At 68.3% G+C, this 223,761-nt stretch carries 220 protein-coding genes, 2 tRNA genes and 1 pseudogene (2 of these 223 only partly in view); 114 read left to right on the top strand and 109 right to left on the bottom strand.

All coding sequences use genetic code 11. The features are described from left to right. On the bottom strand, positions 1-709 hold the 5' portion of the coding sequence (locus WG902_RS03755) for an alpha/beta hydrolase (RefSeq protein ID WP_340058577.1). 119 nt of this gene lie to the left of the window's left edge; only the first 709 of its 828 coding nucleotides appear in the window; the start codon lies at positions 707-709; its stop codon lies off the left edge, out of view. Between the two features lie 72 nt (positions 710-781). Here WG902_RS03755 and WG902_RS03750 point away from each other — a divergent pair. Beyond that, a tRNA-Arg gene (locus tag WG902_RS03750) sits at positions 782-858 on the top strand. A 75-nt stretch (positions 859-933) separates the two neighbouring features. On the opposite strand, the gene WG902_RS03745 is transcribed toward WG902_RS03750, so the two are convergent. The 5 genes from WG902_RS03745 to WG902_RS03725 all read right to left on the bottom strand — a co-directional run bounded on the left by WG902_RS03745 (position 934) and on the right by WG902_RS03725 (position 3,026). After that, a complete protein-coding gene (locus WG902_RS03745) occupies positions 934-1,326 on the bottom strand; it encodes a hypothetical protein (protein ID WP_340058576.1) in 393 nt (130 codons plus the stop codon). Then, the gene (locus WG902_RS03740; protein WP_340058575.1) at positions 1,326-1,655 is read right to left on the bottom strand and encodes a heavy-metal-associated domain-containing protein; all 330 of its coding nucleotides are present in this window, start codon (positions 1,653-1,655) and stop codon (positions 1,326-1,328) included. Before WG902_RS03740 ends, WG902_RS03745 begins: the two co-directional genes overlap by 1 nt. A 10-nt stretch (positions 1,656-1,665) precedes the next feature. After that, complete coding sequence (locus WG902_RS03735) at positions 1,666-2,313, bottom strand: hypothetical protein (protein WP_340058574.1); 648 nt, start codon at positions 2,311-2,313, stop codon at positions 1,666-1,668. Beyond that, positions 2,310-2,594, bottom strand: coding sequence for a copper-binding protein (locus tag WG902_RS03730; RefSeq protein WP_340058573.1), 285 nt, complete (start codon positions 2,592-2,594; stop codon positions 2,310-2,312). The genes WG902_RS03735 and WG902_RS03730 overlap by 4 nt, the downstream gene beginning before the upstream one ends. Positions 2,595-2,666: 72 nt before the next feature. Next, the gene (locus WG902_RS03725; protein WP_340058572.1) at positions 2,667-3,026 is read right to left on the bottom strand and encodes a hypothetical protein; all 360 of its coding nucleotides are present in this window, start codon (positions 3,024-3,026) and stop codon (positions 2,667-2,669) included. Positions 3,027-3,295: 269 nt separating this feature from the next. On the opposite strand from WG902_RS03725, the gene WG902_RS03720 reads away from it, so the two are divergent. The 11 genes from WG902_RS03720 to WG902_RS03670 all read left to right on the top strand — a co-directional run bounded on the left by WG902_RS03720 (position 3,296) and on the right by WG902_RS03670 (position 12,100). Then, positions 3,296-3,736 (top strand): hypothetical protein, encoded by a 441-nt coding sequence (locus WG902_RS03720; RefSeq protein ID WP_340058571.1) that lies wholly within the window; start codon positions 3,296-3,298, stop codon positions 3,734-3,736. 111 nt (positions 3,737-3,847) lie between these two features. After that, positions 3,848-4,204, top strand: a complete 357-nt coding sequence (locus tag WG902_RS03715) for a hypothetical protein (RefSeq protein ID WP_340058570.1) — start codon at positions 3,848-3,850, stop codon at positions 4,202-4,204. Then, entirely contained in the window at positions 4,201-5,634 is a 1,434-nt protein-coding gene (locus tag WG902_RS03710) for a TolC family protein (protein WP_340058569.1), read from the top strand. The genes WG902_RS03715 and WG902_RS03710 overlap by 4 nt, the downstream gene beginning before the upstream one ends. Before the next feature lie 13 nt (positions 5,635-5,647). After that, positions 5,648-7,072, top strand: coding sequence for a multicopper oxidase family protein (locus WG902_RS03705; RefSeq protein WP_340058568.1), 1,425 nt, complete (start codon positions 5,648-5,650; stop codon positions 7,070-7,072). Positions 7,073-7,089: 17 nt separating this feature from the next. Further along, complete coding sequence (locus tag WG902_RS03700; RefSeq protein WP_340058567.1) at positions 7,090-7,605, top strand: cupredoxin domain-containing protein; 516 nt, start codon at positions 7,090-7,092, stop codon at positions 7,603-7,605. Next, positions 7,602-8,090 carry a DUF411 domain-containing protein gene (locus WG902_RS03695; protein WP_445263651.1) on the top strand — a complete coding sequence of 163 codons (489 nt, stop codon included), beginning with the start codon at positions 7,602-7,604 and terminating at the stop codon, positions 8,088-8,090. Before WG902_RS03700 ends, WG902_RS03695 begins: the two co-directional genes overlap by 4 nt. Continuing rightward, positions 8,087-8,422, top strand: coding sequence for a copper-binding protein (locus WG902_RS03690; protein ID WP_340058566.1), 336 nt, complete (start codon positions 8,087-8,089; stop codon positions 8,420-8,422). The genes WG902_RS03695 and WG902_RS03690 overlap by 4 nt, the downstream gene beginning before the upstream one ends. A 140-nt stretch (positions 8,423-8,562) precedes the next feature. Continuing rightward, positions 8,563-10,893: a copper-transporting P-type ATPase gene (locus WG902_RS03685; protein WP_340059433.1), complete on the top strand. Its 2,331-nt coding sequence runs from the start codon at positions 8,563-8,565 to the stop codon at positions 10,891-10,893. Between the two features lie 200 nt (positions 10,894-11,093). Beyond that, positions 11,094-11,528: a hypothetical protein gene (locus WG902_RS03680; protein WP_340058565.1), complete on the top strand. Its 435-nt coding sequence runs from the start codon at positions 11,094-11,096 to the stop codon at positions 11,526-11,528. Positions 11,529-11,540: 12 nt separating this feature from the next. Then, positions 11,541-11,816 carry a DUF2933 domain-containing protein gene (locus WG902_RS03675; RefSeq protein WP_340058563.1) on the top strand — a complete coding sequence of 92 codons (276 nt, stop codon included), beginning with the start codon at positions 11,541-11,543 and terminating at the stop codon, positions 11,814-11,816. Beyond that, positions 11,813-12,100, top strand: coding sequence for a hypothetical protein (locus WG902_RS03670; RefSeq protein ID WP_340058562.1), 288 nt, complete (start codon positions 11,813-11,815; stop codon positions 12,098-12,100). Before WG902_RS03675 ends, WG902_RS03670 begins: the two co-directional genes overlap by 4 nt. A gap of 212 nt (positions 12,101-12,312) precedes the next feature. Here WG902_RS03670 and cueR read toward each other — a convergent pair whose 3' ends face one another. The 4 genes from cueR to gstA form a co-directional block, all read right to left on the bottom strand. Next, on the bottom strand, positions 12,313-12,738 hold the full coding sequence (gene cueR / locus WG902_RS03665) for a Cu(I)-responsive transcriptional regulator (RefSeq protein ID WP_340058561.1): 426 nt from the start codon (positions 12,736-12,738) through the stop codon (positions 12,313-12,315). Further along, a complete protein-coding gene (locus WG902_RS03660; protein WP_340058560.1) occupies positions 12,735-15,116 on the bottom strand; it encodes a heavy metal translocating P-type ATPase in 2,382 nt (793 codons plus the stop codon). Before WG902_RS03660 ends, cueR begins: the two co-directional genes overlap by 4 nt. 235 nt (positions 15,117-15,351) lie before the next feature. After that, positions 15,352-16,026, bottom strand: a complete 675-nt coding sequence (locus WG902_RS03655; RefSeq protein WP_340058559.1) for a glutathione S-transferase family protein — start codon at positions 16,024-16,026, stop codon at positions 15,352-15,354. A gap of 7 nt (positions 16,027-16,033) precedes the next feature. Then, positions 16,034-16,648, bottom strand: coding sequence for a glutathione transferase GstA (gene gstA, locus WG902_RS03650; protein WP_340058558.1), 615 nt, complete (start codon positions 16,646-16,648; stop codon positions 16,034-16,036). 151 nt (positions 16,649-16,799) lie between these two features. Here gstA and WG902_RS03645 point away from each other — a divergent pair, with 151 nt between their 5' ends. The 3 genes from WG902_RS03645 to WG902_RS03635 all read left to right on the top strand — a co-directional run bounded on the left by WG902_RS03645 (position 16,800) and on the right by WG902_RS03635 (position 18,403). Continuing rightward, positions 16,800-17,684 carry a LysR family transcriptional regulator gene (locus tag WG902_RS03645; RefSeq protein ID WP_340058557.1) on the top strand — a complete coding sequence of 295 codons (885 nt, stop codon included), beginning with the start codon at positions 16,800-16,802 and terminating at the stop codon, positions 17,682-17,684. Between the two features lie 168 nt (positions 17,685-17,852). Then, positions 17,853-18,047 (top strand): heavy-metal-associated domain-containing protein, encoded by a 195-nt coding sequence (locus WG902_RS03640; RefSeq protein WP_340058556.1) that lies wholly within the window; start codon positions 17,853-17,855, stop codon positions 18,045-18,047. A 14-nt stretch (positions 18,048-18,061) separates the two neighbouring features. Beyond that, a complete protein-coding gene (locus WG902_RS03635) occupies positions 18,062-18,403 on the top strand; it encodes a hypothetical protein (protein ID WP_340058555.1) in 342 nt (113 codons plus the stop codon). A 63-nt stretch (positions 18,404-18,466) separates the two neighbouring features. On the opposite strand, the gene WG902_RS03630 is transcribed toward WG902_RS03635, so the two are convergent. Both WG902_RS03630 and WG902_RS03625 read right to left on the bottom strand, forming a co-directional pair. Beyond that, on the bottom strand, positions 18,467-21,199 hold the full coding sequence (locus WG902_RS03630) for a calcium-binding protein (protein ID WP_340058554.1): 2,733 nt from the start codon (positions 21,197-21,199) through the stop codon (positions 18,467-18,469). Between the two features lie 83 nt (positions 21,200-21,282). Further along, positions 21,283-22,320 carry a recombination-associated protein RdgC gene (locus tag WG902_RS03625; RefSeq protein ID WP_340058553.1) on the bottom strand — a complete coding sequence of 346 codons (1,038 nt, stop codon included), beginning with the start codon at positions 22,318-22,320 and terminating at the stop codon, positions 21,283-21,285. On the opposite strand from WG902_RS03625, the gene WG902_RS03620 reads away from it, so the two are divergent. Beyond that, a complete protein-coding gene (locus tag WG902_RS03620) occupies positions 22,319-23,722 on the top strand; it encodes an MFS transporter (protein WP_340058552.1) in 1,404 nt (467 codons plus the stop codon). The genes WG902_RS03625 and WG902_RS03620 overlap by 2 nt on opposite strands. Here the strand turns inward: WG902_RS03620 and WG902_RS03615 are convergent. After that, positions 23,719-24,417: a glutathione binding-like protein gene (locus WG902_RS03615; protein ID WP_340058551.1), complete on the bottom strand. Its 699-nt coding sequence runs from the start codon at positions 24,415-24,417 to the stop codon at positions 23,719-23,721. The genes WG902_RS03620 and WG902_RS03615 overlap by 4 nt on opposite strands. A 56-nt stretch (positions 24,418-24,473) precedes the next feature. On the opposite strand from WG902_RS03615, the gene WG902_RS03610 reads away from it, so the two are divergent. Continuing rightward, entirely contained in the window at positions 24,474-25,157 is a 684-nt protein-coding gene (locus WG902_RS03610) for a hypothetical protein (RefSeq protein WP_340058550.1), read from the top strand. A 66-nt stretch (positions 25,158-25,223) separates the two neighbouring features. On the opposite strand, the gene WG902_RS03605 is transcribed toward WG902_RS03610, so the two are convergent. The 5 genes from WG902_RS03605 to WG902_RS03585 form a co-directional block, all read right to left on the bottom strand. Next, positions 25,224-26,498 (bottom strand): acyl-CoA dehydrogenase family protein, encoded by a 1,275-nt coding sequence (locus tag WG902_RS03605; protein WP_340058549.1) that lies wholly within the window; start codon positions 26,496-26,498, stop codon positions 25,224-25,226. 24 nt (positions 26,499-26,522) lie between these two features. Then, a complete protein-coding gene (locus tag WG902_RS03600) occupies positions 26,523-27,626 on the bottom strand; it encodes a phosphotransferase (RefSeq protein WP_340058548.1) in 1,104 nt (367 codons plus the stop codon). A gap of 14 nt (positions 27,627-27,640) precedes the next feature. Then, positions 27,641-28,360 (bottom strand): Crp/Fnr family transcriptional regulator, encoded by a 720-nt coding sequence (locus WG902_RS03595; RefSeq protein ID WP_340058547.1) that lies wholly within the window; start codon positions 28,358-28,360, stop codon positions 27,641-27,643. A gap of 54 nt (positions 28,361-28,414) precedes the next feature. After that, positions 28,415-29,194 carry an oxepin-CoA hydrolase, alternative type gene (locus WG902_RS03590; protein WP_340058546.1) on the bottom strand — a complete coding sequence of 260 codons (780 nt, stop codon included), beginning with the start codon at positions 29,192-29,194 and terminating at the stop codon, positions 28,415-28,417. Between the two features lie 86 nt (positions 29,195-29,280). Beyond that, complete coding sequence (locus WG902_RS03585) at positions 29,281-30,801, bottom strand: 3-hydroxyacyl-CoA dehydrogenase (protein ID WP_340058545.1); 1,521 nt, start codon at positions 30,799-30,801, stop codon at positions 29,281-29,283. A 165-nt stretch (positions 30,802-30,966) separates the two neighbouring features. Between WG902_RS03585 and WG902_RS03580 the strand changes: the two genes are divergently transcribed. After that, positions 30,967-32,802 (top strand): hypothetical protein, encoded by a 1,836-nt coding sequence (locus WG902_RS03580; protein WP_340058543.1) that lies wholly within the window; start codon positions 30,967-30,969, stop codon positions 32,800-32,802. Between the two features lie 11 nt (positions 32,803-32,813). On the opposite strand, the gene WG902_RS03575 is transcribed toward WG902_RS03580, so the two are convergent. After that, the gene (locus tag WG902_RS03575; protein ID WP_340058542.1) at positions 32,814-33,998 is read right to left on the bottom strand and encodes an MFS transporter; all 1,185 of its coding nucleotides are present in this window, start codon (positions 33,996-33,998) and stop codon (positions 32,814-32,816) included. Positions 33,999-34,008: 10 nt separating this feature from the next. Continuing rightward, the gene (locus WG902_RS03570; RefSeq protein WP_340058541.1) at positions 34,009-35,016 is read right to left on the bottom strand and encodes a D-2-hydroxyacid dehydrogenase family protein; all 1,008 of its coding nucleotides are present in this window, start codon (positions 35,014-35,016) and stop codon (positions 34,009-34,011) included. A 92-nt stretch (positions 35,017-35,108) separates the two neighbouring features. Here WG902_RS03570 and WG902_RS03565 point away from each other — a divergent pair, with 92 nt between their 5' ends. Beyond that, positions 35,109-35,621: a DUF1993 domain-containing protein gene (locus WG902_RS03565; RefSeq protein WP_340058540.1), complete on the top strand. Its 513-nt coding sequence runs from the start codon at positions 35,109-35,111 to the stop codon at positions 35,619-35,621. A gap of 43 nt (positions 35,622-35,664) precedes the next feature. Here WG902_RS03565 and WG902_RS03560 read toward each other — a convergent pair whose 3' ends face one another. Continuing rightward, positions 35,665-35,976 carry a hypothetical protein gene (locus tag WG902_RS03560; protein ID WP_340058539.1) on the bottom strand — a complete coding sequence of 104 codons (312 nt, stop codon included), beginning with the start codon at positions 35,974-35,976 and terminating at the stop codon, positions 35,665-35,667. Between the two features lie 114 nt (positions 35,977-36,090). Next, a complete protein-coding gene (lexA, locus tag WG902_RS03555; protein WP_340058538.1) occupies positions 36,091-36,765 on the bottom strand; it encodes a transcriptional repressor LexA in 675 nt (224 codons plus the stop codon). 68 nt (positions 36,766-36,833) lie between these two features. On the opposite strand from lexA, the gene WG902_RS03550 reads away from it, so the two are divergent. Genes WG902_RS03550 through WG902_RS03540 form a run of 3 tightly spaced genes read left to right on the top strand, consistent with a single transcriptional unit; the run spans position 36,834 to position 38,672 of the window. Then, positions 36,834-37,769: an asparaginase gene (locus tag WG902_RS03550; RefSeq protein WP_340058537.1), complete on the top strand. Its 936-nt coding sequence runs from the start codon at positions 36,834-36,836 to the stop codon at positions 37,767-37,769. Beyond that, positions 37,769-38,188, top strand: coding sequence for a hypothetical protein (locus tag WG902_RS03545; protein ID WP_340058536.1), 420 nt, complete (start codon positions 37,769-37,771; stop codon positions 38,186-38,188). Before WG902_RS03550 ends, WG902_RS03545 begins: the two co-directional genes overlap by 1 nt. A 19-nt stretch (positions 38,189-38,207) precedes the next feature. After that, positions 38,208-38,672 carry a DUF6152 family protein gene (locus tag WG902_RS03540; RefSeq protein WP_340058535.1) on the top strand — a complete coding sequence of 155 codons (465 nt, stop codon included), beginning with the start codon at positions 38,208-38,210 and terminating at the stop codon, positions 38,670-38,672. 14 nt (positions 38,673-38,686) lie between these two features. On the opposite strand, the gene adk is transcribed toward WG902_RS03540, so the two are convergent. From adk to WG902_RS03510, 6 genes are all read right to left on the bottom strand, one after another. Next, a complete protein-coding gene (gene adk / locus WG902_RS03535; RefSeq protein WP_340058534.1) occupies positions 38,687-39,340 on the bottom strand; it encodes an adenylate kinase in 654 nt (217 codons plus the stop codon). 124 nt (positions 39,341-39,464) lie between these two features. Continuing rightward, positions 39,465-40,226 (bottom strand): 3-deoxy-manno-octulosonate cytidylyltransferase, encoded by a 762-nt coding sequence (gene kdsB, locus WG902_RS03530; protein WP_340058533.1) that lies wholly within the window; start codon positions 40,224-40,226, stop codon positions 39,465-39,467. Continuing rightward, positions 40,223-40,432: a Trm112 family protein gene (locus WG902_RS03525; RefSeq protein ID WP_340058532.1), complete on the bottom strand. Its 210-nt coding sequence runs from the start codon at positions 40,430-40,432 to the stop codon at positions 40,223-40,225. Before WG902_RS03525 ends, kdsB begins: the two co-directional genes overlap by 4 nt. Beyond that, on the bottom strand, positions 40,413-41,411 hold the full coding sequence (gene lpxK, locus WG902_RS03520; protein ID WP_340058531.1) for a tetraacyldisaccharide 4'-kinase: 999 nt from the start codon (positions 41,409-41,411) through the stop codon (positions 40,413-40,415). The genes WG902_RS03525 and lpxK overlap by 20 nt, the downstream gene beginning before the upstream one ends. 4 nt (positions 41,412-41,415) lie before the next feature. Further along, complete coding sequence (locus tag WG902_RS03515) at positions 41,416-41,844, bottom strand: ExbD/TolR family protein (protein WP_340058530.1); 429 nt, start codon at positions 41,842-41,844, stop codon at positions 41,416-41,418. Position 41,845: 1 nt separating this feature from the next. Then, a complete protein-coding gene (locus WG902_RS03510; RefSeq protein ID WP_340058529.1) occupies positions 41,846-42,478 on the bottom strand; it encodes a MotA/TolQ/ExbB proton channel family protein in 633 nt (210 codons plus the stop codon). A gap of 347 nt (positions 42,479-42,825) precedes the next feature. On the opposite strand from WG902_RS03510, the gene xseA reads away from it, so the two are divergent. Continuing rightward, positions 42,826-44,130, top strand: a complete 1,305-nt coding sequence (gene xseA / locus WG902_RS03505; protein WP_340058528.1) for an exodeoxyribonuclease VII large subunit — start codon at positions 42,826-42,828, stop codon at positions 44,128-44,130. 42 nt (positions 44,131-44,172) lie between these two features. After that, positions 44,173-44,754: a superoxide dismutase gene (locus tag WG902_RS03500; RefSeq protein WP_340058527.1), complete on the top strand. Its 582-nt coding sequence runs from the start codon at positions 44,173-44,175 to the stop codon at positions 44,752-44,754. 105 nt (positions 44,755-44,859) lie between these two features. Here the strand turns inward: WG902_RS03500 and WG902_RS03495 are convergent, their stop codons facing one another. Further along, positions 44,860-45,300 carry a DUF192 domain-containing protein gene (locus tag WG902_RS03495; RefSeq protein ID WP_340058526.1) on the bottom strand — a complete coding sequence of 147 codons (441 nt, stop codon included), beginning with the start codon at positions 45,298-45,300 and terminating at the stop codon, positions 44,860-44,862. A gap of 90 nt (positions 45,301-45,390) precedes the next feature. Beyond that, positions 45,391-45,600: a hypothetical protein gene (locus tag WG902_RS03490; RefSeq protein WP_340058525.1), complete on the bottom strand. Its 210-nt coding sequence runs from the start codon at positions 45,598-45,600 to the stop codon at positions 45,391-45,393. Between the two features lie 149 nt (positions 45,601-45,749). Between WG902_RS03490 and icd the strand changes: the two genes are divergently transcribed. Beyond that, positions 45,750-47,006 carry an NADP-dependent isocitrate dehydrogenase gene (gene icd, locus WG902_RS03485; protein ID WP_340058524.1) on the top strand — a complete coding sequence of 419 codons (1,257 nt, stop codon included), beginning with the start codon at positions 45,750-45,752 and terminating at the stop codon, positions 47,004-47,006. A gap of 324 nt (positions 47,007-47,330) precedes the next feature. Continuing rightward, on the top strand, positions 47,331-49,568 hold the full coding sequence (locus tag WG902_RS03480) for an NADP-dependent isocitrate dehydrogenase (RefSeq protein ID WP_340058523.1): 2,238 nt from the start codon (positions 47,331-47,333) through the stop codon (positions 49,566-49,568). A 242-nt stretch (positions 49,569-49,810) separates the two neighbouring features. Here WG902_RS03480 and WG902_RS03475 read toward each other — a convergent pair. After that, positions 49,811-50,008, bottom strand: a pseudogene (locus WG902_RS03475) (cold-shock protein); the annotation flags it as partial. A 241-nt stretch (positions 50,009-50,249) separates the two neighbouring features. On the opposite strand from WG902_RS03475, the gene clpS reads away from it, so the two are divergent. Both clpS and clpA read left to right on the top strand, forming a co-directional pair. Then, complete coding sequence (clpS, locus tag WG902_RS03470) at positions 50,250-50,609, top strand: ATP-dependent Clp protease adapter ClpS (protein ID WP_340058522.1); 360 nt, start codon at positions 50,250-50,252, stop codon at positions 50,607-50,609. Between the two features lie 55 nt (positions 50,610-50,664). Continuing rightward, the gene (gene clpA / locus WG902_RS03465) at positions 50,665-53,010 is read left to right on the top strand and encodes an ATP-dependent Clp protease ATP-binding subunit ClpA (protein WP_340058521.1); all 2,346 of its coding nucleotides are present in this window, start codon (positions 50,665-50,667) and stop codon (positions 53,008-53,010) included. 133 nt (positions 53,011-53,143) lie between these two features. On the opposite strand, the gene WG902_RS03460 is transcribed toward clpA, so the two are convergent. The 3 genes from WG902_RS03460 to WG902_RS03450 are packed head-to-tail and all read right to left on the bottom strand — an operon-like array spanning position 53,144 to position 55,889. Further along, positions 53,144-53,605: an EVE domain-containing protein gene (locus WG902_RS03460; RefSeq protein ID WP_340058520.1), complete on the bottom strand. Its 462-nt coding sequence runs from the start codon at positions 53,603-53,605 to the stop codon at positions 53,144-53,146. Then, a complete protein-coding gene (gene eno / locus WG902_RS03455) occupies positions 53,602-54,879 on the bottom strand; it encodes a phosphopyruvate hydratase (protein WP_340058519.1) in 1,278 nt (425 codons plus the stop codon). Before eno ends, WG902_RS03460 begins: the two co-directional genes overlap by 4 nt. Then, positions 54,876-55,889, bottom strand: a complete 1,014-nt coding sequence (locus WG902_RS03450; RefSeq protein WP_340058518.1) for a phosphotransferase — start codon at positions 55,887-55,889, stop codon at positions 54,876-54,878. Before WG902_RS03450 ends, eno begins: the two co-directional genes overlap by 4 nt. Before the next feature lie 106 nt (positions 55,890-55,995). On the opposite strand from WG902_RS03450, the gene WG902_RS03445 reads away from it, so the two are divergent. After that, the gene (locus WG902_RS03445) at positions 55,996-56,889 is read left to right on the top strand and encodes a ketopantoate reductase family protein (protein ID WP_340059432.1); all 894 of its coding nucleotides are present in this window, start codon (positions 55,996-55,998) and stop codon (positions 56,887-56,889) included. Between the two features lie 41 nt (positions 56,890-56,930). Then, on the top strand, positions 56,931-58,082 hold the full coding sequence (locus WG902_RS03440) for a Bcr/CflA family efflux MFS transporter (RefSeq protein WP_340058517.1): 1,152 nt from the start codon (positions 56,931-56,933) through the stop codon (positions 58,080-58,082). 6 nt (positions 58,083-58,088) lie between these two features. Here WG902_RS03440 and WG902_RS03435 read toward each other — a convergent pair whose 3' ends face one another. The 7 genes from WG902_RS03435 to WG902_RS03405 all read right to left on the bottom strand — a co-directional run bounded on the left by WG902_RS03435 (position 58,089) and on the right by WG902_RS03405 (position 64,824). Then, on the bottom strand, positions 58,089-59,201 hold the full coding sequence (locus WG902_RS03435) for an extracellular catalytic domain type 1 short-chain-length polyhydroxyalkanoate depolymerase (RefSeq protein WP_340058516.1): 1,113 nt from the start codon (positions 59,199-59,201) through the stop codon (positions 58,089-58,091). A 127-nt stretch (positions 59,202-59,328) separates the two neighbouring features. After that, positions 59,329-60,519 (bottom strand): ABC transporter substrate-binding protein, encoded by a 1,191-nt coding sequence (locus tag WG902_RS03430; RefSeq protein ID WP_340058515.1) that lies wholly within the window; start codon positions 60,517-60,519, stop codon positions 59,329-59,331. Between the two features lie 37 nt (positions 60,520-60,556). Beyond that, positions 60,557-61,570 (bottom strand): branched-chain amino acid ABC transporter permease, encoded by a 1,014-nt coding sequence (locus tag WG902_RS03425; RefSeq protein ID WP_340058514.1) that lies wholly within the window; start codon positions 61,568-61,570, stop codon positions 60,557-60,559. 3 nt (positions 61,571-61,573) lie between these two features. After that, a complete protein-coding gene (locus tag WG902_RS03420; protein WP_340058513.1) occupies positions 61,574-62,434 on the bottom strand; it encodes a branched-chain amino acid ABC transporter permease in 861 nt (286 codons plus the stop codon). A 9-nt stretch (positions 62,435-62,443) separates the two neighbouring features. Beyond that, on the bottom strand, positions 62,444-63,160 hold the full coding sequence (locus WG902_RS03415; RefSeq protein ID WP_340058512.1) for an ABC transporter ATP-binding protein: 717 nt from the start codon (positions 63,158-63,160) through the stop codon (positions 62,444-62,446). Continuing rightward, complete coding sequence (locus WG902_RS03410; protein WP_340058511.1) at positions 63,157-63,942, bottom strand: ABC transporter ATP-binding protein; 786 nt, start codon at positions 63,940-63,942, stop codon at positions 63,157-63,159. Before WG902_RS03410 ends, WG902_RS03415 begins: the two co-directional genes overlap by 4 nt. Before the next feature lie 117 nt (positions 63,943-64,059). Next, positions 64,060-64,824 carry an HAD family hydrolase gene (locus WG902_RS03405; RefSeq protein WP_340058510.1) on the bottom strand — a complete coding sequence of 255 codons (765 nt, stop codon included), beginning with the start codon at positions 64,822-64,824 and terminating at the stop codon, positions 64,060-64,062. Between the two features lie 225 nt (positions 64,825-65,049). On the opposite strand from WG902_RS03405, the gene WG902_RS03400 reads away from it, so the two are divergent. From WG902_RS03400 to WG902_RS03390, 3 genes are all read left to right on the top strand, one after another. Beyond that, entirely contained in the window at positions 65,050-65,412 is a 363-nt protein-coding gene (locus WG902_RS03400) for a collagen-like protein (protein ID WP_340058509.1), read from the top strand. Positions 65,413-65,569: 157 nt separating this feature from the next. Further along, the gene (locus tag WG902_RS03395) at positions 65,570-66,586 is read left to right on the top strand and encodes a hypothetical protein (protein WP_340058508.1); all 1,017 of its coding nucleotides are present in this window, start codon (positions 65,570-65,572) and stop codon (positions 66,584-66,586) included. Continuing rightward, the gene (locus WG902_RS03390) at positions 66,502-67,320 is read left to right on the top strand and encodes a GNAT family N-acetyltransferase (RefSeq protein ID WP_445263650.1); all 819 of its coding nucleotides are present in this window, start codon (positions 66,502-66,504) and stop codon (positions 67,318-67,320) included. Before WG902_RS03395 ends, WG902_RS03390 begins: the two co-directional genes overlap by 85 nt. Here the strand turns inward: WG902_RS03390 and WG902_RS03385 are convergent. Both WG902_RS03385 and WG902_RS03380 read right to left on the bottom strand, forming a co-directional pair. Further along, positions 67,317-67,793 carry a hypothetical protein gene (locus tag WG902_RS03385; protein ID WP_340058506.1) on the bottom strand — a complete coding sequence of 159 codons (477 nt, stop codon included), beginning with the start codon at positions 67,791-67,793 and terminating at the stop codon, positions 67,317-67,319. The genes WG902_RS03390 and WG902_RS03385 overlap by 4 nt on opposite strands. A 113-nt stretch (positions 67,794-67,906) precedes the next feature. Then, entirely contained in the window at positions 67,907-68,620 is a 714-nt protein-coding gene (locus WG902_RS03380) for a YebC/PmpR family DNA-binding transcriptional regulator (protein ID WP_340058505.1), read from the bottom strand. Between the two features lie 79 nt (positions 68,621-68,699). Here WG902_RS03380 and WG902_RS03375 point away from each other — a divergent pair, with 79 nt between their 5' ends. From WG902_RS03375 to WG902_RS03350, 6 genes are all read left to right on the top strand, one after another. Next, a complete protein-coding gene (locus WG902_RS03375) occupies positions 68,700-69,185 on the top strand; it encodes a hypothetical protein (RefSeq protein ID WP_340058504.1) in 486 nt (161 codons plus the stop codon). A 309-nt stretch (positions 69,186-69,494) separates the two neighbouring features. Continuing rightward, on the top strand, positions 69,495-70,214 hold the full coding sequence (locus WG902_RS03370) for a sulfite exporter TauE/SafE family protein (protein WP_340058503.1): 720 nt from the start codon (positions 69,495-69,497) through the stop codon (positions 70,212-70,214). 14 nt (positions 70,215-70,228) lie between these two features. Continuing rightward, complete coding sequence (locus WG902_RS03365; RefSeq protein ID WP_340058502.1) at positions 70,229-71,074, top strand: phosphate/phosphite/phosphonate ABC transporter substrate-binding protein; 846 nt, start codon at positions 70,229-70,231, stop codon at positions 71,072-71,074. Between the two features lie 32 nt (positions 71,075-71,106). Then, the gene (locus tag WG902_RS03360) at positions 71,107-73,920 is read left to right on the top strand and encodes a hybrid sensor histidine kinase/response regulator (protein WP_340058500.1); all 2,814 of its coding nucleotides are present in this window, start codon (positions 71,107-71,109) and stop codon (positions 73,918-73,920) included. A gap of 9 nt (positions 73,921-73,929) precedes the next feature. Then, entirely contained in the window at positions 73,930-74,808 is an 879-nt protein-coding gene (locus WG902_RS03355; protein WP_340058499.1) for a TauD/TfdA dioxygenase family protein, read from the top strand. Further along, on the top strand, positions 74,805-75,815 hold the full coding sequence (locus WG902_RS03350) for a Bug family tripartite tricarboxylate transporter substrate binding protein (protein WP_340058498.1): 1,011 nt from the start codon (positions 74,805-74,807) through the stop codon (positions 75,813-75,815). The genes WG902_RS03355 and WG902_RS03350 overlap by 4 nt, the downstream gene beginning before the upstream one ends. A 68-nt stretch (positions 75,816-75,883) precedes the next feature. Here the strand turns inward: WG902_RS03350 and WG902_RS03345 are convergent, their stop codons facing one another. From WG902_RS03345 to WG902_RS03285, 13 genes are all read right to left on the bottom strand, one after another. Continuing rightward, the gene (locus WG902_RS03345) at positions 75,884-76,048 is read right to left on the bottom strand and encodes a hypothetical protein (protein ID WP_340058496.1); all 165 of its coding nucleotides are present in this window, start codon (positions 76,046-76,048) and stop codon (positions 75,884-75,886) included. Between the two features lie 88 nt (positions 76,049-76,136). After that, entirely contained in the window at positions 76,137-77,129 is a 993-nt protein-coding gene (locus WG902_RS03340) for a hypothetical protein (RefSeq protein WP_340058494.1), read from the bottom strand. After that, positions 77,126-78,406: an amidohydrolase family protein gene (locus WG902_RS03335; RefSeq protein ID WP_340058493.1), complete on the bottom strand. Its 1,281-nt coding sequence runs from the start codon at positions 78,404-78,406 to the stop codon at positions 77,126-77,128. The genes WG902_RS03340 and WG902_RS03335 overlap by 4 nt, the downstream gene beginning before the upstream one ends. Continuing rightward, on the bottom strand, positions 78,407-79,330 hold the full coding sequence (locus tag WG902_RS03330) for an ABC transporter permease (protein WP_340058492.1): 924 nt from the start codon (positions 79,328-79,330) through the stop codon (positions 78,407-78,409). Next, positions 79,330-80,391: an ABC transporter permease gene (locus WG902_RS03325; RefSeq protein ID WP_340058491.1), complete on the bottom strand. Its 1,062-nt coding sequence runs from the start codon at positions 80,389-80,391 to the stop codon at positions 79,330-79,332. Before WG902_RS03325 ends, WG902_RS03330 begins: the two co-directional genes overlap by 1 nt. Continuing rightward, complete coding sequence (locus tag WG902_RS03320) at positions 80,388-81,869, bottom strand: ABC transporter ATP-binding protein (RefSeq protein WP_340058489.1); 1,482 nt, start codon at positions 81,867-81,869, stop codon at positions 80,388-80,390. The genes WG902_RS03325 and WG902_RS03320 overlap by 4 nt, the downstream gene beginning before the upstream one ends. Next, entirely contained in the window at positions 81,866-82,822 is a 957-nt protein-coding gene (locus WG902_RS03315; RefSeq protein WP_340058488.1) for a 5'-methylthioadenosine/S-adenosylhomocysteine nucleosidase, read from the bottom strand. The genes WG902_RS03320 and WG902_RS03315 overlap by 4 nt, the downstream gene beginning before the upstream one ends. Positions 82,823-82,832: 10 nt before the next feature. After that, complete coding sequence (locus WG902_RS03310; RefSeq protein WP_340058486.1) at positions 82,833-83,825, bottom strand: BMP family protein; 993 nt, start codon at positions 83,823-83,825, stop codon at positions 82,833-82,835. 99 nt (positions 83,826-83,924) lie between these two features. Then, complete coding sequence (locus tag WG902_RS03305; RefSeq protein ID WP_340058485.1) at positions 83,925-85,151, bottom strand: HupE/UreJ family protein; 1,227 nt, start codon at positions 85,149-85,151, stop codon at positions 83,925-83,927. After that, complete coding sequence (locus WG902_RS03300) at positions 85,148-86,320, bottom strand: tetratricopeptide repeat protein (RefSeq protein WP_340058483.1); 1,173 nt, start codon at positions 86,318-86,320, stop codon at positions 85,148-85,150. The genes WG902_RS03305 and WG902_RS03300 overlap by 4 nt, the downstream gene beginning before the upstream one ends. 11 nt (positions 86,321-86,331) lie before the next feature. Beyond that, positions 86,332-86,970 (bottom strand): uracil phosphoribosyltransferase, encoded by a 639-nt coding sequence (gene upp / locus WG902_RS03295; RefSeq protein WP_340058482.1) that lies wholly within the window; start codon positions 86,968-86,970, stop codon positions 86,332-86,334. A 20-nt stretch (positions 86,971-86,990) separates the two neighbouring features. Further along, a complete protein-coding gene (locus WG902_RS03290) occupies positions 86,991-88,247 on the bottom strand; it encodes a URC4/urg3 family protein (protein WP_340058481.1) in 1,257 nt (418 codons plus the stop codon). Next, a complete protein-coding gene (locus tag WG902_RS03285) occupies positions 88,244-89,491 on the bottom strand; it encodes a GTP cyclohydrolase II (RefSeq protein WP_340058480.1) in 1,248 nt (415 codons plus the stop codon). Before WG902_RS03285 ends, WG902_RS03290 begins: the two co-directional genes overlap by 4 nt. A gap of 159 nt (positions 89,492-89,650) precedes the next feature. Here WG902_RS03285 and WG902_RS03280 point away from each other — a divergent pair, with 159 nt between their 5' ends. Further along, positions 89,651-91,957 carry a calcium-binding protein gene (locus WG902_RS03280; RefSeq protein ID WP_340058478.1) on the top strand — a complete coding sequence of 769 codons (2,307 nt, stop codon included), beginning with the start codon at positions 89,651-89,653 and terminating at the stop codon, positions 91,955-91,957. Between the two features lie 237 nt (positions 91,958-92,194). Then, positions 92,195-94,474: a calcium-binding protein gene (locus WG902_RS03275; RefSeq protein ID WP_340058476.1), complete on the top strand. Its 2,280-nt coding sequence runs from the start codon at positions 92,195-92,197 to the stop codon at positions 94,472-94,474. Positions 94,475-94,579: 105 nt separating this feature from the next. Here the strand turns inward: WG902_RS03275 and WG902_RS03270 are convergent, their stop codons facing one another. Then, positions 94,580-96,100, bottom strand: coding sequence for a helicase HerA-like domain-containing protein (locus tag WG902_RS03270; RefSeq protein ID WP_340058475.1), 1,521 nt, complete (start codon positions 96,098-96,100; stop codon positions 94,580-94,582). A 64-nt stretch (positions 96,101-96,164) separates the two neighbouring features. Between WG902_RS03270 and WG902_RS03265 the strand changes: the two genes are divergently transcribed. Genes WG902_RS03265 through WG902_RS03235 form a run of 7 tightly spaced genes read left to right on the top strand, consistent with a single transcriptional unit; the run spans position 96,165 to position 101,476 of the window. Next, the gene (locus tag WG902_RS03265) at positions 96,165-96,890 is read left to right on the top strand and encodes a YebC/PmpR family DNA-binding transcriptional regulator (RefSeq protein ID WP_340058474.1); all 726 of its coding nucleotides are present in this window, start codon (positions 96,165-96,167) and stop codon (positions 96,888-96,890) included. Further along, complete coding sequence (gene purD, locus WG902_RS03260; RefSeq protein ID WP_340058473.1) at positions 96,887-98,167, top strand: phosphoribosylamine--glycine ligase; 1,281 nt, start codon at positions 96,887-96,889, stop codon at positions 98,165-98,167. The genes WG902_RS03265 and purD overlap by 4 nt, the downstream gene beginning before the upstream one ends. Positions 98,168-98,171: 4 nt before the next feature. Then, positions 98,172-99,086, top strand: a complete 915-nt coding sequence (hemF, locus tag WG902_RS03255; RefSeq protein ID WP_340058472.1) for an oxygen-dependent coproporphyrinogen oxidase — start codon at positions 98,172-98,174, stop codon at positions 99,084-99,086. Continuing rightward, positions 99,083-99,682 carry a nicotinate (nicotinamide) nucleotide adenylyltransferase gene (gene nadD / locus WG902_RS03250; RefSeq protein WP_340058471.1) on the top strand — a complete coding sequence of 200 codons (600 nt, stop codon included), beginning with the start codon at positions 99,083-99,085 and terminating at the stop codon, positions 99,680-99,682. Before hemF ends, nadD begins: the two co-directional genes overlap by 4 nt. After that, on the top strand, positions 99,682-100,407 hold the full coding sequence (rsfS, locus tag WG902_RS03245) for a ribosome silencing factor (protein ID WP_340058470.1): 726 nt from the start codon (positions 99,682-99,684) through the stop codon (positions 100,405-100,407). The genes nadD and rsfS overlap by 1 nt, the downstream gene beginning before the upstream one ends. A gap of 3 nt (positions 100,408-100,410) precedes the next feature. Continuing rightward, the gene (gene rlmH, locus WG902_RS03240; RefSeq protein ID WP_340058469.1) at positions 100,411-100,878 is read left to right on the top strand and encodes a 23S rRNA (pseudouridine(1915)-N(3))-methyltransferase RlmH; all 468 of its coding nucleotides are present in this window, start codon (positions 100,411-100,413) and stop codon (positions 100,876-100,878) included. Then, positions 100,871-101,476: a Maf family protein gene (locus WG902_RS03235; protein ID WP_340058468.1), complete on the top strand. Its 606-nt coding sequence runs from the start codon at positions 100,871-100,873 to the stop codon at positions 101,474-101,476. The genes rlmH and WG902_RS03235 overlap by 8 nt, the downstream gene beginning before the upstream one ends. Here the strand turns inward: WG902_RS03235 and WG902_RS03230 are convergent. Further along, positions 101,473-102,915, bottom strand: a complete 1,443-nt coding sequence (locus WG902_RS03230; RefSeq protein ID WP_340058467.1) for a PAS domain-containing protein — start codon at positions 102,913-102,915, stop codon at positions 101,473-101,475. The two genes, WG902_RS03235 and WG902_RS03230, sit on opposite strands and share 4 nt — an antisense overlap. Before the next feature lie 66 nt (positions 102,916-102,981). Between WG902_RS03230 and rng the strand changes: the two genes are divergently transcribed. The 3 genes from rng to WG902_RS03215 are packed head-to-tail and all read left to right on the top strand — an operon-like array spanning position 102,982 to position 106,803. Next, the gene (rng, locus tag WG902_RS03225; protein ID WP_340058466.1) at positions 102,982-104,454 is read left to right on the top strand and encodes a ribonuclease G; all 1,473 of its coding nucleotides are present in this window, start codon (positions 102,982-102,984) and stop codon (positions 104,452-104,454) included. A 37-nt stretch (positions 104,455-104,491) separates the two neighbouring features. Beyond that, positions 104,492-105,832 carry a UDP-glucose dehydrogenase family protein gene (locus WG902_RS03220; protein WP_340058465.1) on the top strand — a complete coding sequence of 447 codons (1,341 nt, stop codon included), beginning with the start codon at positions 104,492-104,494 and terminating at the stop codon, positions 105,830-105,832. Continuing rightward, positions 105,829-106,803, top strand: a complete 975-nt coding sequence (locus WG902_RS03215) for an NAD-dependent epimerase/dehydratase family protein (protein WP_340058464.1) — start codon at positions 105,829-105,831, stop codon at positions 106,801-106,803. The genes WG902_RS03220 and WG902_RS03215 overlap by 4 nt, the downstream gene beginning before the upstream one ends. Before the next feature lie 75 nt (positions 106,804-106,878). Here the strand turns inward: WG902_RS03215 and WG902_RS03210 are convergent, their stop codons facing one another. From WG902_RS03210 to msbA, 4 genes are read right to left on the bottom strand one after another with little or no spacing between them, the layout of a single operon-like run. Further along, positions 106,879-107,970 (bottom strand): glycosyltransferase family 4 protein, encoded by a 1,092-nt coding sequence (locus WG902_RS03210; RefSeq protein ID WP_340058463.1) that lies wholly within the window; start codon positions 107,968-107,970, stop codon positions 106,879-106,881. Continuing rightward, positions 107,967-109,139: a glycosyltransferase family 4 protein gene (locus WG902_RS03205; RefSeq protein ID WP_340058461.1), complete on the bottom strand. Its 1,173-nt coding sequence runs from the start codon at positions 109,137-109,139 to the stop codon at positions 107,967-107,969. The genes WG902_RS03210 and WG902_RS03205 overlap by 4 nt, the downstream gene beginning before the upstream one ends. Then, the gene (gene rfaQ / locus WG902_RS03200; RefSeq protein WP_340058460.1) at positions 109,126-110,238 is read right to left on the bottom strand and encodes a putative lipopolysaccharide heptosyltransferase III; all 1,113 of its coding nucleotides are present in this window, start codon (positions 110,236-110,238) and stop codon (positions 109,126-109,128) included. Before rfaQ ends, WG902_RS03205 begins: the two co-directional genes overlap by 14 nt. Then, the gene (gene msbA / locus WG902_RS03195; protein ID WP_340059431.1) at positions 110,235-111,965 is read right to left on the bottom strand and encodes a lipid A export permease/ATP-binding protein MsbA; all 1,731 of its coding nucleotides are present in this window, start codon (positions 111,963-111,965) and stop codon (positions 110,235-110,237) included. Before msbA ends, rfaQ begins: the two co-directional genes overlap by 4 nt. 95 nt (positions 111,966-112,060) lie before the next feature. Between msbA and WG902_RS03190 the strand changes: the two genes are divergently transcribed. The 7 genes from WG902_RS03190 to WG902_RS03160 all read left to right on the top strand — a co-directional run bounded on the left by WG902_RS03190 (position 112,061) and on the right by WG902_RS03160 (position 117,023). Beyond that, entirely contained in the window at positions 112,061-112,825 is a 765-nt protein-coding gene (locus WG902_RS03190) for a glycosyltransferase family 2 protein (RefSeq protein ID WP_340058459.1), read from the top strand. A 65-nt stretch (positions 112,826-112,890) separates the two neighbouring features. Further along, the gene (gene tolB / locus WG902_RS03185) at positions 112,891-114,177 is read left to right on the top strand and encodes a Tol-Pal system beta propeller repeat protein TolB (RefSeq protein ID WP_445263649.1); all 1,287 of its coding nucleotides are present in this window, start codon (positions 112,891-112,893) and stop codon (positions 114,175-114,177) included. A 41-nt stretch (positions 114,178-114,218) separates the two neighbouring features. Beyond that, positions 114,219-114,767 (top strand): peptidoglycan-associated lipoprotein Pal, encoded by a 549-nt coding sequence (pal, locus tag WG902_RS03180; protein WP_340058458.1) that lies wholly within the window; start codon positions 114,219-114,221, stop codon positions 114,765-114,767. A gap of 5 nt (positions 114,768-114,772) precedes the next feature. Continuing rightward, the gene (gene ybgF, locus WG902_RS03175) at positions 114,773-115,579 is read left to right on the top strand and encodes a tol-pal system protein YbgF (protein WP_340058457.1); all 807 of its coding nucleotides are present in this window, start codon (positions 114,773-114,775) and stop codon (positions 115,577-115,579) included. Between the two features lie 76 nt (positions 115,580-115,655). Further along, on the top strand, positions 115,656-116,444 hold the full coding sequence (locus tag WG902_RS03170; RefSeq protein ID WP_340058456.1) for a tRNA threonylcarbamoyladenosine dehydratase: 789 nt from the start codon (positions 115,656-115,658) through the stop codon (positions 116,442-116,444). Positions 116,445-116,484: 40 nt separating this feature from the next. Beyond that, positions 116,485-116,560 (top strand) — tRNA-Lys (locus WG902_RS03165). A gap of 73 nt (positions 116,561-116,633) precedes the next feature. Next, the gene (locus tag WG902_RS03160) at positions 116,634-117,023 is read left to right on the top strand and encodes a response regulator (protein ID WP_340058455.1); all 390 of its coding nucleotides are present in this window, start codon (positions 116,634-116,636) and stop codon (positions 117,021-117,023) included. A gap of 9 nt (positions 117,024-117,032) precedes the next feature. On the opposite strand, the gene WG902_RS03155 is transcribed toward WG902_RS03160, so the two are convergent. Then, positions 117,033-117,365, bottom strand: coding sequence for a sulfurtransferase TusA family protein (locus WG902_RS03155; RefSeq protein WP_340058454.1), 333 nt, complete (start codon positions 117,363-117,365; stop codon positions 117,033-117,035). Positions 117,366-117,439: 74 nt separating this feature from the next. Here WG902_RS03155 and WG902_RS03150 point away from each other — a divergent pair, with 74 nt between their 5' ends. Continuing rightward, positions 117,440-118,666, top strand: coding sequence for a glycosyltransferase family 4 protein (locus WG902_RS03150; RefSeq protein WP_340059429.1), 1,227 nt, complete (start codon positions 117,440-117,442; stop codon positions 118,664-118,666). Here the strand turns inward: WG902_RS03150 and WG902_RS03145 are convergent, their stop codons facing one another. From WG902_RS03145 to dapC, 9 genes are all read right to left on the bottom strand, one after another. After that, positions 118,667-118,894, bottom strand: a complete 228-nt coding sequence (locus WG902_RS03145) for a hypothetical protein (RefSeq protein ID WP_340058453.1) — start codon at positions 118,892-118,894, stop codon at positions 118,667-118,669. Between the two features lie 93 nt (positions 118,895-118,987). After that, positions 118,988-119,290 carry a SemiSWEET transporter gene (locus tag WG902_RS03140; RefSeq protein WP_340058452.1) on the bottom strand — a complete coding sequence of 101 codons (303 nt, stop codon included), beginning with the start codon at positions 119,288-119,290 and terminating at the stop codon, positions 118,988-118,990. A 73-nt stretch (positions 119,291-119,363) separates the two neighbouring features. Next, positions 119,364-119,897 carry a hypothetical protein gene (locus WG902_RS03135; RefSeq protein WP_340058451.1) on the bottom strand — a complete coding sequence of 178 codons (534 nt, stop codon included), beginning with the start codon at positions 119,895-119,897 and terminating at the stop codon, positions 119,364-119,366. Between the two features lie 38 nt (positions 119,898-119,935). Next, positions 119,936-121,909, bottom strand: coding sequence for an ABC-F family ATP-binding cassette domain-containing protein (locus tag WG902_RS03130; protein ID WP_340058450.1), 1,974 nt, complete (start codon positions 121,907-121,909; stop codon positions 119,936-119,938). Between the two features lie 13 nt (positions 121,910-121,922). After that, a complete protein-coding gene (gene prmB, locus WG902_RS03125) occupies positions 121,923-122,780 on the bottom strand; it encodes a 50S ribosomal protein L3 N(5)-glutamine methyltransferase (protein ID WP_340059428.1) in 858 nt (285 codons plus the stop codon). 94 nt (positions 122,781-122,874) lie between these two features. Next, positions 122,875-124,020 (bottom strand): succinyl-diaminopimelate desuccinylase, encoded by a 1,146-nt coding sequence (dapE, locus tag WG902_RS03120; RefSeq protein WP_340058449.1) that lies wholly within the window; start codon positions 124,018-124,020, stop codon positions 122,875-122,877. Between the two features lie 4 nt (positions 124,021-124,024). Continuing rightward, positions 124,025-125,173, bottom strand: coding sequence for a PilT/PilU family type 4a pilus ATPase (locus tag WG902_RS03115; RefSeq protein ID WP_340059427.1), 1,149 nt, complete (start codon positions 125,171-125,173; stop codon positions 124,025-124,027). 22 nt (positions 125,174-125,195) lie between these two features. Then, positions 125,196-126,020: a 2,3,4,5-tetrahydropyridine-2,6-dicarboxylate N-succinyltransferase gene (gene dapD / locus WG902_RS03110; RefSeq protein ID WP_340058448.1), complete on the bottom strand. Its 825-nt coding sequence runs from the start codon at positions 126,018-126,020 to the stop codon at positions 125,196-125,198. A 5-nt stretch (positions 126,021-126,025) separates the two neighbouring features. Further along, positions 126,026-127,225, bottom strand: coding sequence for a succinyldiaminopimelate transaminase (gene dapC / locus WG902_RS03105; RefSeq protein WP_340058447.1), 1,200 nt, complete (start codon positions 127,223-127,225; stop codon positions 126,026-126,028). Between the two features lie 57 nt (positions 127,226-127,282). Between dapC and WG902_RS03100 the strand changes: the two genes are divergently transcribed. Both WG902_RS03100 and WG902_RS03095 read left to right on the top strand, forming a co-directional pair. Further along, positions 127,283-128,308 carry an alkane 1-monooxygenase gene (locus WG902_RS03100; protein ID WP_340058446.1) on the top strand — a complete coding sequence of 342 codons (1,026 nt, stop codon included), beginning with the start codon at positions 127,283-127,285 and terminating at the stop codon, positions 128,306-128,308. Positions 128,309-128,370: 62 nt separating this feature from the next. Further along, positions 128,371-128,751, top strand: a complete 381-nt coding sequence (locus WG902_RS03095) for a VOC family protein (protein ID WP_340058445.1) — start codon at positions 128,371-128,373, stop codon at positions 128,749-128,751. Positions 128,752-128,878: 127 nt separating this feature from the next. Here WG902_RS03095 and WG902_RS03090 read toward each other — a convergent pair whose 3' ends face one another. After that, positions 128,879-129,574, bottom strand: coding sequence for an MHYT domain-containing protein (locus WG902_RS03090; RefSeq protein WP_340058444.1), 696 nt, complete (start codon positions 129,572-129,574; stop codon positions 128,879-128,881). Positions 129,575-129,883: 309 nt separating this feature from the next. On the opposite strand from WG902_RS03090, the gene smc reads away from it, so the two are divergent. The 3 genes from smc to ligA are packed head-to-tail and all read left to right on the top strand — an operon-like array spanning position 129,884 to position 136,528. Further along, positions 129,884-133,396, top strand: a complete 3,513-nt coding sequence (gene smc, locus WG902_RS03085; RefSeq protein ID WP_340058443.1) for a chromosome segregation protein SMC — start codon at positions 129,884-129,886, stop codon at positions 133,394-133,396. Positions 133,397-133,445: 49 nt separating this feature from the next. Continuing rightward, complete coding sequence (locus tag WG902_RS03080; protein WP_340058442.1) at positions 133,446-134,474, top strand: cell division protein FtsZ; 1,029 nt, start codon at positions 133,446-133,448, stop codon at positions 134,472-134,474. A gap of 5 nt (positions 134,475-134,479) precedes the next feature. Then, positions 134,480-136,528, top strand: a complete 2,049-nt coding sequence (gene ligA, locus WG902_RS03075) for an NAD-dependent DNA ligase LigA (protein WP_340058441.1) — start codon at positions 134,480-134,482, stop codon at positions 136,526-136,528. Here the strand turns inward: ligA and WG902_RS03070 are convergent. Further along, positions 136,525-136,929, bottom strand: coding sequence for a YbaN family protein (locus tag WG902_RS03070; RefSeq protein WP_340058439.1), 405 nt, complete (start codon positions 136,927-136,929; stop codon positions 136,525-136,527). The two genes, ligA and WG902_RS03070, sit on opposite strands and share 4 nt — an antisense overlap. A gap of 49 nt (positions 136,930-136,978) precedes the next feature. On the opposite strand from WG902_RS03070, the gene def reads away from it, so the two are divergent. Next, a complete protein-coding gene (def, locus tag WG902_RS03065; RefSeq protein WP_340058438.1) occupies positions 136,979-137,518 on the top strand; it encodes a peptide deformylase in 540 nt (179 codons plus the stop codon). A gap of 24 nt (positions 137,519-137,542) precedes the next feature. Further along, positions 137,543-137,911, top strand: a complete 369-nt coding sequence (locus WG902_RS03060; protein ID WP_340058437.1) for a hypothetical protein — start codon at positions 137,543-137,545, stop codon at positions 137,909-137,911. 18 nt (positions 137,912-137,929) lie between these two features. Here WG902_RS03060 and WG902_RS03055 read toward each other — a convergent pair whose 3' ends face one another. Together WG902_RS03055 and map are read right to left on the bottom strand one after the other, a co-directional pair. After that, positions 137,930-140,521: a [protein-PII] uridylyltransferase gene (locus WG902_RS03055; RefSeq protein ID WP_340058435.1), complete on the bottom strand. Its 2,592-nt coding sequence runs from the start codon at positions 140,519-140,521 to the stop codon at positions 137,930-137,932. After that, a complete protein-coding gene (gene map, locus WG902_RS03050) occupies positions 140,518-141,321 on the bottom strand; it encodes a type I methionyl aminopeptidase (RefSeq protein ID WP_340058434.1) in 804 nt (267 codons plus the stop codon). Before map ends, WG902_RS03055 begins: the two co-directional genes overlap by 4 nt. Positions 141,322-141,426: 105 nt before the next feature. Here map and purL point away from each other — a divergent pair, with 105 nt between their 5' ends. The 3 genes from purL to WG902_RS03035 are packed head-to-tail and all read left to right on the top strand — an operon-like array spanning position 141,427 to position 146,859. After that, on the top strand, positions 141,427-145,461 hold the full coding sequence (gene purL, locus WG902_RS03045; RefSeq protein ID WP_340058432.1) for a phosphoribosylformylglycinamidine synthase: 4,035 nt from the start codon (positions 141,427-141,429) through the stop codon (positions 145,459-145,461). 1 nt (position 145,462) lies between these two features. After that, positions 145,463-145,885, top strand: a complete 423-nt coding sequence (locus WG902_RS03040; RefSeq protein ID WP_340058431.1) for a chorismate mutase — start codon at positions 145,463-145,465, stop codon at positions 145,883-145,885. Continuing rightward, positions 145,882-146,859 (top strand): Bug family tripartite tricarboxylate transporter substrate binding protein, encoded by a 978-nt coding sequence (locus WG902_RS03035; RefSeq protein ID WP_340058429.1) that lies wholly within the window; start codon positions 145,882-145,884, stop codon positions 146,857-146,859. Before WG902_RS03040 ends, WG902_RS03035 begins: the two co-directional genes overlap by 4 nt. A 34-nt stretch (positions 146,860-146,893) precedes the next feature. Here the strand turns inward: WG902_RS03035 and WG902_RS03030 are convergent, their stop codons facing one another. Then, complete coding sequence (locus WG902_RS03030) at positions 146,894-147,697, bottom strand: ABC transporter substrate-binding protein (RefSeq protein ID WP_340058428.1); 804 nt, start codon at positions 147,695-147,697, stop codon at positions 146,894-146,896. Beyond that, a complete protein-coding gene (locus WG902_RS03025) occupies positions 147,697-148,566 on the bottom strand; it encodes a metal-dependent hydrolase (RefSeq protein ID WP_445263648.1) in 870 nt (289 codons plus the stop codon). Before WG902_RS03025 ends, WG902_RS03030 begins: the two co-directional genes overlap by 1 nt. Before the next feature lie 103 nt (positions 148,567-148,669). Between WG902_RS03025 and WG902_RS03020 the strand changes: the two genes are divergently transcribed. The 3 genes from WG902_RS03020 to WG902_RS03010 all read left to right on the top strand — a co-directional run bounded on the left by WG902_RS03020 (position 148,670) and on the right by WG902_RS03010 (position 152,439). After that, complete coding sequence (locus WG902_RS03020; protein ID WP_340058427.1) at positions 148,670-149,410, top strand: heparan-alpha-glucosaminide N-acetyltransferase; 741 nt, start codon at positions 148,670-148,672, stop codon at positions 149,408-149,410. A gap of 100 nt (positions 149,411-149,510) precedes the next feature. Then, positions 149,511-151,931 (top strand): catalase, encoded by a 2,421-nt coding sequence (locus WG902_RS03015; RefSeq protein ID WP_340058425.1) that lies wholly within the window; start codon positions 149,511-149,513, stop codon positions 151,929-151,931. Positions 151,932-151,962: 31 nt separating this feature from the next. Further along, positions 151,963-152,439: a hemerythrin domain-containing protein gene (locus WG902_RS03010; RefSeq protein ID WP_340058424.1), complete on the top strand. Its 477-nt coding sequence runs from the start codon at positions 151,963-151,965 to the stop codon at positions 152,437-152,439. A 101-nt stretch (positions 152,440-152,540) separates the two neighbouring features. On the opposite strand, the gene WG902_RS03005 is transcribed toward WG902_RS03010, so the two are convergent. The 4 genes from WG902_RS03005 to msrB are packed head-to-tail and all read right to left on the bottom strand — an operon-like array spanning position 152,541 to position 154,653. Continuing rightward, on the bottom strand, positions 152,541-153,320 hold the full coding sequence (locus tag WG902_RS03005; protein ID WP_340058423.1) for a peptidylprolyl isomerase: 780 nt from the start codon (positions 153,318-153,320) through the stop codon (positions 152,541-152,543). A 31-nt stretch (positions 153,321-153,351) separates the two neighbouring features. Further along, a complete protein-coding gene (locus WG902_RS03000; RefSeq protein WP_340058421.1) occupies positions 153,352-153,627 on the bottom strand; it encodes a BolA family protein in 276 nt (91 codons plus the stop codon). A 55-nt stretch (positions 153,628-153,682) separates the two neighbouring features. Next, entirely contained in the window at positions 153,683-154,237 is a 555-nt protein-coding gene (locus WG902_RS02995) for a septation protein A (RefSeq protein ID WP_340058420.1), read from the bottom strand. Next, a complete protein-coding gene (msrB, locus tag WG902_RS02990) occupies positions 154,234-154,653 on the bottom strand; it encodes a peptide-methionine (R)-S-oxide reductase MsrB (protein WP_340058419.1) in 420 nt (139 codons plus the stop codon). Before msrB ends, WG902_RS02995 begins: the two co-directional genes overlap by 4 nt. A 685-nt stretch (positions 154,654-155,338) precedes the next feature. Between msrB and WG902_RS02985 the strand changes: the two genes are divergently transcribed. The 20 genes from WG902_RS02985 (at position 155,339) to WG902_RS02890 (ending at position 179,024) form a co-directional block, all read left to right on the top strand. After that, complete coding sequence (locus tag WG902_RS02985; RefSeq protein WP_340058418.1) at positions 155,339-155,572, top strand: hypothetical protein; 234 nt, start codon at positions 155,339-155,341, stop codon at positions 155,570-155,572. Beyond that, positions 155,569-158,082, top strand: a complete 2,514-nt coding sequence (locus WG902_RS02980; RefSeq protein WP_340058417.1) for an ATP-binding response regulator — start codon at positions 155,569-155,571, stop codon at positions 158,080-158,082. Before WG902_RS02985 ends, WG902_RS02980 begins: the two co-directional genes overlap by 4 nt. Before the next feature lie 9 nt (positions 158,083-158,091). Further along, the gene (locus tag WG902_RS02975) at positions 158,092-159,264 is read left to right on the top strand and encodes a hybrid sensor histidine kinase/response regulator (protein ID WP_340058416.1); all 1,173 of its coding nucleotides are present in this window, start codon (positions 158,092-158,094) and stop codon (positions 159,262-159,264) included. 60 nt (positions 159,265-159,324) lie between these two features. Continuing rightward, the gene (locus WG902_RS02970) at positions 159,325-160,968 is read left to right on the top strand and encodes a 3-(methylthio)propionyl-CoA ligase (RefSeq protein WP_340058415.1); all 1,644 of its coding nucleotides are present in this window, start codon (positions 159,325-159,327) and stop codon (positions 160,966-160,968) included. Between the two features lie 198 nt (positions 160,969-161,166). Then, positions 161,167-162,399 carry a branched-chain amino acid ABC transporter substrate-binding protein gene (locus WG902_RS02965; protein WP_340058414.1) on the top strand — a complete coding sequence of 411 codons (1,233 nt, stop codon included), beginning with the start codon at positions 161,167-161,169 and terminating at the stop codon, positions 162,397-162,399. A 114-nt stretch (positions 162,400-162,513) separates the two neighbouring features. Beyond that, complete coding sequence (locus WG902_RS02960; RefSeq protein ID WP_340058413.1) at positions 162,514-163,461, top strand: branched-chain amino acid ABC transporter permease; 948 nt, start codon at positions 162,514-162,516, stop codon at positions 163,459-163,461. A gap of 76 nt (positions 163,462-163,537) precedes the next feature. Further along, positions 163,538-164,878 (top strand): branched-chain amino acid ABC transporter permease, encoded by a 1,341-nt coding sequence (locus WG902_RS02955; protein WP_340059425.1) that lies wholly within the window; start codon positions 163,538-163,540, stop codon positions 164,876-164,878. After that, complete coding sequence (locus tag WG902_RS02950) at positions 164,821-165,636, top strand: ABC transporter ATP-binding protein (RefSeq protein WP_445263647.1); 816 nt, start codon at positions 164,821-164,823, stop codon at positions 165,634-165,636. Before WG902_RS02955 ends, WG902_RS02950 begins: the two co-directional genes overlap by 58 nt. Next, positions 165,636-166,331: an ABC transporter ATP-binding protein gene (locus tag WG902_RS02945; protein ID WP_340058411.1), complete on the top strand. Its 696-nt coding sequence runs from the start codon at positions 165,636-165,638 to the stop codon at positions 166,329-166,331. The genes WG902_RS02950 and WG902_RS02945 overlap by 1 nt, the downstream gene beginning before the upstream one ends. A 121-nt stretch (positions 166,332-166,452) precedes the next feature. Then, a complete protein-coding gene (locus WG902_RS02940; RefSeq protein ID WP_340058410.1) occupies positions 166,453-168,552 on the top strand; it encodes a 3-hydroxyacyl-CoA dehydrogenase NAD-binding domain-containing protein in 2,100 nt (699 codons plus the stop codon). Positions 168,553-168,601: 49 nt separating this feature from the next. Next, positions 168,602-170,089, top strand: coding sequence for a M20 family peptidase (locus WG902_RS02935; RefSeq protein WP_340059424.1), 1,488 nt, complete (start codon positions 168,602-168,604; stop codon positions 170,087-170,089). A 29-nt stretch (positions 170,090-170,118) separates the two neighbouring features. Then, positions 170,119-171,294 carry an acetyl-CoA C-acyltransferase gene (locus WG902_RS02930; protein WP_340058409.1) on the top strand — a complete coding sequence of 392 codons (1,176 nt, stop codon included), beginning with the start codon at positions 170,119-170,121 and terminating at the stop codon, positions 171,292-171,294. A gap of 152 nt (positions 171,295-171,446) precedes the next feature. Then, positions 171,447-173,300, top strand: coding sequence for an acyl-CoA dehydrogenase (locus tag WG902_RS02925; RefSeq protein WP_340058407.1), 1,854 nt, complete (start codon positions 171,447-171,449; stop codon positions 173,298-173,300). Continuing rightward, positions 173,300-173,536: a hypothetical protein gene (locus WG902_RS02920; protein WP_340058406.1), complete on the top strand. Its 237-nt coding sequence runs from the start codon at positions 173,300-173,302 to the stop codon at positions 173,534-173,536. The genes WG902_RS02925 and WG902_RS02920 overlap by 1 nt, the downstream gene beginning before the upstream one ends. Further along, the gene (locus WG902_RS02915; protein ID WP_340058405.1) at positions 173,533-174,324 is read left to right on the top strand and encodes an SDR family oxidoreductase; all 792 of its coding nucleotides are present in this window, start codon (positions 173,533-173,535) and stop codon (positions 174,322-174,324) included. Before WG902_RS02920 ends, WG902_RS02915 begins: the two co-directional genes overlap by 4 nt. Positions 174,325-174,329: 5 nt before the next feature. Continuing rightward, positions 174,330-174,758: a PaaI family thioesterase gene (locus tag WG902_RS02910; protein WP_340058404.1), complete on the top strand. Its 429-nt coding sequence runs from the start codon at positions 174,330-174,332 to the stop codon at positions 174,756-174,758. A gap of 10 nt (positions 174,759-174,768) precedes the next feature. After that, on the top strand, positions 174,769-175,785 hold the full coding sequence (locus WG902_RS02905; protein ID WP_340058403.1) for an NADP-dependent oxidoreductase: 1,017 nt from the start codon (positions 174,769-174,771) through the stop codon (positions 175,783-175,785). Between the two features lie 22 nt (positions 175,786-175,807). After that, complete coding sequence (locus WG902_RS02900) at positions 175,808-177,457, top strand: isovaleryl-CoA dehydrogenase (RefSeq protein ID WP_340058402.1); 1,650 nt, start codon at positions 175,808-175,810, stop codon at positions 177,455-177,457. Further along, on the top strand, positions 177,454-178,407 hold the full coding sequence (locus tag WG902_RS02895; protein ID WP_340058401.1) for a glutathione S-transferase family protein: 954 nt from the start codon (positions 177,454-177,456) through the stop codon (positions 178,405-178,407). Before WG902_RS02900 ends, WG902_RS02895 begins: the two co-directional genes overlap by 4 nt. Positions 178,408-178,475: 68 nt before the next feature. After that, complete coding sequence (locus WG902_RS02890; RefSeq protein ID WP_340058400.1) at positions 178,476-179,024, top strand: methylated-DNA--[protein]-cysteine S-methyltransferase; 549 nt, start codon at positions 178,476-178,478, stop codon at positions 179,022-179,024. On the opposite strand, the gene WG902_RS02885 is transcribed toward WG902_RS02890, so the two are convergent. After that, positions 179,021-179,713 (bottom strand): hypothetical protein, encoded by a 693-nt coding sequence (locus WG902_RS02885; protein WP_340058399.1) that lies wholly within the window; start codon positions 179,711-179,713, stop codon positions 179,021-179,023. The two genes, WG902_RS02890 and WG902_RS02885, sit on opposite strands and share 4 nt — an antisense overlap. Positions 179,714-179,844: 131 nt before the next feature. Between WG902_RS02885 and WG902_RS02880 the strand changes: the two genes are divergently transcribed. The 4 genes from WG902_RS02880 to WG902_RS02865 all read left to right on the top strand — a co-directional run bounded on the left by WG902_RS02880 (position 179,845) and on the right by WG902_RS02865 (position 185,225). Then, entirely contained in the window at positions 179,845-182,169 is a 2,325-nt protein-coding gene (locus WG902_RS02880) for a Tex family protein (RefSeq protein ID WP_340058397.1), read from the top strand. Positions 182,170-182,231: 62 nt separating this feature from the next. Continuing rightward, positions 182,232-183,041 (top strand): PEGA domain-containing protein, encoded by an 810-nt coding sequence (locus WG902_RS02875; RefSeq protein ID WP_340058396.1) that lies wholly within the window; start codon positions 182,232-182,234, stop codon positions 183,039-183,041. A gap of 4 nt (positions 183,042-183,045) precedes the next feature. Further along, positions 183,046-184,110, top strand: coding sequence for a serine/threonine-protein kinase (locus WG902_RS02870; protein ID WP_340058395.1), 1,065 nt, complete (start codon positions 183,046-183,048; stop codon positions 184,108-184,110). A gap of 26 nt (positions 184,111-184,136) precedes the next feature. After that, complete coding sequence (locus WG902_RS02865; protein ID WP_340058394.1) at positions 184,137-185,225, top strand: patatin-like phospholipase family protein; 1,089 nt, start codon at positions 184,137-184,139, stop codon at positions 185,223-185,225. A gap of 90 nt (positions 185,226-185,315) precedes the next feature. On the opposite strand, the gene WG902_RS02860 is transcribed toward WG902_RS02865, so the two are convergent. Continuing rightward, positions 185,316-186,452 (bottom strand): iron-containing alcohol dehydrogenase, encoded by a 1,137-nt coding sequence (locus WG902_RS02860; RefSeq protein WP_340058393.1) that lies wholly within the window; start codon positions 186,450-186,452, stop codon positions 185,316-185,318. 106 nt (positions 186,453-186,558) lie between these two features. On the opposite strand from WG902_RS02860, the gene WG902_RS02855 reads away from it, so the two are divergent. Genes WG902_RS02855 through WG902_RS02845 form a run of 3 tightly spaced genes read left to right on the top strand, consistent with a single transcriptional unit; the run spans position 186,559 to position 190,573 of the window. Further along, positions 186,559-187,470 (top strand): alpha/beta hydrolase, encoded by a 912-nt coding sequence (locus WG902_RS02855; RefSeq protein ID WP_340059423.1) that lies wholly within the window; start codon positions 186,559-186,561, stop codon positions 187,468-187,470. After that, positions 187,467-188,336 (top strand): YbgC/FadM family acyl-CoA thioesterase, encoded by an 870-nt coding sequence (locus WG902_RS02850; RefSeq protein ID WP_340058392.1) that lies wholly within the window; start codon positions 187,467-187,469, stop codon positions 188,334-188,336. Before WG902_RS02855 ends, WG902_RS02850 begins: the two co-directional genes overlap by 4 nt. A gap of 2 nt (positions 188,337-188,338) precedes the next feature. Further along, positions 188,339-190,573, top strand: coding sequence for an O-antigen ligase family protein (locus tag WG902_RS02845; protein WP_340058391.1), 2,235 nt, complete (start codon positions 188,339-188,341; stop codon positions 190,571-190,573). Here the strand turns inward: WG902_RS02845 and ygfZ are convergent. Beyond that, the gene (gene ygfZ, locus WG902_RS02840; protein ID WP_340058390.1) at positions 190,570-191,484 is read right to left on the bottom strand and encodes a CAF17-like 4Fe-4S cluster assembly/insertion protein YgfZ; all 915 of its coding nucleotides are present in this window, start codon (positions 191,482-191,484) and stop codon (positions 190,570-190,572) included. The two genes, WG902_RS02845 and ygfZ, sit on opposite strands and share 4 nt — an antisense overlap. 47 nt (positions 191,485-191,531) lie before the next feature. On the opposite strand from ygfZ, the gene mltG reads away from it, so the two are divergent. From mltG to WG902_RS02810, 6 genes are all read left to right on the top strand, one after another. Continuing rightward, positions 191,532-192,527: an endolytic transglycosylase MltG gene (mltG, locus tag WG902_RS02835; protein ID WP_340058389.1), complete on the top strand. Its 996-nt coding sequence runs from the start codon at positions 191,532-191,534 to the stop codon at positions 192,525-192,527. Then, positions 192,524-193,168: a dTMP kinase gene (gene tmk, locus WG902_RS02830; protein ID WP_340058388.1), complete on the top strand. Its 645-nt coding sequence runs from the start codon at positions 192,524-192,526 to the stop codon at positions 193,166-193,168. The genes mltG and tmk overlap by 4 nt, the downstream gene beginning before the upstream one ends. After that, complete coding sequence (locus WG902_RS02825) at positions 193,165-194,154, top strand: DNA polymerase III subunit delta' (RefSeq protein ID WP_340058387.1); 990 nt, start codon at positions 193,165-193,167, stop codon at positions 194,152-194,154. Before tmk ends, WG902_RS02825 begins: the two co-directional genes overlap by 4 nt. Positions 194,155-194,157: 3 nt before the next feature. Next, positions 194,158-194,517: a PilZ domain-containing protein gene (locus WG902_RS02820; protein ID WP_340058386.1), complete on the top strand. Its 360-nt coding sequence runs from the start codon at positions 194,158-194,160 to the stop codon at positions 194,515-194,517. A gap of 83 nt (positions 194,518-194,600) precedes the next feature. Continuing rightward, positions 194,601-195,407 carry a TatD family hydrolase gene (locus WG902_RS02815; RefSeq protein WP_340058385.1) on the top strand — a complete coding sequence of 269 codons (807 nt, stop codon included), beginning with the start codon at positions 194,601-194,603 and terminating at the stop codon, positions 195,405-195,407. Continuing rightward, positions 195,404-196,063, top strand: coding sequence for an ankyrin repeat domain-containing protein (locus WG902_RS02810; protein ID WP_340058384.1), 660 nt, complete (start codon positions 195,404-195,406; stop codon positions 196,061-196,063). The genes WG902_RS02815 and WG902_RS02810 overlap by 4 nt, the downstream gene beginning before the upstream one ends. A gap of 69 nt (positions 196,064-196,132) precedes the next feature. On the opposite strand, the gene WG902_RS02805 is transcribed toward WG902_RS02810, so the two are convergent. Together WG902_RS02805 and WG902_RS02800 are read right to left on the bottom strand one after the other, a co-directional pair. After that, positions 196,133-196,516: a hypothetical protein gene (locus WG902_RS02805; protein ID WP_340058382.1), complete on the bottom strand. Its 384-nt coding sequence runs from the start codon at positions 196,514-196,516 to the stop codon at positions 196,133-196,135. A 175-nt stretch (positions 196,517-196,691) separates the two neighbouring features. Continuing rightward, positions 196,692-197,219, bottom strand: coding sequence for a hypothetical protein (locus WG902_RS02800; protein ID WP_340058381.1), 528 nt, complete (start codon positions 197,217-197,219; stop codon positions 196,692-196,694). A gap of 84 nt (positions 197,220-197,303) precedes the next feature. Here WG902_RS02800 and WG902_RS02795 point away from each other — a divergent pair, with 84 nt between their 5' ends. Next, positions 197,304-198,332, top strand: coding sequence for an RNA methyltransferase (locus WG902_RS02795; protein WP_445263646.1), 1,029 nt, complete (start codon positions 197,304-197,306; stop codon positions 198,330-198,332). 2 nt (positions 198,333-198,334) lie between these two features. Here the strand turns inward: WG902_RS02795 and WG902_RS02790 are convergent, their stop codons facing one another. Genes WG902_RS02790 through WG902_RS02775 form a run of 4 tightly spaced genes read right to left on the bottom strand, consistent with a single transcriptional unit; the run spans position 198,335 to position 201,118 of the window. Then, positions 198,335-199,210, bottom strand: a complete 876-nt coding sequence (locus WG902_RS02790; protein WP_340058379.1) for a hypothetical protein — start codon at positions 199,208-199,210, stop codon at positions 198,335-198,337. Beyond that, on the bottom strand, positions 199,207-199,863 hold the full coding sequence (locus WG902_RS02785) for a phosphoribosyltransferase (RefSeq protein ID WP_340058378.1): 657 nt from the start codon (positions 199,861-199,863) through the stop codon (positions 199,207-199,209). The genes WG902_RS02790 and WG902_RS02785 overlap by 4 nt, the downstream gene beginning before the upstream one ends. Positions 199,864-199,912: 49 nt before the next feature. Continuing rightward, on the bottom strand, positions 199,913-200,695 hold the full coding sequence (gene fnr, locus WG902_RS02780) for a fumarate/nitrate reduction transcriptional regulator Fnr (RefSeq protein WP_445263645.1): 783 nt from the start codon (positions 200,693-200,695) through the stop codon (positions 199,913-199,915). A 33-nt stretch (positions 200,696-200,728) separates the two neighbouring features. After that, positions 200,729-201,118, bottom strand: coding sequence for a response regulator (locus tag WG902_RS02775; protein ID WP_340058377.1), 390 nt, complete (start codon positions 201,116-201,118; stop codon positions 200,729-200,731). A gap of 259 nt (positions 201,119-201,377) precedes the next feature. Here WG902_RS02775 and WG902_RS02770 point away from each other — a divergent pair, with 259 nt between their 5' ends. Continuing rightward, the gene (locus tag WG902_RS02770) at positions 201,378-201,722 is read left to right on the top strand and encodes a hypothetical protein (RefSeq protein WP_340058376.1); all 345 of its coding nucleotides are present in this window, start codon (positions 201,378-201,380) and stop codon (positions 201,720-201,722) included. A gap of 10 nt (positions 201,723-201,732) precedes the next feature. Here the strand turns inward: WG902_RS02770 and WG902_RS02765 are convergent, their stop codons facing one another. The 8 genes from WG902_RS02765 to guaB all read right to left on the bottom strand — a co-directional run bounded on the left by WG902_RS02765 (position 201,733) and on the right by guaB (position 208,780). Further along, entirely contained in the window at positions 201,733-202,647 is a 915-nt protein-coding gene (locus WG902_RS02765) for an LD-carboxypeptidase (protein WP_340058375.1), read from the bottom strand. Continuing rightward, positions 202,644-204,032, bottom strand: a complete 1,389-nt coding sequence (gene tadA / locus WG902_RS02760) for a tRNA adenosine(34) deaminase TadA (RefSeq protein WP_340058374.1) — start codon at positions 204,030-204,032, stop codon at positions 202,644-202,646. Before tadA ends, WG902_RS02765 begins: the two co-directional genes overlap by 4 nt. Next, the gene (locus WG902_RS02755; RefSeq protein WP_340058373.1) at positions 204,029-204,250 is read right to left on the bottom strand and encodes a hypothetical protein; all 222 of its coding nucleotides are present in this window, start codon (positions 204,248-204,250) and stop codon (positions 204,029-204,031) included. The genes tadA and WG902_RS02755 overlap by 4 nt, the downstream gene beginning before the upstream one ends. Then, positions 204,250-204,870, bottom strand: a complete 621-nt coding sequence (locus tag WG902_RS02750) for an FMN-binding negative transcriptional regulator (protein WP_340058372.1) — start codon at positions 204,868-204,870, stop codon at positions 204,250-204,252. Before WG902_RS02750 ends, WG902_RS02755 begins: the two co-directional genes overlap by 1 nt. A gap of 21 nt (positions 204,871-204,891) precedes the next feature. Then, positions 204,892-206,505, bottom strand: coding sequence for a glutamine-hydrolyzing GMP synthase (gene guaA / locus WG902_RS02745; RefSeq protein ID WP_340058371.1), 1,614 nt, complete (start codon positions 206,503-206,505; stop codon positions 204,892-204,894). A 1-nt stretch (position 206,506) separates the two neighbouring features. Beyond that, a complete protein-coding gene (locus WG902_RS02740; protein ID WP_340058370.1) occupies positions 206,507-206,923 on the bottom strand; it encodes a type II toxin-antitoxin system VapC family toxin in 417 nt (138 codons plus the stop codon). Continuing rightward, the gene (locus tag WG902_RS02735) at positions 206,910-207,221 is read right to left on the bottom strand and encodes a type II toxin-antitoxin system Phd/YefM family antitoxin (RefSeq protein WP_340058368.1); all 312 of its coding nucleotides are present in this window, start codon (positions 207,219-207,221) and stop codon (positions 206,910-206,912) included. The genes WG902_RS02740 and WG902_RS02735 overlap by 14 nt, the downstream gene beginning before the upstream one ends. Positions 207,222-207,310: 89 nt before the next feature. Beyond that, entirely contained in the window at positions 207,311-208,780 is a 1,470-nt protein-coding gene (gene guaB, locus WG902_RS02730; protein ID WP_340058367.1) for an IMP dehydrogenase, read from the bottom strand. Positions 208,781-208,903: 123 nt separating this feature from the next. On the opposite strand from guaB, the gene WG902_RS02725 reads away from it, so the two are divergent. Then, positions 208,904-209,404 carry a DUF4124 domain-containing protein gene (locus tag WG902_RS02725; RefSeq protein ID WP_340058366.1) on the top strand — a complete coding sequence of 167 codons (501 nt, stop codon included), beginning with the start codon at positions 208,904-208,906 and terminating at the stop codon, positions 209,402-209,404. 26 nt (positions 209,405-209,430) lie between these two features. On the opposite strand, the gene WG902_RS02720 is transcribed toward WG902_RS02725, so the two are convergent. Both WG902_RS02720 and WG902_RS02715 read right to left on the bottom strand, forming a co-directional pair. Next, positions 209,431-209,763: an RnfH family protein gene (locus tag WG902_RS02720; RefSeq protein WP_340058364.1), complete on the bottom strand. Its 333-nt coding sequence runs from the start codon at positions 209,761-209,763 to the stop codon at positions 209,431-209,433. Then, positions 209,763-210,203 (bottom strand): type II toxin-antitoxin system RatA family toxin, encoded by a 441-nt coding sequence (locus WG902_RS02715; protein WP_340058363.1) that lies wholly within the window; start codon positions 210,201-210,203, stop codon positions 209,763-209,765. Before WG902_RS02715 ends, WG902_RS02720 begins: the two co-directional genes overlap by 1 nt. A 58-nt stretch (positions 210,204-210,261) precedes the next feature. On the opposite strand from WG902_RS02715, the gene smpB reads away from it, so the two are divergent. The 5 genes from smpB (at position 210,262) to WG902_RS02690 (ending at position 212,916) form a co-directional block, all read left to right on the top strand. Continuing rightward, positions 210,262-210,735 carry an SsrA-binding protein SmpB gene (gene smpB / locus WG902_RS02710; protein WP_340058361.1) on the top strand — a complete coding sequence of 158 codons (474 nt, stop codon included), beginning with the start codon at positions 210,262-210,264 and terminating at the stop codon, positions 210,733-210,735. An 83-nt stretch (positions 210,736-210,818) separates the two neighbouring features. Then, positions 210,819-211,196: a COG4315 family predicted lipoprotein gene (locus tag WG902_RS02705; protein ID WP_340058360.1), complete on the top strand. Its 378-nt coding sequence runs from the start codon at positions 210,819-210,821 to the stop codon at positions 211,194-211,196. Between the two features lie 34 nt (positions 211,197-211,230). Then, a complete protein-coding gene (locus WG902_RS02700; RefSeq protein ID WP_340058359.1) occupies positions 211,231-211,557 on the top strand; it encodes a hypothetical protein in 327 nt (108 codons plus the stop codon). Positions 211,558-211,568: 11 nt separating this feature from the next. Further along, on the top strand, positions 211,569-212,099 hold the full coding sequence (locus tag WG902_RS02695; RefSeq protein WP_340058358.1) for a sigma-70 family RNA polymerase sigma factor: 531 nt from the start codon (positions 211,569-211,571) through the stop codon (positions 212,097-212,099). A 10-nt stretch (positions 212,100-212,109) separates the two neighbouring features. Then, the gene (locus WG902_RS02690) at positions 212,110-212,916 is read left to right on the top strand and encodes an anti-sigma factor (protein WP_340058357.1); all 807 of its coding nucleotides are present in this window, start codon (positions 212,110-212,112) and stop codon (positions 212,914-212,916) included. Here the strand turns inward: WG902_RS02690 and WG902_RS02685 are convergent, their stop codons facing one another. The 8 genes from WG902_RS02685 to rimP are packed head-to-tail and all read right to left on the bottom strand — an operon-like array spanning position 212,917 to position 223,094. Beyond that, a complete protein-coding gene (locus tag WG902_RS02685; protein WP_340058356.1) occupies positions 212,917-214,002 on the bottom strand; it encodes an enoyl-CoA hydratase/isomerase family protein in 1,086 nt (361 codons plus the stop codon). It abuts the gene before it with no gap. A gap of 55 nt (positions 214,003-214,057) precedes the next feature. Then, the gene (locus WG902_RS02680; RefSeq protein ID WP_340058355.1) at positions 214,058-214,930 is read right to left on the bottom strand and encodes a DMT family transporter; all 873 of its coding nucleotides are present in this window, start codon (positions 214,928-214,930) and stop codon (positions 214,058-214,060) included. Between the two features lie 44 nt (positions 214,931-214,974). Next, positions 214,975-216,801 (bottom strand): translational GTPase TypA, encoded by a 1,827-nt coding sequence (gene typA, locus WG902_RS02675; protein ID WP_340058354.1) that lies wholly within the window; start codon positions 216,799-216,801, stop codon positions 214,975-214,977. Further along, positions 216,798-217,751 (bottom strand): tRNA pseudouridine(55) synthase TruB, encoded by a 954-nt coding sequence (truB, locus tag WG902_RS02670; protein ID WP_340058352.1) that lies wholly within the window; start codon positions 217,749-217,751, stop codon positions 216,798-216,800. Before truB ends, typA begins: the two co-directional genes overlap by 4 nt. A gap of 2 nt (positions 217,752-217,753) precedes the next feature. Further along, positions 217,754-218,122: a 30S ribosome-binding factor RbfA gene (rbfA, locus tag WG902_RS02665; RefSeq protein ID WP_340058351.1), complete on the bottom strand. Its 369-nt coding sequence runs from the start codon at positions 218,120-218,122 to the stop codon at positions 217,754-217,756. Between the two features lies 1 nt (position 218,123). Continuing rightward, positions 218,124-221,006: a translation initiation factor IF-2 gene (gene infB / locus WG902_RS02660; protein ID WP_340058350.1), complete on the bottom strand. Its 2,883-nt coding sequence runs from the start codon at positions 221,004-221,006 to the stop codon at positions 218,124-218,126. Between the two features lie 19 nt (positions 221,007-221,025). Beyond that, positions 221,026-222,528 (bottom strand): transcription termination factor NusA, encoded by a 1,503-nt coding sequence (gene nusA / locus WG902_RS02655; protein ID WP_340058349.1) that lies wholly within the window; start codon positions 222,526-222,528, stop codon positions 221,026-221,028. Next, a complete protein-coding gene (gene rimP / locus WG902_RS02650; protein ID WP_340058347.1) occupies positions 222,525-223,094 on the bottom strand; it encodes a ribosome maturation factor RimP in 570 nt (189 codons plus the stop codon). Before rimP ends, nusA begins: the two co-directional genes overlap by 4 nt. Before the next feature lie 221 nt (positions 223,095-223,315). On the opposite strand from rimP, the gene WG902_RS02645 reads away from it, so the two are divergent. Next, positions 223,316-223,761 carry the 5' portion of a hypothetical protein gene (locus tag WG902_RS02645; RefSeq protein ID WP_340058346.1) on the top strand. Its footprint extends 322 nt past the window's final position, so only the first 446 of its 768 coding nucleotides appear in the window; its start codon is at positions 223,316-223,318; its stop codon lies off the right edge, out of view.

Raw genomic sequence — 223,761 nt, 5'->3', positions numbered from 1 at the left:
CGTACAGCGACAACACCAGAGACCCGTTGGTGGTCCCCTGCGACCCGCCGGCGAGGAACAAGGTGGTCGGCACCGGCCGGCCCGCCTGCGCCAGGCGCTGTTCGAGCGTATCGACGCCCGCGTCGCCGCCGCCCGTGCTGGCTTCCGTCGACAGGAAATGCGAGAAGCGGATCGTGCCGGCGGTGGCTTCCAGGGCCAGTGCGGCCAGGACGAAGTAGCCGCCGTGCGACAGGCCGGTCAGTGCGCGGCGGGACGGGTCCACGCGGTACTGCGACTGGATGCGCGCGACGAGTTCCTGCACGATGAACGCGTGGTACCGCTCGGCGCCCGGCAGCAGGAAGTCGGTATTGCGCCGATAGACCCCGCCGATGCCCACGAGGATCGCCTGCGTTCCGCGGCGCTGCATCACCCGCGCGAACGCGTCGAAACGCGTGTCGCTGGCGTTGAAGTACCCGTGCCTGGCGTCGCCTTCGACGGCGTAGATCACCGGGTAGGTGCGGGTCCCGGTGGCGTAGGACGCGGGCAGGTACACGCTGATCTCGTAGGTCGCGCCGTTGCGTGCCGAAGCGATGGTGAAGGTCTCCACCCGACCGACCGGCTCGCCTGGCGGCACGCCTTCGGAGCCTCCGCCACCGCCGCATGCGGCCAGCGTGAGGACCATGCACCAGAGGAACAAGGACCGGACGGCCGAGGCGAAACGAGCTTGCATGCGAGGTCCGGCAGTGGAGGCCGTATCGTGCCAGACGCGGCGGTGCACGTTTGATGGGAAAATCCCTTCAGTCTGCCCGTAGCTCAGTTGGATAGAGCACCTGCCTTCTAAGCAGGTTGTCGGGGGTTCGATTCCCTCCGGGCAGGCCACATCAGCGTCCCGTTTCGTGCCATTCGGCGCCCTTTTGTGTCCGGGCCCGCCCTGACGCTTTCGGGTCGCCGAGGCTACGCCGACAGCCAAGGCTGGACGAACGCGAACCAGCCGCCCACCAGGTAGCAGCCGAGGCTCACGAAATAGACGCGTCCCGAGGCCTTGCGCGTGCGCAGGCACGCGTCACGGAGCCTCGGATCCACCGGGCAGGGTGCCGTCCTGTTCCTCCACTGCATCCACCCCGAGATCGCCAGCGCCGCGCCGGAGATCGCGAACAGCGCCTCCTTGTGCTCGGAGAGCCAGACGACCTGCGGAAAGACCGCAACGAGCGAAGACAGCGCGGCGCCTGCGCCTAGGGCGACAAGCATCGCAGGGATCGCGCAGCAGACCAGCGTGCTGGACGTGGCGAACAAGGTCGCCACCGAGCTCCACAGGCTGCCGCGCGTCTGGGCGACTCCGTCGTCCATCACTTCCTGGCGCTCTTGGAAGCCGCCTTCATCTCGTCGACGGACTGCGTGGAGGTCTCCATCTTCACCACGTCGTAACCAGCGTCGACGATGGCCGCCGAGATCGCCTTCTGATCGAGTGTCTTGCCCTCCTTCGCTTCCACCAGGACGACCTTGCTCTTCAAGTCGACGAACACCGCCTTGGTCGCGTCCATCTTCGAGATGCTCTTCTCGATGCCTTGCGCGCAGAACGCGCAGACCATGCCGTTCACGGTGGCCTTCACGCTGTTGGCTGCGAAGGCGGGGAGGGTGGCCATCGCGATGGCCAGGGAAACGATGATGTCGCGCATGTGAATCTCCTTAGAACGTATACATGAAGTTGAAGCGGAGCTGCCTGGAGTTGTTCACCCCGGCCTCGACGAAGTAGCGGTTGTGGATCAGCCGCAGCATCGGCGTGATCTCGGTCATGTCGGAGAGCCCGCGCATCCGGCGTGCCTCCACCACCAACCAGGGCTGGATCTCGTCGTAGTCAACTTCGTAGAACGAGAAGCCCAGTCGGGCGGCGGCATAGTCATGGTTGATCCCCTCAGCCCGGTAGAGCCTTGCGAACCCCATCGCGTAGACGCGCGTCGTCTCGTAGTCGACCTGGATGCCCGGCGAGGCCATGGTCCTCGTCCCCGCGAAGTCGTTGCCGCGCACGGCGCCGAGGCCTCCGACGAACCAGACGTTGGCCTGCGCGTGCGGCAGGTTCCAGCGCTGGAGCAGCCGGGTGTAGCCGACTTCGGCCAGCTCGCGCGACTTTGTCTTGTCGTCGCTGCGCATAGAGAGCAGAGACGGGCCGACGGCGTCGCGCGGGGTGAAGGCGTAGTTTGCAAAGCCTTCGCGCCAGTTGGGCGACAGGTCCCCCATCGCCATCCAGCTCTCCTTGAAGCCCATGGGCGCGGCGTGCACCTGGCCTCCAAGAAGCGCCGCAATGGCGAGCGTAGAGATGCGGAGAAGCCGCCTCATTTCGACTTCTCCATCGCCTCGACCACCAGATGGTCGTCCTTGTTCGTCACCCGGAAGCGGACCTTGTCGCCCGCCTTGAACGGCTTCAAGTCGACCGCCTCCTGGACTTTGAAGGGCATGACCATGGCCTCCATGCCGATGCTCTTGATGCGCGCGTGGTCGAGCGTCACCCGGGAGCGCTCCGGTTCCACCTTGACCACCTGGGCCGCGACCCACTCGGACGGCGCGGCGTGCGCCGGAAAGCCCAAAACGAAGGCGACGGCGATTTGCCAATGTCTCATGTCGATCTCCTGAGTGCGCGGGATGTCGCGCACGAAAACGCTCCCGCAATCGCGGGGCCGACGAGGAGGAGATCAGGAGATGGGAGGCCGCAGGTCGCGCGCGAGATCGGCGCTGGCGTAGGAAAGCCCGCTTGCCACGGGAGGGCCGGTCGGCGCAGGGCTCTGCTCGAAGGCGACGTCGGGCAGGCATGCCGAAGCCGCGCAGAGATGGCACGCCATGCAGTGGGTGGCGGCCTGCGGCGCGTCGTCCTCGGAGCCCGCTCCGGCCTTCGCCTTTGCCATCATGGGGCAGTCCTCGGGCATCGACTCCATGGCCGAGACGCCCGTCACGGCCATGGCTTGGTCCGAGGCCATGCGGACCGCCATGCCTTCTGCCGCCCACATCCGCAGGGGAAGTAGAGCGATCATCAGGATCAGGACGAGCGTCCGCATGGACGGATGATACCCAGCGACGCCCCAAGTTCAACCCGCGCGGGCCCCGGAGGCACGGATGTCCGCCGCCGCACCCGCCCGGAATCTGCTGCTGAGCTCATGTCTGAACCGGAAAGCCGCGGGAAAATTTTCGCGATCGGCTTGACCTTGCCACAGGGGCAAGGTCCAAGATGGCGTCCAGCATGCAAGCAATTCACAAGAGCCATCGTTCTGTGGGCATCGGGCACCGCGCTTGCCCGGGTGACGCATTGCGCTAGGATGCCAAAGAAATGTCAGTACTCCGCCTCGTCATCGCATGGCTCGTCATGGCCACGCTGCCCCTCCAGGGGTTCGCGGCCGCGTCGATGCTTTTCTGCGACCAGGCGGCGCATGCGACAGGGTCGCAGTCGCAGCCCCACGGCCACGATCACGCGGCGCACGGCTACGGCGAAGCGCACGACCATGCATCGCACTTGCACGCGAGCGACGCTGGCGTCCAGCCCGACTCGAAGCTGAGCCAAGCGCAAGGAGAGACGGCGCAGGCCGGCTCCGGTACGGTCGACGACGGGCACGGGTGCCCCATCTGCGCCTCGTGTTGCAACCTCGTGGCGTTGTCCGAGACGTTCACTCCCAGCCTGGATGTGGCCACGCCCATGTCCCAGCCGCTCCAGGAAGCCGCCCGCGTATTCACGCGGCACGCGCCCACCCCCGACAAGCCTCCTCGCACCTAAGCGGCCGCCGTCGGCCCGGCTCGCCCGGGCCCGGCCGCCGCATTTCCGTTCCCATTCCGATCGCGGCGACCCGCGGCCGGGCGCATGCGAAACGAAATCACGCGAGGACCCATGTCGAAAGAAATCAGAACCATCGCCTTAGGCGCCATCGCGGCCGCGGCGAGCTGGGCGACTATCGCCCAAACCGCAGCGCCGGCGCCGGCGGCTCCGCAGCCTCAGGGCGCCTACAGCTCGGCCTTCGAGGGATATCGCCCGTTCGCCGCCGACGAGGTCGGGGACTGGCGCAAAGCGAACGAGACGGTCCGCGAGATCGGCGGCTGGCGCGCCTACGCCCGGGAAATCCGAGGCGGACCGCAGGGCGCGGCCCAGCAAGGAGGCGTCGCGGCGCCGGCAGCGCCCGCGGCGCCCGCCCCCGCGGCGCCCGCCCCCGCCGGTCCCGCGGCTCCTCACCAGGGACACACCCGATGAAAAGAACATTCAAGCTGGCCGCGGCCGCTGCCGCCGCTGCCGCCATCGTCCTGGCCGGCTGCGCCGCGCCCAACATGCAAGATGCGATGGGCGAAGCCAACGAGCTCGCCGGATCAGTCTCCGGCGACGTCAGGGCCGAGCTCCAGCGCGACGCCGCGCAGCGCGAGTCGGCCTCGAGGCTCGCGAGCGAGCTGCTAGCCAAGCCCTTGACCATGGACGGCGCGGCGCGCCTCGCCGTCGCCAACAGCCCCGCGTTCCAGGCCGCTTTGGCGCAGAGCTGGGGCGAGATCGCCACGGCGCAGCAGCGCGGGCTCCCCGGGGGGCTGGTGTTCTCCTTCGAGAGGCTGCGCGAAGGCGCCGACCTCGAGCTCGGGCGCCTGCTCTCCGTTGGCCTCTTCGACCTGATCACGCTGCCGCAGCGCCGCGCGGTGTCGAAGATCGCGTCCGAGCAAGCGCGCGTGAGGATGGCCGGGGCGGTGGTCGACCAAGTGTCGAACGCCCGCCAAGCGTGGGTCAAGGCTGTCGCCGCGCGCGAGATCGAGGTCTACGCGGTCCAGGTCAAAGACGCTGCGGACGCGAGCGCGGAGCTCGCCCGTCGATTGCAGGCCGTGGGCAACTTCACCAAGCTGCAAGCCGCTCGCCAGCACCTGTTTTATGGCGACGCGACGGCGCGCTTGGCCACGGCCAGGCAGCACGCGGTCTCCGCTCGCGAGGAACTCGTCCGCCAACTCGGACTGACCGACGAGCAGGCGCGGGCCTTGCAACTGCCCGACCGGCTGCCCGACTTGCCGAAGGTGGCCAAGGCGCCTGAAGAGGTTTCCAGGGCCTTGGCGTCGCAGCGGCTCGATGCGCGTCTCGCGCGTCTGGAACTCGAAGCCGCGGGACGCGGCCACGGCGTCGACCTGGTGTCGAGCCTCGTGGACGTGGAGCTCGGAGCGCGGCGCGACACCCGCTTCGAGGGCAATGGCGAGAAGTCGACCACCCGCGGCTACGAGCTCGACATCCGCTTGCCGCTGTTCGACTGGGGGTCCACACGCCGAGCCGCGCTCGACGCGCGCTCGCTCGCGGCCGCCAACCGCTACGAGGCGGTATCGCGCTCCGCCGGCTCCCAGGCGCGCGAGGGCTACGCGGCCTACCGGACCGCCTATGACCAGGCGCGGCACCAGCGCGACGAGATGGTCCCGCTGCGCAAGACGATCTCGGAAGAGAACGTGCTTCGCTACAACGGGATGCTGATCGGCGTCTTCGAGCTCCTGGCCGACGCGCGCGAGCAAGTCACGGGAGTGATCGCCGCCATCGAGGCGCAGCGCGACTTCTGGCTGGCTGACGCCAGCCTCTCATCGACTTTGATCGGCAAGCCCATGGCGGGAGCTCCGAGCTTCACGCCCTCGGGCGCGGCGGCCCCCGGCGGCGGCGACGCTGCCCACTGACAGCGAGGGACGCATGCAAAACAACAACCGACGCAATTTCCTGGCGGGGTTCGGAGCGATCGCCGGCGCGGTCAGCGCCGCGAGCGTGAGCAAGGTGGCCATGGCCGCCTTGCCCGAGCCCGTGATCCAGACGGGACCGGCGACCGCGGGCCCGCTGATCCCCAACACCGGACGGCCCTACAACCCGGTGGTGACCTTGAACGGGTGGACGCTTCCCTGGCGCATGAATGGCGGCGTCAAGGAGTTCCACCTGGTGGCGGAGCCCGTAGTGCGTGAGATGACGCCGGGCTTCAAGGCTCATCTGTGGGGCTACAACGGCCAGTCCCCCGGGCCCACCATCGAAGTGGTCGAGGGCGACCGCGTCCGCGTCTTCGTGACCAACAAACTTCCGGAGCACACCAGCATCCACTGGCACGGGCAGCGCCTCCCCAACGGCATGGACGGGGTCTCGGGGCTGACCCAAAAGGCCATACCCGTCGGCAAGACGTTCGTCTACGAGTTCGTCGCGCGGCGCCCTGGCACCTTCATGTACCACCCGCACACCGACGAAATGACGCAGATGGCGATGGGGATGATGGGCTTCTGGGTCACGCATCCGAAGGCGAGGCATCCGCTGATCGAGGAGGTCGACCGCGACTTCGTCTTCTTGCTTTCCTCCTACGACATCGATCCGGGCGCCTACACCCCGAAGATCATGACGATGACCGACTTCAATCTCTGGGCCTTCAACAGCAGGATCTTCCCCGGCATCGACTCGATGAACGTGAGGCTCGGCGACAAGGTGCGCATCCGGTTCGGCAACCTCACGATGACGAACCATCCCATCCATCTGCACGGCCACGAGTTCATGGTCACCGGCACCGACGGGGGGCCCACGCCGAAAAGCACGCGCTGGATGGAGGTGACGACCGACGTCGCGGTCGGTCAGATGCGACAGGTGGAGTTCCTGGCCGACGAGGAGGGCGATTGGGCTTTTCACTGCCACAAGTCGCACCACACCATGAACGCGATGGGGCACGACGTGCCGACCATGATCGGCGTGGACCACCGCGACGTGGCCAGGAAGATCGCCAGGCTCGTACCCGACTACATGGTCATGGGCGAGCGCGGGATGGCCGACATGGCCGAGATGGAGATGCCGCTGCCGGACAACACCGCTCCGATGATGGGCGGCGTGGGCCCCTTCGGGGGGCTTGAAATGGGCGGCATGTTCACCACTGTCAAAGTGCGCCGCGAGCAGAAGCGCGGCGACTACGCGGACCCGGGCTGGTTCAAACACCCGCAGGGCACCGTCGCGTATGAGTTCACGGGCCAGTTGCCGGAACCTGTGCGCGCGAGCGCCGCCCCCCAGAAGGCCCCTTCCGCGGCCAGGACGCCCGCGGCGAAAGACGTCGAAGTGCGCGTCCGCAAACCCGCGTCCGGCCACAGCGCCCATTGATCGAAGGAAAGATGAACATGAAAACCAACGCAACTCTCGCCGCTCTTGCGGTCTTCGCGGGAATAGCCTTCTCCGCCGGCTCTGCCCCGGCGCACGAGCGGCACGACGCCAGGAAGGCGTCGGCGGCCGCCAGGAAGGAGCAGAAGCCCTGGGGCATCGCGGGCGACGCGAAGGCGGCCGGCCGCACGATCGAGATCGCCATGCACGACGACATGCGCTTCACGCCATCGAACATCGAAGTGAGGCAGGGCGAGACGGTGAAGTTCGTCGTGCGCAACAAGGGCAAGGTGCTTCACGAGATGGTCATCGGCGATAAGAAGACGCTCGACGAGCATGCCACCCTCATGGTCAAGTTCCCGGGCATGGAGCACGACGAGCCCTACATGACGCACGTCGCCGCGGGCAAGCAAGGCTCACTTGTCTGGAACTTCAATCGTCCCGGTGAGTTCGACTTCGCCTGCCTGATCGCAGGGCATTACCAGGCGGGCATGGTAGGCAAGATCAAGGTCTTCGCCGCGGGAGCGTCCAAATGACGGCGGGCGCCATCTCCCGCAGGGGCGCAGCCGGCGCGGCTCTGATCCTCGCGTGCGCGCCGGGCATGGTCCTGGCCGCGTCTCCTGCGAAGGCGCTCCAGGTCGAAGTCTGGAAGGACCCCGAGTGCGGCTGTTGCAAGGACTGGGTCGCGCATCTGGAAGCCAATGGCTTCAAGGTCAAGGTAAACGACACGGGCAACAACGCCGTCCGCGTGCGCCTCGGCATCGACAAGAAGCACGGCTCCTGCCACACGGCGATCGTGGGCGGCTACGCCCTTGAGGGGCACGTGCCGGCGCGCGAGGTCAAGCGGCTGCTCTCCGAGAGGCCCGCGGCGGTCGGTTTGGCGGTCCCGGGCATGCCCGTGGGCTCGCCCGGCATGGACGGCGCCGTCTACGGCGGTCGCAAGGACTCCTTCGACGTGCTGCTGCTCGCGAAGGACGGAACAAGCAAGATTTATCAACGGTACGAAGGAAAGAAGTCATGAAACAAGTCAAGCAACTCCTCTTGGCCGCGGCTCTCGCCGCTGGCCTCTCCGCCCCCGCGTTCGCCCAGCAGGCGGGCTCCGCGCAGGCATCGGCTCGGGCCGCCACTGAGTTCACCGAAGGCGAGATTCGCAAGGTCGACAAGTCATCCGGGAAGCTCACCGTGAAGCACGGCGAGATCAAGAACCTCGACATGCCTCCGATGACCATGGTCTTCGGCGTCAAGGACGCCGCGATGCTCGACAAGGTCAAGCAGGGCGACAAGGTGCGCTTCCGCGCCGCGAGCGAGGACGGCAAGTTCACCATTACCGAGATCCAGGCTGCGGCTCAGTGACGGGTTCAAGCCCGCGTGACCTGGGTCAACGACTCGTCGATCGTCGCGCGCAATATCAATCCATTTGAGGAAATTTCGCCATGGACCATAAACATACGGCTCACAAGCCAAGCGGGCTCGCGCCCTCGGCGCACGGGGCCATGATCCATGGCGGGTCGGCGTACGTTTGCCCCATGCACCCGGAGGTGCGCCGAGACAAGCCAGGGCGCTGCCCGATCTGCGGCATGGCTTTGCAGCTCGAGGCTCCGCAAGGGCGCACGGCCGAAGGTGGCGATGATCATCATGCCCACCTAAACCACGCGCCCGTGCTTGAGCGCCATGCGGGCCACGCGCCCTCTGCCGCGAAGCCTGCGGCTATGGATGCGCCGAGCGGGGGGGCATACGTCTGCCCGATGCACCCCGAGGTCCGTCGCGACGCGCCAGGACACTGCCCGATCTGCGGCATGGCGCTGGAGCCCGAGATGCCGACATTGGGCGAAGGCAAAGATCCCGAGCTCGCCGACTTCGAGCGGCGCTTCTGGTGGACGCTGCCTCTCACCGTGGTGGGCGTGCTGCTCGCTATGTTCGGCCACTCCATGGAGCTCATGGGCTCGCGCGCGCAGACGTGGGTCGAGCTCGCGCTGGGCGCGCCGCTCGTGCTCTGGGCGGGGGCGCCCTTCTTCAAGCGAGGCTGGGAGTCGGTGGTCAACAAGAGCCCGAACATGTGGACGTTGATCGCGCTGGGCACCGGCGCGGCGTTCCTCTACAGCGTGGTGGCCACCGTCGCCCCGGGCTTGTTCCCAGCGTCGTTCGTCTCCATGGGTCGGGTGGCGGTCTACTTCGAGGCCGCCTCCGCGATCATCTCGCTCACGCTTCTAGGCCAAGTCCTGGAGCTGCGCGCGCGCTCCGGCGCGGGCGCGGCGATCAGGGCGCTCCTCGGGCTCGCGCCAAAAACCGCCAGGCGCGTGGAGCCTGGCGGCTCGGAGGCCGACGTGCCAATCTCGCACGTCCACGAGGGCGACCTGCTGCGGGTGCGCCCGGGCGAGAAGGTCCCGGTCGACGGGTCGGTGGTGGAGGGCAAGAGCTCGGTGAACGAGTCGATGGTCACCGGCGAGCCGATGCCCGTGTCCAAGGCGCCGGGGGACAAGCTGATCGGCGCCACCATCAACACGTCGGGAGCTTTGACGATGCGCGCCGAGAAGGTGGGGTCGGCGACGGTGCTCTCGCAGATCGTGCAGATGGTCGCGCAGGCCCAACGGTCCAAAGCTCCGATGCAACGCATGGCGGACGTCGTCGCCGGCTACTTCGTCATCGGCGTCGTGATCGCCGCGCTCGCGACCCTGTTCGCCTGGGGGGTCTGGGGTCCGGAGCCCTCCTGGGTTTACGGTTTGATCAACGCCGTGGCGGTCTTGATCATCGCCTGCCCCTGCGCGCTGGGACTCGCGACTCCGATGTCGGTCATGGTGGCCACGGGGGAGGGGGCCAAGCGCGGCGTTCTGTTCAGGGACGCCTCCGCCATCGAGAACATGCGCAAGGTGGACGTGCTGATCGTCGACAAGACCGGGACCCTCACGGAAGGCAAGCCGGCGTTCCAGAAGGCGATCGCAGCGCCGGGATTCACGGAAGACGAAGTCCTCCGCATGGCCGCGAGCCTCGACCAAGGCAGCGAGCATCCGCTTGCCCACAGCATCGTAGAAGCCGCCAAGGCCAAGGGCCTCGCCCTCGCCAAGGCCGGGTCCTTCGATTCGAGCACCGGCATCGGGGTGAGCGGGACAGTGGAAGGGAAGAGCCTCGCGCTCGGCAACACCGCCTTGATGGAGAAGCTCGGCGTAGATGTCGCCGCCCTGTCCGGGCCAGGCAGGGAGATGCGCGAAAGCGGAGCCAGCGTCATGCACTTGGCGATCGACGGCCGCTTCGCGGGATTCCTGGCCGTGGCGGACCCTGTCAAGGCGACGACGGCGGAGGCGATCGCGAGGCTGCGGGGGCAGGGCGTGCGACTGGTCATGGCCACCGGAGACGGTCTGGCCACCGCCAAGTCGGTCGCTCGAACGCTCGGCATCGACGAGGTCCACGGCGAGGTGAAGCCCGCGGACAAGCTCGAGCTCGCCCGCAAGTTCAAGTCGCAGGGGCTGGTGGTCGCCATGGCCGGCGACGGCATCAACGACGCTCCAGCACTGGCCGGCGCGGACGTGGGCATCGCCATGGGAGCCGGCACCGACGTGGCCATGGAGAGCGCGCAGGTGACCCTGGTCAAGGGAGACCTCCGGGGCATCGCCGACGCGCGCGACCTCTCCGAGGCCTCCGTGCGCAACATGCGGCAGAACCTGCTCTTCGCGTTCCTCTACAACGCGCTCGGGATCCCCTTGGCCGCTGGCGTGCTCTACCCGTGGACCGGCTGGCTGTTGTCTCCCATGCTCGCGGCGCTGGCAATGAGCCTGAGCTCCGTCTCCGTCGTCGGCAACGCCCTGCGATTGAAGCGGTGGCGCTCCTGAATCGAAGCGCCCAAAGCGGCACGTGCGGCTACGGGCCCGGTCCGCCGTCTGGGGGACGCGGACGCCTTGATGAAGGCAGAGGTCCAGAGTGGCGGCCTCTCGGCGCCGCTCGCTCTCCGACATTGGATTGACTCAGATCAAGTCGGCGCCTCGCCAATAGGAGCAGCATGGCTGGAAGGCCTCTTCAACCAGGAATCCCAATGAAAACCACCCACCTCATCCCCCTCGGCCTCCTCACCGCGGCTCTCGCGGTCCCGGGCTATGCCGCCACCACGCCCGAAGAGCACGCCGCGCACCAGGCGGCGCCGGCCAAAGGAACTGGAACGGCCAAGGCGCACGCGGGCAAGAATGGCACCCACATGCGCAAGATGGACTCGCAGACCGACGCGATGAAGGCCATGCACGAGAAGATGGTGGCCGCGAAGACGCCCGAGGAGAAGAACGCGCTCATGAGCGAGCACATGAAGACCATGGGCGCGGGCATGGCGATGATGAAAGAGATGCCCAAGGGCATGGGCGACATGAAGAGCGCCAATGGCATGGCGGAACATCACGTGATGATGGAGAAGCGCATGGCGATGATGGCGGCGGCCATGGACATGATGAGCGACCGCCTTCCGCAGCCGGCGAAGTAAAGGGAGCGCGCCATGACGCACGATCCCGCGACCGCTTCCTCTCCGGTTTCGACCGATCGCGCGGGTCTTGGCGCGTTCCTTCGGTCGCACTACGCTTTGGGCTACCTGGTTTTAGGCGCGCTCGCGACCTACCTGTATTTCAGCGATCACCGAGCCCACTTCCTCGGCGCGTTGCCGTTCCTGCTGCTCCTGGCCTGCCCCTTGATGCATCTGTTCATGCATCGCGGCCGCGGTGGGCATGACTCGCATGCTGCGCGCCGTCCACGCGGCGGCGGAGGCCCGAAATGACCGATGACCGCAGCTCGCTCAAAGTCGCGGAACTGCTTTCGCTCGCGGGCTTGGCCGCGGCCGGCGCCGGGGGCGCCCTGTTGCTTCAACAGTGGTTGGGGCCATACGCGGTCGCGATCTTCGCCGTCGGCCTCGCTGTCCATGGCGTGGGCATGTGGAGCAAGCACCGCATCGAGGCGCGGGCGCAGGTTCGAACCGCGGCCTGGGAGCCCATCCTTTACGGCTTGTGCTGGCTCGCCTTGGTCGCGCTCGCCGCCTTCCTTCTCGTTCCCGGGTTCCCATAGCGCCACGCGCAAGGGAAAAGTGCAGGCGCTAAGTTTCGGGCGACGGTCGCGTTGCAACCTGGAGTCGCGACAGTCGTTTTGGATCCGGTCCTCATCACCGTGGACCAAGTGATATCCGCGATCAACGAAGCCGGATTTTCAGCGACCGCCAGGACGACCCGGGCGGAAGCATGGATCCGCACGGGCGCAGGCTTCCGAGGGAGGTCTCGCCGCTAGCGGGCGTGGGCCTCGACCCGCCCCAAGTCTTCCAGGATGGGGCAGTCAGGACGGTGGTCGCCCTGGCAGCAGTGGACAAGGTGGGAGAGCGTCTTGCGCATGGACTGCATCTCCCCGATCTTGCGATCGAGCTCGGCGAGGTGGGCGGCGGCGACCTTTTTCACGCTGCTGCTTGGCCGCCTGCGGTCTTGCCAGAGCTTCACCAGCTCGCTGATCTCCGGGATGGAGAAGCCCAGATCTCGCGACCGCTTGATGAATCGCAGCGTGTGGACCTCCGGCTCCCCGTAGACACGGTAACCCGACTCGGTCCGGTGGACCTTCGGCAGAAGTCCCAGGGACTCGTAGTGGCGCACCATTTTCGGCGTCACACCCGCCTTCTCGGCGGCTGCTCCGATGTTCATTCCGTCGGCGACCGTCTTCATGAGGCCCTTCCTTTCCAGCGGCGCAGCGTCAAGGCGTTGGCGACCACGCTCACCGAGGAGAACGCCATGGCGGCTCCGGCGAGCATGGGGTTGAGCATCCCGAACGCGGCGAGCGGGATGCCGACGATGTTGTAGACGAAAGCCCAGAACAGGCCCTGGCGGATCTTCGCGTAAGTCCTGCGCGAGATTTCGATGGCGTCGGCCACCAGGCGCGGGTCTCCCCGCATGAGCGTGACCCCGGCCGCGTGCATGGCGACCTCGGTTCCCGTCGACATCGAGAAGCCCACGTCGGCCGCGGCGAGCGCCGGCGCGTCGTTGATCCCGTCTCCGACCATGGCGACCGACAGGCCGCCGGCCTTGAGCTCCGCGACCACCTGCGCCTTGTCGGCCGGAAGCACCTCGGCCCGGATGTCGGTGATTCCCAGTTCTTGCGCCGTGACGCGCGCGGCCCCCTTGTTGTCGCCAGTCACCATGACGACCTTCACGCGTTGCTCCGCGAGGCTTCGAACAGCTTCCTTGGCCGTGGCTTTGGCGGCGTCTCCGAAGGCGAGAAGGCCTACCAGGCGCGCCGGGGAACCACCCTCGGCCAACCAGGACACCGTGCGGCCCCCTTCCTCGAGCTCTTGAGCCCGCTTCGCCAGCGGCGCGAGGTCCACGCCCAGTTCGTTCATCCACCGAGTGCTGCCGAGGCTCAAGGCCTGACCCTTCACTTGAGCCGACATGCCGCGGCCCGCCACGGCCTTGGCGTCCTGGGCGGGCGCGATGGTCACCAAGTTCTCCCTGGCGGCGTCCATGACGGCGCGGGCCAGGGGGTGCTCGCTGGCGGACTGCACGCTGGCGGTCAGCCGCAGCAGCCCGGCGTGGTCGCCGTCGGCCGCCTCGAACGCCACCAGGCGCGGTTTGCCCTCGGTGAGCGTGCCGGTCTTGTCGAAGGCCACGATCTTCACGTTGTGGGCGACTTCGAGCGCCTCGGCGTCCTTGATCAGGATGCCGCGACGCGCCGCGACTCCGGTCCCGGCCATGATGGCGGTGGGGGTGGCGAGTCCCAATGCGCAAGGGCAGGCGATCACAAGAACGGCGACGGCATTGAGGATGGCGCGCTCCCAATCGGCTGTCGCGAATCCCCAGCCAAGGAGCGTGACCAAGGCGATGCCAAGCACTACGGGCACGAAGACTTCACTCACCTGGTCGACCAGGCGCTGGATGGGAGCCTTCTTCGCTTGGGCGGACTCGACCATCCGCGCGATGCGGGAGAGCGTGGACTCGGCACCGACCGCGGTGGCGCGGGCCGTGAAGAGCCCCTCGGCGTTCACGGATCCGCCGACGACCTTGGCGCCGGCAGCCTTGGACACTGGAAGGCTTTCGCCGGTGATCAGCGACTCGTCGACGTGCGTGGATCCTTCGAGGATCTCACCGTCCACTGGCACGCGTTCGCCGGGGCGTACCACCACGGTGTCGCCGACCTTGACCTCCGACGCGGGGACGTCGATCTCGGCGTCGCCGCGGCGCACGCGGGCGGTGTCGGGGCGCAAGGCGTTCAGCGCCCGGATGGCTTCGGTGGTCTGGCGCTTGGCGCGGCCTTCGAGCCACTTGCCGAGGAGCACGAGGGTGATCACGACGGCCGAGGCCTCGAAGTAGAGGTGCGGAGCCTCTCCGTGGCCCTCGTGCCCGATGCCTGCGATGAGGAGGTAGAGCGACAGTCCGTATCCGGCGGAGGTGCCCAGCGCCACGAGCAGGTCCATGTTGCCGGCGCGCGCCTTGACGGCCTTCCACGCGGAGCGGTAGAAGCGCGCGCCCAGCCAGAATTGCACGGGCGTGGCGAGCGCGAGTTGCCACCAGCCGGGCAGGGCCCACTCGGCCCCGAACAGCATGCCCAGCATGGGGAGCACGAGGGGGAGGGAGAGGGCGGCGGCCACGGCCACCGGCCACCAATCGGGCCAGCCCGTCTTCGGCGCTTCGGACGCCTGGGGCAGCTTCGCCGCGTAGCCAGCCTTTTCGACGGCGCCGAGCAGCCTCGGAAGCATTTCGTCCGCGCGGCCGACGAACTTGACTTCGGCCTTCTCGGTGGCGAGGTTCACTTCGGCGAAGGTCACTTCCGGCAGCTTGCGCAGCGCCTTCTCGACGCGCGAAACACAGGACGCGCAGGTCATGCCTTCGATCGAGAGGCTCGCTTGATCCTCCCTGACGGAGTAGCCCGCCTTCTCCACCGCGCCGCGCAGCGTCGCGAGGTCCACCTGGCTCGACGCCGAGACGATCGCGCGCTCGGTCGCCAGGTTCACGCTGGCGCGCTCCACGCCTGGCACCTTGGCGAGCGCCTTCTCGACGCGCGAAACGCACGAGGCGCAAGTCATGCCCTCGATCGGCAGCTCGATGCCCATCTTCTCCGGGTCTTCGCCAGGATCGCTGGCATCGTCGTCGTGGTCTGCATGGTCGGCTCCTTCCGCCCGAAATCCCAGGCGATGGAGGCATCTTCAAGCTTGCCATCATGTCAAGGTCAAGCCCCTGCCGCAAGAAACTTTTTCGCGCCTGCTGGGATGGCCGGGACCTGGCTGACCCTCCGGTTGAGTCGCCACCCCCCCTCCGCTTGAAACTGGCGCGGGCTCCGGGGCCGCGCTAGTTCGTGAGCGGCTCATGCATGCGGCGCGATAACTCGCTCCCGCGCTCGCGCAGGAACGCCTGCAGGCGGGCGTCGTAGTCCGCCACCGCCGCCGCGCGCACCGAAGGGCGCTGGGCCAGCGACGCGCGCCAGGCGCGCACGCGCGGTGTTCGGGTGAACACGCTCTCCTCGCCCAATGCCTCAAAGGTGTCGAAGTAGCGGAACACCGGCGCAAACACCGCGTCGACGACGCAGAAGCGCTCCCCGGCGAAGAACGGGCCCTGCGGGTGCAGCGCCTGTTCAAGTTGCCCGAAGCGCGCCTTCAGCAGCGCTTGCTGCGCCTGCAGAGCGGCGGCATCCGGCGCCGTGTAGTAGGCCCAGATGGTGTTCAGCACCGAGGAGCCGAACTCCATCCAGCCGCGGTGGCGGGCGCGCAGCAGCGCGTCGTCCGGATGCAAGCGCGGCCCCAGCGTCTCGTCGAGGTACTCGCAGATCACGGCGGACTCGAACACCGGCTCGTCACCCGCCAGCAGCACCGGCGTCTTGCCCAAGGGCGAGACGGCATTGAACCAGTCGGGTTTGGCTGCCAGGTCGACCCAGCGGCGTTCGAACGGGACGCCCTTCTCGTGCAGCACGATCGCGGCGCGCTGGACGTAGGGGCAGAGGTAGTGGCTGACCAGGGTGAGGTGCATGGTCACGTCAATCCTTCAGAAGGCCTTCGGCGCGCAGCGCCGCCTGCACCTGCGGCCGGGCACGCACGCGCGCCATCCAGGCCGACAGGTTGGGGAAGCCCGCCAGGCTCATGCCCAGCATGGGGGCCCAGCTCAGGATGGTGAACGCGTAGGCATCCGCCACCGTGAACCGGTCCCCCACCAGCCACTCGCGGCCGGCCAGCTGCGTCTCGACGTCCGCCAGCCGCGTGGACAGCTTCTCCTTGACCGCCTTGCGGGTGGGATCGGCCGTGTCCTTGTGGAACAGCCAGGGGCTGAACGACTTGTGCAGTTCGCTGGAGATGAAGGTGAGCCACTGCTGCACCAGGAAGCGGTCGCGGCTGCCCACCGAGGGGATCAGAGCCTTGGCCGGCGCCAGGTCGGCGACGTACTGGAGCAGCGCGGCGACTTCGGTATGGCGGCTGCCGTCGTCGAGTTCCAGCACGGGCACGTAGCCGCGCGGGTTGATGCCGCGGAAGTCGGCACCCTGTTCGGTGCGCGCGGCGACCGTGTCGACCTTCACGTAGTCGGCGGCGATGCCGGCTTCGCGCAGTGCGATGTGGACGGCCTGCGAGCAGTAGGCGGGGGAGTAATAGAGCTTCATGGGGACCTCGTTGATGAAAAGTGGGTGGACAGGGGAAAGCGATCAGGCGGACGGCATGTCGTTGGAGGGGCTTGAAGGCACGAAAGGCTCCTGTTTGTGGTGGGCGGAGGCGAACTGTAGGATTGCGATGTCGCAACGAAAATAGGCGAACATGAAAACTTCTATTGCAAAGCCGCAATACCACCTGACGACCGCCGACCTCGGCGTGGTGCTCGCGCTCGTGCGCGGAGGCACCCTGGCCGAGGCGGCGCAGCGCAGCGGCAGCGACCCCTCCACCGTCTTCCGCGGGCTGCAGCGCCTGGAGAAGTCGCTGGGCCAGCGTCTGTTCGAGCGCACCCGGCGGGGCTACCTTCCGACCGAGCGGGCGGGCGAGGTGGCGCGCCATGCCGAGCGCATCGAGGCCGAACTGGAGGCGGCGCGGGGGGCCGTCTCGGGCGCCGATGCCATGGTGAGCGGTCGCGTGCGCCTGACCACCACCGACTCGGTGTTGCGTGGGCTGGTGCTGCCCGCGCTGCCGCCGCTGGCGCGCGCGCATCCGCTGCTGCAGTTGGAGCTGCATGCCGGCAACCAGTTGATGAGTCTGTCCCGCCGCGACGCCGACCTGGCGCTGCGGGCGACGACGGACCCCCCCGAGCACCTGGTCGGGCGCGAGCTGGGCCGCATTCGCTTCGCCGTGATGGGCCTGCGGGGGCAGCGGACCAAGCCCCTGGACACGCTGGACTGGATCGCGCCCGACGAGGCCATGCCCGAGCATCCGTCAGTGCGCTGGCGCCGCAAGCACATGCCCAAGCTGGCGCCGCGCCATCTGGTGGACGGCATCGTCGGCGTGGCAGATGCCATCATGGCCGGCCTCGGCGTGGGCGTGCTGCCCCTCTTCATGCTGCAGGCGGAAGGGCGCCTGAAGGCGCTGTCGCCTGTCCTGGACGGCTGCGAATCGACACTCTGGCTACTCGCCCATCCGGAATCGCGCCACCTCCGTCGCATCGCCACCGTGTACCAGCATCTGGCGGACGCGATCCACCTGCCCTTGGCGTAGCGGCTGGGCCCGTTCCATGCTCGCGCCCTCAGAGACGCGGAGCCCCCAATGGGTGGCCAGTGCTGTCAAGCCCCTGCAGCAAGAAGGTTTTGGCGGCGTTCTGTTGACTCTGACACGGTGGCAAGCTTGACGATGCAGGCCGTCATTCACTTTTTCCAGGAGAAACCCATGATCGAACTGAACCTCCCCGACATGACTTGCGGCCACTGCGCGAGCACCGTCGCCAAGACGGTGGCGCTCGTTGACCCGGCCGCCAAGGTCGACGTCGACCTGCAAACCAAGCAGGTCAGGATTTCGTCCAACGAGGACCGCAAGGACTTCGAGGACGCCTTGACTGACGCTGGCTACCCGCCGGCGCAGTGACTCGGAGCGAGGCGATGGAACCTGGACTCCTACCGCCCCTGGCCCTGGGGCCGATGTTGGCCGCTGCGCGCGATCTGGCGTTTCGAGTCAGCCAGTTCGTCGCCGCCGCTCCGCCGCGCTTGCCGGGTCGGCCCGTTGTCGTCGTCGCCGCGGCCATCTTGTCCGCGTGGACGGTCATCTCGTTCGATTGGAGTTTCGGCTTCGCCTTGCCCATCGTGACGGTCGGGTGCGGCAGCGTGGTTGCCACGATCACGCTGGTCGCCGGCTGGAGGTCGGACCCAGATGAGATTGAACGGTGGTCGATTCGAGCTGTCATCGCGTCGCTCATTGCGACGGTGCCAGCCTTGTTCGCCTGAGGGCCTGGGTGTGCCACATCGATGCGCCGTGGCGTGACGTGTGCGATTCCCTCCGGGGCCACCCTACAGGATCATGTCGCCCGCGGCCAAGCCGGTCCCACCGACCTGGATGGCGAATTCCGCCGCTGCGTCTGCGTCCGTGTTCCCGTACAGGACCTTCGCGGTGCTGTCGTAGTAGAGGGCCGCCGTCGTGGTGAACGCGCCGGAGAAGGTTGCGCCCACCACCAAGCTGCGGAACGCGTTGTTGGCCACCGTGGCCGTGTTCGCATCGAGCGATGAGAGGTCGATCTTGTCCTGTCCCGAAACGAAACCCGAGATGACATCCCGCGTCGCGACCGTGGTTCCCATCTCGGCGAGCGCGTTGAAGTCGTAGACGTCCTTCCCTGCGTCGCCGGTCAGGAGGTCCTTGCCGATGCCTCCGACCAGGGTGTCGTTTCCTCTGCCTCCGTTCAACGTGTCGTTGCCGGCGCCGCCGGCGAGTGCATTTCCACCGCCGTTGCCGGTCAAGCGATTGGCCAAGGCGTTCCCGGCGCCACCCAGTGCTTCGGCGCCGAGCAGTACCAGGTTCTCGATGTCCGTCCCGAGCGTCACACCGATCCACGCGCGGACCGTGTCCGTGCCGCCGGACGCGCTGGTCTCGATGACCAGCGCCGCGGGATCCAGGATGACATAGGTGTCGTTGCCGTCGCCGCCGAGGAGGATGTCCTCGCCGGCGCCGCCTTCGAGCGTGTCGTTGCCGGCCCGGCCGATCAGGACGTCGTCGCCGTCATTGCCCACCAGGCTGTTCGCTCCCGCGTCGCCGCGCAACCGGTCGTCACCGCCGCCGCCGGCCAGCCCCTCGAATCCGCTGTGCATGTCGTCGGTACTGGAAAAGCCGCTTTGCAGGTCGACCTTCACGCCCACGAAATGGTCCTGGTAGCTGAGGATGTCCACGCCTTCGCCACCATCGAGGATGTCCGGACCATCGCCCCCGAGGACCGTGTCGTTCCCCAGGCCACCCTGGATCCAGTCGCCACCCCCTTGCCCGTCGAGGAGGTTGTTCGCAGCGTCACCGGTGATTTCATCGTCCCATGCGCCGCCCTGGGCCGCCTCGAAGCCAGTGAAGGTGGCCAGGATGGCACCCGAGGCCGTGTGCCGGATCTGGCCGGTGGAGAATTCGATCTGCATTCCCTTCAATTCTTCCGGCATGACCGGCACCAGTTCGACCCTCAGCGCGTCCACGCCGTCGCCACCGTCAATCTCGTCCTGCGAGCCGGGATCCAACTGCATGTAGACGGTGTCGCTTCCGGTCCCGCCGAGGACGGTGTCCTGCCCGCCGCCGCTGAGCAGGACGAGATCGTCGCCGTCGCCGCCGTCGATGGAGTCGTTGCCGGCGTTGTCGTAGCAGGTGTCATTGCCGGCGCCGCCCTCGAGGGTGTCGTTCCCATCGTCGCCGCTGATGTTGTCGGCGCCCTCCCCGCCGGTGACCAGGTCGTGCCCGGCGCCGCCGCCCAGGTTGTCGTTGCCCGCGCGCCCGCCGATCGTGTCGTCACCGCCTTCCCCGAAAAGCTCGTCGCCGTTGGAAGCACTGTCCGAGCCGAGGAGGGTGTCCTCGAACCCGCTGCCGATCACCATCTCGAAGCCCGTCAACGTGTCGTTGCCGGCCGCCGCGTCGGTCGTGCCCAGGTCGATGTCCACGATGGCCCCTGCGCCCAGGCGTTCCAGGCTCAGCCTGTCGAAGCCGGCGCGGCCGGCCAGCCTGTCATCCCCGGCCGAGGCGTGGATCAAGTCATTCCCGATGGATCCACGGACGGTGTCGCTGCCGGCCCCGCCGTCGATGGTGGTGCCACCGGCATACGGCGCGATGTCCAGGCTGCCGGTGATCGAATCGTTGCCGCCGCGCCCTTCGAACTCGCAGACGGCGTGGTCGGAGGTGTCGATGACGTCGTCGTGGTCCGTCGCGATGAGGCGCTCGATCTCGCCCGCAAGCAAGAGCGACTCGCCAATGCCGACCCCCGTTCCGCCGAAGAAGGCCCCGACGGTGATGGCCGTCGTCAAATGGGACAAGTCCAGCGTGTCGGTGCCATCGCCTCCGGACACGAATGAACCGCCACCCGCGGCCAACACGTCGTTGCCGCCCCCGCCCATCACCGTGTCGTTTCCTCCGCCACCCGTGAGCGTGTCGTCGCCCCCGCCTCCCTCGAGCTCGTTGGCCGTCCCATCGCCTGCCAGGTCGTCATCGAACGAAGAGCCGATGACGGTCTCGATGCCGCTGCCGGTGGCGGAAAACCCGTCGCCTTCGAAGCCGCCAGCGAGGGAACCACTGACAGCCCCGCCTGAAGCCTCGAAGGTCAGTGTGTCGCTCCCCAGGCCGCCGTTGAAGATGTCGTTGCCCGCGCTCGGACGGAAGACATCGTCGTCATCGCCGCCGTCCAGAAGGTCATCACCGTCGCCGCCCATGAGCGTATCGTTGCCGGCCATCCCATGCAGTTCCATGCCCTGGCTGCCGATGACCGAAACATCGTCATTGAACTGCGTGAGTTGCCAGGACTCCACGTTCCTGGCCCAGAAATCGAACACGGCCGATTCGTCCGCCTCGCTGAACACCAGGTAGGGATTGCCGTGGAGCGCGCCGACTGTTCCTATCCAGGGGTAGATCGGAGCCGCCAGCGTCACCGTGTCCTGGCCGTCCCCACCATCGAGCGTATCGTTCCCGTTGGCGACCAGGGTGTCGTTTCCGCCTAGCCCCTCGATCGTGTCATTGCCCTCGGTGCCGGGGAGAGTGTCGTCATCGCCTGTGCCGGTGATCAGCGCCATGGTGTGGTTCCTGTGATGGGACAAGAAGACCGCGCATTGTCCAGCCCGACAGGTTCAACTCCAAGGCGTTTGCGACGACCGGATCAGGCCGGCATCGCCTCCGCCTCCGCCACGACCCCCGCCTGCGCCTCCCCTCCCAGCGCCTCCAGCAGGTCCGGGATCAACTGCGACAACTCGCCGGTGAGGATGGCGACGTTGGCGTCGAAGCCGTCGTCGTCCTTGCCCGTGTCCCCCGCTTCCTTCAGCACCACGTCCAGGAACTTGATCTTGCGAACCTGTCCCGCCTCGGTCAGCACGAGGGAGACGCGGTCGTTCCACGTCATCGCCAGCTGCGTCGGCACCTTGCCGGCGGCAATGTGCTGGGCCACCTCGTCGATGTCCAGCGTATGGCGGGCGTAACGCACGGTCGCCTTCTGTTCGTCCGCGGCCTTCAACTCGCAGTCGCGATCGACCGTGAAGCGCCAGGGGGCCTCGCGCGTCGACAGCCAATGCGCCATGGAGGCGGAGGGTGAGCTCTGCGTCTGGATCAACGAGAGATCCAGCGAGGGCGCCGCGCCGGGGACTTCCAGCAGGGCCGCGAGGAGTGTCGACACGATGCGGTCGGCCCCCGACAGGCTGCCCGCATCCACCACCAGCATCCGGTTCTTCGCGTCCAGCCACAGCAGCATCGTGCTGCGCTTGCTGAAGGCGCGCGGCAACAGGTCCAGCAGGACCTCTTCCTTGAATTCCTTCTTCAGTTTCGCTGGCACGCGCTCGTTGCCGGTCTCGGCCTTGTAGCGCTCGATGCGTTCGTCCACCGCGCTGGTGATCGCGGAAGAGGGTACCGCGCGTTTCTCGGTGCAAAGCTTCAGCACCAGGTGGCCGCCCACCAGTTCGGCCAGCAGCTTGCCCTTGTTGCCGCGCGGCGGCACCCAGCCGGCGGATTCGGGCTGGGTGGGGCCGCAGGGGACGAAGCGGCCTTTCTGCAGGACGCGCTCGAGCGCGGGAAGGTCGGGCAGGACGAAGTCGTCCGCGATGCGGAAAAAGCAGGCGCTCTTGAACATGGAGTTGGCGCGCGCGGGATCCGCGCGGGCAAAGGGCTGGATTCTAAGTGCCGCACCACCCGCGGTTAGACTGGCCATGGTGCAGAAGAAGCAAGCCGTAACGATTGCGTCGGGTGACGGCCTGCCCCTGCCGCAGCGCCGCTGGGCAATGGCGGCCATCATCCTCGGCATCTCGCTGTCGGTGCTGGATTCCACCATCGTCAACCTGGCGTTGCCCGACATCACGCGCGACCTCGGCGCGTCGCCCTCGGCCGCGGTGTGGGTGGTCAACGCCTACCAGCTTGCCACCCTGGTCCTGCTGCTGCCTTTCGCACACGTCGGCGAGCGTCTCGGCTACCGCCGCGTGTACCTCGTCGGGCTGGCGCTCTTCACCGGCGCATCGCTGCTGTGCGTGATCGCGCCTTCGCTGCCGTTGCTCGCAGTGGCGCGGGCGCTGCAGGGCGTCGGCGCCGCGGGGATGATGAGCGTGAACGCCGCGCTGGTTCGCCTGACGTACCCGGTGGAGTCGCTGGGCCGCGCCATCGCGCTGAATTCCGTCGTGGTGGCGACTGCGTCGGTGGCCGGGCCGAGCATCGCCGCGCTGGTGCTGTCGGTCGCGGCCTGGCCGTGGCTGTTCATCATCCAGCTGCCGCTGGGCATCCTGGTGCTGGTGGTCGGCGCGCGGGCCCTGCCGCACAACACCGTCGTGAGCACCGCAGGGCACCTGCGGCCTTCCGACGTGGTGATGAACATCCTGATGTTCACCCTGGTCTTCCTCGCGGCCGACACGCTGGGCGCGCGGCGCGGCGGCGCCGACACGGGAATGGTAGGCCTGTCCATCGCGATGCTGGTCGCCGGCGTGGCGGTGGGCTGTGTCTACATCCGCCGGCAACTGCGCGAAGAAACGCCGCTGTTTCCCGTCGACCTGCTGCGCATCCCGGTCTTCGGCCTGTCGATGTGCACGTCGGTCACCGCGTTCGCGGCGCAGACGCTGGCTTTCGTCGCGCTGCCCTTCATGCTGCTGGAGGGCCTCGGCCGCACCCACCTGGAGGCCGGCCTGGCGATCACGGCGTGGCCTGTCGGCGTGGTGCTGGTCGCCCCGCTGGCCGGACGGCTGATTCCGCGCGTTCGCGGCGGCTTGCTGGGAGGCATCGGCCTGGCCACGATGTCGCTGGGCCTGGCGCTTCTCACGTGGATGCCGGACCAGCCGACGAGCTTCCAGCTGGCCTGGCGGCTGTTCTTGTGCGGCGCCGGCTTCGGCCTGTTCCAGTCGCCCAACAACCACATCATCCTCACCAGCCCGCCGCTGCGCCGCGCCGGCGCTGCAAGCGGCATGTTGGGCACCGCGCGGCTGACCGGCCAGTCGGCGGGCGCGGTGCTGGTCGGCCTGGTGTTCAGCGTCTGGGGCGTGCAGCAGGCCGGCCCCGAAATCGCGCTGGAGCTGGCGGCCGCGCTGGCGGCTGTCTCGGCCGCTTTCAGCCTGCTGCGCCTGCGGACCTAACGACGCGCGTACTGCGTGCTGCCGAACAGGACCTCGCGCGCCTTGTCGTCGGTGATCGGCTTGCGCAGGTCGGCCAGCACCTTCACGCCACGCTGCACCGCGGGCCGCTCGGCGATGGTGTCGAACCACCGCTTCAGGTGGGGATAGTCCTCCAGCACGATGCCCTGGTTCTGCCAGCTGCGCAGCCAGGGGAAGGTGGCGATGTCGGCGATCGAGTACTCCGCTCCCCCGAGCCATTCGCTGGCAGCGAGGCGCTTGTCGATCACGCCATAGAGCCTGCGCGCCTCGTTGGTGTAGCGGTCGACCGCGTAGGGGATCTTGTCGGGCGCATAGATGCGGAAGTGGTGCGCCTGCCCGAGCATCGGGCCCACGCCCCCCATCTGGAACATCAGCCATTGCAGCACTTCGAAGCGCGCGCGGTCGCCCGCCGGCAGGAAGCGGCCGGTCTTGGCGGCGAGGTACACCAGGATGGCGCCCGACTCGAACACGGAGATCGGCTGGCCGTCGGGTCCTTGCGGGTCGACGATCGCGGGGATCTTGTTGTTCGGGCTGATCGCCAGGAACTCGGGGCGGAACTGCTCGCCGGCGCCGATGTTGACCGGAATGGCCTCGTACGGAAGGCCGCACTCCTCCAGCATCACATGCACCTTGTGGCCGTTAGGCGTCGCCCAGGAATAGACCGATATCTTCGACACGCCGAAACCTCCTGTTTCAACTCATAATGCGGAACTTTAGGGGAAAGCCGCACTGCATGTTCGAGCGGATCAAGAAGGCCTTCCGGCGGGACGCCAGGGATCACAAGGATTCCCCGCCGTCGTCCCAGCTGTCACACGGCCCCATGTCGGAGTGGGCGGCCTCCCGCGGCATGACCTTTTCGAGCGGCATGGGCAGCTCGGTCAGCATGGGCGGCAAGGTGGGCGGCCGGCCCTGGAAGATGGAGCTGGGGAAGCCCACGCGCGACTACATCCACGGCGAGGAATTGCGGGCCCGGGCAGAACTCGGCGTGAACGACGACGTCGCGGCCCTCATCATCAACCGCCCGCTCAAGGACATGCTGGAGCGCCGCGCGTACGGGATGATCACCGACACGCTGCAGACCACCGCGGACCCGCGCCTGCCCGAAGAGATGCGCTGGCTGGCCATGTACGACGAAGTCGGCTGGGAGGGCCCTCCGCAGGCTTTCTGGGACCGCTATGCCGTCCTGGCCGACACGCGCGAGCACGCGCTGGCCTGGGTCGACAACGCGCTCGTGCAACAGCTGATGTCCTGGCCCGATCCGGCGCCGCTGCCGGCCACCGCCTTCATGGTGGTGCTGCTGCGCGGCAAATGCTACCTGCGCATGCGGTACCAGCCTGCCGAGACCCCGACGCTCGATCACGCCACGACGATCTTCACCACGGCGTGTGAAAGCGCGCTGGATGTGTTTGGCAAGTGACGCTTCGCCAGGCTGACCCTGCGAAAGGTCCGTGAACTCACGTTGCGCGCCCGGGCTCGCGCCGCCTCAACTCCCCCGCGTGACCGGCACGCCCGCGTCCTTTCCGTAGCTGCCGTACTTGCCCAATTCCCACTTGGCGATGGCGTTGCGGTGCACTTCGTCGGGGCCGTCGGCGAAGCGCAAGGTGCGCGCATTCGCATAGGCGCTGGCCAGCGGGAAGTCGTCGCAGACGCCGCCGCCGCCGTGGGCCTGCATGGCCCAGTCGATCACCTGGCAGGCCATGGTGGGCGCCACCACCTTGATCATGGCGATCTCCGTGCGGGCCACCTTGTTGCCGGCCAGGTCCATGATCCAGGCGGCCTTCAGCGTCAGCAGGCGGGCCATGTCGATCTTGCAGCGGGCCTCGGCGATGCGTTCCTGCGTCACCGTCTGCTGCGCCACGGTCTTGCCGAAGGCGGTCCGGGCCAGCGAGCGGCGGCACATCAGCTCCAGCGAGCGCTCGGCCAGGCCGATCAGGCGCATGCAGTGATGGATGCGTCCCGGGCCCAGCCGGCCCTGCGCGATCTCGAAGCCGCGGCCTTCACCCAGCAGGATGTTGCCCGCCGGCACCTTCACGTTCTCGAAGTACATCTCGACGTGGCCGTGCGGGGCGTCGTCGTAGCCGAAGACGTTCAGCGGCCGCACGATGCGGATGCCGGGCGTGTCGCCGGGGATCACGATCATGCTTTGCTGCGAATGGCGCGGCGCCTCGGGATCGGTCTTGCCCATGGTGATGAAGACCTTGCAGCGCGGGTCGGCCGCGCCGGAGATCCACCACTTGTGGCCGTTGACGACGTAGTGGTCGCCCTGGCGCTCGATGCGGGTGGCGATGTTGGTCGCGTCCGAGGACGCCACCTCCGGCTCGGTCATCGCAAAGGCGGAACGGATCTCGCCATTGAGCAGCGGCTTGAGCCAGCGCGCCTTGATCTCGTCGGAGCCGTAGCGGGCGATGGTCTCCATGTTGCCGGTGTCGGGCGCCGAGCAGTTGAAGACTTCACTGGACCATGGCACGCGCCCCATGATCTCGGCCAGCGGCGCGTATTCCTGGTTGGTGAGGCCCGCGCCCTTGTAGCCGGAGGCCTCGGCCGTGTCGACCGGCAGGAACAGGTTCCACAGGCCCGCCGTGCGCGCCTTGGCCTTCAGCTCCTCGATCACCGGCAGCGGCGTCCAGCGCTTGCCCGCATCGGTGTTCTCCTGCAACTGCTTCTTGTACGTCGTCTCGTTGGGGTAGACGTGGTCGTCCATGAACTTCTGCACGCGTGCCTGGAGTTCCTTGGTCTTGGCGGAATAGTCGAAATCCATGTGTCTTTCTCCTGGGGAAAATAGTCAGGCCTGCTGCGCGAAGCGCCAGGCCAGTTCGGCCATCGGGCGCGCCCCGGCGGCGGACGCGGTGGCCTGCGCGCTCGACGCGGTGCCGGCCTCCACCCGTTTCGCGATGCCCTGCAGGATGGCGGCGATGCGAAACATGTTGTAGGCCAGGTAGAAGTTCCAGTCCGCCTTGAGGTCGGCGGCGGTCGCCAGGCCGGTGCGCTCGCAGTAGCGGCGGATGTATTCGTCCTCGCTCGGGATGCCCAGCGCCGCATGGTCCAGGCCGCCGATGCCGCGGCCCGGGTGCGGGATGTGCCACGACATGCAGTGATAGCTGAAATCCGCCAGCGGGTGGCCGAGCGTGGACAGCTCCCAGTCGAGCACGGCGATGATGCGCGGCTCGGTGGCGTGGAACATCACGTTGTCCAGCCGGTAGTCGCCGTGCACGATGGAGACCTTGCTTTCGTCGCGTGCTGCCGCGGGCACGTGCGCCGGCAGCCATTCCACCAGCTTGTCCATCTCGGGGATCGGCTGGCTCAGGGGTCCCGCGCCATCGGCGGAAGCCTTGTACTGCTTGCTCCAGCGGCCGATCTGGCGGTCGAAGTAGTTGCCTGGCTTGCCGTAGCCGGCCAGCCCGCGCTCGGCGAACCTGACGGTGTGCAGCGCCGCCATGACGCGGTTCAATTCGTCGTAGATCTCGCCGCGCTGCGCCGGCGTCATCCCCGGCAGTGCCTGGTCCCACAGCACGCGACCCTGCATGCATTCCATGATGTAGAAGGCGCGGCCGATCACCGATTCGTCCTCGCACAGCACGTGCATCCGCGGCACCGGCACGTCGGTGCCGGCCAGCCCCGACATGACGGCGAACTCGCGCTCCACCGCGTGCGCGGACGGCAGCAGCTTGGCCACCGGCCCCGGCTTGGAGCGCATCACGTAGGCGCGCTCGGGCGTGAGCAGCTTGTAGGTGGGATTGGACTGCCCACCTTTGAACATCTCCACGGTCAGCGGCCCGCGGAAGCCGGGCAGGTTCTTCTGCAGCCACGCGGTCAGCACTTCGGTGTCGAAGACGTGCTTGCCCGAGACGGGCCGGGTGCCGGTGAAATGGTCGTAGGCGTCGTTCATGGAATTCGGGATTCTCAGTCCGCAGCCTGCATGATCAGCATGAGCGCTTCGCGATTGCGCACCACCAGGCCACCCGGCTCGATGCGAATGACTTCCTCGCGCTCCATCGCCTTGAGCTCCTGGTTGACCCGCTGGCGCGAGGCGCCGAGCAATTGCGCCAGTTCTTCCTGCGCCAGGTGCAGGCCGATGCGGATTTCGCGCCCATCCTGCAGCGAAGGCACGCCATAGCTGCGCACCAGGTGGGCCAGCTGCTTGGCCAGCCGCGCGCGCAAGGGCAGCGTGTTGAGGTCTTCCACCAGGCCGAACAGTTGCCGGATGCGGCGCGCGTGCAGGCGCAGCAGCGCCTCGTACAGCTCCACGTGCTGCGCCAGGATCTTGCGCAGGTCCGACACCGACACCTGCAGCAGCGTGCTGTCGCCGTGCGCATAGGCATCGTGGGTGCGCCGCTCCCCGTCGAAGATCGCCACGTCGCCGAACCAGATGCCCGGCTCCACGTACGACAGCGTCACCTGCTTGCCCGTGATGGAGGTGGAGCTCACGCGCACCGACCCGCGCGCCACTGCGCTCCAGGACTCGGCCGGATCCCCGCGCGCGCAGATCAGGTCGCCGTCCTTGTACCGTTTGGGAAATGCGCATCGCAGGATGTCGTGCCGCAGCGAAGGGGAAAGGGAAGAAAACCAGCGACCGTTGTTGATCGCCGCGCGTTCCTCGATGGTAAGAATGGGGTCGTCCATTGCTCTGTCTTGTGAGTGACTGGCGGTCCAGGGCATTGTCACGTGCGCGACCCCTCAGGGGTAGCGCGGCGGCTGCTTGGACAGGAAGGCCCCGATGCCGATCGCGCCGTTGGCATGGTGCAGGTTGCGCACGAAGTGGTCCCGCTCGGCGGCAAGGTGGCGCGCCAGCGGCGTGTCGCCGGCGTCGTTCACCAGCTCCTTGATGCTGGCGATGGCGTTGGGAGCGCGCTCGTTCAGCAGGGCGGCCAGCGCCAGCGCCTCGCCGAGCGCGGCGCCTGCAGGCGTGATGCGATTGACCACGCCGAGCGTGTTCAGCCGGGTGGCGCCGATGCGCTCGCCGCACATGAGCAGCTCGCTGACGAGCTGGCGGGGCAGGGCCCGCGCCAGGCTCCAGCTGCCGCCGCCGTCCGGCGACAGCGCCACGCTGCTGTACGCCATCACGAACACCGCGTTCTCGGCCGCGACGATGAAGTCGCAGGCCAGCGCGAGCGAGAATCCGGCGCCGGCGGCAGCGCCTTCGACAGCGGCGATCACCGGCTTCGGGAAGGTCCGGATCGCATCGATCCAGCCGTGCAGCCCCTCGATCGACTGCGCCTGCACTTCGGGCGGCTTTTGCCGGTTGTCCAGCAGGCGCTGCAGGTTGCCGCCGGCGCAGAAGGTGCTGCCGGCGCCGGTGATGACCACGCTGCGCACCTCGGGGTTGCTGTCGGCGGCATTGAGCGCTTCGACGCCGGCCGCATAGATCTCCGGCCCCAGCGCGTTGCGATGGTCCGGATTGCTCAGGGTCAGCACCATGGTGCGGCCCTCGCTGTGGCTCTTGAGTTCGGCGGGCATGGACTAGCAGCCTCCGCAGAGCCGCCTCAAGGAGGCTGAAGCCCCCTCGGGGGGCAGCGACGACACGTAGTGCGGAGCGTGGGGGCTCATGTTTCTTCTTGCAGCAGGGACAGGCCGATCGCGCCGCGCCGGCGCAACCACGGGCTCGGGCGGTAGCGCGGGTCACCATACACCGTCTGCATGTTGAACAGCACTTCGAGCACGTTGGTCGGGCCCCAGCGGTCGCCCATGGCCAGCGGACCGAGCGGGTAGCCGAGCCCCAGCGTCACCGCGGTTTCCAGGTCTTTCGGCGTGCAGATGCGTTGCTGGCAGATGTCGGAAGCGATGTTCACGATCGTCGCCACCACGCGCTGCGTGACGAAGCCGCCGGAGTCGCGGATCACGCTGACCGCCTTGCCGTCCCGCGCGAACAGCGCATGCGCCGCATCTCGCATGTCGGTGCGCGTGGCGGGATTGGTGGCCAGCACGCGCCGCTTCGTCGCGGCATCCTCGATCAGCAGGTCGATGCCCACGGTGCGCGCCGGGTCCAGGCGTTCGACGACGGCGACCGTGGTCACGTCGAAGCCGAGCGGCGCCACCACCGCCAGCGCATGCATCGACGGCGACTGGCCCGTTTCCACCTTGGCGCCGAGCTCCTTGAGCAACTGGTACAGCTCCGCCCGCCGCGCCGCGCGCGTCGACACCCACACCGGCGGAATCTCGCCCACGCTGGGGACGGGCGGCTCGGCCGGCACCTGCGCCTTCCCCTCGACATAGCGATAGAAGCCTTCTCCCGTCTTGCGCCCCAGCACATTGCCCGCCAGGCGCTGCGCGGTGATCACGTTGGGGCGGTAGCGCGGCTCGTCGAAGTATTGGCGGTACACCGACTCCATCACGGGATGCGACACGTCCAGGCCGGTCAGGTCCATCAGCTCGAACGGACCGAGCTTGAAGCCGACCTGGTCGCGCAGGATCCGGTCGATGGTGGCGAAGTCCGCGATGCCTTCGCCCGCGATGCGCAGCGCCTCGGTGTTGTAGCCGCGTCCGGCATGGTTGACGATGAAGCCCGGCGTGTCCTGCGCCTGCACCGGGGTGTGCCCGATCTGGCGGGCGTACGCGGTCAGGCCTTCGCACACCGATGCGTCCGTTTTCAGGCCCGCGATCACCTCCACCACCTTCATCAGCGGCACCGGGTTGAAGAAGTGATAGCCGGCCACCCGCTGCGGGCGTTGCAGGCCGGCGGCGATGGCCGTGACGGACAGGGACGAGGTATTGGTGGCCAGCACCGCGTCGGGTCCGACGATGCCTTCGAGTTCCGCGAAGAGCGACCGCTTGACGTCCAGGCGTTCGACGACCGCCTCGACCACCAGCGCGCAGTCCGCCAGGTCCCGCAGGCTGGACGCCGGGTGCAGCCGTTGCTTGGCGGCGGCCACGGCAGCCGCGTCCATCCGGCCTTTTTCGAGCAGCCGGTCCCACTGCGTGCCGAGTTCCTGGATCGCCTTTTGCACGGCGGCGGGCTGGGTGTCATACAGGCGCACCACGCTGCCCGCCTGGGCGGCGATCTGCGCAATGCCGCGTCCCATGGCGCCGGCTCCCGCGACGCCGATCGTGTTGTATCGAGTCTGCATTCGCGGATTATCAGCGGCCCGGTTGCGTTTCTCCTCGTGGAATTGATGGTGGCGCGCGGCCGAGGTTGCCTAGAATGGGCCTCGATGTTGCACACAGTTACCTTCCGGGCAATGGCAATCGCCGCGTGCGGATGGCTGTTTGCTTTGGACGCTGGCGCCCTGACGATGGGTACCGTGCGCGGCAACGTGTTCATCGGCCGGCCGCTCGACCTGACGATCGCGGCCACGCTGGACGCTGCCGAGACCGATCCGTGCGCCGGCGCCGACCTGTTTTTCGGGCAGCAGCGGGTGGGGGCGCCGACGGTGCGCTGGGAGTCGCGGGACGGCAAGGAGGGCGTGCTGCGCGTGACGTCCGAACTGCTGGTCGACGAGCCCATGGTCACGGTGTTCCTGCGCGTGGGCTGCGGCCAGCCAAGCTCGCGCCGCTACGTGTTGCTGGCGGCCGTGCCGCCGGAGGAAGCGCCGGGCAGCGCGCGGCGCGCCGCCGCCGCACCGGTCAACGTCGTTCCCACCGCGCCTGCGGCATCGACGCCGGCGGCCCCTGCGTCGCCGCAGCCCCGCAGGACCGCGCCCGCTGCTGCTGCGAAGGCGCCGGCATCAGCGCGGTCGACAGCGGCGCCGGCCGTCGTGCCTCGCCCACCGGCGGTGGCGCGCCCCGCGGTGGAGCCCGCCCGTGAGCCGGCCAGGTCCGTCCTGAGGCTGGAGCCGGGGGATCTTGCCGCCGACACCTTTCCCGGACTGCGACTGAGCTCCGAGATCGGCACCCAGCCCACCTCCGACCCCGCAGCGCGGCAGGCCGCGGCCGCCATGTGGCAGGCACTGCAGAAGGGGCCGGAGGAAGCGATGCAGGAGGCGCTGCGCCTGCAGGCGCTGCAGCGCCAGCTGCAGTCCGTGCGCGACCTCCAGCGGCAGAACGCGGTGGACGTCGCCGACATGCGCGCGGAGATGGAGCGGGCGCAAAGCGAGCGCAGCACGGCGGCGCTGCTGGCCGCCGTGCTCGCCGCCTTGCTGGCCGCCGTGCTGGGTGCGCTGGCCTGGCGCTGGTACCGCATCCGGCGCGTCGAGCGCGTGGGCCGCTGGTTCGAGGCGAATGGCCAGACCGTCCCACTGTCGGCGACGCTGCCGTCGGCGGCTGCGGCAGCCCGCGCACCGGTCCCGGACAAGGTGCTGGCAACGGCCCCCGCCGCCGCGAGGGTCGAGGGCACGGCGCCGGTGGCCGCTCGTCCCGCCGCGCCCGCTCCCACGGTGGTGCCGTGGAGCCCATCGCAACTGGACTTCCAGGCCAGCCGCAGCGGGGGCATGCGCATGGTGGGCGTGGAAGAACTGATGGACGTCCACGACAAGGCGGACTTCTTCATGTCGATCGGCGACGTGGACGAGGCGGTCGCCGTGCTCGAAGGCCATGTGCATGACCAGGTCGAGACCAGCGCGCTGCCGTGGCTGGACTTGCTGGGCCTGTATCACTCGCTCGGCCGCCGGCCCGACTTCGACCGGCTGCGCGCCGAGTTCCGCGAACACTTCGCCGTGCAAGTGCCGGATTTCGAACACTTCGACCAGCCGACGCCGACGCTGGAGAACTACGGGCGCGCGCTCAGCCGCATCGTCGAACTGTGGCCGACGCGGCGGGTGCTGGATGTCATCGAGGAGTCGATCTTCCGCAGGCCGGGACTGCCCGGCGCGGAGGCTTTCAGCCTGGAGGCGTATCGCGAGCTGGCCCTGCTGTACCACATCGCCACCGACGTCTCGCCGGCCGAAGATATCTCCTTCGACGCGCCGCACCCGACGGCTTTTGGCGAGACGTCGATGCAGTCGCTGCAGTCGCTCGACGCGCCGGACCGCCCCGCGCCGAACGTCGACTTGCTGCTGGTGCCGCGGTCGGCCAACGTCGGTGTCGATGTCGACGTCACTGCAGTGGACGACGCGCCCGACACGCTGCCCCCGGTGGATGTCGACCTCGATGTGGAGGATGAAATGCCGGACCCTGGCCGCGGGCACGCGTAAGCCGCGGGGAACTACGGCCGACGACGGGCGTAGTGGGTGGCCAGCGCGCTGGCGCCCATCGAGGCCAGCAAGCCCACCAGGCCGGCCCAGTGCAGCCAGTCCATGGCGCCGCGCGCGAGGAGCCACCCGCCGCTGGCCGCGCCGATGGCCTGGCCGGCGTACATCGCCGATGAATTGAGCGCCACCGACGCCGCGGCGAGTGAGGGCGCGATGCCCACCAGCCGTGCCTGCTGCGCGGAATTGGAGGAGAAACAGCCGAGCGCCCAGGGCACGCACACCAGCGCCGCGAGCCACACGTTCGTTCCGAGCGGAAAGGCCGCCATGCTCGCCGCCATCAGGCCGATGCCGATCATCACCGAGCGCGGCGCCCCGATGCGGTCGATGTAGCTGGACATCACCATGTTCCCGAGCAGGCCGAAGGCGCCGAACCACATGAAGAACAGGCTCAACGCGCCAGGCGTGATGTCGAGCGTGGCCTTGAAGTACGGCGCGAAATAGGAGAACAGCACGAACTGGCCGGCCGCGTAGAGCACGGTCACTGACACGCAGATCATCAACGCGGGGGAACGGAAGGTCTCGCTCCACGCCGCTTTCGACAGCGCCGGCGGCTTGACGCCGTCCGGCATCGCCCGCCAGACCCACGCCGCGCTGGCCACGCTGAGCAGCGCCACCACCCCGAACGCGGCGCGCCAGCCCAGCGTGCCGCCGACGAATGCCGCCAGCGGCATGCCGAGCACCGAGGCCACCGACCAGCCGACGAAGATGAAGGTGATGGCTCGCCCGCGCATCTCCGCGGGCACCAGCAGGCCGACGCACGACGCCGCCTGCGGGGTGAAGATGGCGGGGGCCACCAGCGCCAGCACGCGCAGCGGCAGCAGCCACGCGAAATCGGGGGCGAAGGCGCAGGCGAGGTGCAGCAGCGCATACCAGACCATGGACAGCGCCAGCAGCCGTCGCCTGTCCCAGCCGGCGACGAAGGCGGCGCACAGGGGAGCGCCCACGCACATGAGCACCGCGCCGGCGGAAATCAGCTGCCCCGCGGTGGCGACGGAAACGTCGAGCGAGCCGCTGATTTCGTTGAGCGTGCCGGGCACCGCCATCACCCCGGTGCCGATGACGAAATTGCCGAACAGCAGCGGCCACAGCACCGCCGGCATGGCAGGCCGGGCACTGTCGGCGGCGGCTGCGGTCGTCACCCGGGGCTGCTCAACGGCGAACTTGCAGCGCGCCCGGATTCACGATGTTGCTCGGAGTGCCCTTGATGAAGTTCACGACGTTGTCGAACGCCGCGCCGAAATACAGCTCGTAGCTTTCCTGCTCCACATAGCCGATGTGCGGCGTGCAGATGCAGTTTTCCAGGCGCAGCAGGGCGTGGCCCTGCAGGATCGGCTCGCTTTCGAAGACGTCGATGGCTGCCATGCCGGGACGCCCCCGGTTCAGCGCGGCGATCAGCGCCTCCGGCTCGATCAGCTCGGCGCGCGAGGTGTTCACCAGCAACGAGGTGGGCTTCATGCGGTTCAGGTCTTCCAGCCGCACGGCGCCGAACGTTTCCTCGTTCAGGCGCAGGTGCACGGACAGCACGTCGCTGTCGGCGAACAGCGCCTCGCGGCTCGGCGCCGCCAGCACGCCGTCGGCCTCCGCCCTGGCGCGCGACTCGGGGCTGCCCCACACCTGCACGCGCATGCCGAAGGCCTTGCCGTAGCCGGCCACGAGCTGCCCGATCTTGCCGTAGCCCCAGATGCCCAGCGTCTTGCCGCGCAGCACCATGCCCACGCCGAAGTTGGGCGGCATCGATGCGGCCTTCATGCCCGATTGCTGCCAGGCGCCATGCTTCAGGCTGGCGATGTACTGCGGCAGGCGCCGCATCGCCGTCATGATCAGCGCCCAGGTCAGCTCCGCCGGGGCGACCGGCGAACCGACGCCTTCCGCCACGGCGATGCCGCGCTCGGTGCACGCCTCGATGTCGACGTGGGCGCCGACCCGGCCGGTCTGCGAGATGAGCTTGAGGCGCGGGAGTTTCTCAATGAGCTGCCGGGTGATCTGGCTGCGCTCGCGGATCAGGACGATGACGTCCGCGTCCCGCAGCCGCACGGAAAGCTGTCCGGTGCCCTTGACGGTGTTGGTGAAGACCTTGGCCGGGTAGGCCTCCAGCTTCGCGGCGCATTGCAGTTTGCGTACCGCATCCTGGTAGTCGTCGAGGATCACGATGTTCATTCCCTCGATTGTGCCTTGCCGCAATCCCGCCTGAAGGCAGGGCTGCGATGCCAGGGTTAGCATCCGGCCATTCCAACGAAGAAAGAGCTCCCATGCCCATGTCCATGTACGCCGCCAGCATTCCCGTGTTCCAGCACATGCTGCGCAACCTGAGCCACATCCTGGACAAGGCCGAGGCCAACGCGCTGGCCCGCAAGTTCGAGCCGTCCGTGCTGCTGACCGCCCGGCTCGCGCCCGACATGCTGCCCTTCACGCGCCAGGTGCTGATCGCCTGCGACGCCGCCAAGAACGGCATGGCGCGCATTTCCGGCGTCGAAGCGCCGAAGTTCGAGGACAACGAGGCCACCTTCGGCGAACTGCGCACGCGCATCCAGAAGACGCTGGACTACCTGGAGAAGGTGCCCGCCAGTGCGGTGGATGGCAAGGAGGAAACCGAGTTCACCTTCCCGGTGGGCAAGGCCAGCCGCACGATGAAGGGGCAGGCCTACCTCACCACCTGGGTGCTGGCGAACTTCTTCTTCCACGTGACCACCGCGTACGCGATCCTGCGGCACAACGGCGTGGACCTCGGCAAGGCCGACTACCTGGCGGGCGCGCAGCGCTGACGCACGCGGGGCGCCGAAGCCCGTCTCCCTGCCGCGCAGGCTCCTACTGGCCGCGCGCCTCCAGCGCGGCCAGCCGGTCCAGCTCCGCGCAGACGTCCGCCAGCCGGCCGGAGATCACCATGCGGCCCGCGGCGCTGCGGGCGGCGGTGGGCTCCATCACGCGCACCACGCGCAGCGGCTTGGGCGCGCGCGGCACCGCCATGGGCCGCCGCGTCACGCGCGCGGGCTGCTGCTGCGGCCGCACCGGCTCGCGCGGCGGCCGCGCCGGTGACGGAGCGGCGCCGCCGGCGAGCCAATCGACGAACGCCTGCAGCGAGGCGAACAGGTGGGCGAAGGGGTAGAGTGCGGTTGCCATGTGACAGCTCCTGGATTTCGGGGTGGGCACAGGCAGGATTGCTGGGGAATGCGGCGGCCGCAGGGTGATGGCGGTGCCCCGCCATACGCCTGCCACCTGCGGACGCCGCGGGGGTTACATGAGCATCGTGTTGCGGATCAGCCCGACGGCGATGCCCTCGACCTCGAAGGGCTCGCCGGGCTCCACCACGATGGTGGGGTAGTCGGGGTTTTCCGCGTGCAGCTCGATGAGGTGCTTGTTGCGGCGGAATCGCTTGACCGTGACGTCGTCGCCGAGGCGCGCCACGATGATCTGGCCGTTCTTGGCGTCGCGGGTGGATTGCACCGCGAGCAGGTCGCCGTCCATGATGCCGGCGTCGCGCATGGACATGCCGCGCACCTTCAGCAGGTAATCGGGCCGGCGCTGGAACAGGCCGCTTTCGACGTAGTAGGTCTGGTCGACGTGTTCCTGGGCCAGGATGGGCGAGCCGGCCGCCACGCGGCCCACCAGCGGCAGCGCCAGCTGCGCCATGCCTTGCAGCGTGAGCGAGAACTGCTTGTTGCGCTCCTTGTTGATGGCGTGCAGCGTTTCGCTCTGCAGGCGGATGCCGCGCGAGGTGCCGCTCACGAGCTCGATCACGCCCTTGCGGGCCAGGGCCTGGAGGTGCTCCTCCGCTGCGTTGGCGGACTTGAATCCCAGCTCCGCGGCAATCTCGGCGCGGGTAGGCGGTGCGCCGGTTCGCGCGATGGCGCTCTGGATCAGGTCCAGAATCTGTTGCTGGCGCGCGGTGAGCTTCGGCGTGTCCATCATGGCGGCTCCTGGCAAGGGCTTACTGTGTTGATATCCAGTATCTGTATTTTTAAACAGTTTGGACGGGAATGCAAGTGGCGCGTGAAGAAATCATCGTTCTCGGCACCGGCGGCACCATTGCCGGGCGTGCCGCATCGGCGGCGGACAACGTGGGCTACCGCGCCGGCGAGCTGGGGGTCGACGAGTTGCTGCGCGGGGTGCCGGTGCCCCCCGGCGTGCGCCTGCACGCGGAGGAGGTGGCGCAGATCGACAGCAAGGACATGGACTTCGCCGTGTGGGCGACGCTCGCCGGCCGTTGCGCGCACTGGCTGGCGCAGGAGGACGTAGCCGGCGTGGTGGTCACGCACGGGACGGACACGATGGAGGAGACGGCGTTCTTCCTGCATCGCGTGCTCGGGCCCGGCAAGCCGGTGGTGCTCACGGGCGCCATGCGGCCGGCCACGTCGGCCGCGCCGGACGGGCCCCAGAACCTGGCCGATGCGATTGCGGTGGCGGCCGATCCGCAGGTGCGTGGCGTGTGCGTGGTGTTCGCCGGTGCGGTGCACGGGGCATCCGACGTGCAGAAGGTGCACAGCTATCGCACCGACGCCTTTTCCTCCGGCGACGCCGGCCCGCTGGCGTACGTGGAGGAGGGGCGGCTGCGCGTGCTGCGTCCATGGCCGGGTCCGGCCACCAAGGGTGCCGCTCCCGCCTTGCTGCGTCCCGCGGCCTGGCCGCGCGTGGAGATCCTGGTGAACCATGCGGGGGCCGGGCGCGCGATCGTCGATGCGCTGGTGAAGGACGGCGTTGCCGGCCTGGTGGTGGCCGGGACCGGCAACGGCACCGTGAACCACGCGCTCGAAGCCGGTTTGCTCGAGGCACAGCAGCATGGGGTGGCGGTGCGGCGCGCCTCCCGTTGCGCGCAGGGCAGGGTGCTGCCCACGCCCAACGACCGACTGCCCGCCGCCGTGGGCCTGTCCCCGGTCAAGGCCCGCATTGCGCTCATGCTCGAATTGATGCCCTGATGTTTGCCGGGCTCCAAACGCACCCCTGGGCCTACCCGGTCCTCGAGATCATCCACATCTGCGGCATCGCGCTGCTGCTGGGCAACCTGGTGTTGCTGGAGCTGCGGGTGTTCGGCCGCGGCGCCGAGCTGCCGCTGGTGCCGCTGGCCCGGCTGTCGCTGGGCACCGCGGTCACGGGCTTTTGCTTCGCGGCGGGTTCGGGGCTGGCGATGTTCGCTTCGCAGGCGAGCGACCTGCTGGCCAACCGCGCGTTCACGCTGAAGATGCTGCTGCTCTTCACCGCCGGCTGCAACGCTGCCTGGTTCCACGGACGCGGCTCGCTGGCCCACCCCGACAACACCGCGCGCGCTCTGATGGCCTTGTCCACCCTCCTCTGGCTGGGGGTGGTCGCATGCGGGCGCTGGATAGCGTACAAATGAGCCCGAAGGAGATCGCCCGATGAAACGCCGTACCTGCCTCGTGGCCGCACTGGCCGCACCTTTCGCCGCCCGCGCCCATCACGGCTGGAGCAGCTTCAACACCGACCAGCCGGTGTTCATCGAGGGCCGCGTGGTTTCCGTGAAGTGGCAAAACCCGCACGCCGAATTGATCGTGGAGCTGCCCGCCGACTACAAGCTGCCCGCCGGCGTGGCGACGCGGGCGGTTCCCGCGCAGTCCGCCAGCATCGACGGCAAGACCTTGCTGGCCAAGGCGATCGCGCCGACGCGCAAGGAGCGCAAGTGGGAGGTGGAGCTGGCGCCACTCACGCGGCTGTCGGCCTGGAAGGTCGAGCCGATCGCGGTGGGCACCACGGTGGGGGTCCTCGGCTACACGCTGCAGGACCCGAAAGGCGAAGCGGTGGTGCGCGCGGAGTACCTGTACGTGGGCGGGCAGGTGTACGGCCTGCGTTCCAGCCCGGCGTGATCAGCCCGGCGTGATCACGCCAGCGCCTGCAGGGCGCGCGCGGTGATGTCCTCGACGCTGCCCAGGCCGTCGATCCTGCGGACCACCGGCGCGTTCTTCGGATCGGCCTTGGCCCAGTTGGCGTAGTACTCCACCAGCGGGCGCGTCTGGGCGGCGTACACCGCCAGGCGCTTTTGCACCGTTTCTTCCTTGTCGTCGTCCCGCTGGATCAGCGGCTCGCCGGTGACGTCGTCGACGCCCGCGGTCTTGGGCGGGTTGAACTTGACGTGGTAGGTGCGGCCCGACGCGGGGTGCGAGCGGCGGCCGCTCATGCGCTCGACGATCGCGTCGAACGGCACGTCGATCTCGAGCACGCAATCGAGCTTCACGCCGGCCTGCTTCATCGCTTCGGCCTGCGGGATCGTGCGCGGGAAACCGTCGAACAGGAATCCCCTGGCGCAATCCGGCTGCGCCAGGCGTTCCTTGACCAGGCCGATGATGATGTCGTCGCTGACCAGGGCCCCCGAATCCATCACCTTCTTCGCGGCGATCCCGAGCGGCGTGCCGGCCTTCACCGCGGCGCGGAGCATGTCGCCGGTGGAGATCTGCGGGATGCCGTATTTCTGGCAAAGAAAGGCTGCCTGCGTGCCTTTGCCGGCGCCGGGGGCGCCCAACAGGATCAGTCTCATGAAGTCCTCGAATGGGTTGGATTCGCGCGGCACTGCGGGCCGCGGCCGCAGGGTGGCCGGCCGTCGCGCCTGATGGCGCAGAGGATAGCATGCACCCCCTCGCGGCAACCCTGCGCGCGGGCCTTCAGCGCCCTGCCGCGAACAGCGCGCGCACCCGCTGGAGGTCCTGCGGCGTATCGACGCCGGGACCGGGCGCGACGGCACTCACGTGCACCGCGATCCGGTGTCCGTGCCACAGCGCGCGCAGCTGCTCGAGCGCTTCGCACGCCTCCACCGGCGCCTGCGGCATGCGGGGAAAATCGCGCAGGAACCCGGCGCGGTAACCGTAGATGCCGATGTGGCGCAGCGGGGCCGGCGCCGGCAGCGTGGTGATGCCCTGTGCGAAAGCGTCGCGCGACCAGGGGATGGGTGCGCGGCTGAAGTACAGCGCCATCCCGTCGGCCTGCAGCACCACCTTCACCACGTTCGGATTCAGGAACTCCGCCAGGTCGTCGATCGCATGGGCGGCGGTGCTCATGCTGGCCTGCGGACGATCGCGCAGCAGGCCGGCGACGGCGTCGATCAGGCCGGGGTCGATCAAGGGCTCGTCGCCCTGCACGTTGACGACGACGTCGTTGCCGGCCAGGCCGAGCTGGTCGCACGCTTCCGCCAGGCGATCGCTGCCCGACGGGTGCTCCGGTTTCGTCAGCACCACGCGCACGCCATGGGCGCTGCAGGCGTCGGCGATGCGCTTGCTGTCGGCCGCGACGACCACCTGGGCGGCCGACGATTGCTCCGCGCGCTGGGCGACGCGCACCACCATCGGCAGGCCGCCGATGTCGGCCAGCGGCTTGTCGGGCAGGCGGGTGGAGGACAGCCGCGCAGGGATCAGGACCGTGAAGCTCACGACACGAGCGGCGTGCGCGCCGGCATGCGCTCGAGTTCCTCGTCGCTGAGCGTGCGCGCCTCTTCCTCCAGCAGCACCGGGATGCCGTCGCGCACCGGGTACGCGAGCCGGGCGCTGCGCGACAACAGTTCCTGCCGCTCGCGGTCGAAGTCGAGCGGGCCCTTGGTCACGGGGCAGACGAGCAGCTCAAGCAGGCGGGGATCCATGCGCGGATGATAGCCGCGCATCGAGCAGGCGATCGAATGCGGCGATGAATGCCGCCGGCAAGGTCACCTGCAGCGGGACCGCCCAGGCGTCGGGGCGGCTGCGCCAGAGTTTCACTGCGTCCTTCTCGGTGCAGACCAGCGTGGCATCGGCCGGAAGCGGCAAGCCCGCGTCGAAGTCGTGATGGTCCGGCAGGGCGTGCGTTTGCGCGAGCGCCACGCCGGCTTCGCGCAGCATCGCGAAGAAGCTCTCCGGCTGCGCGATGCCTGCCACTGCGTGGATATCGCCGGCGCTGGCCAGTCCACCGAGGCTGCATCGCGAGCCATCCGCCCGCACCGCATGCGCCGCGAGCTTGCGTTGCAGCACATGCCCTGCGATGCCGGGCGGGCCGCCATGCGCCAGCACCAGGTCCACCGGGCGGGGCCAGGCCTCCCGCAGGGGGCCGGCCGGCAACAGCCAGCCGTTGCCGGTGCCGCGGGCGTCGAACACGCACACCTCGATGTCGCGCGCCAGGGCGTGGTGCTGCAGCCCGTCGTCGCTGACGATGACCTGCGTGGCGGGATACGCGCGCAACAGGGCCAGGGCGGCGTCGGCGCGGCGGCCGGCCACGAACACCGGCACGCCGCAGCTGCGCTTGACCAGCAGCGGCTCGTCGCCGGTGCGCTGCGCTGCGTCGCCAGCGTGGACCTCGATCGCGTCGGCGCCGCTGCGGCCGTAGCCACGCGACACCACGCCCGCCGCGACGCCGCGTTCGCGCAGGTGCGCAAGCAGCGCCATCACCACCGGCGTCTTGCCAGCGCCGCCGGCGACCACATTGCCGACCATAACCACGGGCACCGGCAGCCGTTGCGAGCGACGCAGGCCCGACCGATAAAGCATGCGATGCAGCAGGGCGACGGCCCCGTAGAGGCCGGACAGGGGAAGCAGCAGCCACGCCAGCAGCCCGCGGCGCAACCAGGCGCGCTGCAGCGCCTGCCGCATGGGGCTACCTGCTCCCGGCAGTCGCGGAGGACTGGGTGGCGAAAGTGATCTGCGTCAGGCCGATGCGGCGCGCCGCTTCCATCACCGTGATCACCGACTGGTGGGTCGCCGTGGCGTCGGCGCTGATGATGATCACCGAGTCCTTGCCGGCCTTGGCGGCTTCCGCCAGCGATTGCGCCAGGGCCTCGATGCTGCGGCCGGTGACCGGCTGCCGGTTGATCATGTAGCGGCCGTCCGCGGAGACGGCGACCACCACTTCGCGCGGGTAGTCCCGCTGCGCGTCCACGTCCGCCACGGGCAGCTTCAGCTGCATCTCGGTGAACTTGCTGTACGTGGTGGTGAGCATCAGGAAGATCAGCACCACCAGCAGCACGTCGATGAAGGGGATCAGGTTGATCTCCGGCTCTTCCTTGGCGCGCGGGCGGAAGTTCATTTCAGCGGCCGCGCAGGTGGTTCAGGTGCCGGGCGAAGCGCTCCGAAGACAGCTCCAGTGTCAGCAGGTAGTCGTCCACGCGGGCGCGGAAGTAGCGCCAGAAGATCAGCGCGGGGATCGCGACGATCAACCCGAACGCCGTGTTGTAGAGGGCCACCGAGATGCCGTGGGCCAGTTGCGCCGGATTGCCGCCGGAGGTCCCGCCGGTGGGCGATTGCGACCCGAAGATCTCGATCATGCCGATCACGGTGCCCAGCAGCCCGAGCAGCGGCGCGGCCGATGCGATGGTCGCGAGCGCCGTCAGGTAGCGTTCCAGCCGGTGCGCGACGGCGCGGCCGGTGCTTTCCATGGTTGCCCGCAGGTCCGCCTCGGTGCAGCGCGGGTCGGAGTTCAGGGCCCGGAAGCCGCTGGCCAGCACCTCGCCCAGGGCAGAGTTCTGCTCGAGCTGCTTGACCACGTCGGGCGAAGGCACCGAGTTGCGCGAGACGGCCAGCGCTTCGTCCAGCAATCGCGGAGGGGCGATCTTCGCGGTTTTCAGGCTCAGGAAGCGCTCGAAGATGAGGGCGAGGGCGAGGATGGAGCAGGCAACGAGTGGCCAGATGGGCCAGCCTGCGGCTTGTATGATCGAAAGCAAAAAGGGTACTCCCGCCGGGTCGACTGCTGCTGTGGGCGCGTTTTGTCGCTGCGCTGCGGCGGATTATCGCGGAGTTGCGGACTGTAGGACGCAACGCCGTGGCCGTAGGACGACACTCACAAAAGTTGTGGATAACTTTGTTGAGAAGCACCCCCCCACGCCGCCGCGACCCGCGCCAATACTGGAACGTGACAGAACGATGACCAAATGAGCAGGAATTTTCCTTTCAGAATCAAGGACTTGCTCGGAAAAATCAGCGCCGGCGCGGCATTGGCGCGTGTTCCAACTGGTACACGCCTACTGTGGATGGATTTCCATGGGGTTTACCCGCAGAGGCTCGACTTTTGATGACGGACGGAGGGCCACCACAGGGCATCGCCCGCCGCGTATGGGCCGTCGGTGCGCTGTGCCGCGCCGTTGCCGACGCGCTCGAGTCGCGCTTCAACCCCGTCGCGGTGCGCGGTGAAGTCACGGGCTTTTCCCGTGCCGCCAGCGGCCATTGCTACTTTTCGCTGAAGGATGCGCAGGGGCAGGTGCGCTGCGCGATGTTCAGGCGCTCGGCCAGCCTGCTCGACTTCTCGCCACGCGACGGCGAGCTGGTGGAGGTGACCGGCCGCCTGGGCGTCTACGAACAGCGCGGCGACCTGCAGCTGGTGGTGGAGAGCATGCGCCGGGCCGGGCAGGGCGCCTTGTTCGAGCAATTCCTGCGCTTGAAGGCGACGCTGGAGGCGCAAGGCCTGTTCGATGGCGCCCGCAAGCGCGCGCTGCCGCTGCTGCCGCGGGCCATCGGCATCGTCACTTCGCTGGGTGCGGCAGCGCTGCACGACGTGGTGACCTGCCTGCGCCGGCGGGCGCCGCACGTGTCCGTGGTGCTGGCGCCCGCCGCGGTCCAGGGCGCCCACGCGCCGGCGGAACTGGTCGCCGGCCTGCAGTCGCTGTACTGCCTGGCCGAGCAGGGCCAGCTCGACGTGATCCTGCTGGTGCGCGGAGGCGGCTCGATCGAGGATCTCTGGGCCTTCAACGACGAGCAACTCGCCCGCACCATCGTGCTCAGCCCGGTGCCCCTGGTCAGCGGCGTCGGGCACGAGACCGACTTCACCATCGCGGACTTCTGCGCGGACCTGCGCGCCCCCACGCCGACTGCCGCCGCGGAGCTGGCCGCGCAGCCGCTGGAAACCTGGCTGGCGGGGTTGCGCACGATGCACGAGCGCCTGCAGGAGGCCGCCTTCCGCCGCGTTGACCGCGCCAGCCAGCGGCTCGACCAGGCCGCGGCCCACCTCGGCCGGCCCTCCGCGCGAACCGCCCAGCAGCACCTGCGCATCGAGCGCCAGGCGCAGCGCCTGCGCCACGCCGTGGCCGTGCGCCTGCAGCGGGCCCGCGACGCGGTGGCGGCGTCCGATGCGCACGTGCGCACCCGCGTGGCCGAGCGAATCGCGCATGCGCACCGGCGCTGCGAGCGCTTCGAGCTGCGCCTGCAACTGCTCGATCCCCGCCTGGTTCTGCAGCGCGGCTACGCACTGCTGACCGACGCTGCGAGCGGGCAGGCGATCACCAGCGCGCGCGACGCGCCTGCCGGCCGGCACGTGCGCGCCGCCCTTGCCGACGGCGAGGTTGATCTGCGCGTGCTGCCCTCCGCCCCGAATGGTGCCTAGAATCGGGCCGTCCGAACCATAACCCCCCGAGGAAGAAGAGCCATGGAACATGTCCTGCCCCCGCTGCCGTACCCCATCGATTCGCTGGCGCCCGCGTACTCGAAGGAGACGCTGGAGTACCACCACGGCAAGCACCACAAGGCTTACGTCGACAACCTGAACAAGCTGCAGGTCGGCACCGAATTCGAGAACATGAAGCTCGAGGACATCATCAAGAAGTCCTCCGGCGCGATCTACAACAACTCCGCGCAGATCTGGAACCACACGTTCTTCTGGAGCTGCATGAAGCCGGCCGGCGGCGGCGAAGCCACGGGCGCGCTGGCGCAGGCCATCAACGCCAAGTGGGGCAGCTACCAGGCTTTCAAGGAAGCCTTCGTCAAGTCGGCCGTCGGCAATTTCGGCTCGGGCTGGACCTGGCTGGTGAAGAAGCCGGACGGCACCGTGGACATCGTCAACACCGGGGCGGCCGGCACGCCGCTGACCACCGCCGACCGCGCGCTGCTGACGGTGGACGTGTGGGAGCACGCGTACTACATCGACTATCGCAACGCCCGGCCGAAGTTCGTCGAGACCTTCTTCGACAAGCTGGTGAACTGGGAATTTGCTTCGAAGAACTTCGGTTGACCCGTCATTCCCGCGCAGGCGGGAATGCTGGGCGTCAAAGGAAAGGGCCGCGCAGGCCTTTCTTTCTGGAAACCCTGGTTCCCCGCCTGCGCGGGGATGACGGACTCAACGGAACGGCGTTCCCGTCAATCTGGCACCGGCCTTGACGCCCTTGCGGGCGAACCAGCCGGTGTTCATCTCCAGCACGTAGCGCACCGGTTGCGCCGAGCAGTGCGAGTCCAGCGTCTGCGGCTTCATCTCGTCGACGTTGACGATGGTGCCGTCGTCGGCCACGAAGGCGATCGACAGCGGCAGCAGGGTGTTCTTCATCCAGAAGCACTGCTGGCTGGGCGCCTCGAAGACGAACAGCATGCCCTCGTTCGGGGGCATCTCCTTGCGGAACATCAACCCCGTCATGCGCTCCTGGTGCGTGGACGCCACCTGGGCGTCGATCACGTGCATGCCGGTGGTGAGCTTCACCCGCGGCAGGTTCATCTGGGGCTCGTCGGCCCGGGCGGCACCGGCCAGGGCGAGGGCCGCGAGTGCGATGGCTAGAAACTTCTTCATGGCGCTATTGTGTGCGGGCACGGCCGGGCGCGTCGCGCGCGGACGCAAAAATGCCCGCGCGCGGCGGGCATCCGGGTGACCGGGTCGGGATTACTTTGCGGCCGAAGCAGCCTTCTTGGAGGCGGCGGCCTTCTTGTCGGCAGCCTTCTTGTCAGCTGCCTTCTTGTCGGCGGCCTTCTTGGAGCCGGAGGCGGCGGCGGCCGGGGCGGATGCGCCGGCCATCGGTGCGCCGGCGTGCGAGGCGGCAAAGCCGGAGACGGCGAAGAAGGAGGCGACCAAGGCGACGATCAGCTTGTTCATGAGGGAAGTTCCTTTTTGGGATGTTGTGGCGCTGTTTTCCCTCCGGAACGCCCGGAAGGCTCACCCGTAACGGCAGGTGAAGCAATAAGGTTGACATCGTCGCGCGCGCAGGCGATCAGGGTATTCACGGGGAGGTCTAGAATTTCGCCATGGCCTACCAGCACATCAAGGTCCCGACGCAGGGCCGGAAGATCACCGTCAACGCCGACATGTCGCTGAACGTGCCGGACGACCCGATCATTCCCTTCATCGAGGGCGACGGGACCGGCATCGACATCACGCCCGTGATGCTCAAGGTGGTGGACGCGGCCGTGCAGAAGACGTACGGCGGCAAGCGCAGGATCCACTGGATGGAGATGTTCGCCGGCGAGAAGGCCACCAGGGTGTATGGCCCGGACGTCTGGCTGCCCGACGAGACGCTGGCTGCGGCCCGCGAGTACGTCGTGTCGATCAAGGGGCCGCTGACCACGCCGGTCGGCGGGGGCATCCGCTCGCTGAACGTGGCGCTGCGCCAGGAGCTGGACCTGTACGTCTGCCTGCGCCCGATCCAGTACTTCAAGGGCGTGCCCTCGCCGCTGAAGGAGCCCGAGAAGACCAACATGGTGATCTTCCGGGAGAATTCGGAAGACATCTACGCCGGCATCGAGTACGAGGCGAGCTCGGACAAGGCCAAGAAGATCATCGAGTTCCTGACCAGGGAACTGGGGGTCAAGAAGATCCGCTTCCCGAACACGTCGGCCATCGGCATCAAGCCGGTGTCGATCGAAGGCACCCAGCGCCTGGTGCGCAAGGCCTTCCAGTACGCGATCCACAACGACAGGCCCTCGGTGACGCTGGTGCACAAGGGCAACATCATGAAGTTCACCGAGGGTGGCTTCCGTGACTGGGGCTACGAGCTCGCGCGCAAGGAGTTCGGGGCGGTGGAGATTGACGGCGGCCCCTGGATGAAGTTCAGGAATCCGCGCACCGGCAAGGACATCGTGGTGAAGGACGCCATCGCGGACGCCTTCCTGCAGCAGATCCTGCTGCGCCCGGCCGAGTACAGCGTGGTGGCCACGCTCAACCTCAACGGGGACTACATCTCCGACGCGCTGGCCGCGCAGGTCGGCGGCATCGGCATCGCCCCCGGCGCCAACATGAGCGACTCGGTGGCCATGTTCGAGGCCACGCACGGCACCGCGCCCAAGTACGCGGGCAAGGACTACGTGAACCCCGGCTCCGAAATCCTGTCGGCCGAGATGATGCTGCGGCACATGGGCTGGACCGAAGCGGCCGACATGATCATCTCCTCGCTGGAGAAATCGATCCTGTCGAAGAAGGTCACGTACGACTTCGCCCGGCTGATGGAGGGCGCCACGCAGGTCAGCTGCTCGGGTTTCGGGCAGGTCATGATCGACCACATGTGACGCTGGCGGGGTCGCTGACGCGAACCCGCCCTACGCCGACACGCCGACACGGCGGCACGGCGGCACGGCGGCACGGCCACACGGCCACACGGCCACACGGCCACACGCCGACACGCCGACACGCCGACACGCCGACACGCCGACACGCCGACACGCCGACACGGCGACACGGCGACCCGTAAGGCGGGTTCGCGCAGCGACCCCGCCATGCTCCAACACAGCCGCCTCCGGGCGGCTTTTTGCCGGCCACTCCCACGGCGTAAAATGCCATGCTGCATCGTGACGCCCCGCCGTCCCCGACCAACCTTCCTGAGAGACATCCCCTTGGCTGCCGACCGTTCGAAGATCATCTACACGCTCACCGACGAGGCCCCGTACCTCGCCACGCACTCGTTCCTTCCCATCGTGCGCGCCTTCGCCGCGGCGGCCGACATCGAGGTGGTCGAGAGCGACATCTCGGTGGCGCATCGCGTCCTCGGCGAGTTCCCGGACTTCCTGACGGACGCGCAGAAGGTGCCCAACACGCTCGCAGAGCTTGGCAAGAAGACCCTGCAGCCCGACGCCAACATCATCAAGCTGCCCAACATCAGCGCCTCGCAGAACCAGCTGGTCGGCGCCATCCGCGAGTTGCGTGCCAAGGGCTACATGGTTCCCGAGTACCCGGAGAACCCGAAGACCGACGAGGACAAGGCGATCCTCCGGCGCTATTCGAAGGTGCTGGGTTCCGCCGTGAACCCGGTGCTGCGCGAGGGCAACTCGGACCGCCGCGCGCCCCGGGCTGTGAAGGAATTCGCCCGCAAGCACCCGCACAGCATGGCCGAGTGGAGCCCCGCCTCGCGCACCCACGTGTCCCACATGGTCGGCGGCGACTTCTACGCCAGCGAGAAGTCGTTGACGCTCGACAAGGCCCGCGAAGTGAAGATGGAGCTGATCACGAAGTCCGGCAAGGTCCAGGTCCTGAAGGCCAGGGTCCCGCTGATGGAAGGCGAGATCATCGACTCGATGTTCATGAGCAAGAAGGCGCTGCTGGCCTTCTACCAGAAGCAGATCGACGACGCCAAGGACACCGGCGTGATGTTCTCGCTGCACGTCAAGGCGACGATGATGAAGGTCTCGCACCCCATCGTCTTCGGCCACGCCGTGCGCACCTTCTACAAGGAGGCCTTCGCCAAGCACGGCAAGCTGTTCGACGAACTCGGCGTGAACGTGAACAACGGCATGGCCAACCTGTACGACAAGATCGCCACGTTGCCCCAGTCGCAGCAGGACGAGATCAAGCGCGACCTGCACGCCTGCCTGGAAAATCGCCCGGCGCTGGCGATGGTGGACTCGGCCAAGGGCATCACCAACTTCCACTCGCCCAACGACGTGATCGTCGACGCGTCGATGCCGGCGATGATCCGCGCGGGCGGCAAGATGTACGGCGCCGACGGCCGCCTGAAGGAAGTCAAGGCCGTCATCCCCGAGTCGACCTTCGCCCGCATCTACCAGGAGATCATCAACTTCTGCAAGTGGCACGGCAACTTCGACCCGAAGACGATGGGCACCGTGCCCAACGTGGGCCTGATGGCGCAGCAGGCCGAGGAATACGGCTCGCACGACAAGACCTTCGAGATCCTGGAGGACGGCGTCGCCAATATCACCGACCTGGCCACCGGCGAGGTGCTGCTGTCCCAGAACGTCGAGCAGGGCGACATCTGGCGCATGTGCCAGACCAAGGACGCCGCCATCCGCGACTGGGTCAAGCTGGCCGTCACGCGCGCGCGCAACTCCGGCATGCCCGCGGTGTTCTGGCTGGACAACTACCGGCCGCACGAGTCGGAGATCCGCAAGAAGGTGGAGCGGTACCTGAAGGAACACGACACCAAGGGCCTGGACATCCAGGTGATGAGCCAGACGCGCGCCATGCGCTTCACGCTGGAGCGCGTGAGCCGCGGCCTGGACACGATCAGCGTCACCGGCAACATCCTGCGTGACTACCTCACCGACCTGTTCCCCATCATGGAGCTGGGCACCAGCGCCAAGATGCTGTCGATCGTGCCGCTGATGGCCGGCGGCGGCATGTACGAGACGGGCGCGGGTGGCTCGGCTCCCAAGCACGTCCAGCAGCTGGTGGAGGAAAACCACCTTCGGTGGGATTCGCTCGGCGAGTTCCTGGCGCTGGCCGTGAGCCTGGAAGACGAAGGCATCAAGACCGGCAACAAGAAGGCCAAGATCCTGGCCGACGCACTGGATGCCGCCACCGGCAAGCTGCTCGAGAACAACAAGAGCCCGTCGCCCAAGACCGGCCAGCTCGATAACCGTGGCAGCCAGTTCTACCTGACCCTGTACTGGGCGCAGGCGGTGGCGGCGCAGACCGACGACGCCGCCCTCGCGAAGCGGTTCGCGCCGCTGGCCAAGTCACTGGCCGACAACGAGAAGAAGATCGTCGACGAGCTCAATGCCGTGCAGGGCAAGCCGGTGGACGTGGGGGGCTATTTCTTCCCGGACCGCGACAAGGTGACCGAGGTGATGCGGCCCAGCAAGACGTTCAATAGCGCCCTGGAGGCTTTCCAGTCCTGATGCGATGCCGGGGTCGCCTGCGGCGAACCCGGCCTACGAGCCACCGGCCGGCAGGACCCGCAAAAGCTGGAAAAGCCGCCTAAGGGCGGCTTTTTCGCTGGATGCGAGGCTGCCTAGGGCTTGGGCGCGTGCTCGCCGCCGTGACCGCCGCCTGCCGCATGGAACTGCGGCGCGCGCACCTTCGGCTGGCGCGGCGGCCGCTCCACGCCGGTGGCGGGCTGGGTCTGGATGGCGCCGGGCTGGGCGGTGATGTTCTGCGCCAGCTGGCCCTTGGGGCCCTGCTGGACGTCGAAGCTCACGCGCGACCCCTGCTTGAGGGTCTTGAAGCCCTCCATCGTGATCGCCGAGAAATGGGCGAAGATGTCCGAGCCGCCGCCGTCGGGCTCGATGAACCCGAAGCCCTTGGCATCGTTGAACCATTTGACTGTGCCGGTCGCCATGCTGCGCGCCCCCGTTTATTGTTCCCTCAACTGCGCGCGAGTGTCGTGCAACCACGCTCAGCTGTCAATATTTTCACTTACTGCAGCGCAAGTGCGCGTCAGCAAACGAATCTTTCATTTCGGGCCCGATTTCCCGGGAGAAAAATGCGCACCGGTCGCGCTTGTCGCTTGAATGTGACGGGAGCGCCTCCAATTCACCTTGGGTCGGCAGGCGCGATTGCCGGTCGATAGAATGAAATTCATGGCCAGCAAGACACCTCTCCCGCCCCCGGCCGGTCCGGCGATCCGGCCGTCGGACAACAGTGGCGACTCGGTGGTCGCAGAGCGTAAGACCCAGAAGACCAAGCCCCCGCAGATGTACCAGGTCGTCATGTTGAACGACGACTACACGCCGATGGAATTCGTGGTGGTGGTGATCCAGGAGTTTTTCAACAAGGACAGGGAGACGGCCACGCAGATCATGCTGAAGATCCACCTCGATGGAAAAGCCACTTGCGGGGTCTATTCCCGCGACGTGGCGGGCACCAAGGTCCAGCAAGTGCAGGAGGCCGCCCGCCAGGCGGGGCATCCCCTGCAATGCGTGAGTGAACCGGTGGACTGATCCACACTCAGAAGCAGGAACGACTAGTTTTGAACGTCAGGCAGAAGGAAATCTCATGATTGCCCAGGAATTGGAAGTCAGCCTCCACATGGCCTTCGTGGAAGCGCGTCAGCAGCGCCACGAGTTCATCACCGTGGAGCATCTCTTGCTGGCCCTGCTGGACAATCCCAGCGCGGCTGAAGTGCTGCGTGCATGCAGCGCGAACATCGACGACCTGCGCAAGTCGCTGGCGAACTTCATCAAGGACAACACGCCCCAGGTCGCGGGCACCGATGACGTGGACACCCAGCCGACACTGGGCTTCCAGCGCGTCATCCAGCGCGCGATCATGCACGTGCAGTCCACCGGCAACGGCAAGAAGGAAGTGACCGGCGCCAACGTGCTCGTCGCGATCTTCGGCGAGAAGGACTCGCACGCCGTCTACTACCTGCACCAGCAGGGAGTGACGCGCCTGGACGTTGTGAACTACATCGCCCACGGCATCAAGAAGAGCGACCCGCCGGAGCCCGCCAAGGGCGGCGAGAACGCCTCGTCCGAAGAGGGCGAGGGCGGCGAGAAGAACGAGAAGGCGTCGCCGCTCGAGCAGTTCACGCTCAACCTGAACCAGGCCGCCAAGGACGGCAAGATCGATCCGCTGATCGGCCGCGAGTACGAGGTCGAGCGCGTGATCCAGATCCTGTGCCGCCGCCGCAAGAACAACCCGTTGCTGGTCGGCGAGGCCGGCGTGGGCAAGACGGCCATCGCCGAGGGCCTGGCCTGGCGCATCGTCCAGAAGGACGTGCCCGACATCCTGGCCGACTCCAGCGTGTATTCGCTCGACATGGGCGCGCTGCTGGCCGGGACCAAGTACCGCGGCGATTTCGAGCAGCGCCTGAAGGGCGTGCTGCGCTCGCTGAAGGACAAGCCCAACGCGATCCTGTTCATCGACGAGATCCACACCCTCATCGGCGCCGGCGCGGCGTCGGGCGGCACGCTGGACGCATCGAACCTGCTGAAGCCGGCGCTCTCCAGCGGCCAGCTCAAGTGCATCGGCGCGACCACGTTCACCGAGTACCGCGGCATCTTCGAGAAGGATGCGGCGCTGTCGCGGCGCTTCCAGAAGGTCGACGTCGTCGAGCCGACGGTGGAGCAGACGATCGAGATCCTCAAGGGCCTGAAGTCGCGCTTCGAGGAGCACCACAGCGTGAAGTACGCGGCCACGGCGCTGCAGGCCGCGGCCGAACTGTCGGCGAAGTACATCAACGACAGGCACCTGCCCGACAAGGCGATCGACGTCATCGACGAGGCCGGCGCGGCCCAGCGCATCCTGCCGGTGGGCAAGCGCAAGAAGACCATCTCCAAGGCCGAAGTCGAGGAGATCGTGGCCAAGATCGCGCGCATCCCGCCCGCCTCGGTGTCCAACGACGACCGCGGCAAGCTGCAGACCCTGGAGCGCGACCTGAAGTCGGTGGTGTTCGGCCAGGACAAGGCGCTGGAAGTGCTGGCGGCCTCGGTCAAGATGGCGCGCAGCGGCCTGGGCCGCGGCGACAAGCCGATCGGCTCGTTCCTGTTCTCCGGCCCCACGGGCGTCGGCAAGACGGAAGCGGCCAAGCAGCTGGCCTACATCATGGGCATCGAGCTGATCCGCTTCGACATGTCCGAGTACATGGAGCGGCATGCGGTGTCGCGCCTGATCGGCGCGCCGCCCGGCTACGTCGGCTTCGACCAGGGCGGGCTGCTCACCGAGGCGGTGACCAAGAAGCCGCACTCCGTGCTGCTGCTCGACGAAATCGAGAAGGCGCACCCGGACATCTTCAACGTGCTGCTGCAGGTGATGGACCATGGCACGCTGACCGACAACAACGGGCGCAAGGCCGACTTCCGCAACGTGATCGTGATCATGACCACGAACGCGGGCGCCGAGACGATGAACAAGTCGGTGATCGGTTTCACCAACGAGCGCAGCCCGGGCGACGAGATGGCCGACATCAAGCGGCTGTTCACCCCCGAGTTCCGCAACCGCCTGGACGCGACGGTCAGCTTCAAGCCGCTGGACGAGCAGATCATCCTGCGCGTCGTCGACAAGTTCCTGCTGCAACTCGAGCAGCAGCTGGCCGAGAAGAAGGTGGAAGTGACCTTCACGGACAACCTGCGCAAGCACCTGGCCAAGAAGGGCTTCGACCCGCTGATGGGGGCCCGTCCGATGCAGCGCCTGATCCAGGACACGATCCGTCGTGCACTGGCCGACGAGCTGCTGTTCGGAAAGCTCACCGAAGGCGGCCGCCTCACGGTCGACATCGAGGTCAAGACCGACGACAAGGGTGTCGAGACGTCCGACGTGCAGCTGGACATCCAGCCGCTGTCGAAGAAGGAACGCGGGGCGAAGCCGGAGCCGGAGGAGATCTCCACGGATGGTCAATAACCATCGCCCCTGAAGATGAAGCCGCCCCTCGGGGCGGCTTTTTCATGGCGGGGTCGCTGGCGCGAACCCGCCCTACGCAGGGACCGCTGCGTTTTGTAGGGCGGGTTCGCGCAGCGACCCCGCCGTGCCTGCGTCACGCCTCCAGCAGCTTCATGATCCGCTTCCAGTGCTTCGCCTCCACCGGCGTGATCGACAGCCGATTGCCCTTGCGCAGCACCACCAGGTCCTGCAGTTGCGCATCGGCGCGCAGTTCGGGCAGCCCGAGGTTGCGCGTCTTGCGCACCACCTGCACGTCCACCAGCACCCAGCGCGGTTCTTCCTTCTTCGATGCGGGGTCGTGGTACGGCGACTTGCGGTCGAACTGCGTCGGGTCGGGGTAGGCCGTGGATGCCACGCGCGCGATGCCCACGATGCCGGGCTCGGCGCAACTGGAGTGGTAGAAGAGCACGCCGTCGCCCACGCGCATGCCATCACGCATGAAATTGCGCGCCTGGTAGTTGCGCACGCCGGTCCAGGGGACCGTGGATTGCGGCGCGGCCAGCGCGTCATCGACCGACACTTCGTTCGGTTCGGATTTCATCAGCCAGTAATTCATTGCTTGCCCCGCAGTGCAGCGCGTCCCCGGAAGCCCGCCGGCGCGCCGGCGCGTGACTCGATGCGGATGCCTTCGTTCCACTTCGCCATGCGCTCCGAGCGGGCGAAGGAGCCGACTTTCAGTTGTCCGGCGTTCCAGCCGGTCGCCAGGTGGACGATGGCCACGTCTTCCGTCTCGCCGGAGCGCGCCGAGACGATGGTCGCATAGCCTCGCTCCTGCGCGGCTTGCAATGCCGCGAGCGTTTCGGTGATGGTGCCAGCCTGGTTGGGCTTGATCAGGGCGCAATTGCACGCGCCGCGATCGGCCGCCTGCCGCACCCGGCTTGCATTGGTCACCAGGTAGTCGTCCCCCACCACCTGCACGCGATGGCCGACGGCGTGGGTGAACGCGGCAAGCCCCGCTTCGTCGTCTTCGGCCAGGGGGTCCTCGATGGAGACGATCGGATAGCGGTCGACCCAACCCACCAGGCGCTCGCACAGGCCGTCGGAGTCCAGCTCCTGGTTCTCCAGCGCCAACCGGTAGCGGCCGCCGTGACCGAATTCGGACGCGGCAATGTCCAGTGCGATCGCCACTTCGCCGCCCGGGACGTAGCCCGCCCTCTCGATCGCGGCCACCAGCGCGTCCAGCGCGTCCTCGTTGCGCGCGAAGCTCGGCCACCAGCCGCCTTCGTCCGCCACGCCGGCGAGCGAACCGCGCTGCGCCATCAGCTCGCCGGCGGCGCGGTAGACCTCCGCGGTCATCTCCATGGCGTGCGCGAAGGACTCGGCGCCGGTGGCGATCACCATGAAGTCCTGCACGTCCACGCGGCGTCCGGCGTGCGCGCCGCCGCCGAAGATCTGCACCTGCGGCAGCGGCAGCTGCACCGGCCGCCCTTGCGCCAGGTACTGCCAGAGCGGCTGGCGCGCCTGCGCGGCGGCTGCATGCAGCACCGCCAGCGAGGTGGCGATCAGGGTGTTGCCGCCCAGCCGCGACTTGTCGGGCGTGCCGTCCAGTGCGATGAGCATTGCGTCGATCCCCGCCTGGTCCGCGGCTTCGCGGCCGGCGAGCGCGGGTTCGATCTCCCGCTGCACGGCCGCGAGCGCCTGCTGCACATCGCGGCCGCCAAAGCGGGTGCCGCCGTCGCGCAGTTCCGCGGCCTCGCGCGTGCCGCGCGATGCGCCCGCCGGTGCGATGCCGATGCCCAGCGTGCCGTCCGCATTGGCCACCTCGACTTCGACGGTGGGGCGGCCGCGCGAGTCCCAGATGCGGCGGGCGTGGACGTGCTGGATGGTCATGCGGCGAATTCCAGGGCCCAGCGGACCGCGACGGTTTCAAGGGAGGTGGGGGACTGCTGCAGCAGCGCGATGGAATGACTGCGCACGGCGTCGCGTTGCGGCCGGGACAGGTATTCGACCGGGGATTTCCCGTCGATGCGGGCCAGCGCCAGCGCGGGCAGCAGCGTGGCAATGCGCTCCTGCAGCGTCGCAGGCGACTCCCAGTGGACATGCGCGAAATAGGCATGGGCGAAGCCATGGAAAGCATTCATCAGCGCGCGGCCGTGGGCAGGCAGGTGCGCCGCCTTCAGGAGGAAGTGGTTGAGGCAGAAGGCGACGTCGAAGGCGGGGTCGCCGAACCACGCGCATTCGGCGTCCAGCAGCACCGGCCCGTGGGGGCCCGCCAGCACGTTCTTGGGGCTCACGTCGCCGTGCACCAGGACCCTCCGCGTCGAAGCCGTGCGCTCCACCAGCGCCAGCAGCGTAGCGGCCAGCGCAGGGTGCTCCCGCGCGCACTCCAGCAGGTAGGGTTCCAGCCGCAGGGCGTGGAAATGGGCGTCGTTGGCAAAGCGCACGGCCAGTTCGGCATCGTCGGCGGTGGACGCGTGGATGCGGCCCAGCACGTCCCCGACGAAGCGGGCCAGCGACACGTCGATGCGTCCGGCGAGCAGTTCCGACTTCCAGTTGCGGTACTCGTCGCCCAGGAACGGCATGACGAAGCTCTGCGTTGCGGCATCTTCCCCCAGCACCGCGGGCACGCGCCCCGGAACGATGGCCGCCGCGGCGCGCAGCCAGGCGATTTCCGAGAACACCCGTTCGACGGGCACTTCCCAATGCTTGGCCACTTTCAGCCGGGGCAAGGCCTGCTTCACGCAGTAGCGGCCGGACGCCAGATCCACCCGGTAGATGCCCGACGAGACCCCGCCCGTCAATGCCACGGCGCGCACGTCCTCGTCCGGCTGCGCCAGGCCCAAGGCCAGGAAGATCCGGCGCAGCGCCGCCGCATCGTCCGCGAGTTCCGTATGGGCCATGGATGGATTATGGTCAAAGGCGCGTCGGCTTCGACATCGTGCGCTAGCATTCCGGGCCTGCACAGGGCGCAAGAAGAGGAATCCCGTGACCGCATCCCCCATCCCGCTGAAGGTCGTCGTCATGGGCGCCGGCGCCGTCGGCTGCTACTTCGGCGGCATGCTGGCGCGGGCCGGTCACCACGTCACCCTGGTGGCCCGGCCGGCCCACGTGGAGGCCATCACGCGTGATGGCCTGCGCATGGAGACGAAGACTTTCGACGAGCGCGTCCGGCTGCAGGCAGCAACCGAGCCCGCGGCGGCACGCGACGCCGAGCTGGTCCTGTTCTGCGTGAAGTCGATGGACACGGAGGCCGCCGGACGCCAGCTCCGGCCGCTGTTGCGCCCCGGCGCGCTGGTGCTGTGCCTGCAGAACGGGGTGGACAACGCAGACCGGCTGCGCGCCGTGCTGCCGGAACATGCGGTGGCGGCGGCCGTGGTGTACGTGGCCACCGAGATGGCCGGGCCCGGCCACCTGAAGCACCATGGCCGCGGCGAACTGGTGATCGAACCCGCGCGTGGCAGCGAGCCCGTGGCGCAGGCTCTCGTCGCAGCCGGCGTGCCGACCGAAGTCTCGGCCAACGTCCGTGGCGCACTGTGGCTCAAGCTGCTGCTCAACTGCGCGTACAACGCCGTCTCGGCGATCGCGCAGCAGCCCTACGGCAAGAACGTGCAGTCCGAGGGCATCTGGGACGTGATGCACGACGTGGTGGACGAATGCCTGGCCGTCGCCAGGGCGGACGGCGTGGAGGTCCCGGGGGACCCGCACGCCGCCACGCGCAAGCTGGTGGAGAGCATGCCGGCCCAGTACTCGTCCACCGCGCAGGACCTCGCCCGCGGCAAGCCGACGGAGATCGATTTCCTCAATGGCTACGTCGTCCGCCGCGGCCAGGCGCTCGGCATCCCCACGCCCGCCAATCGCGTGCTGTGGGCCCTGGTCAAGCTGCTCGAAGGCAAGCGCTGACCGGCCCCGCAGCCGCGACGCCGCCACGGCAGGGGTGGCTGGTGGCCAACCTCGTCTCGCAGCTGGCCTTCGGCCTGCTGGCCATGACCATCACGCTGCCGTCCATGCAGGACTGGCCGGCGGAATTCGGCGCCAGCCAGGCCGCGGTGCAGCTGACCTTCAGCGGCTTCATCGTGGCGTTCGGCGGCCTGCAACTGGCCTACGGTGCGGTGTCGGACCGGGTGGGACGCAAGCCACTGCTGCTGCTCGGGTTGATGCTCGCCATGCTGGGCTCACTCGCAGCGGCGCTGGCTCCGAACCTGCTCATGCTGACGCTCGCGCGCGTGCTGCAAGGCGCGGGCGCCGCCGCGGGCATGGTTCTGGGGCGAGCGATGGTGCAGGACCTGTTCGACGGCCCCGAGCGCACGAAGATGATGGCGTTCATCGGCATGACCATGGGCGTGTGCCCGCCGGTGGCCACGTTGATCGGCGGCCAGCTGCACGTGCGCTTCGGCTGGCGCGCCAACTTCGTGCTCGTGACGCTGGTGGCCTGCGTGCTGCTGCTGGCCGCATGGCGGGGCTTGCCGTCGCGGGCTCCGGACACCGCTGGCAAGGCGAGCGGACTGCGCGAACTGCTCGCCGGCTACCGCCGGTTGATGCGTGAGCCGGGGTTCCTGCTGTACGTGACCATGCTGGCTTCGACCACGGCCACCTTCTACACCTTCCTGGGGGGAGCGCCGATCGTGCTGAAAGCCTACGGCGTCACGCCCGAACGCGTGGGCTGGTACATCATGTGCATTCCCATCGCGTACATCTTCGGCAACCTGTGGACGAGCCGACTGATCCGTGGCAGCAGCGACCGCCGCATCATGGCCCTGGGCCAGGTGTTCACGGTCTGCGGCCTGTTGCTGGTGCTGGCGCTTGGACTCGCCGGGGCAGGCAGCCCCCTTGCGCTGGCCTTGCCGCTGTTGCTGCTGGGCGTGGGGCACGGGCTGCTGGCGCCGCCGACGCTGGCCGCGACGGTCGGCCTGGTGCCGGCGCTGGCGGGATCCGCGGCCGCGGTCGGCGGGCTGTTGCAGCAGGTGAGCGGCGGCGTCGGCGCGTTTGCGGTCGGCCTGGTGCCGCACGATGGGCAAGTGAACCTGGCGCTGTTGATGCTGGCGTGGACCGCCTGCGGCGCCGCGGCGCAGTGGCTGCTGCGCCGCCGTCGCTAGGCGACGCTATCCGCCGAGACGGTGCCGCAGGAAGAACGCGGCCATCGCCTGCGAGGCGCTCGGTCCCTGCGGATCGGTGAAGGAGCCGCTGGCGTGGCCACCCGACCAGGCATGCGGGCCGGCAGTGAGCTTCCAGCTTTCGACCATGGCCTTGCCGCCGGCGTCCACCCATTCGATGCGCGTCGCCGCGCGCGCGCCAGCCACGTGCTCCTCGCGCCGCTGCAGCGGAACGCCGCTCGCGGCTGCCGCTGCCACCTGGCGCTGCACGACGGCCTCGCCGTTGCCCGGCGCGACGGTCTTGTCGGCGCTGCCATGGAACACGATGGTCGGCAGCAAGGAAGGCGCAGCCGCGGCGCTGCCTGCCGCCTTGCGCATGGCCGTGAAGGCCGACGGCACGTCGTGCGCGGCGCGCGGTGGCAAGCCGGAATGGATGCCGACCGCGGCAAACACGTCCGGGTACAGCTCGCCGAGCGTCGCGGCCAGCGCGCCGCCGGCCGACAGCCCGGCGACGTAGACGCGCTGCGGATCACCGCCGTGCAGGGTGAGCACCGACGCGACCAGCGCCGCGACCATGGCCGGCTCGCCGGCGCCCCGCTTCTGGTTCTGCGGCTCGAACCAGTTCCAGCAACCCATCTGGTTGGCCTTGCGCAACTGCTCCGGATACACGACCAGGAAACCGTCGCGCGCCGCCACCTCGTTCATGCCCGTGCCGCGCGCAAAGTCTTCGGAGTCCTGCTTGCACCCGTGCAGCATCACGATGACGGGCAGCAGCGCGGCCGCGTCCGGCCGGGCCGGTTCATACAGGCGGTAGCGCCAGCGATGCCCGCCGTGCGCGAAGACATGCGCGGTAAAGGATGCGGCGTGCGGCTGCGAGGCCGCGTGCTCCGGGTGGGGCGCAGTCGCCGCGCCCGCTTCCGCACGAGGCAACGGGCGCGCCACCTCGCGGTACGGCACATCGGCGACATCGTTCGCAGCGGTTTGTCGATCGGGCTCCGGCGCACCAGGTTGGCGCTCCACAGCGCCCGCCAAGGCCTGCTGGATGTAGCGCGTGGCTTCCGCGAGCCGCCCCTGCCGGGTGAGCCTGGTCGCCCACTCCATCACTTCTGCCGTCTTGCTCATGGCCTCTCCCTGCTTTATGGTTGTTGCACTGCACCATATCAGGCGGGAGGGCAGGATCACAAGGCGTGATCCTGCTTTATTGCGGCAGAGCCAGCAAGCTGTCAGCTCGCGTCGTCAGCGCGCCTGGTCAGCTTGCGCCACCAAGGACTTCGCCGAACAACTGCCACTGCTTGCCCGTGAACTTGGACAGCTGCGCCTGGCTAACGGGCGCGTGGTCGGCCGGGCCCGTGTTCATCGCGATGCCGGGCAGCAGCAGCCCCGGCTTGAAGTTCTTCAGGTTCTCGGCCTGCCGCTTGATGTTGTCGGTGGACAGGTCGTTGCCGCACTGCTTGAGCACCTGCACCATGGTCTGCGCGGAGATGTACGCATAGATGTTGGTGGCGTCGTCGACGTTGCCCTCCCGGTAGTGCCGGCCCATGAAGGCGCGCCACTCCAGCATCGACGGGTCGTCCTTCCATTGCGGGTCGGTCGCGTCCTTGTAGTACTGGACGGTGACAAGACCCACCGACTTGTCCAGGCCCGCGGGCGTGAGCACCGAGCCGACCGACGCGCCCACGTTGTTCAGCAGGTGCAGCGGCTTCCAGCCGGTGTCGAAGGCGGCGCGCACCGCCTGCGCCGCGAACTTGGGCGTGGTGATGTTGATGAAGGTGTCGGCGCCGGAGGACTTCAACGTGAGGATCTGCGAATCCACCGTGGGGTCGGTCACTTCGTACGTGGCCTGCGCGACGATCATCTTCGCGTTCGGCCCTTTCAGCACGGCCTTCACGCCTTCGAGCACGTCCTTGCCGTAGTCGTCGTTCTGGTAAAGGATGGCAATCTTGGCATTGGGCTTTTCCTTGAGCAGGTAGCGCGCGTAGATCTCGCCCTCGGTCTGGTAGCTCAGGTTGAAGCCGAAGGTCCACGGATAGTTCTTCGGGTCGTTCCACTTCGTCGCGCCGGTGGCCACGAACAGGTGGGGCACCTTCTTGGCGTTGACGTACTTGTGGATCGCCGTGTTGCTGGGCGTGCCGAGGGTCTGGAACAGGGCGAGCACCTGTTCCTGCTCCACCAGCCTGCGCACCTGCTCCACCGCGCGGGGCGGGCTGTAGCCGTCGTCCAGCGAGATCAGGTTGATCTTGTGGCCGTTGACGCCGCCGGCGTCGTTGATCATCTTGAAGTACGCCTGGTGCAGGCGGCCGATGGTGCCGTACGCCGACGCCGGGCCGCTGTACGGCATGGTCTGCCCCAGCTTGATCTCCTTGCCTTGCGCGCGCACGAACGCCGGCAGCGCCAGCGCCGCCGACGCACCCAGGACCTGCCTTCTCGATACGGTTTTCATGGTTGCTTCCTTTCGTTCCAGGACAGAGACACACACATCACAGAGGGCGCGCCTCGCTGCGCGCTTGCCGCCTTGCCAGCTTGTGGCGCACCAGCCGCACGAGGCCGGCGACGCCCGTGGGCATCAGGTACATCAGGCCGATCAGGAACACCCCGTAGATCGCCCAGGGGGCGGCACGGGAGATCTGGTCGGCGATGTTGGGAATGAACTGGATGAACAGCGCGCCGTAGATGGCGCCCGAGATCGAAGCGAGCCCGCCCACCACCACGCCCACCAGCAGCGTGAGCGAGAGGAACACGGAGAAGGAGTCGGGCGAGGCGAACTGCACGGCGATGGCCGACAGCGCGCCGGCCACGCCGGTGTAGAGCGCGGAGACGCCGAAAGTGAGCGACTTGTACATGGCGGTGTTCACGCCCATGGCCTGCGCGGCGATGGGTTGGTCGCGGATGGCGACCAGCGCACGGCCGATCCGCCCGCGCAGCAGGTTCCACGCCGCGAAGAACAGCAGCACTACCCAGAACAGGGTGAAGAAGTAAAGCCACTGGTCCTGGCTCAGCGGAATGCCCGGGGGAGCCTCCGGCTTGAGGATCACCACGCCCATCGCGCCGCCGGTCCAGTGTTCCAGTCCCTTGTGCTTGAGGATCTGCGGCATGGCCACGCCGAGCGCGAAGGTGGCAAGCGCCAGGTACAGCCCCTCCAGCCGCAGCGCCGGCAGGCCGAACAGGAAGCCCGCCACGAGGCACACCACGCCGGCCACCGGGATCGTCGCCCAGTAAGGCCAGTTCGCCTTGTCCATCAGGATGGCGGCCGTATAGGCGCCGATCGCGAAGAACGCGCCGTGCCCCAGCGAGATCTGCCCGTTGTAGCCGGTCAGCATGTTCAACCCGAGCAGCGCGATGGCGTAGGCCAGCGCCAGCGTGAGCTGGAACACCCGGTAGTTGCCCAGCACGAAGGGCAGGGCGCAGGCGATGAGCAGCAGCACGACGAGGCCCAGGACCTGCCGCCGGCTGAGGGCGGCCTTCGGTGCTGCGGCGGGAGTGAAATCGGCCATGCGTCAGACCCTCGCCACATGAACCCGGCCGAACAGCCCGGACGGTTTGAGCACCAGCACCGCGACGATGATGACCAGCGCCACCGTCAGCTTGAGGTCGGTGCCCAGGTAGATGCCCACCACGTTTTCCAGCACGCCGACGATGAAGCCGCCGACCACCGCGCCGCCGGGGCTGTCGATGCCACCCAGCAGCGCCGCCGCGAAGGCGTACAGCAGGATGCCGCCCATCATGTTGGGCTCGAGGAAGACGATCGGCGCCACCATCATCCCGGCCACCGCGCCGATGGCGGATGCCAGGCCCCAGCCGAGCGCGAGCATCCAGCCGACGCGCACGCCCACCAGCCGGCTCGACACCGGGTTCTGCGCGGCTGCGCGCATGGCCAGCCCCAGCGGGGTGAAGCGGAAGAAGACGAACACCAGGCTCAACACCACCAGGGTCACGGCGACGGAACCCACCCCGTGGGCGCTCATGCCGAAGATCGGTTGCGACGGGAACGGGCTGGGGAAGGGCTTGATCGTGTAGCTGTAGATCCAGCCGGCGATGCTGTTGAAGATCACCAGCAGGCCGATGAAGACGATGACCACCGAGAGCACCGGCGCGTTCTCCACCGGGCGGATGATCACGCGTTCGATCACGACCCCGCCGATGAACGCCAGCACCACGGTGAGCACGAAGGCCACCCAGTAAGGCACCCCGGCCTGCAGCAGCGACCAGCAGATGTAGGTGGCGAACATGGCGAGCTCGCCCTGGGCGAAGTTCACCAGGTGCGTGGCCTGGTAGATCATCACCAGCGCCAGCGCCACGCTGGCGTAGATGCCGCCGGTGGCCAGGCCGGACAGGACTTGGGGCAGCAGCTGGTCCAAGCGGTCTCCTCAATAACCGAGATACGAGCGGCGCACCGCCTCGTCGTTGCGGATGGATTCGGCGCTGCCGGAGATGACCACGCGGCCGGTCTCGAGCAGGTACGCATGGTCGGCCAGCTTGAGCGCCAGCGCGGCGTTCTGCTCCACCAGCAGCATGCTGGAGCCTTCCTTCTGGTTGATCTCGCGGAAGATGGCGAACAGCTCCTGCACGATGCGCGGCGCCAGGCCGAACGAGGGCTCGTCCAGCAGCAGCAGCCGCGGGCGCAGCATGAGGGCGCGCGACACCGCCAGCATCTGCTGCTCGCCGCCGGAGAGCGTGCCGGCCTGCTGCTTGCGGCGCTCGCGCAGCCGCGGGAAGTACTGGTAGATCCGTTCGTAGTCCGCTTCCACCTGCGCCCGGTCGCGCCGGGTGTAGGCGCCCATGCGCAGGTTTTCTTCCGCCGTCAGGTGCATGAAGGTGCCGCGCCCGTCCGGCACGTGCGCCACGCCCATGCGCACGATGGCCTCGGTGGCCTTGCCATCGATGCGCTGGCCGGCCAGCGTGATCTCGCCCTCGGTCCTGACCATGCCGCACATCGCCCGCAGCGTGGTCGTCTTGCCCGCGCCATTGGCCCCGAGGATGGTGGTGATGCCGCCGGTGCGCACGTCGAAGTCGATGCCGTGCAGCACGCGCGTGGGGCCGTACTGCGCGTGCAGCTTGCGCACCTGCAACAACGCCTCCGTCATGCTTCCTCCACCCCGAGGTACGCGCGCACGACGTCCTCGTTGGCCTGCACTTCGGCTGGCGTGCCGTCCGCGATCTTCTTGCCGAAATCCAGGGCCACCACCTGGTCGGACACGCGCATCACCAGGCTCATGTGATGCTCCACCAGCAGGATGGTCAGCGACAGCTCGGAGCGGATGCGCTTGAGCAGCTCGCGCAGCACGTCCACTTCTTCGTGGTTCAGGCCGGCCGCCGGTTCGTCGAGCAGCAGCAGCTTGGGCTGCGCCATCAGCGCGCGGGCCAGCTCCACGCGCTTTTGCCAACCGAAGGGCAGGTCCGCGACCGGGCGGTGCGCTTCGGCGGACAGGTCGAGCAGCCGGATCGTCTCGGCTGCCCGCGCGGCCAGCGCCTGCTCTTCGCGCCGCACGCGCGGCAGCCGCAGCGCGTTGGCCAGGAAACCGCTGGTGGTGCGGCAGTGGCCGCCGAGCATCACGTTGTCCGCCACGCTCATCGTGCGGAACAGCGCCAGGTTCTGGAAGGTGCGGCCGATGCCCAGCGAGGCGATACGATGCGCCGCATGGTCGGTGAGCGGCCGGCCCTCGAACAGGATGCGGCCTTCGCTGAACGTGTACAGCCGCGACAGGCAATTGAAGAGCGTGGTCTTGCCGGCGCCGTTGGGGCCGATCAGCCCTGCAATGGTGCCGGGCCGTACCTGGAACGAAACGCGGTCCAGGGCGGTGATGCCACCGAAACGCACGGTGACGTCGCTGACGTCGAGCAGGGCTGGCGATGGGCTGGCAGGCATGGGTCCGCAGTCGGTCTCCTCAAGCCGTGCTTATGCGCCCAAGTCGGGCCGGGCACCTACCGTGGAAACCCCGCGCCCTGTCGCTTGCGCGTCAAGGCACACTCCTCGACCCGCCGATCAGCCCGGGATTTCGGGCTCCGGGGAGGCCGTCTTGCCCAATGCGTCCTGCGCGGGCTGCAGCACGCCGAGCAGGTCCGACGTGGTGCGAAGGACCAGGCCCACCCCGGCGTCGCGCAGTTCCCGTTCGGTGCCGAAGCCGCACAGCACGCCCACCGTCTGCGCGCCCGCCGACACGCCGGTGCGCACGTCGATGGTGGTGTCGCCGATCATCAGGCAAGCGGCCGGCTCGACGCCCATCTGCTGCGCCGCATAGAGCAGCGGTTCGGGGTGCGGTTTCATCCGCCGGGTGGTCTGCGCGCCGACGACGGCCTTGAACAGGTCGCGCACCCCGTAGTGCTCCAGGAAGCGCTCCACCCTCGGCGCGCTGCCGGTGGAAATGGTCGCCATGGGGTAGTGCTCCGCGAGCTTGACCAGCATCTCCTTGACGCCCGCCATCATTTCGTGCGGCACTTCGTCGAGGGCTTCGGGGTTGCGGGTGTGGCCCGGGTCTGCCTGCCGTTGGCGGGTGGCCTTGATGCGCTCGCGCAGGCGTGACACGGGGACATCCAGGCCCAGGCGGTCCAGCAACGCATAGGCGCCGTGGACCGGCGTTTCCAGTCCCATGACCACCTGCCGTGCGACGCGCTCGCTGCGCCGGCCGCTGACTCCGGGCACCGCGTCCAGCATCCTGGCGAGCTGGGCGACGATGTGGTCGTCCGTATCGGAGATGGTGCCGTCCACGTCGAAGCAGAGGGCGCGGATGCGGGTAAGGTCGAGGGGCATCGTGCAATGACTGGGCAGCTTGGCCCGAGCATAAGGAGTCATCGGGAGTGCGATCGGCGCGATGGCCGACGTTTCCATGTAGGCCAACGCCGCCAATTGGCTCGACCGGCTGCGGTAAGTACGTCACCGTACAGATCAGCATGGTGCGAGCCACCAGACTGCGGCGTGAACTGCGGCTCTGCATTCCTGCGAGCGCCGCCAGTTTTCGCACTTGACTGGACTCCCATGAAATACGCAGCAGCTTTCTCCATCGCCTTCGCGGCTCTGACCCTCTCCGCATGCCAGCGTGAGGTGGTGGTGGCCCCGGCTCCCGCCCCTGCCGTCATCGCCGTACCGGGACCCGCAGGCGCCACCGGCGCGACCGGCAGCACCGGCAGCACCGGCAGCACGGGCAGCACGGGCAGCACGGGCAGCACCGGCACGATGGGTGCGACGGGCTCCACGGGTGACACGGGCGCGACGGGCTCCACGGGCTCCACCGGCTCCACGGGTGCGACGGGCTCCACCGGTGACACGGGTGCGACGGGCCAGCGCGGCAGGACGGGCGACACCGTCATCCTGGTGCCGCCCGCAACGCCGGCACGCTGATCGACGGCTGAGGCGCCTGCCGCCCGAGCCTCGGCTCGGCGCGCAGGGTTTGTGGAGCGGTGTTAACTTCTGAGTTGACGCCATGCTTTCCCACCTCACATCGCCGCAAGAACTGCCGGCCGTCCCGCTCGCTGAAATGCGAGGTCCCCTGGAACGGTTGCCCAAGTGGGTCATCTGCATCCCCCTGGTCGTGCAGTGGCTGTGGCTCGGGTTGCGGCATGGCAGCTTGTCGCTGCCGACCGTTGCCAACCCCCGCATCACCGCGGGCGGCATGGTGGGCGAAGGCAAGCTCGAATACTTCGTGGGGATGGGACCCGTGGCGCGCGCAGCCACGGCGCGGCACTGCGGGCTTCGCGTGGAGGAAGGTCTTTCACGCGAGACCATCGAGACGTGCATGCGCTGCGCCGGCCTCGGCTTTCCCCTGGTCGCCAAGCCCGACCTCGGCCTGTGCGGGCACGGGGTGCGACGCATCGACAGCTGGGACGAACTGCAGCTGTACATCGAGCACTTTCCGCGCGGCGAGACCGTTGTCCTGCAGGAGTACCTGCCGCAGGAGGGCGAAGCGGGAATCTTCTATGCACGGGACCCCGACTCCGGGGAAGGTCGCCTCATCGGCCTGGCCTTGCGCGAGTTTCCACGCGTCACTGGCGACGGCGTGCGCAACATCGGTGACCTCGTTTCGGCGGATGGGCGGGCGCGGCGCGTTGCATCCCGGTGGCACCAGTGGACCCACGACCCGAACCATGTGCCGACCGCGGGCGAAGTCGTCAGGCTGTCGACGATCGGCTCGACCCGGGTGGGCGGGCTGTACCGGGACGGACAGCACCTCATCACCCCCGAGCTCACCCGCGCCATCGACGGGATCGCGCGCGACATGCCGGACTTCCATTTCGGCCGCTTCGACGTGCGCTTCGAAAGCACGCGCGAACTCGCCGCTGGCCGCGGCCTGCGCATCATGGAGGTGAACGGCGCAGGCTCCGAGGCGATCCAGGCGTGGGACCCGCGCACGCCGCTGTTGCGCGGGTTCGCCATCATCTTCGCCAAGCAGCGGGTGCTCTTCGACATCGCGGCCGCGCGCCGCCGGGAAGGATGGCGCCCCCTGGCGCTCATCGCGCTGGCCCGGCTCAACGTCCGGCAGCAACGGCTCATCGCACGGTACCCGGCCTCCAATTGACACCCCACCTGGAAATCGCATGGGCGCGGGATGCCGCGGAAGTCAGCGCAGCGCAGCGCTTGCGCTACCAGGTCTTCGCCGGGGAGTTGGGCGCGCGTCTCGACACCGCGGGTGTCGCCGCCGGCCTGGACGCGGACCGGTTCGACCCCTTCTGTGATCACCTGATCGTGCGCGCCGGTCCGCCGGACGCAGGCATCGTGGTCGGCACGTACCGCGTGTTGCCGCCCGCGCGTGCGCGCGCTGCCGGCGGCTACTACACGGACACGGAATTCGACCTGGCTCCTCTGGCGCCCTTGCGCCGCCGCGCCCTGGAACTCGGGCGATCGTGCGTGCATCCGGCATGGCGCAGTGGCAGCGTGATCCTTGCGATGTGGGGCGCCCTGGGCTCGTACATGCAGCGCCATCGGCTCGAGACGATGATCGGGTGCGCCAGCATCGGCATGGCCGACGGCGGGGCCAATGCCGCAGCACTCTGGCGCAGCCTGCGCCGCACGCACCTGGCCCCTTCGCGCTGGCATGTCACGCCGCATCATCCGTTGCCCGATGTGGGGGCAGCGGAGGGGCCAGCCGTCGCCCCACCGCTGCTGAAAGGCTACTTGCGCTGCGGCGCGCGCGTCATCGGGGCGCCGGCACTCGACACGGCCTTCGGCACCGCCGACCTGCCGTTGATGCTGCGCATGGAGGACATGGCGCCGCGCTACCGCCGTCGCCTGTTGCAGCCGCCGGCCGGCTAGCTTTTCCGGGCCGATCGCCCGCGGCGGGGCGTGGCGGGCGTCCCGTCGGAGAAAGCCTCCTCGTGGACGGCCGCGTCATCCACGGCGAGGGGGCCGTCGAAAGTACCCTGGAGCGTTTCGATGTTCACGGGGTCCCGGTACTGGGGCAGCTTCGCCTGCAGCCCAAGCGGACCCGACGTCACCCGTAGCCGCACGACATCCCCACCCACTTCCCGGCAATAGTCGTAGACACCGGGCTTCCACACTTCGCGGGCCTCGTGCAGGCGGTGGGTGCCCAGCACGTTGCCAATTCGCGTCTTCAGGAAATTCCGTTCCACCTGGATCGCCTGGACCCGCGCGAACAGGGCGTCGACGCCGCGCCGGTCACCGCCGCCCCGGCTGAGTTCGAACGCCTGGGTGAGCAATGCGCCTTCTTGCTCCACCAGTTCGGTGACCCGGGAGCGTAACGCTGCAATGCTTTCTTCTTGGGGCATGCGAGCCATTGTGGGGCGTGGCCGCAGGATTACAGCAAGCCTTTGAGCCGCGTGCCCGTCGGTGATGCACTCACATCAGGATACCTGCTGTAAGGGCGCGCGTAGGGATCTGGCTAGCCCGAGAGGCCGACGAAGACGTTCTGCACGTCGTCATGCGCGTCGATGGCGGCCAGGAAAGCTTCCACCTCCTGCAGCTCCGCCGGCGCCAGGCTGGCCGGATCGACCGGGTTCTTCGCCTTGTAGCCCAGCTTGGCGGACAGCACGGTGAAGCCCTGCGCCGGCAGCGCGCGGCTGACCAGATCCAGGTCGGTGGCGTCCGTGAGAAACAGCGTGGTGCCTTCCTCTTCCCCCGGCTCGAAGTCCTGCGCACCGGCTTCGATCGCGGCCGCCTCGGGGTCGGCCCCGGGCTTCGCGGGCTCCGCTTCGATCATGCCGACGTGGTCGAAGTCCCACGACACCGAGCCGGACGTGCCCAGCTGCCCTTTGCGAAAGAGCACGCGCATCTCGGGGGCCGTGCGGTTCACGTTGTCCGTGAGGCATTCGACCATCAGCGGCACGCGGTGCGGCGCGAAGCCTTCGTAGACCACATGCTCGAAGTGCACGGTCTCGCCCGTGAGCCCCGCGCCTTTCTTGATCGCCCGGTCCAGCGTGTCCTTGGGCATGGAGGCCTTGCGGGCCTGTTCCACCACCAGGCGCAGGCGGGAGTTGCTGGCGGGGTCCGCGCCGCCGCGCGCCGCCACCATGATGTCCTTGGCCAGCCGTCCGAACAGCTTGCCCCTGGCGTCTGCGGCCTGCGCCTTGCCCTTGGCCTTCCACTGCGCACCCATGTCGATGTCCCTGAAGTGAAAGGCAAGTTTCTCAGATTCGGGGACGGCGCTCTCCGGGGGCGTCACCGACAATGGACGCATGAGCGAAACCGAACACAGTGGCGACAGGATCACCGAAGCCAGGCTATGGCGCGACAACGGCTGGACCGCGCGCGTGATCAAGAACGACGATGACGACGGCTGGGCCGTCGCCATGACGCCGGACGGCCAGGTGGAGCCGGCGCTGGTGGGACCCTGGACGATGGGCCGGGACAAGAAGAATCCCAAGCCGCTGGACACCTCTGCCTTCCACACATTGGTCAAGACCGCAACGGAGTTCGTCCGCAGGCACGAGCAGCAACTGCACGCGACCCTGCACCAGCGCGTGGAGATCGACCACCGGGGCGCTCGCGTGGAAGTGCTGCTGGACATCGAGCCGGATGAGGAAAATCCGACCGCGACGCTGCGTGCGATGGATGCGGACGGCGCGGTGCTGGCCGAAGTGAAGGTGCCGCCGTCGTTCAAGCTCACGCGCAGCAGCGCATCGGCGTGGGCGGAGGCGGGCTTCAGCGCGCGGGTGTCATGACCTGAGGCAGATAACCCTGGCGGACTTGCGCCCCACCCCGGTCGAAGGGCGCATCGAGCGCGCCGATTGTCTCGCGACGACAACAAAGCTTCATCCCTCGGTCGCTGATTCCGGAACAACAGCACATCGTGCGGTGCCACGCTCGTGTTGCGACTAGCTCGATGTACATCCAGCGGGCTAAGATACAAATGCATACAAACGCGGCGGATAGCGGCCGCAAACAAAAGTAAAACGGAGTGATTGCTGCTCAGCCAGGAGCGCATCCGCTTTGGCGCGAGCCTCTAACTCAAGGACCCGACAGTGGCTGACATGACATTGGTCTTGTGCATCCTGATGAGCGCGTACTTCATACGCGGGATCACAGGCTTCGGTTCCGGCCTGATCTCCGTACCGCTGCTGGCGCTGTCCCAGCCGCTCCAGTTTGCAGTGCCGCTCGTCCTCGCGCTCGACTTCACGGCATCGCTGGTGCTGGGCACGAGCAACCGGCAGAAGGCGAACTGGCGCGAGATCAAGTTATTGCTGCCGTTCGGAATCATCGGCGCCTGTGCCGGCGCCTTCGCCCTGCTGAGTCTTCCGACCCAGCCGGTGTTGGTGGCGCTGGGAGCCTTCACGATGTTCTTCGGGTTTCGCAACATCTTCGGGCTGCAGCCCGTGGGGCTGTTGTCGCGCGGCTGGGCGATCCCCGCGGGACTGGCCGGCGGCGCCGCCGGCACGCTGTTCGGCACCGGCGGCCCGCCCTACATCATGTACCTGACGCGCCGACTCCTGGACAAGGGGGAGGTGCGTTCCACGTTCTCGTGGCTGTTCGCGCTGGACGGCGGATTCCGGCTCGTGGTGTTCCTGTTCGCCGGCCTCCTGCTCGAGCCCAAGCTCCAGATCGCCTATCTCCTGGGGCTCGCTCCCATGGCGATCGGTCTCTACATCGGCAACAAGGTCCACCTGGACATGACCAGTGAAGGCATGTTGAAAGTGGTGGGCGCGCTGCTGGTGCTGAACGGCGCGATGTTGTTCCTGAAAGCGGCAATTTGATGGCGAGGTTTGTCATGGTCGGAAGAGCAATCAGGTATGCGGTGTCGATGCTGGCCATGGCAGCCGCCATGCACTCGGCGGGCGCCGCTGCGGAGCAGGCGTATGCCTTCAATGTCCTGAACCAGCGCAGCATCGCGCTGACCGCGCAGTACTGGAACCCTATTCTCACGTACGTGAGCAATCAAAGCGGGGTGCCGCTGGAGCTGAAGCTGGCGAAGACGGCCAAGGATGGCAACGCCATGGCCGAAATGGGCAAGTACGACTTCCTCTACACCAACCATTTCTTTACCCCGGCACGCGACCGCCTCGGCTACAAGGTCATCGCGCGCCCGGCCGGCCCCGGGATCCGGTCGGAAATCGTGGTGCCGATGAATTCGCCGATCCAGACGCTGGCGGACCTGGACGGCAAGGAAGTCGCCTTCGTATCGCCGGACGCATTCGCCGGTTACTGGCTGCCGCTGGATGCGCTCCTGAAAGCCAAGGTGAGCGCCAAGATCGTGTTCGCCGGCAACCAGGAAGCCGCGTCCGCACAGCTGAAGATCAACAAGGTTGCGGCCGCTGGCGTCAACAGCTCGGTCATGGCGCGTTACGCGCGCCGCGAGGGATTCGAGTACCGCGCGCTCTGGACTTCGGAGCTCTACCAGGACCTGTGCATCATGGCCAATCCCAAGGTGCCCCCGAACAAGGTGGCCGCGGTCAGGGCCGCGTTCATCAACATGGTCAAGGACCCCGCAGGCCGCCAGATCCTCGAGGCCGGTGCCGAACTGCTCAAGAGCAACAGCGAGCTGGGCTTCGTCGCCGCCGAGAACGTCGACTACGACAACTACCGCAAGTTCTACAGGACCACGCAAGTCAAATAAGTCTGCGCCGCTGAAGACCCGAGGGGAAGCGAATGAAGAACATACGCGGAATCCGATTCTGGAAGTCCTGGGGGTTGATTTCGCGCCTCATGGTTGCCGTGGGGATCGCGATCATCGTCGGCGGCGGCGTGCAGACCGTCCTGCTGGTGGCCGAAGGTGCGACCGAGCATTCCGCCCGGCTGCTGCGCGAGCAGACCGAAGCCCTGGCCTTCCTCGCGCCGCTGGTTGCCGACCAGGCGCTCATCGGTGAATACGCGGCGATCAGCCAGCTGCTGGCCAACCAGGTCAGGAAAGGCGAGATCGCCAAGTTCTCCTGGACCGACAAGGAGGGCAAGACGCTGGTCGCCAAGGACGCGCCGGACGTGCTCGTCGCGCCGCGCTGGTTCGCGAACGTCGCCGCCATCGAACACGTCGGACAAAGTCTCGAGGTCACGGCGGGCGGGGTGGGCTACGGAGAGCTCAGCGCCGAGATGTCGTCCATCAAGGCGCACAACCGGCTTTGGCATCAGTTCGTCAAGCAGCTGCAGATCGTGGCCGTGACGCTGTTCCTGATGCTGCAGTTCATCTGGTTGATCTTCCGGGGCAATCTGGGCACGCTGCGCATGCTGGCCGAAAGCGCGAACCGCTTCAGCCGGGGCGACCATGCGGTGCGCATCGATGCCGCGGGCGCGCCGGAAGTCGTCCAGGCCGCCGAAGCGTTCAACAACATGGCGGACAACATCGAGGGACTGCTTGCCTCGACCAAGCGAAGCGAGGAAGCGCTGCGCCTGGCGCGCGAAGCGGCGGAAGCGGCCAACCACGCGAAAAGCTCGTTCCTCGCCAGGATGAGCCACGAGATCCGCACGCCCATGAACGGCGTCCTGGGCATGACGGAGCTCCTGCTGGAAACCGGGCTCACGAGCACCCAGCGCAAGTACGCCGAAACCGTGCAGCGCTCGGGCACGAACCTGCTCGACATCATCAATGACCTCCTGGACTTCTCGAAGATCGAAGCCGGAAAGCTCGAGCTCGAGAATGTCGACATGGATCTGCGCACGACGATCGAGGACATCGTCGAGCTCCTTGCCGAGCGCGCCCATCTCCAGGGCCTGGAGCTTGCCTGCAGCATTCCGCCGGACCTGGTGACCCACGTCAAGGGAGACCCGCTGCGCCTGGGCCAGGTGCTGACCAACCTGGTGGGCAACGCGATCAAGTTCACGCGGCAGGGCGCAGTCGTCATCCGCGTGGCCAGCATCGCGGAGGACAGCAAGAAGGTCACGGCACGCTTCGAAGTCACCGACACCGGCGACGGCATCAGCGAAGAAGCGCAAACCCGGATCTTCGACGAGTTTTCGCAGGCCGATGGATCGACGACCCGCAAGCACGGCGGCTCCGGGCTCGGCCTCGCGATCAGCAAGCAGCTCGTGGAAATGATGGGCGGCCAGATCCACGTCCAGTCCACGCTCGGAGCCGGCGCCACGTTCTGGTTCACCTGCAGCTTCGACAAGCAGAACGGGCAATCGCATGAGGATTCCCATTCCGTGCCGCTGGGGATGCTGACGGGCGTGCGCGCGCTCATCGTCGAATCGACCTCCGTCACGCGCGGCATCCTCCAGTCGCAGATGAGCAACTGGGGAATGACCAACCGGGTCGCCGAAACGCCGGCACAGGCCATCGAGCTGCTGGAGAATGCCGCGGCACGAAGCGTTCCCTACGACATGGTTGTCATCGACCTCGGGTCGTTGGACGCGGACTCCCTCAAGCTCGCGCGCACGATCAGGTCACGCACCGACATCTCCAAGGTGCGCCTGGTCATCCTGACCCGCCGCCTTGCGGATGTCAGGGCCGCAGGCAGGGCGGATATCGACGCCTGCCTCGAGAAGCCGGTGCGCCAGTCGGTGCTGTACGACTGCCTGGTGAATGTCATGTCCGGCCAGCCGCAGGAGACGCACTCGGCGCCGGCCGTCCTGGAGCCCCTGGCGACGCCGCCGACCGCAATTCGCGGCAAGATCCTGCTGGTGGAAGACAACGTCGTCAACCAGATGGTCGCGCTCGGCATGCTGCAGATGCACGGCTACGACGTGACAGTCGCGGGCAATGGCAGGGAAGCGGTGGATGCCCACGCGCAAGCCGCCTTCGACCTGATCCTGATGGATTGCCACATGCCCGAGATGGACGGCTTCGCGGCCACGAAGCAGATCCGCGACCGAGAGCGCTCGTCGATCGGAAAGCGCGTGCCCATCGTCGCATTGACGGCCAACGCCATGGCGCAGGATCGTGAAGACTGCCTGGCCGCCGGCATGGACGACCATCTGAGCAAGCCCTTCAGCCGGGTGACGATGCAGGAAACGCTCGATCGCTGGATCCCCCGGTCGGCGTCCAGGCAAGCCGAGGCCGCGCAGCCCGCGGCGGCGGCGAACGAGGGGGCCGCAGTCCTGGACCGGGAAGCGCTGGAGCAACTCGGCAAGCTGGTCCTGAACAGCAAACCCGACCTGCTCGCCCGCGTGATCAATTCTTACCTGGTCGAATCGCCGAAGCTGATCCAGACGCTGAAGCAGGCGGCGGACGCGAACGACGCGCATGGGATCGCCCGCTCCGCTCATTCGCTCCGATCGAGCAGCGCGTACGTGGGCGCGCGGGTGCTGAGCCGGTATTGCGAGGACATCGAGGCGTCGGCGCGCCGCTCCGACACCGAAGAAGCCCGCAGGATCTTCGCGATGCTCCACGCCGAGCATGGCCGCGTCCAGGCCGCGCTGACCGCGGAAACGCTGGTGGGCTACACCAACATCCGCTTCAGCAAGAGCGAGCGCGGCGGTTCGAAATCGGTGGACCCTTCACTCGCCCCGCGCAATCCGGGCCTGGTCTGAAAGAAAGATATGTCGATCGCGTATACCCCCATCACCCCGGCCATCGGCGCCCGCGTCGAAGGCGTTTCGCTGTCCAACATCACCGCGGGCGACTTCGAGCGGCTGTACGCCATCTGGCAGCGGCACCACGTGATCGTCCTGCGGAACCAGGAACTGACGAATCCGCAGTTCGAACGTTTCTCCGCGATGCTCGGTGAGCTCGACCCGCCACCCAACCAGGGCGCCGGGCGAAAGAGCGTTCCAGGGCACCCGAACCTGTACGTGGTTTCCAACCGCAAGGACGGGACGGGTGAGCCCATCGGCGCGCTCGGCGACGGCGAGGCGCAATGGCATACCGACATGTCCTACCTTGCGCGGCCGCCTTTCGCGTCGATGCTGTGGTCCATCGAGCTGCCGGATGCGGGTGGCGACACGTGCTTCGCATCCATGCCGGCCGCGCTGCGCTCGATGCCGCAGCAGCTGGTCGAGCGCATCGAGCGCATCATGATCAAGCACGACGGCACCTACGACAGCGGCGGCAATGTGCGCAAGGGCGTGACGCCCACCGACGACCCGATGCATTCGCCGGGCACGCCGCATCCGGTGGTCATCGAGCAGCCTGAAACTCGTGAGCGCACCTTGTACCTCGGGCGCCGGCGCAACGCTTACATCCCGGGGCTGTCGCTGCAGGACTCCGAGGCGCTGCTCGACGAGATCTGGGGCTACGCGACGGCGCCGCAGGTGACGATGCGCCACCAGTGGCGGCTGGGCGACGTCGTGCTGTGGAACAACTTCACGACCATGCACCGGCGCGACGCTTTTCCAGCGGACCAGTTCCGGACGCTGCATCGATCGCAGATCAAGGGCAAGTACGTTCCCACGGCGGCAGCACAGGAGGAGAGAGCATGATTTCGCGTCGCGCATTCAGCAGGGCACTGGCAACGGCACCTGCATTCGGCTACGCTGCGTCTTCGCAGGCGCAGGACAACTATCCCGACCGGCCGATCCGGCTGGTCGTGGGCCTGGCACCCGGCGGCCTTGCGGACATCACCGCGCGCTTCATCGCGCCGCGCCTCGGAGACATCCTGGGCAGGAGCGTCCTGGTGGAAAACCGCACGGGCGCCGGAGGCGCGATCGCGACCCGAGCGGTGGCGGCCAGCGCACCCGACGGCTACACCTTGCTGATGGCGTTCGACGGCACGCACGTGACGCTGCCTGCCGCCAATCCCGGCATCGGGTTCGACCCGGTGAACGACTTCGCGATGATCGGCAAGGTGGTCGACGCGCCTGTGCTGGTCACGGCGCATCCGAGTTTCCCGGCCCGCGACTTCGGCGAGTTCATCACGCTCTCGCGCAGTTCCATAGGCTCCGGCGTGGGCAGCCGCGTGTACGACTACGGCACGTCCGGCGTCGCCAGCACCGGCCACCTCACCATGGAATTGCTCAAGCAGCGCCTGGGCATCTTCGCCGTGCATATCCCGTACCGGGGAGGCGGCGACGCCCGCGCCCAGGTGCTGGGCCGGCAGATCCCGTTGATGCTGGCGGGGGTGCCGGCCACCTCCGGGGACATACGGGCCGGCCTGCTCAAGGGCCTGGCGGTCACCAGCGCCCAGCGCTCTCACGTGCTGCCCGGTGTTCCGGCGCTTGCCGAGCTGGGCTACAAGGAGATGGCCGGCATCGACATCAACTCGTGGGTCGGTCTCATGGCCCCCGCTCGGACCCCGCCTTCCATTGTTGCAAGGCTCGACGCTGCGCTGCGGCAGACGCTGGCGACCGACGAAGTGCACACCCGGTTGCTCAACTCCGGCTCGACGCCGGTGAAGAGTTCGCCCGAAATCTTCAAGTCGCAAGTCGCCGGCGACCTCGCACGCTGGAAAGGCGTGATCCGCGATTCGCACCTGCGGCTGGACGCCTGAGCGCGGCCGACAGCGCCTGCAAAGTGTTCGCGCTGCTGCCTGGGCACTGCCGCCCGGGCAGCCAGCCGTCAGGGCGTCGTCTTCTTCTCGCCCTGCTTCATCGGCCCGGTGGGCGACTTGCTGGAGCGCCCGGTCTTCCTGGCCGCGGCCTTGTCCGAAACCGTGCCGCTCGAATGCGTTTTCTTCGTGGAAGAGGTCTTCCCACCCTTGCTGTCCTTGGTCGACTGGGGCATGTGATTCCTTCGTGTTGCCTGGCCGGACCATTCCGGCAAGGGGTACCGTAAGCGATCCAGCTGCGCAGGCTTGTGAGAAATGAGCCCGTCATCCTCCGGCCTTTCGCTGCTCCCTGAGCCAGCCCTTGAGGGACTCGACGTCGAGGGCCATCCTGCATTGGCGGCGCAGGAGCAAAAGCTCGCTGCGCAACCTCTGCGTTTCGGACGAGACCAGGCGATCGGCCTTCGCGGCCCGCAGCCCTGACCCGGGCGCGGCGCCCACCGCTTCGCGGAAGGAGGCCTCGAGCCCGCGCGTCTCGGCTTGCAACTGCGCCAGTTGCTCCTCCAGGACCGTGACGTAGTTCTTCAGCCGCTGGCCATCGAGCGCTGCTGGCCGCGTCGCGTCCAGCTGTTCGGCCTCGACCTGCAATTCCAGCAGCGCCAGCAGGTTCCCGTCGGCATGGGCCTGGTTGGCCGCCTGCATCAGAGTCGTCTTGCGCTGGCGCGCCCGCGCATCCGGCTCGCGGTCGGGATGGAGCGCGCTTGCCAGTTTGCGGTACATGTCGCGTACCGACTGGGACACCTCTCGCGCCGCCGCGGCGCGGCGCTTGTGCACGGTCGCCGACCGGCGGGCCGCCGCCCGTTGCTCGCGCTGTGCTGCCGCAGCTTGCGCCAGGGCCTCCCAGTCCGCAGCGGACTCGGCCTCTGGCGGAGGATCGCGGTCACCGCTGGCAGCGCCGCGAGCGGTTTCTGGACCATGGCGCGCCAGGAGGGGCGCAACCTGCGCATCGAAGTCCCCCGCTTCCAGCAAAGCCGTTGCCGATGCACGGAGCATGTCGCTCAGCTGCTCCCGCTCGCCGCGGGCCAGCCCGGGCTGCAGGCTCGCCGCGTCCAGCACGCCGACCCACTCGCGCAGTGCCGCCAGCACTTCGCGGCGGACAGGTTCGACGGCCTGGTCGAACCGGACCATTCTCTCTTTCCACTCGGCCAGCGCCGTGCGCCACAGCGCCACCTCCCGCACCAGCGTGTGGAAGCGCTCCTGCTGCTGGCTCGGTTGCGATTCGGCGTTGCCCGCCTGGATGTCGAAAGCCTGGCGAGTCATCCGTTGCGCGCGCTGAACACCACCCGTTCAGGGCGGCCGGCGACGGCGAGTGTCGCCACCACTTCGGGCGTCTGCGCCAGCAGCTTGCCCTTGCGCCACACCGTCAGGCGATTGGCGCGCAGGCGGATGGCGTCGCCCGGATCGCGTGCCTGCAGCAGCACGAAGCTGGCGTCGCAGCCGGCCTCGAGCCCGTAGTTCTGCAGGTGCATCACCTTCGCGGCGTTGACCGTGATGGCGTCGAAGCAGGCGCGGATGCCTTGCCGGCTGGTCATCTGGGCCACGTGCAGGCCCATGTGCGCGGCCTCCAGCATGTCGGCCGAGCCCATGCCGTACCAGGGGTCCATGACGCAGTCGTGGCCGAAGGCGACGGTCACGCCCGCGGCCATCAACTCCGGCACGCGCGTCATGCCGCGCCGCTTGGGATACGTGTCGTGCCGGCCCTGCAACGTGATGTTGATCAGCGGATTGGCCACCACGCTGACGCCGCTTTGCGCGATCAGCGGGATGAGCTTGCTGGCGTAGTAGTTGTCCATGCTGTGCATGGAGGTGCAGTGGCTGCCGTTGACGCGGCCCTGCAGGCCCAGGCGCTGCGCCTCGAAAGCCAGCGTCTCGATGTGGCGCGACATCGGGTCGTCGGTTTCGTCGCAGTGCATGTCCACCAGCAGGCCGCGGCGCGCCGCCGTCTCGCACAGCAGCTTGACGCTGGCGGTGCCCTGTTCCATGGTGCGTTCGAAGTGCGGGATGCCGCCGACCACGTCCACGCCGAGGTCCAGCGCGCGATGCAGGTTGTCGACGCCGCCGTCCGAGCGCAGCACGCCGTCCTGCGGAAAGGCGACCAGTTGCAGGTCGATGTAGGGCGCGACGCGCTTCTTCACCTCCAGCATCGCCTCCACCGGCAGCAGGCTCGGGTCGCTGGTATCGACGTGGCTGCGGATCGCCAGCAGCCCGCGCGCCACGGCCCAGTCGCAGTAGGCCAGCGCGCGCTCGATCATGTCCTCGGCCTTGAGCAGCGGCTTGAGCTCGCCCCACAGCGCGATGCCTTCCAGCAGCGTGCCGCTTTCGTTGACGCGCGGCAGGCCGTAGCTGAGCGTCGCATCCATGTGGAAGTGCGGGTCGCAAAAAGGCGGCGACAGCAGGTAGCCGCCCGCATCGACCGTCTCGCGTGCGGGCGCCCGCAACCCCGGCGTCACTTCCGAGATGCGGCCGTCCTGCACGGCGACGGACATGCCGGTGCGGCCGTCGGGCAGCGTGGCGTTCGTGACCAGCAGATCGAGCATCTATCGTTCTCCCTTGCGATACGGCTTCATCAGCGCCTGAGGATACGCCGCGCGCCGGGCCACCAGCACCAGCGCCAGGATCGACAGCGCGTACGGCAGCATCAGGTACACCTGGTAGGGCAGCACTGCGGCGCCCGATTGCTGCAGGCGCAGCTGCAGCGCATCGAAGAAGGCGAAGAGCAGGGCGCCCAGCAACGCCTTGCCAGGCCGCCACGAGGCGAACACCACCAGCGCCACGCAGATCCAGCCCCGGCCGTTGACCATGTTGAAGTAGAACGAGTTGAAGGCGGAAAGGGTGAGGAAGGCGCCGGCCACGCCCATGAGCGCCGAACCCGCGATCACCGCGGTGCTGCGCGCGCCCAGCACGGAGATGCCCTGGCTTTCCGCCGCCTGCGGGTTCTCGCCCACCATGCGCAGTGCCAGGCCCGCGGGCGTGCGATAGAGCAGCCAGCCCATCACCGGAACCAGCAGCAGCGCCAGCAAGGTCAGCGGTGTCTGTGCCGACAGGATCGGGATGCCGAGGCCTTCCATGGGCGCGAACGGCGTCACGGTGGGCGGCGTGTTCACCTTCGGGAAACTCACGCGGTAGGCATAGGCACTCAGCGCCGTGGCCAGCAAGGTGATGCCCAGGCCCGAGACGTGCTGCGACAGCGCGAGCGCCACGGTCAGGAAGGCGTGCAGGGCGCCGAAGGCCATGCCGGTCAGGGCCGCCACCGCGACGCCGGCCCAGAGCGGCAGCCCCAGGTAGACGGCCAGCCAGCCGCTGAAGGCGCCGGCGACCATGATCCCCTCGATGCCGAGGTTCAGGACCCCCGCGCGCTCGCACAGCAGCACCCCGAGTGTGCCGAACACCAGCGGCGTGGCGATGCGCAGCACCGCGCCCCACAGCGCAGGGTTGGCCAGGATGTCGAGGAATTCGCCCATCACTTCCAGCGCAAGCGGTATTGCGCCAGCAGCGTCGCCACCAGCACCGAGATCAGGGACGCGGCGACGATGACATCGGCGATGTACGTGGGCACGCCGATCGCGCGGCTCATGGTGTCGGCGCCGACCAGCACGCCGGCCACGAAGATGGCCGCTGCCATCAAGGCCAGCGGGTGCAGGGCGCCGAGCATGGCGATGACGATGCCGCTGTAGCCATAGCCCGGTGACATGTCCAGGGTGACGTAGCCCGCGCGGCCGGCGACCTCGATCGCGCCCGCCAGTCCCGCGATCGCGCCCGACAGCGTGGCCACCAGCACGATCGTGCGCAGGGGGGGCACGCCGGCGAAGGCGGCCGCGCGCGGATTCGCGCCGAGGGCGCGCACGTCGAAGCCGAACACGCTGTACTTCAGGACGGCCCACAGCGCCAGCGCCAACGCGGCCGCCCCCAGCAGCCCGGTGTGCAGGCGGGTGCCCGCGACCAGCTTGCCGAGTTCGAGCTCGCCTTGCAGCGCCACGCTCTGCGGCCAGCCCATGGCGGTGGGGTCCTTCATCGCCCCGTCGAGCAGCGCCGACACGCCGAGCAGCACGATGAAATTCAGCAGCAGCGTGGTGACCACTTCATCGACGCCGAGTCTGGCTTTCAGCAGCGCGGGCCCGAGCAGCAGCAGCGCGCCGGCCAATGCCGCCGCCAGGAACATCAGGACCATCAGCACCGGGACGGGCGCGGCGAAACCGTCGCCGCCATGCAGGCCGCCCACGGCGACGGCAGCCAGCGCGCCCGCATACAGCTGGCCTTCGCCGCCGATGTTGAACAGGCGCGCCTTGAAGGCCACCGCTGCCGCCAGCCCGGTGAGGATCAGGGGCGTCGCGCGCGTCAGCGTCTCGGTCCAGGCGAACACCGAGCCGAATCCGCCCCGGACCAGTGCCGCCCATGTGGGCGCCACCGGGGCGCCGGCCCAGAGCACGAGCAGGGAGCTGATCGCCAGGGTGAACGCGATGGCGCCGATCGGCGCGAGCGCAAGGGCGAGCGGGGAGGTTTGCTGGCGTTTTTCGAGCCTCATGGCGCACCTGCCATGGCCAGCCCGATGGACTCGCGCGTCCACGCACTCCCGGCGCGCGTCGGGGTCAGGTGGCCGGCATGCATCACGGCGATGCGGTCGCCCAGCGCCATCACTTCGTCGAGGTCGTCGGAGATCAGCAACACTGCGGCGCCGGCATCGCGGGCGCGCAGCAACTGTTGCTGCACGTAAGCCACGGCGCCGACGTCCAGCCCCCAGGTGGGCTGGTGCGCAACGATCAGGCGTGGCGACGATCCGTCCGGCGCCAGCAGCGCACGGCCGAGGATCAGCTTTTGCATGTTGCCGCCGGACAGCGAGCGCGCCGGTGAGTCCAGGCCGGCGCCGCGCACGTCGAAGGCCTGCTCGATCGCGTGCGCATGCGCGCGGGCGGCCTGGCGGCGAATCCAGGGGCCGCGGCGGAAGGCCGGCGTGCGCAATCGCTCGGACACGGCGTTTTCCCACACTGGCAGGTCGCCGATGACACCCGTCCCGTGACGGTCCTCGGGGATGCGGGCGATGCCCTCGGCCGGCAGCCGCAACTTGCCGGAGGACGGCGTGCGCAACCCGCTCAACAATTCGGCCAGTGCAAGCTGCCCGTTGCCGGAGACCCCCGCGATCGCGGTGATCTCGCCGGCGCGCAGCGCGAGGCTCACGCTTTCCAGCCGCTCGCGACCGCTGCCGGTGCTGACGTCTTCCAGCACGCACACCGCATCACCCCGCCGGGCGGCCGCGCTGCGGGTGGGCAGCGCCACGTCCTGCCCCACCATCCAGCGCGCCAGTTCCTGGGCGCTGGTCTCCCGCGCGCGTGCGTCGGCGACGCGGCGGCCGCCGCGCAGCACCACCACGCGGTCGGCCACGCGCATCACCTCGGCGAGCTTGTGGCTGATGAAGATGACGGACAGGCCTTGCCGCACCAGGTCGGCCAGGGTCGCGAAAAGCGATTCGCTTTCCTGCGGCGTCAGCACCGCGGTCGGCTCGTCCAGGATCAGGATGCGCGCGCCGCGGTACAGCGCCTTGAGGATCTCGACGCGCTGACGCTCGCCGACCGACAGCGTGGCCACCTGCGCATCGGGCGAGACCTGCAGGCCGAAACGCTGCGCCACGTCCAGCAATTTCGCCCGTGCCGCGCGCCGCCGGCTGAAGGGCTGCCACAGAGGCTCGGTGCCCAGCAGCACGTTGTCCAGCACGCCCAGGTTGTCCGCCAGGGTGAAGTGCTGGTGGACCATGCCGATGCCGGCGTCGAGGGCGGCGCGTGGCTGGCCGAGCGGCAAGTCGCGCCCGAACGCCTCGATGCGCCCCGCATCCGGCGTGTAGTGGCCGAAGAGGATGGACACCAGCGTGGACTTGCCCGCCCCGTTCTCGCCGAGCAGGGCCAGCACCTCGCCGGCGCCGAGCTCCAGCGAGATCGCGTCGTTGGCCACCAGCGCGCCGAAGCGCTTGGTGATCCCTTGCATCCGCAGCACCGGGGCTGCAGCCGTCATCGCCAGGCCGCGAGGAAGGCCAGCAGCACGCGGGCCGAATTGTCCGCGGCGATCTTCAGGAAGGTGCCCATCTCGTTCTCGCCTTCGCCGCCGCCGGCCAGGTCGCTGAGCGAGCGGAAGGCGATGTACGGGACGCCATTGGCATACGCGACGTGCGCGATGGCCGCCGTCTCCATGTCCAGCACGTTGGCCTGGAAGGTCTTGAAGATGTAGTCGCGCAAGGCCGCGTTGTCGACGAAAGCGGACCCCGACACGCCGGTGCCGCCTGGCACCACGCCGGGCGTGCGGCTCAGGCAGCGGCGGTCGGCGTCGCAGCGTTCCAGCGTGACGCTGCCGCGCAGGCGCTCGGCGACCTGCAGCATGGCCGGGTCGGCATCGAACCAGAACTTGCGTTCCGTCCCCGTGCGGCCGGCGGAGCGAACCTCCACCGGGCGCGGATGCCACAAGCCGAAGTTGGGCACGGTGGCGTCGCGCATCCACCCGGGCGGCTGGTAGCGGCCCGGCGCCGTCTCGCGCGCGGCCAGCACTTCGAGGTACTGGCCCCAGCGATGGGCCACCGTCACGTCGCCCACGCCCAGGCCCGGATTCACGCCGCCCGCAATGCCGCTGACGACGATGTGCGAGATGCGAAAGCGGTCCAGCGCCAGCTGCGTGGTCATGGCCGCATTGGTCATGCTGATGCCGCTGAGGAAGACCACCACCGGCTTGCCCTGCAGCATGCCGGTGGTGAATTCCACGCCGTTGACGGTGTGCCTGCGTTGCTGCTCCACCCGCGACAGCAGCGGCACCAGCTCCGGTGGGAAGGCGGAGATCACGGCGATGCGCGGCGTGGCGTCCAGGCGCACGGCGTCCGCCGATGCCGCGCTGCCGGCCGGCGCCGTGGCGCATCCGGCCTGCAACAACGCCGCCGTGGCGATGCACGCCGCGGCCAGGAGGCGGCAGAAAGTCAGCATGGACCTGGCCTTACTTTGCCGTGGACTTCGGCTGGCTGTCGTCCACCTTGACGGCGAACCTGCCTTCCTGGATCGCCTTTTCCTTGGCGCGCATCTTGGTGACGATGTCCGCAGGAATCTTCTTCTCGAAGGTGCCCAGTGGCGCCAGCTCCGAGCCCTTGAACTTCATGGTGGAGTACTGGCCATAGTCCTCGGCCGCGAACTTGCCGTCCTTGACCATCTTCAATGCACGGTCGATCGTCGGCTCCATGTTCCACAGCGCGGAGGTCACCACCGTCTCGGGGTACTTGTCCTGCGTGTTGATCACGTTGCCCACCGCCAGCTTGCCGCGCTCCTTGGCCGCATCCGACACGCCGAAGCGTTCGGCGTACAGCACGTCGGCGCCCTTGTCGATCATGGCGAAAGCCGCTTCCTTGGCCTTGGGCGGGTCGAACCAGCTGTTGATGAAGGTGACGGTGAACTCCACCTTGGGATTGGTTTCCCTGGCGCCGGCCATGAAGGCGTGCATCAGGCGGTTGACTTCCGGGATCGGGAAGCCGCCGACCAGGCCGATCTTGTTGGACTTGGTCATGCCGCCGGCAATCATGCCGCTCAGGTAGGCCGGCTCCTGGATGTAGTTGTCGAACACGCTGAAGTTGGGCGCCTGCGGCTTGCCCGAAGATCCCATGAGGAAGGAGACCTTGGGGAAGTCCTTCGCCACCTTGCGAGCCGCCGCTTCCACCGCGAAGGATTCGCCGATGATCAGCTGGTTGCCGCCGGTGGCGTATTCGCGCAGGACCCGCTCGTAATCGGCGTTGGCCACGTTCTCGCTGGCCTTGTACTCGATCTCGCCGCGCCCCTCGGCGGCCTTGAGTGCCTTGTGGATGCGGCTGACCCATTGCTGCTCGAAGGGGACCGTGTAGACGGCAGCGACCTTCATCTTGGCCTGCGCGAGCGCCAGGCCAGGGGCGGCGGCGGCCAGGGCGGCCGCGAGGGCGAGCAGGTGACGGCGGGTAGGGATCATGGGGTTTCTTCTCCGGGTTGTACAGGGTGGGCAGGCGGGCAGGAGCGGGATGCAAGCGTCATGCCAGAGGCGCGCCGCGTCAAGAGGGGACACGCGGGTTCACGACGGCGCCAGGTCGAAGGCCCGCTCGACGAACCACCAGGCCGCGAGCAGCGCCACCAGCAGGGAGCCGAAGCGCAGCACCCCCACGCGGTAGAACGAAGTGGCGCGCAGGGCAAAGGCCACCGGCAGGAAGAGGGCGACGATGGCGAGCTGCCCGATCTCCACGCCGACGTTGAATCCCACCAATGCCAGGGCCAGGGCCCCCTGGGGCAGTCCCAGGTCGGCCAGCACGGAGGCGAAGCCGAACCCGTGCACCAGGCCGAACACGAAGGCCATCACCCAGCGCCTGCGGTCCACCGTGCCGCGCAGGTTGTTCAGTGAGGCCAGCACCACCGAGGCGGCGATGACGGACTCCACGACGCGCGAGGGCAGGCTGACGAAGCCCAGCGCCGCCAGGCTGAGCGTGATGGAGTGGGCCACGGTGAAGGCGGTCACCACCTTCAGCACTTCCACCGCCGCGATCTTCAGGCTGGGCGTCGGGGCCCAGCGCCGATCGGCGCGCACCAGCACCGCCGGCAGCAGCAGCGCCACCAGGAAGAGGATGTGGTCGAAACCGATCCAGATGTGCCAGATGCCTTCCACGACGTACTGGCGCAGGGTTTCGAACGCACTCGGCGCTGCCAGCTTCAGGTCCTGCGTGGCCGAGTCGCTGGCGAACACCAGCGCCTGCGGCGACGACGCGCCGGCGGGGGTCCATTGGACGAGGCCGCGATGCGTGGGGTCCACGTCGAACAGCAACGAATACGCCACCTTCACGCTGTCGGCCATGCGGCTGCAGCTCGCTTGCAGCGTCAGCACGGCGTAGGTGCCGTCGCTGTGCCGGTCCAGCATCAGCGGCGCCGCGGTTCGCAGCGCACAGGCCTGGGCCGCCGAGGAGACGGCCAGTCGCGACAGCGCCAGCTTCTCGATGTCCGCGCTGCGCAGGCGCACCTCGCCCCACGTCAGCTCGCCGTTGCCGTCCTGGTCCAGCTGCAGCACGTAGTCGAGGTCGCGCAGGGCGACATCCCAGCGCACCGCGATGCCCGCATCGTCGCCGCGCAGGGTGAGGTAGCTGTCGCTGGGTTTGTGGGCCAGGGCGCCAGTTGCGCACATCAGCATCGCGATGAACAGGTAGGCCGGTGGTGAGCGCGTCAGCCGAACCCCGGTGCAATGCGTGGCACCGGGGTTCGCCTTCGGACTCACCGCCGGCCTACAGAGCCAGGCCCAGACGCGCCAAGACTTCACTTCAACCTCTCCGCCAACTGCCGCAATACCGGATCCTCGTACCCGCTCTCCCGCAGCCAGGCAAGCGCGGGTTCCGCGTCCTTCGGCTTGCTGGCGGCCAACGCGGAGCGCAGCAACACCTCGGCGTCCCGCGCTTCCTTCTGCCGCGCGTAATTGTTCTTCGCATGGGCCAGCGCGGCGGCCGCATCGTTCTCCAGCTCCAGCGCCCAGCGCGCGGCCTCCTGTTCGTGCAGGCGATCGCCACGCAGCGCAGCGTCCCGGAAGCGGTCGCGCAACTGGGCCTGCCAATCCTGGGCCCGCGGATCCCGGGCGGCACGACCCGCCAGCGCGAGCCGCAGCAGCAGCACGTCGGAGCGCTCCCAGCCGGCCAGCAACTGGAGGACTTCCCGCGGCCTGCCGCGCTCCAGCAGGAAGTCCGCATACGAGCCGAGCAGGAACTGGTCGGTGATCCCCTGGGCAAGCGCGGCGCGGTAGTGCCGCTCGGCATCTTCCCGGCGCTGCAGCCGCACGGCCATTTCCGCCAGGCGCGTCTGCGCCCACAGCATCAACGCCGGCGGTGCATCCTGCTCGTCGGCGACGGCCCGCGACAACATTCCATAGGCGGGCTCCAGTTGCCCCGTGGCCGCCCGCACATAGGCGGTGCAGCCGGCGGCAAACAGCGGACTCGCGAGCTTCTCCAGCTGCGCGCACTCCGCCGCCGCGCGGTCGTACCGGGCCTGCACCATGTGGATGGCGGCCCGCCAGGCGACAGGCTCCACCGCGCGCGGGTCGGCCTGGCTGGCGCGCTGCAAGCTGGCGATGGCGCCGTCGAAGTCGTGGCTGTACTGCTGCAACTGGCCGCGCACCAGCCAGTAGCGGCCGTCGGTGGGAGCCGTCTTCTCCAGCGGGGCGATGGCGGCCGCCGCATAGCCGACGTAGCGTGGATCGCCCTGCGCCATCGCCAGGGCGAAGTAGCGTTCGCCGATGTCCAGCCGCAGCGCTGCGTCACCGGGGCGCGACGCGAGCTGGCGCCGCAAGGACTCCACGGTGCGAACCGTCGGATCGCCGGCCGCCGGCAGCCGCTCCACCACTTGGCCGTCACTCGCGGGCGTGAACGGCGCGGCGTGCGCGGCAGCGGCCAGCAGCCACGGTACGGCCATCGCCGCAAGGGCGAAGAGGCGGGTCCTCACGCGAGGCCGGACTACTTGGTTCCGAACATGCGGTCGCCAGCGTCACCCAGGCCCGGCAGGATGTACCCGTGGTCGTTGAGCTGGCGGTCGATGGCGGCGGTGTAGATCGGCACGTCCGGGTGCGCCTTCTGCAGCGCGGCCACGCCTTCGGGGCAGGTGAGCAGGCAGACGAACTTGATCGACTTGGGATTGAGTTCCTTCAGGCGTTCCACGGCCGCGATGGCGGAGTTGCCGGTGGCCAGCATCGGGTCCACCACGATGATGTCGCGCTCCTCCACGTTGTGGGGCAGCTTGAAGTAATACTCCACCGCCATCAGCGTCTTGGGATCGCGGTACAAGCCGATGTGGCCCACGCGCGCGCCGGGCACCACGCTGAGCATGCCGTCCAGGATGCCGGTGCCGGCGCGCAGGATCGAGACGAACACCAGCTTCTTGCCGTCGATCACGCGGGTCTTCATCTTTTCCAGCGGAGTCTCCATCTCCACTTCCTGCATCGGCATGTCGCGCGTGACCTCGTAGGCCATGAGCATCGACAGTTCGTTGAGCAGGCGGCGAAAGCTGTTGGTGCTGGCTTCCTTGTTCCGCATCAGCGACAGCTTGTGCTGCACCAGCGGGTGGTCGATCACGTGCACGTTGTTGGACTTCGTCATGTTGCTTTCCGCTTCCTTCTTCAAAACACGGTGCCGTCGCTGGCCACGCGCAAGGGCGGCAGGCCGCCGCGATGGCGCTGCGCCAGCTCGCGCCCGGCCGCCCAGGTGCCGCCTTCCAGCACGCAGGCCAAGGGCAGGCGCTGCGCGTCGAGGTGCAGCAGCTTGCGCACCTCGACGGCCACTTCGTCCAGCAGGGCGACGGTGAGCGCGCGCCATTCGACGATCAACTCGTCGCCCGGCTGCCAGAGCGCGCGCGCGGCGCCCTCGTCGCGCAGGCGCAGCACGCCGGTGTCCAGCAGCAGGCCGCCGTTGCGGTATTCGGGCAGGCCGGTCAGCGCGTCGAGCCCTCGCACCTGCACGCCCGACCACGCGAACGGCTCCAGCAGCGAGTAGGTGAGCCACTGGGACAGTTTGTGGAACGGCACCCAGCCGTCGGACAGGCCGTCGCCTCGCACCGCTGCGTGGCGCCAGCAGTCGCCGAGCGGGATGGTGCCGATCGCGTTGCTGGCCGGCCAGATGCCGGAGCAGGCCAGCAGGATCTGCGACAGGATGTCGTGCGCCGCCACGTCCGCCGTGCGCGGGACGTCCGGGCCGAGCGGGGAGACGAGCAGGTCGAAGATGCCGGCGGGCCGGCCGTCCTGGCCGAAGATCTCCGGCTGCTCGCTCATCGCCTCGCCCAGCCGGCGCAACAGGATGGCGCGGCCTTCCAGGCCCACCAGAGGGTTGTTGCCGCGCACCTGGAAGGCGGCGGCGAGGTGGTCGGTCTGCAGCGCCCGCAGGCCTTGCGCATCGGCCTGCAGCGGATGGTCCTTGTCGCTGGAGAAGAGGCCGGCCGTGAAAGCGTGGAAGCTGGCGACGCCCAGGCCTTCGGAGCGGGTGAAGCCCTGGCCGCTGGCGGACTCGGTGTAGCTCCAGTCGGCGCCGGCGCCCGCGTCCAGCAGCACGCTGATGAAGGTGAGGTCCACCATCGCGTGGGCGCGGCTGGTGGGCGGCAGCCCCGCCATCAGCCGGTCGAGCTCGCCCTTGCGGTCGACGCCGCCCGCTTCCAGGTGGCGCCAGCGGCTGTGGAAAGGAATGTGCCCCTTGGGATAGCGACGGCGCGTCGCGTCGGCGACTTCACGCGCGGCGGTCGCGATCGCGCCTTCGTCCACCGTGAACCAGGTCGAGCCGCCTTCGCGCGCGCGGGCCAGCAATTGGCCGCAGCGGTCGCGGATCGCGGGCGTCGTCCGCAACGTGGCGGCCGCGGCCTGGGCCGCGCCATGCTGCGATGTGCTCATAACCCGCGGCCCTTGGCTTGCTTGAGCTCCTCCGCGTCGGGAACCGCGCCGGGCGTGAAATAGCCCGCCGCCTTCTTGGCGTCCATCTCCACGCGGGCATCCGCGGGGATCAGCGACTCCGGGATGTCCACGCGCTCGCCGACTTCGATGCCCTGGCCGGTGATCGCGTCGTACTTCATGTTGCTCATGGAGACGAGGCGGTGGATCTTCCTGATGCCCAGCCAGTGCAGCACGTCGGGCATCAGTTCCTGGAACCGCATGTCCTGCACGCCGGCCACGCATTCGGTGCGTGCGAAGTACTGGTCCGCCGTGTCGCCGCCCACCTGGCGCTTGCGGGCGTTGTAGACCAGGAACTTGGTGACTTCGCCGAGCGCGCGTCCTTCCTTGCGGGAGTACGCCACCAGCCCCACCCCGCCGCGCTGCGCGCCCTGGATGCATTCCTCGATGGCGTGCGTCAGGTACGGGCGGCAGGTGCAGATGTCGGAGCCGAATACGTCCGAGCCGTTGCACTCGTCATGCACGCGGGCCGTCAGCTCCACCTGCGGGTTGCCCAGGTCCTGCGGGTCGCCGAAGATGTAGATGGTCTGGCCGCCGATGGGGGGCAGGAACACCTCGAGGTCGCTGCGGGTCACGAGCTCGGGGTACATCCCGCCGGTTTCCTCGAACAGCACGCGGCGCAGGTCGGATTCGGAACAGCCGAAGCGCCTGGCCACGCCGGGCAACCACCACACCGGCTCGATGGCGGCCTTGGTCACCACGGCCGCTCCGCCGTCGGTGAGGAACTTGCCGTCGGCCTTCAGGCGGCCGGCCTGCAGCGCCTCGATCACCTCCGGCAGGATGACGTGCGCCTTGGTGACTGCGATGGTCGGGCGGATGTCGTAGCCGGCCGCCAGCTCGCCTGCGAACACGTCGGCCACGGTGGCACCCCAGGGGTCCAGGCTGACGATCTTGCTGGCGTCGGTCCACTGCGGGTAGGGGCCGATGCGGTCGGTGGGCGACGTGTTGGTGAGGTCGGCCTTGTGCTCGCGGCTCAAGGCCCCGGCCGCGACGGCCAACGCGCGGTAGACGCTGTACGAGCCGCTGTGCGTGCCGATGACGTTGCGGTGCGCGCGCTTGGTCGTCGTGCCGACGATGGGCCCGCGCTCCGCCGGCGTGGCGGCACCCCACGTGATGGGCAGGGCGCCCTGGCCGCCCGCGTGCGAGGTCAGCCGGATGTGGCGGGGAGACGGTGCTTCGGGCGGCATGGGATGGACCAGTTCAAAAGGGCACTCTAGCAAAAGGCAGGGGGCACGCCGCCCGGCGCACTTTGCGCACCGCGCGTCGGTGTCTCATCGCCCGAACGGGTGATGTGCCGAACTGTAAACCTTCGTTACCGTTCGCAAACCAAAAAAGAGGAGAGCGAGATGGCGAACTTGATCGGGACCACAGGCAACGACAGCACCGGCACCAGCGCGGGGAACATCGGCGTCGGCACGGTCGGCGACGACTCCATCGCCACCAGCACGGGCCAGGATTACGCGCAGGCCACTGGCGGCAACGACATCTTCCGCATGGGCTATGCGTGGAGTTCCAGCTACTTCCGGTACGGGCAAAACGACTTCGACACGGTGGATTACCGCTATGTCTGGTTCAACCTCGGCCTGACGACGGACGCCGACGTGCGCATCGTCGTCGACCTCGGCGCGGGCACCGTGCAGAAACTCTCCTCGGACGAGCTCCTGGGCACGGACACCTTGCGCGGCGTGGATGCGGTCTGGGGCGGCAACGGCAACGACACCTTCATCGGCCGCGATTACTGGAATTCCGACGAATTCCGCGGCTATGGCGGGGACGATTTCATCGACGGCCGGGGCGGTGAAGACGTCGCCAACTACTCGTATGCCGCCGTCGCCGGCATCTCGGTGAACATGGGGCTGGGCACGGTGACCAGCTTGGACGCCGTCACGACGGAGATCGGCACCGACACGCTGCGCGAGATCGAAGTGGTGGTCGGCACGCAGTTCGCCGACATCTACGATGCCAGCACCTACGGCAACACGAGCGCCAACAAGAACTCGTTCGGCAGTGTCTACAACGTCTACACGGCCCTGGGTGGGGATGACCAGATCTTCGGGAACGGCCAGACCATCCTGAACTACGGCGGCGTGGGCGGGGCGTTCGAGGCCAACCTGTCGAACCAGGTGGATGGCAGCCAGGAGGCCATCATCACGGATTTCATCGCCGACGCCAACGACACGACTTTCAACGCGGGCAACATCACCGCGTCCGGCGTCTACTTCGTCATTGCCGGCAACTTCGACGACACGCTGATCGGCGGCGGGCAGGTGAACACGCTCGGGGGGACCGCCGCCAACGTCCTGAGCGGGGACGTCAGCTTCGAGATGTTCCGCGGCCAGGGCGGGGACGACTACATCGACGGTTCCACCGGGCTGGACCGGGCGGACTATCGCCAGTCGACGTTGATGGACGGCGGCATCGAAGTCGATCTCGCGGCCGGCACGGTCATGGGCGATCCCCTGTCCGTCGGCACGGACACCCTGCGCGGCATCGAAAGCATTCGCGGCACCCAGTACGACGACGTGTACGACGCCACCGGCTTCACCTTGTCCAATGCGGACGTCGCATCCGAGAACAGCGGCGACCTCACGACCGGCGTGACCCCCGAGGCCCTGGCCAGCACCGCGTTCAACGAGTTCCAGACCAATGGCGGCAATGACGTCATCACGGGCAACGGCGCCACGCGCATCACCCTCGACTACCTGGTGGAAAAACAGGGCGGCATCTCGTCGAAAATCGTCTTCAGTTCGGCGAGCGCAGGCAGCGGCACCTTCGGGCTGACCGACGGCGGCTTCGGAAGCGTCGACTTCACCGGCACGTATAGCGTGCGCGGCAGCAACGGCAACGACCAGGTCACGGGAGCGTCCGGCTTCCAGAACCTGCAGGGCAACTACGGCAACGACACGCTGCTCGGCGGCGATGGCAACGACTGGCTGTTCGGCCTGACCGGCGGCGACAAGACCGCGTTGAGCCCGACCACCATGTTCACCGACAACGACTCGCTCGACGGCGGCGCCGGCAATGACCTGCTGCGTGGCGATTTCGGCAACGACATCCTGCAAGGCGGGACCGGCGTCGACACCATGGAGGGAGGGACCGGCAACGACACCTACTACGTGGACGCAGCCACGGACATCGTGACCGAGGTCACCGCGGGCGGCAACGATACGGTGATCAGCACGGCGGCCAGCTTCACCTTGTCGGCGCAAGTGGAAAGCGGGCAGATCGCGGCGGCGGGCGCTGCCAACCTGACCGGCAACACCCTGGCCAATACCTTGATGGGCGGCGCCGGGGCCAACGTCCTGAAAGGTGGCGCGGGCAAGGACACGCTGTCAGGTCGAGGCGGAGCCGATACGTTCGACTTCGACCTGGTCACCGAGTCCGGCATCACCGCAGGGACCCGGGACGTGATCCTGGACTTCAATGGCAACGACCTGCTCGACCTGTCCACCATCGACGCAAACGGCACGGCAGCTGGAAACGGCGCCTTCAGCGCGACGTTCGTGACTGGCGGCTTCAACGCCGCCGGCCAGCTGCGTTTCGACGCAGCGACGCAGATCTTGTCCGGCAACACCGACACCGACGCGCAAGCGGAGTTTTCGATCCAGTTGACGGGCTACACCACGTTGACCGCGGCGGACCTCATCCTCTGATCGCTGCAGTTCGCCGGGGTGCGCTTCGCGCAACCCGGCCTACGGGACCACGCGGCCACGGGCATCTTTCGTAGGTCGGGTTCGCGCAGCGACCCCGACAACCGGTGCGAACGCGACGATCGCGTATGGCGGACTTGGTGAAGCTCTCGGCCAGCCCTTCGCGGTTGCCGCCGCGTGGCGCGTGTGCCAAACTGCATGCGCGCGTTACCGTCCCCTCATGCAGTCGAGGAGTGCTGAATGGCAGATTTGATCGGAACCACCGGCGACGACAGCATCACCACCGGGACGAGCAACGACGACTCTCTCACCACTAGCCTCGGGTCGGACTACGCGCGGGGCACGCCCGGCGATGACGTCTTGCTCATGGGCTATGCGTGGAGCTCCAGCTACTGGCGATATGGGCACGACGATTTCGACACGGTGGACTACCGCTATGTCTGGTCTGGCGTGTACTACGGTCCCGACGCCGGCCTCAGCATCGTGGTGGACCTGGGCGTCGGAACGGTGCAAAAATTCAATGGCTTTGAGCTGCTGGGAACCGATACGGTTTCAGGCGTCGACGCCATCTGGGGCACCAACGGGAACGACAGCTTCGTCGGGCGCGACCACTGGTCCTCGGAAGTATTCCGGGGCTACGGTGGCAACGACCTGCTGGACGGCCGCGGCGGCGAAGACGTGGCGGACTATTCGTATGCCACTGTGGCCGGGATCCATGTGGATCTGGGCGAAGGCATCGTGGCCAGCCTGGCGCCGGAAACGGACACGGAGATCGGCAGGGACACGTTGCGCGAGATCGAGGCAGTGGTGGGCACGTCGATGTATGACGAGTTCTACGCACTCTCGTACCCCAACGACAACCGCAATTCTTTCGGCCCCGGGTACAACCTCTTTGCGCCCCTCGCCGGCAACGACCTGGTCATCGGCAACGGCCGGACCATCGTGAGCTATGACGGCGTCGGCGGCGCCCTCGAGATCGACCTCTCCGGGCAGGTGGATTCGGGTACCGCGTCGAACATCGTCACCAATTTCATCGCCGACGGGGACGGCGCCACGTTCGATGCGGGTGACATCACTGCGTCCGGCGTCTCCTTCATCATCGCCGGCAACTTCAACGACTCGTTGGTGGGGGGCGGCCGCGTGAACACCCTGGGGGCCACCGAGGGTGGTCCTCTGAACGGTGATGTCAGCCTGGAGATGTTCCGCGGCAACGGAGGCGACGACTACATCAACGGGTCGACGGGATTTGACCGCGCAGACTACCTCCAGATCACGCCCATGGTCGGCGGCGTCGAGGTGGATCTCGCGGCAGGCACCGTCGTCGGGGACTCGATGGCCGTGGGCAGCGACACGCTGGAAGGCATCGAGAGCATTCGCGGCACGCCGTTCGACGACGTCTTCGACGCTCGCGGCTTCACGCTTTCCGACGATGCCAGTGCATCGGCGAACAGCGGGGACGTCGTGGCAACGGTGCCGACTGGCGTCTTGAGCAGCGCTGCGTTCAACGAGTTCATCAGCGTCGGTGGCGACGACCTGATCCGCGGCAATGGCGCGACGCGGGTCTCCCTGGATTACCTGGTGGAGAAGCAGGGCGGGATTTCCTCCCGGATCGACTTCACGACTGCGACCAGCGGCAGCGGCGATTTCGGGCTCACCGACGGCGGCCTGGGCCGTGTGACTTTCAGTGGCACCTTCAGCGTGCGCGGCGGCAACGGCAACGACGTGATGATGGGTTCCGTGGGCATGCAGAACCTTCAGGGCAACTGCGGGAACGACACGTTGCGGGGTGGGGACGGCGACGACAGCCTGTTCGGCCAGACCGGCGGCGACCCGACGTCCTTTATCCAGACCAGCATGTTCCCGGACGACGACTGGCTCGACGGTGGCGCCGGAAACGATCTGCTGCGAGGCGATGCCGGCGATGACATCCTGCAAGGCGGCACCGGCGTGGACACCATGGAGGGGGGCACCGGCAACGACAGCTATTTCGTCGACCAGGCGACCGACGTGGTGAGCGAGCTCCGCTTTGGCGGCAGCGACATTGTCCACAGCGCCGCCGCGAACTACACCCTGTCAGCGCACGTGGAGAGCGCGCGCATCACCTCCTCAGGTGCAGCCAACCTGACCGGCAACAACCAGGCAAACACGCTGACGGGCGGCACGGGAGCCAACATCCTGAAGGGCGGGGTGGGCAAGGACACCCTGTCTGGTGGAGGTGGAGCCGACAGATTCGACTACGACTCGGCGAACCACTCAGGGGTCAAAGCCGCGACGCGGGACGTGATCCTGGACTTCAATGGCAACGACTTGCTCGATCTCTCGACCATCGACGCGAACACCAACGTGGGCGGGAACAACGCCTTCACGTTCGTGACCGGGGCCTTCACCGGCGCGGGCCAGCTGCGCTTCGACGCGCGGACCCAGGTGCTGTACGGCAGCACCGATGCCGACGTCCAGGCGGAGTTCTCGATCCAGTTGACGGGTTTCAGGACCTTGACGGCGGCGGACATCATTCTCTGATCCGCCGGAACCGGATGTCGGGGTCGCTGCGCGAACCCGACCTACGAGGATCCCACCGTAGTCCGCCGTAGGTCGGGTTCGCGCAGCGACCCCGACACGCTCGGACTACCGCCGCTTGCCGCCCAGGATGCTCCCCAGCACCCCGCGCGCGATCTCGCGGCCGACGGAGCTGCCGATCGTGCGGATGGCGGACTTGGCGAAGCTTTCCGCCAGGCCTTCGCGCTTGCCGCCGCGCGGCCCGGTCGAGCCGAACAGCACATCCGACAGGCCACCCAGCACGCCGCCGCCGGCGGTGGTCGCGCCGGCTGCGCCACCGGTGCTCCCGGCCGCGCCTGCCGCAGCGCCCGCTTCGGCCCGCACCTTGAGTTTTTCGTAGGCCGATTCGCGGTCCACCGTTTTTTCGTACGCACCGGCGACCAGCGACCCCGCCATCAGCGCCTTGCGCTGCTCCGGCGAGATGATGCCCAGCTGGCTTGCGGGCGGGATCACGTACAGCCGCTCGGTGATCGTGGGCCGGCCCTTGGCGTCGAGCAAGCTCACCAGCGCCTCGCCCACGGCCAGCTCCGTGATCGCCGCGGCGATGTCCAGCCCCGGCTTCGGCCGCATCGTCTCGGCGGTCGCCCGGACGGCCTTCTGGTCGCGCGGCGTGAAAGCGCGCAAGGCATGCTGGACGCGGTTGCCCAGCTGCGCCAGCACGCTGTCGGGGATGTCCAGCGGATTCTGCGTGACGAAATAGACGCCCACCCCCTTGGACCGCACCAGCCGCACCACCAGCTCGATGCGTTCGACCAGCACCTTGGGCGCCTCGTCGAACAGCAAGTGCGCCTCGTCGAAGAAGAACACCAGCCTGGGCTTGTCGGGGTCGCCGATCTCCGGCAGCGTCTCGAACAGCTCCGACAGCATCCACAGCAGGAAAGTGGCGTACAGGCGCGGCGAATTCAGCAGCTTGTCGGCGGCCAGGATGTTGACCATGCCCTTGCCGTTGCCGTCGGTCTGGATGAAGTCGGCGATGTCCAGCATCGGCTCGCCGAAGAACCGGTCACCGCCCTGCGCCTCGATCTGCAGCAGGCCGCGCTGGATGGCGCCCACGCTGGCCGCGCTGACGTTGCCGTATTCGGTGGTGAACTGCTTGGCGTTGTCACCGACGTGCTGCAGCATGGCCCGCAGGTCCTTCAGGTCCAGCAGCAGCAGGCCATTGGCGTCCGCGATCTTGAAGACGATCTGCAGCACCCCCGCCTGGGTCTCGTTCAGGTTGAGCATGCGGCCCAGCAGCAGCGGCCCCATGTCGGAGACGGTGGCGCGAACGGGATGCCCTTGCTCGCCGAACACGTCCCACAGCGTGGTCGGGCACGCCTTGGGCTGCGGCATCGGGAGGCCGCGCTCCTTGATCGCTTCGGCCAGCTTGCCCTCCAGCTTGCCCGGCTGGCTGATCCCCGTGAGGTCGCCCTTGATGTCCGCCAGGAACACCGGGACGCCGATGTTGCTGAAGCTTTCCGCCAGTTTCTGCAGGGTGACCGTTTTCCCCGTTCCGGTGGCCCCGGTGACCAGGCCGTGCCGATTGGCCAGCGCCGGCAGCAGGAAAGCTTCGGTCTTGCCGTTCTGGGCGATCAACATCGGTTCGGCCATGGTGTGAAAAGTAGAATGAGGGTTGACGCAAGAGTAACGCAGAAGAGCAAGCAAGGACGAATCCGTGGCCGGTCACAGCAAATGGGCGAACATCCAGCACCGCAAGGGGCGGCAGGACGAGAAGCGGGGCAAGGTCTGGACACGCGTCATCCGTGAAATCATGGTCGCGGCCCGCCAGGGCGGCGGCGACCTGTCGATCAACCCGCGCCTGCGGCTGGCGGTGGAAAAGGCCAAGGCCGCCAACATGCCGGCCGACACCATCAAGCGCAACATCGACAAGGCCACCGGCAACCTCGAAGGCGTGAACTACGAGGAGATCCGCTACGAGGGCTACGGCATCGGCGGGGCCGCCGTCATCGTGGACACCATGACGGACAACCGCGTGCGGACGGTCGCCGAAGTGCGCCACGTTTTCAGCAAGTACGGCGGCAGCATGGGCACGGAAGGCTCGGTCGCCTTCCAGTTCCGCCACTGCGGCCAGCTGATCCTGGCTCCCGGGACCAGCGAGGAAGCGGTGATGGAGGTTGCGCTGGAAGCGGGCGCGGAGGACATCGTGCCCGACGAGGACGGCGCCATCGAGGTGCTCACCGGCCCGGGCCAGTTCGAAGCCGTGAAGATCGCGCTGGAGGCCGCCGGCCTGAAGCCGGAAGTGGCCGAGGTCACCATGCGGGCGGAGAACACGATCCCGCTGGCCGGCGACGACGCGGCAAGGATGCAGAAGATCATCGACATGCTCGAGGATCTCGACGACGTGCAAGCCGTGTATCACAACGCCGAGATCACCGGATGAAGGTACTGGTCATCGGCGGCGGCGGCCGCGAACACGCGCTCGCCTGGAAGCTCGCGCAGTCCCCGAAAGTGCAGGCGGTCTACGTCGCCCCCGGCAACGGCGGCACCGCGCTCGACGCGCGGCTGGAGAACGTTCCGATCACCGACTTGCGGCAGCTGCGCGACTGGGCCCTGAAGGAAAAGATCGCGCTGACGGTGGTGGGCCCGGAAGGCCCGCTCGCCGCCGGCGTGGTGGACGACTTCCGCGCGCACGGGTTGCGCGTCTTCGGCCCCACGCAGGCCGCCGCGCAGCTGGAAAGCTCCAAGGCGTTCTCCAAGGCCTTCATGCAGCGCCACCGGATCCCGACCGCGGAATACGAAACCTTCACCGACGCCGGCCTGGCGCATGCGTACGTCGACCGCAAGGGCGCGCCCATCGTGGTCAAGGCCGACGGCCTGGCTGCCGGCAAGGGCGTGGTCGTCGCCACGACGGTGGCGCAAGCCCACGAAGCCATCGACTTCATGCTGGTGGACGACAAGCTCGGAGTGACGCACAACGCCGGCGGCGCGCGCGTGGTGATCGAGGAATTCCTGCAGGGCGAGGAAGCGAGCTTCATCGTGATGTGCGACGGCAGGAACGTCGTCGCGCTGGCCACCAGCCAGGACCACAAGCGCCTGCAGGACGGCGACCAGGGCCCCAACACGGGCGGCATGGGCGCGTATTCGCCGGCGCCGGTGGTCACGCCCGACGTGCATGCGCGCGCCATGCGCGAAATCATCCTGCCGACGATCAAGGGCATGGAGCAGGACGGCATTCCGTTCACCGGCTTCCTCTATGCCGGCCTGATGATCGACAAGGACCGCCAGCCGAAGACGCTTGAATTCAACTGCCGCATGGGCGACCCCGAGACGCAGCCGATCATGATGCGGCTGAAGTCCGACCTGTTTGACGTGATGCTGGCCGCCACGTCCGGCACGCTGGACCAGGTGGAGCTGCTGTGGGACCGGCGCACCGCGCTCGGCGTGGTGATGGCCGCCGGCGGCTACCCGATGGAGCCGCGCAAGGGCGACGTCATCAGCGGCCTGCCCAAGGACACCGAGGACGCGGTCGTGTTCCACGCCGGCACGGCGACCCACCACGGCGAGATCGTCACCTCCGGCGGCCGCGTCCTGTGCGTCACCACGATGGCCAGCACCGTGAAAGCGGCCCAGGCGCACGCGTACGAGATCCTGCGCCACATCCACTTCGACGGCGCGCAGTATCGCCGCGACATCGGCCACCGCGCCTTGATCGGCTAACGCCGTGGAGTCCGGCATCGGCAGCGTCCGCGACTGGCTCACCGGCCTGCAGCAGCGCATCACTGCGGCCTGCGGGGCCATCGACGGCCGGCCTTTTCGCGCCGACGCGTGGCAAAAGGATCCGGGCGAATCCCTGCAGGGCGACGGCGTGACGATGATCCTGGAAGGCGGGCAGGTGTTCGAACGCGCGGGCTGCGGTTTCTCGCACGTGCGGGGTCCGAAGCTGCCGCCGTCGGCGACGCAGCACCGGCCCGAGCTCGTGGGCGCCGCCTTCGAGGCGATGGGCGTCTCGCTGGTGTTCCACCCGCGCAACCCCCACGTGCCCACCGTGCACATGAACGTGCGCATGCTGGCCGCGCTGCCGGCGAACGGCGCGCCCGTGTACTGGTTCGGTGGCGGCATGGACCTGACGCCGTATTACGGCGTCGAGGAGGACGCGGTGCATTTCCACCGGACCTGCCGCGACGCCCTGGCGCCTTTCGGCGACGACAAGTACCCGCGCTTCAAGGCGTGGTGCGACGACTACTTCTTCCTCAAGCACCGCAACGAGGCGCGTGGCGTCGGCGGCGTTTTCTTCGACGACTATTTCGAGCAGGGGTTCGAGCGCAGCTTCGCTCTGCTGCAGGCGGTGGGCGATGCGCTCCTGCCGGCTTATGTGCCCATCCTGGAGCGCCGCAAGGACGCCGCGTACGGGGAACGCGAGCGCGCGTGGCAGTTGCTGCGCCGCGGCCGCTACGTGGAGTTCAACCTGGTGTGGGACCGCGGCACGCATTTCGGCCTGCAGTCCGGCGGCCGCACCGAGTCGATCCTGATGTCGATGCCGCCCCACGCCTCGTGGGCCTACCAGCAACAGCCGGAACCCGGCTCGCCGGAGGCTGCGCTGCTGAGCCGCTTCCTGCCGCGCAGGGAGTGGGTGTGAGCACGCAACCCCTGCGCGTGGGCATGTTCGGCGGCGCCTTCGATCCGCCGCATCATGCGCACGTGGCGCTGGCGCGCGCCGCCGTCGACCAGCTGCGGCTGGGCAAGCTCCACGTCGTCCCCACCGGCGACGCCTGGCACAAGGCGCGCACCCTGACCGCCGCCCACCATCGCCTGCACATGGCCAGGCTCGCCTTCGCCGGCCTGCCGCACGTGGTGGTGGATGGCCGCGAGCTCGCGCGGAGCGGGCCGACCTATAGCATCGACACCCTGCGCGAGCTGCAGGCCGAACAGCCCGAAGCCCAGCTGGTCCTGCTGATGGGCGAGGACCAGGCGGCCGGCTTCACCCGCTGGCAGGCCTGGCCCGAGATCGCGCGGCTCGCCGTGCTGGGTGTCGCCGGCCGGGGCACGGGCGCAGGCCTCGCCGCCCTGCGCGCGCTGGCGGGCGTGCGGGTCGAGGCCCTGCAACTGCCCCAGATGCCCGTCAGCGCCACCGACATCCGGGCCCGGCTGACAGCCGGGCAAGATATCGCCGAACTGGTCCCGCCCGCGGTTGCCAGTTATATTGAATCCCAACATCTCTACCAAGCCACCTGATGACGACAGAAACCGCCGCAAAGAAGGACACGCAGAAACTCCAGAGGGCCATCGTCGATGGCCTCGAAGACGTGAAAGGCCAGGACATCCAGGTCTTCAACACCGAGCATCTGTCGCCCTTGTTCGAGCGGGTCATCGTGGCGTCCGGCACCTCGAACCGCCAGACCAGGGCGCTGGCGTCCAGCGTGGTCGACGCGGTGCGCGAAGCCGGCTTTCCCAAGCCGCGGATCGAGGGCGAGGACAACGGCGAGTGGATCATCGTGGACTGCGGCGCCGCGGTGGCGCACATCATGCAGCCTGCGATCCGCCAGTACTACCACCTGGAGGAAATCTGGGGCGACAAGCCGATCCGGCTGCGCCTGGGTGCGGCGAAGCCGGCGCAGCCGGAAGCCAGGCCGGAGCCCGCCGTCTCGAAGAAGACGCTGCAGCAGCCGTCGCTGCGCCGCAGCAGCGCGGTGAAGACGGCCGAGCGCGATGCGAGCGCGGCCAAGAAGACCGCCGCGAAGAAGACCTTTGCCAAGACCACGGCCCGCAGCGCCGCAGGCAAGGCGGCCCTGAAGTCGTCCGGCCGGCAGGCCCCCGCGGGCAAGTCAGCTCCGGCGAAGTCAGCTCCGGCGAAGTCGACTCCAGCGCGGTCAACTCCGGCCAGGTCCGCTGCGCCGAGGTCATCGCCCGCGAAAAAGACCGCTGCCAAGTCCGCTTCCGGCAAGCCACGCAGCCGCTGAGCGATGCGCTTGCTGGTGGTGGCCGTCGGCCAGCGGGTGCCCGACTGGGCCCAGACCGCCTGGGATGACTACGCCAAGCGTTTCCCGCCGGAGCTGCGCCTGGAGCTCAAGGCCGTGAAGACCGAGCCACGCGGCTCCAAGACGCTGCCGACCCTGCTGGCCGCCGAGCGCGAGCGCATCGAAGCCGCCATCCCGAAGGGCGCACGCGTCGTGGCCCTCGACGAGCGTGGTACGCCGCTGGCCACCGTGGCGCTGGCCGCCAGGCTGAAGGAGTGGCCGCTGGAGAACGACGCGGTGGCATTGGTGATCGGCGGGCCCGACGGACTGGATCCGGCCTTCCGGCAGGCCGCGCACGAGCGCATCCGCCTGTCCGACCTCACGCTGCCGCACGCCATGGTGCGCGTGCTGCTGGCCGAGCAGCTCTATCGCGCCTGGTCCATCAACGCGGGGCACCCATACCACCGTGAGTGACTTCGTCTATCTCGCCTCGCAAAGCCCGCGCCGCCGGCAACTGCTGGAGCAACTGGGCGTGCGCCATGAATTGCTGCTGCCGGATTCCGGCGAGGACAGCGAGGCGCTGGAAGAGGTCCAGCCCGGCGAAGCGCCGGCCACCTATGTCCAGCGGGTGACGGGCCTGAAGCTCGAAGCCGCGCTTGCGCGGCTGCGCCGGCGCGGCCTGCCGCCCGCGCCGGTGCTCTGTTCCGACACCACCGTCGCGATGGGCCGCGCCATCTTCGGCAAGCCGGTCGATGCAGCGGATGCGGCGCGGATGCTGGGCGAGCTTGCCGGCCGCACCCATCGCGTGCTCACGGCCGTGGCCGTGCAGGCCGGCCGCCAGCGCGTGCAGGCGCTCAGCGACTCGCGGGTCACCTTCGCCCCGATGACGCAGGCCCAGATCGTCGCCTACGTGGCCGGCGGCGAGCCCATGGGCAAGGCCGGCGCGTACGCGGTGCAGGGAAGGGCGGCAGCGCACATCTCGCGCATCGCCGGCTCCTACACCGGCATCATGGGCCTGCCGCTGCACGAGACCGCGCGGCTGCTGCGCGAGGTGGGAGTGGCCGTCGCCTAGGTGGCGAGTTGCCGGCTCGGCTCGGCGAGCGCGATGGCTTCCGGCACCAGGCCGACGATTTCGCCGCGGGCGTTGACGACGGGCCGCACGGAGAAGAGGAAGCTGCCCGGGCCCTGGGGCAGGTTCACGGTCATCTCGGTCTGCGCCTTGCGGCCGTGCCGTGCCTGTTCCACCGCGGCCCGCACGCGCTGGGGCGCGCCCGGCGTGGCGGTGAACCAGGGGGTCTCCCAGAAGGGCTTGCCGACCACGTCTTCGAGCCGGCAGCCGATGGCCGCCAGCGAGGTGGAGTTCGCATCCAGCAGCGTGCCTTGCGGATCCATGAAGCCCTGGAAGATGAGGTCCGTCGCGAATGCGGCGCGCAGCCTGTCCATGGCCGCGGCCTGCGCTTCCAGGGCCTGCGTGAGTTCCGCCGTCCGGCTTTTCACGATCGCCTCCAGGGTGTCGGTCATGCGCCGCAGGGCGGTGCGCGCCCGCTGCTCCGCCTCCACGGTGGAGGCCAGGCGCGCGCGTTCCTCCCCGAGCTGCCAGTTCGTCAGGCGCAGCGCCGATTCGGCGCGCGCCCGCTCGGTGACGTCCGTCACCAGGATGAAGATGCCTTCCACCGCGCCGGCGGCATCGCGCACGGGCTGGAAGATGAAATCCAGCAGCCGTTCTTCAGGGGGCTCGCCGGGTTCCCGCGCCAGTTTCACGGGCAGCGAGGAGCCGATGAAGGGCTTGCCGGCATAGACGGAGTCGAGGACGGCCACATAGCCCTGGTCCACGACTTCGGGCACGGCCTCGCTGACCGTCCGGCCGATGATGTCCACCTTGCCGACCACCCGCAGGTAGGCGTCGTTGGCGAACTCGTAGACGTGGGTCGGGCCGCGCAGCAGCGCGATGCCGGCCGGTGAGCGCTGGAAGATCTCCTGCCAGCGCAACAGTTCCGCCTGGCGCGCGCGGCGCCCCTGCACGACGGCGGTGATCTCGTTGCCCTGGTTGAAGATCCCGCCGACGCTGTGGTCCGCCTCCCGGATCGGCGTGAGGCTGTAGTTCCACCAGGTCTCGCACGGCTTCTCGTTGCGCACCATGGGCAGCATCTGCTCATAGGTTGCGATCCCTTCGCCGTGGTGCAGCACGTGCTCGAACTGGGGACCGACAATGTCCCAGATGTCCGACCAGCCCACGCGAGCAGGCTTGCCCAGGATCCAGGGGTGCTTGTCCGCCGGGATCGCCGACCAGGCGTCGTTGTAGAGCACGAACATCTCCGGGCCCCAGTAGATGGCGGTGGGGAAGCTGGAGTTCAGGCACAGGCTCAGGGCCATCCGCAGGGCCGGACTCCACCCCTGCGGCGGGCCCATCGGGTGGTTGGCCCAGTCGAACGCGCGAATGCGTTCGCCCATGGCGCCACCGCCCTGGAGGAATCCGGGAACGGGCGAGAAGGACGGGGGAAGGGTACTCACGATGCGCTGCAATGCCAGTCTAGCGGGTCCTGCGTTATCCTGCCGGAGAGGGGATTACACGGACACATGCAGCAGGACATCCTGGTCAACTGGTCGCCGCAGGAGACGCGGGTCGCCATCGTCGAAGGCGGCTCGGTGCAGGAATTGCACGTGGAGCGCACGCTCGAACGCGGGCTCGTCGGCAACGTCTACCTCGGCAAGGTGGCCCGCGTGCTCCCCGGAATGCAGTCCGCCTTCATCGACATGGGCCTGGAGCGCGCCGCGTTCCTGCACGTGGCCGACGTCTGGCAGCGCCACCCGGAAGGCGAGCCGCCGTCGGGGCGCAACGGCCAGCCGCAGGTGCCCATCGAGAAGCAGGTGTTCGAAGGCCAGCCGCTCATGGTGCAGGTGATCAAGGACCCCATCGGCACGAAGGGAGCGCGGCTTTCCACCCAGATCAGCATCGCCGGGCGGCTGCTGGTCTTCCTGCCGCAGGACGACCACCTGGGCGTCTCGCAGAAGATCCCGGCCGACCAGCGCGACGCGTTGCGCCGGCGCCTGACCGCGCTGGTGGGAGCGGCAGGAGGAGGTTTCATCCTGCGCACCAACGGCGAGGATGCGACCGACGAGGAGCTGGCGGAAGACATCGCCTACCTGCGCAAGACCTGGACGCGCATCCGCGACTCGGCCACGCGGCTGCCGCCGCCGTCCCTGCTGCACCAGGACCTGAACCTGCTGCAGCGCGTGCTGCGCGACATGGTCAGCGAAGAGACGCAGACGATCCGCATCGACTCGCGCGAGCAGTTCGGCCTCCTCGCCGCCTTCGGCGAGGAGTTCATGCCGGCGGCCGTCGGCAAGCTGCAGCTGTACAAGGGCGAACGCCCGATCTTCGACCTGTATTCGGTGGACGACGAGATCGCCAAGGCGTTGGGCCGCCGGGTGGAGCTGAAGTCCGGCGGCTACCTCATCGTCGACCAGACCGAGGCGCTGACCACCGTGGACGTCAATACCGGCGGCTTCGTCGGCGCGCGCAACTTCGACGACACGATCTTCAAGACCAACCTGGAGGCGGCGCACGGCATCGCGCGGCAGCTGCGCCTGCGCAACCTGGGCGGCATCATCATCGTGGACTTCATCGACATGCAGCGCGAGGACCATCGCGACGCGGTGCTGGCGGAGTTCCGCAAGCAGCTGGCGCGGGACCGCGTGAAGACCATGGCCGCGGGCTTCTCGCAGCTCGGGCTGGTGGAGATGACGCGCAAGCGCACCCGCGAGTCGCTCGCGCACCTCCTGTGCGAGCCTTGCCCCGTCTGCCAGGGCAAGGGCACGGTGCGCACGCCCCGCACGGTGGCCTACGACATCCTGCGCGAGATCCTGCGCGAGGCGCGCCAGTTCAATCCGCGCGAATACCGTGTCATCGCGTCGCCCAAGGTCATCGAACTGTTCCTCGACGAGGAGAGCCAGCACCTGGCGGGCCTGTCCGACTTCGTGGGCAAACCGATCTCGCTGCAAAGCGAGACCGCGATGGGCCAGGAACAGTACGACATCGTCCTGCTCTGAGGCAAGCCCGTAAAATCGCGGCTTTGCCCGTCGTTCCATGAAAATCTCCGTCATCGGCTCCGGCTACGTGGGCCTCGTCACCGGCGCCTGCCTGGCCGACACCGGCAACCACGTGCTGTGCATCGACAACGACGCGGGCAAGGTCGCGCGCCTGCGCGCCGGCGAGATCCCGATCCACGAGCCGGGGCTCGACACCGTCGTCGCGCGCGGGCTGGCGGCCGGGAGGTTGCGCTTTGCCACCGACTACCAGGAGGCGGTCGAGCATGCGGCGGTGATCTTCATCGCGGTCGGCACGCCTTCCGACGAGGACGGCTCGGCGGACCTGACGCACGTGCTGAACGCGGCGCGCGAACTGGGGCGCCGGATGGCGCGCGACACGCTGGTGGTGGTGAAGTCCACCGTGCCCGTCGGCACCAGCGAGCGCGTCGCCCAGGCGCTGGGCGAGGAGCTGCGCGCGCGGGGCGTGGCGCACCGCGCCACGGTGGCATCGAATCCGGAATTCCTGAAGGAAGGCGTGGCGGTGGACGATTTCATGCGGCCGGACCGCATCATCGTGGGCGTCGACCCCTCGGACGCCACGGCGCGCGAGACCTTCCGCGAGCTGTACGCGCCCTTCAACCGCAACCAGGAACGCATCTTCTTCATGGACGTGCGCTCCTCGGAATTCACCAAGTACGCGTCCAACTGCATGCTGGCGGTGCGCATCTCCTTCATGAACGAGCTGGCCAACCTGGCCGACCGGCTGAAGGTGGACATCGAGCACGTGCGCCGCGGCGTCGGCGCGGACCCGCGGATCGGCTCGCACTTCCTGTACGCCGGCGCCGGCTTCGGCGGGTCTTGCTTCCCCAAGGACCTGCGCGCGCTGATCCACACCTCGCAGGAAGTGGGTGAGGCCGCGGAGCTGATGCGCTCGGCGGAGAACGTCAACACACGCCAGCGTCGCCTGCTGGCCGACAAGATCGTCCAGCATTTCGGCGGCAAGCTGCAAGGCCGCACCATCGCGATCTGGGGCCTGGCCTTCAAGGCGAACACCGACGACGTGCGGGAGGCTTCCAGCCTGGCGATCATCGACGTGCTGCTGGATGCCGGCGCCACCGTGCGGGCCTACGATCCCGCAGCCGCGGAAACCGCCGCGAGGGCGCTGCAGGGCCGCAAGGGCGTGACGTTCGCCACCTCCGCCATGGACGCGGTGCAGGGCGCCGATGCGCTGGCCGTCGTCACGGAGTGGCTGGAATTTCGCAGCCCCGACTTCGACGCGCTGGCGGGCCTGCTCAAGGCCAAGGCGGTGTTCGACGGCCGCAACCTCTACGACCCGGTCGCGGTGCGCAAGGCGGGCCTCTCCTACGCGGGCATCGGGCGCAGCGGGGTCGGCGCATGATCCTCGTCACCGGCGCGGCCGGCTTCATCGGCGCGGCGGTGGCGGAGCAACTGCTGGCGCGCGGCGAGTCCGTCTTCGGCATCGACAACTTCAACGCCTACTACGACCCGCAGCTCAAGCGGGACCGGCTGGCGCGCGTGCAGGCCCATGCCGGGGCGAACCGGTTTGCCTTCGAGGCGCTGGACCTGGGCGACGCCGAAGGCCTGCGCAAGCTGTTCGCGCGGCAGGCCTTCACCGGGGTCGTGCACCTCGCAGCCCAGGCGGGCGTGCGGCATTCGTTCACGCATCCCCGCGACTACGTCGACAGCAACCTCGCGGGCTTCATGAACGTGCTGGAGTCGGTGCGCGCCCATCCGCCGGCGCACTGCGTCTATGCCTCCTCCAGCAGCGTGTACGGGGCCAACACCAAGATCCCGTTCGCCGAGGATGACCGCGTGGACCAGCCGGTCAGCCTGTATGCGGCCACCAAGCGGGCCAACGAGCTGATGGCGGATGTGTACGCGCGCCAGTTCGGCCTGCACCTGACGGGTCTTCGCTTCTTCACCGTGTACGGGCCATGGGGCCGGCCCGACATGGCGCCGATGAAGTTCACCAAGGCGATCCTGGCGGGCGAGCCGATCGACGTGTACAACCATGGCGACATGTCGCGCGACTTCACCTACATCGACGATATCGTGAGTGGCGTGCTGTCGGTGCTCGCGTTGCCGGCGCCCACGGTGAGGGTGCCGCACAGGCTGTTCAACATCGGCAACAACAAGCCCGAGCGGCTGATGCGCTTCATCGACGTGCTGGAGCAGGCCATCGGCACGCCGGCGGTGCGCAACATGCAGCCGATGCAGCCGGGCGACGTGCAGTCCACGGCCGCGGATGTGAGCCGGCTGGCGGCCGCGACCGGCTGGGCCCCGACCACGCCGATCGAGGTGGGGTTGCCGCGGATGGTGGAGTGGTATCGGCGGTATTTCCGGGCTTGAGTGTCGGGGTGCGCTGTGCGCAACCCGACCTGTGAACCGTAGGGCGGGTTCGCGAAGCGACCCCGCCATGCCGCGTCAGCCTTTCACAGCGGCCGCGAACACCTCTTCCATCGCATCGCACATCGCTTCCAGCGTGCAATGCTCCAGCGCGAACGCGCGTGCATTGCTCCCCAGCCGCGCGCGCAAGGCCGCATCGTCCATCAGGCGGGCAAGCGCCGCGGCCAACGCCGCCGGATCCTGCGGCGGCACGATCAACGCCGTCTTGCCGTCGCTCGCGATCTCACCGATCGCGCCGACCAGCGTCGTCACGCAAGGCAGGCCCGCCATCATGGCCTGCATCAGCGCCTGCGGCACCCCTTCGTTCGCATAGGAGGGCAGGGCGAACAGGTCCATCGCCGGGAACCAGCGCTCCGGCTTCGGGTCATGTCCCGTGAAATGGACGCGGGACGCCAGCCCCGCGTCCTGCACCTGCGCCTCGATGGGCGGGCGCGACGGCCCGTCGCCGACGATCAGCAATTGCACGTCGCGGCCCTGTGCGCGCAGTTGCGCGAACGCCTCCACCAGGAAGCGATGGCCCTTCCAGCTGCGCAGGGTGGCGACGATGCCGATGGTGAAGATCGGCGCCAGTCCCAGCGCTGCACGGGTGGCAACGGGATCGCCGGGCGCGAAACGCGCGGGGTCGATGCCCGTGGGAACCGAGCGGATCGGCACGTCGGTGAAGCCGTTGACCTGCACCAGCTCCTCGCGCAGCTTTTCGCCCGTGGTCACCAGTGCAGCCGACGCCCGGTTGTAGAGCCAGCGCGTCGCCGCGTTGCCGGACACCGGCGCGGAGATGTGGCGGGTCCGCACCAGCGGCACCGCGCGGCCCGGCATGGCGTTGGACAGGGCCACCATCCAGCTGTCCGTGGAGCTGTGGGTGTTGACCACGTCGAAGTGCTCCGTGCGCAGCAACCGGCGCATGGCCCGCAGGCCGCGCAAGGTCTTGCGCCCGATCGGCACGTCGTGCACGCGAAAGCCGAGGGCGGCGGCTTCCTGGTGGATGCGCGCGCCCGCCGGCGCGGCAAGCTCCAGCTGGTGGCCGCGGCGGCGCAGCCCCTGCATCTCGGACAGGATGCGCAGCTCCTGGCCGCCCCACCCCGCGGAAGCTTCGGTGTGGAGGATCTTCATGGGGCAGCGGGCGCCGGCATGAGGCGCGCGTAGAGGGCCAGGTAGTCGTCGGTCATGCGGTCCAGGCTGTAGGGTTCGATGGCGCGGCGTGCGCCGGCGCCGAGCGCGCGCGCGTGGTGTGGCCGCAGGAGGTCGGTCATCGCGCCCGCCAGCGCGGCATCGTCGAAGGCGTCGACGACGTGGCCGGACTCCGGTGTCAGCAGCTCGGCGACGCCGCAACCGGTGGTCGTGATGGCGGCGAGCCCGCACGCCATCGCCTCGAGCACCGCATTGGACTGGGGGTCGTAGAGGGTCGGCAACACGAATGCGTCGGCCCCCTGGTAGTACGGCAGCACCTCCTGCTGCGGCCCCGTGAACCGGACATCTGCAGCGATGCCGAGCGTGTGCGCGAGCTGTTCGTAGCGGCTGCGACGCTTGTCGTGGCCGACCACCACGAGCAGCGCCTTGCCTTGCAAGCCGGCACGCGTGAAGGCACGCAGCGCGCCGGCCACGCCCTTGCGCTCGAAACCGGAGCCGACAAAGAGGAACACGGTCTTGTCGTCCGGCCAGCCGAAGCGCGCCCGGGAGACCCGGCGCTCGGCATCCGTCGGCGGCCGGAAGCGCAGCAGGTCGATGCCGTTGCGGATCACCGTCAGCTTGTCCGCCGGCACGCCGTACATGCGGGCGATCTCGTCGCGCACCATCTCGGAATTGCACACCACGCATTGCAGGGCGGGATGCGCGAACATCTCCCGTTCGGCCCGCAGGATGGCCCGATGCTGCAGGCTGAACTGGTCTCCCAGGTTGCGCCAGAAGCCGTGCTGGCGGCGGCGGATCGCCAGCCACTGGCGGTGCACGCCGTCGCCGGCGCGGTACAGCGGCAGCCCGGGAATCCGCTCGTGCGACTGGACGAGGTCGAAGCGTTCGCGCGCCACCGTCTCGCGCACGGCACGCGCGAAGCCCTGGTCGCGCGCGCGCCGGCCGATGTGGAAGGTGTCGAGTTCGATGCACCGCACGGCCGTCGGCAGCCCGGTGTCGCCTTGGGGCCACTGGCGGGCGATCAGCGTGAGCTCCACGCCGCGCGCGGACAGGGCGGCGGCGATGCGCTGCACGAAACGTTCGGCGCCGCCGGCCGCGTTCCAGCTGCCGCGCACGAGGGCGATGCGCGGCGGGCCGTCAGCGCGGGACATGCCGGTCCAGCGCATCGTCGAGCGCGGCGATCACCTGCGCCGGCGGCAGCGTCACCAGGCAGTCCGAGCGCTTGCTGCCGCCGCAGCCGTCGATGCGGCAGGGCCGGCAAGGATGCACGGTGGACGCCACCACCCGCAGCTTGTCGCTCCAGGGTCCCCACTCCTTGTCGTCGCTCGGGCCGAACAGCGCCGCGCCCGGTACGCCGAGCGCCGCTGCCATGTGCATCGGCACCGAATCGACCCCGAAGAACAGCGTCGCTCCTTCGATGGCCGCGCCGAGCTCCTCCAGCGACAGCTGGCCGCGCAGGTCGATGCAGCGGGTGCGCGTCTGCTGCAGGATCGCGTTGCACAGCTGCGTCTCGCGCGCGTCCGGCGCGGCGGTCAGCACGATGGCGAGGCCGCGGCCCGCGATGTGGTCGATGACGCGCGCATTGCCCTCGGGGGTCCAGGCCTTGAACATCCAGCGCGACCCCGGGTGCACCAGGGCATAGCGCTCGCCCTGCCAGCCGGCCTGCCGCAACCTGGCCCGCACGGTCTCGCGCGCCGCCTCCGGCACCGCCAGCGTGGGCGCGCGTTCGGCCGGCGCGGGATGGATGCCCAGGCGCCGCAGCAGGTCCAGGTGCCGCTCCACCGTCGCGCGCGGCACGTGGGCGGGCACCGGCTGCGAAGCAAGGTGCGTGAAGGCCCGGCGCCACCACCATTGCCCGGTGTGGCGCACGAACGCGACCGACCAGCGCGGGCGCAGCACGGTCGCCAGCCAGGCGCCGCGCGGGTGGTCGGACAGGTGCACCACCAGGTCATAGGCCCGCTCGCGCATAGCCTGCAGCAACGCTCGCTCCGCGCCCAGCCGCTCGCGCCAGGTCCCCTTGCGCCCGCGCGGCTGCAGGTGCAGTTGCGATAGGGCCGGATGGCCGCGCAGCATGGCGGCGGTGTCCGCGTACACCAGGGCGTCGATTTCCGCCTGCGGCGCCGCCTTCTGGAGCACCGACAGCACGGGGCTGGAGAGCAGCACGTCGCCGTGGTGGCGCAGCTTGATGACCAGCGCCCGCTTGACCTGCGCCGGGTCGATGGCGTCGGGCGGCTGCGCGAACTCCGTCATGCGCGTGCGCCGGACTGCAGCATCGACAGCCGCGAGTACAGGCCGCCATGGGCCAGCAATTCGGCGTGGGTGCCCGACTCGATGACGCGCCCCTGTTCCAGCACCACGATGCGGTCCGCGTGTTCCACCGTGGACAGCCGGTGGGCGATGATCAGCGTGGTGCGGCCCGCCATCAGGCGCTGCAGCGCCTCCTGCACCAGCCGCTCGGACATGGTGTCCAGCGCCGAAGTCGCCTCGTCCAGGATCAGGATGGGCGCGTCCTTGTACAAGGCCCGGGCGATCGCGAGCCGCTGGCGCTGGCCGCCGGACAGCTCCGCCGCGTTGTGCCCCGCCACCGTGTCCAGTCCCTGCGGCAGCGAGGCCACGAATTCCCGCAGGTTGGCGCCGGCGATGGAGCGTTCCAGCCGCAGGGCGTCCGGCGGGCTTTCCAGCGCGATGTTGGCGGCCAGGGTGTCATTGAACATCACGACGTCCTGGCTCACCAGCGCGAACTGCGAACGCAGCGCGTCCAGCTTCCAGTCGCGGACGTCCACGCCATCCAGCAGCACCTCCCCGCCATCGGGCAGCACGAAGCGCGGCAGCAGGTTGGCCAGCGTGCTCTTGCCGGACCCGGAAGGCCCGACCAGCGCCACCACCTGGCCCGGTGCGATGTCGAGGCTCAGGCCGTCCAGCGCCGGCACCGCGTCGTCCCGGTAGCGCACATTGACGTCGCGCAGTTCGATGTGGCCGCGGGCGCGCCCCGGTGCGTGGGTGCCGCCGCTTTCCGCCGGCGTGTTGGACAGCAGCTCGCGGGCGCGCGCCACCGCGGCGAGGCCGCGCGTGATGGGGCTGGCCACCTCGGACAGCCGCTTGATCGGCGCGATCAGCATCAGCATCGCGGTCACGAAGGACGCGAACGTGCCCACCGACGCCTGGATCGGCCCGCCGCCGCGGCTTTGCCACAGGCCGACGCAGATCACGATCGACAGCGACGCGGCGGCCACCAGGTGGGTGAGCGGCGTGATCGCGGCGTTGGCCGCCGCGCCCTTGAGCGCCAGCCGGCGCAAGGCCCAGCCGAGGTCGCGGAAGCGCCGTGCCTGCGTGCCTTGCGAGCCATGCAGGCGCACCACGCGGGCGGCCAGCACGTTCTCTTCGACCACATAGGCCAGGTCGTTGGTGGCGGCGTGGCTGCTGCGGGCGATGCGGTAAAGCCGCTTGGCGACCACGCGGATGATCCAGCCCACCGCGGGCACGATGGCCAGCGCGATGATGGTCAGCTGCCAGTTCAGGTACAGCAGGTAAACCAGCAGCGCGACCATCGACAGGCTGTCCTTGAGCAGCCCGATGACCGAGTTCACCAGCAGGGTCACGCCGCTTTGCACCTCGAAGACGACGGTGTTGGACAACGAGGTTGCGTTTTCGCGCGAGAACAGCGACAGGCGCGCGTCCAGCAGCCGCGAGAACATGGCCACGCGCAGGTTCATCAGGCCGTCCTGCGAAATGCGGGCCAGCGCCAGGTCCGCCAGGAAGCCGGCCACGCCCCGCACAGCGAACAGCAGCATCAACGCCGCCGGCACCATCCACAGCTTCAGGTCGCTGCCCGGGCGGAAGCCGTCATCGAGCAGCGGCTTCAGCAGGGCCGGCACGATCGGCTCGAGGGCCGAGGAAATGAACGTGCAGACTGCCGCGCCCACCCAGAACCTGCGCGAGCCGCCGAAGAACGGCATCAGCCAGCGCACCGCGCCCATGTCGATGCGGATCACAAGTTCTCGTCCAGGGTGGGGGTGCAATAATGAAGTCGCGATTATGCCGTGGCCGCCGGCCGGCCCCCGCCCCCGAACCCATGCCACGCCTGACCGTCGTCGTCATCACCCGCAACGAGATCCGCAACATCGGCAACTGCCTGCGCTCCGTCGCCTTCGCCGACGAAGTGGTGGTGGTGGATTCGGGCAGCACCGATGGCACGGTGGATGCGGCGCGGGCCGCAGGCGCGAAGGTCATCGTCGCTCCCGACTGGCCGGGTTTCGGCCCGCAGAAGAACCGGGCGCTCGACGCCGCCACCGGGGACTGGGTGTTTTCGATCGACGCCGACGAACAGGTTTCCGCGGCGCTGGCCGAAAGCATCCGGTTGGCGATACATTCGGGCAAATACAATGCCTACACCATCAACCGCCGCTCGAACTACTGCGGGCAGTACATGGCGCATTCCGGCTGGTACCCGGACCGCGTGGTGCGGCTGTTCCGCCGGGACGCTGGCCGGTTTTCCGATGACATCGTCCACGAGCGGGTCGTGGCGAAGGGTGGCGTCGGTCGGCTCGAGGGCGACCTGTTGCATGACAGCATGCCGCACTTCGAATCCGTGATCGACAAGCTCGATCGGTATTCCACCGCGGGGGCTGTCGCGTTGATGAACAAGGGCGTGAAGGGCTCCCTGGCCAAGGCGCTGGGCCACGGCTGGTGGGCTTTCATGCGAACTTATGTGGTCAAGCTCGGCTTTCTGGACGGCCGGCTCGGCCTGGCGCTGGCGATATCCAACGCGGAAGGCACTTATTACCGCTACATGAAACTGTGGTTGCTGCAGCGTAAAGGCGCCTTCGGTCCGGAGTGACCCGGGGTGCGGAACCTTTGTCCTGCGGTAGAACCGGAGGACTGGCAACAGGAGAGAAACCAGAGATGCATGTTCCAGGACAAATGCGCCGGCGCGCCGTGATGGCCTTGCTGGGCACGGCGGCCGCCGGCCCGGCGCTGGCGCAGTTCCGCGTCGAGGTGACCGGCGTGGGGCTGACGCAGCTGCCGATCGCCATCGCGCCCTTCAAGGGCGAGGCGGAGCTGCCCGAAAAGCTGGCCGCGATCGTGCAGAACGACCTCGAGCGCAGCGGCCAGTTCCGCGCGGTCGACGCCGGCGCGGGCGCGGGGCTGGATGAAACGAGCCGCCCCGACCTGGCGCCGTGGCGGCAGAAAACCGCGGACTCGCTCGCGGTAGGCAGCGCCACGCGGCTGGCGGACGGCCGCTACGACGTGCGCTTCCGCCTGTGGGACGTGGTGCGCGGGCAGAGCCTGGCGGCCGACGGCTTCGTGGTGGTCGCGGCAGACCTGCGCCTGGCGGCCCATCGCGTCGCCGACATGATCTACGAGAAGCTGACGGGCGAGAAAGGCGTGTTTTCCACGCGCATCGCGTATGTGACGAAGGCCGGCAACCGTTACAACCTGTGGGTCGCCGACTCCGACGGCGAGAACGCGCAATCGGCACTGAGCAGCGTGGAGTCGATCATCTCGCCGGCCTGGTCGGCCAATGGCCGCCAGCTCGCCTACGTGTCGTTCGAGTCGCGCAAGCCGGTGGTGTACGTGCACGACGTGGCCACCGGGGGGCGCCGCCTGATCGCCAACTTCCGCGGCTCCAACAGCGCCCCGGCCTGGTCGCCCGACGGTCGAACGCTTGCAGTGACGCTGACGCGCGATGGCGGCTCGCAGCTGTACACCATCGCGTCCACCGGCGGCGAGCCGCGCCGCCTGACGCAGTCGGCCGGGATCGACACCGAGCCGCTCTATTCCGCCGATGGCAGCACGATCTATTTCGTCAGCGACCGCGGCGGCGCCCCGCAGGTCTACCGCATGCCCGCAGCGGGCGGCCAGCCGCAACGTGTCACCTTTACAGGGACTTACAACATTTCGCCGGCGCTGAGTCCCGACAACCGGTGGCTCGCCTACATTTCGCGCATCAACGGTGCTTTCAAGCTGCAGGTGATGGAAATTTCCAGCGGCAACGTGCAGTCGGTCACCGACACGACCGCCGACGAAAGCCCGAGCTTCGCACCCAACGGCCGGATGATCATCTATGCCACCCGGCAAGGCGGCAGCGAAGCGCTGATGACCACCACCCTCGACGGCAAGATCAAGGCACGCCTGCCCGGCAAGGGCGGCGATATCCGCGAGCCGGACTGGGGCCCCTTTCAACGTTGACCGGCGGACGCCAGGTGCGGCCGCCTCAGGAGATCCAGGGAATGAAGCAAAGTGTGTTCTTGGCAGTCGCGCTCGCCGCGGCTCTCGCAGGCTGCGCCAGCGGCGTGAAGCTCGACGACGTGCCGGTGGAAGACCGGCGCGGCAGCACCGGCGTGGCGCCGGGTGCCGGCGGCGGCGGCCCGGGTGGCGGTTCGGGCGGAATGAGCCAGGTCCAGCCGGTGCAGGCGGATCCGACCGCGCGCACCCAGGCCGGGCCCGCCAACGTCTCGCGCGTCGTCCTGTTCGACTACGACAGCTACGTCGTCAAGCCCGAATACCAGTCCCTCATCGAGGCGCATGCCCGCTACCTGCGGGCCAATACCGGACGGCAGGTCGTGATCGAGGGCCACACCGACGAGCGCGGCGGCCGCGAATACAACCTGGCGCTGGGCCAGCGCCGCTCCGAGGCGGTGCGCCGCGCGCTCGGATTGCTGGGGGTGACCGACTCGCAGGTCGAGGCGGTGAGCTTCGGCAAGGAGAAGCCGTCCGCCGTGGGCTCCGATGAATCCTCCTGGGCGCAAAACCGGCGCGCCGAACTGACCTACCGGTGACTTCCATGAAACGTTCCGCGCTCCTTGCCGCGCTGGCCGCCGCTTCGCTCTTCACCGCCACCGCGCAAGCGGCGCTGTTCGAGGACGACGAGGCGCGCCGCGCCATCATCGAACTTCGCCAGCGCGTGGAGCAGCAGCGGCAAGGGCTGGCCGAGGAGCTGCGCCGGGGCAACGAGGAACTGCGCCGGGGCAACGAGGAACTGCGCCGGGCGACCGAGGAGAACGCCACGCTGCGCCGCAGCTTGCTGGACCTGCAGGGCCAGATCGAGGCGCTGCGCTCCGAGCTGGCGCGCCTGCGCGGCGCGGACGAACAGCTCACTCGCGACCTGTCCGAGTTGCAGCGCCGGCAGAGGGACGTGGTCACCAGCGTCGAGGAGCGGCTGCGCAAGTTCGAACCGGCCCAGGTGAATGTCGACGGCAAGGACATCACGGTCGAGCCGTCCGAGCAGCGCGATTTCGAATCGGCGCTGGCCGCTTTCCGCAAGGGCGATTTCGTCGCGTCGCAGGTGGCTTTCGGGGAATTCCTCAAGCGCTACCCGAACAGCGGCTACCGCCCCACCGCGCTGTTCTGGATCGGCAACGCCCAGTACGCCAACCGCGACTACCGCGGCGCCATCGCCAACTTCCGCGCGCTGCTGCAGCAGGCCCCGGACCATCCGCGCGCTCCCGAGGCCGTGCTGTCCATCGCCAACTGCCAGATCGAGCTGAAGGACAACGCCAGCGCCCGGCGCACGCTGGACGACCTGGTCAAGGCCTACCCGCAGTCCGAGGCCGCCAGCGCCGCGCGCGAACGGCTGGCGCGCCTGCGCTGAGCGCCTCCGCGCCGCCCATGAGCCGCCGGGCCGCCCCAAGGCGAATCCCGCAGCGCGTAGCGCGGCGGGTCGTCGAATGACCCACCTGGACGAGGCGACGGACCTGCAGCGCCGCTTCGGTGGCCTGGAGCGCCTGTACGGGATGCAGGGCGCTGCGTCCATTCGCAACGCACACGTGGCGGTCATCGGGATCGGCGGCGTGGGCTCGTGGGCGGTGGAAGCGCTGGCCCGCAGCGGCGTCGGCGCGCTGACGCTGGTCGACCTGGACCACGTGTCCGAATCCAACATCAATCGCCAGGTGCACGCCCTGGACAGCACGCTGGGGCAGGCCAAGGTGCTCGCGATGCGCGATCGCATCGCCCAGATCCATCCGCGCTGCGCCGTCCACCCGGTCGAGGAATTCGTCGAGCCGGCGAACTGGCCGGCGTTGCTGCCCGCGGGCGTGGATGCCGTGATCGATGCCTGCGACCAGGTGCAGGCCAAGTCGGCGATGGCTGCGTGGGCGCGCGAGACCCGGGCCATGTTCATTTCCTGCGGCGCGGCCGGCGGCAAGCGGCTGGCCCACAAGGTCGACGTCGACGACCTGTCCCTGACCACGCACGATCCCTTGCTGGCCCAATTGCGCTATCGCCTGCGCAAGGCCCACGGGGCGCCGAAGGAAGGCCGGAAGATCGGCGTCACGTGCGTCTTCAGCCGCGAGGCGGTGGCGCCGCCCGATCCGTCGTGCGCCATCGAAGGCGACGGCACGCTCAACTGCCATGGCTACGGTTCCGTCGTCAGCGTGACCGCCACTTTCGGTCAGGTGGCCGCCGGATGGGTGCTCGATCGCATCGCGACCCGAAAAGCCGTTTTCGACACGCTATAATCGCGGGCTTTGCTGCTCGCAAGGGCAGCAGGAACCGGCCGGGACGTTAGCTCAGTTGGTAGAGCAGCGGACTTTTAATCCGTTGGTCACAAGTTCGAATCTTGTACGTCCTACCACGCACACCGAAGCCTGCTACGGAAACGCTAGCAGGCTTTTTTTCTTCCGGGCCGCACGGCATAATCGGCGGGCATGAGCCAGCGCCACACCCACAGCGTCCTCGTCGTCGATGACGCCGCGTCCAACCGGTACGCCCTGTCGCGGGCGTTGCGCTCCGAGGGCTTCCAGACCGTGGAGGCGGCGGCCGGCGCGCAGGCGCTCGAACTGGCCGAATACGTTTCCGCCGTCGTGCTGGACGTCCACCTGCCGGACGTGCACGGTTTCGAAGTCTGCCGGCTGTTGCGCGGCGACCCGAAGACGGCGACCGTGCCGGTCATCCATGTGTCGGCCGTGTACGTGAAGGACGAAGACCGCAAGGCCGGTGAGCTGGCGGGCGCCGATGCCTACCTGGTCTCCCCAGTCGACACCTCCGAACTGGCTGTCCTCATCGATCGGCTGGTTTCCGAGCGCGCTCCCGGCTGAGCCAGGCGTCTACCTGCGCTTGCGCAGCAGGTGGATGTAATCGCCGTCCTTTTCCTCCTGCGAGACCAGCTCGTACTGCGGCACGTGCTTCACCAGGGACTGGAATTCCGGGATGCTCTGCGGCTGCGTGGTGAGCACCCTGAGCACCTGGCCGACCTGCAGGGCGCGCAGCGCCCGGTGCGTTCGCAGCACCGGCAGCGGCGGGCTGATGCCGCGGGCGTCCAGCTCCTGCATCGTCCCGCCTGCTGACCGCACGGGCGTGGCTTGGTCCGCCGCGGGGATGGCCGGCAGCTCGCCGAACGCCGAAACGAATTCGTGTTCGCTGGGGTTGAGTTTGGGCATGAGGGTGAGGCTCGACAGGACGAACCGGATGGTGACACAGACGGGCAGAATCGGGGCATCCAGAGGAGTCCCATCTGCGCTACCTGTTCGTCCACCAGAATTTCCCCGGCCAGTTCCGCCATGCCGCGCGCGCCCTGGCCGAGGACCCGGCCAACGAGGTCGTCGGCATCGGCGACCTGCTCAGCCTGAAGGGGCGTCCGCAACTGCACCCGCGCGTGAAGGTGGCGGGCTACGAGCTCAAGGCGGGCGGCGGCGCGCAGACCCACGCGTACGTGCGCGATTTCGAGGGCCACGTCCGCCGTGGGCAGGACGTCGTCCGGCTGCTGCTGGCACTGCGCGACAAGACGCGTTTCCAGCCGGACGTGGTGGTGTCGCATCCGGGCTGGGGCGAGTCGCTGTTCCTGCGTGACATCCATCCCGGCGCGCGCCACATCCAGTACTGCGAGTTCTACTATCACGCGACCGGCGCCGACGTCGGGTTCGATCCGGAGTTTCCCTCCTCGCTGAACGACCAGCTGCGGGTGCGCATCAAGAACAGCACGCAGCTGCAAAGCCTGGTGTCGGCCGACGCCGGCCTGTCGCCCACCGCCTGGCAGCAGGAGCGCTATCCGCCGGAGCTGCGCGGCAAGATCCGCGTCATCCACGACGGCATCGACACGGCCGTGGCCAGGCCCGACCCCGGCGCCACGATCGAGCTGCAAGGGCAGCGCTTCGCGGCCGGCGACGAGGTGGTGACGTACGTCGCCCGCAACCTGGAGCCGTACCGCGGCTTCCACGTCTTCCTGCGCATGCTGGAACAGCTGCAGGCGCTGAGACCGCAAGCGCGCGCCATCGTGGTCGGCGGCGACGAAGTGAGCTATGGAAGGCCGCCCGAAGGCAAGGACAACAACTGGCGCAAGCACTACATGAAGGAGCTGGAGGGCCGCGTGGACTTCAGCCGGGTGTTCTTCACCGGCAAGGTGCCTTACGCGGAGTACCTGAAGATCCTGCAGGTCTCCGCCGCCCACGTGTATCTCACCTACCCGTTCGTGCTGTCGTGGTCGATGCTCGAGGCGATGGCGGCCGGCTGCCTGCTGGTCGGCTCGCGCACGGCGCCGGTGGAGGAGGTGATCGAGGATGGACGCAACGGCCTGCTGGTCGATTTCTTCGACCATGCGGCGCTGGCGCAGCGCGTCGCCGACGTGCTGGCGCGGCCGGCGCACTACCAGCCGCTGCGGTCGCTGGCGCGCCAGACGGTGGTGCAGCGCTACGACCTCTCGACGGTCTGCCTGCCGCGGACCCTGGATTTCCTGCGCGGCTAGTCAGCGGCCCCGGTGCTGCATCTGCACCCGAACGGGAATGAAACCGTCGCGGTCGCGCAGCGCGCGCCAGGTTTCCGGGCAGACCAGCCCGGGGTTGGTTCCCTGCGCCCGTTCGATGCGGCACTCATCCACATGGGCGTGGCAACCGGCAGCCATCAGGGCGCAAGCTTCGGGGGTCGCGGTGGCAGGTCGCACCGGACCGAGGTGGGGTTGCCAGCGGGGATCCATGGCTCGCAGACTCGGCCCCACTGCACCCCTTGTCTGCAGGCCGTGGCTGCCTGTCCTGTCGGAAGGCACGCACAGCACCCGACCGGTGCGTCCTCAGGCAGTCGCCGCCTGCTTGCTCCCGTCATGGCCCTTCTGCTTCTTGCCGTACTTCAGCTTCATCACCAGCACGGCGCACGCAAAGACCAGCGTCGAAGAATTGGCGATCATCATCGGCAACTCGCCCAGGACGATGCCGTAGGCCAGCCATACGGCGACGCCGAGCGTGAAGACGCTGTACATGCGCAGCGAGATGCCGCTGACGTCCTTGGTGCGGAAGGTCCGCCACGCCTGCGGAACGAAGGACGCCGTGGTCAGGGTGGCCGCGGCGTAGCCGAGCATGTCCGAAACTTCCATCATGTTGCGTTGGGTCTTGTTCGTTGGTGACCCATTGCACCCGATCCGGCCCCGCTGTCCCGATAGGCGGGGCGACTCAGTCGGTGTCAGCCGGACGCTGATGCCCAAGCGCGGCAGGCGCAGGAGCAGGCAGTTGCAGGGCCGCCGCCTGGCACACCTGCACGCAGTCGCGGATGTGCTGCTCTCCGAGGTAGCGAATGGCTGCGTAGCCGATCAATGCGGACAGGGCTTGCCCGGCCAGCGGGATGTACTTGGTCGCCTGCTTGACGGTCAGGCGGCGGCCGATGGTCGCGGCCATGCGGATGAGAAGGTCGCGCGTGATGAATTTGCCGATGACGATCGAGCCCACCATGCCGACGGCCTTCTCCACCGATTCGCGCTTGCGCGCGGGCAGGCGGTCGATCTGGTGCGGCGCCAGGCCGAATTCCTCGCTGATGGCGGGGATCAGCTTGGACAGGAGCGCCGCATCGACCACCCAGTCCAGCCCCGGAATCGGCACGGCACTGGCGGCAGCGCCGGCCAATGCGCGCTCGTTCAGGAGCTTGCGGGTGCGCTGCACGGCAGCGAGCAGCGCAGGGTCGTGGGCGGCGAGCTGGAGCGAGGAGGGCATGGCTCCATGGTGGGGGCGCAAGGCCCGCCGCGCAAGTGTCAGCCCGCCGCGGCGCCCTGGGCCGTCTCGATGTCGCCGGACAGGGCGAGCCAGCGTTCTTCCAGGGTCGCCAGTTCATCCGCGACGGCCTTGAGCCTGCGTCCGGTTTCGGCGATGTCCGCGGGGCCTGGCGATCGCGACAGGGTGGCTTCCAGCACGACCTTTTCGGCTTCCAGCGTCGCGATGCGTTGCTCGGCCTGCTCCAGCTCCTTCTTCATCGGCTTGAGCCGCGTGGAAAGCTGCTGCCGCTGCTGGGCTTGCGCCTTGCGCTGCTCCTGCGGGTCCGCACGCTTCTCCACCGGCGCCGGGGCGGCAACGGGCGCCGGCGCCGGCGCCGGTGCGGCATTCGCCAGCTTTGCGGCCTCGCGCAGGCGCTTGGCTTCGTCCAGCAGGTAACGCTGGTAGTCGTCGAGGTCGCCGTCGAAGGGCGCGATGCCGCCGCGGCCGACCAGCCAGAACTCGTCGCAGACCGAGCGCAGCAGCGCGCGGTCGTGGCTCACCAGCATCACGGTGCCTTCGAATTCATTCAGTGCCATGGCCAGCGCCTCGCGGGTGGCCAGGTCGAGGTGGTTGGTCGGCTCGTCGAGCAGCAGCAGGTTGGGGCGCTGCCAGACGATGATGGCCAGCACCAGCCGCGCCTTCTCGCCGCCGCTCATGGTGCCCACGGCCTGCTGCACCATGTCGCCCGAGAACAGGAACTGCCCGAGGAAGTTGCGCAGCTCCTGCTCGCGCCCGGCCGGGCCGACCTCGCGCGCGAGGCGGATCATGTGTTCCAGCGGCGTGTCCTGCGTGCGCAGGACGTCGAGCTCCTGCTGCGCGAAGTAGCCGATGGCCAGGCCCTTGCCTTCGGTGATGGTGCCCGCCAGCGGCGCCATCGTGCGTGCGATCGTCTTCACCAGCGTCGACTTGCCCTGGCCGTTGGCGCCCAGGATGCCGATGCGCTGGCCGGCGAGGACGGAGCGGTTGACGTTGCGCAGGATGACCTTGGTTCCCTCTTCCTCCGACGCATAGCCGAAGCTGCCATCGCTGATCGCCAGCATCGGATTCGGCAGGTTCGCCGGCTCCTTGAACTCGAAGGTGAACTCCGCATCCGCCAGCACCGGCGCGATCTTCTCCATGCGCTCCAGCGCCTTCACCCGGCTTTGCGCCTGCTTGGCCTTGCTCGCCTTGGCCTTGAAGCGGTCGATGAACTTCTGCAGGTGGGCGATCTTTTCCTTCTGCTTCGAGAAGGTGGCCTGCTGCTGCTCCAGCTGCTCGGCGCGGATCGTTTCGAAGCCGCTGTAGTTGCTGCCGTAGCGCGTGAGCTTCTGGTGGTCGATGTGCAGCGTGACGCCGGTCACGCCGTCCAGGAATTCCCGGTCGTGGCTGATCACCACCAGCGTGCCCGCGTAGCGCAGCAGCCAGGCCTCCAGCCACACCAGCGCGTCCAGGTCCAGGTGGTTGGTGGGTTCGTCCAGCAGCAGCAGGTCCGACGGCGACATCAGCGCGCGCGCCAGCTGCAGGCGCATGCGCCAGCCGCCGGAAAAGCTGTTGACAGGCCGTTCCAGTTCCTCGGGCCGGAAGCCGAGGCCGAGGATCAGCGACTGCGCGCGCGGCACCGCATCGTGTTCGCCGGCGTCCGCCAGGTCGGAGTGCGCATGCGCGATCGCGTAGCCGTCGTCACCGGCTTCGGCCTGCAGGAGTTGCCCGCGCAGCTCCATCAGGCGCGTATCGCCGCCGAGGACGAAGGCCGTGGCCGGCTCGTCCGTTTCGGGCATGTGCTGCGCCACTTGCGACAGCCGCCACTGGGACGGCACGGAGAAATCGCCCGCGTCCTCGTGCAGCGTGCCGTTGAGGAGCGCGAACAGGGTGGACTTGCCGGCGCCGTTGCGGCCGACGAGGCCGACCTTTTCGCCGGGGTTGATGGTGACGGACACGCCGTCGAGGAGGACCTTGGCGCCGCGGCGCAAAGTCACGTTTCTGAGCTGGATCACTGGCCCGATTGTCTCAGGTCCCCGCGATCGCCTCCCGCGTCAGCAGCAGTACCTGGTCAACGCCTGCGGTCGTTTCCAGCCACACCGCCTCCAGCCGCGGGAAAGCGGCCTCGAAATGCGCGCGCTCGTTGCCGATCTCCAGCACCAGCACCGCTTCCGGGCTCATGCGCGACGGCGCATCGCGCAGCAGCGTGCGGATGAAGTCCATGCCGTCGTGACCTCCGGCCAGCGCCAGTTCCGGCTCCGCCCGGTACTCCCGCGGCAGTGCCGCCATGCCGGCCGCGCTCACGTAAGGCGGGTTGCACAGGACCAGGTCGTAGGGGCCGGGCAGGGCCGCCAGCCCATCGGACTCCACCAGGCGCACGCGTTCGGCAAGACCATGCTTGTCGACGTTGATGCGCGCCACGGCCAGCGCGTCCGGCGAGATGTCCGCGGCGTCGACCCGCACGTCCGGATACGCCATCGCCGCCAGCACCGCCAGGCTGCCGTTGCCGGTGCACAGGTCCAGCACCTTGCGGGTCTGGTCGGACAGCCACGAATCGATGCTGCCGTCCGCCAGCAGTTCCGCGATGAAGCTGCGCGGCACGATGGCGCGTTCGTCCACGTAGAACGGCACGCCCTGCAGCCAGGCCTCGCGGGTCAGGTAGGCGGCCGGCTGGCGGGTGGCGATGCGCCGGTGCAGCAACTCGCGCGCCGCCTGCTGCTCGTGCGGCTGCAGTTCGCGCTCGGCGTGGGCGTCGAGTTCGTCCAGCGGAAGTCCCAGGTGCCACAGCACCAGCCAGACGGCTTCATCGAATGCGTTGGTGGTGCCGTGGCCGAAGCTGACCTCGGCCGCCTCCAGCTGCGCGGCCAGGTCTTCCACCAGCGCCATCAATCTCACGAAGCGGATCCCTCCACGCTTGCCACTTCGTGTGCGGCGCTGCCCCCCAAGGGGGCGTTCGCACCTTGGGGCGGCCCGGCGGTGCTCATGCCCGGTCCAGGTGCTCCAGCGTGCGGCGGTAGATGTTCTTCAGCGGGTCGATGTCGGCCACGCGCACGTGCTCGTCGATCTTGTGGATCGTGGCGTTGATGGGCCCGAACTCGATGACCTGCGGGCAGATGCGCGAGATGAAGCGGCCGTCGCTGGTGCCGCCGGTGGTGGACAGCTCCGTCTCGATGCCGGTCTCGTCGCGGATCGCGGCCTGCACCGCGTTCACCAGCGCACCGGGCGTGGTGAGGAAGGGTTGGCCGCCCACCGTCCAGGCCAGCTCGTAGTCGAGGCCATGGCGGTCCAGCACCTGGTGCACGCGCTGCTGCAACTGTTCGGCCGTGGTGACGCTGGCGAAACGGAAGTTGAAGTCGATCACCGCCCGGCTGGGGATGATGTTGCCCGCGCCGGTGCCGCCGTGGAAGTTGCTCACCTGGAAGCTGGTGGGCGGAAAGAAGTCGTTGCCGCGGTCCCACTCGGTGCGCGCCAGTTCGTCCAGCGCCGGCAGGGCCAGGTGGATCGCGTTCCTGCCAAGCTGCGGGTAGGCGATGTGCGCCTGCACGCCCTTGACGGTGAGCTTGCCGGTGAGGCTGCCGCGGCGGCCGTTCTTGATCATGTCGCCCAGCCGCTCCACGCACGTGGGCTCGCCGACGATGCAGTAGTCGAGCGTTTCGCCGCGTTGCTCCAGTTGCTGGCAGACCAGCACCGTGCCGTCGTTGGCCGGGCCTTCCTCGTCGCTGGTGATCAGGAAGCCGATGCCGAGATCGGGGTTGGGGTGGGACGCCAGGAATTCCTCGACCGCCACGACGAAGGCGGCGATGGACGTCTTCATGTCCGCAGCGCCGCGCCCGTACAGGTTGCCGTCGCGGTGGCTCGGCACGAACGGGTCGCTGGTCCACTGTTCCAGCGGACCCGTGGGCACCACGTCGGTATGGCCGGCGAACACCAGCGTGCGGCCGCTGCGGCCCGGCCGCTTGGCCCAGAGGTTGGTGACGCGGAAATCCGTCGGCCCGCCGGCGATGGTTTCGCAGGTGAAGCCCAGCGCCTGCAGCCGCGCCGCCAGGATCGGCTGGCACTGGCCGTCTTCCGGCGTGACCGAACGCTGTGCGATCAGCTGCTCGGCGAGGAAAAGCGTGCGGGACATTCCCTTAGTGCTTCACGTCGAAGGTGATCTCGGTGAAGGATGGTGTGTCATCCGCCTCGTCGTCGTCGGCCGCGTCCGCCAAGGCCGCGCCCACGGCGCTGTTCTGCAAGCGCCATTGCAGGTTGGTCGGCGAGTCGGCGTAGGCCATGCCTTCCTTCTTGTCGACCACGCCGTCGATGATGAGCCGGGCGATGTCCTGCTCGAAGGTTTGCGAGCCCTCGGCCATGGAGTTCTCCATGGCTTCCTTGACGCCGGAGAAGTCGCCCTTTTCGATCAGCTCGGAGATCAGCTTGGTGTTGAGCATCACCTCCACCGCCGGCGCGCGGCCGCCGGTCACGGTGCGCAACAAGCGTTGCGACACCACGGCCTTCAGGGCGGCGGCCAGGTCGCCCAGCATGGTGGGGCGCACTTCGACCGGATAGAACGACAGCACGCGGTTCAGCGCCTGGTAGCTGTTGTTGGCGTGCATGGTGGCCAGGCACAGGTGGCCGGACTGCGCATACGCGATCGCCGCGGACATCGTCTCGCGATCGCGGATCTCGCCGATCAGGATGACGTCGGGCGCCTGCCGCAGCGCGTTCTTCAGCGCGGTCTGCAGCGACTGCGTGTCGCTGCCCACCTCGCGCTGGTTCACCACGCACTTCTTGTTCTTGAAGATGAACTCCACCGGGTCCTCGATGGTGAGGATGTGGCCCGTCATGGTTTCGTTGCGGTGGTCCATCATCGCGGCGAGCGTGGTGCTCTTGCCGGCGCCGGTGGAGCCGACCATCAGCAGCAGGCCGCGCTTGTCGAGGATCAGGTCGGCCAGGATCATGGGCACCTGCAGCGTGGCCAGGGCGGGAATGTCGGTGGCGATGTAGCGGACCACCGCCGCGATGCTGCCGCGCTGGCGCATGGCCGAGAAGCGGAAGTTGCCGGCGCCTTCGACGGCGTGGGCCATGTTCAGCTCGCCGGTGGTGTCCAGTTCCTCCATGCGATGCGCCGGCAGCACCTCGGCCAGCAGCGCGCGGGTGGCGTCCGCCGGCAGCAGCTGGTTGTTGATCGGCAGCGTCTGGCCGTTGATCTTGATCATCGCCGGCGCATGCGCCGAGAGGTAGACGTCGGAAGCCTTCTTCTCGGCCATCAACCGCAGGATCCGCTCCATCGTGCCCATCATGTCGTCCGTCCTTCCAGTGTCAGTCGCGCAGCAGGTCGTTCAGGCTGGTGGTGGACCGCGTCTTGGCGTCCACTTTCTTGACGATGATCGCCGCGTACAGGTTGTAGCGGCCGCCGTCCTTGGGCAGGCTGCCCGAGATGACCACCGAGCCCGCGGGCACGCGCCCGTACAGCGTCTCGCCGGTGGCACGGTCGTAGATCGGGGTGCTCTGGCCGATGTAGACACCCATGGAGATGACGGAGTTCTCCTCCACGATCACGCCTTCCACCACCTCGGAGCGGGCGCCGATGAAGCAGTTGTCCTCGATGATGGTCGGGTTGGCCTGCAGCGGCTCCAGCACGCCGCCCAGGCCGACGCCGCCGGACAGGTGCACGTTCTTGCCCACCTGTGCGCAGGAACCCACCGTGGCCCAGGTGTCCACCATGGTGCCTTCGTCGACGTAGGCGCCGATGTTCACGTAACTGGGCATCAGGATCGCGCCCTTGGCGACGAAGCTGCCGCGGCGCGCCACGGCGGGCGGCACCACGCGCACGCCGGTGGCCGCCATCTCCTCGGGCGACAGGTGCGAGAACTTGGTCTGCACCTTGTCGTAGAAGGCCAGGTCGCCGGCCTTCATCATCACGTTGTCGTTCAGGCGGAAGGACAGCAGCACGGCCTTCTTCACCCACTGGTGCACCGTCCACTTGCCGACCGCCTCGCGCGTGGCCACGCGCAGCTTGCCGGTATTCAGCTGGTCGATCACGTGCTCCACGGCGTCGCGCACATCCTTGGGGGCGGACTGGGCCGAGAGGCCGGCGCGGTTGTCCCACGCGCTGTCGATGGTTTGCTGGAGCTGTTGGGTCATGAAGATCAGGATCTGTTTTGGACGAATTGCACGATGCGCTGCGCGGCTTCCAGGCACTCCGCGGTGTCGGCAACCAGCGCCATCCGGACGCGGCCGGTGCCGGGGTTGCCGCCCCCCGCCTCGCGGGCCAGGTAGCTGCCCGGCAGTACGGTCACATTGTATTGAGCCCGCAGGTCGCGGGCGAACGTGGTGTCGCTTCCGCGCACGCCGGCCCACAGGTAGAAGCCGGCGTCGGGCAGGCGGATGTCCAGCACCCCTTCCAGCAAGGGCGTGACCTCGGCGAACTTGCGGCGGTACAGGTTGCGGTTCTCCACCACGTGGCCTTCGTCGTTCCACGCCGCCGTGCTGGCCGCCTGCACCACGGGATTCATCGCGCTGCCGTGGTAAGTGCGATACAGCAGGAATTGCTTGATCAACGCGGCGTCGCCGGCGACGAAGCCGCTGCGCATGCCGGGCACGTTGCTGCGCTTGGACAGGCTGGTGAAGGCCACGAGGCCGGGGAAACCCGCTCGACCCAGCTTCGCGGCCGCTTCGAGGCCGCCCAGCGGCGGCTCGTCGCGGAAATAGATCTCGCTGTAGCACTCGTCCGAGGCGATCACGAAGCCATGCCGGTCCTGCAACGCGAACAGCTTGCGCCATTCCTCCAGCGGCATGACCGCGCCCGTGGGGTTGCCGGGCGAGCACACGTACACCAGCTGCGTCTTCGCCCAGGTCGACTCGGGAACGCCGTCCCAGTCCACCGCGAAGTTGCGCGCCGGATCGGTCGCGGCGAAGTACGCATCGGCGCCCGCCAGCAGGGCCGCGCCTTCGTAGATCTGGTAGAACGGATTGGGACACACCACCACCGCCGGCCGGGTCGGGTCGATCACGGTCTGCGCGAACGCGAACAGGGCTTCGCGCGAGCCGTTCACCGGCAGCACCTGCGTCGCCGCATCGACGGCCAACCCGTAGCGCCGTTGCATCCAGGCGGCACAAGCCGCGCGCAGCTCCGGGCTGCCGAGGGTCTGCGGATAGCCCGCCAGGTCGCTGCCGGGAGTGTCCATGGCCGCCGCCAGCGCATGCTTGATGAAGGCGGGTGTCGGGTGGCGGGGCTCGCCGATGCCCAGGCTGATGGGACGGTATGCGGGATTCGGCGTGATGCCGGCGAACAGTTGCTTCAGGCGCTCGAAGGGATAGGGCTGCAGGCGTGACAGCAGGGGATTCATCCCCGGATTATCCCCGCGCGCATTGACGCAGCCGCCGGGGCGGGATTCAATGGGCGAATGACGACCTGGCGCCTGTCCGACCTGCGCTTCCTCCTGGGGCTGCTGCTGCCGGCGCTGACGCTGTGGTCGGTGCTGGACGATCCGGCGCATGCGGCGGTCGGCGCCGCCGTGATCTGGGGTGTGATCGCGCTCGGCGAGGCAACGGTGCCGTGGTTCCGCCGCTCACCGCCCAGCGCGGGGCCGCAGCCGGCCCTGGCCTGGATCCTGCGCGCGTTCGTGCCGCTGGAGATCCTGTTGCTGGTTGCCGGCGGCGCCGCCGCGGCGCACGCCGACCTGCCGACGATCCTGGGGCTGGCGTTCGCCGTCGGCTTCGTGGCCGGCGCCCAGGGCATCACCTTCGCCCACGAGCTGGGGCACAGCCGGCACCGCGGTGACCGCGCGCTCGGGTGGGTGCTGATGGGGTGCGTGATGTATGGGCACTTCATGGTGGAACACTACCGGGGCCACCACGTTCGCGCTGCCACGCACGATGATCCCGCTTCGGCACGGCCGGGGGAAAGCTTGTGGCGCTTCCTGCCACGCACGTTGGCGGGAAGCTGGATGCACGCATGGAAGCTGGAGTCGGAGTTCCTGCACCTGCGGCGCAAGAGCTGGATGCGCAGCCCGCTGCTCTGGTGCACCGTGGCCAACGTCGCGGTGCTGACCGGACTGGCCGCCGCAGGCTGGTGGGGCGTGCTGCTGTTCTGGGTGCTGCAGTCCGCGTTTGCGATCTGGCTGCTGGAGACGGTGAACTACATCGAGCACTACGGGCTGCAGCGCGGCACCGATGCGGACGGCCGGCCCGAGCCTTTCGGCACCCAGCACGCGTGGAATGCCGACACCTTGCTGTCGAACAGCGTGCTCGCCAACTTGCAACGTCACTCCGACCATCACGTGCATGCGTGGAAACCGTATCCGGAGCTGCAGGCCCTGCCGGGGCCGCAGTTGCCGACCGGGTATGCCGGCTGCATCCTGCTGGCCGCCCTACCGCCCGTCTGGTTCGGGCTGATGCACCGGCGCCGGCCGGCCCCTGCGGGCGGCTGAGCCCTTGAAGGCCGGCGGCGGCTGGCTATGCTTCGCGCACCACCCACGCCAAGGAGACCGGGATGCTGTCGCAAGCCAAAGTCACCACCATGCTGCCCGTCGTGGACATGGAACGGGCCCGCACCTTCTACGAAGGGAAACTCGGTTTCCGCCCGGACGGCGGACCGCGCGTGGACGGCCGCTACGAATACCAGTGCGACGGCGCGACCATCGCGCTGATCCCGCGCGTGGGGGGTACCAAGGCCGAGCACACCGCCCTCAGCTTCGAAGTGCGGGACATTTCGCAACGAATCCGCGCCCTCGAAAAGGCTGGCGTGGTGTTCGAGGACTATGACCTGCCGGGCCTGAAGACGGTGGACCACGTGTGCGTGCTGGGCGCGGAGAAGGCCGCCTGGTTCCGGGACACCGAAGGCAATTTCCTGTGCCTGCATGAGGTCGGTTGACCTGCGGCAGATGCCGGGGTGCCTGTCGGCAACCCGGCCTACGGCCCATTCGGCAGGCCGGGTTGCCGAAGGCACCCCGGCATGCCGGTCACGGCTGCCAGCGATCGCCCGGCAACTCCGTGCGAGCTCAGCGGGCGCGGGCGGCCGCCCTGGCGAGGCGCATTTTCGTGTCCGCGCCCTGGAAAAACTGGTCGATCGAGATCAGCGCGGCAATGCACAGCGCCACCGCGGCGACCAGCGAGGGCAGGTCCAGGGCGTTGACCACGCCAAGGCCGGAGGGCGGCGTGACGCGGTTGGCCGACGTGCAGACGAATTCGGCGGCATTCATCCCGGTGTAGTGCATGGAACAGACCGCCACACCCATCAGCAGCGCGGCGCAGATCCGCGGCCCCAGGGTGCGGGTGTTGAAGGCCAGCCACAAGGCCGCCGTGGCCGCGACGACCGCAATGCATGCGGAGAGTCCGATCACCAGGAAATTCCATCGGATGAAGCCGGCGAAGCGCATGCCGAACATGCCCAGGTAGTGCATCACCACCACGCCCATGCCGAGCATGAAACCGGCTCCCAGCAGCGTGGGGAAGTGGTCGGGGCGCTTGGCGACCAGCAAGAGCGCGAGTGCGGTCGCCAGGATCGCGGCAACCAGGGAGACGATGGTCTCCAGCATCGAATAGCCGGTGGCCACGTCCAGCTTCAATGCCACCATGCCGATGAAGTGCATGGACCACACGCCGATGCCCCCGAGGGCGAGGCCGGCGGAGAGGGTGTTGATCAGGCTGATCCGGCCGTTTCCCTGGCGCATGCGGTTGGCTGCGGTCAGCGCCACGAAGGAGCCGAGGACGAGATCGCGAAGGAAAAGAAAACGTAGGAGAGCTGGTAGTTGGTGGTGACGACCGGGTTCATTCAAGCCTTTCGATGACTCGTGTTTCTAACAACTCGTTACGGTCAACGCTCTTTTGCTTAAGCAGTTTTCCTATGTTCTGTGAGTTTGTAGCACTACAAACGTCTGATTTGAGCGTCAAACGGCTCAGGCGCAGCCCGGCAGAGTCCAAAAGCCCACCGGTTATGATTTCCCCGCAACGACGCCGGCTCCGAGGCCGGCGTTCTCATTCGAATCAGTGCAAGGGCGAGGGGCGTGCGTCTCACATCGATCAAGCTTTCCGGGTTCAAGTCCTTCGCCGACCCCACCAACTTCCTGCTGCCCGGGCAACTGGTCGGCGTCGTGGGTCCCAACGGGTGCGGCAAGTCGAACATCATGGACGCCGTGCGCTGGGTGCTCGGCGAGTCCAAGGCCAGCGAGCTGCGCGGCGAGTCGATGCAGGACGTGATCTTCAACGGCACGACGACGCGCAAGCCCGCGTCGCGCTCGTCCGTCGAACTGATCTTCGACAACGCCGACCATCGTGCCGGCGGCCAATGGGCGCAGTTCGCCGAGATCGCGGTCAAGCGCGTGCTGACGCGTGACGGCACGTCCAGCTATTACATCAACAACCAGCCGGTGCGCCGCCGGGACGTGCAGGACGTGTTCCTCGGCACTGGCCTCGGGCCGCGTGCCTACGCGATCATCGGCCAGGGCACCATCAGCCGGATCATCGAGTCCAAGCCCGAGGAACTGCGCCTGTTCCTCGAGGAGGCCGCGGGCGTCTCCAAGTACAAGGAGCGCCGGCGCGAGACCGAGAACCGCCTGCACGACACGCGCGAGAACCTCACGCGCGTCGAGGACATCCTGCGCGAGCTGAACGCCAACCTGGAAAAGCTGGAGAAGCAGGCCGAGGTGGCGGCACGGTACAACGCGCTGCAGGCCGACGTGACGTTGAAGCAGCAGCAGCTGTGGTTCCTCAAGCGCACCGAGAGCGAAAACGACCAAGGGCGCATCAAGGCGGACGCCGACAAGGCCGTCAACGACCTGGAAGGCCGCGTCGCCGACCTGCGCCGCATCGAAAGCGAGCTGGAAACGATCCGCCAGGCGCATTACGCGGCGGGCGACCAGGTGAACCAGTCGCAAGGCCTGCTGTACGAGGCGAGCGCCGAAGTCGGCCGGCTGGAAGCCGAGATCCGCTTCGTGGTGGAAGGCCGCCAGCGGGTGGAGCAGCGGCTTGCGCAACTCAAGGAACAGACCGCGCAATGGGCGTCGCGCCGGCAGGACGCCGAGGCGGAGACCGAAAACCTGGCCGCCCAGACGCTGGACGCCGAGGAGCGCGCCATCACGCTGGCCGCGCAGGTCGAGGACCAGGGCCTGCAGCTGCCCGACCTCGAGGAGACGCTGCGGCAGGCGCAGTCCCGCTCCTCCGAGCAGCGCGGCGCCGTCGCCCAGGTGCAGCAACAGATCCAGGTGCTGGCCGCCGACCAGCGCAACATCGAGGAGCAGTCGCGCCAGTTGACCCAGCGCCGCGAGCGGCTGCTGGTCGACCGCAATGCCCTGTCCGCGCCCGACGAAGTGCGGCTGGCCAACCTGCGTTCGCAACTGGCGGCCGCGCAGGAAGCCGCCGAGACGGCCGACGCCCGCCTGCACGAACTGCAGGAGCAAGTGCCGCAGCTCGATGACGACCGCCGCGCGAAGCAGCAGGACGTCAATGCGCAAAGCGGCAAGCAGGCGGATTTGTCGGCCCGCATGGAGGCCTTGAAGGCGCTGCAGGAGAAAGTGCGCACCGACGGCAAGCTGCAGCCCTGGCTGGCCAAGCATGGCCTGGGCGGCCTGCAAGGCCTGTGGAGCCGCATCCACGTCGAACAGGGTTGGGAGAGCGCACTGGAAGCCGCGCTGCGCGAGCGCCTCAATTCACTCGAGGTGTCGCGGCTGGACATGGTGCGGGCCTTCGGCAGCGACGCGCCGCCCGCCAAGCTGGCGTTCTACAGCCCGCCCGCCGCCGGTGCCCCGGAAGCCGCCGGTGCACTGCCGCGGCTGGCCGACCTGCTGCGGTTGAACGACGCTGGCCAGAAGGCGTTGCTGGCCGACTGGCTGCACGGCTGCTACACGGCGCCCACGCTCGAAGAAGCGCTGGCTGCGCGCGACAAGCTCAAGCCTGGCGAGGCGATCTTCGTCAAGTCGGGCCATGCCGTGACCGCGCACAGCGTGAGCTTCTACGCGCAGGACTCCGAACAGGCCGGCCTGCTGGCGCGCCAGCAGGAGATCGAAAACCTGGAAAAGCAGCTGCGTGCCCAGGGCCTGATTTCGGAAGAGGCGCGAGGCGCACTGGTGCGCGCCGAGGCGGCCTACACCGACGCTTCGCAGCGCCTGACGACGGCGCGGCGCGAAGGCGCGGAGACGCAAAGCCGCGCCCACGAGCTGCAGGTCGAGACCTTGCGGCTGACGCAGCTGGCCGAGCAGACCCGCGCGCGCAGCGAGCAGATCGCCGGCGACATGGCTGAAGTCGACGCCCTGCTGGAGGATCTGCAGGAGCGCCGCGTCGCCGCCGAGGGCCGCTTCGAGGAGCTGGACATGCAGCTGGCGGACAGCCAGGAGCGGCATGCGCAGCTGGACGAGCGCGTCATCGAGACCGAGCGCAAGCTGGCAGAAGCGCGCGAGCAGCACCGCAGCCTGGAACGCCAGGCGCAGGAGGCGCAATTCGCGCAACGCGCCTTGCAGTCGCGGCGCGGTGAATTGCAGCGGGCCATCGAAACGGCGACGCAGCAGGCTGCTTCGATCGCCGACGAGGAGGAGCGCGCCCGTGCCGAACTGGTTCGCCTCACCGACGCGGCGGCGCAGGCCGGCCTGCAGTCCGCGTTGCAACTGAAGATGGAACGCGAGCAGGCGCTGGGCGCCAAGCGCAGCGAGTACGACGACCTCACCACGAAGCTGCGTGCCAGTGACGAGCGGCGGCTGCAGCTGGAGCGCGAGCTCGACCCGCTGCGCCAGCGGATCACCGAACTCCAGCTCAAGGAACAGGCCGCGCGCCTGGGCCTGGAGCAGTACACGCAACTCCTAGCGGACGCGCACGCGGATCTCGATGTCGTCGCCAAATCGATCGAGGCCGGCAATGTCCGCCTGGCCGGCCTGGCCGGCGAGATCGACCGGCTGCAGCGCGAGGTGGCCGCCCTGGGCGCCGTGAACCTGGCCGCGCTGGAAGAACTGAGCACCGCGCGCGAGCGCAAGTCGTTCCTCGACGCGCAGACCAAGGACCTGACCGAGGCGATGACGACGCTCGAAGATGCGATCAAGAAGATCGACGCGGAAACACGCGACCTCCTGGGCAGCACCTTCCAGACCGTCAACGAGCATTTCGGCCGCATGTTCCCCGAGCTGTTCGGTGGCGGCAATGCGCGGCTGGTGATGACGGGCGAGGAGATCCTGGACTCCGGCGTGCAGGTGATGGCGCAGCCGCCCGGCAAGAAGAACCAGACCATCCATCTGCTGTCCGGCGGCGAGAAGGCGCTCACGGCCATCGCGCTGGTGTTCGCCATCTTCCAGCTGAACCCCGCGCCCTTCTGCCTGCTGGACGAGGTGGACGCGCCGCTGGACGACGCCAACACCGAGCGCTACGCCAAGCTGGTGCGCAGCATGAGCAAGGAAACGCAGTTCCTGTTCATCAGCCACAACAAGATCGCGATGGAGATGGCCGAGCAGCTGATCGGCGTGACGATGCAGGAGCAGGGCGTCTCGCGCATCGTGGCGGTGGACATGGAGGCCGCGGTCTCGATGGCGGAAACATGATGTCCGCGCAGCGCGGTTCTCACCCTCTGCCGCTGGGACAGGGCCGGTGATGTCCGGCTTCACCATCGGCCTGGCCATCATCGGCGGGCTGGTCCTGGCCTTCATCGTGGCCTGGAACGCCTGGACGACGCGGCGCAATACGCCGCGGCAGCCGGACGTGGTGACCACCGTTCTGGCCACGGTGCCCATGGAGGATGAACGCACGGAGCCCGCGTTCAGCGACGACATGGCGCTGGCGCCGCCCCCGGTCGAGCGCAGGCCCGGGCTGGATGCCCTGATCGACGTGCTCGCGCCCATCGTGGTGGACCAGCCGGTGCCCGGCGAGATCGCGCTGGGGGCCTTGCCGCCAACGCGCCGCGCGGGCAGCAAGTCCTTCGCCATCGAGGGACGCAACCACGCCACCCAGGAGTGGGAGACGCCGCGGCCCGGCCAGCGCTACACCGCGTTCCAGGCCGGCGTGCAGCTTGCCAACCGCAATGGAGCGCTGAACGACATCGAGTTCTCCGAGTTCGTGATGAAGGCGCAGGCGTTTGCCGACACCGTCAACGGTTCCCCGGACTTTCCGGAGATGCGCGACGAGGTGGCGCGTGCGCGCGAACTCGACCAGTTCGCCGGCACGCACGACGCCCAGCTGGGCTTCACGCTGAGGGCGCGCAACGCCGCGTGGAGCCCGGGCTACGTGCAGCAGAACGCGGCGCGGCTGGGCTTCGTGGCCGGCGCCATCCCGGGCCGGATGGTGCTGCCCGCCAACGTGGCCGGCAGCCCGCCGATCCTGGGCCTGGCTTTCTCCACGCAGGCGGCGATGGCCGACGATCCCGCGCACTCGGCGATCCGCGAGTTGACGCTGAGCCTCGACGTGCCGCAGGTGCCGCGCACGGAACAGCCGTTCGTGCGCATGCGCGACGCTGCCATCGCCCTTGCCGCTTCCATGGACGGCCTGATCACCGACGACGACGGCCGCGTCATCCCGGTGGAGGCGCTCGACGCGATCGGCGCCGACCTCGAGAAGCTCTACGACACGCTCGACGCGCGGGATCTCTCGGCCGGCTCGGCCCAGGCGCGCCGGCTCTTTTCCTGATCGTCATGACGGTTCCCGCGCGCATCCAGGAACGCGCCGACGCCCTGCGCGAACTGCTGCACCACCACGCCCACCAGTACTACGTGCTCGACGCGCCGGAGCTTCCGGACGCCGAATACGACAAGCTGTTCTGCGAGCTGCAGGCGCTGGAAGAACAGCACCCCGAATTGCTGACCCCCGACTCGCCGACCCAACGCGTGGGCGGCCGGGTGCTGGAGGGTTTCGCCAAGGTGCGGCACCGGGTGCCCATGCTGTCCATCCGCACCGAGACCGACATCGAGCCCAGCGGCGCCCGCAACTTCGACGCGCGCGTGCGGCGCGAGCTCGGGTTGAAGGAAGGCGATGCGCCGGTCGAGTACGTCGCCGAGCTCAAGTTCGACGGCCTGGCGCTCAGCCTGCGCTATGAAGGCGGCGTGCTGGTGCAGGCCGCCACGCGCGGCGATGGCGAGGTCGGCGAGGAGGTCACGCAGAACATCCGCACGGTGGGACAAATCCCGCTGCGACTGCGTGATGCGCCCGCGGTGCTGGAGGTGCGCGGTGAGGTGTTCATGCGCCGTGACGACTTCGAACGCCTGAACGAACTGCAACGCGAGAAGATCGCCAAGGGCGCGAAGAACGAGAAGACTTTCGTCAATCCCCGCAATGCGGCCGCCGGCGCGGTGCGCCAGCTCGACCCCGGCATCGCGCGGCAGCGTCCCCTGAGTTTCTTCGCCTATGGCTGGGGCGAGATCGTGGATGGCCCCGCCTTCGAGACCCATCACGAGGTGCTGATGGCGTTGAAGGCCTGGGGTTTTCCGGTGGCCGAACGCATTGCCGTGGCGCGCGGGGCCGACGACCTGGTCGCGTACCACCAGGCGGTGGGCCGCGAGCGCGACGCCTTGCCCTACGACATCGATGGCGTCGTCTACAAGGTGAACAGCCTGGCGCTGCAAAAGCGGCTGGGCTTCGTCACGCGCGAGCCGCGCTGGGCTGTGGCACACAAGTATCCGGCGCAGGAACAGCTCACCACCGTCGAGTCCATCGACGTGTATGTCGGCCGAACCGGCAAGCTCACCCCGGTGGCCAGGTTGCAGCCGGTCTTCGTTGGCGGCGTCACGGTCACCAATGCCACCTTGCACAACGAAGACGAAGCGCGGCGCAAGGACGTGCGCGTCGGCGACACCGTGATCGTGCGGCGGGCGGGCGACGTGATTCCCGAAGTGGTTGCGGTCGTTCCCGACAAGCGCCCGCCCGGCTCGCAGGTGTTCACCATGCCGCGCATCTGTCCGGTCTGCGGCTCCGCAGCCGTGCGCGAGGAAGGCGAGGCGGATTACCGCTGCACGGGCGGCCTGTTCTGCAGCGCGCAGCGCAAGCACGCCATCCTGCATTTCGCGCAGCGCCGGGCCCTGGACATCGAGGGGCTGGGGGAAAAGCTGGTCGACCAGATGGTGGAGGCGGGCGTCATCCGCACGCTGCCGGATCTCTACCGCCTCGGCCTGGCGAACCTGGTGGCGCTGGAGCGGATGGGTGAAAAGTCCGCGCAGAACGTGCTGGCGGCACTGGGGAAATCCAAGCGGACCACCTTGCCGCGCTTCCTCTACGGCCTCGGCATCCGCCACGTGGGCGAATCCACTGCCCGCGACCTGGCGCGGCATTTCGGAAACCTGGACGCGATCATGGAGGCCAGCGTCGAGCGCTTGCTGGAGGTCCCGGACGTGGGCCCCATCGTGGCCGAGAGCGTGCACGCCTTTTTCCAGCAGCCGCACAACCGGGAGGTGATCGAGCAGCTGCGCGTGCCCAACGGTGTGCAGTGGGAGGAGGGCATGCCTGCGGTGCAGGCGCCCAAGCCCCTGGCCGGCAGGACGGTGGTGCTCACCGGCACCTTGCCGACCCTGTCGCGCGAGGAAGCCAAGGAAATGCTCGAGGCGGCCGGGGCGAAGGTGGCCGGATCGGTCAGCAAGAAGACCGACTACGTCGTCGCCGGCGCGGAGGCGGGCAGCAAGCTGGACAAGGCGCGGGAGCTGGGGGTGACAGTGCTGGACGAGGAAGGGTTGCGGGGATTGTTGGCGGGTTAACCGCGCACCTCCGGCCGCTTCCAGAGCCAGACCAGGATCAGCGCCATGCAGGTGATGATGGCCCACACGGCGGGCATCCACTGCGCGGGCGTGATGTACAGCATCATGCAGGTGCTGCCCGCCATCATCACGCTGGTGATCCACTTGGCGCGTCGCGGCACCAGGCCGGCCTCGTACCAGTCGCGCAGCAAGTGCCCGAAGCGCGGGTGGTTCAGCAGCCAGCTGTGAAGCCGCGGTGAGCTGCGCGAGGCGCACCAGGCGGCCACGACCAGGAAGGGAACGGTCGGCATGACGGGAAGGAACAACCCGATCACGCCCAGCACCACGAAGATGCCGGCCAGCGTCATCAGGAACCAGCGGGCGGGCGCGGAGAGGGTGCTTCCCAGGGCTTCGGTTTGCATGCCGCCAAGATAACAGCTACCCGGCCGGCGCGGCGCTATGCTTGAGCCAATGGCTGTACGACAAATTCTCAAAATGGGCGACGAGCGACTGCTACGCGTGGCTGAACCGGTGCGCGCGTTCGGCACGCCTGAGCTGCGCGCGCTGATCGCCGACATGGAAGACACCATGAAGGCGGCCCAGGGCGCCGGCCTGGCCGCGCCGCAGATCGGCGTGGACCTCCAGCTGGTGATCTTCGGCACGGACGAGACCAACGCCCGCTATCCGGATGCGCCGCCGGTGCCGCGCACCGTGCTGCTCAACCCCGTGATCACGCCGCTCGGCAGCGAGGAAGAAGAAGGCTGGGAAGGCTGCCTGTCGGTGCCGGGCCTGCGCGCCGTGGTGCCGCGCTGGCGCCGGATCCGCTACAGCGGCTTCGATCCGGACGGCAAGCGCATCGACCGCGAGGCGGAAGGCTTCCATGCGCGGGTGGTGCAGCACGAATGCGACCACCTTGTGGGCAAGTTGTATCCGATGCGCGTGCGGGACTTCACGAAGTTCGGCTTCACCGAAGTGCTTTTCCCGGGACTCGACGCGCAGCAGGACGACTGACGCGGTTGCGGGGCGCCAAAAGAAATGCCGTTCCCCCGCCGGATTGCTGTCACCATGGGCTTCCATGGCCCCCATGGGCGAGGAGCCGAGATCAATCCCTATATCTGGTGCGCCGTCGGCGCTTTCGTCGGCGGCATGGCCGGCCTGTTCATCGGCAGCAAGACCAGGACCACACGCATCGAGGAAGTGCTCGTGGGCGTGTTCGGCGCCTTCATCGGCGGTGAATTCGTGACCGCCATGCTGAACTCGGGCAAGGCGCAAGCCGAGTTCACCGGGCTCGGCCTGTTCAACGCCGTGGCCGGCGCGGTCGCCCTGGTGGTGCTGCTGACGTTCATGCGCCGCGCCGTCGGGCCGCTCAAGTCAGGCAAGAAGCCGCCGCACCGCGTCCGTTGAGCCGCCAGCCCGCCCCTGCTACGAGGCTATCGCCTCCAGCAGTTCCGTTTCGATCTGGAGCTGCCGCTTGTTCTGCTGCAGCTCCGGCCCGTCGATGAGGAAGATGTCCTCCACCCGTTCGCCGAGCGTCGTCACCTTGGCCAGCTGCAGGTTCAGCTTGTGGTTGGCGAGCACGCGCGCGATCGAATAGAGCAGGCCGACGCGGTCGCTGGCCGAGACCGAAAGCAGCCAGCGCTGCGCCTTCTCGTCCGGCCGCAAGTCCACCCGCGGCGGGATCGGAAAGCTCTTGACCCGGCGCGACACGCGACCACGGCTCGGCGGCGGCAACGGGCCCGCGGCGGCGATGGTGGCGGCCAGTTCCGACTCGGCCATCGAGCACAGCTCGCGGTAGTGGTCCGGCATCATGGCCGTCACCACCTGGAAGGTGTCCAGGGCGTAGCCATTGGTGGCGGTGTGGATCTTGGCATCGAGGATGCTGAAGCCGGCCTGGTCGAAAAAGCCGCAGATGCGCGCGAAGAGGTCCGGCTGGTCCGGCGTGTACACCACCAGTTGCAGGCCTTCGCCCACCGGCGACAGCCGCGCGCGCACGATCACCTTGGCGCTGCCGACGTGGCGTGACAGGTGCCGGGTGTGCCAGGCGATGTCGTTGGCATCGTGGCGCATGAAGTAACCGACGTCCAGGGTGTCCCACAACTTCTTGTGCGCCTCGAACGGCAGGGCGAACAGCTGCAGCTGCACCAGCGCCTCGCGCTTGCGCGCCTCGATGTCCGCATTGGGGTCGGGCGAGCCGCCGCCCAGCGCGCGCAGCGTATAGCGGTACAGGTCTTCCAGCAACTTGCCCTTCCAGGCGTTCCACACCTTCGGGCTGGTGCCGCGGATGTCGGCCACCGTCAGCAGGTACAGCGCGGTGAGGTATCGCTCGTTGCCCACCCGCGCCGCGAACGCCTGGATGACCTTGGGCTCGCCGAGGTCCTCCTTCTGCGCCACCCGGCTCATGGCGAGATGCTCGCGCACCAGGAACTCGATCAGCTTGCAGTCATCGTCGTCGATGGCGTGCTGGCGGCAGAAGCGCCGGACTTCGCGCGCGCCCAGGTCGGAGTGGTCGCCGCCGCGGCCCTTGGCGATGTCGTGGAACAGTGCGGCGGTGTACAGGATGAAGGGCTTGTCCCATCCCGCCGCGAGCTGCGAGCAGAACGGGTATTCGTGCGCGTGTTCGGCGATGAAGAAGCGTCGCACGTTGCGCAGCACCATCAGGATGTGCTGGTCTACCGTGTAGACGTGGAACAGGTCGTGCTGCATCTGGCCGACGATGCGGCGGAACACCCACAGGTAGCGTCCGAGGATGGAAGTCTGGTTCATCAGCCGCAGCGCGTGCGTGATGCCGCGCGGCTGCATCAGCATCGCGCGGAAGGTCTTGTGGTTTTCGGGATCGTTGCGAAAGTTTGCGTCCATCACCTTGCGGGCGTTGTACAGCGCGCGCAGCGTGCGCGCCGACAGGCCCTTGATGCCCGGCGTGGACTGGTACAGGAGGAAGGTTTCCAGGATCGCCTGCGGCTGCTTGATGTACAGGTCGTCGCTGGCGACCTCGATCATCCCGGCCTTCTCGAAGAAGCGTTCGTTGACCGGCCGGGCCTCGGACGACGCGGGATTCAGCCGCTCCTCGATGTTCAGCAGCAGGATCTGGTTCAACTGGGCCACCGCCTTGGCGGCCCAGTAGTAGCGCTTCATCAGCCGCTCGCTGGCGCGCGCCACGAGCCGGCCGTCGGTGCGCATGGTGGCGCTGTAGCCGAAGGATTCGGCCACCGCGTTCTGCAGGTCGAACACCAGCCGGTCTTCGCGGCGGCCGGCCACGACGTGCAAGCGGGCGCGGATCATCGACAGCAGCGCCTCGTTGCGCTTGATCTGGCGGGCTTCGAAGGCGGTGGCCAAGCCGTTGCGGGCCAGTTCGTCCCAGCTGCGGCCGAAGCCGGCCGCATTGGCCACCCACAGGATCACCTGCAGGTCGCGCAGGCCGCCGGGCGACTCCTTGCAGTTCGGCTCTAGCGCGTAGGGTGTGTTCTCGAACTTGTTGTGCCGCTGGCGCATCTCCAGCGTCTTGGCGACGAAGAAGGCGCGCGGCTCCATCTGCGCGCGAAAACGGGCCTGGAAGGAGGTGAAGAGCTTGCGCGAGCCGGTGACCAGGCGCGCCTCGAGCAGCGAGGTCTGCACCGTCACGTCGCTGGCGGCATGCGCCAGGCATTCTTCCAGCGTGCGGACACTGGAGCCGATTTCCAGCCCGGTGTCCCAGCAGCTGCCGATGAAGTTTTCCACCCGTTGCTGCAGGGATGTGTCGGCATCGCAGTGAATGCCGTCCGGCATCAGCAGCAGGACGTCGACGTCGGAATGGGGAAACAGCTCGCCACGCCCGAACCCGCCGACGGCCACGAGCGCGACGCCCGCCGGCAGGCCGGCGCGGACCCAGAGCTGCTTGAGCGTGTCGTCGGCGTGCTGGGCCAGCGCCTGCAGGAGGCTCTTGATGCTGCGGGTGGAGCCGCCTTCGGCCTGGAGCTCGGCCAGCAAGGCGGCCTTGCGCGCCTTGGAGGCGTCGCGGACCGCAGCGAGGTCCGTCATCCCTTCACGAAGGCCGGCGGCGGCGGGCTGCCGGCGGACAGGGTGAGGACCTCGTAGCCGGTCTCGGTGACCAGCACCGTGTGCTCCCACTGGGCCGACAGGGAATGGTCCTTGGTGACGATGGTCCAGCCGTCGCTGCCGAATTCCTTCACGTCGCGCCGGCCGGCGTTGATCATCGGCTCGATGGTGAACGTCATGCCGGGAACCAGTTCCTCCAGCGTGCCGGGCTTGCCGTAGTGCAGCACCTGCGGCTCTTCGTGGAAGTTGCGGCCGATGCCGTGGCCGCAGAATTCGCGCACCACGGTGAAGCCGTTGCTTTCGGCGAACTTCTGGATGGCCCAGCCGACGTCGCCGAGCCGGATGCCCGGCTTGACCTGCACGATGCCGTGCCACATGGCTTCGAAGGTGATCCCGACCAGCCGTTTCGCGGCGATGGACGACTCGCCCACCAGGAACATGCGGCTGGTGTCGCCATACCAGCCGTCCTTGATGACCGTGACGTCGACGTTGACGATGTCGCCCTTCTTCAGCGGCTTGTCGTTGGGAATGCCGTGGCAGACCACGTTGTTCACGGATGTGCACAGCGAGGCCGGGTAGGGCGGGTAGCCGGCCGGCTGGTAGCCCAGCGTGGCAGACAGCGTGCCCTGCTTCTTCATCACCTCGGCGGCGATGCGGTCGATCTCCCGGGTGGTGATGCCCGGCTTGATGAAGGGCGTCAGTTGGTCCAGCACCTCCGCCGCGAGGCGGCCCGCGGTGCGCATGCCCTGGACGCCTGCTTCGTCCTTGATCGTGATCGTCATGGGCGGGATTATCCCAGAGCGTGAAAGAACCCACAGGTAGAATCCCGAGTCCAGCTCGGCCCCAGTCAGCGGCCGGCGGGCCCCACCCCAGACAGGTTTCAGACAGTGTCCCTGCACATCACCGAGTTCGAGGGCGGCAAGGCCCTCAGCGACTTCCGGATCCAGCAACTCCTGCCGCGCCTGAAGGCGGTGCACCCCAAGATCGGCGGCCTCGCGGCACGGTACGTCCACCTCGTGGCGGCCGACCACGCCCCGGACGCCCGGGAAAGGGAACGGCTGGCCTCGTTGCTGACCTATGGGGAACCGCTCGACGACGCCGGCCAGGGCCCGCTGCTGATCGTCACTCCCCGTCTCGGCACGGTGTCGCCGTGGGCGTCCAAGGCCACCGACATCGCGCACAACTGCGGGTTGGCCATCCGCCGCATCGAGCGCGTGGTCGAGTACCGCGTGCAGATGGCATCGGGCTGGCTGTCGAAAGCCACGCTCGAGCAGGAACAGCTGGCGGCCATCGGCGGGTTGCTGCACGACCGCATGACGGAAAGCGTGGTGAGCCACCGCTCGGAGGCCGCGCGCCTGTTCTCCGAGCTCGAAGCCGCGCCCATGGAGCACGTGGACGTGCTCGGCGGCGGCCGGGCTGCGCTGGCAGACGCCAACCGCCGCTTCGGCCTGGCGCTGGCGGACGACGAGATGGACTACCTGGTCCAGGCGTTCACCGGCTTGCGGCGCAATCCCACCGACGTCGAGCTGATGATGTTCGCGCAGGCCAACAGCGAGCATTGCCGCCACAAGATCTTCAACGCCTCCTTCACCATCGACGGTGCGCCGCAGGACAAGAGCCTGTTCGGCATGATCCGCCACACGCACCAGGCGCATCCGGAGCACACCGTCATCGCCTATTCCGACAATGCGGCCGTGATGGAAGGGCATGCGATCGAACGCTTCATGCCCGGAGCCGGCGACGTGTACCGCAAGGAAGCGGCGACCCACCACGTGCTGATGAAGGTGGAGACGCACAACCACCCCACCGCGATCTCCCCGTTCCCCGGCGCGTCCACCGGCGCGGGCGGCGAGATCCGCGACGAAGGCGCCACCGGCCGCGGCTCCCGGCCCAAGGCAGGGCTGACCGGCTTCACGGTCTCCAGGCTCTGGGATGGCAAGTTCGGCAAGCCCGAACACATCGCCTCGCCGCTGCAGATCATGACCGAGGGACCCCTCGGCGGCGCCGCCTTCAACAACGAATTCGGCCGGCCCAACCTGCTGGGTTATTTCCGCGAATACGAGCAGGAAGTGGCGGGCGTGGCCCGCGGCTACCACAAGCCCATCATGATCGCGGGCGGCCTGGGCTCCATCGACGCCGGCCTGACGCAGAAGATTGCCTTTCCGCCGGGCACGCTGCTGGTGCAGCTGGGCGGGCCCGGCATGCGCATCGGCATGGGCGGCGGCGCGGCCTCGTCGATGGCGACCGGCACCAATGCGGCGGAACTGGACTTCGATTCGGTGCAGCGCGGCAATCCCGAGATCGAGCGGCGGGCGCAGGAAGTCATCAACCAGTGCTGGGCGCTGCGTGACCGCAATCCGATCCTGGCGATCCACGATGTCGGCGCCGGCGGCCTGTCGAATGCCTTCCCCGAGCTGACCAACGACGCCGGCCGCGGGGCGCGCTTCGACCTGCGCAAGGTGCCGCTGGAGGAGTCGGGCCTGGCGCCCCGGGAGATCTGGTCCAACGAGAGCCAGGAACGCTACGTCATGGCGATCGCGCCCGAGTCGCTGGAGCAGTTCCGCGGCTTCTGCGAGCGCGAGCGCTGCCCGTTCGCGGTGGTGGGCGTGGCGACGGCGGAGCGGCAACTGGTGGTCTCCGACGAAGGCGCCGACACGCCGGTCGACATGCCGCTCGACGTGCTGCTCGGCAAGCCGCCGAAGATGCATCGCGACGTGACGCGCGTGGCGCGTGCAACCACGGCGCTGGACCTCGGCGGCGTGTCGCTGCAGGACGCGGTGATCCAGGTGTTGTCGAACCCTACCGTCGCCTCCAAGCGCTTCCTGGTGACGATCGGGGACCGCACCGTCGGCGGCCTCACGCATCGCGACCAGATGGTGGGTCCGTGGCAGGTGCCGGTGGCCGATTGCGCCGTCACGCTGGCGGACTACCAGGGCTTCGCCGGCGAGGCCATGAGCATGGGCGAGCGCACGCCGCTGGCGTCCGTGAACGCGCCCGCCTCGGGCCGCATGGCGGTGGCCGAGGCCATCACCAACCTGCTGGCCGCGCCGATCGAATTGAAGCGCATCAAGCTGTCGGCCAACTGGATGGCCGCTTGCGGCGAACCGGGCGAGGATGCGGCGCTGTACGACACGGTGCGCGCCGTCGGCATGGAGCTGTGTCCGCAGTTGGGCGTCTCCATCCCGGTCGGCAAGGACAGCCTGTCCATGCGCACCCAGTGGAGCGACGGCGGCGCGACGACGAAGGTCACCTCGCCCGTGAGCCTGATCGTCACCGCCTTCGCGAGCCTGGCCGACGTGCGCGGCACCTTGACGCCGCAATTGCAGGCGACCGAAGACACCACGCTGGTGCTGGTGGACCTGGGGCGTGGACGCAATCGCATGGGCGGCAGCATCCTGGCGCAGGTGCTGGGGCAGCCGGGCGGCGAGGTGCCGGACCTCGACGAGCCGCAGGACCTGGTGCGGCTGGTAGAGGCCGTCAATGCATTGCGCCAGCAGGGCCGCATCCTGGCGTACCACGACCGCAGCGACGGCGGCCTGGTCGCGGCGGCCTGCGAGATGGCCTTCGCGGGGCATGTCGGCGTGGCGCTCAACATCGACCTGCTGGTGACCGAGGGCGACGGCATCAGCGACAGCCGTGCCGACCATGGCGACGCCAAGAACTGGGCGTCGCAGGTCAGTGCGCGGCGCGAGGAGCTGACGCTCAAGGCCCTGTTCAACGAGGAACTGGGCGTGCTGCTGCAGGTGCGCACCGCCGAACGCAACGAGGTGATGCAGGTGTTGCGCGCGCATGGCCTGTCCAGGCACAGCCACTTCGTCGGCAAGACGCGTCCAGCGGGGGACGCGATCGAGGTCGGCAAGGGCGAGGTGCAGGTCTGGCGCGACACCAAGGTGGTGTTCGGCGCGAAGTTGCGGGACCTGCAGCAGGTGTGGGACAGCGTGAGCTGGAAGATCTGCGCGCAGCGCGACAACCCGGATTGCGCGGATGGTGAGCATGCGGGGGTGGGGGATCCCGGCGACCCCGGCCTGCACGTCTACTTGCCGGGAGCGCCCCCACCCCAACCCTCCCCCGGAGGGGGAGGGAGCAAGTCCGATTCACTCCCTCCCCCCTTGGGGGAGGGTTGGGGTGGGGGCGCTCGCAGCGCCGCACTTTCTTTTGCGAAACCCCGTGTCGCCATCCTCCGCGAGCAAGGCGTCAACTCGCACGTCGAGATGGCCTATGCCTTCACCGAAGCCGGCTTCGAAGCGGTCGACGTGCACATGACCGACCTGCAGTCACGCCGGCACAGCCTGGCGGATTTCCAGGGCATCGTCGCGTGCGGCGGTTTCAGCTACGGTGACACGCTCGGCGCCGGCATCGGCTGGGCCCGCAGCGTCACCTTCAACCCGGTGCTCTCGCAGCAGTTCCAGGCTTTCTTCGCCCGGCAGGACACCTTCGGCCTCGGCGTGTGCAACGGCTGCCAGATGTTCGCCGAGCTGGCCGACATCATCCCCGGCGCGCAAGCCTGGCCGCGCTTCACCACCAACCGCAGCGAACGCTTCGAGGCGCGGCTGGCCATGGTGGAGGTGCTCGCGTCGCCCAGCCTGTTCTTCCAGGGCATGGCTGGCTCGCGCCTGCCCATCGCGGTGGCGCACGGCGAGGGCTACCCCGACTTCGCGCAGCGCGGCGATGCGTCCCGGGTGCTGGCGGCGATGCGCTTCGTGGACAACCATGGCCAGCCCACCGAGCGCTACCCTGCCAATCCGAACGGCGGCGCCAATGGCCTGACCGCGGTGACCACGCCCGATGGACGCTTCACGGCGTTGATGCCGCACCCCGAGCGCGTGTTCCGCAACATCCAGATGTCGTGGACCTCCGGCGATCCTTCGGCGCACAGCCCGTGGATGCAGATCTGGCACAACGCCAGGAAATGGGTGGGGTGAAATGAGCACACAGCACCAGCCGCAACGCGAACCCGATCCGCACGGCGCCGCGGTTCGCCGCTTTCGCGACCCCGCCTACCAACCGATGGCCGCGGACCTGGCGGGCGTGCGGCGCGAGATCGACCGGATCGACGAAGCGATCGTGCGGCTGCTGGCGGAGCGTGCGATGTACGTGAAGGACGCCGCGCGTTTCAAGCGCGACGCTTTCCAGGTGAGCGCGCCTGCGCGCCAGGAGCAGGTGTTCGCCAGGGTGCGGGAGCTCGCGCAGCGGCACAACCCGGCATTCAACGGTGGCTTCGACGGCCTGGCGCAAGTCGTGGACGCCGCTTACCGGGCCCTCGTGGCCGGGTATATTGCATGCGAGCAAAACTATTTTGGCGCGACGGAGCCCGTCGCGCCGCCAGACAAGGACATCCCGCAGTGAACCAGCGCCGCCGACTTCTCTCCGTACTGGCCGTATTGCCCGTGGCCCTCGCCACGGGCAGCGCCTTCGCGCAAGCCGACTACCCGAACAAGCCGATCCGGCTGCTGGTGCCGTTCGGCGCCGGATCGACGCCGGACGTGTTCGCCCGCACGCTCACCGAGCTCGCGGGCAAGACGCTGGGCCAGTCCATCGTCATCGAAAACCGCGCCGGCGCCGGCGGCAACCTCGCCACCAACCTGGTGGCCAAGGCCGCGCCCGACGGCTACACGATAGGCGTGTCGATCACCGGCCCCCTGGTGAACAACACGATGATCTACGACAACCTGCCGTACGACCCGTTCAAGGACATCCAGCCCATCACCTTCGGCGTGCACCAGGGCAACGTGCTGGCCGTGAGCAGCTCGCTCGGCGTCAACAACATGCGCGAGCTGATGGCGCTGCTGCGCGCCAACCCGGGCAAGTACAACTATGCATCGGTGGGCGTCGGCACGCTGTCGCAGTTGAGCATGGAAGCGATCAAGGCGCTCACCGACAGCTTCGTCGTGCAGGTGCCGTATGCGTCGTCACCGGCCGCCGTCATGAGCGTGCTGCAGGGCGACACGCACATGGTGAGCCTGGCGCCGCTGGCCGTCATGCCGCAGGTGCAGGCCGGCAAGATGAAGGTGCTTGCCGTGTCCACTGCCAGGCGGCTGCCGCAGCTGCCCGACGTCCCCACCTTCCGCGAGTCCGGCGTGGCGCTGGACGGCAGCGCGTGGATCGGCGTGATCGGTCCGGCCGGGATGCCGCCCGCGGTGGTCCAGAAACTGAACCAGGCCTTCGCGGGCGCGATGCGCGACCCGGCCGTCGTCGCCAAGCTGCGCAGCCAGTACATGGAGCCGGAGCCGGGCACGCCCGAGCAGTTCGCCGCCTACATGCGCGGCGAACGCGACAAGTGGGGCCCGGTGATCAAGCGGGCCGGCATCAAGTCGGAATAAGCGCGCTGGCCAGGAGCCTGGGCGGCCCAGACTCCTAAGCCGCCCGTCCCGGGGGCGCCACCGCAGCACCTTCGATCCGGTGCCGCCGCAGGGCCTCCGCAACGAAGCCCGAGGCCTTCATCTCCTCGATGTAGGCGCTCAGCCAGGCTTGCGCCGCGGTGCGGCCCTTGGGCACCCCCATGGCCTGGTTGATCACCATGAAGCGTCCCGGCAGCAGCCGGACGCCGCCCACCCGCCGCGCATCCATCTCCAGTTGCTGCTTCACGCCTGCGGCGACGTCCAGGTTCTGCGCCAGGAAATCGTCGACCACCTGCGGCGAAGTCGGCACCCGGACCAGCGACGCGTTCTTCACTTCCCGGGTGAGATACAGGTCGTACGCGCTGCCGCGGCCCACCGCGATGCGGGTGCCGGCGCGATCGACTTCCTCGTTGCGCTGCAGGGCCGAACCGTTGCGAACCAGGTACGCGCCTTCGATCACGACATACGGCGCGGTGTACTCCATGTCGGCCGCGCGCACCGGGTCGATCGCGACGAAGGCCAGGTCCACCTGCCGCGCCTTGATGGCCTCGACCGTGTTGCCGGCGGACGTGAAGGTCACCAGTTCGACCGGCAGGCCGAGACGGCGGGCCGCCTGGCGCGCCAGGTCGACGGAAACGCCGCGCGGCTGCCCGTCGTCGCCGCGCGCCGCAAGGATCGGGTTGCCGTAATTGATGGCGGCGCGCAGCTTGCCGGTGGAGCCGAGCTCCGACACGGCGGCAGCGGGCGGTGCGGCAGGGCCCGTGGCACAACCAGCCAGGGCCGCTGCGGTGGCGGCGCAAAAGAGGCGGCGGGTCGGCATCAGAAGTCGTACTTCTGGCCGGGTTCCGGAACCAGCACGCGCACGGGCGACGACGTGCCCATGGCGCCGATGAATTCCGCCGGCGTGCCGCGCAACTGCGGCGTGGTGCCGTAGTGGATCGGGATCGCGTACTTCGGGCGGATCATCTCGCGCACCGCCATCGCGGCGTCCTGCGGGCTCATGACGAAGTGGTTGCCGATCGGCAGCAGCACCAGGTCGGGCCGGTACATGTCGCCGATCAGGCGCATGTCGCCGAACACGCCGGTATCGCCCATGTGCCAGACCTTGAAGCCGTTCTCCATCTCGATGATGAAGCCCACCGGTTCGCCGGCGGGCAGCACGATGTCCTTGCCGGCGGCGTCCTTGAATGCCAGCTCGGAAGAGTGTTCGGCGCGGACCGCGGTGATCTTCGGTCCGCTCGGACCCCAGGGCATGATGGTGCCGCCCTTGCCGAAGCGCGGCGCCAGTTCCGCCGGCAGGATGCCGTACGTGGCGAGCGTCTGGTTCATCCCGGCCGGCCCGTAGACCGGCGCGTTGTGCATTTTCGCCAGGGCAGGCGCGTCGGCGAAGTGGTCGAAGTGCGCATGCGTCACCAGGATCGCGTCCAGCTTGCCCAGCGCGGACAACTGCTTCCAGTTGGCGGGCGTCTTGGGGTTGCTGGTGAGCCAGGGGTCGATCATGATCACCTTGCCGCCGGGCGTGGTGATGCGCACGCTGGCCTGCCCGAGCCACAGCACTTCCGTCTTGCCCGCCGCGATGGGCGAGCCGCCCGCCATGGCTGGCGGGACGGGCGCGGCGGCCTGCATGCCGGCGCAGCCGGCGAGGGCCGCTGCGGCGGCAGTGAGCAGCAGGGAACACAGGGTCTTCATCGCTTGTCCTTGTCGTTGGCATGCCAACCGATGGGTGGGCATCGGCGCATTGGAACTTCCGCGCGGGCGCCCGTCAACGGGGCAAGCCATACACTTGCGCGCGATGTCCATCTCCAGCGACCGCCGCCCCCGCTACGACCGCATCGACGCATTGCGGGGACTCGCGGTCGTGTGGATGACCATCTTCCATTTCTGCTTCGACCTGAATTACTTCGGGTGGATTCGACAGAACTTCACGGCCGACCCGTTCTGGACGTGGCAACGCACGAGCATCGTGAGCCTGTTCTTGTTCTGCGCGGGCCTGGGACAAGCCGTCGCTGTTGCGCAGGGGCAGGCCTGGCCCCGCTTCTGGAAGCGCTGGGCCCAGGTGGCCGGCTGCGCGGTGCTGGTGACCGCCGGTTCGGCGCTGATGTTCCCGCGCAGCTTCATCTACTTCGGCGTGCTGCACGGCATCGCGGTCATGCTCGTCATCGTCCGGTTGAGCTCCGGCTGGGGCCGCTGGCTCTGGCTGGCCGGCCTCATTGCGATCCTGCTGCCGCTTGCTGCGCCTGGCATTCTCGAGGCGGGGAACCTGCGCGACGCGCTGAACAGCCGGTGGCTGAACTGGACCGGCTTCATCTCGCGCAAGCCCGTGACCGAAGACTATGTCCCGCTGCTGCCGTGGCTGGGCGTGATGTGGTGGGGCATGGCAGCGGGGCAGTGGCTGCTGCGCGAGCGCGCCGCTGTCGTGCAGTCACCGGTTCCGCGCATTGCCGCGCCGCTCGCGTGGCTCGGCCGCTGGAGCCTCAGCTGGTACATGCTGCACCAACCGTTGCTCATCGGCGCAATGCTATCGATCCAATAGTTCGAATGCGCACGTGTGTCGGCATCGGCCTACGAGGTCGAAGGCCAGCGGCACCTACCGTGTCTCAGGGCAATCCCGCCCCACGACCCATAGCCGCCTCATGCCCAAGAACACCAAGCCCGCGCCCGCCAAGAAGGCTGCTGCCAAGTCCGCCGCCCGCAACACCGACAGCGGACCCAGCCGCGTCGCCCCGTCCGCGGATGACCCCGCCGCCCGCAAGATGGCAGAAACGGAGGCGCTCGTCGCCTCCATGCCCCACAACCCCACCAAGGCGGCCGAGCACGGCTTCGCCAACGGCTTGCAACCGCAGCAGGGCGCGCATGCCGCGCCCGCTTCGCGCCTCGTCGGCGCCAGCACGCTGTCCGAAGAGAATGGTTCGGAGAAGACCGGCAGCACCGCCATCGACGGCCTGAATGCAACCATCGAGCCGCTCGACCGTGTCCGCGTGGACTCGACCGGCCAGGGGCTCACCACGAACCAGGGTGTGCCGATCGCGGACAACCAGAACTCGCTGAAGTACGGCGTGCGCGGGCCCGCGCTGCTGGAAGACTTCATCCTGCGCGAGAAGATCACGCACTTCGACCACGAGCGCATCCCCGAACGCATCGTGCACGCCCGCGGCTCCGCTGCCCACGGCTTCTTCGAATGCTACGAGCCGGCGACCGACATCACCCGCGCCGCGCCCTTCAAGGAATCCGGCAAGGTGACGCCGGTGTTCGTGCGCTTCTCCACCGTGGCGGGCGAGCGCGGCTCCAAGGACACGGCGCGCGACGTGCGCGGCTTCGCCGTCAAGTTCTACACCGACGAAGGCAACTGGGACCTGGTCGGCAACAACATCCCGGTGTTCTTCATCCAGGACGCGATGAAGTTTCCGGATCTGGTGCACGCGGTCAAGCCCGAGCCGCACCACCAGATGCCGCAGGCGGCCAGCGCGCATGACACCTTCTGGGACTTCGTCTCGCTGATGCCCGAGTCCACCCACATGCTGATGTGGGCCATGTCCGACCGCGCCATCCCGCGCAGCTACGCCACCATGGAAGGCTTCGGCGTCCACAGCTACCGGATGGTCAACGACGCCGGCGAGTCGGTGTTCGTCAAGTTCCACTGGAAGCCCAAGTTCGGCACCCATTCGCTGGTCTGGGACGAGGCGGTGAAGATCTCCGGCGCCGACCCCGACTTCCACCGGCGCGACCTGTGGGAACGCATCGAGGGCGGGGCTTTCCCGGAGTGGGAACTGGGCCTGCAGGTCTTCACCGAGGAGGAGGCCGACAAGTTCAGCTTCGACATCCTCGACGCCACCAAGATCGTGCCCGAGGAACTGGTGCCGGTGCGCATCGTCGGCCGCATGGTGCTGAACCGCAACCCGGACAATTTCTTCGCCGAAACCGAACAGGTGGCCTTCTGCGTGGCGCACGTCGTGCCCGGCATCGACTTCAGCAATGACCCGCTGCTGGCCGGACGCATCCACTCGTATGTGGATACGCAAATCTCGCGCCTGGGCGGTCCCAACTTCCATGAGATCCCGATCAACGCGCCGATCGCGCCGGTGCACAACAACCAGCGCGACGGCATGCACCGCCAGGCGATCCATCGGGGCCGCGTGAACTACGAGCCGAACTCGCTGGCCGGCGGTTGCCCGTTCCAGGCCGGCGCGGCGCAAGGCTTCGTCTCCGTGCCGGCCCGCATCCGCGCCGACGAGGAGCAGGGCAAGGTGCGCGCGAAGCCCGGGAAGTTCGCCGACCACTACACCCAGGCCACGCTGTTCTACGAAAGCCAGTCCCCGGTGGAGCAGGGACACATCGCCAATGCCTTCCGCTTCGAGCTGAGCAAGGTGACGGTCCCCGCCATCCGCGAGCGCACCGTGGCCATGCTGCGCAACGCATCGGAGCAGCTGGCGCAGGAAGTGGCCAACGGCCTCGGGATGGAACTGCCCGATCCGCTGCCGCTGGCGCTGCCCAATCCCGCCAAGCCGGAGGTCACCAAGTCGCCGGCGCTCTCGCTGCTGGCGCGCCCCGGTGACCCGGCCGCCGCGCTGATGGGCCGCAAGGTCGCGATCCTGGTGGCGCCCGGCGTCGACGCCAAGCCGCTGCTCGCGCTGCAGGCGGCGCTGCTGGAGCGGGGCGCGGTCGGACGCCTGATCGGCCCGCGCATCGGAGCGTTCCCGACCGCCGGCGGCGACACGATCGAGGCCGATGCTTCACTGGAGAACGAACCCGGCTTCCTGTTCGACGGCCTGGTGCTGCCGGACGGTGCGGAAGCGGTCGCGGCGCTGGCCGCGGACGGCCACACCGCCGAATTCATCAAGGACCAGTTCCGCCACTGCAAGACCATCCTGGCGCTGGGCGCGTCCCGCACGTTGCTGGCCAAGGCGGGTGTGCCGGTGAGCATGGACAAGAGCCAGGTGCAGGGTGGCACCGGACTGATCGTCGCCGACGCCGGCGACGCGGCGACCGATGCGTTCCTGGCGGCGCTGGCCAAGCACCGCCACTTCGGGCGCGAGACGGACCCGCCGATGGTCTGAGCCGCCCTTTCCAAACAACCCAGGAACCCCCATGCCCCAACAACTGATCGAGAAAGATGCGTGCGACCTGCTGGACGCGGACCACGTCGCCGTCAAGCACCTGTTCGTGGAATACGCGCGGCTGGCGGTGGCCGGCGACCCCGCCGGCGAGCGGCAGGCGTATGCGCAGAAGATCTGCAACGAGCTCACCGTGCACGCGCAGATCGAGGAAGAGATCTTCTATCCGGCCCTGCGCGAGGTGATCGATGCGCCCGAGCTGCTGGACGAAGCGGAAGCCGAGCACCAGGAGGCCAAGGACATGATCGCCGCGCTGGAGGGCATGCCCGCCGCCGACGCGGGGATGGACGACCTGGTGGCCAAGCTGGCCGCCGCGATCGAGCACCACGTGAAGGAAGAGCGCACGCAGCTGTTCCCGAAGGCCCGCTCGGCCAAGGGCCTGGACCTGGATGCGCTGGGCGCGCAACTGAAGCAGCGGCAGCAGGAGCTGGAAGCAGAGATGGCCGCGTAGCAAAGGAAGGCGGGGTCGCTGCGCGACCCCGCCCTACGGATTGTCATTCCCGCGAAACCCGGGGTAGGGCGGGTTCGCGTCAGCGACCCCGCCGTCGGTCGTCATTCGATCTTCGCGCCCTTGCGCAGGCTCTCCTGGAACTGCGCAAGCTTCTGCTGCTGCAGCTGCTGGGCGATCTGCGGACGCACGTCTTCCAGCTTGGGCATCTGCGCGTCGCGCAAGTCGTCCACGCGGATCACGTGCCACCCGAACTGCGACTTGACGGGCACCGCGGTGGTCTCGCCCTTCTTCAGCTTGATCATGGCCTCGGCGAACTCCGGCACGTAGCTGCTGGCGTTGGCCCAGTCGAGGTCGCCGCCATTGGCGCCGGACCCCGGGTCCTTGGACTGCTTCTTGGCGATGTCCTCGAATTTCTGGCCCTTCTTCAGGTCGCCGAGGATCTTCTTGGCGTCCTCTTCCTTTTCCACCAGGATGTGGCGGGCCTTGTATTCCTTGCCGCCGTTGGCCGCCACGAACTTGTCGTACTCGCCCTTGATCTCGGCATCGGTCACCGGGTTGGCCTTCTGGTAATCGGCGAACAGGTCGCGGATCAGGATCGTCTGGCGGGCCAGTTCCATCTGCGCCTTGAAGTCCTCGGTGCCGTCGAGGCCGCGCTTTTGCGCCTCCTGCATGAAGATTTCGCGGGCGATGACCTCGTCGCGGATCTGGCCCTGCATTTCGGGCGTGACCGGCCGGCCGGCCTTGGCCAGTTGCTGCTGCAGCATGTCGATGCGCGCCTTGGGCACCGGCTTGCCGTTGACGATGGCGACGTTCTGCGCGGCGGCCGGCAGGGCGGCCGCGAAGGTGGCCGCGGCCAGCGCGGCAAGAATGGCTTGTTTCATGGGGAGGTCCCTTGGGAGCGGATGCTGGAGGTCAGAGCGTCTCGATCGCGAGTGCGTGGACGCCACGGTCCCGATCGATGAAATCGCGCAGGGAATCATACACAAGGCGATGACAGGCCACGCGCGGCATGCCGGCGAACAGCGGGGAGGCGATGCGCACCCTGAAATGCGTGCCGGCGCCGGTGCCGTCCTGGCCGACATGGCCCACGTGCGCGGCGCTTTCGTCCAGCACTTCCAGCTGCGTCGGCGCCAGCGTTTCGGCCAGGCGCTGGCGCAGGACGTCGGCGCTGATGCCGGTTCCGGTCATGGAACTGCCCTCCGCGCTACGCGCTGCGGGATTCGCCTTGGGGCGGCCCGGCGGCTCATGGCTCGCCTGCGCCTGCTTCCTTGGCGTCCTTCATGTAGCGACCGAGGTAGAGCGCCTGCGCGACGACGAACACGGCCATCAGTCCCATCCCGCCGAACAGCTTGAAGTTGACCCAGGTGTCGGTGTCGAAGTTGAAGGCCACCCACAGGTTCAGGACACCCATGACCGCGAAGAAGGTGACCCAGCTCCAGTTCAGGGTGCGCCACGCGGCGTCGGGCAACACGAGCTGCGCGCCCATCAGGGACTTCAACAGGTTCTTCCTGAAGAACAGCAACCCCGCCGCCAGCGCCCCGCCCATCAGCCAGTACAGGACGGTGGGCTTCCACTTGATGAACGTTTCGTCGTGCGCCAGGATCGTGGCCCCGCCGAAGACGACGATGATGCCCAGGCTGAGCCACTGCATCGGCTCCACCTTGCCCTGCGAATAGCGAAGCCAGGCGATCTGGGCGATGGTCGCGACGATGGCGGCGGCGGTGGCCACGTAGATGCCCCAAATCTTGAACGCCACGAAGAACAGGACGATGGGGAAGAAGTCGAGCAGCAGTTTCATTTTTTCGGGTCCTGCGGCTGGAAGTCCAGCGAGGCGGAGTTCATGCAATAGCGCAGGCCCGTCGGTTCGGGACCGTCGGGGAACACGTGGCCCAGGTGGGCGCCGCATTGTGCACACACCGTCTCGGTGCGCACCATGCCGTGGCTCGCGTCGCGGATGTCCTTGATCGCGCCCGGCACGGCCTGCGCGAAGCTGGGCCAGCCGCAGCCGGCGTCGAACTTCGTGCCGGAGTCGAACAGCTTGTTGCCACAACAGATGCAGTGATAGCTGCCGTCCGCCCACACCCGCTCGTACTTGCCGGAATAGGGGCGCTCGGTGGCGGCGTGGCGGGTCACCTGCAAGGCGCCGGGCTCGGCGCCCTTCTGGACGAGCACGGCCTTCCATTCGGCTTCGGATTTCTGGATCGGGTAGGTCATCGGAGCAGCGTTTGCGATGCGGGCCTCCATTGTCTCGCGTCCCCCTATCACTTGGCCGCGTAAGGGAGTTCCTTAAGGCAAGTGGATTGCGCCCGGCATCGAAACATCGTGTAATTCCCCCGTCGAGCTTGTGATCGAAGCAGTCCAGGGAGAATCCATTGAGCCATCACGCTGTGTCACGCGTGTCGCACGAGCGTCCGTCGGGAACTCATCATCACGGGCACGCCCATGGGTCGGTTGCAAACCGGGCACGCGGCGAACGCGTCCAGGCCTTGTGGCCGCGAGTCGAGCCCGCGTTTCCATCCGGCATCCCCATACCCAGGGCGACGGTCCGGCCGGAAGAAATCCGTTTCCGCCGCCTGGGCACCCAGGAAGAGATCGCCCGCGTGCTGCCGTTGCGGCGCGAAATCAATCTGCACGTGGCGGATCCTGCGGGCTTCGCCGTTCTCGAAAAAAAAGAGATGCGTGCAGCTTTGTCGGCGGATTCGAGTGGCGCGGACAATTCATCGGCTCCATCCGTTTCATTCCCATTGGCCGCGGCCTCGCCCCTTGCGAAGCCATTCTGCCGGGCGCGCACCTGGCTCCCGAACTGCTCACGGACGGCTGGGAAGTAGGCCGGCTGGTCCTCGCCCCCGAACACCGCAGCAACGCCGAACTCCTCAGGACCTGTTTGCTGCTCACCTTCATGCGGTTTCTCGATGTCACGGAGCGCGCCAACGCGTTCGCGACTTGCACGCCCGTGCTGGCGCGGCTCTATCGGCGTTTCGGCTTCACCGTGATGCAGAAGGAGGCCTGCCGCATCGACGGGGAGCCGTATTCGCTGATCCATGGAACGGTGGACAGCGTGCGTGAGGCCATCGCCCAGGAGCAGGGCCAGCGGCGCGCCGCGCTCGAGACCGAGATGGAGGCGATGGCATGACCGCGATCTGGACACGGCCGTTCAAGCGCCTCTACCAGCACTACAGCGACTACCACGAGTACGGTCCGCCGCGCCTGAAGTATGTCGGCTATGTCGGCCTGATCTCGCTGATCGGCCTGTACCTCGTGCGGTTCACCCGGCCGACGCCGCAACTGTTCGACGACGTGGTGCCGCGCGCCATCGCGATGGTGCTGCTGATCCTGCTGGTGCTGCGCGACCGCTGGCCGGCGCACCTCAAACGCTACTACGTCGGCTACTCGTACGGGTCGATGATCTACTGCCTGCCGTTCTTCAGCGTGCTGGTGGCCTTGCAGCGCGGCGGCGGCATGCCGTCCGTGTCGAATGCCTTCATCGTGCTTTGTTTCCTGGTGCTGCTGACCGATTGGCGCAACACGCTGGTGATGCTGCTCGTGGGCACCGCTGCGGCCTGGGTGGTCTATTCGCTGACGACGGTGGATCCGCGCGTGCCGATGGACATGGTGGCGCAGTTGCCCGCCTACGCGATGATCGTCATCGGGGGCAACCTGTTCAAGTTCTCGACCGAGCAGATCGACACCGAGCGCAAGCTGCGGGCGACGCAGGCGCTCGCCGGTTCCATCGCCCACGAGATGCGCCACCCGCTGGCGCAGTTGAAGCACAGCCTGGAAGGCATGCAGGAAGTGCTGCCCGCTCCCGGCGCGAGCCGCGACGCCGCCAAGCTGGACGCGCAACAGGTCCAGGCGCTGTATCGCCATCTCGCGCGCGGCGAGCAGGCCGTGCAGCGCGGGCTGCAGGTCATCTCGATGACGCTGGACCAGGTGAGCGCGCGGCCGATCGACTCGTCCGCCTTCAGCTACCTGTCCGCCGCGGAGGTGGTGCAGCAGGCGGTGGAGGAATACAGCTACGACAGCGACGAGGAGCGCGACAAGGTCAGCGTCCAGATCTCCGAGGACTTCACCTTCAAGGGCGACGAGACGGCCTACCTGTTCGTGCTGTTCAACCTGGTGAAGAACGCGCTGTACTACGTGAAGCCGTATCCGCAGACGCGCGTGACCATCACCGTGGGCGACCACCAGGTGAAGGTGCGCGACAACGGCCCGGGCATCGCACCGGACGTGCTGGCGGGCCTGTTCGAGCCGTTCCGCTCGGTCGGCAAGTCGGGCGGCACCGGGCTCGGCCTGGCGTATTGCCAGCGCGTGATGCGCGCGTTCGACGGCGAGATCGCCTGCGCATCGGTGGCGGGCGACTTCACCGAATTCACCATGCGCTTCCCGGCCATCAGCGACGAGGAGCGCGAGCAGCACCGGCTGGCCGCCATCGCCCAGGCCCGCACCGTGCTGGCCGGCAAGCGCATCCTGATCGTCGAGGACGATCCGGTGCAACGGCACGCCACGCGCCAGAAGCTCGGCCCCCTGGCCCTGACTTCCGAACTCGACGAAGCGGCGGACGGCCAGCTCGCGCTGGCGCAGCTGGCCCGCAAGGCCTACGACATCGTGCTGCTGGACCTGCACATGCCGGGCCTCGACGGCTACGCGGTGGCGGAAAAGATCCGCCGCGAGCCGGGGCCCAACCGGAACGTGCGCATCGTCGCCTACACCAGCGAGCCGGCGCACCTGGCGCGCGGCAAGGCGCTGCGCGGCGGCATGGACGGCTTCGTCAGCAAACCCTGCGCCCAGTTGCCCTTGCTGGCGGCGCTGCAGCATGCGCTGCAGGTGCCCATCGGCGGCCGCGACGCCCAGGGCCGCCTGGCCGGCCGGCGCATCGTGCTGGCCGACGACAGCGCCTTCAACCGCAAGGCCATCGCCGCCTACCTGCGCAATGCCGCCGCGATCGTGATCGAGGTGGAGCACGGGCAGGCGGTGATGGAGCAGATGCACTCGCAGGACGGCATCCATGCCGTGATCGTCGACCTCCACATGCCGGGCATGGACGGACTGGAGACGGCGCGCGCCATCCGCGCCTCGGGCGAACGATGGGCCGGCGTGCCCGTGGTGGCGCTGACCGCGCGTTCCGACGAGCCCGCGGTCGCCGCGGCCACAGCGGCCGGCATGAACGGGTTCCTGGTCAAGCCGGTCGATGCGGCGCTGCTGTACGAAACGCTGTCGCGGCTGGTGGCCGGGGGCTACGGGTCACGCACCGTCGCGGAGCCGGCACTGCCGGCGCCGGCCGAACCGAGCGGCCACGACCTGCTGAACCTGCAGCGGCTGGAAAGCTACCGCCGGCTGGGCATGGTGGAGGAACTGCTGAACGACTACGTGCCGGAAATGGCCCGGCTGGTCGGCGAGCTCCAGGCGGCCGCCAAGGCGAGCGACCGCAAGGCCAGCATGGATGCGCTGCACTCCCTGCTGGGCATGAGCGGCGAAGCCGGCGCGCAAGTGCTGTACCAGCACGTGCGCCGCATCTACGTGCCGTTGCTGGAAGAGGGGCGCTGGCCCGAAAGCGACGACTGGCTGGCGCAGTTGCAGGGCATCGCCAGCCGCACCGAGGAGGCGCTGAAGGCGTACAGTTCCGCCGACTCCCGCGCTGCCTGACCAAGCCCGATGCTGGCTCCCGACCTGTCCGCCGACGCGCCCTCCGTCCTGTTTGTCGACGACGAACCGACGTCGCGCAAGTGGTTCGCGCTGGAGTTCGGCGACGAATTCAAGGTGGCCACGGCGGGCGGCGCCGAGGAGGCGCTGGACATCCTGCGCGCCCGCAGCCACGAGTTCGGCGTGCTGGTCACCGACTACCGCATGCCCGAGCGCGACGGGATGAAGCTGCTGCGCGCCGTGCAGCAGGACTATCGCCACGTGATCCGCCTGCTGGCCACCGCCTACGCCGAAAAGGACGTGGCGATCGCCGCCGTGAACCAGGGCAAGGTGCTGCGCATCCTGGAAAAGCCGCTGGACGGGGACCTGACGCGCGAGGCCCTGCGCGAGGCGCTGGCGCTCTATCGCTCGCAGGCCCTCGAGCGCGCCGTCAACGAAGGGCGGGTGGCCGCACTGCGCGAAGCGCTGGGCTTCCTGGCCCACGAGCTCAACACGCCGCTGGCGACGGTGCGCGGTTATGTCGGCTCGGTGGCCGGCCGGTACATTGCGCCCGGGCCCGGCGCCCCCCCGGGCGTCGCCTGCTTCACCGAGGAGTACCCCGGCGAGCTGCTGGGCGCGCTCGAACGCGCGGAGCGCCGCGCCCTCTATTGCCAGTCGCTCGTCTCCACTTTCGTGCAGTCGGCCCGCGACGCCTATCCCGACGCGCAGCCGCAATCCATCCGCGCCAGCAGCCTGGTGGAGGCCCTGCTCGACGAATTCCCCTTCGAGGCCAGCGAAAGGGCCTGCGTGGCGCCCGAGGTCCGGCAGGATTTCTGGCTGCCAGGCCGGCGCGACCTGCTGTACCTGGTGCTGTGCACGCTGACCAAGAACGCGCTGCTCGCGATGCGAGGGCAGGCGCGCGCGCCACGCATGGTGCTGGAGGTGGGCAGCGCCGCGCAGGCGCCCAGGGGCCGGGGTGCCTGGATCCGCGTGCGGGACAACGGCCCCGGCATCCCGCCTGACATCCTGGCCAAGCTGACGCGCGAGCCGGTGACCACCCGCGCCGGCGCCGGCGGCACCGGCATGGGCCTGATGTTCTGCCAGCGCGTGATGCAGGCCCTCAGCGGCTCCGTCGAGGTGCAGTCCGTGGTCGGCGAGGGCACGTCCGTGACGCTGTTTTTCCAGGCGCTGGGAGACGAGCGCTAGCGAGGAGTCTGCGCGGCAGGTTTAGCATTGCGCATCTTTCGAACAAGAGGAGACATGCGCATGCTGGGCCTGATGCAAAGCCAACCCCTGTTGATCTCGGCGCTGATCGAACACGCCGAGCGCCACCACGGCGACACGGAGATCGTCTCGCGCCGGGTCGAAGGGGACCTCCACCGCTACCAATGGAAGGACGTGGCGCGGCGCTCGCGGCAGGTGGCCCACGCCCTCGACGGCATGCAGTTGCTGTTCTCCGACCGCGTCGCCACGCTGGCCTGGAACGGTTACCGCCACCTGGAGCTGTATTTCGGCGTCAGCGGCTCGGGCCGCGTGCTGCACACGATCAACCCCCGGCTGCACCCGGACCAGATCGCCTGGATCGCCGGACACGCCGAGGACCAGGTGCTGTGCTTCGACCTGACCTTCCTGCCGCTGGTGCAGGCGGTGCATGCGAAGTGTCCCGCGATCAAGCAGTACGTCGCGCTGTGCGATGCGGACAAGCTGCCCAGGGACAGCGGCATTCCCAACCTGGTGAGCTACGAGTCCTGGATCGGCGGGCAGCCCACCGACTACCGGTGGCCCAGTTTCGACGAGAACTCCGCCTCGAGCATGTGCTACACCAGCGGCACCACGGGCAATCCCAAGGCGGCGCTCTACAGCCACCGCTCGACCACGCTCCACGCCTATGCCGCGGCGCTGCCGGACGTGATGTGCCTGTCCGCGCGCGACTCGGTGCTGCCGGTGGTGCCGATGTTCCACGTCAACGCCTGGGGCATCCCGTACTCCGCGGCTCTCACAGGCTGCAAGCTGGTGTTCCCCGGCCCGGCGATGGACGGCAAGTCGGTGTACGAGCTGATCGAGGCGGAGAAGGTGACCTACGCGGCCGGCGTGCCGACGGTGTGGCAGATGCTGCTCGGGCACATGAAGCCGGGCGGCCTGCGCTTTTCGACGCTCAAGCGCACGGTGATCGGCGGCTCGGCCTGTCCGCCGGCCATGATCGACGCCTTCCGCGAAGACTATGGCGTGGAGGTCCTGCACGCCTGGGGCATGACGGAAATGAGCCCCCTGGGCACGCTCTGCACCTTGAAGAACAAGCACCTCGTGCTCCCCGCCGAGGAGCAGATGAAGATCCGCCTGAAGCAGGGGCGGGCGATCTATGGCGTGGACCTGAAGATCGTGGGCGGGAACGGGGAGGAACTGCCCTGGGACGGCAAGACCTACGGCGACCTGTACGTGAAGGGGCCGTGGGTGGTGCGCGAGTATTTCAAGGGCGAGGGGGGCGATCCGCTGGTCAAGGACGCCGGCGGGACCGGCTGGTTCCCCACTGGCGACGTGGCCACCATCGACCCGGACGGGTACATGCAGATCACCGACCGCAGCAAGGACGTGATCAAGTCCGGCGGCGAGTGGATCAGCTCGATCGACATCGAGAACATCGCCATGGCGCATCCGGCCGTGCAGATGGCGGCGTGCGTCGGCATGCGGCACCCGAAATGGGACGAGCGGCCGATCGTGGCGATCGTCAAGCGTCCCGGGATGGAAGTCACGCGCGAGGAGCTGTTGAAGTTCTACGAAGGCAAGACCGCCAAGTGGCAGATCCCCGATGACGTGGTGTTCGTGGATGCCATCCCGCTGGGGGCGACCGGCAAGATGCTCAAGACCCGGCTGCGCGAGCAGTTGAAGGATTACAAGCTGCCGACGGCCTGAGCGTCGCGCTGGCGGGGTCGCTGGCGCGAACCCGCCCTGCGGGTCCCGGGTAGGGCGGGTTGCGCGACGCGCACCCCGCCGGTGCGCCTGTCACCTGCGCAACAGAAGCCGGTAGTGCTTAGGTGCAATCCCTGACCGGGATGCCGCACGAAGTCCATTACCCTGCGGCTTGTCGTTGCACGAATCAGGAGACCCGCAATGAAGTTCCCGTTCAGGATCGTGGCCCTCGCGGCCGTCGTGGCCGCCGCCGGCGCCGCCCATGCGCAGAAGGGCGAAACCGTCCGCATCGCTTTCATGGACCCGCTGTCCGGGCCGTTCGCCAACGTCGGCCAGAACCAGCTGAAGAGCTGGCAGTTCGCCGCCGAGAAGCTCTCGGGCAAGAACGTCGCGGGCGTCAAGTTCGAGGTGGTCGGCTTCGACAACAAGGGCTCGCCGCAGGAAAGCCTGAACACGCTGAAGGCCGCCGCCGACCAGGGCTTCCGCTACATCACCCAGGGCAACGGCTCCGGCGCCGGCCTGGCCATCCTGGACGCGGTTTCCAAGCACAACGAACGCAATCCGGGCAAGGAACTGGTTTACCTGAACTACGCCGCGGTCGACCCCGCGATGACCAACGAGAAGTGCGACTACTGGCACTTCCGCCTGGACGCCGACACGTCCATGAAGATGGAGGCGCTGACCTCGTTCATGAAGGACCAGCCCAAGGTCAAGAGCGTCTACCTCCTGAACCAGAACTACTCGCACGGCCAGCAGGTCGCCAAGTACTTCAAGGACGCCATCGCCCGCAAGCGGCCCGACGTCAAGATCGCCGGCGAGGACCTGCATCCGATCGGCCAGGTCAAGGATTTCGCGCCCTACGTGGCCAAGATCAAGCAGTCCGGCGCCGACACCGTGCTCACCGGGAACTGGGGCCAGGACCTGACGCTGCTGGTCAAGGCCATGAACGACGCCGGCCTGAAGATCCCGATGTACACCTACTACGCCGGCGTGACCGGCACGCCGACGGCGCTGGCCGGCGGCGGCGACAGCGAGGTGTACGTGGTGGCGTACGGCCACTCCAACCACACCGGCGAGATCGGGCAGTTCGGCGCCGAGTTCAAGAAGAAGTTCAACGACGACTACTACACCTTCGCCACCTACAACGGCATCTCGCTGCTGGCCGGGGCCATGGCCAAGGCCAAGAGCACCAACCCCGTGGCGGTGGCTAAGGCGCTGGAAGGCCTGTCGGTCAAGAGCTTCGGCGGCGACGTGACCATGCGCGCCTCAGACCACCAGCTGCAGCAGGCGATGTACATCACCAAGTGGCAGAAGGCCAAGCCCGGCGAGTACAGCGTGGAAAACACCGGCTACACGTTCGTGCCGATCAAGCAGATGGACCCGTACGTCTCCAGCACGCCCACCAGCTGCCAGATGAAGCGCCCGGCGGGCTGAGCCTTCGCCTGAGCACCAGCCGGGATCGGGCCTCCAGGCCGTCCCGGCTTTTTTTCGCCCGCGCCCGCAGCACAATGCCGGGCAACCAGAACAGCACAGAAAGAAACCCCGCGGATGGAGTTCTTCACCATCTCCCTGTTGAACGGCATCAGCTACGGGCTGCTGCTGTTCATGCTGTCGTCCGGCCTGACGCTGATCTTCAGCATGATGGGCGTGCTGAACTTCGCGCACGCCAGCTTCTACATGCTGGGAGCCTACTTCGCGTACAGCACCACCCGGCTGCTCGGGTTCTGGCCGGCACTGTTCGTCGCGCCGCTGCTGGTCGGCCTGCTCGGGGCCATGTTCGAGAAGTACGCGCTGCGCCGCGTGCACAAGTTCGGCCATGTGCCTGAACTGCTGATCACTTTCGGGTTGTCGTTCATCATTCTCGAGATGGTGCAGCTGGTCTGGGGCACCAGTTCGGCGGATTACCGCGTGCCGGCCGAACTTGGCGGCCCGCTGTTCACGCTGTTCGGCACCCAGTTCCCGATGTACCGCGGTTTCATGATGGCCGTCGCTGTGGTGATGCTGATAGCGATCTGGCTGCTGCTCACGCGCACGCGCATCGGGCTGGTGATCCAGGCAGCGCTGACCCATCCCGACACCGTGGAGGCGCTGGGGCACAACGTCCCGCGCGTGTTCATGCTGGTGTTCGGCGGCGGCGCCGCGCTGGCCGGGCTGGCGGGCGTGATCGGCGGCAATGCCTTCGTGACCGAACCCGGCATGGCCGCCACGGTGGGCTCGGTGATCTTCGTGGTGGTGGTGGTCGGCGGCATGGGCTCGCTGGCCGGCGCTTTCGTCGCATCGCTCGCCATCGGCATCATCCAGACCTTCGCGGTCGGCGTGGACTCCTCGCTGATGGGCGCCGCCGGGGTGCTGGGCGTCCACATCACCCCCGCCACCTTCGGCTTCCCGCTGTGGAAGCTCAAGATCAGCCAGATCGCGCCGATCCTGCCCTACCTGTTCCTGGTGCTGATCCTGATCTTCCGGCCCAAGGGGCTGCTCGGAACGCGGGAAGGCTAGGACCACCATGAGCACCTTGTCGAACACCGAGCCGCGCTCGGAAGCCGAGCGCGAGAACCGGCGCGTCGGCGTGCCGATGGGCCTGCCCAGCCAGGCTGACGGCCGCGTCCCCGCCGGCAGGACGCAGGCCGCCGCGTACTACGAGTTCAAGCCGTACAACGTCGGCCGCTGGTTCGTGTGGGGCGCCTTCGCGCTGATCCTGCTGGTGGCGCCGATGCTGTTTCGCAGCAGCCTGGCGCACACCATGCTCAGCCAGATGGGCATCGCGATCATCGTCTGCCTCTCGTACAACATGCTGCTCGGCCAGGGCGGCATGCTCAGTTTCGGCCATGCGGTCTATTCGGGCATGGGCTCGTTCCTGGCGATCCACACCCTGAACCTGGTGGCCAAGGACAGCTGGCCGATCCCGGTCAGCCTGGTCCCGATCGTCGGCGGCCTGTTCTCCGCCTTGTTCGCGGTGATCTTCGGTTACGTCACCACCAAGAAGGCGGGCACGCCCTTCGCCATGATCACGCTGGGGATCGGCGAGCTGGTCTGGGCGTCGGCGCTCATGTTTCCGGAGTTCTTCGGCGGCGAAGGCGGCATCTCGGGCAACCGCGTCACCGGCGCCAGGCCGGCGGGCATCACCTTCGGCCCGCAGATCCAGCTGTACTACCTGATCGCGGTCTATACCTTCGTCTGCACCGCGCTCATGTTCGCCTTCACCCGCACGCCGCTGGGCCGCATGGTCAACGCCGTGCGCGACAACCCGGAGCGGGTCGAATTCGTCGGTTACGACACGCAGAAAGTGCGCTACTTCGTCTTCATCATTTCCGCCTTTTTCGCCGGCATCTCCGGCGGGCTGGCGGCGCTGAACTTCGAGATCGTCACCTCCGAGGTCGTGAGCGGCCCGCGCTCGGGCGCCTACCTCCTGTTCACGTTCCTGGGCGGCGCCACCTTCTTCTTCGGCCCGGTCCTGGGCGGCATCCTGCTGGTGCTGGCGTTCGTGCTGCTGTCGGAGTTCACCAAGGCCTGGCTGCTGTACATCGGCCTGGTGTTCCTGTTCATGGTGATGTACGCGCCCGGCGGCCTGGCCAGCCTGATCATGATGAACCTGCGGGTGGCGGCGTTCGGTCGGCTCAAGGAGCTGTGGGTCAGCTACCTGGCGCTGGCGTTCACCGCACTCGTCACGCTGCTTGGCGCCGCCGCGATGATCGAAATGGTGTACCACCTGCAGCTCAATGCGGCGCTCGGTCCCGAGCTGCGCTTCCTGGGCGCCAGCCTGAATGCGAAAGGCCTGGACAGCTGGTTCGGCGCCGGCTTCGTGATGGTCACCGGCCTGGGCCTCTTCGAGGTCGCGCGACGCCAGTACCTGCGCCAATGGGGCGAGATCCAGGAATTCATCGAGAAGGAAATGAAAAGGCGGGAGACCCTGTGACGGCCGCTCTTGAATTGCGCGACCTGCGCAAGAGCTTCGGCAAGACCGAGATCATCCGCGGCTGCTCGCTGTTGGTGGAACAGGGCGAACGCATCGCCGTGATCGGGCCGAACGGGGCGGGCAAATCAACGCTGTTCAACCTCATCAGCGGCCGCTTCGCGCCCACCAGCGGCGAAGTGCTGCTCAATGGCCACCGCATCGACGGCAAGAAGCCCTTCGAGATCAACCGGCTGGGCCTCTCGCGCAGCTTCCAGATCACCAACATCTTCCCCAAGCTGTCGGTGTTCGAGAACCTGCGCTGCGGCGTGCTCTGGAGCCTGGGCTACAAGTACACCTTCCTGAAATTCCTGGCCGACCTGGACGACGCCAACGAGCGCGCCGAGCAGCTGCTGGAAATGATCCACCTGCACAAGAAGCGCGACGTGCTGGCCATCAACCTGACCTACGCCGAACAGCGCGCGCTGGAGGTGGGCATCACCATCGCGGGCGGCGCCAACGTGATCCTGCTGGACGAGCCCACCGCCGGCATGAGCCGCGGCGAAACGCGCCGCTTCATCGATCTGATCAAGGAAGTGACGGTCGGCAAGACGCTGCTGACCGTGGAGCACGACATGGGCGTGGTGTTCGGCCTGGCCGACAAGATCGCCGTGGTGGTGTACGGCGAGATCATCGCGTACGACACGCCCGAGCGGGTGCGCGCCAACCAGCGGGTCCAGGAGGCCTACCTCGGCACCGCCCCAACGCAGGAGGCGCACTGATGCTGTCCGTGAACAACCTGCACGCGTTCTATGGCAAGAGCCATGTGCTGCACGGCGTGCAGTTCGACGTGGGGCAGGGCGAGATCGTCGCGCTGCTCGGACGCAACGGCTCCGGCCGCTCCACCACCGCCAAGGCGATCATGGGCATGGTGGAGGCCACCGGTGACGTGGTGTGGAAGGGCGACCGCATCCAGGCGCGCAAGCCGTACGAGATCGCGCACCTGGGCATCGGCTACGTGCCGGAGAACCGCGACATCTTTCCCAAGCTCACCGTGCACCAGAACCTGATGCTCGGCCAGAAGAGCGCCAGCCAGAAGGGGCGCTGGAGCTTCGACGACATGTACGAGATGTTCCCGCGCCTGAAGGAACGGCAGCACACGGAAGCCGGCGTGCTCTCGGGCGGCGAGCAGCAGATGCTGACCCTGTGCCGCACGCTGATGGGCGACCCCGAGCTCATCATCATCGACGAGCCGACCGAGGGCCTGGCGCCCAAGATTGTCGAGCTCGTCGGCGAGTACCTGAAGACGCTCAAGACCCGCGGCGTCTCGGTGCTGCTGATCGAACAGAAGCTGACGATCGCCATGGCCATCTCCGACCGCGCGCTCGTGATGGGCCACGGCAGCATCGTTTTCCAGGGGACGCCCGACTCGCTGCGAGCCGACGCCTATATCCGCAAGGAGTGGCTGGAGGTATAACCTCGCAGGCCGTGTCCCCCAGCGGACATGGCATCGTTGCAGTGCAACACGGCCCCCCTACAATCGCAAAAAAGAACGATCGTTCTTTTCTCCCCGTTTCCTCCCAGCCTGGAGCTTCCGCATGACCGCTGAATACAAGGTGCACGGCGACGTCGCCGTGATCACGATGAACAACCCGCCGGTCAACGGCCTGGGCTATGTCACCCGCACCGCCATCGCGGACGGGATCAACAAGGCGAACGCGGATCCGGCCGTCAAGGCGATCGTCATCACCGGCGCCGGCAAGGCGTTTTCCGGTGGCGCCGACATCAAGGAGTTCGGCTCGCCCAAGGCGACGGCGGAGCCCAACCTGCTGTCGGTCATCCTGGCCTGCGAAAACTCCAGCAAGCCCATCGTCGCGGCGATCCACTCGGTGGCCATGGGCGGCGGCCTCGAGCTTGCACTGGGCTGCCACTACCGCATCGCCGCGCCGGGCGCCAGCATCGCGCTGCCCGAAGTGAAGCTGGGCTTGATCCCGGGCGCAGGTGGCACGATGCGGCTGCCGCGCGTGCTGGGCGTGGAGCCGGCCTTGAACATGATCGTGAGCGGCGAGCCCGTCAAGGCCGAGATGCTGGCGCAATTGCCCGGCCAGAAGCTGTTCGACAAGATGGCCTCGTCGGCCGAAGCGCTGCAGGAGGAGGCGATCGCCTTCGCCCGCTCGGTCGCCGCGACACGGCCGCTGCCGCTGGTGCGCAACATGCCCAGCAAGCATCCGCTGGGCGATGCCTACTTCCAGTTCGCGCGCAACATGGTCAAGGGCATGGCGAAGAACTTCCCGGCGCCGGCCAGGTGCGTCGATGCGGTCGAGGCCTCGACCAAGAAGAAGTTCGACGAGGGCATGGTGTACGAGCGCGAGATCTTCACCGCGCTGATGTTCACCCCGGAATCGCGCGCCCTGCGCCACCTGTTCATGGCCGAACGCGCGGCCTCCAAGATCGCCGACGTGCCGGACGACACGCCGCAGCGCGAGATCAAGTCGGTGGCCGTCATCGGCGCCGGCACCATGGGCGGCGGCATCTCGATGAACTTCCTGAACGCCGGCATCCCGGTGACCATCCTCGAGATGAAGCAGGAAGCGCTGGACCGCGGCATCGCCACCATCCGCAAGAACTACGAAGGCCAGGTCAAGAAGGGCAAGCTCAAGCAGGACAAGTACGACCAGCGCATGGCCCTGCTGAAGACCACGCTCTCCTACGAGGAGATCGGCAGCGCCGACCTGGTGATCGAGGCGGTGTTCGAGGAGATGGGCGTCAAGCAGAAGGTGTTCGAGAAGCTCGACGAAGTGATGAAGAAGGGCGCCATCCTCGCCTCCAACACCTCCACGCTCGACCTCGACAAGATCGCGGCGTTCACCAAGCGGCCCGAGGACGTGGTCGGCCTGCATTTCTTCAGTCCGGCGAATGTGATGAAGCTGCTGGAAGTCGTGCGCGGCAAGAAGACCGGCAAGGACGTGCTGGCCACCGTGATGTCGCTGGCCAGGAAGATCAAGAAGACGGCGGTCGTGTCCGGCGTCACCGACGGCTTCATCGGCAACCGCATGATCGAGCAGTACAGCCGGCAGGCCGGCTTCCTGCTGGACGAAGGCGCCACGCCGCAGCAGGTGGACCGCGCCATCGAAAAGTTCGGCTTCGCGATGGGCCCCTTCCGCATGGGCGACCTGGCCGGCAACGACATCGGCTGGGCGATCCGCAAGCGCCGCGCGCAGGAGCGCCCGAACATGCTGTACAGCCGCACTGCCGACAAATTGTGCGAGCTGGGCCGCTTCGGCCAGAAGACCGGCGCCGGCTGGTACGACTACCAGGCGGGCAAGCGGGACGCGATTCCGTCCAAGCTGGTCGAGGACATGATCGTCGAGCACCGCAAGTCCCTCGGCGTGGAGCCGCGCAAGATCTCCGACGAGGAAATCGTGCAGCGCCTGGTGTTTGCGCTCGTCAACGAAGGCGCCCGGATCGTGGAGGAGGGCATCGCCGCCCGCGCGAGCGACATCGACATGGTCTACATCACCGGCTACGGCTTCCCCATCCACCGCGGCGGCCCGATGCTGTACGCGGACCAGGTGGGCCTGTTCAACGTGGTGCAGGCGATGAAGCGCTTCCAGGCCAATCCGCGCGACGACGCGAAGTTCTGGGAACCGGCGCCGCTGCTGCTCAAATTGGCGTCCGAAGGCAAGACCTTCAGCTGACCGTCGTCCCCGCCCCCGCCTACGCGGGGGCAGGCTCCGGCGGAACCCACTGCTCCCCTGCATGATCAAGCGCTTCTTCCTCCTCGTCCTCGGCCTGCTGCTTCTGCTCGCCGCTGCCCTCGCCATCAACACCGTGCGCCAGGGCTCGCGCCAGCTGCAGGTTGCGCCGGCACCGCCGCTGGCGGTCGACGAGCGCGGTGTGGCCGAGAAGCTGGCCGGCGCGATCCGCTTCCAGACCGTCTCCAGCCAGGAAGACCCCCAGCTCAACGCCGGCGAGTTCGGCAAGCTGCATGCGCACCTGCAGCAGCGCTTCCCGCGCGTGCATGCCGGGCTCCAGCGCGAAAGCATCAACGGCCTGAGCCTGCTCTACACCTGGCAGGGCACCGATGCCGCCGCCAAGCCGATCGCGTTTCTCGCCCACCAGGACGTGGTGCCGATCGCGCCGGGCACCGAGTCCAGATGGGAGGCCGTGCCCTTCGCCGGCGAGGTCAAGGACGGTTTCGTGTGGGGCCGCGGCGCCTGGGACGACAAGGCGAACCTGGTCGCGCAGCTGGAAGCTGTGGAGATGCTGCTGGCGACGGGCTTCCAGCCGCGGCAGACCGTCTACCTGTTCTTCGGCGCTGACGAAGAGGCCGGGGGCATCCGCGGCGCCATGGAAGTGGTCAAGCTGTTCCAGCAGCGCAAGGTGCGGCTGGACTTCGTCATCGACGAAGGCCTGCTGATCACCGAAGGCGTGATGCCCGGCCTGAAGCAGCCGGCGGCGCTGATCGGCATCGCCGAGAAAGGCTACCTCTCGGTCGTGCTGAAAGTGCCCGCCACGCCCGGTCACTCGTCGATGCCGCCTCCCAAGGGCAGTAGCGCCATCGCGATGCTCAGCGCCGCGCTGCGGCGCCTCGATGACGAACAGTTGCCCGCCAACATTCGCGGCGTCGCGCGCGAGATGTTCGAGACCGTCGCGCCGGAGATGGGCGGCTTGCAGCGGGTCGCGCTGTCCAACCTGTGGCTGTTCGGCCCCCTTGTCCAGTCGCAGCTGGAAAAAGGCGCGAGCACCAACGCCATGCTGCGCACGACGACCGCGCTGACCATGGTGAACGCCGGCAACAAGGACAACGTCATCCCGGGCGAAGCGCGCGCGGTCGTGAACTTCCGCTTGCTGCCGGGGGACACGCGGGACTCGGTGATGGCGCACGCGAAGGCCCAGGCTGGCGAGCGCTTCGAGCTGATCGCGCTGCCGGGGAGCTCGGAGCCGTCGCCGGTGTCGCCCACCCAGTCGGCGTCGTACCAGATGATCGCGCGCACGGTGCGCTCCCTGTTCCCCGACACGCTGGTCGCGCCGGGCTTGATGGTCGCGGCGACGGACTCGCGCCACTTCACGCCGGTCTCCGACCATATCTACCGTTTCTCCCCCGTGCGCGCCAAGCTCGAAGACCTGTCGCGCTTCCACGGGACCAACGAACGCATTGCCACCGCCAACCTGGCGGAGCTGGTGCGCTTTTACCACCAGCTGCTGCGCAACCTGAATGCGCCGTCGCCCTGACCCGAACCTCCCCTGAAAGGCAAGCCACCATGACCAACGCCGTCATCGTCTCCACCGCCCGCACGCCGCTCTGCAAGAGCTGGAAGGGCGCCTTCAACATGACCCATGGCGCGACGCTGGGCGGCCATGCCGTCAAGCACGCCGTGCAGCGCGCCGGCATCGACCCCGGCGCCATCGAAGACGTGCTCATGGGCTGCGCCAACCCCGAGGGCGCGACCGGCGCCAACATCGCGCGCCAGATCGCGTTGATGGCCGACCTGCCGATCACGGTGTCCGGCGCCACCGTCAATCGCTTCTGCTCCTCGGGCCTGCAGACCATCGCGATGGCGGCGCAGCGCATCATCGCGGGCGAGGGCGACGTGTATGTCGCAGGTGGCGTGGAAAGCATCTCCTGCGTGCAGCAGGAAATGAACCAGCACATGCTGCGCGACATGAACCTGGACAAGAAGAAGCCGGAGATCTACTGGTCCATGCTGCAGACCGCCGAACAGGTGGCCAAGCGCTACAACATCGGCCGCGACGCGATGGACGAGTATGGCGCGCGCAGCCAGCAGCGCGCCTGCGCGGCGCAGGCCGAAGGCAAGTTCAACGACGAGATCGCGGCGATCACCGTCAAGGCGGGCGTCGCCGACGCGGTCATGGGCCTGATCACCAAGGACGTGACGGTCAGCAAGGACGAGGGCCTGCGTGAAGGCACCACCAAGGAAGGCATCAGCGGCATCAAGCCGGCGCTGCCGGGCGGCGTGATCACGGCGGGCAATGCGAGCCAGTTCTCCGATGGCGCCGGCGCCTGCGTGGTGGTGAACGAGGCCTACGCGAGCAAGAACAACCTCAAGCCGCTGGGCCGATTCCTGGGCTTCGCGGTGGCGGGTTGCGAGCCTGACGAGATGGGCATCGGGCCCGTCTTCGCCGTGCCGAAGTTGCTCAAGCGCCTGGGCCTGACCGTCCAGGACATCGACCTGTGGGAGCTGAACGAGGCGTTCGCCGTGCAGGTGATGTACTGCCGTGACAAGCTGGGCATTCCCGACGACTGCCTGAACGTCAACGGCGGCGCCATCGCCGTGGGCCACCCTTACGGCGTCTCCGGCCAGCGCCTGACCGGCCATGCCCTCATCGAAGGCAAGCGCCGCGGCGCCAAGCGCGTGGTGGTGACGATGTGCGTGGGCGGCGGGATGGGCGCTGCGGGCGTGTTCGAGGTTCTCTAAGTCCAAACCCAATATCCGGACGCAGAAGGCGCAGAAGTTACGCAGAAGTCGCAGAAGGACATCCAGAAAATGTCTTCTTTCTTTTTTGCGTCTTCTGCGCAACTTCTGCGTTTTCTGCGTCCGGTTGTTGGCTTTAGCTTCTGCCTACCGCTATGTCCGCACTCAGACCCACCGTCGACTTCCTGCTCTACGACTGGCTGAAAGCCGATCGGTTGAACGAGCGCGCGCGGTTTGCGGACCATTCGCGGGAAACGTTCGACGCCGTGCTCGACATCTGTGAACGGATCGCGCGCGAGAAGTACGCGCCGTTCAACCGCCTCGTCGACACCGAGGAGCCGCGCTTCGACGGTGAGAAGGTGATCCTGCCGAAGGCTACCCATGACGCGCACGACGCCTACGTGGCCTCCGGCATGCTGAGCGCCGCGCAGGACTACGAGGAGGGCGGCATGCAGCTGCCCTACACCATCGAGGCGGCGGCGGGGACGTTCTTCGCGACGGCTTCGGTCAGCATCGGCGGCGGGCTGCTCACCAAGGGCAACGCCAACCTGCTGATGGTGCACGGCACCGGGTTGCAGAAAGAAGTCTTCGCCCGCAACGAATTCGCCGGCCGTTTCTCCGGGACGATGGCCTTGTCGGAGCCGCAGGCGGGGTCCTCCCTTTCGGACATCACCACGCGGGCAATCCCCGACGGCGCGGACTTCGAGGGCGACCCGCTCGGCGCGCGCTACCGCCTGCGCGGCAACAAGATGTGGATCTCGGCCGGCGAGCACGAACTGTCCGAGAACATCGTCCACCTCGTGCTGGCCAAGATCCCCGGCCCGGACGGCAAGCTGATTCCCGGCACGCGTGGCATCTCCCTGTTCATCGTGCCGAAGATGATGGTGGGCGCCGACGGCCAGCTTACGGGGGAACGCAACGACGTCGCCCTGGCGGGCCTGAACCACAAGCTGGGCTGGCGTGGCACCACCAACACGCTGCTGAATTTTGGCGAGGGCAGGTACCCGGTGCGCGTGAACCAGGGAGGCGGCCTGGACGGCCGCGGGGCCGGCGCGATCGGCTACCTGGTGGGCAAGCCGCACGAAGGGCTGCGCTGCATGTTCCACATGATGAACGAGGCGCGCATCGGCATCGGCCTGGCCGCCACGGCGCTGGGTCTTGCCGGCTATTACGCCTCGCTCGATTACGCCAGGAACCGGCCGCAGGGCAGGCCGGTGGGGCCCGCAGGCAAGGACCCCGCGCAGCCGCAAGTCCGCATCATCGAACACGCCGACATCAAGCGCATGTTGCTGGCGCAGAAGTCCTACTGCGAAGGCGCACTGGCATTGCTGCTGTTCTGCGCCCGGCTGGTGGACGAGCAGCACACCGGCACGCCCGAGGCCGCCGAAGAGGCGCGGCTGCTGCTCGAAGTGCTGACACCCGTGGCCAAGAGCTGGCCCAGCGAGTTCTGCCTGGAAGCGAACTCGATGGCGATCCAGGTCCACGGCGGCTACGGCTACACGCGCGACTTCCCGGTGGAGCAATACTGGCGCGACAATCGCCTGAACATGATCCACGAAGGCACCCACGGCATCCAGGCCGCCGACTTGCTGGGCCGCAAGGTGGCAATGGAAGGCGGCAAGGGGCTGTCGCTGCTGGCGCTGCGCATCAACGGGACCATCGAACGGGCCATCCAGCAGCCGCACCTGGCCGAACATGCCAACGCATTGGGCCAGGCGCTGCAGAAGGTCGGCGCGGCCACCAAGTCCGCGTGGGCGACAGGCAACCCGGCCGACGCGCTGGCCAACGCGGTGCCTTACATGCAGGCGTTCGGGCACCTGGTGATCGCCTGGACGTGGCTGGACGTGCTGCTGGTCCTGGCGCCCGGCAGCCCCCGAGCCGCCGACGAAGGCCGCCTGCGCGCGGCGCGCTATTTCTTCCATTACGAATTGCCGAAGATCGGCGCCTGGCTGCGCGTTGTCGAAACGCGCGACCCCACCTGCGCCACCATGCCCGAGGAGGCTTTCTGATGGCTTCGGCCCGAACCCTGAAGCGCCTGGATGCGCTGATCTGGACCTTGATTTTCGCCGGCCTGCTGGTGCTCGTGCTGGGCATCGCTTCCCACGACGAGGCGCGCATTGCCGGCTGGAGCCTGTCCGTTCTCGGCGCCATCGCCGCCGGCGTCGGCGTCGGGTTGATCTATGTCCGCTCCCGCCTGCCGGAAGACCAGGCGTCCAGCAAACCGAACCCGGAGAACCGCACATGACCCGCACCGTCCAGAAATTGTTCGACCTCACGGGCAAGACGGCCCTGGTCACGGGCGGATCGCGCGGCCTCGGCCTGCAGATGGCGCACGCGCTGGGCGAGGCCGGCGCCCGCATCATGCTCAGCTCACGCAAGGCAAGCGACCTCGAGGAAGCCGCGGCCGACCTGCAGGCCGCCGGCATCGACGCGCGCTGGATCGCGGCCGATTGCTCGCGCGAGGAAGACATCCGCAAGCTCGCCGACGGCACGCTGGAGCGCATGGGGGACATCGACATCCTGGTCAACAACGCCGGCGCGGCGTGGGGCGCACCGGCGGAAGACCATCCGGTGGAAGGCTGGGACAAGGTGATGAACCTCAACGTCCGCGGCTATTTCATCCTCAGCCAGCAGGTGGCCAAGCGCAGCATGATTCCGCGCAAGCAGGGCCGCATCATCAGCATCGCCTCGATCGCCGGACTCGGCGGCAACCCGGCGGACATGACCACGCTGGCCTACAACACGTCCAAGGGCGCCGTGATCACCTTCACGCAGGCGCTGGCGTGCGAATGGGGCAAGTACGGCATCAACGTCAACGCGATCTGCCCGGGCTTCTTCCCGAGCAAGATGACCAAGGGCGTGCTGGACCGCCTGGGCGCGGACAAGCTGGCAGCCAATGCGCCGTTGCGGCGGCTCGGCGACGACGAGGACCTGAAGGGCATCACGCTGCTGTATGCGTCCGACGCCGGCAAGCACATCACCGGCCAGTGGCTGGCGGTGGATGGCGGCGTCAGCGTCGTGACGGGCGGGTGAACGACATGCCGACTCCCAAGCTGTTCGGCGTCGAAATCCCCTTCGTCGACCACCTCGGTTTCGAGCTGGTGAGGATGGAGGGCGGCGGTTCCGAACTGACCTACCTGCCCAAGCACGAACACATGAACTCGTTCCTGGTCACGCACGGCGGCGCCATCATGACGCTGATGGACGTCACCATGGCCACCGCCGCGCGCAGCGTCGAGACGGAGACGGGCGTGGTGACCATCGAGATGAAGACCACCTTCATGCAGCCCTGTACGGGCCTGCTCACCGGGCGCGGCCGGCTGATGCACCGGACGAAGACGATGGCTTTCACGGAAGCCACGATCTACGATGCGCAAGGCCGGGCCTGCGCCCATTCCACCGGCACCTTCAAGTACGTCAAGCGCCAGGCGCCGACGGCTCCCGCCAACACGATTTCCACCGACTGAGAGGCTCCCCATGCCGAAGAACAAGCAAATCCTGCTGGACAACCGCCCGGACGGCGAGGCCAGCGCCGGCAACTTCAAGCTGGTCGACACGGAGACGCCGGCGCTGAAGGACGGCGAGGTGCTGGTGCGCCACCATTTCCTCAGCCTCGATCCGTACATGCGCGGCCGCATGAACGACGCCAAGAGCTATGCCGCGCCGCAGCCGCTGGGCCAGGTGATGCAGGGCGGCACGGTCGGCGAGGTTGTCGAAAGCCGCAGCCCGAAGTTCGCCGCCGGCGACAAGGTGGTGGGCATGGGCGGCTGGCAGGAATACAGCGTCGTCGCCGCCGACCAGCCGGGTGCGCTGCGCAAGGTGGACACCACCCACGTGCCGCTGTCGCATTACCTCGGCGCGGTCGGCATGCCGGGCGTGACCGCCTGGTACGGGCTGGTGAAGATCATCCAGCCCAAGCAGGGCCAGACCGTCGTGGTCAGCGCGGCCAGCGGCGCCGTCGGCAGCGCGTTCGGTGCGCTGGCCAAAGCACGCGGCCTTCGCGTGGTTGGCATCGCAGGCGGTGCGGACAAGTGCCGCTATGTCACCGGGGAACTCGGATTCGACGCCTGCGTCGACTACAAGCAGCACGCCGACGCGTCCTCGCTGTCGAAGGCGCTGAAGGAACAGTGCCCCGACGGCATCCACGGCTACTACGAGAACGTCGGCGGCATGGTGATGGACGCCGTCATGCTGCGCATGAACGCCTTCGGCCGCATCGCCCTGTGCGGCATGATCGCCGGCTACGACGGCAAGCCGATCCCGATGGCCTATCCGCAGTTGATCCTGACCAACCGCCTCACCGTGGAAGGCTTCATCGTCAGCGAGCACATGGAAGTGTGGCCGCAGGCGCTGCAGGAGCTCGGCGCGCTGGTCGGCACCGGCAAGCTGCGGCCGCGCGAGTCGATCGCGCAAGGGCTCGCGTCGGCGCCCGAGGCTTTCCTGGGGATGCTGAAGGGCCGAAACTTCGGCAAGCAGCTCGTGAAGGTTTCCTGAAGCCCTGGAGAAGGGAGTCGCGGTGACGGACGCTACCCACGAAGTGTTCAACCAGCCCGAGCCGCTGGTGGACTACGACCTGTTCGCAACCAACCGGCCCCTGCGCGACGCGCTGCGCTACAACGCCCCCCAGCTGGACACCGGGCCGCTCGCCCGCCTGGGCCGGCTCGCAGGCACGGCGCAGATGCAGGAACACGCCCGCCTGGCCAACACGCACGCGCCCGAACTGCGCACGCACGACCGCTTCGGCCGGCGCATCGACGAGGTGGAGTTCCATCCGAGCTACCACGCGCTGATGGCAGCGGCGGTCGAGGCCGGGTTGCACGGATCCGCGTGGGGCGAAAGCGGCGGCAGCCCCCATGTCCTGCGTGCCGCCGGCTTCATGCTCTTCACCGAGCGCGAGCCGTCGATCCTGTGTCCCATCTCCATGACTTACGCCGTGACGCCGGCATTGCGCGGCAACGCAGCGGTGTTCCGTGACTGGTCGCCCAAGCTCACGAGCCGCAGCTACGAGCCGGCGCTCAAGCGCTGGAGCGACAAGGCCGGCGCGACCATGGGCATGGGCATGACGGAAAAACAAGGCGGCTCGGACGTGCGCGCGAACACGACGCGTGCCGAGTCCGATGGCCGTGACGGCTGGGGCGAGCGCTATCGCATCACCGGCCACAAGTGGTTCTTCTCCGCGCCGATGTGCGACGCCTTCCTGGTGCTGGCGCAGACGCCAAGCGGCCTGAGCTGCCTGTTCCTGCCGCGGGTGCTGCCCGACGGCAGCCGCAATGCCATCTTCATCCAGCGCCTGAAGGACAAGCTGGGCAACAAGGCCAATGCGAGTTCCGAAGTGGAGTTCCGCGGCGCCACGGCCTGGCTGGTGGGGGACGAGGGCCGCGGCGTGCCGCAAATCCTGGAGATGGGCACCATGACGCGGCTGGACTGCGCGCTCGGCACCAGCGGCCTGATGCGGCAAGCGCTGTCCATCGCGCTGAACCACACCGCGCAGCGCTGCGCCTTCGGCAAGCGCCTGATCGAGCAGCCGTTGATGCGCAACGTGCTGGCGGACCTGGCCCTCGAAAGCGAGGCGTCCACGGCCCTGGCGATGCGGCTGGCGCGCGCCTTCGACCGCCGCGACGATGCGCAGGAGGCGGCGATGGCGCGCCTGCTGACGCCCATCGCGAAATTCTGGATCTGCAAGCGCGGCAGCCACTTCGCGCAGGAAGCCATGGAATGCCTGGGCGGCAACGGCTACGTCGAGGAAAACGGCGAGGGCATCCTGGCCCGCATCTACCGCGAGATGCCGCTCAACTCCATCTGGGAGGGCGCCGGCAACATCATGGCGCTCGACCTGCTGCGCGCGCTGCGCAAGGCCGATGCCGCAGCTGCGCTGGCCAACGAACTGGCGCCCGCCAGGGGGGCGCATGCGGCGCTGGACCGGCTGGCCGCGGCGCTGCCCGCGCGGGTGGAGCACATGGCCACCGAGGTGGAGGCGCGGCGGCTGGCCCAGGACGCGGCGCTCGCGGTGCAGGCCGCGCTGCTGTACCAGACCGCGCCGCCCGCCGTGTTCGCCGCCTTCTGTGATTCGCGCCTGGCCGGTGACTGGGGACAAGCGTTCGGCACGCTCTCCGCGCGCACGGATTTCGACACCATCCTGCAACGCGCCATGCCGCTGACCCCATGACCGACCTGATACTGCACCACTACCCCAGCTCGCCGTTCTCCGAGAAGATCCGCCTCATCCTCGGCTACAAGAAGTTGCCGTGGAAGTCGGTGCTGATTCCGCCGATCATGCCCAAGCCCGACGTGATCGCCCTCACCGGCGGCTACCGCAAGACGCCCGTGCTGCAGGTGGGGGCGGACATCTATTGCGACACCGCCCTGATCTGCGACGTGCTCGAGCACGTGCGGGCCGATCCCACGCTGTACCCGCCGCACTTGAAGGGCGTGTGCCGCATCTTCGCGCAGTGGGCCGACACCACGCTGTTCTGGGCGGCCATGGGCTACAACCTGCAGCCGCGCGGCGCCGCCCACGTCTTCGCCAAGGCGCCACCCGATGCGGCCAAGGCCTTCAGCGACGACCGCAAGGCGATGTCGTCCAACCTGGTGCGGCTGCGGCCCGGCGACGCCACGTCCGCCTACCGTTCCTACCTGCGCCGCATCGCGAACATGGCCGACGAGCACGACTTCCTGTTCGGCCTGGAACCCTGCGTCGCGGACTTCGCTGCCTACCATGGCATCTGGTACACGCGCCAGCAGGTGGCGCCGCTGGCCGACATCCTGAATGCGACGCCTTCCGTCGGCGAATGGGCGCAGCGCGTCGAAGCGATCGGCCATGGCCCGATGACAAAGCTGGGTGCCGCGGACGCCGTCGCCCTCGCGGCCGCCGCGGACCCGATGCCGCCCGGCGCCAACCTGTTGATCGACAGCGCCTTCCAGGACGACCACGGCATCCCGCTGGGCACCCGCGTGACCGTCACGCCGGAAACCTTCGGCACCGAACCGACCGAGGGCGAACTGATCGCCGCCACTCGCACGCACTACAGCTTGCGGCGCGACGATGCGCGGGTCGGCACGGTGCACGTGCATTTCCCGCGCCTCGGGTACGTGCTGCGGGCGGTCGCGCCCGCCTGAGGGCTGCGCATGAGCCGCCGGTCCGCCCCAAGGCGAATCCCGCAGCGCGAAGCGCGGAGGGTCGTCCCATGACGCCGCTTGGCTGCTGCCTGTTCGACACCGCGATCGGCGCCTGCGGGATGGCGTGGACGCGGGACGCGATCGCCGGCGTGCAGTTGCCGGAGGCCACGCGCGAGGGAACGAGGCGGCGGCTGTGCCGTGCCTTCGGCGAGGTACCCCAGGGGGAACCGCCGGCTTTCGTGCAGCAGGCGATCTCGCGCATCCAGGCGCTGCTGCAAGGCACCCGTGACGACCTGGTCGACCTGCCGCTCGATTTCTCAGGGGTGCCGGAGTTTCATCGCCGGGTGTATGAAGTCGCGCGCGCCATCCCGCCCGGTGAGGTGCTGACTTATGGGGAAGTGGCGCGCCGCCTGGGCGAACCCGGGGCCGCGCGGGCCGTGGGCCAGGCGCTGGGCCGCAACCCCTTTGCGCCCGTCGTGCCCTGCCACCGCGTGCTCGCGGCGGGCGGGCGCTCCGGCGGGTTTTCCGCCGAAGGGGGAGCCGATACGAAATTGAAGATGCTGGAGATCGAGGCGGCGCGTTTCGGCGGAACGCCGGGCCTGTTCGACGCGCCCTAGAACCAGCGCCGCCAGCCCGTCTCGGCCGGGCGATCGGCTGCCGTCGTGCGCTCGTCGGAGCGAACCGGGTTGGATTGGCGCAGGCGCTCGTCACGCAGCCGCTCCTCGTCGCGCAGCCGCGCTGCATCGCGCATCTGCGTGTCGTGGGCTTCCTGCGCATGCGGGTGCTCGTTCACGGGGGCCGTGCGCACGGTGGTGACGGGCAGGGCGATTCCGCCCGGGCGCCCGTCCAGCCGGCTTTCCATCTCGTTCAGGCGCGCGGACAGCGTGCGGTTGATCTGTTCGAGCTGGGTGCGGATTTCGCGCTGCGCCTCCATGCGCGCTTTCTCGGCTTCCGCGGCCGAGATCGCGTCTCGCTCACGCAGTTCGCGCAGCTGCGTGTCCATGTGCTGGCGCAGGTCCACGAAGCGCGAGGCTTCCGCCTTGTCGGCCAGGTCGCGCTGCGCTTCCAGCGTCTTGTGATGCTGGCGCGATTCGATCAGCGACTGCGTGCGCATCGCGGCGGTGGACGCCAGGAACAGCACGAGCGTGATCGCCAGCAGCCCCAGCAGGATCAGGCCCAGCGGGGCCTTCGTGACGAAAAGGCCAAAGGAAAGGTCCGTCGGATTGACCATCTCGCCCCAGTTCAGGGCGGCGAATGCCGCTACCAGCAGGATGGCAACGATCAGAACGATGCTTCGGGTACGCATGTAAAACTCCTTGAGGACGTGCAACCATTCTCTGCAGTAGCTGGGACGCAACTGTCAGCCAATGGCCTGTTCGGGTGTGCGACCCATGTGGCAAACTCGCGCGCTTCCCATCGTCCTCAGCAGTAAAAACGATGCAAAAGATCCTGCGGCAGATCGCCGCCGAGCTCAAAGTCCAGGAAAGCCAGGTCCGCGCGGCCGTCGACCTGCTGGACGGCGGCGCCAGTGTCCCGTTCATCGCCCGCTACCGCAAGGAAGCGACGGCAGGCCTCGACGACGTCCACCTGCGCGAACTGGAAGCGCGCCTGGCGTACCTGCGCGAGCTGGAGGACCGGCGCGAGGCGGTGCTCAAGAGCATCGAGGAGCAGGGCAAGCTGACACCTGTCCTGCGCGCCGCCATCGATGCCGCGCCGACCAAGCAGGAACTGGAAGACCTGTACCTGCCCTACAAGACCAAGCGCCGCACCAAGGGCCAGATCGCGCGCGAGGCCGGCATCGAGCCGCTCGCCGACCTGCTGTGGGCCGACCCGCGGCGCGACCCGGCCGCCGAAGCCCTGGCTTTCGTCAAGCAGGAAAAAGGCGAAGGCGGCGAGGATTTCACCACCGTGCCTGCGGTGCTGGACGGGGTGCGCGACATCCTCTCGGAGCGCTGGGCCGAGGACGCTGCGCTGGTGCAGGCGCTGCGCGAGTGGCTGTGGAGCGAAGGGCTGCTCAAGTCGAAACTCGCCGGCGGCAAGGACGAAAACCACCCCGACATCGCCAAGTTCCGTGACTACTTCGACTACGACGAGCCGATCGGCCGCGTGCCGTCGCACCGGGCGTTGGCCGTGTTTCGCGGCCGCGCCCAGGACATCCTGGAAGCCAAGCTGGCGTTGCCGCTGGAACCGGAGCCGGGCCAGCCCTCCATTGCCGAAGGCAAGATCGCGCTGCACCTGGGCTGGAGCCACGCCGGCCGCGCGGCCGACGACCTGTTGCGCAAGTCCGTGGCGTGGACCTGGCGGGTGAAGCTGTCGCTGTCCACCGAGCGGGACCTGTTCTCGCGCCTGCGCGAAGACGCCGAGAAGGTGGCCATCAAGGTGTTCGCAGAGAACCTGCGCGACCTGCTGCTGGCAGCCCCCGCAGGCCCGAGGGTGGTGATGGGACTCGACCCGGGCATCCGGACCGGCGTGAAGGTGGCCGTGGTGGATGCCACCGGCAAGCTGGTGGACACCGCCACGGTCTATCCGCACGAACCCCGCCGCGATTGGGAAGGCGCGTTGCATGTGCTCGGCCAGTTGTGCCGCAAGCACGGCGTGAACCTGGTGGCCATCGGCAACGGCACGGCCAGCCGGGAGACCGACAAGCTGGCCGCCGACCTGATGAAGCGGCTGGATGCGCCGGACATGCAGCGCGTGGTGGTCAGCGAGGCCGGCGCCTCGGTCTACTCCGCCAGCGAATACGCATCGCGGGAGATGCCGGACGTGGACGTCAGCCTGCGCGGTGCGGCGAGCATCGCGCGGCGCCTGCAGGACCCGCTGGCCGAACTGGTGAAGATCGATCCCAAGTCCATCGGCGTCGGGCAGTACCAGCACGACGTGAACCAGAGCGAGCTGGCGCGGACGCTGGAAGCGGTGGTCGAGGACTGCGTCAACCGCGTCGGCGTGGACCTGAACACCGCCAGCGCGCCGCTGCTGGCGCGCGTCTCGGGCCTGTCGCCGTCGGTGGCGCGCGCGGTGGTGCAGTGGCGCGAATCCCATGGCGCCTTTCGCAGCCGCCAGCAACTGCTGCAGGTCAGCGGCCTGGGGGCCAAGACCTTCGAGCAGAGCGCCGGATTCCTGCGCATTCGCGGCGGCGAGAACCCGCTGGACATGACCGGTGTGCACCCGGAGACCTATCCGGTGGTCGAAAAGATCCTGGCGCATGCCGGCCAGCCGGTGCAGGAGCTGATGGGGCGCGCCGAGATGCTCAAGCGGCTGCGGCCGGAGCTGTTCGCCAACGAGCAGTTCGGCGTCATCACCGTCCGGGACATCCTGGGCGAGCTGGAGAAGCCGGGGCGCGACCCGCGCCCGGACTTCAAGGTGGCGCGCCTGAACGACAGCGTGAACGAAATCAAGGATCTCGAACCCGGCATGGAGCTGGAGGGGACGGTCAGCAACGTCGCCGCGTTCGGCGCCTTCATCGATCTCGGCGTGCACCAGGACGGCCTGGTGCACGTCAGCCAGCTGTCGCACAAGTTCGTCACCGACGCGCGCGAGGTGGTCAAGACCGGCGACATCGTCAAGGTGAAGGTGCTGGAGGTCGACCCGGTGCGAAAACGCATCAGCCTGACCATGAAGCTGGGAACGCCCGCCGCCAGGCCAGGCGGCCCGCGCGAGAACCGCTTCGAGGGCGCGGCCCGCGGCCAGCGTGCGCCGAACAATCCCGCCATCGGCGGCGCGATGCAGGGCGCCCTCGCCAAGCTGCAGGGGTTGAGGAAATAAGCATTCCCCCCGCCGGGACGGTCGCGCAGAATAGCCTGCATGCAGGCCCCGCTTCCGCGCGCATGACGGCCCCACCCGCACCCGCCCCGGCCATCGTGGCGAGCAGCGTGCTGTTCCTGCGCTGGGATGGCGACGTGGGTTCGGCTCCGGTGCTGGACGACCAGCTCGTCGCCCGCCTGAAGGCGGTGCTGGCGCGCTGGGACGCGGCGCGGCGGCTCGTGCTCGAGGCGCCGCAAGGCCTGGTCATCGCCGGACACGTGCCCCCGCTGGTGGCCTGGGATGCCGCGCGCCGGCTGGCCCGCGCGCAGGGACTGCCGCCGCTGCGCACCGGGCTGCACCATGGCGAGTTGCGCGTCACGCCGGACCGCTCGGTGCAGGCCCGGGTCAGCGGCGAGGCGCTGCACGTGGCCGCCGCGGCAGCCGACGGGGCAGGGGCGGACCGCATCGGCATTTCGCCCGCGTTCGCCGCCGCCATGGCCGCGCAAAGGCGGGGAGCGCGGCGCAACGCGCTGGCCGGGCTCGGCGTGCTGGCGGTGCTGGGCTCGGGGCTGGCGGGGCGGCAGGCACTGGAACAGTACGAGGCCGCACGGCGCCCGGCCGTGATCCGGCTGGACATCCGCCCTTGGGGCAACGTGTTCGTCGATGGCGAGCCGAAAGGCCGGACCCCGCCGCTGGTGCGGGTGTCGCTGCCCCCCGGCCCGCACGTGATCGAGGTGCGCAACGGCAAGTTCAAGCCGCTGCGCATGGAGGTGACGCTGCAGCCGGCCGAGGAACTGGAAGTCAAGCATGTCTTCGCGACGCCGCCGGCGCCGCCGCGCAAGAAGCAGCCGCAGCAGCAGCCCAGCGTCCTCGACCGCCTGAAGTTCTGGTGACGCCATGTTGAATGCACCCTTCACGCACCTGGGCCGCTACCGGCTGCTGCGCGAGCTCGGACGCGGCGCCATGGGCGTCGTGTTCCTGGCCGAGGACGATTCGCTGCAGCGCCAGGTGGCGATCAAGACCCTGCTGGTGCCGGGCGGGGAGGGACCGGACGGTGAGCACCGGGAGGCGCGCTTCCACCAGGAAGCCAAGGCCGCCGGCGGCCTGAACCACCCGAACGTCGTCACCATCCACGATCTCGGGCGCGAAGGGCCATGGCTTTACATCGCCATGGAGGTGCTGGAAGGCGTCGAATTGCGCGACCGCATGATGAAGGGTCCGATCGCGCTGGAGGAGGCGCTGCACATCGCGGCGCAGGTGGCGTCAGGGCTCGCCGCCGCGCATGCGCGGGGGATCGTGCACCGCGACGTCAAGCCGGGCAACATCATGCTGCTGGCCGGCGGACACGTGAAGATCATGGATTTCGGCATCGCGCGCATGCAGACGTCCGAAGTGCGCACGGTGAGCGGCACCATGATGGGCTCGCCCAAGTACATGTCGCCCGAGCAGGTCGGCGGCCATTCCATCGATCATCGCAGCGACATCTTCTCGCTGGGCTCGGTGCTGTACGAGATGGTCGTGGGCGCTCCCGCCTTCGCCGGCAGCAACATCGGCCAGCTGCTCACGGCCATCCTGCATTCGAGCCCGCTGCCCGCCAGCCAGGCCCGCCCCGGCGTCCCGGCCTCGGTGGAACTGGTCATCGCGCGAGCGATGCACAAGAATCCGCAGCAGCGCTACCAGGACGCCGCCGAAATGGCGCACGACCTCGTGCAATGCCGCAACGCGGTGCTGCGCGGCGGCGCCGCCCGCATGGACCTCGACCTGCTGCTTGCCAGCGGCGCGTATCCCGCTTCGGCGCCATGGTCGCTGGTGCCCGCGGCGGGCTTCGATGCGAGCGCCGCGATGAAAGAACTCCTGGCCGCGGCAAATGCACCCGCGCCGAGCGGTGTCCTGCGCCGCATGGCGTGGTTCCTGGGTTATGCGGCGGCCGCGGCAGCGGCGATCGCCCTCGCATTCCGCTGAGAGCGCGGACTTCCTGCCATCCTGCGATGCGAGCCTTGCGTCTGTATGCCGGACCCGCCGCGCGGCGGCACATCGAGGACCACGGGCTGGCCCCCGGCGACATCGGCGCGCTGCCGGCGGCTGCGGGCGGGCCCAAGGGGCTGGTGCTCGGGGCGCTGGACCGCTTCCTGTTCGGCGAGTGGCTGCCGCGCAGCGACCACACGATCCACCTGGTCGGCGCATCGATCGGGGCCTGGCGCATGGCCACGGCGTGCCTGCGTGAGCCCGTGCAGGCCTTCGAACGCCTGGAGCGCGACTACATCGCGCAGCGCCACGACGCGCCGCCCGACCACAAGCGGCCGAGCGCCGCGTTGCTCTCGCAACGCTTCGCCGAGGGGCTGCACGCCTTTTACGGCGGCCGCATCCGGGAAGTGCTGGAACATGCGCGCTTTCGGCTGCACATCGTGACCGCGCGCGGACGGCATGTGCTGGGCCGCGAACATCGCATCGGCACGCCGGTGGGGTACCTGGGCGCATTCGTGAGCAACGTGCTGCACCGCAAGGCCATGGGCGCGTGGCTGGAGCGCGTGGTGTTCTCGGCGCCGGAACGGGGCGTGCCGTGCCCGCTGCCGTTCGACACCGCCGATTTCCCGACGCGGCAATGCGAGCTGACCGAGGCGAATTTCCAGCCGGCCTTGCAGGCCAGCTGCTCCATCCCGTTCCTGCTGCAGGCGGTGCACGACATCCCCGGCGCGCCGCGCGGCGCCTACTGGGACGGCGGCATCACCGACTACCACCTGCACCTGCGCTACGCGTGCGGCCCGGGGCCGGGGCTGGTCCTGTATCCGCATTTCCAGAAAGCGGTGGTGCCGGGCTGGCTGGACAAGGGCCTCAAGTGGCGCCACCGCGCCACCGGCGCGCTGGACCGCATGATCGTGCTGGCGCCCGACCCCGAGTGGGTGCGCAAGCTGCCGAACGGCAAGCTGCCGGACCGGACCGACTTCGTGCGCTATGCCGGCGACCTGCAGGGCCGCATCCGGGACTGGACCGCGGCAGTGTCGGCCAGCGCGCAACTGGCCGACGAGTTCGCGCAGTGGCTGCAGCGGCCGGACCCGGCGCGGGTGGAGGCGCTGTGACTGTCGCCGGGGTGCGCCTGCGCAACCCGGCCTACCAACCTGCCACTCCGCAGGCCGGGTTGCGGCACAGCCGCACCCCGGCGACGCGTGCTACATCGACTCCAGCAGCATCGCCTCGTAATCCTGCCGCGTCGCCTCCCGCGGATTGGTCTTGTGGCAATGGTCGGCCATCGCGCCGTCGATGATCTTCTCGTACATGCCGCGGTTCACGCCCAGTTCGCCCAGGCCCGTCGCCAGGCCCAGCCGCGCATTCATGTCGCGGATGGCGTCGGGGATGTCGGCCGCGGCCTTCAGGCCCATCGCGTGCGCCATGCGTTCCAGCCGGCGGTCCTTCTGCACCGACGGCGCCTGCGCGTTGAAGCGCACCACGGCCGGCAGGAACATGGCGTTGAGCGTGCCGTGGTGCAGGCGCGGATCGACGCCGCCCAGGCTGTGGCTGAGGGAATGCACGCAGCCCAATCCCTTCTGGAACGCCATGGCGCCCTGCATCGACGCGCTCATGAGATTCGACCGCGCCTCGCGGTCGCTGCCGTCGCGCGTGACGCGCTCGATGTTGGCCCAGCCGCGCTCGAGTCCGTCGAGCGCGATGCCGTCGGCCGGCGGATTGAACGCCGCGGACATGAAGGTTTCCATGCAATGCGCGATGGCGTCCATGCCGGTGGCCGCGGTCAGTTTCGGCGGCAGGCCCAGCGTCAGCTCGGGGTCGCAGATCGCCGTCTTGGGCACCAGGTGCCAGGAATGGAAACCCAGCTTGCGGTGGTCGTCCACGATGATGATCGCGCCGCGCGCCACCTCGCTGCCGGTGCCGCTGGTGGTGGGGACCGCGATCAGCGGCGCCACCCGGTCCGTGATGCGCGGCGATCCGCCCTCGATCGTGGCGTAGTGTGTCAACGGGCCGTCGTGCGTCGCCGCGATCGCGACGCCCTTGGCGCAGTCGATGGCGGAGCCGCCGCCCACCGCCACCAGCCCGTCACAACCTTGCGCCTGGTAGATCTCGACGGCGGCGCGCACCGCGGCCTCCGTGGGATTGGATGGCGTCTGGTCGAACACCGCGTGGGGCAGGCCGCCCAGCGCATCCAGCGCCTTCTGCAGGACGCCGGCCGCCTTGACGCCCTGGTCGGTCACGACCAGTGGTTTGCTGATGCCGACGCGCTGGCATTCCTGCTTGAGCAGCTGGATGGCGCCGAAGTCGAACTGGATCTGGGTGACGTAGTAGATGAAGCTCATGGCCGGGGTCGCTTACGATGGGGAGCTTCACTGTAAGCCAGCCGCCACCCCCGGCGCTGCCAGGGACGTGACATTTCTTCCGCAGTTTCCCGAACTCACGCCGGCGATGCGCTCGGTGCTGGAACGCATGGGCCGCGCCGGCCACCGGCCGCTGTACGCGCTGGCGCCGGACGCGGCAAGGGCCGCCTATGAAGCCGGCGCCGGCGTGCTGGAGGTGGCCAAGCCGGCCTTGCCACGCGTGGAGGAGCTCCAGGTTCCGGTGCGCGACGGCTCGAGCATCCCGGCGCGCCTCTACGTGCCGGCCGACGGCATCCTGCCGGTGCTGCTGTACTTCCACGGCGGCGGTTTCACCATCGGCAGCATCGCGTCGCACGACACCCTGTGCCGGACGCTGGCGCAGCAGGCGGGATGCGCGGTGGTCTCCGTCGGCTACCGGCTCGCTCCCGAGCACCGCTTCCCGTTCGCGGTGCACGACGCCTGGGACGCGACGCGATGGCTGGCGGCCCATGCAGCAGGGCTCGGCCTCGATGCGGGCCGGCTCGCCGTCGGCGGCGACAGCGCCGGCGGGACCCTGGCCACCGTCTGCGCCACGCTGGCGCGCGATGCGCGCCTGCCGCTGCGGCTGCAGCTGCTGTTCTATCCGGGCTGCGCCGGCTGGCCACGGGCGCCGTCGCATGCCCGGTACCACCAGGGCCTGGTGCTGGAACAGGCCCACATCGCGTATTTCTTCTCCCAGTACATCGCCGATGCCGACCGCGACGACTGGCGCTTCGCGCCGCTGAACACGCCCGACCTCGAAGGCGTGGCGCCCGCCTGGTTCGGCCTGGCGGAGTGCGACCCGCTGGTGGACGACGGCATCGCCTACGCGGATACACTGCGCGCTGCCGGCGTCGCGGTGGAGCTGGAAATCTACCGCGGCGTCACCCATGAATTCATCAAGATGGGCCGCGCCCTGCCGGAAGCCCGGCAGGCGCACGCCGACGCGGCGGCGGCCCTGCGAGGTGCTTTGCAGGCATGACCAGAGAAGAGTTCCGTTTCTTTCATCGCCTGCGGGTGCGCTGGGCCGAGGTGGACATGCAGAAGATCGTCTTCAATGCCCACTACCTGATGTATTTCGACACCGCCGTCGCCGACTACTGGCGCGCGCTGGCCATGCCCTATGAAGAGGGCATGCACCAGTTGCAGGGTGACATCTACGTGAAGAAGGCGACGGTGGAATTCAGCGCCTCGGCGCGGATGGACGACACCCTGGACGTCGGCCTGAGATGCAGCCGCATCGGCAATTCGTCGATGGTCTTCAACGGCGCCATCTTCCGGGGGGAAGAGATGCTGATCACCTGCGAGCTCGTCTACGTCTTCGCCGACCCGGCGACGCAGACGTCCAAGCCGGTGCCGGCGCTGTTGCGGGAGATGCTGACCGGCTTCGAAGCGGGCGAGCCGATGGCGCACGTGAAGACCGGCACCTGGGCCGAGCTCGGCGCCGATGCGGGGCGGATCCGCACGACGGTCTTCGTCCAGGAGCAGCGTATCCCGGCGGAACTCGAATGGGACGAGGCGGACGCCACGGCCCTGCACGCGGTGGCGTACAACCGCCTGGGCGAGCCCATCGCCACCGGGCGCCTGCTTCCGGCCAGCGATGGCGTGTGCAAGATAGGGCGGATGGCGGTGCACCAGGTGCTGCGCGGCTGCGGCTTTGGCGAGCAGGTGCTGCGCGCGCTGGCCGCCGAGGCCCAGCGCCGGGGTGACTGGGCCATCGAGCTGCATGCCCAGCGCACGGCGCGGGTGTTCTACGAGCGCCTCGGCTTCATTGCGCACGGCCAGCCCTACGTGGAAGCCGGCATCCCCCACATCGACATGACCAGCGCCTTGCCGCTGGCGCGCTGAGGGTGGCGAAGAAGCGCCGGGCCGGCGCTGGCGGACGCGCGGCAGCGGCCACCCCGGCTGCTGCCCCTGCCGCCCCGGCAGTCGGCGCGCCGCGCGCGTTGCCGCCGGAACCGGCCGCCGACGGCTGGGCGTCCACCCTGCTGGCCCTGATGATGTTCCTGGCGCCGGGCCTCGGCTTCCCGGGCGAGGAGATGCTGCAGGACACGCTCAAGTCCGTCATCGTCTCCTTCTTCACGCTGGCCGCGACCGGCTTGTTCCTGCTGGCACAGAAGAACCGCGTCGAGCCGCTGCGGTGGCATGCCGTCGTGTGGCTGCCGCTGCTGCTGTGCGCGTACGCGCTGGGCAGCATGGCCTGGTCGCATGCCTACCTGGCCGGCGTGGAGGCGGTGCGCTGGTTCGTCTTCACGGTCATCGCCTGGCTGGGCCTGAACACCCTGACCCGTGATCGGCTCGGAGTGCTCGCCACGTGCATCCACGGCGGTGCGCTGGCCGCGGCCCTATGGGCCGCCGTGCAGTTCTGGACCGGCGCGAGCCTGTTCCCGCAGGGCGCCAATCCTGCCTCGACTTTCATCAACCGCAACTTCTTCGCCGAGTTCGTGGTCTGTACCTTGCCGTTCTCGGCGCTGATCCTGGCCCGGGCGCGGCGCAGCGGCTCGATCGTGCTGATGTCGGCCTTCATCGGTTTCATCGTCACCACCATCCTCATGACCGGCACGCGCGCCGCGCTCATGGCCTTGTGGTTGCAGTTGCTGCTGGTGTTGCCGCTGCTGGCATGGCGCTGCCGCGCGCAGCTGGCGTGGCCGCAGTGGCCGGCGGCCTGGCGCCTGCTGGCCCCGCTGGTGATGTTGGGCACGGTCCTGGCGCTGGGCTTCATCCCGAGCAACAACCAGAACATCCTGCAGGAGGGACACGGCACCAATGCCCTGGAGCGCGGCTTCCAGCGCACGCAGTCGATCGGCCCGACGGACTATTCGCTGGGCGTGCGCATGCTGATGTGGAAGGCCACGGGCAACATGATCCGCGCCAGGCCGCTGTCGGGCGTCGGCGCCGGCGCCTGGGAAAACGACGTGCCGCTGTACCAGGCCGAAGGCTCGCAGCTCGAGACCGACTACTACGTGCACAACGAATTCCTCCAGCTGGTGGCGGAGTACGGGCTGGTGGGCTGGGCCTTCCTGCTGCTGCTGTTCGCCTACCTGCTGCAGGCGGCCTGGCGCAGCTGGAATCCGCGCACCGCGGAGGCGGCGGCGGACCAGCCCTGGCGCGGCGCGCTGCTGTGCAGCCTGCTGGCGCTGTTCCTGGTCAGCAACATCGGTTTTCCCTGGCGCATGGCCGCCACGGGCGCGCTGTTCGCGCTGTGCCTGGGCGGACTGGCCGCCTCCGACGCGCGCCTGGGCTTCACGGCCCGCTGGCTGGCGTGGCCGCTGCGCTGGTCGCCCATGGCGTCGCGCGTGGCGCTGGCCGCCACGGCCGCATGCCTGGTGCTGGCGGTCGTCATCACGCAACGCGCCACGGAGGCCGAGCGCAAGCTGGTGACGGCGGTGCGGCTGGCGCTGTCCGTCACCGCATCCGGCAATCCCAGGGATCCCCGGCTGGAGCCGACCCGCAGCGAAATCCTGCGGCTGGTGCGCGAGGGCATCGCGCTCAATCCGCATTACCGCAAGATCACGCCCATGGTGGGCGACGAGCTGGCGCGCTGGGGCGACTGGGAAAACGCCACCTGGATCTGGGAGAGCGTGATCGGCTCGCGGCCGAACATCGTCGCGATCATCGGCAACGCCGCGCGCGGCCATTCGAACATGGGCCGGCACGAGCAGGCACAGGCCCTGCTGGAGCGTGCCCAGCGCATCCAGCCGAACGCGCCGACGGTGCGGTCGCTGGAGGTGCTGCTGCTCGCACGCTCGGGGCAGGAGGCCAGGGCGCTGGCCGCGGCGAAGGCGGCCATGGCCGCCGACATCGTCGACTACGACCTGGCGAACGCGCTGTTCGTCCTGTCGTGGCGCGCCAAGGACTATGCGCTGGCGCGCCAGGCGATGGCCCGCCGCATCGCGGGATGGCCTGCCAGCAATGCGGAGGGGCTGCTGCAACTGGGACGGATGACCGCGGAGGAGCACAACGATCCCGCCCAGGCGATCGATTACTACCGCCGCGGATTGGCAGCGGCGTCACCCGCGCAGCGCCAGGCGCTGGTGCAACTGGTGCCGCAGGACGTGCGGGCGCAGGTGCTCGCGCAACCCTAGATGTCGGCCAGCAGCACGTAGGGCAGGGGCTGCAGGCGCAGCGCGGGACCGGCGGCGCTGCCGGCATGCAGGTCGCCGGCCTCGGTTGCGCTGAGCTGCAGCGACACGATGGCTTCCCAGCCGCCTTCGGGCGCCGGCGCGCCCTGCACGACGACGCCCGCTGGCTGCTCCGGGTCACCCGCCTGGAACACCTCCTGCCCCGCCGCGAGCTCGCCATCGGCATGCGCGACGAAGGCGCGGCGCTTGATCGTGCCGCGGAACTGGCTGCGGGCCACGACCTCCTGGCCGGGGTAGCAGCCCTTCTTGAAGTTCACGCCGCCGACGGACTCGTAATTCAGCATCTGCGGCACGAAGGCTTCGACCACCGGCGCGGTGACGGTGGCGATCCCGCTGCGCACTTCGCTCCAGGCCCACAGGGACGGGTCGAGCGCCGGGCCAGCCGGCGCTGCGGCGGCCACCGGCGCCACCCACAGCGCGCGCGGCTGGTCGTCCGCCGGGTACAGGCTGACGATCCGGGCGTCGCCGTCGCTCGTCAGCGTCCAGGGCGTGGCGCCGCGGGCGGCAGCCGGCACGGCATCGCCGGCCAGGCCGTACAGGCCGAATTCACTGCTGGCATCGGCCAGCCTGGCCTTGGCGCGCAGGACGAACATCGACAGGCGCTTGAGCGTCGCGGGGAGGATGTCGCGGCTGCACACCAGCAGCATCTCGTCGGGCGCGCGCTGGAAGGCGACGAAGCTCGCGAGCATGCGGCCCTTGGCGTTGCAGAAGGCCGCCAGCCGGGCCTCGCCGGCGCCGAGCAGGGCGAAGTCCTGGGTGAGTTGGCCATGGAGGAAGCGGCCAGCCTCCTCCCCTTGGGCGCGTATCACGCCGAGGTGGGGCAAGGGAACAACGCCGTGGAGGGTATGGGACATACCCTGAATTATCATGGCCGTCTCATTCCACAGACGAAGTAGGGACGGTGCGCCGCTTTTTTTCGACCCTGTTCGTGCTGGCCCTGCTGGTGGCCCTGGCCGGCCTCAGTGCCGCCTGGTATTGGCTGCGCCAGCCTCTTTCGTTGCAGGCGCCGTCCGTGGACCTGTCCGTCGAGCCGGGAATGTTGCCTCGCGCAGTGGCGCAGGCGGTGCGCGACGCCGGCGTGGATGTCGATCCGCGCCTGCTATATGCGTGGTTCCGGCTGTCCGGCGAGGCCCATCGCATCAAGGCCGGCAGCTACGAACTGGAGCGCGGCATCACGCCGAGGCGCTTGCTGGACAAGCTGGCGCGGGGCGAAGAGTCGTTGCGCGCAGTGACCCTGGTGGAAGGCTGGAACTGGCGCCAGGTGCGTGGCGCGCTGGCCAAGGCCGACCAGCTGCGGCCCGACGCCGGCAAGCTGTCGGACGCCGAGCTCATGACCCTCCTGGGCCGCCCGGGCGTGGCGCCGGAGGGCCGCTTCTTCCCGGACACCTACACCTATTCCAAGGGCTCGAGCGACGTGAAGGTGCTGCAGCGCGCCCTGCGCGCCATGGACAAGCGCCTGGCCCAGGCCTGGGAGACGCGCAGCCCGCAATCCGTCCTGAAGACACCGGAGGAGGCGCTGACGCTGGCCAGCATCGTGGAGAAGGAAACCGGCAAGTCGTCGGACCGCACGCTGGTCGCGGCCGTGTTCCAGAACCGGCTGCGCATCGGCATGCCCTTGCAGACCGACCCGACCGTGATCTACGGACTGGGCGAAAACTTCGACGGCAACCTGCGCCGGGTGCACCTGCAGACCGACTCGCCGTACAACACCTACCTGCGCGGCGGCCTGCCGCCCACGCCGATCGCGATGCCGGGCAAGGCTTCGTTGCTGGCCGCGGTGCAGCCTGCTCCCAGCAAGGCCATCTACTTCGTGGCCCGCGGCGACGGCACGAGCCAGTTCAGCGAGACGCTGGACCAGCACAACCGGGCCGTCAACAAGTTCCAGCGCGGGCAATGAGCCACGGGGTCTTCCTCAGTTTCGAAGGCATCGACGGCGCCGGCAAGTCCACGCACATCGAGGCGCTGGCCTCGGCATTCCGCGCCGCGGGCCGCACGGTGGTGCTGACGCGCGAGCCGGGCGGCACGCCGTTGGCGGAAAAGCTGCGGGCCCTGGCGCTGAACGACCCGATGGATGCGCTGACCGAGGCGCTGCTGATGTTCGCCGCGCGGCGCGACCACCTGCTGCAGGTGATCGAGCCGGCGCTGGCGCGCGGCGAGGTCGTGCTGTGCGATCGTTTCACCGATGCCACGTTCGCCTACCAGGGCGGCGGACGCGGCTTCGACACGCAGGTGCTGGCGACGCTGGAGCGCTGGGTGCAAAGCGTCGATGCGCTGCCGGCGGGCGCGCTGCGGCAGCCGCATTTGACGGCCTGGTTCGACCTGGACCCCGCCGTCGCCGCGCAGCGCCTGGCCGGTGCGCGCGTGCCCGACAAGTTCGAGTCGCAGCCGCAAGCCTTCTTCGCGCGCGTCGCCGCCGGGTATGCGGCGCGCGCCAGGGCCGATGCCGGCCGCTTCCTGCGCATCGACGCCGACCAGCCTCGCGAGGCCGTCTGGCGCGACTTGCTGGCCGGCGTGCGCGGCCGGGGGTTCCTGCCATGAAGGCGCCCTGGATCCGCAGCCAGGTCCGCTCCCTGCTGGCGCAACGCGGCCACGCCTGGTTGCTGCATGGCCCGTCGGGACTGGGCCAGTACGAAATGGGGCTGGCGCTGGTGCAGGCCTGGCTTTGCGACCGGCCCACCGCCGACGGCGCATGCGGCGAGTGCGGCAGCTGCCACCAGGTGGACGTGCGCGCCCATACCGACCTGGCCGTGCTGATGCCCGAAACGGTGATGCTGGAACTGGGCTGGCCGCTGGGCGAAAAGGCGCAGGCCGACATCGACGACAAGAAGCGCAAGCCGAGCCGCGAGATCCGGGTGGACGCCATGCGCGACATGCTGGAGTTCGCGCAGCGCACCAGCGGCCGCGGCCGCGGCAAGGCGGTGCTCGTGTATCCGGCCGAGCGCATGAACCACGTGACGGCCAACACGCTGCTCAAGACCCTGGAGGAGCCGCCGGGCGACGTTCGTTTCGTGCTGGCGACCCAGGCCTCGCACCAGCTGCTGCCCACCATCCGCAGCCGCTGCCTGGCCCATCCCATGGCCTGGCCGCAGGCGGACGAGGCCACCGCGTGGCTGGTGGAAGAGGGCGTGCCCGCGCCCGCGGCGGCGGTGCTGCTGCGGGCGGCCGGGGGCCGGCCGGAGGACGCGCTGCGCCTGCACCAGGCCGGCCTGGACGCCCGAACCTGGTCGCAATGGCCCAAGGCGTTGGTACGAGGCGACACCGCGGGATTCGGCCAGTGGGGGCCGGCGCAGCTGCTCGAATCCTTCCAGAAACTGTGCCACGACCTCGTGGCCGTGCACTCGGGGGCCGCCCCCCGCTTCTTCGAGGCCGGGGACTTGCCGGTTGCCGGGTCGTTGCCGGCCCTGACGGCGTGGTGGCGAAGCCTCTCGGAGGCCGCGAAAACGGTAGAACACCCGTTCAACGCCGGCTTGCAGCTGGAAAGCCTTGTGGGCCAGGCGCGGACGGCCCTAAACTCCCATTCCTAGCCCATGAGCACTGCTCCCTCCACCCCGCGCCCGAGCGTCATCCAGCTCGCCATCAAGGAAAAGGCCGCCCTGTACGCGGCCTACATCCCCTTGTTCTCGGACGGCGGCGTGTTCATTCCCACCACGCGCGATTACCGCCTGGGCGACGACGTCTACGTGCTGCTGTCGCTGCCGGACGATCCGCAGCGCTACCCGGTGGCCGGCAAGGTGGCCTGGGTCACCCCGCCGCGAGCCGCCGCCAACCGCACCCAGGGCGTCGGCGTCCGTTTTCCCGCGGACGACAAGTCCAAGCTGCTGAAGGTGAAGATCGAGGAAATCCTCGGCGGTCACCTGGCCTCCGAGCGGCCGACGCAGACCATCTGAGTCGCAGGGGCCCCGCGCTCCTACAATCGTTCCAGGCAGCGCCGCCGGCTTCCCGCCGCGCGGCGTTCGCACTTTCCAGCACCATGTTCGTCGACTCCCACTGCCACCTCAGCTTTCCCGAACTCTCCGCGCAACTGCCGCAGATCCGCGCCGCCATGGCCGCAGCGGGTGTCGACCGGGCCCTTTGCATCTGCACGACCCTGGAGGAGTTCGAGGAGGTGCATGCGCTGGCCATGGGTCACGACAACTTCTGGGCCTCGGCCGGGGTGCACCCGGACAACGAGGGCATCACCGAGCCCACGGTGGAGAAATTGCTGGAACTGGCCGCACGGCCCAGGGTGGTGGGCATCGGCGAAACCGGGCTCGACTACTACCAGATGGAAGAGCGCAAGGGCGGCCGCAGCGTGGCGGACATGGAGTGGCAGCGCGAGCGCTTTCGCGTCCACATCCGGGCCGCGCGCCAGTGCCGCAAGCCCCTGATCATCCACACGCGCGAAGCATCGGTGGACACCGTCGCCATCCTGAAGGAAGAGGGCGAAGACGGCTCCGCCGGATCGGCCGGCGGCGTGTTCCATTGCTTCACGGAAACCATGGAGGTCGCGCGCGCCGCGCTCGACCTCGGCTTCTACATTTCCTTTTCGGGCATCCTGACCTTCAAGAGCGCGGCCGACCTGCGTGAGGTGGCGCGGTTCGTGCCGCTCGACCGGCTGCTGATCGAGACCGACAGCCCCTATCTCGCTCCCGTGCCGTACCGCGGCAAGGTGAACAATCCGTCCTATGTGCCGTTCGTGGCGGCGCAGGTCGCCGAGCTGCGTGGACTGTCGAGGGAAGCCATCGGCGAGCAGACCAGCCGCAATTTCGAGGCGCTGTTCAGCGGCGTGACAACATGAAGCATTACCTGAAGTTTGTCGTCTATCTCCTTGCCTTGATTGGTTTTTCGTTCGCCCGAGCTGGATCGTACGAGGACTTTTTCGTGGCGGTGAAGCGGGACGATCCCCAGACCATCACCGGGCTGCTGCTGCGCGGCTTCGACCCCAATGCCCTCGATCCGTCCGGCCGCCACGGACTGTTTGCGGCGCTGCAGGACGGCTCCCTGAAAGCGGCCGAAGCCTTGATCTACTGGCCCCGGACCAACGTGGAATGGCGCAGCCCCAAGGACGAAAGCCCGTTGATGCTGGCCGCCTTTCGCGGTCACATCGACCTGGTGCGCAAGCTGATCGCGCGCGACGCGGACGTCAACAAGCCGGGGTGGACGCCGTTGCACTATGCGGCCACGAGCGGTCACATCGACGTGATCAAGCTGCTGCTGCGCGAACACGCGTACATCAACGCGGAATCCCCGAACAAGACGACCCCGCTGATGATGGCCGCCGAATACGGATCGACCGCTGCCGTGAAGCTGTTGCTGGAAGAAGGCGCGGACCCGTTCATGCGCAATGAACTGGGCTTGTCCGCGGTGGACTTCGCCATGCGCGCGAATCGCAAGGACGCGGCCGACCTGATCTCCGGTGCGATCCGCAATTCCCAGCCCAGGGGCAAGTGGTGACGGCACTTGCTAAACGCGAAGCGTAAAAGGCAAGCGTGACAACCACTTGAGCGATGGAGTTAAAGTGAGTTATCGGGCTGCGCAGGCGTCCACCAGCTGCACGCCGGCTGACATGACGCTGGTGTCGGCGCGGCAGCGGGCCAGGTCGGCGTACTGACCCGGGACCAGGACGCCGGGCGGGTTGTAGCGCAGCGTGGCTTGTGCCGTGAAACCCGGCGCCGGATCGGCTTGGCAGCGTGCGCCGCGTCCGGCCAGAGCTTCGACGCGACGGCAGAAAGCGTCATCCGGATAGCTGAACTGCCTAATGAGGTTGCCGCTGCCATCGCGATACACCAGGTGCTTGCCTCCGGAACCGGCCGCCACCGGGGCCGGCTGGGTCGATTGGGATGCGCAACCCGCCAGCACCACGGCGGCGGCGGCGATGAAGGTAAGGCGCGTGAGGCTCAAGTGCATGGAATCTCCAGGTTCGTGCTGCCGGCAGATCGCCGGGCCATGGACCTTTGTACCTTCGATTGCGCCTTGGGGGGCCTCGACGTAACCGCATATTCGCTTGATACGATGCGTATTATGTCAAATAATAGAAAGAAGAGGAGGACGCATATCACTCTCGTCGCCCGCGCCTCCAGCCTCAATCCGCCGGCGCTGCGGCTTGGTCGGCGTCTGTCCCGAGCACCGACCACAGAAATGGCGCAGCGGCGGAAAGAAGGGCCACTTCACCCCGGTTGCTTTCACACGGATCCATGTCGTAGTGACACACCGCGCCCCATGCATCCCCGGCGGGACTCTCGATGACCGCCCCGCAATAACTCGCGATCGGGCTGTTCTTCATCCACGGCACGCGATCGTCGCGATGGCCGTTGATCACGACGAGGGATTGGCCCGTCCGCTGCAGGTGGGCGCAATAAGCGGTCGCGATGGGGACATCCTGGCCGCGCACGACGGCCTTGTCCCACTTGTCCACCAATTCGACACTTTTGAGCACTTCGCCGCTGAACTGAAAAACCCCGGTGAACCGGTATGGCGTGCGCTCGTTGAGCAGCTCGAGACCACCCCTGCGTCCGCCGGCGGCCAAACGAACCTTAAACTCGGGCAGACCCGAGATGTCTGGCGAACCTGGCGCGTCTGGACTGCCGCGCGAGGGGGAATGACTGGTCATGCGAGTGGCTCCGCCCTTGTGTGATCGAAGTCTGGTTGCCAGTTGAGCATGAGCTAGCAGAGGTGTCTGTTCGGTGCCGTACCAATGACCGTGACGATCGAAGCCCTGAGGCAGCGCCTGCGCGCCGCCGGCGCCGGGCCGTCCCACGAGCAACGCGTGCTGCGCCTGTGGTCCCAGGCCTTGCCGCAGGACAGCGGCAAGCGCCGCATCGAGGACTTCCTCCCAGCCGCCCTCCTCTCGGCCCTGTCCGGAATCGAAGCCGAGCTCGCGTCGATCACCAGGCTGCGCAGCGCCCACCCCGCCGAGGACGGCGGCGAACGCCTGCTGGTCGAATTGGCCGACGGCCAGATGGTGGAAAGCGTGCTGCTGCCGCGGGACGGACTGTGCATCTCCTCCCAGGTCGGGTGCGCGGTCGGCTGCCTGTTCTGCATGACCGGGCGCGACGGCCTGGTGCGGCAGCTGGGGAGCGCGGAAATGGTGGCGCAGGTGGCGCTGGCGCGCGCCCGCCGGCCGGTCCGCAAGGTGGTGTTCATGGGCATGGGTGAGCCGGCGCACAACCTGGACGCCGTGATCGAAGCGATCGAGTTCCTGGGCACGGCGGGGAACATCGGCCACAAGGACCTCGTGTTCTCGACCGTGGGCGACCCGCGCGTTTTCGAGCGGCTGCCGCTGTCACGCGTGAAACCGGCCCTGGCCCTGTCCCTCCATACGACGAAGCCGGCCCTGCGCCAGCAATTGCTGCCACGCGCGCCGCGCATGACTCCGGAGGAACTCGTGGAGGCCGGAGAAAACTACGCGCGCGCCACCGGCTACCCCATCCAGTACCAGTGGACCTTGCTGGAAGGCGTGAACGACGGCGACGACGAACTCGATGGCATCGTCCGCCTGCTGGCCGGCAAGTACGGCGTGCTGAACATGATCCCGTTCAACAAGGTGGACGGCATCGATTTTCGCCGTCCATCATCGGAGCGCGCGGCGGAAATTGCCCGCACGCTGCATCGGCGCGGCGTGCTCACCAAGCTGCGACAGTCTGCAGCCCAGGACGTCGAAGGGGGTTGCGGACAGCTGCGCGCGCGCAGCATCCAGGTGGTGCGAAAGCCCGTGCCTGCCTAGCGTCAGCGGGCGGCCGTCAGGCGCAGCAGTTCGGCGCGCTTCATCCGCAGGTAGTCCTCGCGCCCCACCTCGCGCAACTGCCGCGGATACTTTTCCGTGGCATCGAACCACGCCTGCAGGCGCTTTTCGACCTGCTGCTCGCCCGGCAGCGACAGGGAATCCAGGTAGGCGTCGATGGCCAGGTAGTAGCGCATGGTGTTGCGCTCCACCACGCCGCGCATGCCGCCGACGAACCCGTCGTCTCCAGCCTTCGTGCGGGTGAAGCCCACCTTGTCCTGCCCCTTCGTGCCGAGGTACACCTTCATCGCGATCTCGCTGGCGGCCCCGTGGCTCAGCGCGTAGCCCATGTGCAGGAAGGTGCGGCCGCCTTCCAGCGGCACGGCTTCCGCCATCAGCTGGTAGTCGCGGGTGTCGTACGGACCGTCCACCGCATCCATCTGCACCGACAGGTAGTCGGCCCGGGTCACGGGGGCCTTCCAGCCAAACGCCAGCAACGTCGCGGACGACACCGCCTGCGGCTCCTTCTTGCCGACGCGAACCTCGACACGCGGGCCATCCACACCGTCGGCGCGCCGGCAATGCTTGGTGTTCAGGTGCAGCATGAGGATCTCGCACCAGCGGCCGGGATCGGACAGCGCCCCCCGCACCGACTCGAAGGGATGGTCGAGCACGGCGTACACGTCTCCCTCGATGCGCCGCGAAGCCTCCTGGGACTGCAGCACCACCGGCCCGCCAAAAGCATTCTGGGCGAGCTGCTGCGCCATGCCGGCATGCCGCGCGCGCAGCGCTGCGGGGCCAAGCGGCGCCGCGGCTTGCGCCACGCCGACGAATGACATCGCCAGCAGGCCCGCCGCCGCGCAACGCTTCCAATACTTCATGCTCTCTGGCCCTCCCCTGCGGCCGGGCTGTCCGCCGACCGCAGCAATGCAATGACTTCGTCGTCGTCCAGTTGAGGAAACGACCCGTAGAACTGGCTCACCGCGATGAATCGCCGGGGGGTGTCCAGGCAGACGACTTCGTCCGCATGTTCCTGCACCAGCCTGACGCTTTCCGGTGCACCCACCGGCACCGCGCAAACCAGCCGGGCCGGTTGGCGCTGGCGGACGGCATGCAGCGCCGCGATCATGGTGGCGCCGGTGGCCAGGCCGTCGTCGACGACGATCACGGTCCGGCCCTGGGCATCCTTGCGCAGCCGCCCCGGGGTATAGAGTTCCCGGCGCCGGGCCAGTTCCTGCATTTGCAGCGCTTTCTGCTCCTCGACGTAATCGGGCGTGGCGCCCACGGAAGAGGCTTGCGAACTCAGGTAGACCCAGCCGGACTCATCCACGGCGCCGATGGCGAATTCGGGTGCGCCAGGCGCATGCAGCTTGCGCACGAGCACGATCTCCAGTTCCCCCTGGAGCTCGCGCGCTATCCGTGCGGCCATGGGTACGGCGCCACGCGGAATGGCGAGCACCAGCGCGTTGTGTCCCCGGTACTGCGACAGGGCCGCGGCCAGCCGGCCCGCCGCTTCGATGCGATCCGTGAACATGGAAGCCCTCCTGCCGAACTATACGGCCAGGCGAGCCGGTGCAGGCCGCTTACTGCACGCGCGTCTCGAAGACGCGGGTCAGGCCGTCCAGGTCGCTGATGCGCACGTGTCTCTTGTCCACTTCGAGCAGCCGTTGGTGCTGGAAAGCGGAGAAGGTGCGGCTGACGGTCTCGAGCTTCATGCCCAGGTAGCTGCCGATCTCGGCCCGCGACATGCGCAGGTGAAACTCGGTGGGCGAGTAGCCTCGCGCCTTCATGCGCTGCGACAGGTTCAGCAGGAAGGCGGCCAGCCGCTCTTCGGCGTTCATGCTGCCCAGCAGCATCATCAGGCTGTGTTCGCGCACGATCTCGCGGCTCATCAGGCGGGAGAGGACGTGCTGGAGGTCGGGGCTGGCGGAAGCCAGCTCGCTGAGGTTGGCGTACGGGATCGCGCAGATCTCCGCATCTTCCAGCGCCACGGCGCTGCTGGCATGCTTGCCGGACGCCAGGCCGTCCAGTCCGAGCAGTTCGCCGGCCATCTGGAATGCGGTCACCTGCTCGCGGCCGTCCTTGAGCGCCATGTGCGACTTGAAGGTGCCGCTGCGCACCGCGTAGATGAACTGGAACTTTTCGCCTTCGCGGTAGAGCGCGTCTCCTTCCTTCACCCGCCGCCGCGCGAACCTGAGGCCGTCGAGCCGTTCGACATCGCTGACGGTGAGGCCGCATGGCAGGCACAGGTCCTTCAGGTGGCAAGTGGAGCACTGCGTCTTCAGCGGTGCTGGCGTGGCGGTGCGGGCGAGGTTGGCGGGCGGCATGAAGTGCAGGGGGCTGGCGTGAAGCGCGGCGGATTGCATGGAGGTTCCCTCATCTCTTTGTGTCTGTCGTGCTCAGTGGACGGCGTGGGCGCCCGCGGCGGCGACGGCGACCGCGAGCTGGTCGAATTCGCTACTCTTGTCCAGGAAGCGGGCGGCGCCCTGCCCCAGGTAACGCTTGCGGTAAGCGGGGCCGCAGTTGTTGCTGAAAACGACAAAGGCAACAAGCGGGTCGGCCTGGCGGACGGCTTGCATCACCTGCAGCCCGGTGCCGCCTTCGAGCTGGTGGTCGAGCACCACCACGTCCGGATGGACTTCCAGGATTCCGCTGATGCATCCCTGCGGCGAGCCGGCCTCGCCGACGATGGTGAAGGCGGCGTCCCGCAGCAGGCCATTGACCCGCTGGCGGATGGCGGCCGAGTCGTCCGCGAGGAAGACGGTGACGGGGGCGTTGCGTGGGGCCATGCCGTACTGTCGTTCTTGCCGCCTCGCCCGGCCATCGGCGGTGGCTGAATCGAAGGCTCGGACGGGTCCCAAACGCGACCGGAAGGATGACCAGAGGCGCTAGGAATCGTCCTAGCACACGTGTCTCATGACTCATCCGCTCACACTTTTCGTGAATTGCGTCACCTTTGGATACTTGTCAATCCCCCGTATTGCGAATACGTTGGGGGCCGTCGTACCACTGATAGGCTTGCCCTCGCAGGCAGGCGTCATCTCAAATATGCGTTGGTTCAAAGGAAATCTTCGAAGCAGCATCTACGGGCTGCTCGGCAACCCTGTCGCCCCGAGCGACTCCGTGCTGGACGAAGGCACGGAGGACATCCGCGAGGCGATGCTGTCGCTGCTGGGTGAAGAGGGTGGCCGGCGTTTCGCCAATGTGACGCGGCGGGTCCGTTATGCCAACGACGTGCAGGCGCTGTGGTACCTGCGCGGGGACGTCATGGCGGCCCTGGCGGCCACGCAGGGCGAAGCCTCCGCACGCAGCAAGGTGCTGCACATCACCGAGATGTTCCACGGGCTGCTGCCTGGCAGCCTGAGCTCGCGTCCGAGTCCGCTGACCGGCTGAGCCATCCGCCCTAGTGGCGGTGTCCCCAGATCACGAAAGCGTCGCGGCCTTCAACCGCCAGGGTGACCTTGGCCCCGACAGGCAGGCACACCTTGGTCGGTACATGGCCGAACGGCAGGCCGGTGAGGACCGTCGCCTTCACCTGCGTGCGCAGCCAATCCACCACCGTCTTCAGCCTGAAGCCCTTGTCGTGCGGCACCGGCACCCAGTTGGTGAAATGCCCGAGCAGGATCGCCTTCTGCCGCTGCAGCACGCCGGCATACAGCAGCTGCGTCAGCATGCGTTCGATGCGGTAGGGGTGCTCGTGCACGTCCTCGAGGAACAGGATTCCGCCCTTCACCTTGGGTAGCCACGGCGTGCCCGCCAACGCGGCGACGATGGCGAGGTTGCCGCCCCAGAGCACGCCCTTTTCCTGGAGCGGCTTGGCCATGCGTTCGGCGGCCGGCAGCTGCCATCCGGTGCCCTCGCCCTGCAGCGTGACGAGATCGTCGAAGCACGCCTGCATGATGTCGTCGGGTTCGGGCTCCACGCCGAAGTCCTCCCCGATGGCCGGGCCCGCCCACGTCGTCCGCCCCGTTTCGGCGAGCACCGCGCTCTGGAAGGCCGTGAAGTCGCTGAGGCCCACGAACTGCGTGCCGCCGTCGATCGCCCGGGCGATCTGCTTGTAAGGCAGCTGCGGCAGCAGCCGCGTCAGCCCGTAGCCGCCGCGCGTGATGATCGCGACGTCGGCGCCGCTGTCGGCCGCGCGGCCGATGGCGGCCAGGCGCGTCGCGTCGTCGCCGGCAAAGCGCATGTGGGTCGCGAACACGGCCGGATCGAGCTCCACCTCGTGGCCCAGGGCCTTCAGGCGAGCGACGCCGCGCCGGACAGCGGCCTTGTTTCGCACAGCACTGGAGGGAGAGAAGATGTAGATGCGCTTGGTCACGGGCGGAAGTATCCCACCGCCGCGCGCGCGATCTCCTCGCCATGCTCCTGGACGAAATGGCCGGCCTGGGGCAACACGGTCGGTTCCGGGCAACCCCGGATCTGCTCGCGCAGCGCCTGCATCACGGGCACGCCGAGCACCGGGTCTTGCGCACCCACCGCCATCATCGTGCGACCCGACCAGCGCTCCCGCAGGAAGTCGCGCGCCGCGCGCGACACGGCGGCGCCACCGGCCTCGGGACGCGCGGGCACCATTGCCGGAAAGGCACGCAGGGCAGCGCGATGGCCCAGGTCCGGGAACGGCGCGTCGTAGGCGGCGCACTCCTCCAGCCGCAGGTGCGGGTTGCCGCGCGCGAACAGCCGCCCGATGTCGAACCCCGGGTTCCTGGCGCACATGTCGCGCCAGGCGATGAATCCCGGGCTGAGCGGCGCATCGCCGGTCCCCAGCGTCGTATTCATCACGAGCAGGCCGTCGTAGCGCTCCGGCGCCTCCATCGGCAGTGTCAGCCCGAGCAGGCCGCCCCAGTCCTGGACCACCAGCACGACGTGCCGCAGGTCGAGCCGCTCCACCAGTTCCAGCAGAACCTGGCGATGCCATTCGAAGGCGTGGGTGGCGTCGCGCTTGGGCTTGTCGCTCTTGCCGAACCCCGGCATGTCCGGCGCCACCACGCGGTCGCCGGCTGCCAGGAACACCGGGATCATGCGGCGGTACAGGTAGCTCCACGCCGGGTTGCCGTGCAGGCAGAGCCAGGTGCGGGAGGCATCCGGAGGGCCTTCGTCCAGGTAGTGCATGCGCAGGCCGGCCAGCGACGGCAGGTCGGCGACGTAATGCGGATCCCAGGGGTAGTCCGGCAAGTCGCTGAAGCGATTGTCCGGCGTGCGCAAGGCGTCATCGCGCAAGGGCTGGGCGGCGCCGCGGGCCTCCACGCGGCGGGCGCGGAAAAACTCGGTGAGCAATGCACCGCACTCCGCCGCCAGCACGCCGCCTTCGACGGCGGTCTGGTGGTTCAGGCGGCGCTGCACGAACAGGTCGACCACGGAGCCGGCGGCGCCCGTCTTCGGGTCGGCAGCGGCGTAGACGACGCGCGCCAGCCGCGCGTGCAGCATCGCACCGGTGCACATCGTGCAGGGCTCCAGCGTCACGAACAGCTCGCAGCCATCCAGGCGGTAGTTGCCCAGGGCTTGCGCCGCTTGCCGCAAGGCACGGATTTCGGCGTGCGCGGTGGGGTCGTGCTGCGTGACCGGTGCGTTGTGGCCCCGCCCGACGATCTCGTTTCCGTGCACCACGACGGCCCCGACCGGCACCTCGCCGGCCTCGGCGGCGAGGCGCGCCTGCGCCAGCGCTTCGCGCATGAAGCGCGCGTCGCGCGAGCGCGCGGTGCTCACTTGTCGTTGTCCGGCATGGGCCGCGCCTGCTGCACGGCGCCCTGCACTGCCTGCTCGAACTGCTTGACCTGCTGCTGCGGCGTGGCCGCCGGAACGGTGGACCCCGCTTCGGCGCCCGGCACCGCGGGCGCTACACCGGCTTTCAGCTGGCTCTTGGCCAGGAAGCCGATGACCGCCACCACCAGCAACAGCCCCAGGATCGAAAAGATCGCTCGCATCAGTTGCCCCCCATGCCCAGGCGCTCCATCCAGGTGACCAGCGCTTTTTCGTCGGCGCTGCCCGCAGCGTACTGCTCGCGCATCCGCGCGTGCGCCTCACGGCGATGCTGGTTCAGTTTCACCTTGCAGGCCCACTCGGTCACTTCCAGCTCGAAGCCGACGATGCCGGCCAGCATCTTGTGCGCGAAGTCCTCGCCCAGGCTGCGCCACTGCTCCGCGTAGGCGGGCTCGTGGTCGCCGATCAGCTTCTTGAGCAGCCGGTCCTTCGCCAGCGCATCTTCGACCAGGCGCGCACGCACCCGGCAATGCACGGTGAGGTAGTTCCAGGTGGGCACGCGCTGCAGGTCGGGGTAGACCGAGGGCGACAGGTAGGCATGCGGCCCCATGAAGATGGCCAGCGCGTCGGGCCGGGCCTGCAGGTAGCGCCAGTGCGGATTGGGCTTGGCGCAATGACCCCAGAGCACGAACCGCCCTTCCCGCTCTTCCAGGTGCAGCGGCAGGTGGCTGGCATAGGGAAAGCCGGTGTCGTCGACGGACACCAGGCTGGCCAGCGGATGCGCCCGCATCAGGTCCGCGGCCAGCGCCGGGTCTTCGGAGCGGAACTGCGGGGGCTGGTACATGAAGCGATTATGAAGGCGTGCCTATTCCCATTCAATGGTCGCCGGCGGCTTGCTGCTCACGTCGTAAGTCACGCGGTTGATGCCGCGCACCTCGTTGATGATGCGGCTGGACACCTTCTTGAGCAGCGCATAAGGCAGCTCCGCCCAGTCGGCCGTCATGAAGTCGCTGGTCTGCACGGCGCGCAGGGCCACCACGTAGTCGTAGGTGCGCCCGTCGCCCATGACGCCCACGCTCTTGACCGGCAGGAACACCGTGAAGGCCTGGCTCGTGAGCTCGTACCAGGTCTTGCCGGTGGGCTCGTCACGAAAGTTGCGCAGCTCCTGGATGAAGATGTCATCCGCCCGGCGTAGCAGGTCCGCGTATTCCTTCCTGACCTCGCCGAGGATGCGCACGCCCAGGCCGGGGCCGGGGAACGGATGCCGGTACACCATCTCCGGCGGCAGGCCGAGGGCCACGCCGAGCTCCCGCACTTCGTCCTTGAACAGGTCGCGCAGCGGCTCCAGCAGCTTCAAGCCAAGCTGCTCCGGCAGTCCGCCGACGTTGTGGTGGCTCTTGATGGTGACGGCCTTCTTGCTCTTGCCGCCGCCCGATTCGATGACGTCCGGGTAGATCGTCCCCTGGGCCAGCCAGGCGACGTGGCGCGCGTGCGTCTTCTTGATGATGTCCGCCTCGGACTTGAACACGTCGACGAACAGGCCGCCGATGATCTTGCGCTTGGCCTCCGGGTCGCTCACGCCGGCGAGCTTGCCGAGGAACAGGTCGGCCGCATCGACGCGCACGACCTTGGCGTGCAGCTTGCCCGCGAACATCTCCATCACCATGTCGCCCTCGTTCAGGCGCAGCAAGCCGTGGTCGACGAACACGCAGGTCAGCTGGTCGCCGATGGCGCGATGGATCAGCGCCGCGGCCACGGAGGAATCGACGCCTCCGGACAGGCCCAGGATCACCTCTTCGTCCCCTACCTGACGGCGGATGGCCGCCACCGCTTCGGCGACGTGGTCGCGCATCACCCAGTCCGGCCGGGCCTGGCAGATGCCCAGGACGAAGCGTTCCAGGATGGCCCGGCCCTGCACCGTGTGCGTGACCTCGGCGTGAAATTGGATCGCATAGAAACGGCGCGCCTCGTCGGCCATGCCGGCGATCGGGCAGCTGTCGGTGGACGCCATCAGCTTGAAGCCGGGCGGCATCTCCACCACCTTGTCGCCGTGCGACATCCACACGTTGAGCATGCCGTGGCCTTCCGGCGTGGTGTAGTCGGCGATGTCACGCAGCAGCTGCGTGTGGCCGCGGGCGCGCACGGCGGCATAGCCGAATTCGCGCTTGTGGCCGCCCTCGACCTTGCCACCGAGCTGGTGGGCCATGGCCTGCATGCCGTAGCAGATGCCCAGCACCGGCACGCCGAGCTCGAACACCGCCTGCGGCGCCTTGTCGGTGGTCTCCTCGTAGATGCTCGCGTGGCTGCCCGAGAGGATGACGCCCTTCAGGCTGCCGTCGGCGGCATAGGCACGGATCCATTCGTCGGTCACGTCGCAGGGATGCACTTCGGAGAACACATGCGCTTCGCGCACGCGGCGCGCGATCAGTTGCGTGACCTGCGAACCGAAGTCGAGGATGAGGATCTTGTCGTGTTGCATGTCAGGCGAGGTCGGTGATCAGCGGATGTTCGAGCTTGAGGCAGGCGCGTTGCAAGGCGCGGTCCATCGTGACGAGAGGGGCTTTCAGGTCAACGGCGACCTTCAGGTAGGCGGCATCGTAGGGCGTGAGGTCCAGCGACTGCGACCAGTTCCAGAACTCCAGCGGCGAGACGCGCAGCGGCGCCAGGGCCACCGGCAACCGGCTGAGCAGCCGCAACACGTGCTGGTGCACGCTGGGCGTGAAGCGTCCCCTGGCCAGCGCCCGGCCGGCGGCATGCAGCGCCTCCAGCGGAAAGATCGCGGCACTGGTTGCGCTCTCCTCTTCGGTGATGACGCGGATGAGCGCTTGCGACACCTTTTCGCCCGCTTCGTCGGGAAAGGCCCAGCTCGCGAAGGCGGAGGCGTCAACGACGAGCACGGGGCACCTTGGGTTCGTCGGTCCAGCCCTCGCCGCGGGCGTCGCGTTCCCGCTTGTGCTCCTCCCACAGCTCCTGGAAGCCCGGCTGGCCGCGGCCCACCTTGCTGCGCAAGGCCTCCAGCTCCTGCTGGATGGCCTGCCGGCGCGCCTCGATGCTGGGCTGCTCCGTCTCCGGCTCCTTGATCAGGCGGATGACGCGCTTGCCATGCCGGGTGAGCACGACCTCCTCGCCGTTCTCCACGGCACGGATCAACTCGGAGAGCTGGCTCTTGGCCTGGTGGATGGGGACGGTTTGCATTCTGGCTCGATTGCTTGTGAATCTGGCCTGATTTTAATCACGAAACAAAAAAGGGCCAGAAATTTCTGGCCCTTTCTGCCGCGAGGCTTTCACTCCGCCCGGTAGTTCGGCGCTTCCTTGGTGATCTGCACGTCGTGCACATGGCTTTCGCGCATGCCCGCGGCGGTGATCTGCACGAATTCCGCCTTCGAGCGCATCTCCTCGATGCTGGCGCAGCCGCAGTAGCCCATGGCGGCGCGGACGCCGCCGGCCATCTGGTACACGATCGACACCAGCGAGCCCTTGTACGGCACGCGGCCCTCGATGCCTTCCGGGACCAGCTTGTCCGTATTCGGATTGGTGCTGGTCGCCTCCTGGAAGTAGCGATCGGCGCTGCCTTGCTGCATGGCGCCGATGGAGCCCATGCCGCGATAGCTCTTGTAGCTGCGGCCCTGGTACAGCACGATCTCGCCGGGCGCCTCCTCGGTGCCGGCGAACACACCGCCCATCATCACCGTGCTCGCCCCGGCGGCGATGGCCTTGGCGATGTCGCCGGAATAGCGCACGCCGCCGTCGGCTATGAGCGGCACTCCGCTGCCTGCCAGCGCGGTGGCCACGTTGTCGATGGCGGTGATCTGCGGCACGCCGACGCCGGCGACGATGCGCGTGGTGCAGATCGAGCCCGGGCCGATGCCGACCTTCACCGCGTCCGCGCCGGCCTCCACCAGGGCACGGGCCGCCGAACCGGTGGCGATGTTGCCGCCGATCACGTCCACCTGCGGATAGTTCTGCTTGACCCAGCGCACGCGCTCGACCACGCCCTTGCTGTGGCCGTGTGCGGTGTCGACCACGATGGCATCCACGCCCGCCTTCACCAGCGCCTCGACCCGTTCCTCGGTGCCTTCGCCCACCCCGACCGCCGCGCCCACCCGCAGCCGGCCGCTGGCGTCGCGCGCCGCGTTCGGGAAGCTGGTCTGCTTGGTGATGTCCTTGACGGTGATCAGGCCCCTGAGCTCGAAGGAGTCGTTGATCACCAGCAGCCGCTCCAGGCGGTGCTTGTTCAACAGCGCCTTGGCATCGGCGAGGCTGGTGCCTTCGCGGATGGTGATCAGCTTGTCGCGCGGCGTCATGATCTGGCTGACGGGCACTTCGTAGCGCGTCTCGAAGCGCAGGTCGCGCCCGGTCACGATGCCCACCACCTTGCCGCCGTCGAGCACCGGAAAGCCGGAGATCCCCAGTTGCTCCTGCATCGCCATCACCTGCCGCACCGTGTGCTGCGGCGTGATGACCACCGGGTCGCGCAGCACGCCGGACTCGTAGCGCTTCACGCGGGCAACTTCGGCCGCCTGCTGCTGCGCGGTGAGGTTCTTGTGGACGATGCCCATGCCGCCTTCCTGCGCGATCGCGATCGCCAGGCGCGCTTCTGTCACCGTGTCCATGGCCGCGGAGACCAGGGGGAGGTTCAATCGGATGTTGCGGGAGAGCTGGGTCGCGAGGGAGGTGTCCTTGGGAAGGACCTGGGAGAACGCAGGCACCAGCAACACGTCGTCGAAGGTGAGCGCATTTCCGAGAAGGCGCATGACGGGGGCTCCAAAAAAAGGATTGTACCCGCGTGCAATTTCGCACAAGGCGCGCGGGGGTGAGTGTGGCGGGTGAGGGATTTGCCCTGCGCCGGCTGCGAAAGGCCGAGCTACACTGATTCGATGAAAGCCCTCCGTCCCGCCCTGGTCGCCCTGGTCTTCTGTGCGCCGTTGCTCGCCTCCGGCCAATGGCTCTGGATGGACAAGGACGGCAAGAAGGTCTACAGCGACCGGCCGCCGCCATCGGACATCGCCCCCGATCGCATCCTCAAGCAGCCCGGTGCGCGCGGCAAGTCGGTCGACACGGCGCCCGCCGCCGCGGCAGCCACCACTGCGGCCGCACCGGCCGCGGCGCAGCCGCCCGTGGGCAAGGACAAGGCGCTGGAGGACAAGCGCAAGCTCGCCGCATCGGCGGAAGCGGACAAGAAAAAGGCCGAGGAGGCCAAGGTCGCGGCCATCCAGGCCGACAACTGCGCCCGCGCGAAAACCGCCAAGAACGGTTTCGATGCAGGGTACCGGGTCGCCCAGACCAACGCCAAGGGCGAGCGCGAGATCATGGACGACAACCAGCGCGCGGTGGAAGTGAAGCGGCTCGAGGCCGTGATCGCCCGCGACTGCCGCTGACCCGCGCGGGCGGGGATCCAGCTTCCTCAATATCCGGGCTTCGCGCCCGGCCGCCGCTTGGCGAACAAACCGGTGGCGCGCGCACCCTGCTTGCGAAAGCGTTCGCGCCGCGCCACCTTGGGGTCCACCAGCAGGCCGCGGTACACCTCCACCCGGTCCCCGTCGCGCAGCACCTGGTCTGCCGTGCAGCGGCGGCCCCACACGCCGAAGTCGGCGCGCTGCACGTCATTGGCGGCGTGCGCTTGCGGCCAGCCGCTGGCCAGCACCGCGTCGCGCACCGTGCCCCCCTCGGGCAGCAGCAACGTCCACTCGCGCACCTCGCGCGGCCCCGGCGACCAGGCGACGGTGACCCTGGCCATCAGCCGTGCACCTGCTCGGCGCGCTTGACGAAAGCATCGACCAGGTTGCCCGCGATCTTGTCGAACACCGGGCCCACGACCGCCGCGAGCGCCGCGCTCTTGAAGCCGTAGTGCAGCTCCAGGGTGACCTTGCAGGCGCGCTGGCCCGGGGTTCCGAGCGGGGTGAACTTCCAGCAGCCGTCCAGGTTGGAGAACGGCCCGTCCACCAGTTTCATGCGCACTTCGCGGCCGGGCACATGCGTGTTGCGAGTGGTGAAGGTCTGGTGGATGCCGCCGAACGCGATGCCGATCTCGGCCTTCATGCCGTCCGGCTCCTGCGCGAGCACGCTGGCGCGGTCGCACCACGGCAGGAACTCGCTGTACTTCGCCACGTCGGTGACCAGCGCGAACATCTCTTCGGCGCTGTACCAGATGAGGACGGATTTGTGGACGGTTTTCATGGAGAATCGCAGACCCGCGCGGGATTGTAGAGAGTCGCCGCCGCCCCAACCTCAGCTCATGGCGACAAAAAAAGAATCACCCTCGCGCATAGCCGACAACAAGAAAGCTGCCTACAACTACTTCTTCGAGGAGAAGTTCGAGGCCGGCGTGGTGCTGCAAGGCTGGGAAGTGAAGGCCGCCCGCGAGGGCAAGGCGCAGCTGACGGACGGCTACGTGGTGATCCGCGAGGGCGAACTGTGGCTGATCGGCTGCCAGATCAACCCGCTGAGCACGGCCTCCACGCACGTCAGCCCGGACACGGCCCGCACCAAGAAGCTGCTGATGCACAAGGACCAGATCCGCCGCCTCATCGGCAAGGTGGAGCAGAAGGGGCACACGCTCGTCCCCTTGCAGCTGTACTGGAAGGAGGGGAAGATCAAGTGCGAGATCGCCCTGGCCAAGGGCAAGGCCGAACACGACAAGCGCGACACCATCAAGGACCGCGAGGGAAAGCGGGAAGTGGAACGCGCCATGAAACAGCGCCACAAGTGAATTTCGCGTCCGGGGGAATAAGGCGGCCCCCCGGATCGTTCATCAGCAGGAACCCGCTTCTTCCACAACCCTGGAGCCATGCCATGCGCCTTGCCCTGCTCGCCTCCCTTGCTGTCACTTCTGCCGTTCTTGCCGCCTGCGCGTCGTACGGAGGTCCCGCGAAGGTCTCCGACGGCGTGTTCGTCGGGCCCAACGGGATGACGCTGTACACCTTCGACCGCGACACGGTGGCCTCGGGCAAGTCGTCGTGCAATGGCCAGTGCGCCACCAACTGGCCGCCGCTGATGGCCGGCCCCAACGACTCGTCCGTCATGGGCGACTGGTCGGTCATCGTTCGCGACGATGGGTCGCGCCAATGGGCTTACCGTGGCAAGCCCGTGTACTACTGGGTCCGCGACGCCAAGCCCGGCGACCGCACCGGCGACGGCGTCAACAACGTATGGCGGCTCGCGCGTCCCTGACATGAACTGGCAGCGGGCGGCGGAAACGCTGCGGATGCGGTGGCAGCCCCTGGTGAACGGCCGATTGGCCGCGCCGGTGGAGGGTGTCCCCGTGCCCGCGGTGGGCACCGACGCCGAGCCCGCGCGCCAGGCCATGCGGCTCCTGCTCGAAGAAGTCCCCGCGGCCTACGCCGGCCCGCTCGGCCGGGCCATCGCCGCGGCGGACCTGCCGATGCTGTGCCTGTTGCGCAAGCCGCTGCTGGAGGCGCTGGTGGCGCGCCATGGCGAGCTCGAGGGGCTGCGCCGGGTGATGCGCCTGGACTTCCTGATCCGGCAGAGCTGGCCCGACGCGCCGGTCTCGCGGCCCATCGAGCTGGAATAGCCGCCGTCCGCATGCCTGTCGCCGCCCCCCAGAGCCTCGTCGGACACATTCCCGCCTTGCGCCGCTACGCCCGATCGCTGACCGGCGACCCGTGGAACGCCGACGACCTGGTGCAGGACACGTTGGAACGCGCCTGCGAGCGCTGGCGATTGTGGGCGGCCGGCAGCGACCTGCGGGCCTGGCTGTTCACGCTGATGCACAACCTGTTCGTGGACGGCGCGCGCCGCGCCATGCGGCAGCAGGCCCGGCGCGTCGACATGGACGTGGAGCAGGCCGGGCAGGACTTCGCGGTGTCCGGCGGCGGCGCCGAACAGCTGATGGACCTGCAGCGCTGCCTGTTGCGGCTGCCGGCGGACCAGCGCGAGGTGCTGCTGCTGGTGTCGCTGAACGATTTCCGCTACGAGGACATCGCCCGCATCACCGGCGTGCCGATCGGCACGGTGATGTCCCGGCTGTCCCGTGCGCGAACGCGGCTGCGCGAGCTGATGGATGGCCGCTCGCCCGCCGCGGCCGTGGCCCCGGCGCTGCGCCGGCTGAAGTGACGGACCGACGATGAAAGACGAAAGCACTGCACTGCCCGATGACGCCGACCTCCACGCTTACGTGGATGGCCAGCTCGACGCCGACCGGCGCGCGGCGGTGGAGTCGCGCCTGGCGGTGGACGCCGACGCGGCGAAGCGCGTGCGCGAATGGACCGAGCAGCGGGACGCGCTAGGCGCCTTGCACGCCGACTTGCTGGACGAACCGATTCCAGAGCACCTGCTGCATGCCGGCGAGCTGCTGCACCATCGCAGCAGCCGGCTGGCGCGGTGGCAACGCTGGGGCGGCATGGCCGCGGCCGTCCTCGTCTCGTTCGCGCTCGGTTGGGGCGCGAACATGCAATGGCAGGCCAACGTCGCCGGCGTGGCCGCTTCGCCCTCGGCCAGCGCGTTCGCCCGGCAAGCCGTCGTCGCGCACGCCGTGTTCTCGCCGGAGGTGCGGCATCCGGTGGAAGTGGATGCGAAGCAGCAGGAGCACCTGGTGCAGTGGCTGTCCAAGCGCCTGAACCGTCCGTTGAAGCTGCCCAATCTCGCGGCGACCGGATACGAACTGGTCGGGGGACGCCTGCTGTCCGGCGGCGGCGGGCCGCGGGCGCAGTTCATGTACCAGAACACGAACGGCGAGCGCATCACCCTCTACGTGGGCGCGATCGATGGCGCCGGCGGCAAGGGGATGGGCGAGACGGCCTTCCGCTTCACCAGCGAGGCGGGCGTGCAGAGCTTCTATTGGGTCGACCAGGGCTACGGCTATGCGCTGTCCGGCAAGCTGCCGCGGCAGGGGCTGCTGATCCTGGCGGAGTCGGTTTACAAGCAGCTCTGATCAACCCAGCCCGCGCAACGGATGCGCGTGGGCGGGCCACGGGCTGGCGAAGAAGGCCTGCACCATCTCCGGCGTCACGTCCTCGATGCGCGCCGGTTGCCAGCGCGGCGCGTGGTCCTTGTCGATGGCCAGGGCGCGGATGCCTTCGAAGGTCTCGCTGGCCACGCCCGGACGCAGGTGGAAGCAATGCCTCACCATGTCCCGCTCCATGCGCAGGTCGTTTGCCAGCGTCATGTGCCGGGCCCGGCGCACATGCTCCAGCGTCACGTGCAACATCAGCGGCGAGCGCTTGCGCAACAGCCTGGCGGTATCGCCGCACCACGACGAGCCGTCCGCCTCCAGCGCAGAGACGATGTCCGCGACGGTCGGCAAGCCGAAGAAACGGTCGATCTCGGCTCGTCGCGCCGCCAGTCCTCCCTGCGGCGGTGCTTCGGCTGCCCGCACGCGCTCGCGCAAGGCCGCGAAGCCTTCGCGCGTGCTGGCCTGCTCCCACAGCGCCGGCAATTCCGCGGCGGGCAGGACGGCATCGGCCAGGCGCGCCGCGAATGCGTCGGCGCCGCCGAACGTTTCTCCGGTGAGCGCCAGGTATTCGCCGACGTGTCCTGGGCAGCGGGCGAGGAACCAGCCGCCACCGACATCCGGGAACAGCCCGATGTTGGTTTCGGGCATGGCCATCTTCGTGCGCTCGGTTGCGATGCGCAGGCTGGTGTCGCCGCCATGAGCAGAGATCCCCATGCCGCCGCCCATGACGATGCCGTCGAGGAAGACGATGTACGGTTTCGGGTACGCGTGGATCAGGTGGTTGAGGGTGTATTCCTCGGTGAAGAAGTCCTCCAGCCTCGGATCGCCGGCGAGCACGGCCTGGTGGAAGAAGCGGATGTCGCCGCCTGCGCAAAACGCGCCGAAGGGCCCTTGCCTGCCCATGCCGCGCACCGCGACGCGTTCGATCCGCGCATCGTCGCGCCACGCCAGCAAGGCCGCCGTCAAGTCGCGGATCATTTCGAGCGACAGCGCGTTCAGCGCCCTGGGCCGATCCAGCGTGATGAACCCGGCGCTGCCTTTGACCTCCACCGCGACATCGCTCATTCGAAATCCTCCGTGCTACGCACTGCGGTATGCGCCTTGGGAGCGGCCCGGCGGCTCATGCGCGCTGCCTCCAGCCCAGGACCTCGTTGGCGACCAGCGCGCCGATCACCAGCGCGCCACCGGCCAGCACCGTTCGGGCCGGAACCTCGCCCGCGCCGAGCCATGCGAGCAGGATGCCGAAGATCACCTCCAGCAGCGCCAGCAGCGAGATCTCCGGCGCCTTCAGCACGCGGGCGCAGATGACGGCCAGGGCACAGGGAATCGCCAGCTGCACCAGCCCCAGCAGCGCCAGCAAGGCGATGTCGTGGCCCGAGGCCTGCAAGGGCATGGCGAGCGGGAGGGTGGCCAGCGACGAAATCACGGCGCCCACGAGCACGGCGGGGACCAGGTCGACCTGCTCGCCATGGGCATTGGACCGCTGCGTGATGGTCCAGTTGATGCCGCCGGCGATCGGCACGCACAGCGCCACCAGGGTGCCCGCGACCTGGCCGCCTTCCAGCTGGGCACCGAACATGTAGGCGATGCCCGCGCCCGCCACGAGGATCGCCATCCAGGTGCGAAGCGGGATCCGGTGACCGATGAAGACCCGGGCGATCAGTGCCGTCAGGAAAGGCCCGATGGCCAGCGTCACCAGCACGTTGGCCACGCTCGTCAGCGTGATCGCCACCATGAAGGCGGTGAACATCACGCTCCAGCAGATCCCCGACAGCCACAGGGACCAGCCCGCGTGGCGGATCTTCGCGAAGACGACGCGGCCCTGGAAGAAAGGCAGGATCACCAGCAGCGACAGCACGGTGAAGAAGCTGCGCCAGAAGGTGACCTCGAAGCTTTGCGCCTGCTCGAGATGCCGCGTCACGACGCCGGCAATGGACCACATGAGGGTCACCGCCACCATCAGGAACACGGCGCGGGTATGCGTGAGTTTCATTGTTCTTCTTGCCAACGAAAAGCGGGCCGCAGCCCGCTTCGATCTTAAGCGGCTTCCCGCAGGGCGCGCTTGCGATCGTGCTCCTTCAGGTGGCGCTTGCGCAGGCGCACGGACTTGGGCGTGATCTCCACCAGCTCGTCGTCCTCGATGAACTCGACGCCGTATTCCAGCGTCAGGTCGATCGGGGGCGTCATCTTGATCGCGTCTTCCTTGCCGGAGACGCGGAAGTTGGTGAGCTGCTTGGTACGCGTGGCGTTCACGACCAGGTCGTTGTCGCGGTTGTGGATGCCCACGATCATGCCTTCGTACACCGGGTCGTTCGGCTTGACGAACATGCGGCCGCGGTCTTCCAGCTTGCCCAGCGCGTAGGTGAAGATCTCGCCGTCGTCCATGGAGATCAGCACGCCGTTCTTGCGGCTGGCGATCTCGCCCTTGTACGGCTCGTAGCCGTCGAAGATGTTCGAGATCAGCCCCGAACCGCGCGTCAGGTTCATGAATTCGTTGGAGAAGCCGATCAGGCCCCGCGCCGGGATGCGGTATTCCAGGCGCACGCGGCCGCGGCCGTCCGGCTCCATGTTCACCAGCTCGCCCTTGCGCTCGCCCAGCGCCTGCATCACGCCGCCCTGGTGCTGATCTTCGATGTCCGCCGTCACCAGCTCGATCGGTTCGTGCCGCTCGCCGTTGACCGTGCGGAACACCACGCGCGGCTTGGAAACCGCCAGCTCGTAGCCTTCGCGCCGCATGTTCTCCACCAGGATGGTCAGGTGCAGCTCGCCCCGGCCCATCACCTCGAAGATGCCTTCCGCGTCCGTTTCCTTGACGCGCAGCGCCACGTTCGACTGCAGTTCCTTCTGCAGGCGGTCCCAGATCTGGCGGCTGGTGACGTATTTGCCTTCGCGGCCGGCCAGGGGGCTGGTGTTGACGCAGAAGTTCATGGTGAGCGTGGGCTCGTCGATCTTCAGCATCGGCAGCGGGTCGGGATTCAACGGGTCGGTGATGGTCACGCCGATGCCGATCTCCTCGATGCCGTTGATCAGCACGATGTCGCCGGGGCCGGCTTCCTTGACCTGCACCCGGGAGATGCCTTCGAAGGTCAGCACCTGGTTGATCTTGCCCTTGATGGACTTGCCGTCCGGACCTTCCATGACCAGCACTTCCTGCATCGGGCGCAGGGTGCCGGCGTTGACGCGGCCCACGCCGATGCGGCCGACGAAGCTGGAGTAGTCCAGCGCCGAGATCTGCAGCTGCAGCGGCGCCGCCGGATCACCCTTGTGCTCCGGCACGTGCGAAAGGATGGTGTCGAACAGGGCCGACATGTCCTTGCCCCACTGCTCGCCGGGAGCGCCCTCTTCCAGCGACGACCAGCCGTTGATGCCGGAGGCGTACACCACCGGGAAATCCAGCTGCTCGTTGGTGGCGCCGAGCTTGTCGAACAGGTCGAAGGCGGCGTTGACCACCTTGTCGGGGTTCGCCCCCGGCTTGTCGACCTTGTTCACCACCAGGATGGGACGCAGGCCCAGTGCCAGCGCCTTGCGGGTCACGAAGCGCGTCTGCGGCATCGGGCCTTCCTGGGCGTCGATCAGCAGCACCACGCCGTCCACCATGGACAGCGCGCGCTCGACTTCACCGCCGAAGTCCGCGTGGCCGGGGGTGTCGACGATGTTGATGTGCGTGCCCTTCCAGCTCACGGCGCAGTTCTTGGCCAGGATGGTGATGCCGCGCTCGCGCTCGATGGCGTTGTTGTCCATCACGGTGTCCACCACCTTCTCGTGTTCGGCGAAGGTGCCGGACTGCCGCAGCAGCTGGTCGACCATGGTGGTCTTGCCGTGGTCGACGTGGGCGATGATGGCGATGTTTCGGATTTGCGTCATACGTTCTCTGGCTCGGCTACACCGAGGATTTGCTGGATTTCGATCGGGCTCAGCAGGCGGGAGGGGATCAGTTCGCCGGCCTGTACGTGGGCGGTGCCGAGGAGCGCGCGCGGCGCGTCCCCGAACACCGCGACCTGGGAAGCATCGGGCCAGCCGCCGCGCCGGCGCAGGCCACTGAGGAAGCGCCCGGCATCTTCGGCGCCGAGCGTCACGCTCGTGTGGCCGGGAAGCAGCGACTCCACCGGCAGCAGGCGTGCCTGTCTTTCAGATTCGGGCAACGCCTCGAGTTCCGCCAAAGTCAGGCATTGGTCCACGCCGAACGGCCCGGTGGCAATTCTTCGCAGCGACGCCAGGTGCGCGCCGCAGCCGAGCGCCTGGCCGATGTCCTCGCCCAAGGTGCGGATGTAGGTGCCCTTGCTGACCTTGGCCAGGATGCGCAGCAGCCCCGGGCCGACCAGCGACAGCTGGAGCGCGAAGACCGTCACGGGACGAGGCTCGCGTTCGACCTCGATGCCGGCGCGCGCATATTCGTACAGGGCGCGGCCGTCCTTCTTCAATGCGCTGTGCATGGGAGGCACCTGGGTGGCCGCTCCGGTGAAGCGGGCCTGCACCTGCGCCAGGAGCTCGGGCGGCAGCACCGGCACGTCCCGCTGCTCGATCACCTCGCCCTCGGAGTCGCCGGTGGCGGTGCGAACACCCAGCCGGGCCACGGCCTCGTAAGTCTTGTCCGCATCCAGGTGCAGCTGGCTGAACTTGGTAGCGGCGCCGAAGCACAGCGGCAGCACGCCGGTGGCCATGGGATCCAGCGTGCCGGTATGGCCGGCCTTCTCCGCCCGCAGCAGCCACTTGGCCTTCTGCAGTGCGTCGTTGCTGGACATCTCCAGCGGCTTGTCGAGCAGCAACACCCCATGCACGGGGCGCCGCTGCACCCTCGTGCGTGGCGCGTTCAAGACTACTCCTCCTTGGAACGAGAGGAGACCGCCTTGGCGATCAGGGCGTTCATGTCGGCCGCGCGCTCGGTGGTGCGGTCGAACTGGAAATGCAGGGTCGGCACGGTGTGGATGTGCAGGCGCTTGAACAGGTGGTTGCGCAGGAAGCCGGCCGCCTGATTCAGCGCCTCGGTGGTCTCCACCGGGTCGCCCACCAGCAGGCTGAAGAAGATCTTGGCGTGCGCGTAATCCGGCGTCACTTCGACCGCGTTGATCGTCACCATCCCCACCCGCGGGTCCTTCAATTCGCGGGCGATGATCTCCGACAGATCGCGCTGGATCTGGTCGGCGACCTTGAAGCCGCGGTTGGGGGTGGCTGCCTTGCGCTTCACCTTACAGCGTCCGGGCGATTTCCTTGACTTCGAAGAACTCGAGCTGGTCGCCTTCCTTGATGTCGTTGTAGTTCTTCAGCTTGATGCCGCACTCGAAGCCTTCCTTGACCTCGCGCACGTCGTCCTTCAGGCGCTTGAGCGACTCCAGCTCCCCGGTGTAGATCACCACGTTCTGGCGCAGCAGGCGGAAGTGCGCGGTGCGCGTGACCTGGCCGGAGGTGACCATGCAACCCGCGACCGTGCCGATCTTGGATGCCACGAACACCGTGCGGATCTCGGCCGAGCCGATGATCTCTTCGCGCTTCTCGGGGGCCAGCATCCCCGACATTGCCGCCTTCAGTTCATCCACGGCGTCGTAGATGATGTTGTAGTAGCGGATGTCGATGCCGTTGCCTTCGGCCAGCTTGCGCGCGCCGGAATCGGCACGCACGTTGAAGCCAATGATCACGCCCTTGGAGGCGATCGCCAGGTTGACGTCCGACTCGCTGATGCCGCCCACGCCCGTGTACACCATCTGCACCTTGACCTCGTCGGTCGAGAGCTTCAGCAGCGACTGCGCCAGCGCTTCCTGCGAACCCTGCACGTCGGCCTTGATGATGATCGGCACCGTCTTGACCGCGCCGGCCGTCATGTCCGAGAACATGTTTTCCAGCTTGGCGGCCTGCTGGCGCGCCAGCTTGGTGTTGCGGAACTTGCCCGCGCGGTAGGTGGCGATTTCGCGCGCACGGCGCTCGTCGGTCATCACCATGAACTCGTCGCCGGCCTGCGGCACTTCGGTCAGGCCCTGGATCTCCACCGGAATGGAAGGTCCCGCGCTCTTGATCGACTTGCCGTTCTCGTCCAGCATGGCGCGCACGCGGCCATAGGTCTGGCCGGCCAGCACCACGTCGCCGGTCTTCAGCGTGCCGGATTGCACCAGCACGGTGGCGACCGGGCCGCGGCCCTTGTCCAGCTGCGCTTCGATCACCAGGCCCTTGGCCATGGCATCGACGGGCGCCTTCAGCTCCAGCACTTCGGCCTGCAGCAGCACCTGCTCCAGCAGCGCGTCGATGCCGGCGCCGGTACGGGCGGACACCGGCACGAACGGCGAACTGCCGCCGTACTCTTCCGGCACCACTTCCTCGACCACCAGCTCCTGGCGGACGCGGTCCTGGTTGGCATCGGGCTTGTCCATCTTGTTGATGGCCACCACGATCGGGACGCCCGCCGCCTTGGCGTGCTTGATGGCTTCGCGGGTCTGCGGCATGACGCCGTCGTCCGCCGCCACCACCAGGATGACGATGTCGGTCGCCTGGGCGCCGCGGGCACGCATGGCGGTGAACGCCTCGTGGCCCGGGGTGTCCAGGAAGGAGATCACGCCGCGGTCGGTGGTCACGTGGTAAGCGCCGATGTGCTGCGTGATGCCGCCGGCTTCGCCCGCCGCCACCTTGGCGCGGCGGATGTAGTCCAGCAGCGAGGTCTTGCCATGGTCGACGTGACCCATGACGGTGACCACCGGCGCCCGAGGCAGCGATTCGGCGACCGCCTGGCCCGTGTCTTCCTCGGTGAACGCTTCGGGATCGTCCAGCGCCGCGGTCAGGGCCTTGTGGCCCATTTCCTCGACGATGATCATCGCGGTGTCCTGGTCGAGGGACTGGTTGATGGTGACCAGCTGGCCCATCTTCATCAGCACCTTGATCACTTCGGAGGCCTTCACGGCCATCTTGTGCGCGAGCTCGGACACCGTGATGGTCTCCGGCACGTGCACCTCGATGACGCGCTGCTCCACCGGGGCGGCCTGCTGGTGGTGGTCGTCGCGGTCACGCGAATCCCTGCGGCCGCGCGGGCCGCCGCGCCACGAGTTGCGGCCCACCCCGCCGGACGAATCGCCGCGGGTCTTGATTTCCTTCTTCTTGGCCGGATCGTTCGCCCAGCTGGACGACAGCTTGGCGGACTTGACTTCCTTGCCTGCGCCAGGCGCGGCCGGGGCAGCGGGCGCGCCCGGGCGGGCCGGTTGCGCCGGCGGCTTGTGCAACGTGCCCTTGACACCCGGCTTGCCGGGTTCGGGGGCCTTGGCGACCGGCTTTTCGGGCGCCTTGGCGACCAGCACCTTCTTGGGCGTGCTCATCATCGAGCGGATGGCGGCGGCCTCGGCCTCGGCCTTGCGGCGACGCTCGCCCAGGTCTTGGGCCCGTGCAGCCTCTTCGTCGGCGCGCGCCTTCGATTCGGCGGCGGCCCTTTCACGCGCTTCGGTGGATGCCTTTTCGCGGGCTTCGCCCTGCGCCTTGGCCACGGCCTGCGCCGCTTCGACCCCGGCCGCCTTGGCAGCGGTGGCGCCGGACTGGGCGGCTGTATAGGCCTCGGCGCGTGCGTCGGCTGCCTTCTCCGCCTCGGCGCGTGCTGCGTCCGCTTCGCGCTCGCGCGCCTCCTGGGCCTCGCGCTCGCGGCGCTTGAGGGCCAGTTCTTCCTCCTGGCGGCGGATCAGCTCGGCCTGGCGGCGCGCTTCTTCCTCGCGGCGGGAGAGTTCGGCGTCGTCCGGGCCGCCGGGGCCGGAGGGCTCCAGCTGCGCCTCGGGCGCTTCCACCACGGCGGTGTCCGAGCCTTCGTCGCGCTTGATGAAGGTGCGCTTCTTGCGCACCTCCACCTGGATCGTGCGCGCCTTGCCGGTGGAATCCGCCTGCTTGATCTCGCTGGTGGACTTCTTCACCAGGGTGATCTTCTTGCGTTCCGGCGTGGCGGTGCCGTGGCTGGCCTGCAGGTAACCCAGCAGCTTCTGCTTGTCCGCGTCCGACAGCGAATCGGTCGGCGCGGACTTGGCCACGCCGGCGCTCTTCAGCTGCTCGAGCAGGGTTTCGGGGGATTTCTTGAGTTCATTGGCGAACTCGGCGACGGTGGTACTCGACATGTGTTCTCAGTTCCTCCCATCATTCATGGGCGGCCGTGGCCGCAGCGCCCGAGAACCAGTGTTCACGCGCTTTCATGATCAGGGTCTTGGCCTCGTCCGCGGACTGGCCGGTGATGTCCGTCAATTCGTCGAGGGCCAGGTCGGCCAGCTCGTCGCGGGTGTGCACGCCGGCATCGGCCAGCTTGGCGATCAGCTGCTGGTTCAGGCCTTCGAGGTCGCGCAGGTCCTGCGAAACTTCCTCGACGCTTTCCTCGCGGGCGATCTCCATCGTCAGCAGGGCGTCCTTGGCGCGGGTGCGCAGCTCGTTGACCGTGTCTTCGTCGAAGGACTCGATCTCCAGCATCTCCGAGATGGGGACATACGCCACTTCCTCGAGGCTGGTGAAGCCCTCGACGATCAGGATGTCGGCGATCTCCTCGTCCACGTCGAGCTTTTCCATGAACAGCGCGCGGATGCCGGACTGCTCCTCGGCCTGCTTCTGGGCCGACTCGTTGGCGTCCATGATGTTGATCTTCCAGCCGGTCAGCTCGGAAGCCAGGCGCACGTTCTGGCCGCCGCGGCCGATGGCGATGGCGAGGTTTTCCTCGTCGACCACCACGTCCATCGCGTGCTTTTCCTCGTCCACGACGATGGAAGACACGTTGGCGGGCGCCAGCGCGCCGATCACGAACTGCGCCGGGTCCTCGGACCACAGCACGATGTCGACCCGCTCGCCGGCCAGCTCGTTGGTCACGCCGTTGACGCGCGAACCGCGCACGCCGACGCAGGTGCCGATGGGGTCGACCCGCTTGTCATGCGAAAGGACGGCGATCTTGGCGCGGCTGCCCGGGTCCCGGGCGCAGCTCTTGATCTCCAGCAGGCCCTGCTCGATTTCGGGCACTTCCTGGCGGAACAGCTCGATCATGAATTCGGGGGCGGAGCGCGACAGGATGATGGGCGCGCCGCGCAGCGTCAGGTCCACCTCCATGATCATGGCGCGCACGCGGTCGCCGTTGCGCAGGTTTTCCTTGGGGATCATCTCGCCGCGGCGCAGGCGTCCTTCGACGCGGCCGCTCTCCACGATGATGTCGCCCTTGTCCATGCGCTTGACCGTGCCCACGAAGATCTTGTCGCCGCGCGACATGAAGTCGTTGAGCAGCATCTCGCGCTCGGCGTCGCGGATCTTCTGCAGGATGACCTGCTTGGCGGCCATGGCGCCGATGCGCCCGATGGGCACCGACTCGATGCCCTCCTCGATGTACTCGCCCTCTTCCGCGCCTTCGACGCGCTCGAGCGCGTCCATCAGCAATTCCTCGGCGTCGGGGTTCTGCAGGCCGGCGTTGTCCGGCACCACCAGCCAGCGGCGGAAGGTCTCGTAGTCGCCGCTGTCGCGGTCGACGGCAACGCGGATGTCGACTTCACCCTGGTACAGCTTCTTGGTGGCCTGCGCCAGGGCGGCTTCGACCGCGCCGAAAACCACGTCGCGTTCGACGTTCTTTTCGCGCGAGATGGCGTCCACCAGCATCAACAGTTCGCGATTCATTTCCCTTGCTCCTGAACCCCGGCGCGCTTGCGCCCCTTGAAATCGACAATCGGTGCCAGACGGGCTTCCTTGATCTCGTCCAGCGTAAAACCCAGGACGTGCAACGGCGGCACTTCCTTCTTCTTCGACACCCTCTTGCCAGGCACCGGCGCCGGCTCGTCGCTCCACGTGACCTGCCACCCGGCATCCGACCGTTCGAGCGTGCCGCGAAACTTGCGGCGGTTGGCAGCCACCTGCCCGGCGGCCGCGGCACCCATGGGCGCCTTCAGCGTGACGTCGACCACCTCACCGGTGAAGCGCTCGAAGTCCCGCTCGCCCCGCAGCGGCCGGTCGATGCCCGGCGAGGACACTTCGAGCCGCTTGTAATCGACCTCCTCGACTTCCAGCGTGTACTGCAGCTGGCGCGTGACACGCTCGCAGTCTTCGACATTGACGATCTTCTCGCTCCCGGTTTCCCAGGGAAAGTCGATCGTTACGCGCAACGTGCCCCCGGCGGAGCGTTCCAGCTCCACCAGCTCATAGCCAAGCCCGGCCACGGTTTGCGCGACGATGTCCTGCAGTGCCAAGTTGTGAGTCGATCAGCCAAAAAAAACGGGCGGTGATTACCCGCCCGTTTGGTCGTGAAGCCGGTATTGTAGCCCTCAAGTCGTTGATTCGCAAGGGCGCAGGGGTATCGGCAAGGCGGGGGCCGCTCCCGGCGGGCTGCTGGGCAGTAGCCGCCGGGCGGGGATCTTTGACAGCTGAGCTAGCGCGACCTAAACATGCGCAACCCGAAAGCGAGGTTCCCATGTCCGCCCACGCATCCAGCCCGGCCCGACCTCCAGTTCACCGACTCTCCCGCCTGCTTCAGCTCCGATGGGCCCCGGTCCTGGTCGCGTGCGCGCTGCTGGCTGCGTGCGGCGGAGGCGACCCGTCCCAGGATTCCCTGGCAGCGGTCGGAGCCCTCGGCGCGGGCGCATCAGCACGCTCCGAGGCGGCCCACGTTGCGGCACTGGCCCACACCGTCGACGCGCTGGAAGGCAGGCTGGCCGCCGTGGAAGGACGTGCCGCGATCACGGCACGCGCCGCCGCAGGCACCTACCGGCTGCTTTCCATGAGCAGCAAGACCGTCAGTGGCTCGGCAGGGATGGTGCTGGGCTCCCGCAGCGGCATCTCCAATGCCACCCTGACGCTGGCGCCCAATGGAAGCTTCACGTATTCGGGCCTTGATCGAATGAGCGGATTCAGGGCGAT

Source organism: Ramlibacter sp. PS3R-8 (assembly GCF_037572435.1).
Classification (GTDB): domain Bacteria; phylum Pseudomonadota; class Gammaproteobacteria; order Burkholderiales; family Burkholderiaceae_C; genus Ramlibacter.
Note: the sequence above shows the minus strand (reverse complement) of the source record. Positions and strands in the feature narration are given on the sequence as shown.

Excerpts from the sequence above, each read along its gene's own strand:
- WG902_RS03745 (WP_340058576.1), bottom strand. The coding sequence starts at position 1,326 with ATGGACGACGGAGTCGCCCAGACGCGCGGCAGCCTGTGGAGCTCGGTG.
- WG902_RS03740 (WP_340058575.1), bottom strand. The coding sequence starts at position 1,655 with ATGCGCGACATCATCGTTTCCCTGGCCATCGCGATGGCCACCCTCCCC.
- WG902_RS03735 (WP_340058574.1), bottom strand. The coding sequence starts at position 2,313 with ATGAGGCGGCTTCTCCGCATCTCTACGCTCGCCATTGCGGCGCTTCTT.
- WG902_RS03730 (WP_340058573.1), bottom strand. The coding sequence starts at position 2,594 with ATGAGACATTGGCAAATCGCCGTCGCCTTCGTTTTGGGCTTTCCGGCG.
- WG902_RS03725 (WP_340058572.1), bottom strand. The coding sequence starts at position 3,026 with ATGCGGACGCTCGTCCTGATCCTGATGATCGCTCTACTTCCCCTGCGG.
- WG902_RS03720 (WP_340058571.1), top strand. The coding sequence starts at position 3,296 with ATGTCAGTACTCCGCCTCGTCATCGCATGGCTCGTCATGGCCACGCTG.
- WG902_RS03715 (WP_340058570.1), top strand. The coding sequence starts at position 3,848 with ATGTCGAAAGAAATCAGAACCATCGCCTTAGGCGCCATCGCGGCCGCG.
- WG902_RS03710 (WP_340058569.1), top strand. The coding sequence starts at position 4,201 with ATGAAAAGAACATTCAAGCTGGCCGCGGCCGCTGCCGCCGCTGCCGCC.
- WG902_RS03705 (WP_340058568.1), top strand. The coding sequence starts at position 5,648 with ATGCAAAACAACAACCGACGCAATTTCCTGGCGGGGTTCGGAGCGATC.
- WG902_RS03700 (WP_340058567.1), top strand. The coding sequence starts at position 7,090 with ATGAAAACCAACGCAACTCTCGCCGCTCTTGCGGTCTTCGCGGGAATA.
- WG902_RS03695 (WP_445263651.1), top strand. The coding sequence starts at position 7,602 with ATGACGGCGGGCGCCATCTCCCGCAGGGGCGCAGCCGGCGCGGCTCTG.
- WG902_RS03690 (WP_340058566.1), top strand. The coding sequence starts at position 8,087 with ATGAAACAAGTCAAGCAACTCCTCTTGGCCGCGGCTCTCGCCGCTGGC.
- WG902_RS03685 (WP_340059433.1), top strand. The coding sequence starts at position 8,563 with ATGATCCATGGCGGGTCGGCGTACGTTTGCCCCATGCACCCGGAGGTG.
- WG902_RS03680 (WP_340058565.1), top strand. The coding sequence starts at position 11,094 with ATGAAAACCACCCACCTCATCCCCCTCGGCCTCCTCACCGCGGCTCTC.
- WG902_RS03675 (WP_340058563.1), top strand. The coding sequence starts at position 11,541 with ATGACGCACGATCCCGCGACCGCTTCCTCTCCGGTTTCGACCGATCGC.
- WG902_RS03670 (WP_340058562.1), top strand. The coding sequence starts at position 11,813 with ATGACCGATGACCGCAGCTCGCTCAAAGTCGCGGAACTGCTTTCGCTC.
- cueR (WP_340058561.1), bottom strand. The coding sequence starts at position 12,738 with ATGAAGACGGTCGCCGACGGAATGAACATCGGAGCAGCCGCCGAGAAG.
- WG902_RS03660 (WP_340058560.1), bottom strand. The coding sequence starts at position 15,116 with ATGGGCATCGAGCTGCCGATCGAGGGCATGACTTGCGCCTCGTGCGTT.
- WG902_RS03655 (WP_340058559.1), bottom strand. The coding sequence starts at position 16,026 with ATGCACCTCACCCTGGTCAGCCACTACCTCTGCCCCTACGTCCAGCGC.
- gstA (WP_340058558.1), bottom strand. The coding sequence starts at position 16,648 with ATGAAGCTCTATTACTCCCCCGCCTACTGCTCGCAGGCCGTCCACATC.
- WG902_RS03645 (WP_340058557.1), top strand. The coding sequence starts at position 16,800 with ATGAAAACTTCTATTGCAAAGCCGCAATACCACCTGACGACCGCCGAC.
- WG902_RS03640 (WP_340058556.1), top strand. The coding sequence starts at position 17,853 with ATGATCGAACTGAACCTCCCCGACATGACTTGCGGCCACTGCGCGAGC.
- WG902_RS03635 (WP_340058555.1), top strand. The coding sequence starts at position 18,062 with ATGGAACCTGGACTCCTACCGCCCCTGGCCCTGGGGCCGATGTTGGCC.
- WG902_RS03630 (WP_340058554.1), bottom strand. The coding sequence starts at position 21,199 with ATGGCGCTGATCACCGGCACAGGCGATGACGACACTCTCCCCGGCACC.
- WG902_RS03620 (WP_340058552.1), top strand. The coding sequence starts at position 22,319 with ATGGTGCAGAAGAAGCAAGCCGTAACGATTGCGTCGGGTGACGGCCTG.
- WG902_RS03625 (WP_340058553.1), bottom strand. The coding sequence starts at position 22,320 with ATGGCCAGTCTAACCGCGGGTGGTGCGGCACTTAGAATCCAGCCCTTT.
- WG902_RS03610 (WP_340058550.1), top strand. The coding sequence starts at position 24,474 with ATGTTCGAGCGGATCAAGAAGGCCTTCCGGCGGGACGCCAGGGATCAC.
- WG902_RS03605 (WP_340058549.1), bottom strand. The coding sequence starts at position 26,498 with ATGGATTTCGACTATTCCGCCAAGACCAAGGAACTCCAGGCACGCGTG.
- WG902_RS03600 (WP_340058548.1), bottom strand. The coding sequence starts at position 27,626 with ATGAACGACGCCTACGACCATTTCACCGGCACCCGGCCCGTCTCGGGC.
- WG902_RS03595 (WP_340058547.1), bottom strand. The coding sequence starts at position 28,360 with ATGGACGACCCCATTCTTACCATCGAGGAACGCGCGGCGATCAACAAC.
- WG902_RS03590 (WP_340058546.1), bottom strand. The coding sequence starts at position 29,194 with ATGCCCGCCGAACTCAAGAGCCACAGCGAGGGCCGCACCATGGTGCTG.
- WG902_RS03585 (WP_340058545.1), bottom strand. The coding sequence starts at position 30,801 with ATGCAGACTCGATACAACACGATCGGCGTCGCGGGAGCCGGCGCCATG.
- WG902_RS03580 (WP_340058543.1), top strand. The coding sequence starts at position 30,967 with ATGGGTACCGTGCGCGGCAACGTGTTCATCGGCCGGCCGCTCGACCTG.
- WG902_RS03570 (WP_340058541.1), bottom strand. The coding sequence starts at position 35,016 with ATGAACATCGTGATCCTCGACGACTACCAGGATGCGGTACGCAAACTG.
- WG902_RS03565 (WP_340058540.1), top strand. The coding sequence starts at position 35,109 with ATGCCCATGTCCATGTACGCCGCCAGCATTCCCGTGTTCCAGCACATG.
- WG902_RS03560 (WP_340058539.1), bottom strand. The coding sequence starts at position 35,976 with ATGGCAACCGCACTCTACCCCTTCGCCCACCTGTTCGCCTCGCTGCAG.
- lexA (WP_340058538.1), bottom strand. The coding sequence starts at position 36,765 with ATGATGGACACGCCGAAGCTCACCGCGCGCCAGCAACAGATTCTGGAC.
- WG902_RS03550 (WP_340058537.1), top strand. The coding sequence starts at position 36,834 with ATGCAAGTGGCGCGTGAAGAAATCATCGTTCTCGGCACCGGCGGCACC.
- WG902_RS03545 (WP_340058536.1), top strand. The coding sequence starts at position 37,769 with ATGTTTGCCGGGCTCCAAACGCACCCCTGGGCCTACCCGGTCCTCGAG.
- WG902_RS03540 (WP_340058535.1), top strand. The coding sequence starts at position 38,208 with ATGAAACGCCGTACCTGCCTCGTGGCCGCACTGGCCGCACCTTTCGCC.
- adk (WP_340058534.1), bottom strand. The coding sequence starts at position 39,340 with ATGAGACTGATCCTGTTGGGCGCCCCCGGCGCCGGCAAAGGCACGCAG.
- WG902_RS03525 (WP_340058532.1), bottom strand. The coding sequence starts at position 40,432 with ATGGATCCCCGCCTGCTTGAGCTGCTCGTCTGCCCCGTGACCAAGGGC.
- lpxK (WP_340058531.1), bottom strand. The coding sequence starts at position 41,411 with ATGCGGCAGGCGCTGCAGCGCGCCTGGTTGCGCCGCGGGCTGCTGGCG.
- WG902_RS03515 (WP_340058530.1), bottom strand. The coding sequence starts at position 41,844 with ATGAACTTCCGCCCGCGCGCCAAGGAAGAGCCGGAGATCAACCTGATC.
- xseA (WP_340058528.1), top strand. The coding sequence starts at position 42,826 with ATGACGGACGGAGGGCCACCACAGGGCATCGCCCGCCGCGTATGGGCC.
- WG902_RS03500 (WP_340058527.1), top strand. The coding sequence starts at position 44,173 with ATGGAACATGTCCTGCCCCCGCTGCCGTACCCCATCGATTCGCTGGCG.
- WG902_RS03495 (WP_340058526.1), bottom strand. The coding sequence starts at position 45,300 with ATGAAGAAGTTTCTAGCCATCGCACTCGCGGCCCTCGCCCTGGCCGGT.
- WG902_RS03490 (WP_340058525.1), bottom strand. The coding sequence starts at position 45,600 with ATGAACAAGCTGATCGTCGCCTTGGTCGCCTCCTTCTTCGCCGTCTCC.
- icd (WP_340058524.1), top strand. The coding sequence starts at position 45,750 with ATGGCCTACCAGCACATCAAGGTCCCGACGCAGGGCCGGAAGATCACC.
- clpS (WP_340058522.1), top strand. The coding sequence starts at position 50,250 with ATGGCCAGCAAGACACCTCTCCCGCCCCCGGCCGGTCCGGCGATCCGG.
- clpA (WP_340058521.1), top strand. The coding sequence starts at position 50,665 with ATGATTGCCCAGGAATTGGAAGTCAGCCTCCACATGGCCTTCGTGGAA.
- WG902_RS03460 (WP_340058520.1), bottom strand. The coding sequence starts at position 53,605 with ATGAATTACTGGCTGATGAAATCCGAACCGAACGAAGTGTCGGTCGAT.
- eno (WP_340058519.1), bottom strand. The coding sequence starts at position 54,879 with ATGACCATCCAGCACGTCCACGCCCGCCGCATCTGGGACTCGCGCGGC.
- WG902_RS03450 (WP_340058518.1), bottom strand. The coding sequence starts at position 55,889 with ATGGCCCATACGGAACTCGCGGACGATGCGGCGGCGCTGCGCCGGATC.
- WG902_RS03435 (WP_340058516.1), bottom strand. The coding sequence starts at position 59,201 with ATGAGCAAGACGGCAGAAGTGATGGAGTGGGCGACCAGGCTCACCCGG.
- WG902_RS03430 (WP_340058515.1), bottom strand. The coding sequence starts at position 60,519 with ATGAAAACCGTATCGAGAAGGCAGGTCCTGGGTGCGTCGGCGGCGCTG.
- WG902_RS03425 (WP_340058514.1), bottom strand. The coding sequence starts at position 61,570 with ATGGCCGATTTCACTCCCGCCGCAGCACCGAAGGCCGCCCTCAGCCGG.
- WG902_RS03415 (WP_340058512.1), bottom strand. The coding sequence starts at position 63,160 with ATGACGGAGGCGTTGTTGCAGGTGCGCAAGCTGCACGCGCAGTACGGC.
- WG902_RS03410 (WP_340058511.1), bottom strand. The coding sequence starts at position 63,942 with ATGCCTGCCAGCCCATCGCCAGCCCTGCTCGACGTCAGCGACGTCACC.
- WG902_RS03405 (WP_340058510.1), bottom strand. The coding sequence starts at position 64,824 with ATGCCCCTCGACCTTACCCGCATCCGCGCCCTCTGCTTCGACGTGGAC.
- WG902_RS03400 (WP_340058509.1), top strand. The coding sequence starts at position 65,050 with ATGAAATACGCAGCAGCTTTCTCCATCGCCTTCGCGGCTCTGACCCTC.
- WG902_RS03390 (WP_445263650.1), top strand. The coding sequence starts at position 66,502 with ATGGCGCCCCCTGGCGCTCATCGCGCTGGCCCGGCTCAACGTCCGGCA.
- WG902_RS03385 (WP_340058506.1), bottom strand. The coding sequence starts at position 67,793 with ATGCCCCAAGAAGAAAGCATTGCAGCGTTACGCTCCCGGGTCACCGAA.
- WG902_RS03380 (WP_340058505.1), bottom strand. The coding sequence starts at position 68,620 with ATGGGTGCGCAGTGGAAGGCCAAGGGCAAGGCGCAGGCCGCAGACGCC.
- WG902_RS03375 (WP_340058504.1), top strand. The coding sequence starts at position 68,700 with ATGAGCGAAACCGAACACAGTGGCGACAGGATCACCGAAGCCAGGCTA.
- WG902_RS03370 (WP_340058503.1), top strand. The coding sequence starts at position 69,495 with ATGACATTGGTCTTGTGCATCCTGATGAGCGCGTACTTCATACGCGGG.
- WG902_RS03365 (WP_340058502.1), top strand. The coding sequence starts at position 70,229 with ATGGTCGGAAGAGCAATCAGGTATGCGGTGTCGATGCTGGCCATGGCA.
- WG902_RS03360 (WP_340058500.1), top strand. The coding sequence starts at position 71,107 with ATGAAGAACATACGCGGAATCCGATTCTGGAAGTCCTGGGGGTTGATT.
- WG902_RS03355 (WP_340058499.1), top strand. The coding sequence starts at position 73,930 with ATGTCGATCGCGTATACCCCCATCACCCCGGCCATCGGCGCCCGCGTC.
- WG902_RS03350 (WP_340058498.1), top strand. The coding sequence starts at position 74,805 with ATGATTTCGCGTCGCGCATTCAGCAGGGCACTGGCAACGGCACCTGCA.
- WG902_RS03345 (WP_340058496.1), bottom strand. The coding sequence starts at position 76,048 with ATGCCCCAGTCGACCAAGGACAGCAAGGGTGGGAAGACCTCTTCCACG.
- WG902_RS03340 (WP_340058494.1), bottom strand. The coding sequence starts at position 77,129 with ATGACTCGCCAGGCTTTCGACATCCAGGCGGGCAACGCCGAATCGCAA.
- WG902_RS03335 (WP_340058493.1), bottom strand. The coding sequence starts at position 78,406 with ATGCTCGATCTGCTGGTCACGAACGCCACGCTGCCCGACGGCCGCACC.
- WG902_RS03330 (WP_340058492.1), bottom strand. The coding sequence starts at position 79,330 with ATGGGCGAATTCCTCGACATCCTGGCCAACCCTGCGCTGTGGGGCGCG.
- WG902_RS03325 (WP_340058491.1), bottom strand. The coding sequence starts at position 80,391 with ATGAGGCTCGAAAAACGCCAGCAAACCTCCCCGCTCGCCCTTGCGCTC.
- WG902_RS03320 (WP_340058489.1), bottom strand. The coding sequence starts at position 81,869 with ATGACGGCTGCAGCCCCGGTGCTGCGGATGCAAGGGATCACCAAGCGC.
- WG902_RS03315 (WP_340058488.1), bottom strand. The coding sequence starts at position 82,822 with ATGCTGACTTTCTGCCGCCTCCTGGCCGCGGCGTGCATCGCCACGGCG.
- WG902_RS03310 (WP_340058486.1), bottom strand. The coding sequence starts at position 83,825 with ATGATCCCTACCCGCCGTCACCTGCTCGCCCTCGCGGCCGCCCTGGCC.
- upp (WP_340058482.1), bottom strand. The coding sequence starts at position 86,970 with ATGACGAAGTCCAACAACGTGCACGTGATCGACCACCCGCTGGTGCAG.
- WG902_RS03290 (WP_340058481.1), bottom strand. The coding sequence starts at position 88,247 with ATGAGCACATCGCAGCATGGCGCGGCCCAGGCCGCGGCCGCCACGTTG.
- WG902_RS03285 (WP_340058480.1), bottom strand. The coding sequence starts at position 89,491 with ATGCCGCCCGAAGCACCGTCTCCCCGCCACATCCGGCTGACCTCGCAC.
- WG902_RS03280 (WP_340058478.1), top strand. The coding sequence starts at position 89,651 with ATGGCGAACTTGATCGGGACCACAGGCAACGACAGCACCGGCACCAGC.
- WG902_RS03275 (WP_340058476.1), top strand. The coding sequence starts at position 92,195 with ATGGCAGATTTGATCGGAACCACCGGCGACGACAGCATCACCACCGGG.
- WG902_RS03270 (WP_340058475.1), bottom strand. The coding sequence starts at position 96,100 with ATGGCCGAACCGATGTTGATCGCCCAGAACGGCAAGACCGAAGCTTTC.
- purD (WP_340058473.1), top strand. The coding sequence starts at position 96,887 with ATGAAGGTACTGGTCATCGGCGGCGGCGGCCGCGAACACGCGCTCGCC.
- rsfS (WP_340058470.1), top strand. The coding sequence starts at position 99,682 with ATGACGACAGAAACCGCCGCAAAGAAGGACACGCAGAAACTCCAGAGG.
- rlmH (WP_340058469.1), top strand. The coding sequence starts at position 100,411 with ATGCGCTTGCTGGTGGTGGCCGTCGGCCAGCGGGTGCCCGACTGGGCC.
- rng (WP_340058466.1), top strand. The coding sequence starts at position 102,982 with ATGCAGCAGGACATCCTGGTCAACTGGTCGCCGCAGGAGACGCGGGTC.
- WG902_RS03220 (WP_340058465.1), top strand. The coding sequence starts at position 104,492 with ATGAAAATCTCCGTCATCGGCTCCGGCTACGTGGGCCTCGTCACCGGC.
- WG902_RS03215 (WP_340058464.1), top strand. The coding sequence starts at position 105,829 with ATGATCCTCGTCACCGGCGCGGCCGGCTTCATCGGCGCGGCGGTGGCG.
- WG902_RS03210 (WP_340058463.1), bottom strand. The coding sequence starts at position 107,970 with ATGAAGATCCTCCACACCGAAGCTTCCGCGGGGTGGGGCGGCCAGGAG.
- WG902_RS03205 (WP_340058461.1), bottom strand. The coding sequence starts at position 109,139 with ATGTCCCGCGCTGACGGCCCGCCGCGCATCGCCCTCGTGCGCGGCAGC.
- rfaQ (WP_340058460.1), bottom strand. The coding sequence starts at position 110,238 with ATGACGGAGTTCGCGCAGCCGCCCGACGCCATCGACCCGGCGCAGGTC.
- msbA (WP_340059431.1), bottom strand. The coding sequence starts at position 111,965 with ATGGGCGCGGTGCGCTGGCTGATGCCGTTCTTCGGCGGCTCGCGCAGG.
- WG902_RS03190 (WP_340058459.1), top strand. The coding sequence starts at position 112,061 with ATGCCACGCCTGACCGTCGTCGTCATCACCCGCAACGAGATCCGCAAC.
- tolB (WP_445263649.1), top strand. The coding sequence starts at position 112,891 with ATGCATGTTCCAGGACAAATGCGCCGGCGCGCCGTGATGGCCTTGCTG.
- pal (WP_340058458.1), top strand. The coding sequence starts at position 114,219 with ATGAAGCAAAGTGTGTTCTTGGCAGTCGCGCTCGCCGCGGCTCTCGCA.
- ybgF (WP_340058457.1), top strand. The coding sequence starts at position 114,773 with ATGAAACGTTCCGCGCTCCTTGCCGCGCTGGCCGCCGCTTCGCTCTTC.
- WG902_RS03170 (WP_340058456.1), top strand. The coding sequence starts at position 115,656 with ATGACCCACCTGGACGAGGCGACGGACCTGCAGCGCCGCTTCGGTGGC.
- WG902_RS03160 (WP_340058455.1), top strand. The coding sequence starts at position 116,634 with ATGAGCCAGCGCCACACCCACAGCGTCCTCGTCGTCGATGACGCCGCG.
- WG902_RS03155 (WP_340058454.1), bottom strand. The coding sequence starts at position 117,365 with ATGCCCAAACTCAACCCCAGCGAACACGAATTCGTTTCGGCGTTCGGC.
- WG902_RS03145 (WP_340058453.1), bottom strand. The coding sequence starts at position 118,894 with ATGGATCCCCGCTGGCAACCCCACCTCGGTCCGGTGCGACCTGCCACC.
- WG902_RS03140 (WP_340058452.1), bottom strand. The coding sequence starts at position 119,290 with ATGATGGAAGTTTCGGACATGCTCGGCTACGCCGCGGCCACCCTGACC.
- WG902_RS03135 (WP_340058451.1), bottom strand. The coding sequence starts at position 119,897 with ATGCCCTCCTCGCTCCAGCTCGCCGCCCACGACCCTGCGCTGCTCGCT.
- prmB (WP_340059428.1), bottom strand. The coding sequence starts at position 122,780 with ATGGCGCTGGTGGAAGACCTGGCCGCGCAGCTGGAGGCGGCCGAGGTC.
- dapE (WP_340058449.1), bottom strand. The coding sequence starts at position 124,020 with ATGTCCCGCACGCTTTTCCTCGCCGAGCAGCTGATCGCACAGCGTTCG.
- WG902_RS03115 (WP_340059427.1), bottom strand. The coding sequence starts at position 125,173 with ATGGGCACGATGGAGCGGATCCTGCGGTTGATGGCCGAGAAGAAGGCT.
- dapD (WP_340058448.1), bottom strand. The coding sequence starts at position 126,020 with ATGACCCAACAGCTCCAGCAAACCATCGACAGCGCGTGGGACAACCGC.
- dapC (WP_340058447.1), bottom strand. The coding sequence starts at position 127,225 with ATGAATCCCCTGCTGTCACGCCTGCAGCCCTATCCCTTCGAGCGCCTG.
- WG902_RS03100 (WP_340058446.1), top strand. The coding sequence starts at position 127,283 with ATGACGACCTGGCGCCTGTCCGACCTGCGCTTCCTCCTGGGGCTGCTG.
- WG902_RS03095 (WP_340058445.1), top strand. The coding sequence starts at position 128,371 with ATGCTGTCGCAAGCCAAAGTCACCACCATGCTGCCCGTCGTGGACATG.
- WG902_RS03080 (WP_340058442.1), top strand. The coding sequence starts at position 133,446 with ATGTCCGGCTTCACCATCGGCCTGGCCATCATCGGCGGGCTGGTCCTG.
- ligA (WP_340058441.1), top strand. The coding sequence starts at position 134,480 with ATGACGGTTCCCGCGCGCATCCAGGAACGCGCCGACGCCCTGCGCGAA.
- WG902_RS03070 (WP_340058439.1), bottom strand. The coding sequence starts at position 136,929 with ATGCAAACCGAAGCCCTGGGAAGCACCCTCTCCGCGCCCGCCCGCTGG.
- def (WP_340058438.1), top strand. The coding sequence starts at position 136,979 with ATGGCTGTACGACAAATTCTCAAAATGGGCGACGAGCGACTGCTACGC.
- WG902_RS03060 (WP_340058437.1), top strand. The coding sequence starts at position 137,543 with ATGCCGTTCCCCCGCCGGATTGCTGTCACCATGGGCTTCCATGGCCCC.
- WG902_RS03055 (WP_340058435.1), bottom strand. The coding sequence starts at position 140,521 with ATGACGGACCTCGCTGCGGTCCGCGACGCCTCCAAGGCGCGCAAGGCC.
- map (WP_340058434.1), bottom strand. The coding sequence starts at position 141,321 with ATGACGATCACGATCAAGGACGAAGCAGGCGTCCAGGGCATGCGCACC.
- WG902_RS03040 (WP_340058431.1), top strand. The coding sequence starts at position 145,463 with ATGAGCACACAGCACCAGCCGCAACGCGAACCCGATCCGCACGGCGCC.
- WG902_RS03030 (WP_340058428.1), bottom strand. The coding sequence starts at position 147,697 with ATGCCGACCCGCCGCCTCTTTTGCGCCGCCACCGCAGCGGCCCTGGCT.
- WG902_RS03025 (WP_445263648.1), bottom strand. The coding sequence starts at position 148,566 with ATGAAGACCCTGTGTTCCCTGCTGCTCACTGCCGCCGCAGCGGCCCTC.
- WG902_RS03020 (WP_340058427.1), top strand. The coding sequence starts at position 148,670 with ATGTCCATCTCCAGCGACCGCCGCCCCCGCTACGACCGCATCGACGCA.
- WG902_RS03015 (WP_340058425.1), top strand. The coding sequence starts at position 149,511 with ATGCCCAAGAACACCAAGCCCGCGCCCGCCAAGAAGGCTGCTGCCAAG.
- WG902_RS03010 (WP_340058424.1), top strand. The coding sequence starts at position 151,963 with ATGCCCCAACAACTGATCGAGAAAGATGCGTGCGACCTGCTGGACGCG.
- WG902_RS03005 (WP_340058423.1), bottom strand. The coding sequence starts at position 153,320 with ATGAAACAAGCCATTCTTGCCGCGCTGGCCGCGGCCACCTTCGCGGCC.
- WG902_RS03000 (WP_340058421.1), bottom strand. The coding sequence starts at position 153,627 with ATGACCGGAACCGGCATCAGCGCCGACGTCCTGCGCCAGCGCCTGGCC.
- WG902_RS02995 (WP_340058420.1), bottom strand. The coding sequence starts at position 154,237 with ATGAAACTGCTGCTCGACTTCTTCCCCATCGTCCTGTTCTTCGTGGCG.
- msrB (WP_340058419.1), bottom strand. The coding sequence starts at position 154,653 with ATGACCTACCCGATCCAGAAATCCGAAGCCGAATGGAAGGCCGTGCTC.
- WG902_RS02985 (WP_340058418.1), top strand. The coding sequence starts at position 155,339 with ATGCGGTTTCTCGATGTCACGGAGCGCGCCAACGCGTTCGCGACTTGC.
- WG902_RS02980 (WP_340058417.1), top strand. The coding sequence starts at position 155,569 with ATGACCGCGATCTGGACACGGCCGTTCAAGCGCCTCTACCAGCACTAC.
- WG902_RS02975 (WP_340058416.1), top strand. The coding sequence starts at position 158,092 with ATGCTGGCTCCCGACCTGTCCGCCGACGCGCCCTCCGTCCTGTTTGTC.
- WG902_RS02970 (WP_340058415.1), top strand. The coding sequence starts at position 159,325 with ATGCTGGGCCTGATGCAAAGCCAACCCCTGTTGATCTCGGCGCTGATC.
- WG902_RS02965 (WP_340058414.1), top strand. The coding sequence starts at position 161,167 with ATGAAGTTCCCGTTCAGGATCGTGGCCCTCGCGGCCGTCGTGGCCGCC.
- WG902_RS02960 (WP_340058413.1), top strand. The coding sequence starts at position 162,514 with ATGGAGTTCTTCACCATCTCCCTGTTGAACGGCATCAGCTACGGGCTG.
- WG902_RS02955 (WP_340059425.1), top strand. The coding sequence starts at position 163,538 with ATGGGCCTGCCCAGCCAGGCTGACGGCCGCGTCCCCGCCGGCAGGACG.
- WG902_RS02950 (WP_445263647.1), top strand. The coding sequence starts at position 164,821 with ATGGGGCGAGATCCAGGAATTCATCGAGAAGGAAATGAAAAGGCGGGA.
- WG902_RS02945 (WP_340058411.1), top strand. The coding sequence starts at position 165,636 with ATGCTGTCCGTGAACAACCTGCACGCGTTCTATGGCAAGAGCCATGTG.
- WG902_RS02940 (WP_340058410.1), top strand. The coding sequence starts at position 166,453 with ATGACCGCTGAATACAAGGTGCACGGCGACGTCGCCGTGATCACGATG.
- WG902_RS02930 (WP_340058409.1), top strand. The coding sequence starts at position 170,119 with ATGACCAACGCCGTCATCGTCTCCACCGCCCGCACGCCGCTCTGCAAG.
- WG902_RS02925 (WP_340058407.1), top strand. The coding sequence starts at position 171,447 with ATGTCCGCACTCAGACCCACCGTCGACTTCCTGCTCTACGACTGGCTG.
- WG902_RS02920 (WP_340058406.1), top strand. The coding sequence starts at position 173,300 with ATGGCTTCGGCCCGAACCCTGAAGCGCCTGGATGCGCTGATCTGGACC.
- WG902_RS02915 (WP_340058405.1), top strand. The coding sequence starts at position 173,533 with ATGACCCGCACCGTCCAGAAATTGTTCGACCTCACGGGCAAGACGGCC.
- WG902_RS02910 (WP_340058404.1), top strand. The coding sequence starts at position 174,330 with ATGCCGACTCCCAAGCTGTTCGGCGTCGAAATCCCCTTCGTCGACCAC.
- WG902_RS02905 (WP_340058403.1), top strand. The coding sequence starts at position 174,769 with ATGCCGAAGAACAAGCAAATCCTGCTGGACAACCGCCCGGACGGCGAG.
- WG902_RS02895 (WP_340058401.1), top strand. The coding sequence starts at position 177,454 with ATGACCGACCTGATACTGCACCACTACCCCAGCTCGCCGTTCTCCGAG.
- WG902_RS02890 (WP_340058400.1), top strand. The coding sequence starts at position 178,476 with ATGACGCCGCTTGGCTGCTGCCTGTTCGACACCGCGATCGGCGCCTGC.
- WG902_RS02885 (WP_340058399.1), bottom strand. The coding sequence starts at position 179,713 with ATGCGTACCCGAAGCATCGTTCTGATCGTTGCCATCCTGCTGGTAGCG.
- WG902_RS02880 (WP_340058397.1), top strand. The coding sequence starts at position 179,845 with ATGCAAAAGATCCTGCGGCAGATCGCCGCCGAGCTCAAAGTCCAGGAA.
- WG902_RS02875 (WP_340058396.1), top strand. The coding sequence starts at position 182,232 with ATGACGGCCCCACCCGCACCCGCCCCGGCCATCGTGGCGAGCAGCGTG.
- WG902_RS02870 (WP_340058395.1), top strand. The coding sequence starts at position 183,046 with ATGTTGAATGCACCCTTCACGCACCTGGGCCGCTACCGGCTGCTGCGC.
- WG902_RS02865 (WP_340058394.1), top strand. The coding sequence starts at position 184,137 with ATGCGAGCCTTGCGTCTGTATGCCGGACCCGCCGCGCGGCGGCACATC.
- WG902_RS02860 (WP_340058393.1), bottom strand. The coding sequence starts at position 186,452 with ATGAGCTTCATCTACTACGTCACCCAGATCCAGTTCGACTTCGGCGCC.
- WG902_RS02855 (WP_340059423.1), top strand. The coding sequence starts at position 186,559 with ATGCGCTCGGTGCTGGAACGCATGGGCCGCGCCGGCCACCGGCCGCTG.
- WG902_RS02850 (WP_340058392.1), top strand. The coding sequence starts at position 187,467 with ATGACCAGAGAAGAGTTCCGTTTCTTTCATCGCCTGCGGGTGCGCTGG.
- ygfZ (WP_340058390.1), bottom strand. The coding sequence starts at position 191,484 with ATGTCCCATACCCTCCACGGCGTTGTTCCCTTGCCCCACCTCGGCGTG.
- tmk (WP_340058388.1), top strand. The coding sequence starts at position 192,524 with ATGAGCCACGGGGTCTTCCTCAGTTTCGAAGGCATCGACGGCGCCGGC.
- WG902_RS02825 (WP_340058387.1), top strand. The coding sequence starts at position 193,165 with ATGAAGGCGCCCTGGATCCGCAGCCAGGTCCGCTCCCTGCTGGCGCAA.
- WG902_RS02820 (WP_340058386.1), top strand. The coding sequence starts at position 194,158 with ATGAGCACTGCTCCCTCCACCCCGCGCCCGAGCGTCATCCAGCTCGCC.
- WG902_RS02815 (WP_340058385.1), top strand. The coding sequence starts at position 194,601 with ATGTTCGTCGACTCCCACTGCCACCTCAGCTTTCCCGAACTCTCCGCG.
- WG902_RS02810 (WP_340058384.1), top strand. The coding sequence starts at position 195,404 with ATGAAGCATTACCTGAAGTTTGTCGTCTATCTCCTTGCCTTGATTGGT.
- WG902_RS02805 (WP_340058382.1), bottom strand. The coding sequence starts at position 196,516 with ATGCACTTGAGCCTCACGCGCCTTACCTTCATCGCCGCCGCCGCCGTG.
- WG902_RS02800 (WP_340058381.1), bottom strand. The coding sequence starts at position 197,219 with ATGACCAGTCATTCCCCCTCGCGCGGCAGTCCAGACGCGCCAGGTTCG.
- WG902_RS02795 (WP_445263646.1), top strand. The coding sequence starts at position 197,304 with ATGACCGTGACGATCGAAGCCCTGAGGCAGCGCCTGCGCGCCGCCGGC.
- WG902_RS02790 (WP_340058379.1), bottom strand. The coding sequence starts at position 199,210 with ATGAAGTATTGGAAGCGTTGCGCGGCGGCGGGCCTGCTGGCGATGTCA.
- WG902_RS02785 (WP_340058378.1), bottom strand. The coding sequence starts at position 199,863 with ATGTTCACGGATCGCATCGAAGCGGCGGGCCGGCTGGCCGCGGCCCTG.
- fnr (WP_445263645.1), bottom strand. The coding sequence starts at position 200,695 with ATGCAATCCGCCGCGCTTCACGCCAGCCCCCTGCACTTCATGCCGCCC.
- WG902_RS02775 (WP_340058377.1), bottom strand. The coding sequence starts at position 201,118 with ATGGCCCCACGCAACGCCCCCGTCACCGTCTTCCTCGCGGACGACTCG.
- WG902_RS02770 (WP_340058376.1), top strand. The coding sequence starts at position 201,378 with ATGCGTTGGTTCAAAGGAAATCTTCGAAGCAGCATCTACGGGCTGCTC.
- WG902_RS02755 (WP_340058373.1), bottom strand. The coding sequence starts at position 204,250 with ATGCGAGCGATCTTTTCGATCCTGGGGCTGTTGCTGGTGGTGGCGGTC.
- WG902_RS02750 (WP_340058372.1), bottom strand. The coding sequence starts at position 204,870 with ATGTACCAGCCCCCGCAGTTCCGCTCCGAAGACCCGGCGCTGGCCGCG.
- guaA (WP_340058371.1), bottom strand. The coding sequence starts at position 206,505 with ATGCAACACGACAAGATCCTCATCCTCGACTTCGGTTCGCAGGTCACG.
- WG902_RS02735 (WP_340058368.1), bottom strand. The coding sequence starts at position 207,221 with ATGCAAACCGTCCCCATCCACCAGGCCAAGAGCCAGCTCTCCGAGTTG.
- guaB (WP_340058367.1), bottom strand. The coding sequence starts at position 208,780 with ATGCGCCTTCTCGGAAATGCGCTCACCTTCGACGACGTGTTGCTGGTG.
- WG902_RS02725 (WP_340058366.1), top strand. The coding sequence starts at position 208,904 with ATGAAAGCCCTCCGTCCCGCCCTGGTCGCCCTGGTCTTCTGTGCGCCG.
- WG902_RS02720 (WP_340058364.1), bottom strand. The coding sequence starts at position 209,763 with ATGGCCAGGGTCACCGTCGCCTGGTCGCCGGGGCCGCGCGAGGTGCGC.
- WG902_RS02715 (WP_340058363.1), bottom strand. The coding sequence starts at position 210,203 with ATGAAAACCGTCCACAAATCCGTCCTCATCTGGTACAGCGCCGAAGAG.
- smpB (WP_340058361.1), top strand. The coding sequence starts at position 210,262 with ATGGCGACAAAAAAAGAATCACCCTCGCGCATAGCCGACAACAAGAAA.
- WG902_RS02705 (WP_340058360.1), top strand. The coding sequence starts at position 210,819 with ATGCGCCTTGCCCTGCTCGCCTCCCTTGCTGTCACTTCTGCCGTTCTT.
- WG902_RS02700 (WP_340058359.1), top strand. The coding sequence starts at position 211,231 with ATGCGGTGGCAGCCCCTGGTGAACGGCCGATTGGCCGCGCCGGTGGAG.
- WG902_RS02695 (WP_340058358.1), top strand. The coding sequence starts at position 211,569 with ATGCCTGTCGCCGCCCCCCAGAGCCTCGTCGGACACATTCCCGCCTTG.
- WG902_RS02690 (WP_340058357.1), top strand. The coding sequence starts at position 212,110 with ATGAAAGACGAAAGCACTGCACTGCCCGATGACGCCGACCTCCACGCT.
- WG902_RS02685 (WP_340058356.1), bottom strand. The coding sequence starts at position 214,002 with ATGAGCGATGTCGCGGTGGAGGTCAAAGGCAGCGCCGGGTTCATCACG.
- WG902_RS02680 (WP_340058355.1), bottom strand. The coding sequence starts at position 214,930 with ATGAAACTCACGCATACCCGCGCCGTGTTCCTGATGGTGGCGGTGACC.
- typA (WP_340058354.1), bottom strand. The coding sequence starts at position 216,801 with ATGACGCAAATCCGAAACATCGCCATCATCGCCCACGTCGACCACGGC.
- infB (WP_340058350.1), bottom strand. The coding sequence starts at position 221,006 with ATGTCGAGTACCACCGTCGCCGAGTTCGCCAATGAACTCAAGAAATCC.
- nusA (WP_340058349.1), bottom strand. The coding sequence starts at position 222,528 with ATGAATCGCGAACTGTTGATGCTGGTGGACGCCATCTCGCGCGAAAAG.